At 64.4% G+C, this 227,785-nt stretch carries 206 protein-coding genes and 2 pseudogenes; 93 read left to right on the forward strand and 115 right to left on the reverse strand.

The window, feature by feature from the left end; genetic code table 11:
* Positions 1-89 precede the first annotated feature (89 nt).
* Positions 90-1,250 carry an adenosyl-hopene transferase HpnH gene (gene hpnH / locus AC0L3S_RS00005; RefSeq protein WP_007593619.1) on the reverse strand — a complete coding sequence of 387 codons (1,161 nt, stop codon included), beginning with the start codon at positions 1,248-1,250 and terminating at the stop codon, positions 90-92.
* A 36-nt stretch (positions 1,251-1,286) separates the two neighbouring features.
* Positions 1,287-2,213: a 4-hydroxy-3-methylbut-2-enyl diphosphate reductase gene (gene ispH / locus AC0L3S_RS00010; protein WP_473263061.1), complete on the reverse strand. Its 927-nt coding sequence runs from the start codon at positions 2,211-2,213 to the stop codon at positions 1,287-1,289.
* A gap of 461 nt (positions 2,214-2,674) precedes the next feature.
* Here ispH and hpnN point away from each other — a divergent pair, with 461 nt between their 5' ends.
* The gene (hpnN, locus tag AC0L3S_RS00015; protein ID WP_473277689.1) at positions 2,675-5,263 is read left to right on the forward strand and encodes a hopanoid transporter HpnN; all 2,589 of its coding nucleotides are present in this window, start codon (positions 2,675-2,677) and stop codon (positions 5,261-5,263) included.
* On the opposite strand, the gene AC0L3S_RS00020 is transcribed toward hpnN, so the two are convergent.
* A complete protein-coding gene (locus AC0L3S_RS00020) occupies positions 5,231-5,863 on the reverse strand; it encodes a DUF2147 domain-containing protein (RefSeq protein WP_473277690.1) in 633 nt (210 codons plus the stop codon). The two genes, hpnN and AC0L3S_RS00020, sit on opposite strands and share 33 nt — an antisense overlap.
* Positions 5,864-6,004: 141 nt before the next feature.
* Here AC0L3S_RS00020 and hpnO point away from each other — a divergent pair, with 141 nt between their 5' ends.
* Positions 6,005-7,396 (forward strand): aminobacteriohopanetriol synthase HpnO, encoded by a 1,392-nt coding sequence (hpnO, locus tag AC0L3S_RS00025; RefSeq protein ID WP_473263064.1) that lies wholly within the window; start codon positions 6,005-6,007, stop codon positions 7,394-7,396.
* A gap of 9 nt (positions 7,397-7,405) precedes the next feature.
* Here the strand turns inward: hpnO and AC0L3S_RS00030 are convergent, their stop codons facing one another.
* The 7 genes from AC0L3S_RS00030 to AC0L3S_RS00060 all read right to left on the reverse strand — a co-directional run bounded on the left by AC0L3S_RS00030 (position 7,406) and on the right by AC0L3S_RS00060 (position 12,649).
* On the reverse strand, positions 7,406-7,711 hold the full coding sequence (locus AC0L3S_RS00030) for a HigA family addiction module antitoxin (RefSeq protein ID WP_473263065.1): 306 nt from the start codon (positions 7,709-7,711) through the stop codon (positions 7,406-7,408).
* Between the two features lie 11 nt (positions 7,712-7,722).
* Positions 7,723-8,004 carry a type II toxin-antitoxin system RelE/ParE family toxin gene (locus tag AC0L3S_RS00035; RefSeq protein WP_473277691.1) on the reverse strand — a complete coding sequence of 94 codons (282 nt, stop codon included), beginning with the start codon at positions 8,002-8,004 and terminating at the stop codon, positions 7,723-7,725.
* 58 nt (positions 8,005-8,062) lie between these two features.
* Complete coding sequence (locus AC0L3S_RS00040) at positions 8,063-8,836, reverse strand: anti-sigma factor family protein (RefSeq protein WP_473277692.1); 774 nt, start codon at positions 8,834-8,836, stop codon at positions 8,063-8,065.
* On the reverse strand, positions 8,833-9,381 hold the full coding sequence (locus AC0L3S_RS00045; protein WP_473277693.1) for a sigma-70 family RNA polymerase sigma factor: 549 nt from the start codon (positions 9,379-9,381) through the stop codon (positions 8,833-8,835). Before AC0L3S_RS00045 ends, AC0L3S_RS00040 begins: the two co-directional genes overlap by 4 nt.
* A 157-nt stretch (positions 9,382-9,538) precedes the next feature.
* Positions 9,539-9,874 carry a cupredoxin domain-containing protein gene (locus AC0L3S_RS00050; protein ID WP_473263070.1) on the reverse strand — a complete coding sequence of 112 codons (336 nt, stop codon included), beginning with the start codon at positions 9,872-9,874 and terminating at the stop codon, positions 9,539-9,541.
* Between the two features lie 23 nt (positions 9,875-9,897).
* Complete coding sequence (locus AC0L3S_RS00055) at positions 9,898-10,842, reverse strand: metallophosphoesterase family protein (protein WP_473277694.1); 945 nt, start codon at positions 10,840-10,842, stop codon at positions 9,898-9,900.
* A gap of 187 nt (positions 10,843-11,029) precedes the next feature.
* On the reverse strand, positions 11,030-12,649 hold the full coding sequence (locus AC0L3S_RS00060; RefSeq protein WP_473277695.1) for a GMC family oxidoreductase: 1,620 nt from the start codon (positions 12,647-12,649) through the stop codon (positions 11,030-11,032).
* A 201-nt stretch (positions 12,650-12,850) separates the two neighbouring features.
* Between AC0L3S_RS00060 and AC0L3S_RS00065 the strand changes: the two genes are divergently transcribed.
* Entirely contained in the window at positions 12,851-14,023 is a 1,173-nt protein-coding gene (locus tag AC0L3S_RS00065; protein WP_473277696.1) for a M20 aminoacylase family protein, read from the forward strand.
* A 12-nt stretch (positions 14,024-14,035) separates the two neighbouring features.
* Here the strand turns inward: AC0L3S_RS00065 and AC0L3S_RS00070 are convergent, their stop codons facing one another.
* The 4 genes from AC0L3S_RS00070 to AC0L3S_RS00085 all read right to left on the reverse strand — a co-directional run bounded on the left by AC0L3S_RS00070 (position 14,036) and on the right by AC0L3S_RS00085 (position 21,195).
* Positions 14,036-16,549 carry a hypothetical protein gene (locus tag AC0L3S_RS00070; RefSeq protein WP_473277697.1) on the reverse strand — a complete coding sequence of 838 codons (2,514 nt, stop codon included), beginning with the start codon at positions 16,547-16,549 and terminating at the stop codon, positions 14,036-14,038.
* 238 nt (positions 16,550-16,787) lie between these two features.
* On the reverse strand, positions 16,788-18,416 hold the full coding sequence (locus AC0L3S_RS00075; protein WP_473277698.1) for an inorganic phosphate transporter: 1,629 nt from the start codon (positions 18,414-18,416) through the stop codon (positions 16,788-16,790).
* Between the two features lie 98 nt (positions 18,417-18,514).
* On the reverse strand, positions 18,515-19,960 hold the full coding sequence (locus AC0L3S_RS00080; RefSeq protein WP_473263076.1) for a UdgX family uracil-DNA binding protein: 1,446 nt from the start codon (positions 19,958-19,960) through the stop codon (positions 18,515-18,517).
* Complete coding sequence (locus tag AC0L3S_RS00085) at positions 19,960-21,195, reverse strand: putative DNA modification/repair radical SAM protein (protein WP_473277699.1); 1,236 nt, start codon at positions 21,193-21,195, stop codon at positions 19,960-19,962. Before AC0L3S_RS00085 ends, AC0L3S_RS00080 begins: the two co-directional genes overlap by 1 nt.
* Positions 21,196-21,357: 162 nt before the next feature.
* Between AC0L3S_RS00085 and AC0L3S_RS00090 the strand changes: the two genes are divergently transcribed.
* From AC0L3S_RS00090 to AC0L3S_RS00100, 3 genes are read left to right on the forward strand one after another with little or no spacing between them, the layout of a single operon-like run.
* On the forward strand, positions 21,358-22,146 hold the full coding sequence (locus AC0L3S_RS00090) for an ImuA family protein (protein ID WP_473277700.1): 789 nt from the start codon (positions 21,358-21,360) through the stop codon (positions 22,144-22,146).
* The gene (locus tag AC0L3S_RS00095; protein ID WP_473277701.1) at positions 22,043-23,635 is read left to right on the forward strand and encodes a Y-family DNA polymerase; all 1,593 of its coding nucleotides are present in this window, start codon (positions 22,043-22,045) and stop codon (positions 23,633-23,635) included. The genes AC0L3S_RS00090 and AC0L3S_RS00095 overlap by 104 nt, the downstream gene beginning before the upstream one ends.
* A complete protein-coding gene (locus tag AC0L3S_RS00100) occupies positions 23,632-27,000 on the forward strand; it encodes an error-prone DNA polymerase (protein WP_473277702.1) in 3,369 nt (1,122 codons plus the stop codon). The genes AC0L3S_RS00095 and AC0L3S_RS00100 overlap by 4 nt, the downstream gene beginning before the upstream one ends.
* A gap of 181 nt (positions 27,001-27,181) precedes the next feature.
* On the opposite strand, the gene AC0L3S_RS00105 is transcribed toward AC0L3S_RS00100, so the two are convergent.
* Positions 27,182-27,952, reverse strand: coding sequence for an SDR family NAD(P)-dependent oxidoreductase (locus tag AC0L3S_RS00105; protein WP_007593601.1), 771 nt, complete (start codon positions 27,950-27,952; stop codon positions 27,182-27,184).
* Between the two features lie 228 nt (positions 27,953-28,180).
* A complete protein-coding gene (locus tag AC0L3S_RS00110; RefSeq protein ID WP_473277703.1) occupies positions 28,181-28,468 on the reverse strand; it encodes a hypothetical protein in 288 nt (95 codons plus the stop codon).
* Between the two features lie 54 nt (positions 28,469-28,522).
* Between AC0L3S_RS00110 and AC0L3S_RS00115 the strand changes: the two genes are divergently transcribed.
* The 3 genes from AC0L3S_RS00115 (at position 28,523) to AC0L3S_RS00125 (ending at position 34,478) form a co-directional block, all read left to right on the forward strand.
* Positions 28,523-29,935 carry a CoA transferase gene (locus AC0L3S_RS00115; protein WP_473277704.1) on the forward strand — a complete coding sequence of 471 codons (1,413 nt, stop codon included), beginning with the start codon at positions 28,523-28,525 and terminating at the stop codon, positions 29,933-29,935.
* Between the two features lie 145 nt (positions 29,936-30,080).
* Positions 30,081-31,325, forward strand: coding sequence for an efflux RND transporter periplasmic adaptor subunit (locus AC0L3S_RS00120; protein ID WP_473263083.1), 1,245 nt, complete (start codon positions 30,081-30,083; stop codon positions 31,323-31,325).
* A 36-nt stretch (positions 31,326-31,361) separates the two neighbouring features.
* A complete protein-coding gene (locus AC0L3S_RS00125; protein WP_473263084.1) occupies positions 31,362-34,478 on the forward strand; it encodes an efflux RND transporter permease subunit in 3,117 nt (1,038 codons plus the stop codon).
* Between the two features lie 2 nt (positions 34,479-34,480).
* Here the strand turns inward: AC0L3S_RS00125 and AC0L3S_RS00130 are convergent, their stop codons facing one another.
* The 5 genes from AC0L3S_RS00130 to AC0L3S_RS00150 all read right to left on the reverse strand — a co-directional run bounded on the left by AC0L3S_RS00130 (position 34,481) and on the right by AC0L3S_RS00150 (position 39,302).
* A complete protein-coding gene (locus AC0L3S_RS00130) occupies positions 34,481-35,443 on the reverse strand; it encodes an amidohydrolase family protein (protein WP_473277705.1) in 963 nt (320 codons plus the stop codon).
* 51 nt (positions 35,444-35,494) lie between these two features.
* Complete coding sequence (locus AC0L3S_RS00135; protein WP_473277706.1) at positions 35,495-36,052, reverse strand: P-loop NTPase family protein; 558 nt, start codon at positions 36,050-36,052, stop codon at positions 35,495-35,497.
* Between the two features lie 24 nt (positions 36,053-36,076).
* Positions 36,077-37,507 (reverse strand): TolC family outer membrane protein, encoded by a 1,431-nt coding sequence (locus AC0L3S_RS00140; protein WP_473277707.1) that lies wholly within the window; start codon positions 37,505-37,507, stop codon positions 36,077-36,079.
* Positions 37,508-37,694: 187 nt separating this feature from the next.
* Positions 37,695-38,474, reverse strand: coding sequence for an enoyl-CoA hydratase (locus tag AC0L3S_RS00145; RefSeq protein WP_027516881.1), 780 nt, complete (start codon positions 38,472-38,474; stop codon positions 37,695-37,697).
* Positions 38,475-38,636: 162 nt separating this feature from the next.
* Positions 38,637-39,302 (reverse strand): hypothetical protein, encoded by a 666-nt coding sequence (locus tag AC0L3S_RS00150; protein WP_473277708.1) that lies wholly within the window; start codon positions 39,300-39,302, stop codon positions 38,637-38,639.
* A gap of 288 nt (positions 39,303-39,590) precedes the next feature.
* Here AC0L3S_RS00150 and AC0L3S_RS00155 point away from each other — a divergent pair, with 288 nt between their 5' ends.
* Positions 39,591-40,136 carry a sigma-70 family RNA polymerase sigma factor gene (locus AC0L3S_RS00155; RefSeq protein ID WP_473263092.1) on the forward strand — a complete coding sequence of 182 codons (546 nt, stop codon included), beginning with the start codon at positions 39,591-39,593 and terminating at the stop codon, positions 40,134-40,136.
* Positions 40,137-40,138: 2 nt separating this feature from the next.
* Positions 40,139-40,777, forward strand: a complete 639-nt coding sequence (locus tag AC0L3S_RS00160) for an NrsF family protein (RefSeq protein ID WP_473277709.1) — start codon at positions 40,139-40,141, stop codon at positions 40,775-40,777.
* Positions 40,778-40,787: 10 nt separating this feature from the next.
* Here AC0L3S_RS00160 and AC0L3S_RS00165 read toward each other — a convergent pair whose 3' ends face one another.
* Together AC0L3S_RS00165 and AC0L3S_RS00170 are read right to left on the reverse strand one after the other, a co-directional pair.
* Positions 40,788-41,891 (reverse strand): DUF2336 domain-containing protein, encoded by a 1,104-nt coding sequence (locus AC0L3S_RS00165; protein ID WP_473277710.1) that lies wholly within the window; start codon positions 41,889-41,891, stop codon positions 40,788-40,790.
* Between the two features lie 63 nt (positions 41,892-41,954).
* The gene (locus tag AC0L3S_RS00170) at positions 41,955-43,112 is read right to left on the reverse strand and encodes a GGDEF domain-containing protein (RefSeq protein ID WP_473277711.1); all 1,158 of its coding nucleotides are present in this window, start codon (positions 43,110-43,112) and stop codon (positions 41,955-41,957) included.
* A 434-nt stretch (positions 43,113-43,546) separates the two neighbouring features.
* On the opposite strand from AC0L3S_RS00170, the gene AC0L3S_RS00175 reads away from it, so the two are divergent.
* The 4 genes from AC0L3S_RS00175 (at position 43,547) to AC0L3S_RS00190 (ending at position 47,672) form a co-directional block, all read left to right on the forward strand.
* A complete protein-coding gene (locus AC0L3S_RS00175) occupies positions 43,547-44,116 on the forward strand; it encodes a sigma-70 family RNA polymerase sigma factor (RefSeq protein ID WP_007593582.1) in 570 nt (189 codons plus the stop codon).
* Positions 44,113-44,808, forward strand: a complete 696-nt coding sequence (locus AC0L3S_RS00180) for a hypothetical protein (protein ID WP_007593580.1) — start codon at positions 44,113-44,115, stop codon at positions 44,806-44,808. The genes AC0L3S_RS00175 and AC0L3S_RS00180 overlap by 4 nt, the downstream gene beginning before the upstream one ends.
* A gap of 15 nt (positions 44,809-44,823) precedes the next feature.
* Positions 44,824-46,530 carry a S8 family serine peptidase gene (locus AC0L3S_RS00185; protein WP_473277712.1) on the forward strand — a complete coding sequence of 569 codons (1,707 nt, stop codon included), beginning with the start codon at positions 44,824-44,826 and terminating at the stop codon, positions 46,528-46,530.
* A 479-nt stretch (positions 46,531-47,009) separates the two neighbouring features.
* Positions 47,010-47,672 (forward strand): TIGR03809 family protein, encoded by a 663-nt coding sequence (locus AC0L3S_RS00190; protein ID WP_473277713.1) that lies wholly within the window; start codon positions 47,010-47,012, stop codon positions 47,670-47,672.
* A gap of 124 nt (positions 47,673-47,796) precedes the next feature.
* Here the strand turns inward: AC0L3S_RS00190 and AC0L3S_RS00195 are convergent, their stop codons facing one another.
* From AC0L3S_RS00195 to AC0L3S_RS00270, 16 genes are all read right to left on the reverse strand, one after another.
* Positions 47,797-48,105, reverse strand: coding sequence for a GIY-YIG nuclease family protein (locus tag AC0L3S_RS00195; RefSeq protein WP_473277714.1), 309 nt, complete (start codon positions 48,103-48,105; stop codon positions 47,797-47,799).
* A gap of 232 nt (positions 48,106-48,337) precedes the next feature.
* Positions 48,338-49,708 (reverse strand): TIGR03808 family TAT-translocated repetitive protein, encoded by a 1,371-nt coding sequence (locus tag AC0L3S_RS00200; RefSeq protein WP_473277715.1) that lies wholly within the window; start codon positions 49,706-49,708, stop codon positions 48,338-48,340.
* Positions 49,709-49,812: 104 nt separating this feature from the next.
* Positions 49,813-50,466, reverse strand: a complete 654-nt coding sequence (locus AC0L3S_RS00205) for a pyroglutamyl-peptidase I (protein ID WP_473277716.1) — start codon at positions 50,464-50,466, stop codon at positions 49,813-49,815.
* Positions 50,463-51,452 (reverse strand): methylmalonyl Co-A mutase-associated GTPase MeaB, encoded by a 990-nt coding sequence (gene meaB / locus AC0L3S_RS00210; RefSeq protein ID WP_473263100.1) that lies wholly within the window; start codon positions 51,450-51,452, stop codon positions 50,463-50,465. Before meaB ends, AC0L3S_RS00205 begins: the two co-directional genes overlap by 4 nt.
* Positions 51,453-51,503: 51 nt before the next feature.
* Positions 51,504-53,018, reverse strand: coding sequence for a tripartite tricarboxylate transporter permease (locus AC0L3S_RS00215; protein ID WP_473263101.1), 1,515 nt, complete (start codon positions 53,016-53,018; stop codon positions 51,504-51,506).
* A gap of 4 nt (positions 53,019-53,022) precedes the next feature.
* Positions 53,023-53,517, reverse strand: a complete 495-nt coding sequence (locus AC0L3S_RS00220) for a tripartite tricarboxylate transporter TctB family protein (protein WP_473263102.1) — start codon at positions 53,515-53,517, stop codon at positions 53,023-53,025.
* 230 nt (positions 53,518-53,747) lie between these two features.
* Positions 53,748-54,740, reverse strand: coding sequence for a tripartite tricarboxylate transporter substrate binding protein (locus AC0L3S_RS00225; protein ID WP_473263103.1), 993 nt, complete (start codon positions 54,738-54,740; stop codon positions 53,748-53,750).
* Positions 54,741-54,869: 129 nt separating this feature from the next.
* Complete coding sequence (locus AC0L3S_RS00230) at positions 54,870-55,640, reverse strand: RsiV family protein (protein ID WP_473277717.1); 771 nt, start codon at positions 55,638-55,640, stop codon at positions 54,870-54,872.
* A 53-nt stretch (positions 55,641-55,693) separates the two neighbouring features.
* Positions 55,694-57,850, reverse strand: a complete 2,157-nt coding sequence (gene scpA / locus AC0L3S_RS00235; protein ID WP_473277718.1) for a methylmalonyl-CoA mutase — start codon at positions 57,848-57,850, stop codon at positions 55,694-55,696.
* A 23-nt stretch (positions 57,851-57,873) separates the two neighbouring features.
* On the reverse strand, positions 57,874-58,338 hold the full coding sequence (locus AC0L3S_RS00240) for a GFA family protein (RefSeq protein WP_473277719.1): 465 nt from the start codon (positions 58,336-58,338) through the stop codon (positions 57,874-57,876).
* Positions 58,335-60,206, reverse strand: coding sequence for a methylmalonyl-CoA mutase family protein (locus AC0L3S_RS00245; protein ID WP_473277720.1), 1,872 nt, complete (start codon positions 60,204-60,206; stop codon positions 58,335-58,337). The genes AC0L3S_RS00240 and AC0L3S_RS00245 overlap by 4 nt, the downstream gene beginning before the upstream one ends.
* An 81-nt stretch (positions 60,207-60,287) precedes the next feature.
* Positions 60,288-60,779, reverse strand: coding sequence for a 2-amino-4-hydroxy-6-hydroxymethyldihydropteridine diphosphokinase (folK, locus tag AC0L3S_RS00250; protein ID WP_473263109.1), 492 nt, complete (start codon positions 60,777-60,779; stop codon positions 60,288-60,290).
* Between the two features lies 1 nt (position 60,780).
* On the reverse strand, positions 60,781-61,149 hold the full coding sequence (gene folB / locus AC0L3S_RS00255) for a dihydroneopterin aldolase (protein ID WP_473277721.1): 369 nt from the start codon (positions 61,147-61,149) through the stop codon (positions 60,781-60,783).
* Entirely contained in the window at positions 61,146-62,006 is an 861-nt protein-coding gene (gene folP, locus AC0L3S_RS00260; protein ID WP_473277722.1) for a dihydropteroate synthase, read from the reverse strand. The genes folB and folP overlap by 4 nt, the downstream gene beginning before the upstream one ends.
* A gap of 235 nt (positions 62,007-62,241) precedes the next feature.
* The gene (locus AC0L3S_RS00265) at positions 62,242-62,649 is read right to left on the reverse strand and encodes a DUF4332 domain-containing protein (RefSeq protein WP_007608193.1); all 408 of its coding nucleotides are present in this window, start codon (positions 62,647-62,649) and stop codon (positions 62,242-62,244) included.
* 26 nt (positions 62,650-62,675) lie between these two features.
* Positions 62,676-63,041: a DUF2267 domain-containing protein gene (locus tag AC0L3S_RS00270; protein WP_473263232.1), complete on the reverse strand. Its 366-nt coding sequence runs from the start codon at positions 63,039-63,041 to the stop codon at positions 62,676-62,678.
* A 346-nt stretch (positions 63,042-63,387) separates the two neighbouring features.
* Here AC0L3S_RS00270 and AC0L3S_RS00275 point away from each other — a divergent pair, with 346 nt between their 5' ends.
* From AC0L3S_RS00275 to AC0L3S_RS00285, 3 genes are all read left to right on the forward strand, one after another.
* The gene (locus AC0L3S_RS00275; protein ID WP_473277723.1) at positions 63,388-65,010 is read left to right on the forward strand and encodes a helicase HerA-like domain-containing protein; all 1,623 of its coding nucleotides are present in this window, start codon (positions 63,388-63,390) and stop codon (positions 65,008-65,010) included.
* A gap of 133 nt (positions 65,011-65,143) precedes the next feature.
* Positions 65,144-66,472: a glycosyltransferase family 87 protein gene (locus AC0L3S_RS00280; protein ID WP_473277724.1), complete on the forward strand. Its 1,329-nt coding sequence runs from the start codon at positions 65,144-65,146 to the stop codon at positions 66,470-66,472.
* Positions 66,473-66,524: 52 nt separating this feature from the next.
* Entirely contained in the window at positions 66,525-67,919 is a 1,395-nt protein-coding gene (locus AC0L3S_RS00285) for a M20/M25/M40 family metallo-hydrolase (protein ID WP_473277725.1), read from the forward strand.
* A 200-nt stretch (positions 67,920-68,119) separates the two neighbouring features.
* Here AC0L3S_RS00285 and AC0L3S_RS00290 read toward each other — a convergent pair whose 3' ends face one another.
* Positions 68,120-68,899 (reverse strand): class II aldolase/adducin family protein, encoded by a 780-nt coding sequence (locus tag AC0L3S_RS00290; RefSeq protein WP_473277726.1) that lies wholly within the window; start codon positions 68,897-68,899, stop codon positions 68,120-68,122.
* A 180-nt stretch (positions 68,900-69,079) separates the two neighbouring features.
* On the reverse strand, positions 69,080-70,729 hold the full coding sequence (locus tag AC0L3S_RS00295; RefSeq protein WP_473277727.1) for an ArnT family glycosyltransferase: 1,650 nt from the start codon (positions 70,727-70,729) through the stop codon (positions 69,080-69,082).
* A gap of 313 nt (positions 70,730-71,042) precedes the next feature.
* On the opposite strand from AC0L3S_RS00295, the gene AC0L3S_RS00300 reads away from it, so the two are divergent.
* Both AC0L3S_RS00300 and AC0L3S_RS00305 read left to right on the forward strand, forming a co-directional pair.
* Positions 71,043-71,921 carry a DUF308 domain-containing protein gene (locus tag AC0L3S_RS00300; protein ID WP_473277728.1) on the forward strand — a complete coding sequence of 293 codons (879 nt, stop codon included), beginning with the start codon at positions 71,043-71,045 and terminating at the stop codon, positions 71,919-71,921.
* Between the two features lie 174 nt (positions 71,922-72,095).
* On the forward strand, positions 72,096-72,512 hold the full coding sequence (locus AC0L3S_RS00305; protein ID WP_018456864.1) for a Ros/MucR family transcriptional regulator: 417 nt from the start codon (positions 72,096-72,098) through the stop codon (positions 72,510-72,512).
* A 5-nt stretch (positions 72,513-72,517) separates the two neighbouring features.
* Here AC0L3S_RS00305 and AC0L3S_RS00310 read toward each other — a convergent pair whose 3' ends face one another.
* A complete protein-coding gene (locus tag AC0L3S_RS00310) occupies positions 72,518-72,949 on the reverse strand; it encodes a SufE family protein (RefSeq protein WP_473263120.1) in 432 nt (143 codons plus the stop codon).
* A 69-nt stretch (positions 72,950-73,018) separates the two neighbouring features.
* Positions 73,019-73,444: a DUF5330 domain-containing protein gene (locus tag AC0L3S_RS00315; protein WP_007608202.1), complete on the reverse strand. Its 426-nt coding sequence runs from the start codon at positions 73,442-73,444 to the stop codon at positions 73,019-73,021.
* A 384-nt stretch (positions 73,445-73,828) separates the two neighbouring features.
* On the opposite strand from AC0L3S_RS00315, the gene AC0L3S_RS00320 reads away from it, so the two are divergent.
* The 3 genes from AC0L3S_RS00320 to AC0L3S_RS00330 all read left to right on the forward strand — a co-directional run bounded on the left by AC0L3S_RS00320 (position 73,829) and on the right by AC0L3S_RS00330 (position 76,877).
* Complete coding sequence (locus AC0L3S_RS00320) at positions 73,829-75,760, forward strand: PAS domain-containing sensor histidine kinase (RefSeq protein ID WP_473277729.1); 1,932 nt, start codon at positions 73,829-73,831, stop codon at positions 75,758-75,760.
* The gene (locus AC0L3S_RS00325) at positions 75,753-76,463 is read left to right on the forward strand and encodes a peptidoglycan-binding domain-containing protein (protein ID WP_473263124.1); all 711 of its coding nucleotides are present in this window, start codon (positions 75,753-75,755) and stop codon (positions 76,461-76,463) included. Before AC0L3S_RS00320 ends, AC0L3S_RS00325 begins: the two co-directional genes overlap by 8 nt.
* Positions 76,464-76,532: 69 nt before the next feature.
* Entirely contained in the window at positions 76,533-76,877 is a 345-nt protein-coding gene (locus tag AC0L3S_RS00330; protein WP_473263233.1) for a DUF1491 family protein, read from the forward strand.
* Between the two features lie 144 nt (positions 76,878-77,021).
* Here AC0L3S_RS00330 and AC0L3S_RS00335 read toward each other — a convergent pair whose 3' ends face one another.
* On the reverse strand, positions 77,022-78,011 hold the full coding sequence (locus AC0L3S_RS00335; RefSeq protein ID WP_473263125.1) for a DUF2336 domain-containing protein: 990 nt from the start codon (positions 78,009-78,011) through the stop codon (positions 77,022-77,024).
* 255 nt (positions 78,012-78,266) lie between these two features.
* Here AC0L3S_RS00335 and AC0L3S_RS00340 point away from each other — a divergent pair, with 255 nt between their 5' ends.
* Together AC0L3S_RS00340 and AC0L3S_RS00345 are read left to right on the forward strand one after the other, a co-directional pair.
* A complete protein-coding gene (locus AC0L3S_RS00340) occupies positions 78,267-78,455 on the forward strand; it encodes a hypothetical protein (protein ID WP_027516916.1) in 189 nt (62 codons plus the stop codon).
* 15 nt (positions 78,456-78,470) lie between these two features.
* Positions 78,471-79,232 carry a hypothetical protein gene (locus AC0L3S_RS00345; protein WP_473277730.1) on the forward strand — a complete coding sequence of 254 codons (762 nt, stop codon included), beginning with the start codon at positions 78,471-78,473 and terminating at the stop codon, positions 79,230-79,232.
* Positions 79,233-79,428: 196 nt separating this feature from the next.
* Here the strand turns inward: AC0L3S_RS00345 and AC0L3S_RS00350 are convergent, their stop codons facing one another.
* From AC0L3S_RS00350 to AC0L3S_RS00375, 6 genes are all read right to left on the reverse strand, one after another.
* Positions 79,429-79,626, reverse strand: a complete 198-nt coding sequence (locus tag AC0L3S_RS00350; RefSeq protein WP_473263128.1) for a hypothetical protein — start codon at positions 79,624-79,626, stop codon at positions 79,429-79,431.
* A gap of 435 nt (positions 79,627-80,061) precedes the next feature.
* The gene (locus AC0L3S_RS00355) at positions 80,062-80,247 is read right to left on the reverse strand and encodes a hypothetical protein (RefSeq protein ID WP_473277731.1); all 186 of its coding nucleotides are present in this window, start codon (positions 80,245-80,247) and stop codon (positions 80,062-80,064) included.
* Positions 80,248-80,437: 190 nt separating this feature from the next.
* Positions 80,438-81,592, reverse strand: coding sequence for a helix-turn-helix transcriptional regulator (locus tag AC0L3S_RS00360; RefSeq protein ID WP_473277732.1), 1,155 nt, complete (start codon positions 81,590-81,592; stop codon positions 80,438-80,440).
* Between the two features lie 141 nt (positions 81,593-81,733).
* Positions 81,734-82,339 carry an amino acid synthesis family protein gene (locus AC0L3S_RS00365; RefSeq protein ID WP_473263131.1) on the reverse strand — a complete coding sequence of 202 codons (606 nt, stop codon included), beginning with the start codon at positions 82,337-82,339 and terminating at the stop codon, positions 81,734-81,736.
* A 9-nt stretch (positions 82,340-82,348) separates the two neighbouring features.
* A complete protein-coding gene (locus AC0L3S_RS00370; RefSeq protein ID WP_473277927.1) occupies positions 82,349-83,212 on the reverse strand; it encodes a fumarylacetoacetate hydrolase family protein in 864 nt (287 codons plus the stop codon).
* A gap of 94 nt (positions 83,213-83,306) precedes the next feature.
* Positions 83,307-84,008, reverse strand: coding sequence for a GntR family transcriptional regulator (locus AC0L3S_RS00375; protein WP_473277733.1), 702 nt, complete (start codon positions 84,006-84,008; stop codon positions 83,307-83,309).
* Positions 84,009-84,119: 111 nt separating this feature from the next.
* On the opposite strand from AC0L3S_RS00375, the gene AC0L3S_RS00380 reads away from it, so the two are divergent.
* From AC0L3S_RS00380 to AC0L3S_RS00390, 3 genes are all read left to right on the forward strand, one after another.
* On the forward strand, positions 84,120-85,112 hold the full coding sequence (locus AC0L3S_RS00380; protein ID WP_473277734.1) for a zinc-dependent alcohol dehydrogenase family protein: 993 nt from the start codon (positions 84,120-84,122) through the stop codon (positions 85,110-85,112).
* 16 nt (positions 85,113-85,128) lie between these two features.
* The gene (locus tag AC0L3S_RS00385; protein WP_473277735.1) at positions 85,129-86,034 is read left to right on the forward strand and encodes a VOC family protein; all 906 of its coding nucleotides are present in this window, start codon (positions 85,129-85,131) and stop codon (positions 86,032-86,034) included.
* A gap of 75 nt (positions 86,035-86,109) precedes the next feature.
* Positions 86,110-87,087, forward strand: a complete 978-nt coding sequence (locus tag AC0L3S_RS00390; protein WP_473277736.1) for a tripartite tricarboxylate transporter substrate binding protein — start codon at positions 86,110-86,112, stop codon at positions 87,085-87,087.
* Between the two features lie 27 nt (positions 87,088-87,114).
* Here the strand turns inward: AC0L3S_RS00390 and arsC are convergent, their stop codons facing one another.
* The 3 genes from arsC to AC0L3S_RS00405 are packed head-to-tail and all read right to left on the reverse strand — an operon-like array spanning position 87,115 to position 88,572.
* Positions 87,115-87,516 (reverse strand): arsenate reductase (glutaredoxin), encoded by a 402-nt coding sequence (arsC, locus tag AC0L3S_RS00395; protein ID WP_473277737.1) that lies wholly within the window; start codon positions 87,514-87,516, stop codon positions 87,115-87,117.
* A complete protein-coding gene (locus AC0L3S_RS00400; RefSeq protein WP_473263140.1) occupies positions 87,513-88,217 on the reverse strand; it encodes an aquaporin in 705 nt (234 codons plus the stop codon). The genes arsC and AC0L3S_RS00400 overlap by 4 nt, the downstream gene beginning before the upstream one ends.
* Complete coding sequence (locus AC0L3S_RS00405; protein WP_473263141.1) at positions 88,210-88,572, reverse strand: ArsR/SmtB family transcription factor; 363 nt, start codon at positions 88,570-88,572, stop codon at positions 88,210-88,212. Before AC0L3S_RS00405 ends, AC0L3S_RS00400 begins: the two co-directional genes overlap by 8 nt.
* Positions 88,573-88,698: 126 nt before the next feature.
* On the opposite strand from AC0L3S_RS00405, the gene AC0L3S_RS00410 reads away from it, so the two are divergent.
* From AC0L3S_RS00410 to AC0L3S_RS00420, 3 genes are all read left to right on the forward strand, one after another.
* Positions 88,699-89,016 (forward strand): ArsR/SmtB family transcription factor, encoded by a 318-nt coding sequence (locus tag AC0L3S_RS00410; protein ID WP_473263234.1) that lies wholly within the window; start codon positions 88,699-88,701, stop codon positions 89,014-89,016.
* 51 nt (positions 89,017-89,067) lie between these two features.
* Complete coding sequence (locus AC0L3S_RS00415) at positions 89,068-90,435, forward strand: NAD(P)-binding domain-containing protein (protein WP_473263144.1); 1,368 nt, start codon at positions 89,068-89,070, stop codon at positions 90,433-90,435.
* 115 nt (positions 90,436-90,550) lie between these two features.
* Positions 90,551-91,732: an MFS transporter gene (locus AC0L3S_RS00420; protein WP_473263235.1), complete on the forward strand. Its 1,182-nt coding sequence runs from the start codon at positions 90,551-90,553 to the stop codon at positions 91,730-91,732.
* A gap of 21 nt (positions 91,733-91,753) precedes the next feature.
* Here AC0L3S_RS00420 and AC0L3S_RS00425 read toward each other — a convergent pair whose 3' ends face one another.
* On the reverse strand, positions 91,754-92,806 hold the full coding sequence (locus AC0L3S_RS00425) for a Cj0069 family protein (protein WP_473263145.1): 1,053 nt from the start codon (positions 92,804-92,806) through the stop codon (positions 91,754-91,756).
* A 240-nt stretch (positions 92,807-93,046) separates the two neighbouring features.
* Between AC0L3S_RS00425 and AC0L3S_RS00430 the strand changes: the two genes are divergently transcribed.
* Positions 93,047-93,547 carry a GlcG/HbpS family heme-binding protein gene (locus AC0L3S_RS00430; RefSeq protein WP_473263146.1) on the forward strand — a complete coding sequence of 167 codons (501 nt, stop codon included), beginning with the start codon at positions 93,047-93,049 and terminating at the stop codon, positions 93,545-93,547.
* 130 nt (positions 93,548-93,677) lie between these two features.
* Here AC0L3S_RS00430 and AC0L3S_RS00435 read toward each other — a convergent pair whose 3' ends face one another.
* The 3 genes from AC0L3S_RS00435 to AC0L3S_RS00445 all read right to left on the reverse strand — a co-directional run bounded on the left by AC0L3S_RS00435 (position 93,678) and on the right by AC0L3S_RS00445 (position 95,240).
* Positions 93,678-93,917, reverse strand: coding sequence for a YjiS-like domain-containing protein (locus tag AC0L3S_RS00435; protein ID WP_473263149.1), 240 nt, complete (start codon positions 93,915-93,917; stop codon positions 93,678-93,680).
* A 408-nt stretch (positions 93,918-94,325) separates the two neighbouring features.
* Positions 94,326-94,739 (reverse strand): nucleoside diphosphate kinase regulator, encoded by a 414-nt coding sequence (gene rnk, locus AC0L3S_RS00440; protein WP_473263151.1) that lies wholly within the window; start codon positions 94,737-94,739, stop codon positions 94,326-94,328.
* Positions 94,740-94,748: 9 nt separating this feature from the next.
* Positions 94,749-95,240, reverse strand: a complete 492-nt coding sequence (locus AC0L3S_RS00445) for a GreA/GreB family elongation factor (protein ID WP_473263152.1) — start codon at positions 95,238-95,240, stop codon at positions 94,749-94,751.
* Positions 95,241-95,752: 512 nt separating this feature from the next.
* Between AC0L3S_RS00445 and AC0L3S_RS00450 the strand changes: the two are divergent.
* From AC0L3S_RS00450 to AC0L3S_RS00460, 3 genes and pseudogenes are all read left to right on the forward strand, one after another.
* Positions 95,753-96,177 (forward strand): annotated as a pseudogene (locus AC0L3S_RS00450) (hypothetical protein).
* Positions 96,178-96,491: 314 nt separating this feature from the next.
* Complete coding sequence (locus tag AC0L3S_RS00455; RefSeq protein WP_473277738.1) at positions 96,492-96,869, forward strand: response regulator; 378 nt, start codon at positions 96,492-96,494, stop codon at positions 96,867-96,869.
* 33 nt (positions 96,870-96,902) lie between these two features.
* Positions 96,903-97,337, forward strand: a complete 435-nt coding sequence (locus AC0L3S_RS00460) for a response regulator (protein WP_473263155.1) — start codon at positions 96,903-96,905, stop codon at positions 97,335-97,337.
* A gap of 1,049 nt (positions 97,338-98,386) precedes the next feature.
* Here AC0L3S_RS00460 and AC0L3S_RS00465 read toward each other — a convergent pair.
* The 3 genes from AC0L3S_RS00465 to AC0L3S_RS00475 are packed head-to-tail and all read right to left on the reverse strand — an operon-like array spanning position 98,387 to position 101,860.
* On the reverse strand, positions 98,387-98,971 hold the full coding sequence (locus tag AC0L3S_RS00465) for a DUF1254 domain-containing protein (protein WP_473277739.1): 585 nt from the start codon (positions 98,969-98,971) through the stop codon (positions 98,387-98,389).
* Entirely contained in the window at positions 98,968-99,546 is a 579-nt protein-coding gene (locus AC0L3S_RS00470; protein ID WP_007593444.1) for a DUF1214 domain-containing protein, read from the reverse strand. Before AC0L3S_RS00470 ends, AC0L3S_RS00465 begins: the two co-directional genes overlap by 4 nt.
* Before the next feature lie 25 nt (positions 99,547-99,571).
* Positions 99,572-101,860 carry a transglycosylase domain-containing protein gene (locus AC0L3S_RS00475; RefSeq protein WP_027516951.1) on the reverse strand — a complete coding sequence of 763 codons (2,289 nt, stop codon included), beginning with the start codon at positions 101,858-101,860 and terminating at the stop codon, positions 99,572-99,574.
* Between the two features lie 294 nt (positions 101,861-102,154).
* On the opposite strand from AC0L3S_RS00475, the gene AC0L3S_RS00480 reads away from it, so the two are divergent.
* Together AC0L3S_RS00480 and AC0L3S_RS00485 are read left to right on the forward strand one after the other, a co-directional pair.
* A complete protein-coding gene (locus AC0L3S_RS00480) occupies positions 102,155-102,670 on the forward strand; it encodes a YcgN family cysteine cluster protein (RefSeq protein ID WP_063993066.1) in 516 nt (171 codons plus the stop codon).
* A 155-nt stretch (positions 102,671-102,825) separates the two neighbouring features.
* Positions 102,826-104,406, forward strand: a complete 1,581-nt coding sequence (locus tag AC0L3S_RS00485) for an MDR family MFS transporter (RefSeq protein ID WP_473277740.1) — start codon at positions 102,826-102,828, stop codon at positions 104,404-104,406.
* Positions 104,407-104,412: 6 nt separating this feature from the next.
* On the opposite strand, the gene AC0L3S_RS00490 is transcribed toward AC0L3S_RS00485, so the two are convergent.
* Positions 104,413-106,914: a GAF domain-containing sensor histidine kinase gene (locus AC0L3S_RS00490; protein WP_473277741.1), complete on the reverse strand. Its 2,502-nt coding sequence runs from the start codon at positions 106,912-106,914 to the stop codon at positions 104,413-104,415.
* 114 nt (positions 106,915-107,028) lie between these two features.
* Entirely contained in the window at positions 107,029-108,684 is a 1,656-nt protein-coding gene (locus AC0L3S_RS00495; protein WP_473277928.1) for a thiamine pyrophosphate-requiring protein, read from the reverse strand.
* Positions 108,685-108,947: 263 nt separating this feature from the next.
* On the opposite strand from AC0L3S_RS00495, the gene AC0L3S_RS00500 reads away from it, so the two are divergent.
* Positions 108,948-111,458: a cation-translocating P-type ATPase gene (locus AC0L3S_RS00500; protein ID WP_473277742.1), complete on the forward strand. Its 2,511-nt coding sequence runs from the start codon at positions 108,948-108,950 to the stop codon at positions 111,456-111,458.
* 482 nt (positions 111,459-111,940) lie between these two features.
* Here AC0L3S_RS00500 and AC0L3S_RS00505 read toward each other — a convergent pair whose 3' ends face one another.
* The 3 genes and pseudogenes from AC0L3S_RS00505 to AC0L3S_RS00515 form a co-directional block, all read right to left on the reverse strand.
* Positions 111,941-113,536, reverse strand: a complete 1,596-nt coding sequence (locus AC0L3S_RS00505) for an MBL fold metallo-hydrolase (RefSeq protein ID WP_473277743.1) — start codon at positions 113,534-113,536, stop codon at positions 111,941-111,943.
* Positions 113,533-114,453, reverse strand: coding sequence for a ribose-phosphate diphosphokinase (locus AC0L3S_RS00510; RefSeq protein WP_473277744.1), 921 nt, complete (start codon positions 114,451-114,453; stop codon positions 113,533-113,535). The genes AC0L3S_RS00505 and AC0L3S_RS00510 overlap by 4 nt, the downstream gene beginning before the upstream one ends.
* Positions 114,450-115,996, reverse strand: a pseudogene (locus tag AC0L3S_RS00515) (thymidine phosphorylase family protein). The gene AC0L3S_RS00510 and the pseudogene AC0L3S_RS00515 overlap by 4 nt, the downstream one beginning before the upstream one ends.
* Before the next feature lie 260 nt (positions 115,997-116,256).
* On the opposite strand from AC0L3S_RS00515, the gene AC0L3S_RS00520 reads away from it, so the two are divergent.
* Positions 116,257-117,702 carry a hypothetical protein gene (locus AC0L3S_RS00520; RefSeq protein WP_473263167.1) on the forward strand — a complete coding sequence of 482 codons (1,446 nt, stop codon included), beginning with the start codon at positions 116,257-116,259 and terminating at the stop codon, positions 117,700-117,702.
* 1 nt (position 117,703) lies between these two features.
* On the opposite strand, the gene AC0L3S_RS00525 is transcribed toward AC0L3S_RS00520, so the two are convergent.
* The 7 genes from AC0L3S_RS00525 to ku form a co-directional block, all read right to left on the reverse strand.
* Positions 117,704-118,387: a class I SAM-dependent methyltransferase gene (locus tag AC0L3S_RS00525; protein ID WP_473263168.1), complete on the reverse strand. Its 684-nt coding sequence runs from the start codon at positions 118,385-118,387 to the stop codon at positions 117,704-117,706.
* Positions 118,388-118,395: 8 nt separating this feature from the next.
* Complete coding sequence (locus AC0L3S_RS00530; RefSeq protein WP_473263169.1) at positions 118,396-119,391, reverse strand: glycosyltransferase family 2 protein; 996 nt, start codon at positions 119,389-119,391, stop codon at positions 118,396-118,398.
* Positions 119,392-119,567: 176 nt separating this feature from the next.
* Positions 119,568-121,130 carry a glycosyltransferase family protein gene (locus tag AC0L3S_RS00535; protein WP_473277745.1) on the reverse strand — a complete coding sequence of 521 codons (1,563 nt, stop codon included), beginning with the start codon at positions 121,128-121,130 and terminating at the stop codon, positions 119,568-119,570.
* A gap of 184 nt (positions 121,131-121,314) precedes the next feature.
* Positions 121,315-121,479, reverse strand: a complete 165-nt coding sequence (locus AC0L3S_RS00540) for a Flp family type IVb pilin (protein ID WP_275167744.1) — start codon at positions 121,477-121,479, stop codon at positions 121,315-121,317.
* Between the two features lie 191 nt (positions 121,480-121,670).
* Positions 121,671-121,853 (reverse strand): hypothetical protein, encoded by a 183-nt coding sequence (locus AC0L3S_RS00545; RefSeq protein ID WP_473263171.1) that lies wholly within the window; start codon positions 121,851-121,853, stop codon positions 121,671-121,673.
* A gap of 175 nt (positions 121,854-122,028) precedes the next feature.
* On the reverse strand, positions 122,029-122,265 hold the full coding sequence (locus AC0L3S_RS00550; RefSeq protein ID WP_473277746.1) for a hypothetical protein: 237 nt from the start codon (positions 122,263-122,265) through the stop codon (positions 122,029-122,031).
* 57 nt (positions 122,266-122,322) lie between these two features.
* Entirely contained in the window at positions 122,323-123,306 is a 984-nt protein-coding gene (gene ku / locus AC0L3S_RS00555) for a non-homologous end joining protein Ku (protein ID WP_473277747.1), read from the reverse strand.
* A 234-nt stretch (positions 123,307-123,540) separates the two neighbouring features.
* Here ku and AC0L3S_RS00560 point away from each other — a divergent pair, with 234 nt between their 5' ends.
* The 13 genes from AC0L3S_RS00560 to AC0L3S_RS00620 all read left to right on the forward strand — a co-directional run bounded on the left by AC0L3S_RS00560 (position 123,541) and on the right by AC0L3S_RS00620 (position 139,491).
* Positions 123,541-123,696 (forward strand): hypothetical protein, encoded by a 156-nt coding sequence (locus AC0L3S_RS00560; protein ID WP_007593402.1) that lies wholly within the window; start codon positions 123,541-123,543, stop codon positions 123,694-123,696.
* 230 nt (positions 123,697-123,926) lie between these two features.
* A complete protein-coding gene (locus AC0L3S_RS00565; RefSeq protein ID WP_247349962.1) occupies positions 123,927-124,598 on the forward strand; it encodes a response regulator transcription factor in 672 nt (223 codons plus the stop codon).
* Positions 124,599-124,719: 121 nt separating this feature from the next.
* Positions 124,720-126,096: an ATP-binding protein gene (locus AC0L3S_RS00570; protein WP_473263173.1), complete on the forward strand. Its 1,377-nt coding sequence runs from the start codon at positions 124,720-124,722 to the stop codon at positions 126,094-126,096.
* 159 nt (positions 126,097-126,255) lie between these two features.
* Positions 126,256-127,656 (forward strand): hypothetical protein, encoded by a 1,401-nt coding sequence (locus AC0L3S_RS00575; RefSeq protein ID WP_473277748.1) that lies wholly within the window; start codon positions 126,256-126,258, stop codon positions 127,654-127,656.
* Between the two features lie 99 nt (positions 127,657-127,755).
* Entirely contained in the window at positions 127,756-128,025 is a 270-nt protein-coding gene (locus AC0L3S_RS00580; protein WP_007593394.1) for a hypothetical protein, read from the forward strand.
* A 130-nt stretch (positions 128,026-128,155) separates the two neighbouring features.
* On the forward strand, positions 128,156-129,271 hold the full coding sequence (ccmI, locus tag AC0L3S_RS00585) for a c-type cytochrome biogenesis protein CcmI (protein WP_473263175.1): 1,116 nt from the start codon (positions 128,156-128,158) through the stop codon (positions 129,269-129,271).
* Positions 129,272-129,308: 37 nt separating this feature from the next.
* Positions 129,309-129,818: a cytochrome c maturation protein CcmE gene (ccmE, locus tag AC0L3S_RS00590; protein WP_129269379.1), complete on the forward strand. Its 510-nt coding sequence runs from the start codon at positions 129,309-129,311 to the stop codon at positions 129,816-129,818.
* The gene (locus AC0L3S_RS00595; RefSeq protein WP_473277749.1) at positions 129,815-131,797 is read left to right on the forward strand and encodes a heme lyase CcmF/NrfE family subunit; all 1,983 of its coding nucleotides are present in this window, start codon (positions 129,815-129,817) and stop codon (positions 131,795-131,797) included. The genes ccmE and AC0L3S_RS00595 overlap by 4 nt, the downstream gene beginning before the upstream one ends.
* Positions 131,798-131,801: 4 nt before the next feature.
* Complete coding sequence (locus AC0L3S_RS00600) at positions 131,802-132,284, forward strand: cytochrome c-type biogenesis protein (protein ID WP_473277750.1); 483 nt, start codon at positions 131,802-131,804, stop codon at positions 132,282-132,284.
* A gap of 231 nt (positions 132,285-132,515) precedes the next feature.
* Positions 132,516-134,099, forward strand: coding sequence for a Do family serine endopeptidase (locus tag AC0L3S_RS00605; RefSeq protein WP_473263178.1), 1,584 nt, complete (start codon positions 132,516-132,518; stop codon positions 134,097-134,099).
* A gap of 283 nt (positions 134,100-134,382) precedes the next feature.
* Positions 134,383-135,063 carry a response regulator transcription factor gene (locus tag AC0L3S_RS00610; RefSeq protein ID WP_035969420.1) on the forward strand — a complete coding sequence of 227 codons (681 nt, stop codon included), beginning with the start codon at positions 134,383-134,385 and terminating at the stop codon, positions 135,061-135,063.
* Positions 135,047-136,507 (forward strand): sensor histidine kinase, encoded by a 1,461-nt coding sequence (locus tag AC0L3S_RS00615; protein ID WP_456765133.1) that lies wholly within the window; start codon positions 135,047-135,049, stop codon positions 136,505-136,507. Before AC0L3S_RS00610 ends, AC0L3S_RS00615 begins: the two co-directional genes overlap by 17 nt.
* Complete coding sequence (locus tag AC0L3S_RS00620) at positions 136,504-139,491, forward strand: bifunctional [glutamine synthetase] adenylyltransferase/[glutamine synthetase]-adenylyl-L-tyrosine phosphorylase (protein WP_473277751.1); 2,988 nt, start codon at positions 136,504-136,506, stop codon at positions 139,489-139,491. The genes AC0L3S_RS00615 and AC0L3S_RS00620 overlap by 4 nt, the downstream gene beginning before the upstream one ends.
* On the opposite strand, the gene AC0L3S_RS00625 is transcribed toward AC0L3S_RS00620, so the two are convergent.
* The 5 genes from AC0L3S_RS00625 to AC0L3S_RS00645 are packed head-to-tail and all read right to left on the reverse strand — an operon-like array spanning position 139,448 to position 145,428.
* Positions 139,448-139,681 (reverse strand): formate dehydrogenase subunit delta, encoded by a 234-nt coding sequence (locus AC0L3S_RS00625; RefSeq protein ID WP_219680856.1) that lies wholly within the window; start codon positions 139,679-139,681, stop codon positions 139,448-139,450. The genes AC0L3S_RS00620 and AC0L3S_RS00625 overlap by 44 nt on opposite strands.
* Positions 139,671-140,498: a formate dehydrogenase accessory sulfurtransferase FdhD gene (gene fdhD / locus AC0L3S_RS00630; protein WP_473277752.1), complete on the reverse strand. Its 828-nt coding sequence runs from the start codon at positions 140,496-140,498 to the stop codon at positions 139,671-139,673. The genes AC0L3S_RS00625 and fdhD overlap by 11 nt, the downstream gene beginning before the upstream one ends.
* Positions 140,499-140,502: 4 nt before the next feature.
* On the reverse strand, positions 140,503-143,388 hold the full coding sequence (fdhF, locus tag AC0L3S_RS00635) for a formate dehydrogenase subunit alpha (protein WP_473277753.1): 2,886 nt from the start codon (positions 143,386-143,388) through the stop codon (positions 140,503-140,505).
* Positions 143,389-143,398: 10 nt separating this feature from the next.
* Complete coding sequence (locus tag AC0L3S_RS00640) at positions 143,399-144,955, reverse strand: formate dehydrogenase beta subunit (protein WP_473277754.1); 1,557 nt, start codon at positions 144,953-144,955, stop codon at positions 143,399-143,401.
* A complete protein-coding gene (locus AC0L3S_RS00645; protein WP_354056140.1) occupies positions 144,952-145,428 on the reverse strand; it encodes a formate dehydrogenase subunit gamma in 477 nt (158 codons plus the stop codon). Before AC0L3S_RS00645 ends, AC0L3S_RS00640 begins: the two co-directional genes overlap by 4 nt.
* 223 nt (positions 145,429-145,651) lie before the next feature.
* Between AC0L3S_RS00645 and AC0L3S_RS00650 the strand changes: the two genes are divergently transcribed.
* Complete coding sequence (locus AC0L3S_RS00650) at positions 145,652-146,545, forward strand: LysR family transcriptional regulator (RefSeq protein ID WP_473263186.1); 894 nt, start codon at positions 145,652-145,654, stop codon at positions 146,543-146,545.
* A gap of 3 nt (positions 146,546-146,548) precedes the next feature.
* Here AC0L3S_RS00650 and AC0L3S_RS00655 read toward each other — a convergent pair whose 3' ends face one another.
* The 14 genes from AC0L3S_RS00655 to AC0L3S_RS00720 all read right to left on the reverse strand — a co-directional run bounded on the left by AC0L3S_RS00655 (position 146,549) and on the right by AC0L3S_RS00720 (position 163,038).
* The gene (locus tag AC0L3S_RS00655) at positions 146,549-148,879 is read right to left on the reverse strand and encodes a PAS domain-containing sensor histidine kinase (RefSeq protein WP_473277755.1); all 2,331 of its coding nucleotides are present in this window, start codon (positions 148,877-148,879) and stop codon (positions 146,549-146,551) included.
* 227 nt (positions 148,880-149,106) lie between these two features.
* A complete protein-coding gene (locus tag AC0L3S_RS00660; RefSeq protein WP_473277756.1) occupies positions 149,107-150,480 on the reverse strand; it encodes a cation diffusion facilitator family transporter in 1,374 nt (457 codons plus the stop codon).
* A 214-nt stretch (positions 150,481-150,694) separates the two neighbouring features.
* Positions 150,695-151,663, reverse strand: coding sequence for a quinone oxidoreductase family protein (locus tag AC0L3S_RS00665; protein WP_473277757.1), 969 nt, complete (start codon positions 151,661-151,663; stop codon positions 150,695-150,697).
* 25 nt (positions 151,664-151,688) lie between these two features.
* The gene (locus AC0L3S_RS00670; protein WP_473263190.1) at positions 151,689-152,684 is read right to left on the reverse strand and encodes an NAD(P)H-dependent flavin oxidoreductase; all 996 of its coding nucleotides are present in this window, start codon (positions 152,682-152,684) and stop codon (positions 151,689-151,691) included.
* A 1,024-nt stretch (positions 152,685-153,708) separates the two neighbouring features.
* Positions 153,709-154,359: a hypothetical protein gene (locus AC0L3S_RS00675; RefSeq protein WP_473277758.1), complete on the reverse strand. Its 651-nt coding sequence runs from the start codon at positions 154,357-154,359 to the stop codon at positions 153,709-153,711.
* Between the two features lie 69 nt (positions 154,360-154,428).
* Positions 154,429-154,629 carry a hypothetical protein gene (locus AC0L3S_RS00680; protein WP_007608336.1) on the reverse strand — a complete coding sequence of 67 codons (201 nt, stop codon included), beginning with the start codon at positions 154,627-154,629 and terminating at the stop codon, positions 154,429-154,431.
* Positions 154,630-154,800: 171 nt separating this feature from the next.
* A complete protein-coding gene (locus tag AC0L3S_RS00685; protein ID WP_473263192.1) occupies positions 154,801-155,514 on the reverse strand; it encodes a hypothetical protein in 714 nt (237 codons plus the stop codon).
* A 129-nt stretch (positions 155,515-155,643) separates the two neighbouring features.
* The gene (locus tag AC0L3S_RS00690; protein WP_473277759.1) at positions 155,644-157,050 is read right to left on the reverse strand and encodes a hypothetical protein; all 1,407 of its coding nucleotides are present in this window, start codon (positions 157,048-157,050) and stop codon (positions 155,644-155,646) included.
* A gap of 229 nt (positions 157,051-157,279) precedes the next feature.
* Complete coding sequence (locus AC0L3S_RS00695) at positions 157,280-158,068, reverse strand: fumarylacetoacetate hydrolase family protein (protein WP_473277760.1); 789 nt, start codon at positions 158,066-158,068, stop codon at positions 157,280-157,282.
* Complete coding sequence (locus AC0L3S_RS00700; RefSeq protein WP_473277761.1) at positions 158,065-159,084, reverse strand: 2-dehydropantoate 2-reductase; 1,020 nt, start codon at positions 159,082-159,084, stop codon at positions 158,065-158,067. The genes AC0L3S_RS00695 and AC0L3S_RS00700 overlap by 4 nt, the downstream gene beginning before the upstream one ends.
* A gap of 104 nt (positions 159,085-159,188) precedes the next feature.
* Complete coding sequence (locus AC0L3S_RS00705) at positions 159,189-159,614, reverse strand: CBS domain-containing protein (RefSeq protein ID WP_007593342.1); 426 nt, start codon at positions 159,612-159,614, stop codon at positions 159,189-159,191.
* Positions 159,615-159,790: 176 nt separating this feature from the next.
* On the reverse strand, positions 159,791-161,113 hold the full coding sequence (gene oxlT / locus AC0L3S_RS00710) for an oxalate/formate MFS antiporter (RefSeq protein WP_473263197.1): 1,323 nt from the start codon (positions 161,111-161,113) through the stop codon (positions 159,791-159,793).
* A gap of 255 nt (positions 161,114-161,368) precedes the next feature.
* Positions 161,369-162,655 (reverse strand): oxalate/formate MFS antiporter, encoded by a 1,287-nt coding sequence (gene oxlT, locus AC0L3S_RS00715; RefSeq protein ID WP_473263198.1) that lies wholly within the window; start codon positions 162,653-162,655, stop codon positions 161,369-161,371.
* Between the two features lie 245 nt (positions 162,656-162,900).
* Positions 162,901-163,038 carry a hypothetical protein gene (locus AC0L3S_RS00720; RefSeq protein ID WP_473277762.1) on the reverse strand — a complete coding sequence of 46 codons (138 nt, stop codon included), beginning with the start codon at positions 163,036-163,038 and terminating at the stop codon, positions 162,901-162,903.
* Between the two features lie 279 nt (positions 163,039-163,317).
* On the opposite strand from AC0L3S_RS00720, the gene AC0L3S_RS00725 reads away from it, so the two are divergent.
* Positions 163,318-164,649 carry an Hsp70 family protein gene (locus AC0L3S_RS00725; RefSeq protein ID WP_473277763.1) on the forward strand — a complete coding sequence of 444 codons (1,332 nt, stop codon included), beginning with the start codon at positions 163,318-163,320 and terminating at the stop codon, positions 164,647-164,649.
* Between the two features lie 216 nt (positions 164,650-164,865).
* Here the strand turns inward: AC0L3S_RS00725 and AC0L3S_RS00730 are convergent, their stop codons facing one another.
* The 4 genes from AC0L3S_RS00730 to AC0L3S_RS00745 form a co-directional block, all read right to left on the reverse strand.
* The gene (locus AC0L3S_RS00730) at positions 164,866-165,309 is read right to left on the reverse strand and encodes an SRPBCC family protein (RefSeq protein ID WP_473263201.1); all 444 of its coding nucleotides are present in this window, start codon (positions 165,307-165,309) and stop codon (positions 164,866-164,868) included.
* 263 nt (positions 165,310-165,572) lie between these two features.
* Positions 165,573-166,562: a Bug family tripartite tricarboxylate transporter substrate binding protein gene (locus AC0L3S_RS00735; protein WP_473277764.1), complete on the reverse strand. Its 990-nt coding sequence runs from the start codon at positions 166,560-166,562 to the stop codon at positions 165,573-165,575.
* Positions 166,563-166,568: 6 nt separating this feature from the next.
* Positions 166,569-167,972: a 3-carboxy-cis,cis-muconate cycloisomerase gene (gene pcaB / locus AC0L3S_RS00740; protein ID WP_473277765.1), complete on the reverse strand. Its 1,404-nt coding sequence runs from the start codon at positions 167,970-167,972 to the stop codon at positions 166,569-166,571.
* Between the two features lie 197 nt (positions 167,973-168,169).
* Positions 168,170-168,517 carry a hypothetical protein gene (locus AC0L3S_RS00745; RefSeq protein WP_473277766.1) on the reverse strand — a complete coding sequence of 116 codons (348 nt, stop codon included), beginning with the start codon at positions 168,515-168,517 and terminating at the stop codon, positions 168,170-168,172.
* A 34-nt stretch (positions 168,518-168,551) separates the two neighbouring features.
* Between AC0L3S_RS00745 and AC0L3S_RS00750 the strand changes: the two genes are divergently transcribed.
* The 3 genes from AC0L3S_RS00750 to AC0L3S_RS00760 all read left to right on the forward strand — a co-directional run bounded on the left by AC0L3S_RS00750 (position 168,552) and on the right by AC0L3S_RS00760 (position 169,380).
* Positions 168,552-168,761, forward strand: coding sequence for a cold-shock protein (locus AC0L3S_RS00750; protein ID WP_007593324.1), 210 nt, complete (start codon positions 168,552-168,554; stop codon positions 168,759-168,761).
* Between the two features lie 98 nt (positions 168,762-168,859).
* Positions 168,860-169,102 (forward strand): hypothetical protein, encoded by a 243-nt coding sequence (locus AC0L3S_RS00755; protein WP_027516998.1) that lies wholly within the window; start codon positions 168,860-168,862, stop codon positions 169,100-169,102.
* Between the two features lie 53 nt (positions 169,103-169,155).
* Positions 169,156-169,380, forward strand: coding sequence for a hypothetical protein (locus AC0L3S_RS00760; protein WP_026233616.1), 225 nt, complete (start codon positions 169,156-169,158; stop codon positions 169,378-169,380).
* Between the two features lie 64 nt (positions 169,381-169,444).
* On the opposite strand, the gene AC0L3S_RS00765 is transcribed toward AC0L3S_RS00760, so the two are convergent.
* The 4 genes from AC0L3S_RS00765 to AC0L3S_RS00780 form a co-directional block, all read right to left on the reverse strand.
* Positions 169,445-169,627: a hypothetical protein gene (locus AC0L3S_RS00765; RefSeq protein WP_007608360.1), complete on the reverse strand. Its 183-nt coding sequence runs from the start codon at positions 169,625-169,627 to the stop codon at positions 169,445-169,447.
* Positions 169,628-170,001: 374 nt separating this feature from the next.
* Positions 170,002-171,279: a formyl-CoA transferase gene (gene frc / locus AC0L3S_RS00770; RefSeq protein WP_007608365.1), complete on the reverse strand. Its 1,278-nt coding sequence runs from the start codon at positions 171,277-171,279 to the stop codon at positions 170,002-170,004.
* A 66-nt stretch (positions 171,280-171,345) separates the two neighbouring features.
* Positions 171,346-173,079 carry an oxalyl-CoA decarboxylase gene (gene oxc, locus AC0L3S_RS00775; RefSeq protein WP_473277767.1) on the reverse strand — a complete coding sequence of 578 codons (1,734 nt, stop codon included), beginning with the start codon at positions 173,077-173,079 and terminating at the stop codon, positions 171,346-171,348.
* Positions 173,080-173,157: 78 nt separating this feature from the next.
* Positions 173,158-173,850, reverse strand: a complete 693-nt coding sequence (locus AC0L3S_RS00780; RefSeq protein WP_162496371.1) for a GntR family transcriptional regulator — start codon at positions 173,848-173,850, stop codon at positions 173,158-173,160.
* A 348-nt stretch (positions 173,851-174,198) separates the two neighbouring features.
* Between AC0L3S_RS00780 and AC0L3S_RS00785 the strand changes: the two genes are divergently transcribed.
* The 11 genes from AC0L3S_RS00785 (at position 174,199) to AC0L3S_RS00835 (ending at position 187,389) form a co-directional block, all read left to right on the forward strand.
* Positions 174,199-176,328 (forward strand): acetate--CoA ligase family protein, encoded by a 2,130-nt coding sequence (locus tag AC0L3S_RS00785; RefSeq protein ID WP_473277768.1) that lies wholly within the window; start codon positions 174,199-174,201, stop codon positions 176,326-176,328.
* Between the two features lie 60 nt (positions 176,329-176,388).
* Positions 176,389-177,231, forward strand: coding sequence for an IclR family transcriptional regulator (locus AC0L3S_RS00790; RefSeq protein ID WP_473277769.1), 843 nt, complete (start codon positions 176,389-176,391; stop codon positions 177,229-177,231).
* Positions 177,232-177,335: 104 nt separating this feature from the next.
* Positions 177,336-178,304: a Bug family tripartite tricarboxylate transporter substrate binding protein gene (locus AC0L3S_RS00795; RefSeq protein ID WP_473277770.1), complete on the forward strand. Its 969-nt coding sequence runs from the start codon at positions 177,336-177,338 to the stop codon at positions 178,302-178,304.
* Positions 178,301-178,786 carry a tripartite tricarboxylate transporter TctB family protein gene (locus AC0L3S_RS00800; protein ID WP_473277771.1) on the forward strand — a complete coding sequence of 162 codons (486 nt, stop codon included), beginning with the start codon at positions 178,301-178,303 and terminating at the stop codon, positions 178,784-178,786. Before AC0L3S_RS00795 ends, AC0L3S_RS00800 begins: the two co-directional genes overlap by 4 nt.
* Positions 178,786-180,285, forward strand: coding sequence for a tripartite tricarboxylate transporter permease (locus AC0L3S_RS00805; RefSeq protein WP_027517005.1), 1,500 nt, complete (start codon positions 178,786-178,788; stop codon positions 180,283-180,285). Before AC0L3S_RS00800 ends, AC0L3S_RS00805 begins: the two co-directional genes overlap by 1 nt.
* Before the next feature lie 52 nt (positions 180,286-180,337).
* The gene (locus AC0L3S_RS00810; protein WP_473263210.1) at positions 180,338-181,138 is read left to right on the forward strand and encodes an NYN domain-containing protein; all 801 of its coding nucleotides are present in this window, start codon (positions 180,338-180,340) and stop codon (positions 181,136-181,138) included.
* Positions 181,139-181,222: 84 nt separating this feature from the next.
* Positions 181,223-183,025 carry an adenine deaminase gene (locus tag AC0L3S_RS00815; RefSeq protein ID WP_473277772.1) on the forward strand — a complete coding sequence of 601 codons (1,803 nt, stop codon included), beginning with the start codon at positions 181,223-181,225 and terminating at the stop codon, positions 183,023-183,025.
* A 152-nt stretch (positions 183,026-183,177) separates the two neighbouring features.
* Positions 183,178-184,968 (forward strand): glyoxylate carboligase, encoded by a 1,791-nt coding sequence (gene gcl / locus AC0L3S_RS00820; RefSeq protein ID WP_473277773.1) that lies wholly within the window; start codon positions 183,178-183,180, stop codon positions 184,966-184,968.
* A gap of 12 nt (positions 184,969-184,980) precedes the next feature.
* Complete coding sequence (hyi, locus tag AC0L3S_RS00825) at positions 184,981-185,766, forward strand: hydroxypyruvate isomerase (protein ID WP_473263213.1); 786 nt, start codon at positions 184,981-184,983, stop codon at positions 185,764-185,766.
* A 237-nt stretch (positions 185,767-186,003) separates the two neighbouring features.
* The gene (locus tag AC0L3S_RS00830; protein WP_473277774.1) at positions 186,004-186,891 is read left to right on the forward strand and encodes a 2-hydroxy-3-oxopropionate reductase; all 888 of its coding nucleotides are present in this window, start codon (positions 186,004-186,006) and stop codon (positions 186,889-186,891) included.
* 114 nt (positions 186,892-187,005) lie between these two features.
* Positions 187,006-187,389 carry a DUF1236 domain-containing protein gene (locus AC0L3S_RS00835; RefSeq protein WP_007593296.1) on the forward strand — a complete coding sequence of 128 codons (384 nt, stop codon included), beginning with the start codon at positions 187,006-187,008 and terminating at the stop codon, positions 187,387-187,389.
* A 43-nt stretch (positions 187,390-187,432) separates the two neighbouring features.
* Here the strand turns inward: AC0L3S_RS00835 and AC0L3S_RS00840 are convergent, their stop codons facing one another.
* The 3 genes from AC0L3S_RS00840 to AC0L3S_RS00850 all read right to left on the reverse strand — a co-directional run bounded on the left by AC0L3S_RS00840 (position 187,433) and on the right by AC0L3S_RS00850 (position 189,067).
* The gene (locus AC0L3S_RS00840) at positions 187,433-187,810 is read right to left on the reverse strand and encodes a VanZ family protein (protein WP_473277775.1); all 378 of its coding nucleotides are present in this window, start codon (positions 187,808-187,810) and stop codon (positions 187,433-187,435) included.
* 76 nt (positions 187,811-187,886) lie between these two features.
* Complete coding sequence (locus tag AC0L3S_RS00845) at positions 187,887-188,489, reverse strand: thiamine pyrophosphate-dependent enzyme (RefSeq protein WP_473277776.1); 603 nt, start codon at positions 188,487-188,489, stop codon at positions 187,887-187,889.
* An 11-nt stretch (positions 188,490-188,500) separates the two neighbouring features.
* The gene (locus AC0L3S_RS00850; protein WP_473277777.1) at positions 188,501-189,067 is read right to left on the reverse strand and encodes a thiamine pyrophosphate-binding protein; all 567 of its coding nucleotides are present in this window, start codon (positions 189,065-189,067) and stop codon (positions 188,501-188,503) included.
* A 266-nt stretch (positions 189,068-189,333) separates the two neighbouring features.
* On the opposite strand from AC0L3S_RS00850, the gene AC0L3S_RS00855 reads away from it, so the two are divergent.
* Positions 189,334-190,383: a hydroxyacid dehydrogenase gene (locus AC0L3S_RS00855; protein ID WP_473277778.1), complete on the forward strand. Its 1,050-nt coding sequence runs from the start codon at positions 189,334-189,336 to the stop codon at positions 190,381-190,383.
* A 157-nt stretch (positions 190,384-190,540) separates the two neighbouring features.
* Entirely contained in the window at positions 190,541-190,753 is a 213-nt protein-coding gene (locus AC0L3S_RS00860) for a hypothetical protein (RefSeq protein WP_007608382.1), read from the forward strand.
* A gap of 4 nt (positions 190,754-190,757) precedes the next feature.
* On the opposite strand, the gene AC0L3S_RS00865 is transcribed toward AC0L3S_RS00860, so the two are convergent.
* The 6 genes from AC0L3S_RS00865 to AC0L3S_RS00890 all read right to left on the reverse strand — a co-directional run bounded on the left by AC0L3S_RS00865 (position 190,758) and on the right by AC0L3S_RS00890 (position 198,145).
* On the reverse strand, positions 190,758-191,333 hold the full coding sequence (locus AC0L3S_RS00865) for a GNAT family N-acetyltransferase (RefSeq protein WP_473277779.1): 576 nt from the start codon (positions 191,331-191,333) through the stop codon (positions 190,758-190,760).
* A 6-nt stretch (positions 191,334-191,339) separates the two neighbouring features.
* Entirely contained in the window at positions 191,340-193,697 is a 2,358-nt protein-coding gene (locus tag AC0L3S_RS00870) for an Orn/Lys/Arg family decarboxylase (protein ID WP_473277780.1), read from the reverse strand.
* Between the two features lie 102 nt (positions 193,698-193,799).
* A complete protein-coding gene (locus AC0L3S_RS00875) occupies positions 193,800-196,004 on the reverse strand; it encodes a xanthine dehydrogenase family protein molybdopterin-binding subunit (protein ID WP_473277781.1) in 2,205 nt (734 codons plus the stop codon).
* A 7-nt stretch (positions 196,005-196,011) separates the two neighbouring features.
* The gene (locus AC0L3S_RS00880) at positions 196,012-197,028 is read right to left on the reverse strand and encodes an FAD binding domain-containing protein (protein ID WP_473277782.1); all 1,017 of its coding nucleotides are present in this window, start codon (positions 197,026-197,028) and stop codon (positions 196,012-196,014) included.
* Entirely contained in the window at positions 197,025-197,516 is a 492-nt protein-coding gene (locus AC0L3S_RS00885) for a (2Fe-2S)-binding protein (protein ID WP_473277783.1), read from the reverse strand. The genes AC0L3S_RS00880 and AC0L3S_RS00885 overlap by 4 nt, the downstream gene beginning before the upstream one ends.
* Positions 197,517-197,665: 149 nt before the next feature.
* Positions 197,666-198,145 carry an Lrp/AsnC family transcriptional regulator gene (locus AC0L3S_RS00890; RefSeq protein WP_473263222.1) on the reverse strand — a complete coding sequence of 160 codons (480 nt, stop codon included), beginning with the start codon at positions 198,143-198,145 and terminating at the stop codon, positions 197,666-197,668.
* Positions 198,146-198,279: 134 nt separating this feature from the next.
* Between AC0L3S_RS00890 and ald the strand changes: the two genes are divergently transcribed.
* Positions 198,280-199,395 (forward strand): alanine dehydrogenase, encoded by a 1,116-nt coding sequence (gene ald, locus AC0L3S_RS00895; RefSeq protein ID WP_473277784.1) that lies wholly within the window; start codon positions 198,280-198,282, stop codon positions 199,393-199,395.
* Positions 199,396-199,404: 9 nt separating this feature from the next.
* Here the strand turns inward: ald and AC0L3S_RS00900 are convergent, their stop codons facing one another.
* Positions 199,405-200,040, reverse strand: a complete 636-nt coding sequence (locus tag AC0L3S_RS00900; RefSeq protein ID WP_473277785.1) for a DsbA family protein — start codon at positions 200,038-200,040, stop codon at positions 199,405-199,407.
* A 201-nt stretch (positions 200,041-200,241) separates the two neighbouring features.
* Between AC0L3S_RS00900 and AC0L3S_RS00905 the strand changes: the two genes are divergently transcribed.
* Together AC0L3S_RS00905 and AC0L3S_RS00910 are read left to right on the forward strand one after the other, a co-directional pair.
* Positions 200,242-200,460: a hypothetical protein gene (locus AC0L3S_RS00905; RefSeq protein ID WP_473263225.1), complete on the forward strand. Its 219-nt coding sequence runs from the start codon at positions 200,242-200,244 to the stop codon at positions 200,458-200,460.
* Between the two features lie 149 nt (positions 200,461-200,609).
* Complete coding sequence (locus AC0L3S_RS00910) at positions 200,610-201,668, forward strand: YeiH family protein (protein ID WP_473263226.1); 1,059 nt, start codon at positions 200,610-200,612, stop codon at positions 201,666-201,668.
* Between the two features lie 195 nt (positions 201,669-201,863).
* Here AC0L3S_RS00910 and AC0L3S_RS00915 read toward each other — a convergent pair whose 3' ends face one another.
* From AC0L3S_RS00915 to AC0L3S_RS00935, 5 genes are all read right to left on the reverse strand, one after another.
* Positions 201,864-202,736 (reverse strand): ABC transporter ATP-binding protein, encoded by an 873-nt coding sequence (locus AC0L3S_RS00915; RefSeq protein WP_473263227.1) that lies wholly within the window; start codon positions 202,734-202,736, stop codon positions 201,864-201,866.
* Positions 202,733-203,641: an ABC transporter permease gene (locus AC0L3S_RS00920; RefSeq protein WP_473263228.1), complete on the reverse strand. Its 909-nt coding sequence runs from the start codon at positions 203,639-203,641 to the stop codon at positions 202,733-202,735. Before AC0L3S_RS00920 ends, AC0L3S_RS00915 begins: the two co-directional genes overlap by 4 nt.
* Positions 203,638-205,059, reverse strand: coding sequence for an ABC transporter substrate-binding protein (locus AC0L3S_RS00925; RefSeq protein WP_473263229.1), 1,422 nt, complete (start codon positions 205,057-205,059; stop codon positions 203,638-203,640). Before AC0L3S_RS00925 ends, AC0L3S_RS00920 begins: the two co-directional genes overlap by 4 nt.
* A gap of 165 nt (positions 205,060-205,224) precedes the next feature.
* On the reverse strand, positions 205,225-206,001 hold the full coding sequence (locus AC0L3S_RS00930; RefSeq protein ID WP_473277786.1) for a Crp/Fnr family transcriptional regulator: 777 nt from the start codon (positions 205,999-206,001) through the stop codon (positions 205,225-205,227).
* 216 nt (positions 206,002-206,217) lie between these two features.
* Positions 206,218-206,514 carry a gamma-butyrobetaine hydroxylase-like domain-containing protein gene (locus tag AC0L3S_RS00935; protein ID WP_247288899.1) on the reverse strand — a complete coding sequence of 99 codons (297 nt, stop codon included), beginning with the start codon at positions 206,512-206,514 and terminating at the stop codon, positions 206,218-206,220.
* A gap of 208 nt (positions 206,515-206,722) precedes the next feature.
* Between AC0L3S_RS00935 and AC0L3S_RS00940 the strand changes: the two genes are divergently transcribed.
* From AC0L3S_RS00940 to mmsB, 16 genes are all read left to right on the forward strand, one after another.
* Complete coding sequence (locus AC0L3S_RS00940; protein ID WP_473266680.1) at positions 206,723-207,496, forward strand: ferredoxin--NADP reductase; 774 nt, start codon at positions 206,723-206,725, stop codon at positions 207,494-207,496.
* A gap of 104 nt (positions 207,497-207,600) precedes the next feature.
* Positions 207,601-209,343, forward strand: coding sequence for a fumarate reductase/succinate dehydrogenase flavoprotein subunit (locus AC0L3S_RS00945; RefSeq protein WP_473277787.1), 1,743 nt, complete (start codon positions 207,601-207,603; stop codon positions 209,341-209,343).
* Between the two features lie 29 nt (positions 209,344-209,372).
* The gene (locus AC0L3S_RS00950; protein ID WP_007593252.1) at positions 209,373-209,606 is read left to right on the forward strand and encodes a 4Fe-4S dicluster domain-containing protein; all 234 of its coding nucleotides are present in this window, start codon (positions 209,373-209,375) and stop codon (positions 209,604-209,606) included.
* Between the two features lie 2 nt (positions 209,607-209,608).
* Positions 209,609-210,586 carry a HEAT repeat domain-containing protein gene (locus AC0L3S_RS00955; RefSeq protein WP_473277788.1) on the forward strand — a complete coding sequence of 326 codons (978 nt, stop codon included), beginning with the start codon at positions 209,609-209,611 and terminating at the stop codon, positions 210,584-210,586.
* Positions 210,587-210,697: 111 nt separating this feature from the next.
* Positions 210,698-211,870, forward strand: a complete 1,173-nt coding sequence (locus AC0L3S_RS00960) for a fumarylacetoacetate hydrolase family protein (RefSeq protein WP_473277789.1) — start codon at positions 210,698-210,700, stop codon at positions 211,868-211,870.
* Positions 211,871-212,281: 411 nt separating this feature from the next.
* The gene (gene ytfQ / locus AC0L3S_RS00965) at positions 212,282-213,247 is read left to right on the forward strand and encodes a galactofuranose ABC transporter, galactofuranose-binding protein YtfQ (RefSeq protein WP_007608422.1); all 966 of its coding nucleotides are present in this window, start codon (positions 212,282-212,284) and stop codon (positions 213,245-213,247) included.
* A 120-nt stretch (positions 213,248-213,367) separates the two neighbouring features.
* Positions 213,368-214,912, forward strand: a complete 1,545-nt coding sequence (locus AC0L3S_RS00970; protein ID WP_473277790.1) for a sugar ABC transporter ATP-binding protein — start codon at positions 213,368-213,370, stop codon at positions 214,910-214,912.
* Complete coding sequence (locus tag AC0L3S_RS00975) at positions 214,909-215,901, forward strand: ABC transporter permease (protein WP_473277791.1); 993 nt, start codon at positions 214,909-214,911, stop codon at positions 215,899-215,901. The genes AC0L3S_RS00970 and AC0L3S_RS00975 overlap by 4 nt, the downstream gene beginning before the upstream one ends.
* On the forward strand, positions 215,898-216,878 hold the full coding sequence (gene yjfF, locus AC0L3S_RS00980; protein WP_473277792.1) for a galactofuranose ABC transporter, permease protein YjfF: 981 nt from the start codon (positions 215,898-215,900) through the stop codon (positions 216,876-216,878). The genes AC0L3S_RS00975 and yjfF overlap by 4 nt, the downstream gene beginning before the upstream one ends.
* Complete coding sequence (locus AC0L3S_RS00985) at positions 216,875-217,654, forward strand: FadR/GntR family transcriptional regulator (protein WP_473277793.1); 780 nt, start codon at positions 216,875-216,877, stop codon at positions 217,652-217,654. The genes yjfF and AC0L3S_RS00985 overlap by 4 nt, the downstream gene beginning before the upstream one ends.
* Complete coding sequence (locus AC0L3S_RS00990; RefSeq protein ID WP_473277794.1) at positions 217,651-218,577, forward strand: Gfo/Idh/MocA family protein; 927 nt, start codon at positions 217,651-217,653, stop codon at positions 218,575-218,577. Before AC0L3S_RS00985 ends, AC0L3S_RS00990 begins: the two co-directional genes overlap by 4 nt.
* Before the next feature lie 2 nt (positions 218,578-218,579).
* Positions 218,580-219,656 carry an aldose epimerase family protein gene (locus AC0L3S_RS00995; protein ID WP_473277795.1) on the forward strand — a complete coding sequence of 359 codons (1,077 nt, stop codon included), beginning with the start codon at positions 218,580-218,582 and terminating at the stop codon, positions 219,654-219,656.
* Entirely contained in the window at positions 219,656-220,534 is an 879-nt protein-coding gene (locus tag AC0L3S_RS01000; RefSeq protein WP_473277796.1) for an SMP-30/gluconolactonase/LRE family protein, read from the forward strand. Before AC0L3S_RS00995 ends, AC0L3S_RS01000 begins: the two co-directional genes overlap by 1 nt.
* A 73-nt stretch (positions 220,535-220,607) precedes the next feature.
* Positions 220,608-221,681: a multiple monosaccharide ABC transporter substrate-binding protein gene (chvE, locus tag AC0L3S_RS01005; RefSeq protein ID WP_473277797.1), complete on the forward strand. Its 1,074-nt coding sequence runs from the start codon at positions 220,608-220,610 to the stop codon at positions 221,679-221,681.
* A 187-nt stretch (positions 221,682-221,868) separates the two neighbouring features.
* Positions 221,869-223,446: a multiple monosaccharide ABC transporter ATP-binding protein gene (gene mmsA / locus AC0L3S_RS01010; RefSeq protein ID WP_473266657.1), complete on the forward strand. Its 1,578-nt coding sequence runs from the start codon at positions 221,869-221,871 to the stop codon at positions 223,444-223,446.
* A complete protein-coding gene (gene mmsB / locus AC0L3S_RS01015) occupies positions 223,443-224,633 on the forward strand; it encodes a multiple monosaccharide ABC transporter permease (RefSeq protein ID WP_473266656.1) in 1,191 nt (396 codons plus the stop codon). The genes mmsA and mmsB overlap by 4 nt, the downstream gene beginning before the upstream one ends.
* A 14-nt stretch (positions 224,634-224,647) precedes the next feature.
* Here mmsB and AC0L3S_RS01020 read toward each other — a convergent pair whose 3' ends face one another.
* Positions 224,648-224,803 (reverse strand): hypothetical protein, encoded by a 156-nt coding sequence (locus tag AC0L3S_RS01020; protein WP_473277798.1) that lies wholly within the window; start codon positions 224,801-224,803, stop codon positions 224,648-224,650.
* Between the two features lie 172 nt (positions 224,804-224,975).
* Between AC0L3S_RS01020 and AC0L3S_RS01025 the strand changes: the two genes are divergently transcribed.
* The 4 genes from AC0L3S_RS01025 (at position 224,976) to AC0L3S_RS01040 (ending at position 227,748) form a co-directional block, all read left to right on the forward strand.
* Positions 224,976-225,551 (forward strand): cytochrome c oxidase subunit 3 family protein, encoded by a 576-nt coding sequence (locus tag AC0L3S_RS01025; protein WP_473277799.1) that lies wholly within the window; start codon positions 224,976-224,978, stop codon positions 225,549-225,551.
* Positions 225,552-225,553: 2 nt separating this feature from the next.
* Positions 225,554-225,814, forward strand: coding sequence for a cytochrome C oxidase subunit IV family protein (locus tag AC0L3S_RS01030; RefSeq protein WP_473266650.1), 261 nt, complete (start codon positions 225,554-225,556; stop codon positions 225,812-225,814).
* A 96-nt stretch (positions 225,815-225,910) separates the two neighbouring features.
* Positions 225,911-226,363, forward strand: coding sequence for a c-type cytochrome (locus AC0L3S_RS01035; RefSeq protein WP_473277800.1), 453 nt, complete (start codon positions 225,911-225,913; stop codon positions 226,361-226,363).
* A 38-nt stretch (positions 226,364-226,401) separates the two neighbouring features.
* Positions 226,402-227,748 (forward strand): cbb3-type cytochrome c oxidase subunit I, encoded by a 1,347-nt coding sequence (locus tag AC0L3S_RS01040; RefSeq protein ID WP_473258338.1) that lies wholly within the window; start codon positions 226,402-226,404, stop codon positions 227,746-227,748.
* Positions 227,749-227,785: the final 37 nt, after the last annotated feature.

Below are 227,785 nucleotides of genomic sequence, written 5' to 3' on the forward strand. Positions count from 1 at the left end.
GCCGCGCGACGCGCGCATCACATAGCGCCGTAGCTAGCGCGGCTTGGCCGCGGAGGCCGACCCGTTACCCCATCTACAGGGCATCGCGATTAGGCGGCGGTCGAAGCCTTCCGTGCGGCCTTTTCCTGCGCGGCGGCGGCCTCGTCCTTGCGGATCTCCGACAGGCGCTTCTGCACTTCCGCCGAGAAGATGTACTGCGCCGGACGCTGCTTGCTCATGTCGATCTCCGGCGCCATCGGACCCGTGGTCCTGATGCCGCGCAGCGACACCCACATCGCCTTCAGCGGGTTGTTGATGGCGGCGGTCGCCGCCGTCGGCTCGTAGCCGCAATGGGCCATGCAGTCGGCGCACTTCTCGTACTTGCCGGTGCCGTAGGTCTCCCAATCGGTGGTGTCCATCAGCTCCTTGAAGGTCTTGGCGTAGCCTTCACCGAGCAGATAGCAGGGCTTCTGCCAGCCGAAGATGTTGCGCGCGGGCATGCCCCAGGGCGTGCACTCGTATTCCTGGTTGCCGGCGAGGAAGTCGAGGAACAGGCCGGAATGCATGAAATTCCACTTCTTGCCCTTGCCCATCGCAAAGACGTCGCGGAACAGCTTCTTGGTCTTGGTGCGGTTGAGGAAGTGCTCCTGGTCGGGCGCGCGCTCATAGGCGTAGCCCGGCGACATCGAGACGCCGACGCCGAGCTCGACGGTGAGGTCCAAGAACTTCGCGATCTCCTCGGCCGGATGGCCGTCGAAGATGGTGGCGTTGACGTTGACGGTGAAGCCGCGGGCCTTGGCCGCCTTGATCGCGGAGACGGCGCGGTCGAACACGCCCTTCTGCGACACTGCCTTGTCGTGATGCTCCTTCAGGCCATCGAGATGCACGGAGAAGAACAGATAAGGCGAGGGCTCGAACAGATCGAGCTTCTTCTCGAGCAACAACGCGTTGGTGCAGAGCGAGACGAACTTCTTGCGCGCCACGAGGCCGCGCACGATCTCGCCGATCTCCTTGTGGATCAGCGGCTCGCCGCCGGGAATGGCGACCATCGGCGCGCCGCACTCGTCGGCCGCGTCCCAGCACTCCTGTGCGGTCATACGGCGGTTGAGGATCGCATCCGGATAATCGATCTTGCCGCAGCCGACGCAGGCGAGGTTGCAGCGGAACAGCGGCTCCAGCATCAGCACGAGCGGATAGCGCTTGCGGCCAAGCAGCTTCTGCTTGATCAAATAGCCGCCGATACGCATTTCCTTGAAGAAGGGGATAGCCATTACAAGTTTCTTTCTGGGCTTGAAATTCGGGTGGGATCAGCTCGCAGCCAGTTGGGCCGGAAGCCGGAATTCGATGTTTTCCTCGCGGCCGGGGAGCACCGAGACCTTGACCGGTCCGATCCGCCGCATTGCTTCGATCACGTCATCCACGAGTACCTCGGGCGCCGAAGCGCCAGCCGTCACACCGACGGTTCTGGCATCTTTCAACCACTCGGGATTGAGCGCTCTGCCGTCGGCGATCAGATAACTCGCGACACCGGCCTCAGTGCCGATTTCGCGGAGCCGGTTCGAATTCGAGCTATTGGCAGCGCCCACCACCAAGATCACGTCGACCAGCTTGCTCAAGTCCCTTACCGCAGATTGGCGGTTCTGTGTCGCATAGCAGATATCCCGGATATCCGGGCCTTGAATATCTGTAAAGCGGGCCTGCAGGGCCGAAATGATGTCCTTGGTGTCATCCACCGACAGGGTGGTCTGGGTGATATAGGCCACTGGCGTATCCGCCGGCAGCTCAAGGGCCTTAACCTCTTCAACGCTTTGGACCAGCAATACGGGGGCGGGAACCTGGCCCATGGTACCCTCGACCTCGGGGTGGCCGGCATGGCCGATCAGGATCAGGGTGCGGCCTCTGGCGATGTAGCGCTTCCCCTGATTGTGAACTTTCGTGACCAGGGGGCAGGTGGCATTGAGCACCGGAAGGTCGCGCGCGGCCGCTTCCTCCTCGACGCTGCGGGCGACGCCATGAGCGCTAAAGACCGTCACAGCCTTCGGCGGCACCTCCGACAGTTCCTCGACGAAGATCGCGCCCTTGTTTTTCAGGCTCTCGACGACGTACTTGTTGTGCACGATCTCATGGCGCACGTAGACGGGCGGGCCGTACTTCTCCAGCGCCCGTTCCACGATCTCGATCGCACGCACCACCCCCGCGCAAAAGCCGCGCGGTTGCGCCAGATAAACTTCCATTGGACGTCCATCACGCAAGTTGCACCAATCCGCTCTCAAGTTCAGGGGACACCCCGATACGAACCAATGAGTTGCAATATCCGCACCACGGCTTCGCGCACGCGGTAGCTGCCCACCGCTGTCGGGGCCCCGGTGCATGGAGGCGCAGTACTTTGTGTCAAAAAATCGGCAGCAAGGAAAGGTAGGATGAACTTTGGTTCCCCACTGGATCACTTTTGCGGTATTATAGTAGAGGGTGATTGGTCAGGAAAACGGTGGCATCGATGTTTGCCCCTTCGTCACTTTCCCGCCTCAACTCCCCGGCTATACCGACCGTCCCGCATGATTTTGCCATGGTCTTCCGCCGTTTACCTCGAACCTTCTGACGGCGATAACCACTCAAAACAGCAATAGGTTTCGGCTGGGAACTCCGTTACATAGCGGGCGTTTCCGGCAAGCTGTTAACCGCAGAAAGAAAAGTAGTGCTGCAAAGCGTCGTCGTTGCCATCGTCAGGGCCTGCACCCGGTTTGCCTCCCTCGTCGTCGTTCTCGGGCTCCTGCTGGCGGTGGGGGCGGGCTATTACACGTCCCAGCATTTCGCCATCAACACCGATATCAATTCGCTGATTGCCCAAAATCTGGACTGGCGCCAACGCGACCAGCAGTTCGATCGCGCCTTCGACCGCGATGCGACGATTACGGCGGTGGTCGAAGCCAAGACGCCGGAGATGGCGACCGCGGCGTCGGACGCACTCTATGCCAAGCTGAAGGACAACAAGACCGAGTTCCAGTCGATGCAGCAGCTCGGCACCGGCGAGTTCTTCGAGAAGAATGGCCTGTTGTTCCTGCCGACCGAGGAAGTCGCCAAGGTCACCAGCCAGTTCGAATCCGCCGCGCCCCTCATCGAGATCATGGCAGGCGATCCCTCGATCCGAGGCCTCACCGGCGCGCTCGAGACCGGACTTGCCGGCGTCAAGCGCGGGCAGGTCAAGCTCGACAACACCGAGCGGCCCTTCAACCAGATCGCGCAAACGGTCGAGACCGTGCTCAACAAGGGCAACGCGACCTTCTCCTGGCGCGAGCTCGTCAGTGACGAGCCGCTGACGGATTCGGACAAGCGCGCCTTCATCGAATTCAAGCCGATCCTCGACTACAACGCGCTCGAGCCCGGCAAGGGGGCAACCGACGCGATCCGCAAGGCCGCAGCCGATCTGGATTTTGCCACCAAATATCAGGCGCGGGTCCGGCTGACCGGACCGGTCCCGATCGCCAATGAGGAATATGCAACCGTCCAGGAAGGCGCTGTCGTCAACGGCATCGGGACGGTGCTCGTCGTGCTGCTCATCCTGTGGCTGGCGCTGCATTCGGCGAAGATCATCTTCGCGGTGTTCGTCAATCTCTTCGTGGGTCTTGCGCTGACAACCGCCGCCGGCCTGATGATGGTGGGCTCGCTCAATTTGTTGTCGATCGCGTTCGCCGTGCTGTTCGTCGGCCTCGGCGTCGATTTCGGCATTCAGTACAGCGTCCGCTATCGCTCCGAGCGCTACAAGCACAACGATCTCTCGGGTGCGCTGATCCTGGCCGCCAAGCGCTCGGCAATTCCGTTGTCGCTGGCGGCAATGGCGACCGCAGCCGGCTTCCTCTGCTTCATCCCCACCGACTACAAGGGGATCGCCGAACTCGGCCAGATCGCCGGAGTCGGCATGCTGGTCGCGTTCGTCACCAGCATCACGGTGCTGCCGGCGATGCTGAAGCTGTTGAACCCGCCCGGTGAGAAGGAGCCGGTCGGCTATGCCTTCCTGGCGCCGCTCGATTACTTCCTGGAGAAGCACCGCGTGCTCGTCGTCGGCGGCACGATGTTTCTGGCGGTCGCCGGGCTGCCGCTGCTCTATTTCATGAAGTTCGACTTCAACCCGATGAACCTGCGCAACCCGAAGGCGGAGTCGATCGCGACCTTCCTCGATTTGCGCAAGGATCCCAACACCGGCGCCAATGCCATCAACGTGATGACCACGTCGGAAGAGCAGGCGAAGCAGGTGGAGGCGAAGCTGGAGAAGGTGCCGGAGGTGCTGCGCGTGATGTCGCTCAACAGCTTCGTTCCCGAAGACCAGCCGCCGAAGCTGAAGCTGATCGCGCAGGGCGCCAAGGTGCTGAATCCCGCGCTCAATCCCGACCAGATCGACGCCGCGCCATCGGACAAGGAAAACGTCGATGCGCTGAAATCCTCGGTCGACAATCTGCGCCGGACCGCAGGCGATGCGAAGGGCCCGGGTGCGGTCGCCTCGCGTCGGCTCGCGGACGCGCTGGAAAAGCTCGCCAATGGCGATGAAGCCACGCGGAACAAGGCGCAGGACGTGTTCATCGCGCCGATGAAGATCGTGTTCGACCAGCTCCGGAACGCGATGCAGGCCGAGCCGGTCACGCTGAAGTCATTGCCGGCAGATCTCGTCAGCGCCTGGAAGAGCAAGGACGGCATCATCCGGGTCGAGGCGTTGCCGAAGGGCGATCCCAACGATAACGACACGCTGCGCAAATTTGCGGCGGCGGTGCTCGTTGCCGAGCCGACCGCGATCGGCGGTCCGGTCTCGATCCTGAAGTCCGGCGACACCGTGGTGAAGGCGTTCATCCATGCCGGGATCTATGGGCTGCTGGTGATCGGCCTGTTGCTGTGGATCACGTTGCGCCGGTTCGTCGACGTGCTGATGACGCTGGTGCCGCTGCTGGTGGCGGGCGCGGTGACGCTCGAGATCTGCGTGCTGATCGGCTTGCCGCTCAACTTCGCCAATATCGTCGCGTTTCCGCTGCTGCTCGGCGTCGGCGTGGCCTTCAAGATCTACTATGTCGTGGCCTGGCGCTCGGGCAGGACAAACCTGCTCCAGACCAGCCTGACGCGCGCGATCTTTTTCAGCGCGCTGACAACGGCGACCGCGTTCGGCAGCCTTTGGCTGTCGAGCCATCCCGGCACGTCCAGCATGGGCAAGCTGCTCGCGCTGTCGCTGGTGACGACGCTCGCCGCCGTGCTGCTGTTTCAGCCTGCCCTAATGGGCAAACCCCGCAATCTCAGGGAGTAGGCAGATGTCCCCGACCTGGTCGGCGGCGCTCTTCTGACCGGGTTTGGCAGTGCCGGCGGCCTTCGGGGCTGCGGGCGCAGGCTGCGCCGCTGTAGCGCCCGTCGTCGCCGGGGCTTTCGGCGCCGCGCCGGTGGACTTCGGCGCGCCCTTGGCCATCGCGTTGGCGGAGCTCAAGGGAATCGGGGGGCTGACCCGGGTCCAGGTCTCGCCACCGCACAGGAATCCCATCACGCAGCCCTTGATCTCGAGCTGGTCGGTGCCAACCGGCGTGATGGTCGCGCTGTAGAGCTGGCCGTCCTTGGCGTTGTAGACCTGACCTTCCCACTGATCGGCGCCGGGCTTCTTCTTCATGTCGATCAGGGTCGCCATGCCGAGCGTGGGCCGGGTCTTTTTCGACGCGTCCGGATTGTTCTCGTCGCGGCCGCCGGGCTGTTTTTCCCAGGAAACCGCACCCCACATGCTGCCATTGCATTGGGCGACACGAATGTTGGCGACGCCATCGGCAACCCGCCAGTCGCCGGTGGGATCGGCGGCGAGCGCGGGGGTCAGGCAGGTGTAACCGCCAGCCAGTATTAGTCCGGTGTAAAGGGCTAAACGCATGATAGTTCCTTGGCAGTGCAACATGGTCTAAAGCTCTGCTTGCGAAGATGGTCCGAAAAAGGGCAAAAGGCCGCACAGACCGTTTTCAGCGACGTTCCGTTTTCAGTTGACGAGACGGCCCTCAACCGAAGTATGTAGCGGATGCACAGCCCAAATCCAGACATGTCTCAGCTGTTCGCGGACCGCCAGGCCCAGCGCAGCGCCCTGCATAATCGGCATCTGAACGAGCAGTTCGTTCGGGTTCTGAAGACCATCGGCTACGATGTCGGCTTCCAGAAGGGGCAGGGACAGTACCTCTACGACCGCGACGGGGCGCGCTATCTCGACCTCTTGTCCGGTTTTGGCGTGTTTGCGATCGGGCGCAATCATCCGGTCATGCGCGAGGCGCTCAAGAGCGTGCTCGATGCCGACCTGCCCAACCTCGTCCAGTTTGACGTCTCGGTGCTTGCCGGCGTGCTTGCCGAGCGGCTTTTGAAGTACGTCCCCTATCTCGACAAGGCGTTCTTCGCCAATTCCGGCGCCGAATGCGTCGAAGCGGCGATCAAGTTCGCCCGCGGCGCCACCGGCCGTCCGGGGATCGTCTATTGTGCCCACGGCTATCACGGACTGACCTATGGCGCGCTGTCGCTGACCGGTGATTCGAACTTCCGCACCGGCTTCGAGCCGTTGCTGCCGGGCTGCACCTCGGTCCCGTTCAACGATCTCGCCGCGCTCGAAAAGGCGCTGGCCTCGCGCGAGGTGGCGGCCTTCGTCGTGGAGCCGATCCAAGGCAAGGGCGTCAACATGCCCAGCGACGAGTTCCTGCCGGGTGCAGCTGCGCTCTGCAAGAAATACGGCACGCTGTTCGTCGCCGACGAGATCCAGACCGGCATGGGCCGCACCGGCCGCTTCCTCGCGGTCGAGCACTGGAACGTCGAGCCCGACATGGTGCTGCTCTCGAAGTCGCTGTCCGGCGGCCATGTGCCGGTCGGCGCGGTGCTGACGCGCAAGAGCATCTTCGACAAGATCTTCAACCAGATGGACCGTGCGGTCGTGCACGGCTCGACTTTCTCCAAGAACGACCTGGCGATGGCCGCGGGCATCGCCACGCTCGACGTCATGGAGTCCGAGAAGCTGATCGAGTCCGCCGCCAAGCGCGGTGCCGAGCTGCGCCTCGCGCTCACGCGCATGGTGCCCGGCTACGAGCTGTTGAAGGAAGTCCGCGGCAAGGGCCTGATGATCGGCGTCGAGTTCGGCCCGCCGAAATCGCTGCGGCTGCGGGCGTCCTGGAACGTGCTGGAGGCAGCCAACAAGGGCCTGTTCTGCCAGCTCATCACCGTGCCGCTGTTCAAGGACCACAAGATCCTCACGCAAGTCGCCGGCCATGGCAGCCACACCATCAAGCTTCTGCCGCCGCTCACCATCACCGAGGAAGATTGCGGCTGGATCGAGCGCGCCTTCGACGACGTCATCGCCGGCAGCCACAAGGTCCCCGGCGCGATCTGGTCGCTCGGCAAGACGCTGGTGGACAACGCGGTGAGGCGGTCGGCGTAACCTGATCCCTCAGGCCGCCTTGGGCTTGTTTACAGTCTCGATGCGGTCGAGCGCCTTGCCGAGATCGCGTTTGGCAATCTGGATATCGTAATCGTTCTGGAGATTGAGCCATAGCTCGGCGGTCGTACCGAGGGCTTTGGCGAGTCGAAGTGCTGTGTCGGCGGTGACCCCAGTCTGCTCGCTCGCGATTCGCTCGATTCGCGTGCGGGGAAGGCCGCATGTCTTGGCGAGCGCGCCAGCCGACATGTCTAGCGGAACCAGAAATTCCTCCCGAAGAACCTCACCAGGATGCATGGGCTTTAATTTTTTGGCCATCCTCACGTCTCCTAGTGATAGTCCACAATCTCGACCTCGGCGGCGCCCTGCGCTGTCCAGACGAAGCACACTCGGAACTGATCGTTGATCCTGATCGAGTGCTGTCCCTTGCGATCGCCCGCGAGGGCCTCAAGACGGTTGCCGGGCGGCGCCCTTAAGTCGCTGAGTTCGCTGGCTGCGTGCAGATAGCGCAATTTCCGACGCGCAACCTTCACCAGATCAGCCGGAAAGCCTTTAGGGCTTTCGCTGTCAAAGACCGCCTCAGTCGTCTTATCCCTGAAGGTCTTGATCACTCAGGCAATGTATCACTATCTGATACACGGTTCAAGGTCCCGCGTATCAACGAGGCCGCTACCCCTCCACATTCGCCTTCATCGCCGCCTCGAACTTGTCGACGAACTCGGCGAGCTCGTCTGCGCCGAGATCGCTGACGGCCCAGAAGTTCAGGCCGCGCTCGCCCCAGCGGCGGCAGTTGAAGCCCTGCATGGTCTGGGTCTTCGGCGGCCGGTGTTCGGTGTTCGATGTCTGCGACACGAACAGATTGACCACGTGCTGCCGGCGCTTGTAGACGACCGCACCGATGGCACGGGCGTCGATATAATCGAGCCTGCCGCCGACCAGCGTAAAACCTTGTGCGGTGAGGTCGATGACGGGCGGGGCGACGTCGAGCTTGCCGTTGAACCACGGCTTCACCGTGTGCTGGTCGGTCGACACCACGTCGATGAGGTGGCCGGCCTGGAGCGAGCGCAGATGCGCGGAGACGACCTCCGACAGGATGCGCTGCTGGTCGTCCTGGCGCAGCACCAATGCGACAACGCCGGAGGCGGCGAGCGCGGAGACTGCCGAGCCCATCGCAAAGCCGCGCAGCACGGAGCGGCGGCTCGGCTGTTGACGCTGCGGCTGCGGCTGCGGCAGCGAAGCCTCGATACGCGCACGCAGGCTCGCCGGTGCGGTGTAGCGCAAGTCGGCGTCCGCGAGCACGCGCTGCATGTCGCGTTGGGCCGAAAGCTCCGCAGCGCAGGTCGGGCAGCTGGCGATATGAGTTTCGACCTCGCGCGCATGGCCGGCATCAAGCTCGTTGTCGAGCAGCGCGTGAAGCAGCATTCTTGCTTCGTCGCAGGTCATCTTGCTTGCTCCTCATCCGCCGTCCAGGCCGCGCGCAGCATGGCGCGGGCGCGGGCAAGGCGGGACATCACGGTGCCAACCGGCGCGCCGACGGCCTCGGCGATTTCACGATAGGACAGGTTGTTGATCTCCCGCAGCACGAATGTTTCCTTGAACGGCTCGGCGAGCGCGTCGATCAGCTTGCGGATCGCGCCCGCATCGCGGTTGCGCAGCACCTCGGTTTCGGGGCTGGCCTCGGTCTCTTGCCAGACCGGCGTCTGCTCGGCAGCGCCGGGCGTATCGTCGATCGCGCTGTGCCTGTGGGCGCGCCGTGCATATTCGGCATTGCAGACGTTACGCAGGATCGCCAACAGCCAGGGCTTCATCGCCGGCCCGCGATAGCTGTCGAAATGCTTCAGCGCGCGCAGATAGCACTCCTGTACCGCGTCCTCGGCATCGGAGGCGTCACGCAACAGATAGCGCGCGAGCGTGTAGACGTCGTCGAGATGGGGCAGAGCCGCCTCGCGGAAGCGTTGCGCCTTCTGCAAATCGTCGTTGGCAGGCATCGCTCCTCGCTTTGCCTCTTGTTCTGCTCGTTGCTTCGTGTCGTCGCTGTTCGTCTCGTCCCTGTTCGTCTTGTCTCCGTGTGTGGCCGAAGGCACATGAGCCCGGCCGGCGTGGGACCACCGGCCGGGCAAGACGTTGATGCCTTGGTTCGAGATGTTACTCAACCTTGATCATCCCCGTCATGTGCGGGTGCAGAGAACAAAAATATTTGTAGTCACCCGCATTGGTAAAGGTGAACGAGAACTTGTCGTCAGTGTCCAGGGTCTTGGACCTGAACTTGCCGGCCGACACCACGGTGTGGGGGATGTCGTCCCGGTTGGTCCAGGTCACGGTCGTCCCGACCTTGATCCTGAGCTCGGCCGGCTGGAAGACGAAATTGTCGATATGCACCTCCATGTCGTCGGCATGGGCGGTTGTGGCGGGTAGCAGCATGGCCGCGGCCAAAGCGAGACCGAAGGCGACACCGAGGTCGCGGCGATTGAATGTATTCATTGTCAGCTTCCGTTAGTCCTGCATCAACCCTGGAGCGGCGTGTCGATGATCGCGAGCCGCTGCTCGTTCTGCTTGAAGTTGATGCTAGCCACACCGAGCATAGCGCGGAGCTTTGCGTCCTCGACCTTCATCGGTCCGGGCGAGGGGGCAGCTCCCGGTGCCGGCTGCGGGAAGGCGGTCGAGCGCGCGGTATGGAAGGTGACGTTACCCTCGACCTTCTGCATCACCTGGTGGATGTGGCCGTTCAGCACGGTGACCGAGCCAAAGCCCTTCACCTGGTCCAGCGCGCGGGCGCCGTCCTCAGTGCCCCAGCCCCACTCGGGATAAACGGTCCAGAGCGGGATGTGGGCGAACAGCACGATCGGCGTCGATTTCGACTTGCCGCGCAGATCGTCCTCGAGCCAGGCGAGCTGCTCGGCGCCGAGATTGCCGAGGCCTCCGGCCTTGAGGTCGACGACATTGACGAGGCCGATGAAGTGCACGCCGCCGGCGTCGAACGAATACCAGCCTGCGCCCTTGGTGCCGCGGCCGTAGCGCTCGCGATAGAACTTCACCTCCTCGTCGAGGAAGTCATGCTCGCCGGGCACGTAGTGCACGTCGAGCTTGCTCTGCGAGATGATGCGGTCGGCATTGTCGAACTCGGCGGCCTTGGACAGATGGGTGATGTCGCCAGTGTGGATCATGAACGACGGCTTGACCGGCATCGCGTTGATCTTGTTGACGGCTTCCTCCAGCGTGCCGAGCGCGTTGGGATTGGCCGGCTTGTCGAAGCCGACATGGCTGTCGCTGATCTGGAGGAAGGTCATTCCGGGCGCGACCGCGGTCGCAGCTTGCGCGGAATCGATGATGCCGAGCGAGCGCGGCACGCCACCCGTGATGGTCCAGAGCACCCCGGTGCCGGCCCAGGTCATGCATTCCAACACCTTGCGGCGGCTTAAGCCGTCCTCGCCCTGATCGTGTCCGCTCATCGCGCAGCTCCACTTCGCCCGGAATTGGGCTTCGGGGAGGTGATTGGGGGAGGAGGGGACTTATTCCCGGACGCGATGACGTTTTCGTGAGGTGGTTGGACGCGTAGCCCGTATGGAGCGTACCGGAATGCGGGCCAAATCGAGCGTCCTCTCCCGGATTTCGCTACGCCCCATCGGGGCTACGCATTCACTTCGCATCCTCCAAAATCATCGTCGCGCCTTTCTCGGCGATCATCGCGGTGGGCGTGTTGGTGTTGCCGGACGTGATGGTCGGCATGATCGAGGCATCGACGATGCGAAGGCCGCCGAGACCGTAGAAGCGCAGGCGTTCGTCGACCACCGCCATGGGATCGCTCACCGCGCCCATCTTCGCGGTCCCGACGGGATGGAAGATGGTGGTGCCGATGTCGCCGGCAGCCTTGGCGAGTGAGGCATCGTCGTCGCCGACGGCGGGGCCGGGCAGATATTCGCTCGGGCGGTATTTTGCCAGCGCCTTCTGCTGCATCAGGCGGCGGGTGGTGCGGATGGCATCGGCCCCGACCTGACGGTCGTCATCCGTTGAAAGATAATTCGGCGCGATGATCGGCTTTTCGTCCGGCGCCGCCGAACGCAGACGTACGGTGCCACGCGAGGTCGGCTGGAGATTGCAGGCGCTCACCGTGATCGCGGGGAAGCGGTGCAGGGGATCGCCGAACTTGTCGAGCGACAGCGGTTGCACGTGGAACTGGAGGTTGGCGCGTGCGCGCGTCGCATCGGAACGTGTGAAGATGCCGAGCTGCGACGGCGCCATGGTCAACGGCCCGCGGCGGCGGAAGGCGTAGTCGAGACCCATCAGGCCGCGTCGAACCAGATTGTAATAGGTCTCGTTCAATGTGCGCACGCCTTCGACCTTGTAGATCGCGCGCTGCTGCAGATGGTCCTGCAGATTGCGGCCGATGCCGGGCTTGTCCATCACGATGTCGATGCCGAGCGGCGACAGCCAGTCGGCGGGCCCGATGCCGGAGCGATGCAGCACCTGCACCGAACCGATCGCGCCTGCCGAGAGGATCACCTCGCGTTTCGCACGCGCCTCGATGATCTCTCCGTTCTGGATGAAGCGCACGCCGATGGCGCGGCCCCGTTCGATGATCAGACGATCGACCAGCACATGCTTTTCGAGCCGCAGGTTCGGGCGGTTCAGTGCCGGCTTGAGGAAACCGCGCGCCGACGACCAGCGCCGGCCGCGCTTCTGATTGACGTGGAAATAGCTGGTGCCTTCGTTGTCGCCGGTATTGAAATCCGGGATGCGCTTGATGCCCATCTCCTCGGCTGCATCGCCCACGGCATCGAGGATGTCCCACGCCAGCCGCGGCGCCTCGATGCGCCAGCCGCCGCCGGCGCCATGATGCTCGCTCGCACCGAGGAAATGATCCTCGAGCCGTTTGAACAGCGGCAGCACGTCGTCATAACCCCAGCCGGTCATGCCGAGCTGGCGCCAGTGATCGTAATCGGCGGCCTGTCCACGCATCGAGATCATGGCGTTGATCGCCGAAGAGCCGCCGATCACCTTGCCACGGGGATAGGCGAGCGAACGGCCGTTCAGCCCGGGCTCGGCCTCGGTCTTGAACATCCAGTCCGAGCGCGGATTGCCGATGGCGAAGAGATAGCCGACGGGAATGTGGAACCAGATCCAGTTGTCGTCGCCGCCGGCTTCGAGGACGAGGACGCGATTGCTGGAATCGGCAGACAGCCGGTTGGCGAGGATGCAGCCCGCCGTGCCTGCCCCAACGACAATATAGTCAAACTCACCTTCGAGCCGCCTTGGCATTATGCTTCCATCCAACAGGAGTCATGGCCGGGCTTGTCCCGGCCATCCACGCGCTTTCCGTTCTAATAGTCAGACGTGGATGGCCGGGACAAGCCCGGCCATGACGAGAGGACAGACCTACCCCAGACCCTCCGCCAGTTGGGTGGACTGGTGCTTGCATGGTAGACAGGCCTGCATTTTCAACAAAACTTGAGACCCTCCATGCCCATCGTGAACCGCGTCGCCGACCTTCAACCCGATATTCAGGCCTGGCGCCGGGACATCCACCAGCATCCGGAGTTGCTCTACGACGTCCACCGCACCGCAGCATTCGTCGCGGACCGCCTGCGCGAATTCGGCTGCGATGAGGTCGTGACGGGCATCGGCCAGACCGGCGTGGTCGGCGTGATCAAGGGCAGCAAGCCGGCCGGCGAGGGCCTGAAGACCATCGGCCTGCGCGCCGATATGGATGCGCTGCCGGTCGAGGAGCAGACCAACCTGCCGTACGCCTCGAAGATCCCGGGCAAGATGCACGCCTGCGGCCACGACGGCCACACCGCGATGCTGCTCGGTGCTGCGCGTTATCTCGCCGAGACCCGCAACTTTGCCGGCGATGCGGTGGTGATCTTCCAGCCCGCCGAGGAGGGCGGCGCAGGTGGAGCGGCCATGGTCAAGGATGGAATGATGGAGCGCTTCGGCATCGAGCAGGTCTATGGCATGCACAACGGTCCCGGCATCCCGGTCGGCTCGTTCGCGATCCGGCCGGGTCCAATCATGGCGGCGACCGACGAGGTCGATATCATGATCGAAGGCCTCGGCGGCCATGCCGCGCGGCCGCACAAATGCGTCGATTCCGTTCTGGTTGGCGCGCAGGTGATCACGGCGCTACAGTCCATCGTCGCGCGCAGCGTCGATCCGCTGGAATCGGCCGTGATCTCGATCTGCGAATTCCACGCGGGCAATGCCCGCAACGTGATTCCGCAAACGGCAACGCTGAGGGGCACCATCCGCACGCTGTCGCCGGAGGTGCGCAAGCTGGTCGAGAAGCGCGTGCACGAGGTCGTGGCGGGCGTGGCGCAGATCACCGGCGCCAAGATCGACCTGCGCTACCAGCGGAATTATCCCGTGGTGAACAACCACGCCGCGGAGACCGAGATCGCGCGTCGCATCGCCGGGCAGGTCGCGGGCGAGGCCAATGTGCTCGAGATGCCGCCGCTGATGGGCGGCGAGGATTTCGCCTATATGCTGGAAGCGCGTCCCGGCGCCTTCATCTTCTGCGGCAACGGCGACAGCGCCGGCCTGCATCACCCCGCCTACAATTTCGACGACGAGGCGATCGTTTACGGCACCTCGTACTGGGTCAAACTGGTGGAGGGCCAACTCGCGGCGTCGTAAGCGCGGGCGGTGTCAGTCTGGTCTTTTGATCGTCGTGGCGATCTTCTGCAACGCCTCGGCATTGGCTGATACGCCGTTGCGCGAACACGGTGCGTTCGGCTCAAAGCCGAGCGCGCCGTGAATGAATTTGCGGGCGGCCTCCGACAGCGCCCAATCCATCGGGGGCTCGAAGATACTGCCGTTGACCATGTCCTTGCAAAGCATGAGCGGCACGAACTCCGCGGTGACGTTCGGCGGCAGGGCCGGCGTGTTGACGAAGGCGTTCATGATGTGAACTTCGTGTCCGGCTCGGCTGGCGAACAGGCCGAGGAGTGGCGCGAGCGTTTCATTGAGCAGCATCGCGGTGTTGCCCTGCTCCTCCGGTGTTTCCTGCCTCGCCGTGGGCTCCGGCGCCGCTTTCGTGCCGCCGGTCGAAAGCGATTGCTGCGTCGGTTGCTCGCCCGGAGGACGGGATTGCTCTGTCGTTCCGTCGAAACCGACGAAGACGAAGATGAAGTGGAGGGGGTCGGCCCGCTCCGGTAATGCTGCGATCGCCTGCGCCAGTTCGCCGAGAGTTGCGACACCTGCCGCGTCGAAATAGCCGCCATCCAAGATGTGACCTTGCCGTTTTCCGTTCTTGGTCAGAGTGCCGGCCGGGCTGATCCACGGAAAGCGGGCCCCATTATGAATTGCGGTCGATATCGCAACGTCGCGCATTGCGATCTGGTGGAAGTCATCCGCGTCGATCGCTTTGCCGAGATTGACTGTGCTGGTGAGAATCCTCCGGCCGGTCTCTTCGCTCGCGCCGTTGACGATGAGAATCGGGCGCCAGGGCTGGTCCTTCTTGGGGGCGAGCGTCAGGAAGGGTTTTTGCAGCAGATATGCGCAGTTCGTTCCACCAGCCGGGCATGAGTCGTCCCAGGCTGCCTCCCAGGCTCGTTCCAGCGCCTCGGCGCGATCGGGCAGGAATGCGAAGGGAAGGAAACGCTGAAGCAGGTCGGGAAACAGCATGCCAGTCAGGCTCGGACTCAGCGCATCGTCGCCCGTGAACTGGGGCAGGCTCTTGGCGAGCTGCCGGGGCGGGACGGCGGGCTCGACATGAAGGAAGGCAGAGTAGCCGACCGCTCCGACGCTACCGCCCGAGACCGAGCTGATCGCGAACAGGCTCTGCGCGAGCTGGCCGTTGCTCGACTGATGCAGAGCGCCCAAGACCTCCCCGGTCCAGTCTCCGGCTCGTGATGCTCCGCCCTCGGACGCAACCAGCACCATCGGAAGTGCCCCGCCTTTCAGCGGATCCTTCTGTTGTTTCCGCCAGGTCGCATAGGCCTCCGCGAGCGTGAGCCGTTCGGCGACTGCGACCGGCTCAGGACCTCGTCCGAACGCGCGACGGCCGACGGCGTGATTGTCCATCCAGAGACTGAAAACGCCCGCCGCGACCAGCGTGGCCGCAACGACGGGCAGGCGAAGACCGCCTCCGGTCTGGATCGCGATGATGGTTGGCGGGATGATCAGCCCGATGCCGATGAAGACGACAGCAGGCGCACCGAAGGCATGGCCAAATGTCACCGGCGCTAAGGTCGCGAACGCCATCAGCGCGACCGCGAGCAGCAGACTTGTGCCGATCCACCAGGGCGCAAACCCAATCCGTCTTGAGCCCGGACGAAAGCGCCTGGTCAAATCTTCGCGCTTGATCAGAAAGGCAAGGAATCCCAGTGCCACAATTACCAGGACGATGGGCAGCCCGAAATTCCTTTGCGGAATGAGAGCAATCAGGACGAGAAGGAATGGAGCAACACCGAGTATGCGAGGTACCCATTCCAGCAGTCGTCTCGGCCGCCAGCTGGTTCGGTCGAGGCCGTAGTTGAAGTCGATCAAGAGCCGCGGCCAGAGCCAGGATTGAATTCCGAGGAACAACAGCCCGAGGACGAAAGCGACGAGCTGACGTTTCGGCGCCTCGAGCGAGTCGTCTCCGATGGCACGTACGAGGTCGATGCCCTGCGGCAGAAAGGCGAGAGCCAGCGAGGCACCTAGCACGAGGATCGCCAGGGTGCCGATGCCGCGGGTTTTCTCGAATGTCCGGCGGATCAGGAGCCAGCGTCCCGTAAGGCCCTGGTAGGTATCGGCGTCGTCCTCTGGAATGCCTGCCGCAATGCCGCCGCGAACGGCCGTCAGCTCGACGGAGCCGTGATTGTTGCCGTACTTGCTGAGCAGGTCGTTGGCATAGAAGGTCACCCGGCCGGAGTTTTCGAACCGGTGAGTGCAGCCCCGCCCGATTGCGAAACGTTCACTGGTGCCCGGGACCTCGCCGCACAGGCAGAACCAGTTCTGACCTGCAAAGCGCGGTTGAATCTGGAAAATATCGGCGAGGAAATTGCGATACCCGTCGGGCCCGCACGATATAAACCAGTCCTTCCAGCGGCCGTGGGCACTGAAAGACCAGGTCTCTCCGGCCTTTACCTGCGGGCCTTCGTTCATCGTGCACTTCGAATTCACCTCGACAGGGCCGAAATGGTCCAACGCGCCATCGCATTTCGATGAGGTCGTCATGAAATGATCAGTCCCGCAAAAAAATCGATCCGGCAATCGGGGCGCGGGGACCTGACAAGGTCCGCCGGACCGTGGATCGGCGAGCATGTAATCATGCATTGAGACGAACCACAATCTGAAGATGTGGATGGCTTCCGGACAATCGACGGCAGGATGGTTTTGGGCGCGCGTCGGCAAAGCAAAAGGCCCGCTCTGCTCGGAGCGGGCCTCCTGGCTATCAGCGGTGCCGGTCTTTGGCTCAGAAGATCCGCGAGAAGATCACGTACAGTGTGCCTGACAACAGGATGGCGACCGGCAAGGTCAGCACCCAGGCCATCACCATGTTCCTGATGGTGGCGACCTGGAGACCCGAACCGTTCGCGGCCATGGTGCCGGCGACGCCGGACGACAGCACGTGGGTGGTCGAGACCGGCAGGCCGAACACGTCGGCGGCGCCGATCGTGGCGGCGGCGACGAGCTCGGCGGAGGCACCCTGCGCGTAGGTGAGATGGGTCTTGCCGATCTTCTCGCCGACGGTCACGACGATGCGCTTCCAGCCGATCATGGTGCCGAGGCCGAGCGCGATGGCGACCGCGACCTTCACCCAGGTCGGGATGAACTTGGTCGCGCTGTCGAGCCCGCCCTTGTAGGCGTTCAAGGTCGCGACCTCGTCCTTGCTAAGGTCGTTTTCCTTGTCCTTCATCAGGAAGCGGATCGCTTCCGAAGTCAGGTACATGTCGTTGCGGGTATTGCCGACGACTTCCGCCGGCACCTTGTTCAGCGAACCGTATTTCGCGACCTGCTCGCCGACATCCTTCACCAGCACTGCCAGCGAAGGATAAGTGCCTTCGCTGATGTGATGCGAGGTGACGTACTGCGTCACCGCAGGACGGGGGTCGCCAATGATCGCATGGCCGGCGCCCTTGGCCGCAACCACCTTGGAGGCGGCTTCCGAGACCTTCGCGAACTGGGCGACCTGCGACTCCGGCAATGCGCGGTTGAGAGCATAGGCCGTGGGCACGGTGCCGATCAGGATCAGCATGATCAGGCCCATGCCCTTCTGGCCGTCGTTCGAGCCGTGGGCGAAGCTGACGCCGGTGCAGGTCAGGATCAGCAGGCCGCGAATCCAGATCGGCGGGGCTTTGTTGCCCTCAGGAGCGGCATAGAGCGCCGGGTTCTTGATCATCAGCTTGAGCAGCAGCAGCAGGCCGGCGGCGCAGACGAAGCCGACCAGCGGTGACAGCAGGAGCGCATAGCCGATCTCCGTGGCCTTGCCCCAGTCCACACCCGAGGTGCCGTCGCGGCCGCGCATCAGCGCGTTCGCGACGCCGACGCCGATGATCGAGCCGATCAGCGTATGCGAGGAGGAGGCCGGCAGGCCGAAATACCAGGTGCCGAGGTTCCAAAGGATCGCGGCGATCAGCAGCGCGAACACCATCGCGAAGCCGGCGCTGGAGCCGACTTGCAGGATCAGCTCGACCGGCAGCAGCGAGACGATGCCGAAGGCGACGGCGCCGGACGAGAGCAGCACGCCGAGGAAGTTGAAGAAGCCCGACCACATCACCGCGACTTCGGCCGGCAGCGAATGGGTGTAGATCACGGTCGCAACTGCGTTGGCGGTGTCGTGGAAGCCGTTGACGAATTCGAAGCCGAGCGCGATCAGGAGGGCAACGATAAGGAGGATATAGGGCAGGTAGCTCGTGACCCGCGTGCCGGTCGCATCGACATCCGAATAGATGCTGTAGGCCACATAGAGCAGGCCCGCGGCGAGGATGCCGAAGAACAGGATCAGTGTCAGCGGATTGAAGCCCTTGTCGAGATTTGGCCGCGAGGCCGGCTGGATCGGCGCGGGATCGGCTACCGCGCGGTCGAATGCAACATCGGTCATGTCTGGACGCCCCTTAACTTTCTGTAAGGGCTATTGTCCCCGATGGATTTGAAGGCTGGATGACAAGCAGCGGTGGAAACCCTTTTTCCCGCCGTTCTTTACGCGGCGCGCGCGGCTTTCTTCTGCAACCCGGCGACGATCTTCAAATCTTCGACAAAGCGCTGATATTCCAGCACCTTGGCTTCCGGATCGGGCAACCGCAGCAGATAGGACGGGTGCACCGTCACCAGCGCCTTGTGACCGTCGGGCAGGTCGATCAGCCGGCCGCGGTTCTTTCCGATCGGGGTGATCTTGCCGAATACGCTCTGCGCGGCGGTCGCGCCCATCGCGACGATGAGATCGGGTTGGATGACGGAGACTTCCCGCTCATACCACTGTCGGCAGGCCTTTATCTCCGGCGTGTTCGGCTTCTGATGCAGGCGGATTTTGCCGCGCGGCACGAATTTGAAGTGCTTCACCGCGTTGGTGACATAGACCTTCTTGCGATCGACGCCGGCCTCCTGCAGCGCCCGGTCGAGCATCTGGCCGGCCGGACCGACGAAGGGATGGCCGGCGAGGTCTTCCTTGTCGCCGGGCTGTTCGCCGACCAGCATGATATTGGCGGACCTCGGGCCCTCGCCGAACACGGTCTGGGTCGCGTCCTTGTAGAGATGGCAGGCGCGGCAATGGGCGGCCTCCTCGCGGAGCGCTTCGAGATCGTCGGGAGCAAGCTTGCGTTTCATCGGAGCCTCCGGCCGCTTTTGAGGCTTGTGTGGATCGGTTGCGGCATTGGCGATCATGGCGCCGGTCATGCGTTCGGCGTCCTCGATCAAGGGCTTAATGATCGAAGCCTCGGGCAGGTTCCTCCAATATTTCTTCGGCATCTCCGTTTGCATCGCCTTCACCTTCAGGCGGGCCGGATTGAAGATGCTGGCGTAGTAACGCCGCCAGGTTTCCTCCAGCCGGTCTTCGCTCGGCGCCTCGCTCTTGCTGACGCCTGATGTGAACGAGAGCGCGTGGCCATCCCAATGTGCGCACAAATCCGCCGTCAGGATCGACCAGGGCATGTCGGCAAAGCGCTTGGCGAAAAACGGCGCCGCGAGCTCGACGATATGATGCTCCGGCTCGAACCACGCGACGTAATGTGCTTCGCGTTCCCTGCCGATCTCGCGGAAGCGCACGAAGGCATGCATCTTGTGCTCGTCGCGGTAGACCGCCTTTGCCATGGCCGTGACTTGCGCGACATCGGCATCGGTCGCGACCTCGATGAGGTCGTGATTGCCCTTCAGCCGAAACAGCAGGCGATAGAGGATCGCGAAACGCTCGGGATCGCGATGCAGGATCGCGGCCTTGGCGAGCTCGACGAATTTTGCAGGCACGTTGAAGGTGCCGTCGCCAGCCGCCGGCGGCGGAGGAGACGGCGAGGGCGTCGCGAACAGCTCCGCTTCGCCGCCCTGCACGGCCCAGGTGACATCGGCCGGTTTCACCTGATGAAGCACGAGGCTACGCGCGGCTTTGCGCCAGCCGTCGAAATCGGTTTCGTTCTCGAGGGTGATGTACTGCATCAGAAGCCAAATCCCAGTTGTGTTGCCTTCGGCTTGAATCGTTCGATCAGCCGTGCCTCGTCGAGGCGATGTGGCGCGGGCCGGTGATCGCTGAGGACGATGAACGGCAGCGCCTTGTTGCGGGGCACATGCAGCCGCGCGAGATCGGCGATGCGGATCGTGGTCGTGCGTCGCGTCGCGATGATGCGCTCGACCGCCTTGGTGCCGAAGCCCGGCACGCGCAACAATTCTTCGCGGCTGGCGCGGTTGACGTCGAGCGGGAAGCGGTCGCGGTGGCGCAGCGCCCAGGCGAGTTTTGGATCGATGTCGAGCGGCAGCATCGCGCTGTCGTCGACGATCTCGCCGACGTCGAAGCCGTAGAACCGCATCAGCCAATCGGCCTGATAGAGTCGGTGCTCGCGCAGCAAGGGCGGCGCGCGCAGAGGCAGCGCGCGGCTGGCATCGGGGATCGGACTGAACGCGGAATAATAGACGCGCCTCAGCCGATATGAACCGTAGAGATTGGCGCTGGTGTGGAGGATGGTGTGGTCGGAGGCCGCGTCGGCGCCGACGATCATCTGCGTGCTCTGGCCGGCCGGCGCGAAGCGCTGCGGCTTGGCTTTCGTCTTCGCGCTGCGGCTTTCCTCGGCCTCGTCCAGCTTCAGCCGCAGCCGGCCCATGGTGCGGCGGATCGCGCGCACGTCTTTCTCGGGCGCGAATTGCTGCAGGCTCGTCTCCTGTGGCATCTCGATGTTGATGGAGAGACGGTCGGCATATTTGCCGGCCTCGGAGATCAATGCATCGTCGGCCTCGGGGATAGTCTTGAGATGGATGTAGCCGCGGAAGTGATGCTCCTCGCGCAGTTTGCGCGCGACGCTCACCACCTGCTCCATGGTGTAGTCGGGGTTGCGGATGATGCCAGAGGAGAGAAACAGTCCCTCGATGTAATTGCGCCGGTAGAAGTCGAGCGTCAGCTTGACCACTTCGTCGATGGTGAAGCGGGCACGTCGCACGTTGGAGGAGGCGCGGTTGACGCAATAGAGGCAATCGTAATTGCAGGCGTTGGTCAGCAGCACTTTGAGCAGCGAGATGCAGCGGCCGTCCGGCGCGTAGGAATGGCAGATGCCCATGCCGGGCGCGGTCGAGCCCATGCCCTTGCCGTCGCTGGAATCCCGCCTCTCGGTGCCGCTGGAGGCGCAGGACGCGTCGTACTTGGCGGCGTCCGCCAGGATTTCCAGCTTGCGTTGCACGTCCATATCGGAATCCCTTTGATTCAGCTCATGAATCCCAAGGCCCGCCAATTCGATTGACTCCCGGGGTGTCGTTAGCTTTATATTAGAACATATCATGAACAAATGAGCTAGCCGCTGGTTCTCTTTTTGAGAGCCACCGGCAATCACCCTTGAGGAGCGGCGTATATGAGCGGCGCACGAACAAGCGCGCTTGCAGCCTTGCGCGGCCAGATCGAGCGCATCGAGACGGCGGAGGTCGTGCATCATCGCGACCGTGTCGCGCTCGGCCATAGCGAAGTCGACAGCGCGCTGAAGGGCGGGCTCGCACGCGCGGCAATCCACGAGGTATTTTGCGAAGGACGTCAGGGCGCGGCCGCGACCGGCTTTGTCACCGGACTTGCGGGGCGCATGACGGCACGCAAACCGCTGCTGTGGGTGCGGCAGGATTTTTCGGACATTGAAACCGGTGCGCTGTCGATGAGCGGGCTCGCCGAGATCGGTCTCGATCCGCGCCGCATGGTGATGGTGCGCGCCGCCGACGTGGAGAGTGCGCTGCGGACGTCGGCCGATGCGCTCGCCTGCGATGCGCTTGGCGCCGTCGTGCTCGAGCTCTGGGGCGAGACCAGGCAGTTTGATCTTGTGGCGAGCCGCAAGCTGACGCTGGCTGTGCAGTCTTCTGGTGTCACCGGCTTGCTGCTGCGGATGGCCGCGCAACCTTTGCCCTCAACCGCCGAGACCAGATGGATGCTTCGCGCGGCGCATTCGTCGCCGGGCGCGATGTGGAGCGCTTGGGGGGCGCCGCGCTTCGATGCCGAGCTCCTGCGCAATCGTCATGGCCCGTGCGGCCGGTGGATCATGGAATGGAAATGTGATGAGTGCCAGTTCTCTGAATCGTCGGCGTATCCTCAGCCTGTGGCTGCCGCGCCTGCCCATCGATCGGATCCAGCGGTTCTTCGACGGCGTCGGGCTGGGTAGAACCAATGATCCGAGCATTGTCGTCATCAAGGACAGCAACGCGTTGGTGATCCATGCGCTGGACGAGGCCGCCGAGCGCCTCGGTCTGTATATCGGCCAACCCCTGGCCAATGCCCGGGCGATGTGTCCGGATCTAAAGGTGTTCGACGCCGATGCCGTGGCTGATGCGAAGACGATCGGCGACATCGCCGACTGGTGCGACCGCTTCACGCCGCTTGTAGCGCTCGATCCGCCGCACGGGTTGTTTCTCGACATCACCGGCTGCGCGCATCTGTTTGGCGGCGAGGCTGCGCTGTTGCAAACCCTTGTCCGTGCCCTCGATCGCCAGGGCTTTGCCGTCAGCGCGGCGATCGCCGGTACCTCGGTCTGCGCGCGCACGCTGACGCGGCAATCTTCAGGGACCATCGTTGCCGATGGCGGGGAGGCGGCGGCAATCAGCCGGTTTCCGGTGTCCGCGCTCGGCGCGGGCGAGACTATCAGCACCGGCCTGCGCCGCGCCGGCCTGAAAACCATCGGCGATGTCGCCTCGCGCATGCCGAGCGAAATCACGGCGCGGTTCGGTGCGCGGTTCTCCACGTTGCTCGCGCATGCGCTGGGGCAGGGCGATGCGCCGATCAATCCACGAAAGCCGCTGCCCGATTACATCGTGGAGAAACGCTTTGCCGAGCCGATCGCGACCGACACCATGATCGCGATGACGCTGTCGCGTCTCGCCGACACGTTGATCGCGTCGATGGAGAAGCAGGGCAAGGGCGCGCGACGGTTAGAGGCCACCTTCTTCCGCACCGACGGCGCGGTGCGCGCGATCATGGTCGAGACCGGGCGGCCGGTGACGCGGAGCGCGGTCATCGACCGGCTGTTCCGCGAGCGCCTCGATGCACTCGCCGATCCGCTCGATCCCGGCTTCGGCTTCGACATGGTACGGCTGTCGGCAAGCCGCACCGAGATCGTGGTGCAGGAGCAGCGCGATCTCGACGCCCATGTCCACGACAATGACGAGCTTGCCGCGCTGATCGACCGCATCGCCGCGCGCATCGGCGGAAAGCGCGTCGTCGTGCATCTGCCTGAGGATACCCATATCCCTGAGTGTGCGGTGCTGGCGGCGCCGGCACAACATCATCTCGCCGTGGCGATGCAGGCCGAATGGCCCGCGCGCACTGAAAGTGAGCCGCCGCTGCGTCCGTTGCGGCTGTTCGACAAGCCTGAGCCGATCAATGTGCCGTTCGCGACCGTGCCCGACGGCCCGCCGCATCAATTCACCTGGCGCCGCGCGCAGCATGCGGTGGTGCGGGTGGAAGGCCCCGAGCGCATCGCCATGGAATGGTGGCGGCAGGACGGCAAGCAACTGACGCGGGATTATTTCCGCATCGAGGATGCCGAAGGCCTGCGCTTCTGGATCTTTCGCGATGGTCTTTACGAGGGGGAGTGCTTCGACGGCGACGGCAAGCCCGTTCCTCCCGGTTGGTATGTGCACGGTCTCTTCGCATGACTACGCCAGCTTATGCCGAGATCGGCATCACTACGAATTTCTCCTTCCTGCGCGGCGGCTCGGATCCGCGCGACTATGTGCATCAGGCCAGCATCCTCGGCATTCCCGTGATCGGCATTGCCGATCACAACACGCTCGCCGGTGTGGTACGCGCCTACAAGGAGCTCGACAATGACAAGGTGCTGCACAAGCCGAAGCTTCTGATCGGCACCCGCATCGTCTTCATCGACGGCACGCCGGATATCCTGGTCTATCCGCGTGACCGCGCCGCCTATGGCCGGCTGTGCCAGCTTCTCACCCGGGGCAAGCGCGGCGACGACATCACGCGGATCGCGAAGGGCGAATGCCATCTCACCTTCGCCGATCTCCTTGCGTTTTCCGAAGGCCAGCTCCTGATCCTGACGCTGCCGCATCGCTTCGATACGGCGCAAGCGCAGGACACCCTCGCCAAGCTGAAGGCAAGTCGCGCCGAGGGCGTGTGGCTGGCGGCGAGCCTGGTCTATCGCGGTGACGACCGCCGCCGCCTCGCGCAGCTCGATGATCTCGCCTCAAAAGCAAAAGTGCCGCTGCTTGCGACCAACGAGGTGCTCTATCACCACCCCGCGCGCCGTCCCCTACAGGACGTGCTGACCTGCATCCGGGAAAAGACCACGATCGAGGCGGTCGGCCGGAAGCTGGAAGGCAATGCAGAACGGTTTCTGAAGGCGCCCAGGGAGATGGCGCGGCTGTTCCGCGATTTCCCTGAGGCTGCCGCGGAGACCATGCGTTTTGCGGACAAGATCACCTTCTCGCTCGACCAGCTCAAATACCAGTATCCGGATGAGCCGGTACCACGGGGCAAGACCGCGCAAGGGCATCTGGAGGATTTGACCTGGGCGGGTGTCGACAAATATTTTGGCGGCGAGATCGACGACAAGCTGCGCGCCACCCTGAAGAAAGAGCTCGCGCTGATTGCCGAACTGAAATACGCGCATTACTTCCTCACCGTGCACGACATCGTGCATTACGCGCGCAGCCAGAACATTTTATGCCAGGGGCGGGGATCGGCGGCGAATTCGGCGGTCTGTTACGTGCTCGGCATCACCTCGGTCGACCCGACCAAAGTCGATCTGCTGTTCGAGCGCTTCATCTCCAAGGAGCGGCTGGAGCCGCCCGACATCGACGTCGATTTCGAGCATTCGCGGCGCGAGGAGGTGATGCAATATGTCTATCGTCGTTACGGCCGCCATCGCGCCGCAATCATCGCCACCGTCATTCATTATCGCCCGCGCAGCGCCATCCGCGACGTCGGCAAGGCGCTGGGCCTGACCGAGGATGTCACCGCGGCACTCGCCGACACCGTCTGGGGAAGCTGGGGCAAGGGCCTCAACGACATGCAGGTCAGGCAGGCCGGCCTCGATCCGCAAAATTCCATGATCAACCTCGCGGTCGAGCTCGCGACCGAGCTGATCGAATTCCCGCGTCATCTGTCCCAGCATGTCGGCGGCTATGTGCTCACGCAAGACCGGCTCGACACCTATGTGCCGATCGGCAATGCCGCGATGGATGATCGCACCTTCATCGAATGGGACAAGGACGATGTCGACGCGCTCAGCATGATGAAGGTCGACGTGCTCGCGCTGGGCATGCTCACCTGCATCCGCAAGTGCTTTGATCTGATCGAGCAGCACAAGGGTGAACGCTGGATGCTGGCGAGCGTCCCGCAGGATGATTCCAAAGTCTACGACATGCTGTGCGACGGGGAGTCGCTCGGCGTGTTCCAAGTCGAGAGCCGCGCCCAGATGAACATGTTGCCACGGCTGAAGCCACGGACCTTCTACGATCTCGTCATCGAGGTCGCGATCGTGCGGCCGGGGCCGATCCAGGGCGACATGGTGCATCCCTATTTGCGGCGGCGGAACGGCTTGGAAAAAGTGAACTATCCATCGCCGTCACCGGAGCATGGCGACAAGGACGAGCTTTACAATGTGCTGCACAAAACGTTGGGCGTGCCGCTGTTCCAGGAGCAGGCGATGCGCATTGCGATCGAGGCGGCAAAATTCACCTCCGAGGAAGCCAACGGCCTGCGCCGCTCGATGGCGACCTTCCGCAATGTCGGCACCATCGGCCAATACGAGGAGAAGCTGATCGGCAACATGGTCGCGCGCGGCTACGATCCGAACTTCGCCAAAAGCTGCTTCGACCAGATCAAGGGCTTTGGCTCCTACGGTTTTCCGGAGAGCCATGCCGCAAGCTTCGCGCAGCTTGTCTACATTTCCTCATGGCTGAAGCATTATCACCCTGATGCATTCTGCTGCGGCCTGCTGAACTCGCAGCCGATGGGCTTCTACGCGCCGGCCCAGATCGTCGGTGATGCCCGCAAGAACGGCGTCGAGGTGCGCGAGATCGATGTGACCTACAGTTTTGCGCAGAGCACGCTGGAGCAGGGAAACGGCGGATATTGCGCGGTACGTCTCGGCTTCCGCCAGATCGAGGGTTTCCACTGGCTGGATGAGGATGAGGAAAGGCTCAAAAGAGGCGCGTCCCGGAATGACCATGTGGAGAGAGCGCCCGACTGGGCCGATCGCATCGTCGCCGCCCGCAACCGCCGGCCCTTCACCTCTCTGGAAGACTTCGCTCGCGACACCGGACTGCCCAAGCGCGCGCTGATCCTGCTCGCGGATGCCGACGCGTTCCGCTCGCTCGGGCTCGACCGCCGCGAGGCGCTGTGGCAGGTGCGGCGCCTGCCCGACGATGTGCCGCTGCCGCTGTTCGAGGTGGCCGCCGCGCGCGAGCAGCCGGACGAGCACGCCAGGCCGTTGCCGGTGATGCCGCGCGCCGAACAGGTGGTCGCGGACTACCAGACCATTCGGTTATCGCTGAAGGGGCATCCGATGGAATTTTTGCGCGAGATGTTTACGCGCGAGCGCATCGTCGCCTGCAAGGACATCAATCATGAGAACGAGCGGCGCCGCGTCCGCTGTGCCGGCGTCGTGCTAGTACGGCAGCGACCGGGCAGCGCCAGCGGCGTCGTGTTCATGACACTGGAGGACGAAACCGGCATCGCCAATGTCGTGGTGTGGCCGAAGATCATGGAGCAGTACCGGAAAGAAGTGATGGGCGCACGCCTCATCCTGGTCGAGGGCTACATCCAGAGCAGCCCAGAAAAGGTGACGCACCTCATTGCCCAGCGCATGATCGACCGCTCGCACGATCTGGTCGGCCTCGCCAACGACGCCCTCGGCCGCAAGCATCCGGTGCCGGCAGGCGCCGCCCCGATCGAGCCGCTCAACGACGATCCCCGCGCCCACCCGGATGCGCCCGCGCAAAAACTTCGCCATCCCCGCAACGTCCGCATCCTGCCGCCGTCGCGGGACTTTCATTGAGGGTGTGGGCCGCGCCGCTCTCGCACCGTCACCCTGAGGTGGCCGCTTCTTCAGCGGCCCTCGAAGGGCGACGGCCCGGCTGCCAGCTCGGCCATTCATCCTTCGAGGCTCTTCTTGCGATGCTTTGCATCGCAAGCTTCGCACCTCAGGATGACGGAAAGGCAGGGACGCGCATGCCCGCCTAGAAATTCACCCGGTTCGAGATCGCGCCGTCCACCACCAGATTCGAGCCCGTGGTGAACCCCGACACCGGGCTTGCCAGAAACACCGCTGCGCTCGCGATCTCCTGTGGCGTGGCCATGCGGCCGGTGGGGTTACGCTTCATCGCATCATTGTAGCGCTCGGGCATGTTCTGCTCGATCGTATTCCAGACGCCGCCCTTGAAATAGACCGTGCCGGGCGAGACCACGTTGACGCGAATCTTCTTCTTCGCGTACTGCCGCGCAAGCCCCTTGGCCATGTGGATCAACGCCGCCTTGATCGGGCCGTAGGAGCTCGCCGTGTCCGCTTGCGCCGCTGAGATCGAGGAGATGATGACGAAGGCGGCGTCGCCGCTGCTCGCACCGCTGGCCTCGAGGAACGGCCGCGCGGCGTCGAACGCGTGCACGGCGCCGAGCAGGTCGAGCCGAAAATTCTGTTCCCACGATGCGGCATCATGGCCCTGCGCCATGGCGCCCGCGTTGGAGAACAGCATGTCGATGCCGCCAAGCTCCTTTGCCGCGCTCTCGATCCAGGATTTCAGTGCCGCGCCGTCGGTGACATCGACGGGGCCGCCGGTCGCGCGGATCCCGCTGGCCTTCAACTCCGTAACGGTAGCGGCAACCTGATCGGCGTTGCGTGCACACACCGCGACATTGCTGCCTTCGCCGGCCAGCGTCGCCGCAATCGCCCGCCCGATGCCGCGCGTGCCGCCAAGCACGACGGCGTTCTTGCCCTTGAGACCGAGATCCATTGTTTGGTTTTCCTTTTTGTTGGTCGCCCGCTGTCGTCGCGAACAAAGCGCAGTGCCTCTCCAATGTCGTCCTGGCGAAAGCCAGGACCCATTACCACAAACCTCCGTTGCTGTGCGATGCTGTGGCCAAAGCGCATTTCAACAACAATCGACCGGGGTAATGGGTCCTGGCTTTCGCCAGGACGACGCCGAGCATGTGGTCGATCGCGCCGCTCACATCGAGGGCCCTCACTCCGGTGCCGCGCCCACCGGCGGGCCGCCGGGCGGGCGGTGCAGGTACGTCAGGGAGACGTAGGCGCCGGCCCAGGAGCCGATCGCTGCGAAAGCCACATAGAAAGCATTCTCGGTGTAGCTGATTACCGCATAGGACGAGAGCATGTACCAGACCGCGCTCCAGTTCGCCGCGGGCACGCGCTTGCGCGCGATCACGGCCGAGGTGAACATGACATAGACCGCGTCGGTGGCTGCCGTTGCGATGAACACGGCGCTTGCGGTGAGGGGATCGATGGCGGCCATTGCATGTCCTTATGTGCTAATGAGATGATCGCAAACTAAGGGGAGAGAAGGGTCATGCAAAGCCCCGCCGAGATTCTCAGTGGTATCTGGACGTCCGCCGCCGGTGACGCCGCCGCGCTTGCGCGCGTGCGGCTGATGGGCGAGGAGCCGCAAATCCCGTCTTCGTTCCGCGTCGCAATTGCCGGCCAGACAACGATCGCCGCCGCCAGCCTCGCCGCCGCCGAAATCTGGAGATTGCACAGCGGCGAGGCGCAGGACGTTAGCGTCGACCTGCGCCATGCCGTCGCCGAATGCCGCTCCGAGCGCTACTTGCGCGTTGACGACAAGCCACCGCCGCCCGCCTGGGACGCCATCGCCGGCGTCTACAGAACCGGCGACAACCGCTTCGTCCGCTGCCACACCAATTTCCCGCATCATCGCGACGCCGTCTGCAAGGTGCTTGGCTGCGAGCCCGAGCGCGAGAAGGTGCAGGCCGCATTGATGCAATGGAAGGGCGAGGATTTCGAGACCGCGGCCTACGCCGCGGGCGGCGTCGTTGCGCTAATGCGGAGTTACGACGAATGGTCGGCGCTGCCGCAGGCCCGCGCGCTTGCCGAATTGCCGCTGGTCTCGATCGAGAAGATCGGCGAGGCCCCGCCGAAGCCATGGCCGCAACGACTGCCAAAAGGCGATCGCCCGCTCTCCGGCCTGCGCGTGCTCGATCTTTCGCGCGTCATCGCGGGCCCCGTCGCCGGCCGCACGCTCGCCGCGCACGGCGCGGATGTGCTGCTCGTGTCAGGCCCCGAACTGCCGGCCATTCCGTGGCTGACCATCGACACCGGCCGCGGCAAGCTCACCACCTTCATCGAGCTGAAGAGCGAGGCCGGACGTGCGCGGTTGCGCGAGCTCTTGAGAGACGCCGACATCTTCTCGCAAGGCTATCGCCCGCGCGCGCTTGCTGCTCTCGGCTTTACGCCGGAGGACGCGGCGACAATCAACCCCGGCATCGTCTACGTGACGCTGTCGGCCTATGGCCATGCCGGCCCCTGGGCGGAACGGCGCGGCTTCGATTCGCTCGTGCAGACCACGACCGGCTTCAACCATGCCGAGGGACAGGCTGCCGGCATTGATGGACCGAAAGAATTGCCGGCACAGATGCTCGACCACGCCACCGGCTATCTGATGGCGTTCGGCGCGATGATGGCCAAGGCCCGCCAGGCCCGCGAAGGCGGCAGCTGGCACGTGCGCGTGTCGCTGGCGCAGACCGGGCGCTGGCTGTGGAATCTCGGACGGCTCGAAAATGGCCTGAACACCCCGGATATTGCGGGCGAGGCCGTACATGCTGCATTCATCGAGAGCATGCCATCTGGCTTCGGCACGTTGAAGGCGGTGCGCCATTCGGCACTGCTGTCGAAGACGCCGGCGCAATGGAGCCGTCCGGCGAAGCCGCTCGGCAGCCATCCGGCAGAGTGGCCGGTGACAAGCTGACGTGAAGCTGACGTGTCGCAAATTTTTAACGCAAACCGAAAGGCCGCCGGCGTTTTTTAGGTTGTTTGAAATCACAATTCGGCACTATTAGCGCGACCGATGAGGCGGGCATCCGCCGGTATCATCGCAGATATGACCGGGCCCCATGGTAGTTGAAAATACCAAGCGATTGCAGGTGCTTACAAAACAACGGATGATTACATCCGTAGTTTTACTAGCTCTTGCCGGTGCCGGGGCCTACGGCTTCCTCCATGCGGGAGCCAAGGAGAAGAGCCACTCCGAGATCTCCAGCCAGTCGCGCAGAAATGCGCAGAACTTCACGCCGACGCCGTCGGAATGGGCGACGCTAACGATCGAGCCGGTCAAGGCCAAGACCTTCCGCGCCGAGTATGTCACCGAGGGCAAGGTCGCAGTCGACGAGGACCGTTCGACGCCGGTGTTTTCGCCCTATGCGGGTCGGGTGACCAAGCTGCTCGCCAAGCCCGGCGAGGTGCTGAAGCAAGGTCAACCGCTGTTCACAATCGAGGCCGCCGACACCGTGCAGGCCCAGAACGATTTCATTGCGGCGATGAGCTCGCAGAACAAGGCGAAGTCGGCGATCGATCTTGCCGACATCCAGTTCAAGCGCGCCAAGGACCTCTATGAGGGTCATGCCATCCCACTGAAGGACTATCAGCAGGCGGAAGCGACCCAGGTTCAGGCGCAGAACGACATGCGCTCCTCGACCACGGCGCTGGAAGCCGCGCGCAACAAGCTGCGTATCCTCGGCTTCACCGACGAGACCATCAAGGCGTTCCAGGACAAGGGCGTCATCAATCCGGAAGTCACGATCTATTCGCCGATCGCGGGCACGGTCGTGCAGCGTAAGATCGGCCCCGGCCAGTACGTCAATTCGGGCGCCAGCGATCCGGTCTTCGTCGTCGGCGACCTCTCCACGGTCTGGCTCACCGCCTTCGTGCGCGAGAGCGATGCGGCTGCCGTGTGCATCGGGCAGGACATCAGCGTCAACGTGATGGCGCTGCCGGGCCGCCCCTTGACTGCCAAGGTCAACTACGTCGCCGCCGCGATCGATCCGAACACCCGCCGCTTGTTGGTCCGCGCCACCATCGACAACAAGGACGGTCTGCTCAAGCCGGAGATGTTCGCCAACGTCACGATCTATTCGTTCGGCGACCGCGCCGCGCCAGCGGTACCGAAGCAGGCCTTGATCTACGAAGCCGACAAGGTCCGCCTCTGGGTCGCACGCGAGGACAAGTCGGTCGAGCTGCGCGAGATCAAGATCGGTCTCATCAATGGCAATCTCGTCGAGGTCACCAGCAATCTGAAGCCCGGCGAGCAGGTTGTCACCAAAGGCAGCCTGTTCATCGACCGCGCGGCGTCCGGCAGCTGATCGACGGGCCGGGAAAAAGACAAGCTGAAGACCTGAATGGATCGCCTCGTCGCCCTTGCCGTCAACCGGCGCTTCCTGATGGTCGGGATGTTCGTCGCCGTGCTCATCGGCGGCCTGATCGCGTTCAACCAGCTCAACATCGAGGCTTATCCGGATCCGACCCCGCCGATGGTCGACATCGTGACGCAGAGTCCGGGCCTGTCGGCGGAGGAGATCGAGCGCTACATCACGATTCCGATCGAGACCCAGGTTGCGGGTCTGAAGAACGTGACGACCATTCGCACCATCTCGCTCTACGGTCTCTCCGACGTCAAACTGCAGTTCTCCTTCGCCTACACCTATGACGAGGCGTTGCAGCAGGTCTTGAACCGCCTGGCGCAGCTCGCGCCGCTGCCCGGCAACGTGCAGCCGCAGATCTCGCCGCTCAGCCCGATTGGCGAAATCTTTCGCTACCGTCTCGTCGGTCCGCCGAACTACAGCGTGCTCGACCTCAAGACCATCCAGGACTGGATCCTCCAGCGGCGCTTCCGTGCCGTGCCCGGCGTGATCGACGTCACCGGGTGGGGCGGCAAGAGCAAGACCTACGAGCTCCAGGTCGACTTCAACAAGCTGGTCGCCAACGGCCTGACGCTGCCGCAATTGCTCCAGGCGGTCGGCAATTCCAACGTCAATGTCGGCGGCAATACCGTCAATATCGGTCAGCAATCGGCCGTGGTGCGCGGCGTCGGCCTGATCCGCTCGATCGACGACCTCGCCAACACCATGGTCTCGCAGACCAACGGCAATCCGGTGCTGGTCAAGGACGTCGCCACCGTGACCGTGGGCCAGAAGCCCCGTCTCGGCATCGCCGGCCTCGACGAGGCCGACGACATCGTGCAAGGCATCGTCCTGATGCGCCGTGGCGAGCAGAGCTCGCCAACCATCAAGCGCGTCCACCAGCTCGTTCAAACCATCAACGAGTCCAGCATCCTGCCGCCCGGCGTGCGCATCGAGCGCATCTACGACCGCGGCGACCTGATCGAGCTCACCACCCATACCGTGCTGCACAACATGGTGGTCGGCATTCTCTTGATCGTGCTGCTGCAGTGGATCTTCCTCGGCGATCTCCGCAGTGCGCTGATCGTCGGCGCCACCATTCCGTTCGCGCTGTTCTTCGCGGTGATCATCCTGGTGCTGCGCGGGGAATCGGCGAACCTGCTGTCGGTCGGCGCGATCGATTTCGGCCTGATCGTCGATGCCACCGTGATCATGGTGGAGGCGATCTTCCGGCGCCTGACGCAGACGACGCCGATGTCGGAATCCGAGCAGATGTCGTCCGAGACGCTGTTCGGCATGAAAAGCCACGCTATCCTCAGCGCGGCGGCCGATGTCTCACGTTCGATTTTCTTCGCCGCGGCGATCATCATCGCGGCCTTCCTCCCTCTGTTCACGCTCTCCGGCGTCGAGGGCAACATCTTCGGGCCGATGGCGCGCACCTATGCCTACGCGCTGGCCGGCGGACTGCTTGCGACCTTCACCGTCACCCCGGCGCTGTCCGCGATCATCCTGCCGGCGCATGTCAGGGAGACCGAGACCAGGGTGATGCTGATCCTGCATCGGATCTACATGCCGGTACTGCATTGGGCGGTCGCCAACCGCGGCATCATGCTCGGTGGCGCGTTCGGCCTCGTGCTGATGACGGTTGCGCTCAGCCGGTTGCTTGGCCTCGAATTCCTGCCGAAGCTGGAGGAGGGCAATCTCTGGATCCGAGCCACGCTGCCGCCGACCATCTCGCTCCAGGAAGGCAACTCCTACGTCAACGAGATGCGCAAGGTGATCCGCGCGCGGCCTGAAGTGGAATCCGTGGTGTCGCAGCACGGCCGCCCTGATGACGGCACCGACGCCGCCGGCTTCTTCAACGCCGAGTTCTTCGCGCCGCTCAAGCCCGCGAGCCAATGGCCCGGCACCCGCGACAAGGAAGAGTTGACCGCGCAGCTGCTCAAGCAGCTCGACGATCGCTTCCCCGGCGTCGAGTTCAACTTCTCGCAATATCTCCAGGACAATGTGTCCGAAGCCGTCTCCGGCGTGAAGGGCGAGAATTCCATCAAGCTCTTCGGCAGCGATCTCCAGGCGCTGACCGACACCGCCAACAAGATCAAGTCGGTGCTGGCAACCGTGCAGGGCGTCACCGATCTTGCGGTGTTCACCTCACTCGGGCAGCCGACCATCCAGATCGACATCAACCGTGCCAAGGCCGCGCGCTATGGCCTTGCGCCGGGCGACATCAACGCCACCATCAAGGTCGCGATCGGCGGCGACACTGCCGGCGACATCTATGAGGCCGGAAGCGACCGCCACTTCCCGATCATCGTTCGTCTCGCGCCGGAATTCCGCAGGAGTGCCGAAGCGATCCAGAATTTGCGGATCGGCGCGCCCGGACCGAACGGCACCGTCACGCAGATACCCCTGAGCGAGGTCGCCACCATCAGCCTCGTCTCGGGAGCGGCCTACATTTATCGCGAGCAGCAGGAACGCTATCTGCCGATCAAATTCTCGGTGCGTGAACGCGACCTCGGCAGCGCGATCCGCGAGGCGCAGCAGAAGATCGCCGATCAGGTGCAGCTGCCGCCCGGCGCGCACATGGATTGGGTCGGCGAATTCGGCAATCTCCAGGACGCGATCCGGCGATTGTCGATCGTCGTGCCGATCTCGCTCGCGCTGATCGGCGTCCTGCTCTGGTTCAATTTCGGCTCGATGACCGACACGCTGCTCGCCATGAGCGTGATCCCGATGGCGATCTTCGGCGGCGTGCTCGGTCTCTTGATCACCGGCACCGCCTTCAGTGTCTCGGCGGCCATCGGCTTCATCGCGCTGTTCGGCATCGCCGTGATGGACGGCATCATCATCCTGTCGCAGTTCAACCAGCTCATCGAAGAGGGTATGGACCGCATGAGCGCGGTGATACGCACCGGCGAATTGCAGCTTCGGCCGGTGCTGATGACCTGCGTCGTCGCCGGCATCGGTCTGTTGCCGGCCGCGCTGTCGGAAGGCATCGGCTCGCAGGTGCAGAAGCCGCTCGCGGTGGTCGTGGTGACAGGCATGATGCTCGCCCCCATCGTGATCCTGGTGACGCTGCCGGTGCTGATCTCCTTCTTCTCCCGCCGCGCACGCTGACGTCAAAACCCGTAGAGTTGCGCCGGGTTATCGACCAGGATCTTCTTGCGTACATCCGCATCCGGCGCCCACACCGGAAGCTGGTTGAGCAGGCGGCCGTCGTCGATCTGGTAAAGCGGTGCGATGTCGGTGGCTTTGCGTCCCTCGACACGGCTCGAGTCCGGATGCGGCCAATCAGTCCCCCAGACGACGCGGTCCGCGTTCGCCGCGATCAGCGCGCGGGCATAGGGCACCATGTCCTGATAATCGGGCGCGAGCTTCGACGAGCGGTAAGCGCCGGAAATCTTGACATAGGCCTTGCCGGATTTCACCAGCGCGACCAGGTCGGCAAATCCCGGCTGCTCCAGCCCGAGCGAAGCCTCAAGGCCGCCGAAATGGTCGAATACAACAGGTACCGGCGCCGTCTTGACGAGGTCCTTGATCGCCGAGATCATGGGCAACGTGGTGTAGAGCTGCACGTGCCAGCCGCGCGCCTTCATGCGCTCGACTGCGGCGGTGAAGCGCGGCCGGCCGACATTGGGGTCGTTGACGCCGCCGGTCGCGAGATTGAGGCGGACACCGCGAAAGCCGTCTGCCTGCATCGTGTCAAGCTGGGCCTCGGTCGTTTTGTCGTCGATCACGGCCACCCCGCGCGCGGCCGCGCCACGCGCCTTCATGCCGAACAGCGTCGAGGAGTTGTCGGTGCCGTAGACACTCGGTGTCACGATCACAACGCGCTCGATATGCAGCGCCTTGTGCAACGCGGCCATTTCCTCCGGCGAAGCCGGCTCCGGCGTGTAGACGCGGCCCGCGAAGAACGGAAATTTTTCGACATCGCCATGGATGTGGGTGTGACAGTCGCAGGCATGGGCCGGGACGTCGAAATTGACTGGCGTCGCGGGCTGCGCGGCACGTGCGTGGGCTTTGTTCGACATGGCAACTCCGGCGGCAAGGGAGGCAAGCAGGACGCTGCGTCGGCTGAGCATGGTTTCTCTCCCCGTTTTGTTATTTGGCAGTGGCGTCGGGACAGTATCACATCAGCCCGGCAGCCGCTGCGCTTCGCTGCATAGCTGCTCGACGAGGTCCGCAAGCGGGCGTGAGCCGTCGACGCGCACGACCGGGCAGGGCAGCTTCGCGAGCCACGCCTCATCTTTTGCGAGACTGCGGCCCTCGCGATCGCAGGCTTCGTAGTGCGAGGCCCAATCGACGAACGACTCCGCCTCCTCATGACGCCAGCCGCCCTGTGCGACGGCATCCGCTCCGAAATGCGTAGCCTCGCGGTCACGCAGGCGCTGCAAGCGAAGCTCGCGCGGCGTCGTCACAAAGACGACGAGATCGAAGAATGGGACGAGCTCGTCGCCCCAACCGGTGACCGTCCCGCTCAGCACCCAATCGAGCCGCGGCAAAAACATCTCGCGCATCAGGCGCAGACGCTCGGCGGCGGGGCGCGTGGTCTGGTAGGGCGGCGCCGTCGGCAGCCAGAAATAATCATCGCTGTCGTGATGCGGCAGTGCAAGCCGGCCGGCGAGCGCGCGGCCGATCGTCGTCACGCCGGAGCCGGAAGCTCCCATCAGATGGATGCGGCGGCTTTTCATCGGCACCGAGCCAGACGATTGAAACTACTGCCCGGACGGCGTGCGCAGGCCGTGCCAGGCGTCGCGGACCTGATGGTAGTGCACCTCGGGCAGATAGTCCGGCGTGTTCAGGCTCAAGGTCTTGACGTCGAGATGGCCGACGGCGCTGAGCAGGGTGTAGGAGGCGATCACGCGGTCGCGATTGGCGCCGATCAGGCGGGCCTTGGCCTGGATCAGATCGGCCTGCGAGTTCAGCACGTCCACCGTCGTGCGCTGTCCGCCGGCGGCCTCGCGCTGCACGCCCTGGAGCGCGACGGTCGCCGCTTTTACTTCGGATTCCGAGGCCGAGACCGCGATCTTGGCGCCTTCATTGGCAACCCAGGCGCTGACCGCCGCCGTGCGCGCCTGGTTGCGCACCTGGTCGAGCACGAGCCGGCTCTGCGCCGTGATTTCCTTGGCCTGCCGGGTCTGTGCGGCGGCCTGGCCGCCGTCGTAGATCGGCACGGTGACATTGGCGACGATCGAGGCCTGGTCTTCGGCGAAGGTGCCGAGCGTCGGGTCGTTGTTGCGGCTCTTGCTGGCGCTGCCCTGGACGCTGGCGCTCGGCAGCAGCGCGCCTTCGGCGACGCGGATATTGGTGGAGGCGACGTCGACGTCGAAGCCTGCCGCCATCACCGCCGGGTGCTGACGGATCGCCATCGTCAGCGCGTCTTCGCGGCTCTTCGGCAGATAGCGGTCGACGACGTCGGCAGCGCGAAGCTGCGACGGCGCATTGCCGATCACCTGCGCGTAGATTGCCTGGCTGACCGCCAGCGCGACTTCGGCGGCATTGAGATCGGAAAGCCCGCGGTTGAGCCGCGCCTCGGCCTGGGCGCTGTCGGTCGGCGTGACGTCGCCGGCGTTGAGGCGCCGCTGGGTGACCGAAAGCGTTTCGCGCAGGAAGGCGACGTTGGAGCGTTGCGCCTCGACCAGCGACTGGTTGGCGAGCACGTTGGTGTAGGCGGTGACCCCGTCGAGCAGCACGCCCTGGCCGACATTACGCAGCGCCTCGCGGCCCGACTGCACCTGGAGTTCGGCGGCGCGCACGTTGTTGGCGGTGCGGAAGCCGTTGAACAGGGTCTGCGTCACGGTGACGCCGATGATCCACGGCTTCAGATTGGCGGTCTGGATGGTGTTGTCGGGCAGCAGGTTGCGCACCGATTGCAGCCCGGCGCTGAGGCTTGCCACGATCTGTGGCCGGTAGCCGGAGAGTGCCTGCGGCACGTTCTCGTCGGTGGCGCGTTGCCGCGCGCGCTCGGCATTGAGCTGCGGATTGGTCTGGTAGGCCTTGGCGAGCGCCTCCGGCAGCGCTTCCGACCATGCGGCGGAGGGCAGGGCGCAACAGAGCGCCAGCGTGGTCCATGTCGCGAGCACAGGAGCCACGCCCGATCGATGCCGCGCCATCACGCGACCAGCTCTGGCGGCACGCCCAATCATGTAATCCCGCAAATCCCGGCTGTCCGCCCCCGCCGACGGCGGCTCTCTTAGCTGTTTAACCAGCCGAGGTCCCGCAGGCAAACTGCCGCGGGGGAAACCCCCATGTATTCCGTGCTTGTTGCAGGTTCGTCACAGGGATTCTGCGGGAAAGCGGCAGAGCCTTACACCAGCCTGACCGCGGGCCTCCTTACCGGTTCTTGTTCACCGGCTTCCGCTTCTCGATGAACGCCGCCATGCCCTCGGAGCGGTCCTCCAGCGCGAAGGTCGAGTGGAACAGGTTGCGCTCGACGCTCATGCCCTCGGCGAGCGTGGTCTCAAAGGCGCGGTTGACCGCTTCCTTGGCCATCGCGACCGCGGGCCGCGACATCGCGGCGATCTTCTCGGCCGCGGCCATCACCTCTTCCATCAGCTTGTCGGCCGGCACGATGCGGCTGACGAGGCCGCTGCGCTCGGCTTCGGCTGCATCCATCATGCGGCCGGTGAGGCAAAGGTCCATCGCCTTGGACTTGCCGATCGCACGGGTCAGGCGCTGGGTGCCGCCGATGCCGGGGATGGTGCCGAGCGTGATTTCGGGTTGACCAAATTTGGCGGTGTCGGCCGCGATGATGAAGTCGCACATCATCGCGAGCTCGCAGCCGCCGCCGAGCGCGTAACCCGCGACTGCGGCGATCGTCGGCTTGCGGCAGCGTGCAACCCGATCGCCGCCAATCGCGGCAAAATCCTCCGAGAACATGTCGATGAAGCCTTTCGGCTGCATCTCCTTGATGTCGGCACCGGCGGCAAATGCCTTCTCGCTGCCGGTCACGACGATGCAGCCGATGGCGTCATCGGCTTCGAGATCGTCGACGGCCGCGGCGATCTCGCGGAAGACGCCGAAGGAGAGTGCGTTGAGCAGCTTCGGCCGGTTCAGCTTGATGATGCCGACCGCGCCTTTGCTTTCGACGATGATGTGTTCGAACGTGCTCATGCTCCACCCACGCTTTTGGTTGAGCGGGCAATGTGCCCGCTGGCGCGGTGGGCTTCAAGAGGCGCCAAAGCCACCGGAGCAAGGACGGCCGGAACACGCAGCGAGATGCGCGTTCCGGACGAGGTCCCGCGGACCGGAGATCAGGCCAAAATCACCCCAAAGTCACGCCATGAACATGCGCGCGGCGGAGGCCAGCGTCAGCAGCGTGCCGACGCCGATGAAGATTTTTCCGATCAGGGAGCTCTGGTCCCAGGCCGAACTCTGCTGGCTGCTTGCCATCACCGGCGCCGGCCGCGGCTGCGCATCGGTTGCGGCGATCACCGCCTTCTGCGCCGGCGCGTTCTCTTGTTGCAGGGCGCGGTCGATGTCGTTGAGCTGATCGGGTGCGACGACCTGGCTCTCGGGGATCGGAGCGGCGGTATTATCGGCCGCAGCCTGGACGTTGTCGTTGGCGCGGCCCGTCATTGCGGAGGCGGCAGCCGCGGTCGGCGTATCGGCGGCGGCGAGTTGCGCATTGGCGTTGGCGACTTCCGGCGGCATCTGGCTCGAGGCCGGCGCGTCACGCTTGTCGGCCTTCGTCTCATCGGCCGTTGCCGCGGCCTCCTTCTTGTCGGCCTTGTCGTCGGATTTCTGTGCCGTCTTGGTGCTGTCGCGGTGGCGCGACGTGTGATGCCGCTGCTTGGTCGGCTTGACCGTGTCGGCCTGTTTGCTGGCGCTGTCCGACTTGCTGCTAGCGGCTGAACTCGGCGCCGCCTGCGCAACGCCCCCGAACAGCACGAAAAGCCCGGCCAGGAGAATCAGGGCCGCGCGCCCGCTGGCTTTCATCATGTTGACATCTCCCCAAGTCCGCCCGTCCCGGACCGAACAGAGACCCTGGCGCGTGACGACAGCGGGGCAGAAAGTGGGAATCTTCGGGCCACACCGGGCAAAAGCGCGGCAAGCCCTTGCCGTCCCGGCCGGCCGCGGGTGCGTACGGGACCGATCGGTGTTATGAGCCGTCGCAGATCCTGACGGCCGCATCGGTCGCGTGGCCAAGCAAGATCACGAATTCGTGATCTTGCTGATGCCGGCGTAACAAACTGAAAGAGCGGCCGAATTGCATGGTGAGGGGCGCGCGTGCGCGGACGTGAGGACGAGTGGACCGGCCTGATGCGGTCGGCCATGGCAGGCGATGACGCGGCGTATCATCGCCTGCTGAAGGCGGTCACGCCTGTGCTGCGCGCTGCCGCGAGGCGTGGCTTGGCCCGGGCCGGGCAGCCTCCCGACCAGGCTGAGGATATCGTGCAGGAGATTCTGTTGGCGGTGCATCTGAAGCGGCACACTTGGGACAGCGAAGCCCCCTTCGCCCCCTGGCTGTTTGCGATCGGCCGCAACAAGCTGATCGACATGCTGCGGCGACGGGGCAGGCGGATCTTCGTCAATATCGACGATTTCGCCGAGACCTTGCCGGGCGAGGCGCCGCAGGAGACGGTCTCGGCCGGCGAAGTCGCCAGCCAGCTCAATGCGCTGCCGCAGCGCCAGCGCGACGTGTTGCAGTCGATCGCGGTCGACAGCACCTCGATCAAGGACACAGCGGTGAAATATTCGATGAGCGAGGGCGCAGTACGGGTCGCGCTGCATCGCGGACTTGCGGCACTGACTGCCAAACTGCGGGACCACTAGTCATGGATACCGATCAACTCATTCGCTCGCTCGCGGCCGACAACGCCCATCGTGCACCGCGCGTCGGCGCGGTGCTGACAATGGCGCTGCTGGTCGCCGCGCCTCTGTCGATCCTGATCTTCGCCACCTTCCTCGGTGTGCGTCACGACGTGATGAGCGCGATGCGCAACCCATTCTTCGACATGAAGTTCGCGGTCACGCTGTCGCTCGCGATCCCGGCGATCATCGTCAGCCTGCATCTGTCGCGGCCCGAAGCCCTGATGCGCGGCTGGGGCTGGCTGCTGCTGCTGCCGGTCGGGCTGCTCGCGGTGGCGATCGGCAGCGAGGCGATGATGGCGCCGGCCATGCCGATGACAATGCGATTGATGGGCAAGAATTCCAGGGTGTGCCTGTTCGCAATCCCTGCGATGTCGCTGCCGCTGCTTGCCGGGGCTCTGTTCGGCCTGCGCCACGGCGCGCCGTCGCAGCCCGCGCTCGCCGGTGCGCTCGCCGGCCTGGTGTCAGCCGGGCTCGCCGCGACGCTGTATGCCTCGCACTGCACCGACGACTCGCCGCTGTTCGTCGCGACCTGGTACACGCTCGCCACCGCGTTGGTGACGGCAATTGGCGCGGCGGTGGGGGCGAGGGTCTTACGCTACTAGCTCGCCGGCTTCACGTCGCCGGCGTCGCGCCCTGCTGCATGCGATGGAAGCGCAGCACCTGCTGCGCCGTCGAGCTGCGCAGCGCCTCGTAAGCGTCGCGCAGCGTCAGCATGTCGGTCTGCGAGCCGCCTGAGAGCTTCTCGCGCAGGGCGATGATGGCGCGGACGCTCGACCATTGCATGGCCGCGACCTTGGCGAGGATCATCACGCCCTCGATCCGGCTTTCGATCATCATGGTCTCGGCGGTCTCGACTGCGACGCCCGCAAGCGCCGCGAGCCCTGCATTGGTTTCGTCGAACTTGCCCTGCTCTGCGAAAGTGGCGACCTGGAGCTCGGTGAGGCGGCCGTCCTCGTGCAGCGACTTCACCAGCGCCCGCGCCATCTCGGTCTGCCGGGTCATGATGGCGGCGCGGATCCGCTGAGCCGCTTCCTGGACCACGCTGGACACGTCGTCTGCGAGCTCCGGATGCGCGGCCTCCAGCTTCCTGCGCACGGTCAGGGAGGCCTTCGCGACCAGCTTCAAATAATGATGGCGGGGCAGGTCGGGCCGCAGGCCGATGCAGCTGGCGAGGTCGTCGTCACGTTCGGCGCGGGTCACGAGCTCGGCGAGAGTTCCCTCCGACAGTTGCGCGCCCGGATTGCTGACGGTCGATTGCACCACGCCCTCGTCGCCGCGGGTCACCAGCACGTCGCTCAGCGCTTCCGACAGCACCCGCCGCAGCGAGATCGCCTTGAGATGGGCCTGGCCCCTGGTACGCGCGATCTCGATCAGCGTCGCCTCGTCCAACCGTTCGGATTTCGACAGCACCGGGCCGGAAACCTCGATCACCTCGTCGAGCGCGAGCGTGCGGATGATCTTCGGCGGCGCAGCCGCGATCGGTGCGAGGCGGGCGGCGAGCAGCACCCTGGCGGACGTCTCGATCTGCTCGATCAGGCATTGGAACACGTCGTCGAACACACGAACGTGGTCGTCGGAATAGTCCAAGGCGTTGCCCACGAAGAGATCGGTGACGCGGCGCAGCGTCTCGACCCGGTGCGCAACGGTGCCGTGCGAGAGCGCGGTTTGCAATTCCTCGAGCAGACTCTCGGATGATTTTGCGGATTTGGATCTCATTGCCCTGTCCTGGAGCGTTCGGCCCGGCAGCGGCTTCTGTCGCGCCGGGAGAAAATGGATTGGTCAGCTCGTTGCAATGCGGTTGCGCCCTTGTGCCTTGGCGGAATAGAGCGCGCTGTCGGCGCGCACGAGAAACGTGTCGGCAGTATCGTTGTCGCGCAGCGTCACGACGCCCGCGGAAATGGTCACGCGCATGCCCGGGGAGAATGCGCCCCAGTCCAGGTCGGCGACGATGCCGCGCAGCCGATCGAGCATGCGCGACGCCGCCTCGCGGTCGGTTCCCGGCAGCAGTAGCAAGAATTCCTCGCCGCCGTAGCGGCCGAAGCAGTCGGCCGGGCGGATATTGGCGAAAATGGTGATCGCGAAGGCGCGCAGCACCTCGTCGCCGACGGGATGGCCGTGGGCGTCGTTGATGCGCTTGAACCAGTCGAGGTCGATCAGTGCGATCGCGCAAGGCTTCGACGTCTGCCGCGATTTTTCGATCTCGGCGTCGAGAAGCCGCATGATGCAGCCGCGGTTGTAGGAGCCGGTGAGCTCGTCGAGCTCAGCCAACTCCTCGATGCGCTGATAGGCGGCCTTCAGCTCGATGCTGCGCCGGTACAGGATCTTGCGCAGCGTGGCGCCGAACAGGCCGAGGAAGGCGCACTGTCCGATCACCAGCACGAAGCACAGCATCGAGGCGGCCCGTTGCAGCTGGGTCGTCACCGGCAGTCCGATTGGCAAGTCCGAGGCGAGGAAGACCAAGGCGAGCCCGCACGTGGCGAGACCCCAGGTGAGCATCGCCTGACTAGAGGTCATACGAAGCGTGCCGAAGGCGAAGATCAGAAACAGCACGGCAATGAACGCGACTCCGACTGTCGGCACCGCGAGCAGGAACAGCAGCTGCAGCGTCATATGCGCCGAGATCTGAAAGACGGTGAGGTAATGATCCTCGAACCGGTCGGCGAAGCCCGCTTCCGACAGCACGGTGAAGGTCCCGATGATCAGAAGGCCGCTGAGCCAGAACAGTGACGGAACGCCCATGGAGATCACGCCGTCAAAGGCGTAGAGCAGCAGGACGGAGGCGCCGAGCGAATAGCTCGCCACCTGGCCGACATACATCTGGCGCCGCTGCCGGATCCGGCGCGCGAGGACTTCGGGTGCCGCTGCCTCGGTCGTCAGGGCGAGATCCGCGGCCTCAGCGGCATTCCTCTCGGGAAGGGACGTCGCAGCCGTGCTCATGGTCCCGCCAATGGTGGATGTCAGTCCAAAAATCTACGTCGCAAGCCTTTAGGTTTGGTATCCTTCGAAACCGAATCCACGCTGTACAGCGCGGCAGCGCGGGACGTCGACCGCTCCAGGAATTTGCCGGCGATTAGGCATCGTGTGCGAGGCGGTCGAGCCAAAGCGGGGCTTCGGAAGACATATGTCGTGCTAGGCTGCTAAGGTTCCATGCAGGTCGGGCCGTCTACGCTGGGATGGCATTGCTCAGGAAAGTACTTCATTACTATGTTACCGTTCTTGAGCGAAGCGCCCAGCCGCGGGTGGCAAAAGGAAATTTCGCGTATGTGGGGTAGATCACACAGCCTCCCGTATGACTGCGGTAGGTTCAACAATTTTACCCCTCCCGTCGAACCGTCTGCCGCATCGACCCGACCAACCTTGCGAGACGGCCTTTGAGCGTGACACAAGCGGCTTCGGACGAGATCCTGATCGCCAGGATCGCTCAAGGCGACCGGCTCGCCATGCAGGTGCTGTACGGGCGGCACCATGTCAGGGTGTATCGGTTCGGCCTCCGGCTCGTGCGGGACGAGCAGGCGGCGGAAGACCTCATCAGCGAGGTATTTCTCGACGTCTGGCGTCAAGCCGGCAAGTTCGAGGGCCGATCCGCCGTTTCCACCTGGCTGCTGGCCATTACGCGATTCAAGGCCCTGTCTGCGCTTCGGCGCAGGAAGGATTTTGAGTTGGACGACGACGCCGCGAACGCGATCGAGGATACGTCCGACAATCCGGAAACGGCGGTGCAGAAGAAGGATACCAGTGAAGCGTTGCGGGAGTGCCTGACGGGCCTCTCGCCGGACCATCGGGAGATCGTCGATCTCGTCTACTACCACGAGAAGTCCGTGGAAGAAGTGGCCGAAATCGTTGGCATCCCGGAGAACACTGTGAAGACGCGCTTGTTCTATGCGCGCAAGAAATTGGCCGAACTGCTGAAGGCAGCCGGCATTGAGCGAGGCTGGCCATGATGGCTTTGAGCAAGAAAATGCTGGAGCAAGAGCCCGGTGAAATTGAACTGCTGCTGCCGTGGCACGCCGCCGGCACGTTGAACCCGCGCGATGCGCGCCGCGTCGACGAGGCGCTGGCGCGCGATCCCGAGCTCGCGAAGCAATACGCCGCGATCCGCGGCGAGTATGAAGAGACCATCCATCTGAACGAGAGTCTGGGTGCTCCGTCGGCGCGCGCGATGCAGAAGCTGTTCGCCGCGATCGACGCCGAGCCGGCGCGGGCGGCCGGTTCGCTGCCGCTGTCGGCGCGCATCGCGACCTTCTTTGCGAGCCTGTCGCCGCGCACGCTGGCCTGGTCGGCGAGCCTTGGCGCCATGGCCCTCGTGCTGCAAGCCGGAATCATCGGCGCCGTGTTGACGAAGACCCAGACTGCGACCTTCCAGACTGCTTCGCTCTCGACTAGCGCTCCGCTCACACGCGACCTCGGCACGACCGTCCCGCCAGCGCGCGCGCTGGTGCGCTTCACGCCCGAGGCGCGCGTCGCCGACATCACCGCATTGCTCGACGGCTACCAGGCTTCGATCATCGGTGATGCCAAGGGCGGCATGTTCCGCCTCCAGTTCGACAAGGCGATGAGCCAGGACGAACTCGCCTCGCTGCTCGGCAAGATGCAGCGCGAGAAGTTCGTCAACCTCGCCGTCGCGGCGCCGTAAGGCGCTTCCAAGCTGATGACGCGCAAGTCCGAAAGTGGAGTAAGAGCCGGGGTCTGCGCTTCGTCGGTCGCAGCCGCGCTTTTGCTCGCCGCCCGTCTGGGCGTCGAGGTTGCGCAGGCGCAGGCGATCATGCGCACGCCGACGATCAGCGTCCCCTCCCGAATGCCGACCATTTCTCCCGGCATCGCCGCACGCGTCAGTCCGGGTGTTGCCGCCAGAGCGGTGGTCGTCGGCCGCGGCCCCGGCCCGGTCGTGACGACGAGGATTTCGGCGCGGATGGGGCCGACGCCGGTGCTGCCTTACGCGCGCTACTCCCCGAACCTCTATCCCGCCTGTACCGCGCCCGATCGCGACGCCGACGGTGAATGCCTGGCGCAGCAGAACGCAGGCGGCGATGGCTCGGGCAAATCGGGCAAGAAGACCGCCGGAAAGGGGCGCGGCAACAACACGCCCGTCGCCGCGGATTTGCGCACCTTCACCGACGAATTCGTCGCCGAGATCGATGGTGGGCTGTCGTCGACCCAGGCCGACGAGCTTGCGCGCCGCCATGGCCTGACCCGCGTGTCCTCCGAGAATTTTCCGCTGATCGGGGCAACGTTCGGACTGTTCCGCATCACCGACGGCCGGCCCTCCGCGACGGTGCGGCGCGAATTCGCGGCCGACGGCAGCGTGCGCTCGGTCCAGCCGAACTTCCGCTACCTGCTGCAGGACCAGAAATCGTCGGTGCCGACCGAGGGAGATCCCGCGCAATATGCGCTGGCCAAACTCCGCCTGCCACAGGCACATACGCTGGCGCATGGCGCCAATGTGACGGTCGCCGTGATCGACTCCGGCATCGACGTCCGACATCCCGAACTTGCCAATTCCATTGCCGACAATTTCGATGCGCTCGGCAGCGCCGAAGGCCCGCACATTCATGGCACCGGCATTGCCGGCGCCATCGTGGCGCATGCCAAGCTGATGGGCAGCGCCCCCGAGGCGCGCATCATCGCCATCCGCGCCTTCGGCGGCACCAGCGGCGGGGCCGAGAGCTCGTCCTACATCATCCTACGCTCGCTGAACTATGCCGCCGAGCACGGCGCGCAGATCGTCAACATGAGCTTTGCCGGTCCCAAAGACGCGGTGATCGAGCGGGCCATCGCGGCGACCGCCGCGCGTGGCCTGGTGCTGGTCGCAGCCGCCGGCAATGCCGGAGCGAAATCGCCGCCGCTCTATCCGGCCGCCAATCCCAACGTGATTGCGGTCAGCGCGACCGACCAGCAGGACAGGCTATTCACCGCCTCCAATCGTGGCAACTACATCGCGGTCGCGGCCCCCGGCGTCGATATCTTCCTGCCGGCGCCTGACGGCAAATACCAGATGACGTCGGGCACCTCGTTCTCGGCCGCCTATGTCTCCGGCGTCGCGGCGCTGCTGCTCGAGCGCAACTACGCCTTGAAGCCGGAAGCGCTGCGCACGACGCTGGCGAAGACGGCGCGCGACCTCGGTTCACCCGGGCGAGATGATCTGTTCGGCGATGGCGAGGCCGACGCGTTTGCCGCGGTCATGGCCGTTCCCGCCGCCGGCGCGACGCCAGTCGCGGCCGCGTCCGGTACAACAAAACGTGAAGATATCGAGAAGCGTCGCGACGAGCCCGGCATCCGCGCATTAGAGCAACCCTCGTTGTCGAGCACCGAGGATAAAGCCACGGTTTCTCAAGCGGATAGGCCGGCGACGCGATAGCGGCTGCGACAATTTTGCGCGCGGCGCGAAGGTCGAAAAATCAAACGCTGCATTGAACGTTCGACCCGCTGCCACGACCAAATTATGTGGGAGCGGTTATCCCTCCCCATAAGTCATATCAGGCGCGAGCGCCCATCCACCCCAAGCGCCCATATGGCTCGACCCGTCCGGTTGTCCCCCCGGACGGGTCTTTTCTTTTTGGACGTGCCATTCCTAGAAGCCCTGCGCGAGATCAGCTCCCGGTCGAGAGATCGTGGCTCGCTGATCCCCCACCGCTCTGCCGCACGTCGCAAGCGCGCTATGCTTGTGCGAAGCTTGACTCCGAAACCGCTTGAATCTCCGCACGACTACGGAGTTTGGTGACGAAAACCTCGTCGTTGCTGGACAAGTCAAAACTTTTCCACAAAATATTCACGTCGCGTCTAAATTGATTCGTGTGCGTTGCGTCGCGTCCGTATTTTCTCCTGACGGGCTGATTTATGACACATCGCCAAGAGGCTATTCGCGACGTTGCTATTGGCCGCCACATTGCGGCACGCTGGTGCGCTCTCGCCGAGCAGCGGCTGGTGCATCTCTCCGAGATGTTCGAGACCGGGCGCTGGCGCCGCTATCATTCCGAGATCGCATTTCTCGAAAACATCCAGGAAGCGAAGCTCGCCGTCCAGACCTGGCGCGCGCTTGCCACCGGCGCCGATGTCGCTACGGCGGCCGCGAGCGTGTCGCCCGCATTCGGCTGGTCGCCGGCGACGATGCCCCGCATGTTTCCGCGCGAGCAGCAGGCGCAGACCGTGCAGCCGAAGGCCGTGCACATCGCCCCGGAGACCGCCGTGCCGGTCAGGCTCGATTCCAAGCCGGGCGTTCTCGCCGAAATCTCCGAAGCCTCGACCGCGCCGGTCGCTACGCCTGCCCCGATCGCACCGCTCAACGTGCCGGCTGCCATGGCGCCGCCCACCGTGCCCGTCACGATGACGGGGCCCAAGGTGCCGGCCGCGCCCAAGGCGCTGGCGGCGATGGCGGCGCTTCTGCCGCAGTTCTCTCCGCCGGCAGCCGAAATTGTCGCAGCCCCCGAGCGCCTGGTTGAGTTCACCTTCAACCTCGACGGCCTCGAAGCGAAGTACCCGCTGCTGCGGAACGCGTTCTAAAGGAATGCTTGAGACGGACGCAGCGCCCTCCAACCCGTCATCCTGAGCTGCGAGGTAAGCGGCGCAATGCGCCGATTGGCGAGCCTCGAAGGATGAGCGGCCCGTGTGCCAGCCCCACCGCGGCTTATTTCTTCGACCGGGGCTCTCCCGCGCGGCGCCGTGCAAGCTGACTCACCGAATCCCAATCCGACTTGATGAGCGCTTCCTTCTTGGCGCGGCTCCATCCCTTGAGTTGCCGCTCGGCGGCAATGCCGTCAGTCATCCGATCAAAAGACTCGGACCACACCAGGACGACGGGGCGCCTCGAGTAGGTGTACCCCTGATAGGCGCCGGCATTGTGCCCGTCGACACGCCTCGACACGTCGTCGCCGGTGGCGCTTCCGATGTAGAAAGAACCATCAGCGCAGCGCAACATGTAGACGTAGATGCCCACAACATCATCCTTCGAGGCTCCCCGCGCGGCGCTTCGCACCGCACGGCTCACACCTCAGGAATGACGGCACCGTGTTTGTTGTCAACATTGCATCAAACAACTTTTGAGTGTTGATTTCGATGCGAACCCAGCGCCCCGTTTTTACCCCGTCATCCTGAGGCGCGAAGCCTGGGACGCAACGCGTCCCGGGGAGAGCCTCGAAGGATGCACGGCCCGTCCGCCGATAGCGCGCTTACCGCCGCACCGCATTCCCGCCGACGACCAATTGCGCGAACCGCTGCGCGCCGTCCACCGACAGGTCGGAGGTCACGGCGCGCGCGTGATCGAGCCCGACCACGGCGCCGCGCGGGGTTTCCGAGATCATGTTGTTGTTGACGAGCGCGGTGCCGGCGCCGGGCACGACGGACACGCCGACGCCGGCCAGTGCCTTGCGGATCACGTTGCCCGTGATGGCGACGTCGCGGAGATATTTGCCCCAGCCGGCGACGATGCCGTAGGACGGCGCGTTCTCGATCACGTTGCCCGTGACCGATGAATCCGCCTCGATGTAGATGCCGATGCCGGCATCGTCATCCGGCGCGGTGCCGATCGGCCGCTTCGGGATCAGATTGCGGATGATGTTGCCCTGGACCACGGCGATGCGGCCGCCTTCGTTGAAATTGCAGACGGAGACGCCGACGGCGGCGCCGTCCACAATGTTATTGGCAATCACCGCGGCCTCGAACGCGAACTCCGAATACAGCGCGACCTCGCGCACGTCGCTGACGCTGTTGCCGGTGATGTGGATGTTCGAGGCCGAGTTGCCGCGCACGGCAGAGTAATCGCAGTTCTTGATGCGATTGCCGCGCACGATGACGTTGCCGGCGCGGAACGCGTTGATCGCGTTGCCGTACTGGCCGGAGCCGCCGGGGCCGGCCTTGATGTCCTCGATGCGGTTATCAGTGACCAGCGTGCCGTCATCGCCGGTGGCGGTGCGCAGGATCTCGATGCCGTTGTCATTGGTGCCGGTGATGGTGTTGCGGAAGACGCTGAGACCCCTGGCGTCGAACGACACCACTGCCGTCACCGCGATGTTGGTAAAGATGTTGCCCGAGATGTCGCCGGAGACCTGCTCGAGCCAGATGCCGCTGCCGCCGGACCTCGTGATCGCACAATCGGTGATGCGGACGTCGCGCCCGCCCAGCACGTGGATCAGCCCGCGTCGTGCTGGCAGCGGAATGCCGCTGCCGTCGAAGGTGATGCCGGAAAGGCCGATTGCATCGGAGCCGTCGCTCTGGATCGCCGACGCCCCGCCGGTGAAGACGAATTTTGTCGCGCCGCGCACGCCGATCAGTTGCGCGCCATTCGGCAAGCGTAGCAGTCCCGTACGGTAGATGCCGGGTGGCAGCGCCAGCGGCATCTGCGCTCGCGCGGCCTCGTCGATCGCACGCTGGAGTGCACGGGTCTGATCCTCGCTGCTGCCGGGTCGCACGCCATATTGCGTGGCGTCGCGGCCGAGCAGCGACGTCAGCGGCGCTGCACGCGCCGCGTCGGCTGGGATCGCGAGCGCGCCGGCGATGCCTGCGGTCGATGCTCCGATGAGATGGCGGCGATTGAGGTCCATGGATGCGTCCTCCGGCGGACGCGGGGGTCCGCAGCGGTTAGGTAGCGCAGAAATGGGCAGTGGCGGCCGGGGCCGTGAGGATTGTTCGCGGTAGGGTTAAATGTTTACGCAGTCGTGTTTCGAGCTTTCCGTGCCAACTGTACCATCTCCATCAGCATCGCTTCCCCGGCGTCCACCAGTTCCTCGAGCGTGATCCGCGGCGCGCCCTTGCGGCGCACGGCGCCACTGCGCGCGAGCAGGGGAATATGGATGAACGCCGCAAGCTGCGGCCCGCCGGCCCTGACGTTTTCGATCGCGCGCCAGCTCAGGTAATTGCAGAGATAGGCGCCGGCGTCGCGCGAGGGGCGCGCGTCGATGCCGGTGAGGCGGGCAGCGCGCAGCAGCCTTGCGGTGTGCGGGCCGAAAATCATCGCGTCCGCATCGCCGGCGATGCCGCGCTTGCTCGAGCGGGTGTTGGCGGCATCGGGCCACAGCATGGTGACGGCGTTGCGCGCGCGGCTCTCGATGCGCAGATAGGGCGTGCGTGCGGCGAGGCCGAACATCAGCAGCGCATCGGGCTTCTCTCTCGCAAGCACCTCCGGCAATTGCCGGTCGACCGCGGCATAGGTGACCGGGAAGATGTGGCTGGAGATTGCGGCATCGTCGAGTGCGGGACGGCGCAATTGCGCCAGCCGAGCGACCAGTGGCTGGGTCGGATTGTAGGGCGCGCCGGGAAACGGGCCGAAGCCGGTGAGCAGAATGCGGAGCTTGTCGCTCATTGCAGCAACTCCAGGATCTTTTCGGCGGCGAGCGCCGGTGTGAGATGGCCGTCGGCCACCTCAGTCTCGATCTTCCGGACCTTGGTCCGCACCGACGCCTCGCTGCGCAACCGCGCCAGCATGCGTTGCTCCAGCATCGACCACATCCATTTCACCTGCTGCTCGCGCCGCCGTGCGGCGAAGTCGCCGGATGCATTCATCGCCTTGCGGTGATCGAGGACCTTCTGCCAGATCTTCGCGATGCCGTCGCCGGTCAGCGCCGAATAGGTCTCGACCGGCGGATGCCAGTGCTCGGAGCGTGGCGTCAGGATATGCAGCGCGCCGCGATAGTCGGCGGCGGTGATGTTGGCGCGCTTGAGATTGTCGCCGTCGGCCTTGTTGATCGCGATCATGTCGGCGAGCTCGACCAGGCCCTTCTTGATGCCCTGCAATTCGTCGCCGCCGCCCGGCAGCATCAGGGCCAGGAAGAAATCGGTCATATCGCAGACCGCGGTTTCGGACTGGCCGATGCCGACGGTCTCGACCAGCACGACGTCGAAGCCGGCGGCTTCGCAGAGCAGCATCGCCTCGCGTGTCTTGGCCGCGACGCCGCCGAGCGTGCCCGAGGACGGCGAGGGGCGGATGAAGGCGTCGTCGGAGGCCGAGAGCCGGGCCATCCGCGTCTTGTCGCCGAGGATCGAACCGCCGCTACGCGCCGAGGACGGATCGACCGCGAGCACCGCGACCTTGTGGCCTTGCTCGATGAGATGGGTGCCGAGCGCGTCGATGGTGGTGGATTTGCCGACGCCGGGCGAGCCGGTGATGCCGACGCGGACCGCTCTGCCGGCGTCAGGCAAGAGCGTCTGCACCAGCTCGCGCGCCAGCGCCTGATGGTCGCTGCGCCGGCTCTCGACCAGCGTGATGGCCCGCGCCAGCGCCGCGCGGCTGCCGGCGCGAAGGTCATGGGCGAGGGATTTGATGTCCAGTGAAGGCTTTTTCTCAACCATGCCCTGCTTTACAACGCCCGCGCGGGGCAGGCGAGGGCCGCCCGCTCGATATCACCGGGATGTCGCCGCCACCCCCGTCCGCACCGGCTTCACCTTCCGCCATGCCCAGACCATCACCGGCCACAGCAGCGCCCCGATCGCCATGGCGGCGAGGATCGCGGCCACGGGGCGCTCGAAAAACGGCAAAATGCTGCCGTCCGACTTGATCAGCGAGGTGACGAAAGCCTGCTCGACCATGGTGCCCATGACGATGCCGAGCACCATCGCGGCGACGGGATAGCCGTTCGCCTCCATGACATAGCCGATCACGCCGAAGGCGGCGACGGTGACGACGCCGAACATGTTGTTGCCGATCGCGAAGGAGCCGACCGCGCAGCACAGCATGATGATCGGCATGATGGCGGAGCGCGGTGCCAGCAGGATGTAGGCGGCAACCCGGATCATGGCGATGCCGAGCGGGATCATCAAAATGTTCGCGATGATGAACATCAGATAGATCGCGTACATGCTCGACGCTTTCTCGGTGAACAGCGTCGGCCCGGGGTTGAGCCCCTTCATGTAGAGCACGCCGATCGCGATCGCTGCGATGGTGTCGCCGGGGATGCCGAACAGCAATGATGGCACCCAGCCCGATGCGATGCTGGCGTTGTTGCTGGCGCCGGCCTCGACCAGGCCCTCGACATGGCCGGTGCCAAATTTTTCCGGTTCCTTGGAGAAGCGCTTCGACATCGCGTAGGACACCCAGGCGGCCATGTCGGCGCCGGCCCCGGGCAGCACGCCGATGATGATGCCGACGATGTTTCCGCGCGTCATCTGCCAATGGTATTTCTTGGTCAGCCTCCACTGGCCGGCCATGATGCTTCCGAATTTGCGCCGCGGCAGCGGCGGTGGCTCGGGCGTCAGCATCGCGCGCATCACCTGGGCGACCGCGAACACGCCGACCAGCGCGGGGATCGGCTCGATGCCGCCGAACAGATCGGTGAGGCCGAAGGTGAAGCGCGGCACGCCGCCGGGATTTTCGATGCCGATGCAGGAGACCAACAGGCCGAGGAACATGCCGGCGATCGCCTTCACGGGCGAGGAGCGCGCCACCAGCGTCGCGCACATCAGGCCGAGCAGCGCCAGCCAGAAATACTCGAAGGTCGAGAACGACAGCGCGATCTCGGCCAGCGGCGGCGCCAGGATCATCAGCGACAGCACGCCGGCGATGCCGCCGACGGCCGAGAACCACACGCCGGCCCCGAGCGCCAGCTCGGCCTGTCCCTTGCGGGTCATGGCGTAAGCCTCGTCCGCATAGGCGGCGGAGGCGGGCGTGCCCGGGATGCGCAGCAGCGCACCGGGGATGTCGCCGGAGAAGATCGCCATCGAGGAGGCCGCCACGATGGTCGCAATCGCCGCGATCGGCGAGAGGTAGAAGGTGACGGGGACGAGCAGCGCGGTTGCCATCGTCGCCGACAGGCCCGGCAGCGAGCCGATCACGAGCCCGTACACGGAGGCTGCGAACATCGCGATGATGACCTCCCAGGTGGAGATCAGAGCGAACGCTTCAATCAGGGTTTTCAGCATGGGATCACCAGGGCGTCGGCAACAGGCCGGCGGGCAGCGGCACGCGCAGCAGCTTGCCGAAGATCAGGTGGATGGCGAACGGCGCCAGCGCTGCGAGCGGCAGCGCCAGCTTCCACTTCGCCCCCAACGCGGTCGAGGTGACGTAGACCATGATCGCCGCGGTGATGATGAAGCCGAGCCGGTCGGCCGCCACCACGTAGAACAGCAGCAGCGCCGGCGGCAGCAGCGCGCGCAGGCTGTAGAATCTTCCCTGCGGCGGCGGGGCAGTCGCTGCCTGGCCATCCTCGAGCGGGATCAGTTCCTCCGCCTCCTCGAAGGTGTGGCCGATCCCGAACACGATCGCGAGCCCGCACAGCGCAAGCCCAATGCCGATCACGAGCGGAAATACGTTGGGGCCGACCGGCTGCCCCGGCACCGGCGGCAGCAGCCAGCCGCCATAGGCGGCTGCTGTGCCGAGCACGACGAGAAACGATCCCGTGACGGAGTCGGGAAGGCGCATGGGAGAATCCTATGAGAGGTGTTCTCCCTCTCCCCGCGCGCGGGGAGAGGGTCGGGGTGAAGGGGGCTCTCCGCGGGGGAGGTGAAAGTTGGATTCGCGGAGAGTCCCCCTCACCCGGAATCCGCGCTTCGCGCGCATTCCGACCTCTCCCCGCAAGCGGGGCGAGGTGAACTGAGCGTGCGGACCGGCCACTTCAATCAACTATCGCTTCGCGTGAGAGTCGCAGGAGATCACGCCTTGCTCAAACCCGCCGCCTTCATCGCTTCGCCCATCTGGGCGTCCCCCTTGTCCATGAAGCTTGCGAACTGGCCGGCATCGCCCCACACGGTGCCGAAGCCGCGATTACCCATGAAGTCCTTGAACTCGGCGGAGTCGTAGACCTTCTTCAGCGCCGCGGTGAGCTTCGTTGCGATCTCCGGCGGCAGGTTCTTCGGCGCACCGATGCCGCGCCAGGCGCCGGTCGCGTAGTCGATGCCCATCGCCTCCTTCAGCGTCGGCACGTCCTTGAAGATTGGATTGCGCGCAGGCGCCATGATGGCAAGGCTCCTGGCCTTGCCGGCCTCGATGATGGCGCGGGCTTCCGGCACCGAGCAGGTGGTGAGGTCGAGGCCGCCGGCGGCGAGGTCCTGCATCGCGGGTGCGGCGCCGTTCGACGGCACCCAGGCGACCTGGTTGGCGGGCAGGCCCATCGCCTGCATCCAGCCGACCAGCGCGAGGTGCCAGATGCCGCCCTGGCCGGTGCCAGAGGCCTTGAACTTGCCGGGAGGGGCGGCCTTGATGGCTTCCGCGAGTTCCTTCACCGTCTTGTAGGGCGAGGAGGAGGAGACCTGGACGCCCGGGGGATCTTCGTTCATCAGTGCCAGCGGGGTGTAGCTCTTCGGCGCCAGCTCGGTCAGCCCTTGCCAATGCATCATCGAGATTTCGACGGTGAGCATGCCGATGGTGTAGCCATCGGGCTGCGCGGTCGCGATCGCGGTATGGCCGACGACGCCGGAGCCGCCGGTGCGATTGACCACGTTGAAGGGCTGGCCGAGATCCTTCTCCAGAAGCGCTGCGACAATGCGCGCAGTCGCGTCAGTGCCGCCGCCCGCGCCCCAGGGCACGATCACGGTGACGGGCCGCGCCGGATAGGCTTGCGCAAGTGCGGGTGTGAGGCCGAATGCGGCCGACGCTGCAACCGCAGCGGAAGAGGCCGCAAAGCTGCGGCGCGTAATCTTGGACATGAATGCCTCCCAGCGGCGCCCATGATTTCGGGCGCTCTTGTCAATGGCGACATTCTAGTCGGCTTTGCAGCGCGGCTGCAAGGCAGCGCAACCAGCGCTCTGCGAGCAACCTGTCGCCGCTCAACACGATCACTGCGGTTCGTCCGCGTCGCTCTTCGGCCGCGAGCCGCCGAAGATGCGGGTGCCTTCCGCGGTGAGATAGGGCTTCAGCGTTTCCCACGGCACGAATGCGACATATTCGCCCTCGGCGTAGGGGCCGACTGCGTAGGGCGGGTAGTGGAAAGTGAGCCCGGAACTCTTGCCCGCGTCGGTTGAGGGCGCGAGCGTCACCGCGCCGATCTTGAGCAGGTTCGGCTCCACGCTCTTGAACCATTCGTCGGTGGCGGTCTCGCTCGTATCGCGCTTCTTCTTCTCGATCTTCAACGATGCGATCACCGCCTTCACCATTGCCTTCATGGCCGGGCCGTTGTCGGCGGTCTCGGTGAAGAACGGGCGGATGGAGATGCGCTTGTTCTCCGCCTTGTCCCACAGGACCGTGTTCACGTCGGAGTTGGGATGGGCGCCGTGGGTGTCCATGTAGTCGTTGAGGAGAATGCTGACATAGCGGTCGGCGACGACGGAGCGGATCGCATATTTGCGCTCAAAGTCCCAGCCGCCATCCCTGAAGAATTGCGGATCCTCTTTGCGCGAGGCGGCGGCTTCAGCCGCGTTCTTGTCGAGCCATTTCCTGCCTTCAGTCAGGCAGTCGGCCGCCAGCGCCGCATCGACCTTGACCTTGTCGTCGAGGAAGACGCGGGCTTCGATGCTCTTGGTCTTGATGACCGCGTCGGGCTTGCGATCGGAGGCATGCGCGGTAGCCAACGACGCGCTGCAGGCTGCGACCACAGCTAGCGCGCGCATGAACGCTGGCGCGGAAAATATCACGCACTGTCCTTTCGAAGGTCGATGGCGACCTACTCCGCCGCCTCGCTATGCCCGAGCCGGGCGTTCAGCTTGCGGATCAGCTCCTCGGCCGCGTCCGCAATCACGGTGCCCGGCGGGAAGATGGCTTCGGCGCCGGCCGCGTAGAGCGCGTCGTAATCCTGTGGCGGCACCACGCCGCCGACGATGATCATGATGTCGTCGCGGCCCTGCTTCTTCAGCGCGGCCTTCAGCTCCGGCACGGCGGTGAGATGGGCGGCGGCGAGCGAGGAGACGCCGAGGATGTGGACGTCGTTCTCGACCGCTTGGCGCGCGGCTTCGTCGGCGGTCGCGAAAAGCGGCCCGATGTCGACGTCGAAGCCGATATCGGCGAAGGCGGACGCGATCACCTTCTGGCCGCGGTCGTGACCGTCCTGGCCGATTTTTGCGACCAGGATGCGCGGACGGCGGCCTTCCGCCTCCTCGAAGGCGTCGATCAGCGCCTGAACCTTCTCGACCCGGTTACCCATGCTGGACGCCTCCCGCTTGTAGACGCCGGTGATGGACTTGATCTCGGCGCGGTGCCGACCGAACACCTTCTCCATCGCGTCCGAGATCTCGCCGACGGTTGCTTTCGCACGCGCAGCGTCGATGGCGAGCGCCAGCAGATTGCCGTTGCCTTCGCCGGCCGAGCGCGTCAGCGCGGCGAGCGCGGCCTCGACCTCCTTCTGGTTGCGTTCGGATTTCAGCCGCGTCAGCTTGTCGATCTGGAGCCGGCGGACATTGGTATTGTCGACCTTGAGGATGTCGATCGGAGCTTCGTCGGTCGGCTTGTATTTGTTGACGCCGATCACCGCCTGTTTGCCGGCATCGATGCGCGCCTGGGTCTTGGCCGAGGCTTCCTCGATGCGCAGCTTCGGTACGCCGGCCTCGATCGCCTTGGCCATGCCGCCGAGCTCCTCGACCTCCTGGATGTGGCTCCAGGCTTTGGCGGCGAGGTCGCGCGTGAGACGCTCGACATAATACGAGCCGCCCCAGGGATCGATGATGCGGGTGGTGCCGCTCTCCTGCTGCAGGAAGAGCTGCGTGTTGCGGGCAATGCGCGCGGAGAAATCGGTCGGCAGCGCGAGCGCCTCGTCGAGCGCGTTGGTGTGCAGCGACTGGGTGTGACCCTGCGTCGCCGCCATCGCTTCCACAGTCGTGCGCATCACGTTGTTGAAGACGTCCTGCGCGGTCAGCGACCAGCCGGAGGTCTGGCAATGGGTGCGCAGTGACAGCGAGCGCGGATCCTTCGGATTGAAAGGCTTCAGCAGCTTCGCCCAAAGCAGCCGCGCGGCGCGCATCTTGGCGACTTCCATGAAGAAGTTCATCCCGGTCGCCCAGAAGAACGACAGCCGCGGCGCGAAGCGGTCGACGTCGAGGCCCGCCGCGAGGCCGGCGCGAAGATATTCGACGCCGTCGGCCAGCGTATAGGCGAGCTCGAGGTCCTGCGTCGCCCCAGCCTCCTGCATGTGATAGCCGGAGATCGAGATCGAATTGTATTTCGGCATCTTCTGCGAGGTGTAGGCGAAGATGTCCGAGATGATCCGCATCGAAGGCGCGGGCGGATAGATGTAGGTGTTGCGCACCATGAACTCTTTCAGAATGTCGTTCTGAATGGTCCCTGAGAGCTTCTCCGGCGGCACGCCCTGTTCCTCGGCAGCCGCAACGTAGAGCGCGAGGATCGGCAGCACCGCGCCGTTCATGGTCATGGACACGCTCATCTGGTCGAGCGGAATGCCCGCAAACAGCGTGCGCATGTCGTAGATGGAATCGATGGCAACGCCGGCCATGCCGACATCGCCGCCGACGCGCGGATGATCGCTGTCATAACCGCGATGGGTGGCGAGGTCGAATGCGACCGAAAGGCCCTTCTGTCCGGCCGCGAGATTGCGGCGATAGAATGCGTTGGAGTCCTCCGCCGTGGAGAAGCCGGCATATTGCCGCACAGTCCAGGGCTGGTTGACATACATGGTCGGGTAGGGGCCGCGCAGATAAGGCGCGATGCCCGGATAGGTCTCGAGGAAGTCGAGCCCGGCCAGGTCGGCCTCGCTATAAGCGGGCTTCACCAGAATACCCTCGGGCGTCAGCCACGGCTCGGCGCTGCCTGATGGCGTGGCGCTCGTGGTGCGCTCGAAGGCGATGTCTGCGAAATCAGGAATGCGGCTCATGGTTTCAACCATATCATAGACGCTCAATCATGGTCTGGATGCTGATGGCTGACGATGGTCGCCATCTTCTCCGGCCCGTAATTCTGCTGCGTGGTCTGGCTTGGAAGATTGGCGATCCCGACCACCCAGCCGAGACGGGACTCGGTGCCGAACTGCCGCGTCGGCACCACGTGGTCGGGGCGGTCGAACGCGCCGGTCATGATCTCGATGCGGTCGCCGTCGATGCGGCCGAAGCTCAACGGCGTGCCGCAGGCGGCGCAATAGCCGCGCTCGGCGATGGAGGAGGAGCGGAAGAACGACGGCTGCCCCTTGGTCCAGGCAAAGTCCGTCGTGTTGATGTCGGCAAAAGAGGCGAACGGCGCCCCGCTGGCCTTTTGGCACATCCGGCAGTGGCAGATCGAAATCCTGTTCGGCGCCGTCATGACTCCGAAGCGCACTGCCCCGCATTGGCAGCCGCCGGTGAGAACGGGTTTGCCTGCTTCCGTCATGGCTGCTCCATCCGTCGATAAATGTCTTGCAGCGTCGCAAGCGCATCGCCACCGGCAAAGACGAAGCCGGTGACGCCGGCTGTACGCAGCGCCGCCTCTGCATCGGTCGGGCGGCCTGCCAGATAGATAAGTCGCGCCCCGGCGGTTTGCAGGGCCTGCGCCGCAGCTTCGGCGTGTTCCGCATACACCTTGTCGCTGGAACAAAGGCAGGCGAGCCCGGCGCCGGAGGCCTTGAAGGCGGCAGCCAACTGGGCCGGATCGGCGAAGCCCTCGCTATCGACGGCCTGGATGCCGCCGGTCTCGAACAAGCTTTTGGCAAAGGTCGCGCGCGCCGTGAAATCGGCGGGCGTGCCGAGATTGGCCAAGAACACTTTCGGCCGCGCGCCGTGGGCCTTCAAGGCCGCATCGGATTTGTCCCGCAGCGCCTCGAACGGTTCCGCCAGCCGGATCGGCGGCAGTGCGTCGAACTTGTATTTTTGCTCGCCATAAGGCGCCAGCGCGATCGGGGTCGCCTTCAGCACCGTCGTCTCGTTCTCGTGCAGGTTCGGAAATTCGCTGGCGCCGGTCAGCACGTCGCGGCGTTTTGCGATGTTGGCGTGGCGGGCTTTTCGCGCGGCCGCGACCTTGCTCTGGAACAGGCCCTGCTGAAGCGCAGCGAAGGCGCCGCCGGCTTTCTCGCTCTCCTGGAATAGCGCCCAGGCCGCGTCGCAGAGCTGGCCGGTCAGCGTCTCGATGCCGCCTGCGCCTGCCGCGGGATCGCTGACCTTGGCGAGATTGCTCTCTTCCAGCAGCACGAGCTGCGTATTGCGCGCCACGCGCCGCGCGAACGGATCGGGCAGGCCGAGCGCCAGCGTATGCGGCAGCACGGTGATCGCGTTGGCGCCGGCAAGTCCGGCCGCAAACGTCGCCATGGTCGCGCGCAGCATGTTCACATAGGGATCGCGCTGCGTCAGCATGCGCCAGGCGGTATCGGCGGCGATGAACAGTGGTCTTGGCGTGAGCCCGCACGCCGTCTCGATACGCGCCCACAGCAGCCGCAAGGCGCGGAATTTTGCCATGGTGAGGAACTGATCTGCATCCGCGGCAAGCCGCGCATAGACCATGCCCTGCGCCTGCTCCAGCGGAACGCCCGCGCCCTCGATCGCGCGCAAATAGGCGACGCCGCAGGCGAGCGCGAAGGCGAGCTCCTGCACCTCCGAGCCACCGGCATCGTGGATCACGCGTCCGTCGGCCGAGGCAAAGGGACCCTTGAAGCCGAGCGCGGCGAGGCCCTTGATGCCGCCAGTGATGGCCGGAACGATCTCGTCCCAGGTATAGGGGCTATGGCCCCACACCGCGGCGGCCGCGAGCGGGTCGAGCCCGAAGCGGATGTCGCAGGCCGCGGGATCGATGCCGTTGCTCTTCACATATTCCGCGACGTGGATCGCCGCCATCCGCGATTGGGGACCGATCTCGAGCTCCAGCCCGATGCCGGCATCGAGATGGATATCCTTCAAAATCTTTGCGACTGCGTCTGCGGTCGGTTCCAGCCCCAAACCGTGAGCGGCATTGCCGCCGGCGAACACCAGCGCCAGACCCGTCGCGCCATTTTCGAGATCGGTCAGTGCCTGCGCGTTCGCCGCACTTGCATCGGGTTGGTCGATCCGCTGCATGATCTGCCAGGGCGCCGCCGCCGGCCGCCCCACCACGGGCGCAACGCCTTTGGCGCGCGGATAGAGCGGATCAATCCTGATGCCGTCATAGGTCTTGCCGACCAGCTTCTCGAACGGCGCGCCCTTCAGCACGCCATCGACCAGCTTGCGCCAGTCGTCGACGGTCGCCTTGGGAAAATCCGCCGCCAGCGGCAGGTCGTCAGTCGCGGAGGTCATGCGGCGAGGGGCTCCCGAAAATCTTGTTGTTCGCAGGCGAAATTGCCACGGCCGGCCGTCCCTGCAAACGGTTGTTTTTGGTTAACCGGTATCCGGAAGCCGCTCAATGCCTTGTGTCGAGACGCTGGCGAGACCGTCACGGACGCGAACGCCTGCGATCACGCGCTCGGGCGCGATCTCGGCCAGCGGCACCAGCACAAAGGCGCGCTCGAACAGGCGCGGATGCGGCAGGGTCAGGTCGGGTTTCTGCATCGACACGTCGTCATAGGCGATCATGTCGAGATCGAGCGTGCGCGGGCCCCAGCGCCGCTCCTTATCGCGCGTGCGACCGAATTTCTGCTCGACCTTCTGCATCACGAACAGCAGCGCATGCGGATCGAGGCTGGTCTCGATCTCGATGCAGGCGTTGATGAAGGGAGCCTGGTCCTCGTCGCCCCAGGGCGGCGTCGCATAGTCCGACGAGCGCGCGATCAACGCAGCCTGCGCCATGCCGCAGATATGGGCGATCGCCTTCTGGAAGGTCGCGCGGACATCGCCGACATTGCCGCCGACCGCAATCAGGACGCTCGCCATGTCAGGGGTGCCGCGAGCGCGTCAGCACGATTCCGACGTCGTCGAAGATCGCGGCGATCGGCGCATGCGGCTTGTGCACGGTGATCTTGACCGCACGGATGCGCGGAAAGTGCGACAGGATGGCGTCGGCGACCGCGCCGGCCGCGCGCTCCAGCAGCTTGTAATTGGTGTTCTTGAAGGCCGCGGTGGTGGTCGCCACGACGTCGGCGTAGGACACGGTGTCGGAGAGGCGGTCGGACCGCGAAGGCTCCGACAGGTCGGTATAAAGCTCGAGGTCGATGACAAAACGTTGGCCGACCTCGGTCTCGTGCTCCATCACGCCGTGGCGGGCATGGATCGACAGGCCGCTCACGAAGATCGTATCGGTCATGGCTTGCTCTCGATTGCGTGCGCCACTCGCAGGGCCTGCAAGGTCTCGGCGACGTCGTGGGTCCGGATGATTTTCGCGCCGCGCTGTGCGGCGATCAGATGCGCGGCGATCGACCCGGCGAGCCGCTCTGTCGGCTCCGACGGCGACACCGAGGCGATGAAGCGTTTTCGCGAGGCACCGACCAGGATCGGCAGGCCGAACACCTCCAGCTCGCCCAGCCGCGCCAGCGCGATCATGCTCTGTTCGGCCGTCTTGCCGAAGCCGATGCCGGGATCGAGCACGATCTTGTCGCGGGCGATGCCGGCTTTCGCTGCGATGTCCAGCGAGCGCAGGAAAAACGCTTTCATGTCCACGATGATATCGATCGCGGGATCGACGCTGTCGCGGTTGTGCATGACGATGACGGGGACGCCTCTCGCGGCGACCAGCGGCGCCATGTCGGCGTCCCGTTGCAGGCCCCAGACGTCATTGGCGATGGCAACGCCCTGGTCGAGCGCGAAGGCCACCACCTCCGCCTTCATGCTGTCGATCGAGACCGGGACGCCGAGCGCCACGATGCCCGGTAGCACCGGCCGCAGCCGCGCCAGCTCATCTTCCGCCGTGACCGGCCGGGCGCCCTTGTAGGGCCGGGTGGACTCGGCACCGATGTCGATGATGTCGACCCCGGCCTCGATCATCGCCCGTGCCCGCGCGAGCGCCTGCTCGGGCGCGATGAAGTCGCCGCCGTCGGAGAATGAATCCGGGGTGACGTTGAGCACGCCCATCACCGCCGGGATCGGCCGCTCCAGCAGCGTCCGCAGCACGTCAAGCCCGACTGAACCGGCCGCCGGGACGGATGGGGAGGGCGAGGCATTCATGCGGCCCGCTTTAGCGGTCGGGGAGGGGGGATTCAAGGCGGGATTGGGGAGCGATCCAGTTGCCCAATACGCTCCGGGGCCCGTGAGGGCGCGATGCTCTTGCCCACGCTCCGTCATCGCGAGCGTAGCGAAGCAATCCAGGCTGCCGCTGCGGAGAGACTCTGGATTGCTCCGCTACGCTCGCAATGACGACCGGGAAGGAGCGGTGCTCTATCTGCCCAGCCTTGTCCCTGGATCAATACGAAATCTTCGGCGGGAGCTTCTTCGCCTTGGCGATGATGTCGCCCACCGACTTCTCCGAGGGCAGGATGCGGAGCAGCTTTTTCTTCTCGTTGGCGTCCCGCATGCTCTGGGCGAGCCTTGCCGGATTTCTGTAGGCGAGCTCGCGCACGGTGGTGACGCCGGCCGCGCGGACCAGGCCGACCTTGGCCCGGCCCATGCCGGGGATGCGCATGTAGTCGGAGACGTTGGCCCATTCCAGCAGCAACTGCTCGCTGATGCCGGTCTTGGCGGAGAGAGCCTTGCGGCCCTTCACGGTCGAAGCCGCCTCGAGCAGCGCGTCGGTGGTGCGGATACCCTGCGCCTTCAACTTGTTGGCGGCAAAGGCCGACAGGCCCTCAATCTCGGAGATCGGATATGTCATGATACTCGATGTGAAATGCGCAGGCGTCAGGCGAACTGGCTGAGGCCCGGGGTCCCCGCGATGATCTTGCCCATCTGATCCGCTCCGATTTTGTCTCGGCCGAAGCGAAAAAGTTCACGGGCGATGTTCTGAATCTCGGACATGCCAAGTCCCAGGCTCATCAGGCGCGTGCCCACCGCCATCAGGCCGCCGCCCATCAGCCGCGACAGTCCTCCGCCGCTGCCGGACGCCTCGATTGCCGCTTCTGCACCCGGAATCTGGTCGATCAGGACCTGGACGCTGTCGGAAGGACCCTCGTTGCGGAGGAAGCCCAGGATAATGCCGACCGTCTTTTCGGCGACAGCACTATCTATGCTGGCGTTTGTCGCCAGCCGCCCGATTAGCTCGTCCATATGGCCGCCCCTCAGCCGGTTCACATGCCGGAGTATTGCTTTCGAAAATGATCTTGAGCCGGTGTGATGTGAAATACAAGCGATGAACGCCATCAACGTTCCGATTCAGTCTCGAACGCGCGAGAAGTGTTGCAGCGATGCAAGAGCGGAGATGAAATCGGCAAAAAAATGCCGCGATGCGAATGCGTCGTTCCTACTTTCGGCGGATGTCACCCGCATGTTTCCGACGATGTTGCATGCCCGGAGCGCGTTGAATGGTTTCAATCAGCGCGCGATATGCGTTAAACTACGGAACTGGTGCATTCGAGTTTCGATATGCGAAACAGGGCAGAGAGATCAGGGAATAATGACCGCACAGGACAGCAAGCTCGGTGATACCGACGAGAAGATCTTCGTCGGTAAAGGAAACGAGCAGGCATGGCTGACGCTGGCGTTCGCCAATCGCCACGGCCTCGTCACGGGTGCAACCGGAACCGGCAAGACGGTCTCGCTGCAAGTCATGGCGGAAGGATTTGCGCGCGCCGGTGTTCCGGTCTTCGCGGCCGACATCAAGGGCGACCTATCCGGCATCTCCGAGGTCGGCGAAGCCAAAGATTTCATCGTCAAGCGCGCCACCGAGATGGGACTGACGTTCGAGCCCGACCAGTTCTCGACGGTGTTCTGGGACGTGTTCGGCGAGCAGGGCCACCCGGTGCGGGCGACCGTCACTGAAATGGGCCCGCTGCTGCTCGCACGTATGCTCGACCTGAACGACGTGCAGGAAGGCGTGCTCAACGTCGCCTTCCGCGTCGCCGACGACAACGGGCTGACGCTGATCGACATGAAGGATCTGCGCGCGCTGCTCGATGCCATCGTGCCCGATGCCGGCAAGAAGGGGGCGGATGCCGAGGAGAGCCCGCTTGCCGAGATCAAGAAGGCGGCGCAGGGTTTTGGCAACGTTACCAAGGCCACGGTCGGCACCATCCAGCGCCAGCTTCTGGTGCTGGAGAACCAGGGCGCCACCAAATTCTTCGGCGAGCCGGCGCTGACGCTGAAAGACTTCATGAAGACCGACCGCGACGGCCGCGGCATGGTCAACATCCTCGTCGCCGACAAGTTGCTGCAGAGCCCACGGCTTTACGCGACATTCCTGCTGTGGATGTTGTCGGAACTGTTCGAGGAGCTGCCCGAGGCTGGTGACTTGCCCAAGCCGAAGCTGGTCTTCTTCTTCGACGAGGCGCATCTGTTGTTCAACGACGCGCCCAAGGCGCTGATGGACAAGATCGAGCAGGTGGTGCGCCTGATCCGCTCCAAAGGCGTCGGCGTCTATTTCGTGACGCAAAACCCGGTCGACGTGCCCGACCGCGTGCTCGGACAATTGGGCAACCGGGTGCAGCACGCATTGCGCGCCTTCACCCCGCGCGACCAGAAGGCGGTCGCCGCAGCGGCCCAGACCTTCCGGCCCAACCCGAAGCTCGACACTGCCAAGGTGATCATGGAGCTCGGCAAGGGCGAGGCGCTGGTCTCGTTTCTCGAAGGCAACGGCACGCCGGCGATGGTCGAACGCGTGATGATCCGGCCGCCATCGGCGCGGATCGGACCGATCACGCCGGAAGAGCGCAAGGTGATCATGGATGCAAGCCCGGTGAAGGGCAAATACGACACTGCCGTCGATGCAGAGTCCGCCTACGAGATGATCCAGAAGCGCATTGCCGGCACGGCTGCGACTGCGGATGCTTCGGCGGGCGGCGGAGGCGGCGGCATCCTCGGCCAGATCGGCTCGATCGTCGGCACCATCTTTGGCACCAACGTCAAGCGCGGCCGCCTGTCGACGGGCCAGGTCATCGCGCGCGACATGACTCGATCGGTCACCAATCAGGTGATCGGGGGGATGGCCGCCAATATCGGCAAGTCGGTCGCCGGCCAGCTTGGCGGCTCGATCGGCCGCACGCTGGTCCGCGGCGCGCTCGGCGGCTTGCTGCGCAGGTAGGCAGAAAGCCTCGTTTGAGGCAATTCCTGCGCAAACCCGCCGCTTGTGCGCGGCGGGTACAAATTCGGGTGATCAGGACTCTCCAAGCGTCCGTCGGTCTGCTAGGTGCTATGGCCCCTGACTGGACCTCACTGTGACCTCACCTGAATCTTTCGTTCGACCCGGCGCATTCCGAACCCTGTCGCTGCGTGCGCCGCTCGACCTGCTCTTCCTGCTCTGCTGCTTCATCCTGGCTGCCGACGTCCTTGGTCCCGAGATCTTCGGGCATGGCAAAACCAAGGACTACGGCCTGTGGTACTGGGCCGGGCAGCAGGTCCTTAAGGGTGCGCCGCTCTATCCCGGCGACATCCATGCGTACTTCGAGTTCATCTACCCACCGCTGCCGGCAATCCTGCTGGCGATCCCGAGCTGGTTCGGCAAGATCGCGCTCTACACCGTGCTGTCGATCCTGAATATTGTGGCGTGGTGGTACACCGGGATGTTCTCCAATGCCATGACCGGTTCGGGCCGCAGGCCCGGCCCCTGGCTGGAGGCGCTGCCCGCTCTCGTCACCGTGACTTTCGTGTTCGACATGTTCGATCTCGGCCAGCCGAACCTCGTCCTGCTAGCGATGATGCTCTACGGCTTCTGGAGCTTGCAGCATCAGCGCTCCTGGCTCGCAGGCTTCATGTTCGCGCTCGCCACCGCCATCAAGGTGTTTCCCATTGCGGTGCTGCCCTATCTGGTCTGGCGGCGAAACTGGGGAGCCGCCGTCGCGACAGTCGCCCTCACCGGCATACTTCTCTATATCGTGCCGGGCCCCATTCGCGGCTTCGAGCGCAACGCCGCCGAGGTCAAGACCTGGTATCAGGGCATGGTCGGGTCGAGTTCGGAAAAAGGATTTGGCCAGCGCGACGAGCAGAACTGGTCGTGGGTGAACCAGTCACTGATTGCTGTCACGCACCGGCTGGTCCGGCCCATCAACTACAATCAGGAGGATCCCAACAAGCGGCCGCGCACGATGAATGTCATCGACGTTGATTACAGGACGGCGAACTGGATCGTGCTGGCGCTGTCGGCGTTGCTCGGACTCGGCTTCGTCGCGGTCATGCCAGGGCAAGCGCGGCGTACGGCGCGCTCGGACGCCGAGGAGCTCGGCATTCTATTCTGCCTGATGACGGTGGCATCGCCGCTGGCGCGGCAATACTATTTCATGTGGCTGTTCTTCCCGATGACGGTGCTGATGCATCGTGCCGCCTTCGACGAGCGGGCGAACGTGAGGCTGGGAACCTGGCTCGCCCTTGGCGCCGCCGGCATCCTCATGCTGCTGGCGCTGCCGTGGTTTCCCAATGTCTTCCAGGCCTGGGGCAATAACCTCGTCGCCACCGCGATTCTCGCAGCTAGTCTCGCATGGCACATCCGGCATCCGCCGGTTGCGGCTGGCCCCAACGCCGCGGGAGCGCTAAAAGCCGATAGTTCTTGAGAGACTTCTTGAGTCCCGACGTCTTGGGATTCGAACGCAGGGAATACGACCAATGCCAAATGCGCAGCTTCAATCGGTGCTCGACCACATCGACAAGGAGTTCGACAACAGCCTGGAGCGCCTGTTCTCGCTGTTGCGGATCAAGTCGATCTCCGCCGATCCGGCCTTCGCGGCCGATTGCAAGGCGGCGGCCGAGCATCTTGCCAGGGACATCGCGAGCCTCGGCGTTGCGACTGAAGTGAGGCCGACCGCCGGCTATCCCGCGGTCGTCGGCAAGAGCGTCGCAGGCGGCCGGCCGCATGTTCTGTTCTACGGCCACTATGACGTGCAGCCGGTCGATCCGCTCGAGCTCTGGCACCGTCCGCCGTTCGAGCCTGTTGTGACCGACCATGCCGATGGCCGCAAGATCATCGTGGCGCGCGGCGCCGAGGACGACAAGGGCCAGGTCATGACCTTCGTCGAGGCCTGCCGCGCCTGGAAGAAGGTGACGGGGTCGCTGCCGATCGACGTCACTTTCCTGATCGAAGGCGAGGAAGAAGTCGGCTCGAAGAACTTCGTGCCCTTCATCGAAGCCAACAAGGACGAGTTTAGGGCGGACTACGTGCTGGTGTGCGACACCGGCATGTGGGACCGCGACACGCCGGCGATCACGACCTCGCTGCGCGGTCTGCTCTATGAGGAGCTCAAGATCACCGCCGCCAATCGCGACCTGCATTCCGGCGTGTTCGGCGGCAGCGCGATGAACCCGATCCGGGTGCTGACCAAAATTCTCGGCGGGCTGTTCGACGATGACAACCATATCACCATTCCCGGCTTCTATGACGGGGTGAAGGACACCCCGCCGGATATTCTCGCGCAGTGGAAGAAGCTCGACTTCACACCAGACACGTTCCTCAAACCCGTTGGGCTATCGATACCGGCAGGCGAGAAGGGCAGGCTCCTGGTCGAGCAGGCTTCCACGCGTCCGACCTGCGACGTCAACGGCATTTGGGGCGGTTACATCGGTGAGGGCTCGAAGACGGTGATCCCGTCGCACGCGTCGGCCAAGGTCTCGTTCCGATTGGTCGAAGGCCAGGATCCGCAAAAGATCCGCAAGGCTTTCCGCGAGTACGTGACGGCGCGCATTCCGGGAGACTGCAAGGTCGAGTTCGGCGACCATTCTGCCGGGCCCGCGATTGCGCTCGACTGGAACATGAAGCCGCTCGCCGCGGCCAAGACCGCGCTGACCGAGGAATGGGGCAAGGAGACCGTGCTGATGGGATCGGGCGCCTCGATCCCGATCGTCGCCGACTTCAAGCGCGCGCTGGGGCTCGACTCGCTGCTCGTCGGTTTCGGCCTCGACGACGACAACATTCACTCGCCGAACGAGAAGTACGACCTCCGCAGCTTCCAGAAAGGCATCCGTTCCTGGGCGCGCATCCTCGCGGCGCTGGCGGAGGTGAAGTAGGCGCAGCTCTCTATCCTCGTCATTGCGAGCGTAGTGAAGCAATCCAGAAATCTCTCCGCGGAGACAGCCTGGATTGCTTCGTCGCTTCGCTCCTCGCAATGGCGGGGCCAAATAAAAACGCCGCCCGGAATTGGGCGGCGTTTCATTCCAAAAGGCGTAGAGGTTCGTTGAGCGCTACCCTACACCAAATCCCGAAAATCTCAAGACCGGTAGCCCGGAAGCTCGCGGTCCAGCTTGCGAAGCAGCGGCGGCCATACCAGCTTGGTCGCGCGCAGCTCGGCGCGGTCGCGGTTGGCGAGCAGCTCGGTGTTCTTCTCGATCGCAATCTCCTCGACCGGATAGATAGGCGTGCCCAGCGCGCGGGTCCGCACCTGCATCGAGCAGGCCCGCTCGAGGTGATACATGCGCTCGAAGGCCGAGGCCACCGAACGGCCGACCGTCATCGTGCCGTGGTTGCGCAGCAGCATGTGGTTGTGGTCGCCGAGGTCCTTCTGCAGCCGCGGCCGCTCGTCGTGGTCGAGCGCGATGCCTTCGTAGTCGTGATAGGCGAGGTCGTGGGTGACGAGCTGGGCGGTCTGGTTCAGCGGCAGCAGGCCTTCGGCGCTGCTCGAGACCGCGGTGCCGTCGAGGGTGTGGAGATGCAGCACGCAGATGGCGTCTTCGCGCACCTCGTGGATCGCCGAGTGGATGGTGAAGCCGGCGGGGTTGATGCTGTACTCGCTCTCGGAGAGCTGGTTGCCGTGCAGGTCGACCTTGACGAGGCTCGACGCCGTGATCTCGTCGAACATCAGCCCGTAGGGGTTGATGAGGAAATGATGGTCGGGGCCGGGCACGCGCGCGGAGATGTGGGTGTCGACCAAATCGTCCCAGCCGTAGAGCGAGACGAGGCGATAGCAGGCGGCGAGATTGACCCGTTGCTGCCACTCGGCCTCCGTCATGTTCGACGGCACTTCCTTCAGGCGCGCTTCCGCTGGCGACATGGCTGATCTCTCCGAACATCGTTGTTGCGGGAGGGAGCGTAGTCTTGCCGCGAGCTGCCAGCAAGGCACACAAAGCGCGGCAGTCCAGCGTAGCCCGCATGAGCGAAGCGACATGCGGGGCTGCCTGATAGGCCCCGGATGTCGCTGGCGCTCATCCGGGCTACGGTCCGGAGGAATTTATTACGGCGCCGGAATCGAGAGCAGGCTGGAAATGCTGCTGCCGCGGATGTCGTAGACGCGGGCGAACACCACGTCGTCGCGCTTGATCTCGACCAGCACGGGTGCGGTGAGGCCCTTGCAGTAGAATTCACCGAGCGTCATGGCGAAATCGGCGGCATTGGAATCCCAGCCGATGGTGAAATCGGGGCCGAGCGCGACCTGGGCGGGGCGCTGCGGACCGCACACGGCGACCTTCCATTTGCGGTTGCGCGGCGGCACTTCCTGGCGTTCGACCAGCTGCTCGCGCAATTCGTCCGAGGCCTGCTTCAACGCGAGGCCCCAATAATCCAGCATGAAGCGGTCGTCGGCGCCGCGCACGGTGCCGGCGATGTGGTTGAAGTGGGTGTATTGATAGGGATGCAGCCGGATCATCTCGGCGAGCGAAAGCGCCAAGCCAAAGCAGAAGGTGGCGAGCACGACCGGCTGCCAGGTGCGGTGATTGGCGCGCAGGCGCTCCATGGCCCAGCCAAAGGCGACGCCGCCGAGCACCGCCATCGGCGGGATCACGAAGACGAAATGGCGAATGCCGTTGTACAGCGCCGGCCGCTTCACCATCGCGATCGCCAGCGGCAGCGTCGCGGCGAGCGTGAGCATCAGCAGGATGGTCTTGCGGCGGGCTGGAACCTCGCGGCGCGGCAGCAGTGCGAAGGTGCCGATCACGGCGCCCAACATCAGCACCAGCATCACCTCGGGCAACTGAAGTGCGAACAGCGTCGGCAAATAGGACCAGGGCATGTCGGGCACGGATACGATCGCGCCGTCGAACATCTCCTTCCAGGGCTTCTCGAAGAAGTGCGAGAAGTAGGTCAGCGCCTCGAAGGGATTGCCGGGCTCCATGATTGACCACGGCCAGATCAGCCCCATCACGAGGTAGCCGAGCACGAGGCCGGGCAGCAGCACGTAGACGACATGAGCGAAGCGTCGGACCGATTCACGCAGGCCCTCGGTGCGCAGTTCCTCCAGGAACAGCGGCATGAAGCCGATCACGGCATAGACCAGCGCAAGGCCGCCGAGGATGCGGGTGCCGAGCGAGAGGCCGGCACCAAGGCCGACGATCAGGATCGTGCGCGGCGACGGCTGCGGATATTCCTCGGCAAGGCGGACGAGGCCGAGCATCAGGATGATCATGGCCACCGCGAAGGGCGCATCCTTCGGGTTCATGAACATGTGGCCGTAGAAGATCGGGCAGAGCGCGAGCAGCAAGAGTGAGGCAAGTCCCGCAAGGGGACCGCCGACACGGCGGCCGAGCCGCCACGTCACCGCAAGTCCGATCACGCCGACGACGGCGCCCACCAGACGACGCGTCTCGAACAGCTCGAGCGGGATCACCTTGTGCAGGAGGGCCGCGACCATGTCGAAGCCGCCGCCATACATGTAGAGGTTGGCGAAGGAGAGTGCCGCGGTGTCCTTGAAACCGGAACCGAACATGCGCAGCAGCAGGTCGGCATATTCGGCGTGGGTGTAGTCGTCCCAGCCGAGCCCGTAGTCGCGGAAGGTCAAGCCTGCAATGACGGCGACCGCAGCCAGCACCAGCATGGCGAGATCGTCGCAAGTCCGTTCAACCGAGCGCCGCAGAGGCGTGTCGATCGCCGAAGTCGTGATGGATGTCATGGCTATTGGTGACCCGGAATCCCCTCTTGGCCCTGCTGGTGCGCGCGGGCCTGCTCCCCGGAATCCCTATAGCGCAGTTCCATTACCAAGTAATTGGGCATTATGGCTAAATTCCTGATGCAACGCAGCAAATCCGACCAACGCGAGAGCAGCTTAAAAGTAGTGAGCCGTAGCTGAAGGGAATGTGAATAAGTCTCTGATTTCCTTTCCTTTAGGAACGCAGGCTATAATTCGACGTTGGCGTGGAACACCGGATGACGGTATCGTGGCGTGACGAGGGTCGCGTATGGCTGCGCGGCCGGGGGTGAGTTCGATGGCGTTGGCATTGTTGATCGCGGGGATTTTCGCCGTTTTGGCGGGCCTCCTTGCGATCCTGTTCGGCTTCACCGTCAGGGAATTCAGTCTCGGCAGTACCCTCATAATCTCCGGCACCATCGGCGTCTGCTCCGGAATGTTACTGGCCGGCCTCTACGTCGTGGTCGCGGAATTGAAGGGCATGGCCCGCCGGTTGGCTGGATCCATTGCACAGTCCGACGTTCGGGTCAGGCCCGTGCTGCCGGGTCTCGGGATGGCTGGAACGCCTGGCCCCGTGCCTGCTGAGCCGGCGGGCGCAGAGAAGATCGAGCCGGCGCCGCCATTGCCGCCCGCAGGACCGCCGCCGTGGCAGAACGAGGCAGCCGCGCGCGAGCGTCCGCGCGTCGAGCCTCCGCCAGCGCCGGAGGCTCCGAGCCCGCCTGAAGTTCCGGAACCGCCGCGCCGGCGCAACCTGATGTTCGCCTCGACCTCCCGCAAGGAGCGCGAGCGCGCGGAGGCGAAGACCGGCGAGGGCTTGCCGCCGCTGCCGCATGCCGAGCCGCCAGCAGAGCCTGCCGCGCCGGAGAGTCCGCCTGCGAGCTTTGACGACGCCTGGCCGAAGCCGGACCGTGTGAGGCCTCCGGAGCCGCCGCCCGCCGCGCGGCGCCCGCCGCCGCGCTCGCCGTCGACCTTCGCTGAGACTGCTCCGCCGCCCGCACCCGAGCCGGCGGCCGCGGCCGAACAGGCGCCCGTGACCGTGCTCAAGTCCGGCATCGTCGACGGCATGGCTTATTCGCTCTATTCCGACGGCTCGATCGAAGCCCAGATGCCGGAGGGGATGATGCGCTTTGCCTCAATCGACGAACTGCGCTCCCACCTTGACCAGCGTGGCGCTTGAGAGCTGGTGCAGGCAAATCTGGCGCAGCCAAGTAAAGCGCTGGCGTTCTTGTTGCGTCGTCGGTAAATCAGCCCATAATCGTTAGTCGTTCCATTTCAGCCGTACGTATTGTTGACACGGAATACTCTGACGTCGTCTCTCCCGTGAGACGCAAGGTGGAGAAAGGCGGGGCCGATGTCGGATGCCGGGGCCAAGAATTTCGTTGAGCTGACGGCGGGCATCGTGTCTGCCTATCTCAGCAACAATCCGACACCTGCGGCTGAGATTCCGAACCTGATCAGCCAGGTGCATGGCGCGCTGGTGCGCGTTTCGTCAGGCCGCACCGAGACGGCGCCGCTCGAGCCGGCGAAGCCGGCGGTCTCGCTGAAGAAGTCGATCGCGCCCGATTATCTGGTCTGTCTGGAAGACGGCAAGCGCTTCAAGTCGCTGAAGCGCCATCTGCGTACCCAGTACAACATGACCCCGGAGCAATATCGCGAGAAATGGGGCCTGCCGGCCGATTATCCCATGGTCGCGCCAAACTATGCGGTGGCCCGCTCACAGCTTGCGAAGCAGATGGGACTGGGACAGCAGCAGCGGAAGCGGAAGTAGAATTTCTACGACGCTTCCGCGAGCGCCTCTTTCGCGTCCGTCTTGATGCGCTCGACCATCGAGCGCAGGCCGTTGGAACGCTGCGGCGTCAGATGATCGCGAAAGCCGAACTCGTCGAATACGGCAATGGCGTCGGTCGCAAGAATCTCCTGCGGCGTGCGGCCGGAGTAAAGCGACAGCACGATCGCGACCAGCCCGCGCACGATGTGGGCGTCACTGTCGCCGCGATATCTCAGGACCGGCGGGCCGCCATCGCGATGATCGATCAGCTTCTGAAGCCAGACCTGGCTGACACAGCCATTCACCTTGTTCTCGGCCGAATGCTCGGCCTCGGACATCGGTTCCAGGGTGCGGCCGAGCTCGATGACATACCGATAGCGGTCGTCCCACTCATCCAGAATCTCGAAATTATCCCTGATTTCGTCGATCGTCGTCATGCTTGGCCCAAAGTTCCCGTTCAGGCCAATATAGGGACGCAAAGCGCCGAAATCGATAGGGTTTGGGCGCTAATTCGCCGTCGCGGGCGCCGGGCCGCGCCATTCCAGCGCGAGGTCGTCCTGGGACAGGGTGTCGCGCGGCGCCTCGCTGGTTGCGGTATCGCCTTCGCCGGCCAGCGCGATCGAGCCGGTGTGGTCGGGCGCCTTCTTGTCGGTCTTCTCGAGCTGCTCTTTCTTGTCGTTGATGATCTGGTAGATCTTCTTCGCGCCGTCCTGCGCGCGCTGGCCGATGATGGTCGCGGCCTGTCCGCCGACCTCGCAGGCTGCCGGCTGGCGCTTGCAGAACTGGGTCATGTCGGAGACGGCCGCGGTCGCAGCCTGCACCGCGTCGGCAGCGCCGATCTGCGGCAGCTTGTCCGATTCGGGCGTCTTGTCCCGCGGCAGGAGCACCAGCACCAGCCCGAGCCAGAATGTGATGCGAAGCAGAAAGCGCATCTTGCGACCTGTATGTTAGAGCCCGCCGCGGCGATCTCCGCGGATGTCGGACCTAGCAACTCTCGATAAATCGCAAGTGATTGCCTTCCGCTTAATTCGCAGAAAATTGACTCAAGAATCTTTGCAATCGACCGTGTCGTAAATTTTCGATTGACGACCACGCCCGTTATTCTGCCGCCACGCCCGTCCATCATTTCGAAACCATGCGGATCACGGTGAAACCCTGTGTTCACCATCCCCGCCGATGACGTCGTCAAATCGTCTAAAAAGCCCTGCGATGACGCGGTGTCCGGCGGCGCGCCGCGCTGCCTTAGTGTTCGTTTAAGGTCGCTCTGACACGGTGGCTCAACGATAAGGAGGCGTTCCGGCGCGTCTTCCCGACGAATGAGCCGAAGCGCGAGACCCGTGACAGTTTTGAGTATCATCCGCGATTGTCTCGATGCGCTGCTGCATCCCTCCGCGCGTTACGACGCGCTGACGCGAGCGCGCCATCGTGCCTTCATGGCCCCGCGGCTGCTCGGCAGCCTGGCCGCCTTCGCCGCATTCCCGGTCTATCTCGCCATGCGCGGCGCGCCGAGCGCGATCGAGGTCGCTGCCTTCGCCTGGCTGATCGCGCCGATCCTGTTGTCCTGGTTCCTGTCGCGCACCGGCCGTTATGAAGGCGCGCATGTGCTGTCGTCGCTCGCGCTCACGGGCCTGATCATGGCGGTTGCGGTGACGACCGGCGGCATCGAATCCTTCGCCGCGATCTGGCTGGTCGTGGTTCCCCTCGAAGCCGCGTTGTCGGCCTCCCGACGAGTCGCGGCCTTTGCCTCGCTGCTGGCGCTGTCCTGCGCCGGCATCCTGATCCTCGTCAGCCAGCTCGGCTGGCTGCCGATTGGCGACACCAGCGCCGCGGAACGCGGCGTGCTGATGGCGTTCGGCGTCGCCTCGGCGACGCTCTATGCCGCGGGCCTCGCCTTCGGTGCGGAATCGCTCGCGCGCACCAGCGTTGCGCTGCTGTCGCGCGAGGAAGAGCGTTACCGCCTCCTGGCGCGGAACATGAGCGACGTCATCTCGCGGCATCAGCGCAACGGCGCGGTGCAGTTCATTTCACCGGCGGTGGAAGCCATGCTCGGCGTGCCCGTCGCGCAACTGCTCGGCCACGGCCTGTTCGATCGCGTCCATGTCGCCGATCGCCCGGCGTATCTGACGGCGCTGTCCGATGCCGCGCGCGGCGACGTGCGCAGCGTCGAGTTCCGGTTGCGCCGGGAGCGTGCCGGCTCGGAGCGCGGCCAGGTTGATTTCATCTGGGTCGAGATGCGCTGCCGCCCGCTCGATCAGGATCTGGGCCGTGATGCCACGCGCGAGGCCGATGTCGTCGCCGTGATGCGCGATGTCAGCGACCGCAAGCTCTCCGAGCAGGCGTTCGATCAGGCGCGCAGCGCTGCAGAGGCGGCCGACGCCGCCAAGACGCGCTTCCTCGCCACCATGAGCCATGAGCTGCGCACGCCGCTCAACGCCATCATAGGCTTCTCCGAGATGATCACGCAGGAGCAGACCTTGATGTTGGGCGCGGCCCAGCGGAGGGAATACGCCCAGCTCATCAACGATTCCGGCCAACATCTGCTCTCGGTCGTCAACGGCATCCTGGACATGTCCAAGATGGAATCAGGTAATTTCGAGATGGCGTCGGAACCGTTCGCGCCGCGTGCATCATTGATGCATTGCTGCAATCTGCTGGCGCTGAAGGCGCGGGAGAACGGCGTCGATCTCGTCACCGATGCGCCGCAGGACCTGCCTGTCATGACCGGCGATCCGCGTGCCTTCAAGCAGATCGTGCTCAACCTCGTCGCCAACGCGGTCAAGTTCACCGAGCGCGGCGGTCAGGTCACCGTCACGGCAGCGGTCTCGGGCTCGCAGCTTGCGCTACGCGTCAGCGACACCGGAATCGGTATCGCACCTGACGATCTCAAGCGCATCGGCGCGCCGTTCTTCCAGGCCGGCAAGACTTATCAGCGCCGTCACGAAGGCACCGGCCTCGGACTTTCGATCGTGAAGAGCCTGGTGGCGTTGCATCTCGGCGAATTGACGGTACAAAGCAGGCTCGGCGAGGGTACTGCCGTCACCGTCAAGCTGCCGCTCGTCTACACGCCGCAAGCCAAAACTTTTGATGCCAAAACTTCTGAGGCCAGGATGTCCGACAGCAAGGCGAGCGAGAGCAAGATCGCGACCTTGACGCCGATGCTGCGCCAGGAACTTCAGGACCAGCAACTGCAGGACCATTCTCACGACCAAGTTCAGGACCAACCCGCTCTGGTGAAGAAAAGTGCCTAAGAAGTCCGCCAAGAACGAAGCCGCTCCGCGCCGCCGCGGCGCCAAGGCTGCGGTGATCGATGTCGAGACCGAGCGCAATCTCGTGCTGCGCGTGCTGCTGCATAGCCCCAAGGATACCCTGGCCGGTCTCGTCGCCGTTGCCGCCATCGGCGCGATCGTTGCCAATGCACTGTTCCTCCAGACCGGCCGGCATCCGGCGCCGATGTTCGGCACCGTGATCAATCTTCCCGCACCGTCGTCCCTGGCGCTGTCGAACCCTTTGCCCCGTTCGCGTCCCGTCGGGGCCGATACCTCGCCGCTCGAGCCGAGAGCGACGGAGTTTCGTGCTGAGTCCAGATCTGCCGAGCCCAGACCTGCGGACAAGCCGCCGGAGAGGCCCGTCGAGGCGACCGCATCGACGCCGCGCTCGGGCGATCCCATGACCAATCTGGTCAAGCAAACGATTTCGGCGCCGCCCGCCGTCGCGCGTCCGCCGGCGCCGATCCCCGTGCATCAGGGCTCGGCCGCGCGGCGCATCGCCGGCGTGCAGCGCGCGCTGTCCGAATACGGCTACGGGAATTTGAAGATCACAGGCGCGATGGGCGCCGAGACCCAGTCCGCGATCCAGAAATTCGAGCGCGAGCACAAGATGCAGGTCACCGGCCAGCTGTCCGACCGCCTGCTCCGCGAGCTCGGCGCCGCGATCGGCCACCCGGTCGAATAGTCGTTACGCTTCGCCGAGACCGAAGCCCGAAGGCTGGTGCTCATTGCCGCGCTGGCTTATCGTGCGCGCATGCGTTTGAAATCAAACATCTGGGTCTCAGCCTATCTGCGCCGGTGCCAGACCGAGGGCGTGTACGGCGCGGTGCGTCGTCGCGGCGCGGAGGAGGCGGGTGCGGTGTTCGTGAAGGTCTCGCTGCTCGACGGCAATGCGATGCTTTATGTGCCGGCGCCGCAGACCTCGTACGATGACGGCCGGCCGGTCGATCGCTTCTTCGTGCCGTTTGCGCCGCAGCCGATGCCGGAGCCCGCGGTGGAGGAGCGCCTGACGAAAGAGATCCGCTTCGACTCCGACATCTGGATCGTCGAGACCGAAGACCGCGCCGGGCGGCATTTTCTCGAGCTGGCGAAGACCTGATCAGGATGCTATTGCGTCGTCGTGGCCGGGCTTGTCCTGGCCATCCACGATCTTGCTTGCGCCACCGAAGAACGTGGATGCCCGGGACAAGCCCGGGCATGACGAGCTTGTGGAGCAAGCGACCGCATCAGGTCGCACTCGCCTCTAGCGATCCGATGATCCGCTGGTGCCGGTCCGCACCGCGGGCGCGGAGCCGGGCTGCACGCCCGGCCGCGTCTGGCTTGCGCCTGCACGCGCGCGCTGGCGCTCGCTGTCATGCAGCGACGGCTGGTACTTTGCACGGGTGACGGCAAGCGTCGAGCCGCGCCAGGCGGCCAGCATCACCAGCGCCGCGCGGTCGCTGAGACGATCGTAAAGTCGCGACAGCCGGTACACGTCGGTCACGGAGTTGCCGATCTCCGGCTTGAAGAACAGCAGGATGCGCTGGAACACCGGGCTTGGCATGTCGAGCGCGCGCGCGGCGACCGCGAGCGCTTCGCCGCTTGCATCGTCGACGATCTGGGCTGCGACGCGCGAGGGCAGGATCAGGCTGTCGCCGAGCTCGAAGGTGAAATTCTCGACATCGCCCGCGATCGCCGCCATCTCGAGGATCTGGATCGCGCGCTTGGCGCGCACGGTCGGAATCCGCGGCGCGGCCTTCAGCGGGGTCTCCGCCAGATTGTGCAGGATCAGCGCGCGCTCGGAGGCGCCGGCGCGGAAGAACATGTCGTGGATATCGGCCGCGTCCTTTGGCTGCATCGCCATGTTCGAGGCCATGCGCAGCTCGGCGTCGGTTGGGGCGCGAACCGGCACGGGGGCCGGAGGGGGGATAGGAGCGGGCGCCGGGATATCGCGCGCGAGCGGAACCCTGCGGCCCTCCTGCGCGGCCGACAGTCCGAGCTTCTGCATGATCGGGGCGGGCGTCGACGGATAGATCGCAAGCCGCGCCTTGACGGCCGCGCGCGTCGCGTCGTCGACCTGGTCGATCAGTCGTGTGGCGAGCTCGACGAACTGGCGCTGCTCGTCGTCGCTGTGGGTGCTCGACTGGACATAGAGGTCGGTCAGCACGCGCAGCAGCGTCGGACGAACATCGACGCCTTCGCGACGGGAGAGGGTCATCAGCCCGTCGAATCCTGGAAACAACGACTTGGTCATGGAGAGATACGCGACCTGGAAGAGATACTGGCCGTCAGCCTAGCGCGAGCTCCTTTAAAGGCTCGTTAAGGAAAACGAGGCGTGAAGCCGAACGCTTGCTTTGAAGCGTTCTCGTGCCGCAACGGGACGGCGGGTCCCCGCCCGTGCGGTTACGGTCCCCCCGGCCCGTTTACACCCCGTTAACCATGAGCTGATCTTAATGATCCCCATGTTGCAGAGGCGCGCCGGGTCGCGCGGCAATTGAAGAGAGCTGATATGGGGACCATCATCGAATTTCCGGCCGGTCGCCGGGTGAGCGCGTCGGGAGACGTGGCTCCGCGCGCGGACATGGGCACGATTTTGATCCTTCCCGTGATCCGCATCGAGCGCGAGAGCGACGAAACCAGCGGCGATCACGGGCCGGAGCAGGGCACAGCGCCGGGGCGCCGTCGTCGTCGCCGCTAGCCTTCGGCCTTTGCAATGCCGGAGAACCTCCGCCAGATCCGGTCCGTCGTAACGGCCATCATGCTCGCGCTGCTGGGCGCGACGCTTGCCGCCTGTAGCGGCGGCGATTTCGGCCGGACCCGCGCCGACATGCGCAGCGACGACATGCATCGCTGGCTGGGCGCGGAAGTCACCTCCAGCGTCGGCCTGAAGCCATCCCAATTCCAGCTCACCGACCAGGAGCGCCAGCTTCGCGACCTCGCCTATCCGCTGATCGAGCCGCCGCTGTCGCGGCCCGCATGGAAGAGCGTGTTCGGCGACTACAAGCCGCTGCCCTCGCCCTGGCGGCAAAGGATCGTGTTCGACCGCACCATGTACGGGCGCACGCTGATCGACGAGCCGCACCGTTCGCACTCCTCGCGCTATGCGCAGCTGATCGAGGACGTGCGCAACGACATCACCCGCTTCGAGCCGTTCTTCGCCTCCGCGGTTCGCGTCATCGACCTCGACAAGAAGCGCCATGCCAGCATGGCGCGTGTCTCCTCCCTCTCGCCGCAGGAGAAGGAGGACGCGGTCGAGCGCATGCAGGAGAATTCGCTGATCATCCAGTGGGTGCAGCAGTGCCTCGAGCAGCGCGTCTCGTCCTATCGCTGGGGTTTGGAGCGGCTGGTGATCCAGGCGCCCGACGGCATGGCCGCCGATGCCGACCGCCTGATCGGCGAACTCGCCGCCCAGACCGCCAACCCGCCGGTTGCGGCCCAGCCGCCCTACGGCCGTGCGGTCGTCTCGAAGGGCTAACCCAATTAGTCACACAAGGGCGATATGGTCGGCTGCACTGGAGCCGTGGCCTCGCTCGCCGACGCGCGTCCCCAGATCATCATGGCGACGATGTGGACGACGAGGAATGCGGCTGCGACCGCCAGGAGCCAACGCATTTCACTGCGCTGCGGAGACCGCACCGTCAATCCTGCCTCAGTTGTCCTATTCGCAACGATCATTCTCGTTCTCCGGCATCATGTTTGAGTTCGTTGGTGAGCAAGTGCTCGTAATGGCGCAGGACGCGACCTGCCTGATGCCGTCGCGAGGCGTGCAGCGCCGACATGATCAAGGCGAAGATACCTCGCGATTCCGGTTCGACGTGGCGGTTGGGAGCCTGAGAGGCCGCTCCGGACCAAACTGATATGATGCTCATGGTCGAATCCGATCGGTCAGAAGAGCCCGGCGCTGAGATCCAACCCGTGGGTCAGCGACAGCAGCCATACGAACAGGACGGCTCCGCAGCACAAAGTGAGCTGCTTCAGAACATGTGCCCGCAACGAAGACGCGGGAAATGCGCGAGCAAAAGCGCTCGCAATGGTGGCGGTTGCGAGGGCTCGCATGATGATCTCCGGAGCGTGCGCTAATGGCCGGCCCTGACCGACCGTCGCGCTTCGCGCGTGAACTCGGCGTACCGTTGCCGGCGCCGGCGGGCTTCCTCGATTTCGTAGAACGCCCAAACGAAACACGCGCCCAGGCAGGCTGAAATCAGCATGAGCAAAAACGCTTGCTCGCTCGCGGTTTGAGTCATGAAATGTCCAATGCAAATAAAAACCAAATCGAAGCAAAGGGTGCGCCAACGCGGCCTCACTCAAGGAATGTTGATTGCCGGCAGTGGGCCGGTGGCAAGAATTGAGACTTCGGTGGCTTGCTTCTGCTCGAACATGGCCAGCAACATCAGCGCGATCAGAAAGACGTAAGACGCGAGACGCCATCGCTTTGGTTCGGGCCGATGGTCGTCCGTCTCGAGGCAGCGCCCGCCAGTTGCCGTCCGCATCGTTGATCTCCTGATGTCGTGACGATGAGAAAATCAGTCATCACGCATCGCCGCATCATCGGAACCAATGAAACGCAGCCGTCGTCGACGAATTTTTTCGAGTCTGGAGATTTCGCCCGGGATGCGTAGCGCGGCGCAAGCCGGCGGCGCAGGCAAATGACGACGATTTAGGCGTATGTGAGGTGACGGATTAGCCGACAGCGCCTTGTGCGGGCAGAAGTGGCGGCGTGGCGCTTTGCAGCAGGCGAAGCAGATCCGTTTGCCTCGTCGTGTTCGTCTTGGCAAAGATGCGCTGCAGGTGAGAGCGCACCGTTGACTCGCCGATGCCGAGCATGTCGGCCGCCTCTTTCGCGCCGAGACCTTGCGCGAGCGTCATCAGCACGCGAAGCTCGCCGCCGGTGAGCTTGTAGAGCCTCGCAAAAGCCTCGCCCGGCATCATCGGCACCTCGGCGGGGTCCTTCATGAAGACGGCTACCGATGCGGCAAACGGGGCGAGAATTCCGCTGCGCTGACCGCGATCGACAGGAAGCAGGGTGGCGATGTAGCCGGCGCCGTCGACATCGGGGATCGCGAGCGAGTGTCCGCTCAAATCCGCATCGTCGCGGGACGCTTCGTCGATGGCCTTGGACAGCGCATCGCGAGCGGCGGCATCGGTCGGAAAGATCCGGTTGCCGAGAACACGAACGGCGTTGCCGGTCTTGATCTGCCGCTCGGCAGTCTCGTTCATGTAGACGACCCGGCCGTCGCGCGCCGTCAGGAAGACACCGACGGCAAGCATGTCGAATGTCCGCTCCAGCATCTCCGACCGCAACGTCCTGAGGTCGAGTGCGTCGGAGATGGTGAGGGCGCGGCAGACATGGGGGGACAGCATCTTGAACAGGTTGATGTCCAACTGCTGATAGCGATGCGTCTTTGCCGTCCGGGAGGCATGCATGGAGGCCATGCGCCCGCCGGTCCGCAGAGCTGGAAACCAGATGATGTCCTGCAATCCGTGAGGCTGGAGAATATCCCGGTAGAACCGGCTTTCGAGCAGCTCATCGAGATCGTTCATCGAGAGCGTGCTGACATGACCGATGTCGGCGACGATATCCGCGGCCGCCATCGGCGTCTTCGCATAGTTCTCGCCGAGCTTTTCCAGAAACGTCTTCTCGTAGCCGAATACGAACAGCTGGTCGTTCTGGACATGCTTCATGTCGTGAACGCAGATGCCGCCCGCCGTGCTCTCGCAGAGATCGGCGATCTTCCGGCAGGTGGCCGCCCAAAGCTGCGGATTGAGGGCGCAGTCGTAGATGGCGCCGATGGTGTCGGATAACGCTTGGGCGGAAACCCCCTCCAGACCGATCATGACGCCTCTTTCATTCTTCTTTGATTAGTTTTTAGGCAAGCAACCGGCGTAATATACATAGCACATGATTTGATGGATTTACGAGCGCTACTTTGCGCTGCAATAAGGATGCGGTAGCGTTGAGTGCGCTGCTCGGGCCCGTCAGCGCTGTCCGTCGCGCACGGAGATCGCGGATGCCGCGAGGCCGCCGATGCGCGCGTGAGGGCGGCCGCCGGTCGCCATCACGAGCCCGAAGGCGATCTCGTCGCGCCGTGGTGAATCCCACAGCGTCATCTCCGCGGTGCCGAAATGGCTGCGGACATAAGCGGCGTGGATATGGCCGAGCGGGACCATCAGGCGCGTGCCCGGGCCTCCGATGGTCTTCGCCGCCGGGACGATCGCCTTGGGCTGACCGAGCACCTCGCGCATGCCGTGGCCGCCGGCCTCGTGCCAGACCGCGCCGTGCTCGAGCTCGCCGTCCTCGCCGATGATAATGCCCTTGCCATAGGCTTCGATCTGCGCGGCGCCGCCGAGCTGTGCGATCAGCCGCGTTGCGAGCTCCCGCCCGAGCTCGCGCAAGGATGCCTGAAACGGCATCAGGTCAGGTTCGAAGCGGCCCGCAAAGGGATTGCGGATGATCGCGATGGCCGTTCCGACCAGCAGCGGCTTCTCCAGGCGGGGCCCGCGCTCGTGCCAGATGGTCTCGACGCTGAGCGCGGTCTTGCGGATGTCGTAGGAGATGTCTTGGGACGCGTCTTGGGACGACATACGCCGGCTCTATGCTTCGTCGACGACGGGATTGCGCAGCACGCCGATGTTCTCGATCTCGACCTCGACCACGTCGCCGGGCTTGAGGAAGACCGGCGGCTTGCGGGTGAAGCCGACGCCGGCCGGCGTGCCGGTGGCGATGACGTCGCCGGGGACGAGGTCGAAGATGGTCGAGCTGTACTCGATCAGCCGCGGAATCGAGAAGATCAGCATCGAGGTGTCGGAGGATTGCACCACCGCGCCGTTGACGCGCGTTTCGAGCTTCAATTTGGTGGGATCGCCGATCTCGTCCGGCGTCACCAGCCACGGTCCGAACGGGCCGGTGCCGACGAAGTTCTTGCCGGAGGCGATCTGCTGGGCGTGACGCTGCCAGTCACGCACGCTGACGTCGTTGTAGATCGAGTAGCCCGCCACGTGATCCCAGGCGTCGGCCTGGCTGATGTGACGGCCGCCCCTGCCGATGACCACGGCAAGCTCGCCCTCCCAATCGAAATTGTCGGAGACTTTCGGCCGGATCACCGGCGCGTCGTGCGCGACCTGGGAGCGCCAGACCCGGAGGAAAATCGGCGGAAATTCCGTGATCTCGCGCTTCATGCCGAACGCCACGGCTTCATTGTGGTGGTCGAGATAATTGCGCACGGCGCAGACGATCTTCTCCGGACGCGGGATCACCGGAAGATATTTGACGTCACTGAGCGCCATCGTGACCTTGTGCCCAGCGACGATGGCCTCGCGCCGCGCATAGTCGTCGCTGCCGAGGAAGTCCGCGAGCGTCGGATAGTGGGGCAGGGCGCGGCCGAGATCCACGACGCCCTTTTCGACAACGGCGCCCCAACTTTCCCGATTTCCGTCCAAGAACGACAGCAGCTTCATGGTTTCGCCCCAAAGGTTGGCATTTTCGATCTTTTGCATTATTTTCGAAAATCGGTCGAGGCGCAAGCCCACGGCGATAAAAAGCCGTTGCCGCCTATTCGGTGTCGAGCAGGTGCCCGGCGTATGTCGCGACGTTGTCGGCGGTCGAGCGGATATGCGTCTCGATCAGTTGCACCGCGAGGTCGGGATTGCGCGAGATGGCGGCCTGCATGATCGCCTGGTGCTCGCCGGCCTTGTCGCGCGGACGCGGCCGGAAATTGGCCGACAGATGCCGATAGCGCTCGGCGCGATCGAACAGCTCGGCGCGAATGGCGAGGAGTGTCGCGGAGCCGCAGGCGGATACCAGCGCCTGGTGGAATTGGCGATGGGCGATCTTCCATTCGGGATCGCGCAGCGGATGTTCGGGGTCGCGCTGCTCGATCCGCTTTAATCTATGCAGTGTCGAGATTACGGCGATTTCCCAATCGTCGTCGCCCCGCTCGATCGCGCGGCGGATCAATTCCACCTCGATCAGCACTCGCGCATCGGTGACCTCCACCAGATCCTGGCGGCTGACCGGCGCCACGCGAAACCCGCGCTGCTCCTGCGCGTCGACCAGGCCTTCGGCGGTAAGCGCCGTCAGTGCCTCGCGCAGCGTCGTGAAGCTGACGCCGAATCGTTCGCGCAGGACGTCGAACCGCAGCGGCTCGCCCGGCGCCAAGCCGCAGGCAATGATCTCCTCGCGCAGCCGATGGGTGATGTCGGCGGCGATGGTCTTGCCGAATTCCTTGCGGGGGCGAATGGCGCTGTCGGACATGGTCTCTATCGTTGAATCGATGGCTCAACATGCCGCGCCAACGACCATCTTGCAATAATTTTCGTAATCAGTATTATTTTCGAAAATATGGCTTGGGAGGCGTGTGACATCATGAGAGCGGTGCTGGTGCGTCAGCCGGGTGGGCCGGATGCACTCGAATTGGTCGAGCTTCCGGTGCCTGTGCCCGGACCCGGCCAGGTGCAGATCCGCGCCGAAGCGTTCGGCGTCGGGCAGCCCGATGTGCTGATCCGGCGTGGCGTCTACAAATGGATGCCGCCGCTGCCGGCCAATCCCGGCAACGATGTCGCGGGCCGCATTGCAGCGCTTGGGTCCGGCGTCGAAGGGTTTGCGATCGGCCAGAAGGTGCTGCTGAGCGCGCGCGACCTGTCGCAGCGCGGCGGCTGCTACGCCGACTATGTGGTCGCGCCCGCGGACGCCATTCACGTGCTGCCCGACAATGTCGATCTGCAAGCGGCCGTGTGCCTGTCGAACTACCAGGTGGCCTACGCGCTGCTGCACGAGTGCCGCCATCCGCGCGCACCGGCGAGCGTGCTGGTGATCGGGGCGGCGGGTGGTGTCGGCACCGCGCTGGTACAGCTCGCCAAGCTCGCGCAGATGAACGTCATCGGCACGGTCTCCACCGACGAGAAGGCCGCATTCGCGCGCGGCAACGGCGCCGATGAAATCATCTTCTATCGCCGCGAGGATGTCGTGTCGCGGACCCGCGAGCTGACCAATGGCGAGGGCGTTGGTCTCGTGCTCGATCACGTCTGTGGGCCCGAGTTCACCGGCTATCTCGGCGCGCTCGGCAAATGGGGGACGCTGCTGTCGTACAATGCCTTCGCCGGATTGCCGGAAGAAAACCTGATGGCGGCGATGCGCGACCATCTCGACATCTGCCCGGCGATACGCTGCTTCTCCTTCCACATCTACGACCACGATCGCGACGGGCGTCGCGCGCTCATGCGCAACGTGATCGACGCGCTGAGCCGCAATGCGATCAAGCCGGCTATCTCGGCGGTCCTGAAGCTCGACCAGGTCAGGCAGGCCCACACGCTGCTCGAGCAGGGCTCGGCGCTCGGCAAGATCATCATGACGCCGTGAGGGGGTGGATTGGACGATGACGACACAAGCACCCATTGCACGCTTCACCCGGCTCCGGCACGCGAGCTTTGCCTCGCCCGATCCCGAGCGGCTGCTCGACTACTACCGCGCCGTGATCGGTCTTGGCCTCGTCGGCCGCGACGGCAACCGCATCTTCCTTGCCAACGATGCCGAGCAGCTTTCGCTGGTGATCGAACCCGGCGACGCGGCGCTGACGAGCATCGCCTTCGAGATATCTCCTGATGTCCAGATCGAGGCGCTGGGCGCCGCGCTGAAGCAGGCCGATCTGCGGCCTGAACTTCAGAGCGATCCCCTGCCTGGCGTTTCAAGGCGGCTATCGTTCAGCGACCCCGAAGGCACGCGCTTCGAGCTGATCCAGGGCTGGACGCCGACACCCGCGCAGGAGCGCATCGGAGCGCTTGCCGTCAGCAAGCTCGGCCATGTCGCCCTTCGCACGCCCGATCCGCGCGCGGCCTCGGAGTTCTACGCGAACATGATGGGCCTACGGGTCTCCGACTGGATCGAGGACCGCTTCGTCTTCATGCGCAGCGGCTATGAGCATCACACGCTGAACTTCGCGCGCGCGCCCGGCCGCGGCCTGCATCATGTCGCGTTCGAACTGCGAGGGCCGACGCACATGCAGCAGGCGTGCGATCATCTCGCCCGACATAAGCTCCCGGTGCTCTGGGGACCGGTACGTCACGGCCCCGGCCACAACACGGCTATCTATCACCGCAATCCCGACGGGCATCTGGTCGAGCTGTTCCACGACCTCGACCGCATGACCGACGAGGCGCTCGGTTATTTCGAGCCGCGTCCCTGGCATCGCGATCGACCGCAGCGGCCAAAAGTCTGGGTCGGTCTGCCGCGCGACGTCTGGGGCATGCCGCCATCGCCTGAATGCACGGAGTTCGCGCGCTAGCGGACTCAAACCCGACTTGAAGAACGCCGCCTCGCTGCGGCCAACGATAGAACAATCAAAAGGGAGGACGCATCCATGCGAAGGATGAAGCGGCTTGCTGCGGTGATTTTTCTGTTTGGCGGTTGTCTCGCAACCACCCCGGCGTCGGCGGACAATTATCCGTCGCGCCCGATCCGGCTGCTGCATGGATTTGCCGCCGGCGGCGCGGCCGACACGCTGTCGCGCATCATCGCCGACGGGCTCTCCAAAAAGCTCAGACAACCGATCATCGTCGAGGCCAAGCCCGGCGCCGGCGGCAACATCGCCGCGGATGCCATCGCGAAAGCGGCGCCCGACGGCTACACGATCGGGCTCGTCACCGGCGCTCACGCCATTTCCGCGGCGACCTACAAGAGCCTCGCCTACCAGCCGGCCGAGAGTTTCGAGATGATCTCGACGCTGGTCTATTACGCCCTCGTCATCGCCGTGCGTACCGACTACCCGGCAAAATCGCTGGGCGAACTCGTCGCCATGGCAAGGCAGAAGCCGGGTGCGCTCTCCTTCGGATCGGTCGGCTTCGGCAGCACGCACCATCTTGCAGGAGAGCTGTTGAACGCAGCCGCCGGAGTCGAGATCGTGCACGTGCCCTATCGCGGCGATTCTCAATCGGTCACCGCGCTGCTCGGCGGAGAGGTTCCGGTGATCGTCGGCACCCCGGTGCTGCTCGCCTCGCAGATCCAGGCCGGTGCGATCCGCGGCCTGGCGGTGACCTCGCCGACGCGCACCGCATTGTTGCCCGACGTGCCGACAGTTCAGGAAGCTGGGATCAAGGGATATGACGTGCGCACCTGGGCCGGCCTGCTGGCCCCGAAGGGAACGCCGCCCGCCATCATGGCCGCACTCAATGCGGCGACGCTCGACGCTCTTAGGGATCCCGATCTCAAGCAACGCCTGGAGACCGCCGTCGGTGGCGAGGTTCGCGGCAGCTCGCCGGAGGAGATGAAGACGCTGATCGAGACCGAGATCAGCAAATGGACCAGCGTGGTGGAGCGGGCGAAGATCCCGAAGATCTGATCCAGGCAAGACAGGGGCCCCGTAAGCCTATCGCGCTTCGACCACCTCGCCATCCTCCTTCACGAACCGGCCGACGGGATTGTCCAGGAGATCGATGACGGCTTCCGAGGGACGACACAGGCGTGTGCCCCTGGGCGTCACCACGATCGGACGGTTGATCAGGATGGGGTGCGCGAGCATCTGGCCGATCAGCTCGTCGTCGGACCATTTGGGATCGTCGAGGCCGAGCTCCTTGTACGGCGTGCCTTTCTCCCGCAGCAACTCGCGAACGGAGATGCCCAGAGCCTTGACGAGCTCGACGAGCTTTTCGCGGGATGGTGGCGTCTTCAGATATTCGACGACGAGGGGGTCGACGCCGCTCTGCCGGATCATCGCCAGCGTGTTGCGCGAGGTGCCGCAGGCGGGGTTGTGATAGATCGTGACGCTCATGAGATAGTCTCCGCGATTGGGATGGGGCCGCGCGCCTGGGGCCGTCCGAGCAGCCAGTTCATCAACAGCATGGCGGCAAAGGCTCCGCAGAGCTCCGCGAGGATGAATCCAGGCAGGTCAATGGGACGTATGCCCGAGAACGTGTTTGTCAGCGACCTCGCGATGGCCACTGCCGGATTGGCGAATGACGTGGAAGCCGTGAACCAATAGGCCGCCGTGATGTACAGGCCGACCAGCCAGGGTACGGCAGTCCGCTGAAACCGGATGCCGGCCAGGATCGTCGCGACCAGACCGAAAGCGGCGACGGCTTCGGCGAACCATTGCGGTCCTCCGGTTCGCACCTTCGCCGAGAAATCGAGCAGCGGCAGCCCGAACATCAGATGCGCCGCCATCGTTCCCGCAATGCCGCCGGCAACCTGCGCGGCGACGTACAATGCGGCGTCGTTCACCGGCAGCTCGCGCTTGCCGGTGAAAACGAGGGTGACGGCCGGATTGAAGTGCGCGCCGGAGATCGGTCCGAGCACGGTGATCAGGACGACCAGAATGGCGCCGGTCGGCAACGTATTGCAGAGAAGCGCAAGCGCGACATCCTTGGTCAGCGTCTCCGCCATGATGCCGGAGCCGACCACCGTGGCAACGAGAATGCCCGTGCCGAGCGCCTCGGCCGCGAGGCGGCGCGGAAGATCGAATTGATCAGGCACGGCTCCGCTCCTTTCGCCTTGGCTTGCAGCAGGCTTGCAGGGTTTCGACGACCGGCTCGCAAACTTCCGGCCGCCCGCCGCAGCAATCCCGCAGCAGGAAGACGGCGACGTCGCGGAATTCGGCAAGGTTGGCGCGGTAGACAATCGAACGGCTGTGCCGCTCGGAGGTGACGAGGCGTGCCCGCGTCAGGATCGACAGATGCGCCGAGAGCGTATTCTGGGGGACCTCCAACAGCCGGGCGAGATCGCCCGCAGCGAGACCATCAGGCTCGTGCCGGACCAGCGTCCGGAAGGCCTCAAGACGGGTCGACTGCGCCAGGGCGGCGAGGGCGAGGACGGCTTCTTCAGTTTCCATGTATCCAGATTTATGGAAGTATAGCGGCTCCGTCAATCCGAATCCGAAGCGCGTCAGCGGCGCAGTATTTCGAATATTCTAGAAATATGGTTGACCGCACGGACCAGCGGGCGCATCGTGGCGGCCATGAAGATCGATGACGCAGCAGCAGGCCTCGAAGCCCTGGGCAACCGGACCCGGCTTCAGATCTATCGGGCCCTGGTCCGGGCCGGGCACTCCGGCATGCCCGTCGGTCGCTTGCAGGACAAGCTGAAAATCCCGGCCTCGACGCTGTCGCATCACATCAAGACCCTGGTCTCTGTCGGGCTCGTCAGTCAGGTCCGGGAATCGACGACGCTGATCTGCCACGCGAACTTCGACGCGATGCGGGGTCTGGTCGATTTCCTGGCGGCCGAGTGTTGCGCAGACGAAGTCGGATGCAAGACGACGCAAACGGCGGCCTGATCTTTTTTGGCTTTTATTTTTCGATGATTCTAGAAGTACGGGAGAAGCCGAATGAACGCTAAGACGATCGCCATCATCGGAGCAGGGCCGGTCGGCCTCGCAGCAGCTGCGCACGTCCTGGAGCGTGGCATGTCACCCATCGTTCTGGAGGCAGGATCCGAAGCGGGGCACGCGGTTCGCCAATGGCAGCAGGTCCAGCTCTTCTCGCCGTGGGAGTACAATATCGACAAGGCCGCCGCGCGCCTGCTCGCGCCGACGGGATGGAATTCGCCGGACCCCCAGTCCTATCCGACCGGCGGCGAACTGCTCGATCGATATTTGACGCCGCTTGCGACGCGAACACCACTGCGCGAGGCGATCCGGACATCCAGCCGCGTCTCGGCCATCAGCCGCGTCGGCTTCGACAAGGCGAAGACGAAGGGGCGTGAGCAGGCGCCGTTCGAGATCCGCTACCAGAACGGCAAAGGTCCTGAAGTGCTGCGCGCGGATGCCGTGATAGACACATCAGGCACATGGTTCTCGCCCAATCCCGCCGGAGGCAATGGTCTGCCCGCGATCGGCGAGCGTGAATGCGCCGGCCACATCGCCTATGGCATGCCCGATGTCCGTGGTGCCGGCCGCGCCAGATATGCCGGCAAGACCGTTGCGGTGCTCGGCGCCGGCCACTCCGCGGTGGGCACGCTGATCGATCTCGTGCAGCTCGCAGGCGAGGTGCCGGGGATGCAAGCGATCTGGCTTTTGCGCGGCGCCGATCCCGCCAAGGCTTTTGGCGGCGGCCGGAATGACAAGCTTGCCGCACGCGGAGAGCTCGGCGGCGCCTTCGCCGCGCTCGTTGCCGCCGGGAAGATCAAGGTCGAAACCGAATTCGGCGTCACGCATCTGTCGGACTCCGAGGGCCGCCTCGAGATCGCGGCCAGCTCGGGCCGCGGTGGACGGAGCGTGATCGTGGACGAGCTGATCGTCTCGACGGGCTTTCGTCCCGACTTTTCGTTCCTGTCCGAATTGCGCCTGCGGCTCGATCCCGCCATCGAGGCGCCGGTCGCGCTGGCGCCGCTGATTGATCCCAACGAGCACAGCTGCGGCACGGTGCGCCCGCACGGCGCGCGCGAGCTCGCGCATGACGAGCCGGGCTTCTACATGGCGGGCATGAAGTCCTATGGCCGCGCGCCGACCTTTCTCATGATGACGGGGTATGAGCAGGTGCGCTCGATTGCGGCCGATCTCGCCGGCGACAAGAAAGCCGCCGCAAGGGTGGAGCTCGTGCTGCCGGAGACCGGCGTCTGCACGCGCGGCAGCGTCGAAGCCGCCGGGGTCGCATCAGGATGTTGCGGTGGGCCGGCGAAGCAGGAACCGACGGCCTGCTGCGCCGCCGACGAAGCGGCGAAGAAGACCGGCGCTTCGGGGTGCGGTTGTTCATGAACTTGGGTCTTGCAGCTGAAGCTGGAGATTTGCCGATTGCGGTTCGTGCGCCGTTCCGGCCCGGGGGTGGGAGGACAGCATTCGTAACTTGAGCGGCCGGTCTCTGATCGCGGTGATGTGCATCGGCCAGGTCGGCAATCTCCTGCCGCATGTGACGCTGTCCGCGAACCTGGCGCAGCATCTGATGCCGGCGTGGGGCCTTTCGGCGGCCGAAGGCGGCTTGATGGCGAGCGGTTACGCGTTCGGCTACATGCTCGCCGTGCCTGTGCTGACGACGTTGACCGACCGGATCGACGCGCGGCTCGTCCTGCTCTGGGGCTCGATCGTCAGCGGACTGGCGACCGTCGCGTTCGGACTCTTCGCGCAAGGGTTTTGGTCCGCGACCGCGATCTGGTCCCTGGCAGGGCTTGGATTTGCCGGCGCCTACATGCCGGGCCTGAAGGCGCTGACCGACCGGCTTCCCGCCGGCGACACCTCGCGCGCCGTCACGCTGTACACGTCGAGCTTCTCGGTCGGGGTCGGCCTCTCGTTCCTGGTCGCGCAAGTGATCGCCGACCGCTGGGGATGGCGGACCGCCTTCCTTGTTACCGGCTTTGGACCTATCGCAATGGTCGTCGCGTGTCTTCTGATGCAGGAGCAGCGGCCCGCGCCGAAGGCCGGACGTCTCTTGAACTTCGCGCCCGTCTTCGCCAACCGCGAGGCGCTCGGATACATCTTCGGCTACGGCGCCCATTGCTTCGAGCTCTACGGCATCCGCACCTGGCTGGTCGGGTTCTGGACCTTCGTCGTCGCCCACCAAGGCGCGCCGTCGTGGTTGAGCCCCGTCGTGCTGAGCTTCAGCTTTGCGGTGATCTCGATGCCCGCCAGCATCCTCGGCAACGAGGCCGCCCTGAAATTTGGTCGCCATCGCGCGATCACGGTCGTGATGATCGCGTCGGCCTGCGTCGCACTGGTCATCGGGCTCAACGCGACAGCGCCGGCATGGGTGCTCGCGCTGCTGCTGCTCGTCTATGGCCTGACCGTGCCGGCGGATTCGGGCGCATTGACCGCCGGCATGTCGGCCGCGGCTGTGTCCGAACATCGCGGCGCGACCCTGGCCCTGCATTCGACGGTCGGCTTCGGCCTGTCGGCGGTCGGCGCCTGGGGCACCGGCGCCGCACTCGACGCAGCCGGCGGCCCGCAGAGCGCGACCGGCTGGCTGCTGGCGTTCAGCGTCCTTGCGGCCGGAATTGCGCTGGGGCCGTTGGCGCTGCTGTGGGCGCGGAGGCCACCGCCCGCGAGCCGCAACGCGAGATGACGCCGCGCGCTCGCGGCGTTTTCACTGGCCCGAGCCAGCCCTCTGCATCTGCGAGAGCCGCAGCTTCACCGTTCGCGCGATCGCCGCCGGGGCCTCCTCGGGGATCGCGAAGCATGAGCTCGCGTTGATCTCGCACAGGACGTAGGTGTCGGCACCGGTCGCATCTTTCGGACCGTACAGGAAGTCCGCGTCCCAGATGACCGGGAGCGAGCCTTCGTCGATGTCCAGCGTCTTCATCATTCCCGGCGTCCACTCGTCCTCCATCAACCGACGCAGCCGCTGGAAGCGCGGGTCTGCGTTCGAGGTATAGAGTCGCGGTCCGGCCTCGGAACGGGCGGCCGGCGAGTCAACCAGGGCTTTGACTTTGTGATAGCCGAAGCCGGCACAGCGATCGCCCGCCATGTAGCAACGTACGACGCCCTCGCTCAGGCGAGGCTGGAATGGCTGATCGACCACGCTGCCGTTCTCGAAATATTCGGTGCAGCGACCGAGAAAACTCTCCAACGTCAGTTCCTCGGAGCCATCCTTGGTCGCGTCCAGCACCTTTATCATCGGGGAATTCGGCAGGCGCTCGACCTTCCACACGCCTTGGCCGCCGTTGCCGCGGTTGCGCTTGATCACGCGCGGACCGGTGGCGAGCCGTGTCGGCAACTCGGCGCGCATGGCCTCGGCGGTTTGATATAAAGCCGTGGCGCATCCCCACCCCATCGAGCGGGTACGATAGAGTACCTCCTTGGTGCCCATCTTGAGAATGACGTCCGGATGAGCGCTGACCCACGGTCCCCGCGCCGCAACGTCGCGAAGCAGGGAATCGAGCTCAACGCGCGTCTTGCCCTGGTGGATCGGATCGACCCAGACAAGCACGCCACTGGCCGCGAGCAATTGTTCACGGATGTCCTCGGCGAAGCTTTCGTCGTAGATCGCCGGGCGCGCCTCGATGCCGACGGCGGCGAGGGCTTCGAAAACGCGGACGAAGCGGCTGTTTTGCGCCGTCGCATCCCGCCGCGCGGCAGCGTCGCCTCGCGAGAGGATGGCGACGGTGTGCTGGCGAGAAGGGTGTCGTTCGGTGTCCATGCGCAAGCTCCACGAATGGCGTGCTGCGCAGAGCTTGGACCGAGGCCTCACGGGGAGTCTGCTTTGTCCCCATGCAAAGGAGACTAACGAGGCTGTTCGCGAGTTTCAAGACGTGACTGGCACGGTTTCGCGGAGCGGTGAGCTCTTCGTGACGGTCGCCGGCAGATAGCGTGACCCTGTTCGATGATCTGACATATGGTGGGATCAAATAGCGTTTGGTCACCTGTGCCGGAGATTGTCATGAACGTTCGATGCCTGCCGGTCGCCACGGCCCTGCTGATTGCGTCCATCTGCCCAGTCCGGGCGGAGGAAGGTTTGGTCGCCTACAAATCGCTCGGTCCGGAACTGGCGCTCGATCTTGCGCGCGCTGCGTTGGCCAGCTGCCGTACCCGTGGATACCAGGTTGCAGTCGCTGTCGTCGATCGCTTCGGCGTCACGCAAGTGATGTTGCGCGACCGCTTCGCAGGCCCGCACACGCCCTCGACGGCAGCAGGCAAGGCGTGGACGGCCGCCTCGTTCAAGACCAGCACGACCGAGCTGAATGCGATCAGCCAGCCGGGCATGATGCAGGCGGGCATTCGCAACCTTCCCGGAGCGGTCGTCATCGCCGGAGGACTGATTGTCGAAGCCGGCGGCTCCCTGGTCGGTGCGGTCGGCGTGTCCGGCGCGCCGGGCGGCGACGCGGACGAAGCGTGCGCGAGAGCCGGAATTGATGCCATACGCGACAAGCTGGACTTCTGAGAAGACGTCAGGATCGCAGTCAAAAAGTCCGGCCTTTTCGCGAGCTTGGCGGCCGTCTGATCCGCAAGGATAAGCAGACGTGCCGCTTTCGCACGCCCAGGCGTGGCCGCTCATCGAGTGGATATGACGATCACCGATCGTCGCGCCAACCTGAGAAGTAACACCGTCGAGCTTCCCCGACGATTGTTCTCGATAAACCGATGTCCGCGAGAAGCCGGTCGTCCAGTTCGAGAAGCTCGTCGTATTGACGGCGCCGTGTGATGCCGTCCAGCAGCGCGAGCGTTAACCTCCAGAACCATCCAGGGTCTGGAGAAGGGACGAAGGCTGCGCTGGATGTGCCGATTGAGCCAGTGGTGCTGTCGCAAGACATGTTTCACCTCCATAAAGGAGCGAAACAACGCTTGGCTCGAAAGCTGGTCGGGCGGTTGTGTTTGACCCGATGGCTTTTGCTATCATGCTCGTCCTTGCCGCACAAGCGATCCTGAGCATGTCCTGATCGCGACTTGAGACGTACTCGTGAACAACTTCACGCCCCTAAGTGCTCGGTCCTCTGCGGGGGCAGATCCGTTGCAAACTCATCGCGATGATCGAAGCCGCGCAGTGTCTTTGGGCGGTCAGTCCTGCAATGGTGGGAGGCGCGGTGATCCATTGCACTACGAAACTAAAGTGCGTGCGCTGTCGAATTCATACGAAAGGGCCAGATCCGGGCGCGACGCCTTTGGGGCGGCGCGCTCACATCGCAAGACGACGATACTCGATCTGACTTAAGGTACGAGCCTTAGTCGGACACCGCGAGAACGGTCAGGCCCCTGGTGCGCTTGTGGGGCGTCTCGAAGTCGATCCGCTGCCCCGGCGATAGGCCGATCAAGGCCGCTCCAACAGGCGTCAGGACCGAGATCCGATTGAGCTCGATGTTTGCCTCATGCGGATAGACCAGCACGATCTCTCGGCTCGCACCCGTCTCGTCGTCGCGATAGGTCACTTTCGATCCCATCCTGATCACGCCTCGCAAGTTGTTCTCGTCCGTCACCGTGGCACGTTCCATCTCTCGGGCCAGAAAATGGGCCACTCGCGGAAACAGATCCATGCTCGAATTGGCCAAGGAACTGAGGCGCCGCGATTCGTCCTCAGTGATCTTGATCGGCGGCAACGCCGGCTGTTCTCGCCGGCTCTCAGCTTCGAAATTGCGCATTGATAGCTCCTATGCTGCAGTTGGTCCGGGGTCGTCGTCGCACGGGTTGCCTGACCGCCTCGGCCCCCTCCGGAAGAGTGGGACAACCTTTGAATCCGATGGGGTCAGGCTTTGGACCCTGACGACATTCAGACATCCGGCGACGAAGTACGGCATCTGATCGCCGACCTGCAGTCCGATCAAAGCTGTACCCAGCGGGGTCAACACCGAAATGCAGGCGGGATCCGACCAGCACTCCTCGGGCCAGACCAGTTGCACGGTGCGACGCGGAACGCCCCAATTCGTGCAATGGGTGACCCATGATCCGATCGTCACGAAAGGACGGACGACGTCCCCTTCGTCCGGGACGATATCGGCGCGGTTGATTTCGCCCATGAGGAATATCCCGTCCAAATCTCCTTTTTGGACGGCGAGGCGGGCGAGCTGTTCGAGCCGCGGATAGTCTGATGAGGTCAGTGCGATTTTTGGAAGAGGCAGCACGGCGCACTCCTTCTGCTTCAAGACGACCTCTCGAGTGGAGGTCATGAAAGCTGGAAAAGAGCCCGGACGGCGCGAACACCGTCCGGCTAACCGCCTGCTTGGAGGCGGCCGGCGTGAAGACCAAAACGCGCGGTGCGCGCATCAATGTCGATGACGTAAGCCATGATGCTCTGACTATAGTAGTTCATTTCCGCGGAAACATTGCGACGAAACCGCACAGCACCTCTGCACATGAAATATCTAGAGGGGACAAAGGAGGGTCGTCGGAGTGAGACGATAGTGCTTTTCCGATCACGGCAACCAGCGCTCCGTCAGCAAAAACCCGCGCCGGATTGCTCCGCGCGGGTGAACTTATCGATGATGCCATTGTGCCAGTGTTTTGCCCGACGTGCCAAAGTCTGGCCGATGCTGCGTGAAGGATTCGCATGCCCGTCCGGTTTTCCACAACGCGAGGGGTAGTGGTGTTCGGCCGTTCCAGCCCACCAGCAATCGATAATTTGTCAACGCGAGCCGGGCCGTCTTCATAGGAGGAGATGGGCACGAAATCACGAGAGATCATCTGGAGCGGCCGGATCATGGGGGCGGAGATTTCCGCCAAGCACGCTCGCGAAGTTGCCACGAAAGCAGTTCGTGAAGCCGATCGGGCGGAAGCCGAAGCCTGGTCGGTGCGGATGGAAGGCTACGGTGGTCCCGCGCAACCGTCCCCCACAATCGCGCAATGCCTCAATGGTGGCATGCGCTGGCTCGAGTCGAGTGCAACAGGTGCAAGGCGCGAGCGAGCCTGCCGCTCGATATGATCCGCCGGCCGCGGGACACGCCGATCTGGAAGCTCGAAGCGTTTCTGAAGTGCCGGTCATGCCGAGAGGGACGTTCCGCGCCACCTGTCCACATGATCAAGCTGACCGCAACGCAAAGCATTACGCCCTACAAATGGGTGCATCCAACCGAGGAGCGCTAGGATCGATGAGCGCTCGCTGAACGTCGCCTGATGCTCGAGGTGGTGCTCGCTGCCATGCTCAATTCCTGGGCTTTCGACCGGGAACAGCATCAGCTTCAGTTCAGAAGCTGTCGTTGTCTTGAGAGACGGCAATGACCGCTGGGGGCCAGAACCAGAATCCTCTAGTCCTTGCAACTGGACGCTTTAACATACCTGGATGGTTAGCAAGGCTACTGCGCCTTTAGTGGGGGCGTCACCGTGGAACAAAATCTCCGAGCACCGATTAGATTTCCGGCCAACCCATTGAACGAGTGGCAAAAGTGAACACAGGCAGGATGCTCGACACCGACACCAATCCCGCTTCGAAGCGTCCTGTGCTCGTCGTTGAGGACGATGTGCTGGTCCGCATCATGGTCGCAGATGAGCTGAGAGAGAACGGTCTCGCGGTGATCGAGTGCGGCGATGCAGACGAAGCGTTGGACGTTCTTCACTCTGGGACTCAGGTTTCGCTGGTTGTGACTGACATTCGGATGCCCGGGTCAATGGATGGCGCGGAACTCGCAACCCTGATCAAGCGCGATTTTGCCACTCTAAAAGTAATACTTACCTCATCGGAGGCGCCACCCCCCGGTGCCGAATTCGATCTTTTTGTTCCGAAACCGTGGGACCTTCCGAAAGTCGTGCAGCGGATCAGAGCGATCGCGGGTTGGTAAGGAACGAAGACCGCCACTCATCGGTTGTCCGGCATGCAAACGAACCAATCAGCAGCCCCCCGTACGATCGTGCTTGCGCAGCAAGACGTGCTGATGCGCATGGCGCTGGCCGACTTTCTCCGCGGCTGCGGTTACAAGGTGTTGGAGGCGCGCTCAGCAGACGAGGCAATCGCGTTGCTTGATGAAGGGACCATTCCGGTGGATCTCGTCCTCAGCAGCGTGGAGTTGGCCGGGGATGGGTTCGGCATCGCAAAATGGCTGAGAGATCATCGGCCCGCTCTTCAATTGCACCTCACCGCAAGTACCAAGCGAGCCGTCGAGGTCGCGGGGGCGCTTTGCGAGAGCGGTCCGCTTCCGGCTCCTTACAACGCCCAAATTCTCCATCGTCGAATACTTCGGCTCATGGGTGGGCGGCGGCAGCGACCTCATGACGGACACCAGACGGTGGCTAAAGCGTCGGAGAGATAAACCCAATTTGGTCCGCCCTGCAGGGATCGCCGAGCACCACGAGCGGCGTCGCTGAAAGCGGCGGGCGATAATCCCCGTGGGCAACAACAATTTGGCTGCTCATCCTCAGCGCGAAACTGGTGACGCAACAGCTGCGTTGCGCGCCGTCTTTCGCTCTGAAGCCAAGCTCTTCATCGCGGGCAGCTGCCGTCACCCGGGCTAGCGACAGATCAGGGCTCCGACGCAAAGAACCAGCATCGTCAGGCTAAGCGCAACGGTAACGAGCGCGCGCTCGGCTTTGCTGGTCAGCTCGTCCTCGCTCATGACAACTCTCCCTGCCGCAAGATCAACCTGCATGCCCCGACCTTGTTCCGCGCTAGCGGGACGCGATGCTTGGTGGCTCCGACCTGATCCAGTACATGCTGCGGGAAGAAATGCCGCCAACGTGAACCGTTCTCTGCCGCTTGTGTGCACGAGTGCGCCGACGGAAGCTGCCACCAATATCTACGTTCCGATGTCACCGCCCGATCAGTGGCTGTTATCGGTGATGAGAACGCCGCTTGCGCTCCCGCCTCCTCCGGAACGGATCGTGCAGTGAGCCAGCGGCGCAAGTTCGATGAATCGCACCAAGAGGGGCTTGCAGAAATGGCCGCTCGTCTTCGCTCAGCCGCGGAACTGCTCCCGCCAGGGCCAGTGAGAGATGCCGCCCTCAGACGCGCACGCTGGGCTGAAACAAGCTTGTCGTTAGATGATTGGCTCAACTCGCCAGGACTACAGCCACCGACCTGAAGGTGAAGTCGAGCTGCAGGCATTGAAGCCATCTTCGGTTTGAGGCTCCAGCATGAAAAACCCGCGCCGGATTGCTCCGCGCGGGTGAATTTTCGATGATGCCATTGTGCCAGTGTTTTGCCCGACGAGTCAAATCCGAACAGCGCGACGGGCAGGGATGTATCGGTCCGGCAAACGCCTATTTGGTGCAACCAAAATGGCTAGTGATTTCAATGCCAACGCTACCGTGCATGGGGTTGTTTTTCGACTTTTTGTTTTGGTGCGTCCCGAAGCGGCGCACCTCAGCGCCGGCCGCGCGGCGCTTCGGCCTTCGCCGGCGGCTCGGTCTGAGGGCCGCAACTCGCGGCCGCGAGCGAGCCTTGCGCCTGCGGCATCAGGCCGGGCTCGGGGGCGAGCGCCTTCATCACGATCAGGCCGGTCGTGCTGGGGGAATCGATGATAAGGCGGTCGGCGGCGGTGATCTCTTCGTCCTCGGGCAGCTCGTTGTGCTGCGGCTCGGTCATCAGATCGAGCTCGATCACCTTCTTGCCGGCCGAGCGGTCGTTGATCGCATAATAGGCGATCTCGTTACGGGTGTAGAACGACACCGAGGTGTAGGCTTGGCTCACGGGCACCGTCAGCTTGATCGGTCCGTTCGACAGATCGTAGCGGCAGATCGCCAGTGCAAAGGCCGGATCCATGAACGGCATCGGCGATGTGCTGGGATCGGCGAGCGGAAGCTGGGTGACGCTGTTGAGCTTGGTCATCGGCGTCAGCCGCGAATAGGCGTCCTGGGTCGCGATCCGCGGCAACGCCAGCACGCTGACGAGATGAACCACGAGGCCCAGCACCACGCCGGCAACGATGGTGAACAACAGCCGGATCATGAGCAGCCCGCCGTCGTGATCGTGGGCATCGGTGCGTCGCGCTGGGTGCGTGTGGCAACGCCGACCGGGGTGTCGTAGAGCCGCAGCATCAGCGCGTAGCGTTCGATGCCGCCGGTCGGCAGCCAGTTGCCGGCGCGCGAGCGCGAGGCGATGCGAATTTCGAACGAGCCGTCGGACTGCCGCACGATCTCCTGGCTGGTGAAGCCGTAGCGCTGCAGCGAATTGGGGACGAGATGACCCTTGCGGTCATAGAGCGTCAGCGTCCAGAACCGCGCCGGCGGCGTCACGCCGGAGACCACGACGTCGCAGCGGCCGTCGAGCACTTTCTTCTTGTCGTCGGCGGTCGCGGTGAAGGCGACGCCGTCGCCGGTGCCGATCGGCAGCTCGCCGTTGCGCACGATGGTGGCGCGCGAATAGGGATCGACGTCGGCGGTACCGGTGCGCGGACGCGCGGTCCAGGGGCCGATGGTCAGCGCGCCGATCTCGGTGCCGCGCGTTGTCGTCATCCAGGTCGCGCCGACGCCGACCACGGTTGCGAGCAGAAGGGCCGTCAATGTGATCAGGATCAGCCGCACTTGTTTCGATCAGTTCTTGTTTCGATTAGTTCTTGCGCGGGGCGGATGCGTTCGCATTCTCTTCCGCATAGTTCTGCGGGAAGGCGAGCGCGCTCGTGGACGATGCCGGCTTGGCTTGCTTGGGATCGGTGGCGGCCGATTTGGTCGCGGTCCGGGCCGCGTCATCCAGCAGCTTCTCGACGCGCACCAAAACGTCGGCGCCGCGCTTGGTCAATACCGGCGGCGGACCGGGCTTGGTCTCCAGCACCTTCGGCGCCGCATTGGCCTGCGCGTTGGCGATCCGCTCGGGCGGCAGCTTTTGGCCCATGCCGATGCCGGCGATTTCCCGGACCTCGACGCCCTGGTGCGCCGCGAGCATGATGTCGTGCCAGGTCTGCGCTGGCAGCGAGCCGCCGGTCATGCGGTTGGTCGGCGAATAGTCGTCATTGCCGTACCAGACCGCGCAGGTGAAATTGCCGGTGTAGCCGACGAACCAGGCGTCGCGATAGGCATTGGTCGTGCCGGTCTTGCCCGCGGTCGGAATGCCGTCGAGGGCTGCGCGCCGCGCGGTGCCTTCGCTGACGACGTGGCTCATCATGCCGGCCATGTCGGCGGCCACGGAGGCGGGGATCGCCTGGCGCGGCTTCGGCCCGTCGCGGTCCCAGCGCCAGACCGGATCGCCCGCGCCGGTGCGCACTTCCAGCACGGAATGCGGCGTCACCGCCTTGCCGCGGTTGGGGAAGGTCGCATACGCCACCGCGTGCTCGAGCACGGTGACTTCGTCCGAGCCGATCGGCAGCGACGGCGTGTCGGGCAGCGGCGCCTTGAGGCCGAAGCGGCGCGCGACCTCGACGATCTTGGCGCGGCCGATCTTGGCCGGGTTCGGCGCCTTCGGCTGCTCCTTCTGACCGATCGCGATCGACAGCTTGACCGGCACGACGTTGATCGAACGCGTGATCGCCTGCGTCAGCGTCACCGCGCCGGAATAGGAATGGCCATAGTTCTGCGGGCACCAATTGCCGATGCAGACCGGGCCGTCGACCACGATCGAGTTCGGCGTGAAGCCGTTGAGGAGCGCGGTGGTGTAGACGTAAGGCTTGAACGACGAGCCCGGCTGGCGATAGGCGTCGGTGGCGCGGTTGAACTGGCTGGCGCCGTAGTCGCGGCCGCCGACCATGGCGCGGATGCCGCCGTCGAGATCGGAGACGACGGTCGCCGCCTGGGTCGCGTGATAGTCGCGGCCGAACTGGCGCAGCTGGTTCTCGACCGCGTCTTCGGCGGCCTTCTGCACATTGGTGTCGATCGCGAGCCGGACCACGAAGACGCGCTCGGTGTAGGATTTCGGGAAGGTGTCGACCAGCTTGCGCATCTCGTCGAACGCGTAGTCGAGATAGTAATTCGGCGAAGCCTCGTAGCGGCGGTCGACCGCGAAGGCGGGATTGCGGCGTGCGCCGAACACCTGGCCCTCTGTCATGAAGCCGGCATCGACGAGATTGTCGAGCACGACGTTGGCGCGGGCGCGGGCGGCGGGCAGGTTGATGTGGGGCGCGTATTTGGTTGGCGCCTTGAACAGGCCGGCGAGCATCGCGGCTTCGGCGAGCGTCACGTCACGTGCCGATTTGTTGAAGTAGAAATGCGCGGCGCCGTCGACGCCGAAGGTGCCGCCGCCCATATAGGCGCGGTCGAGATACAGCTTGAGGATCTCGTTCTTGGTCAGGCGCCATTCCAGCCAGACCGCGAGGAAGGCTTCGTTGACCTTGCGCTCGATGGTGCGCTCGTTGCTCAGGAACAGGTTCTTGGCGAGCTGCTGGGTGATCGAGGAGCCGCCCTGGCGGACGCCGCCGGCCTGGGCGTTGGTGACGAGCGCGCGCGCGGTGCCGGCGATGTCGATGCCGAAATGTTCGTAGAAGCGGCGGTCCTCGGTCGCGAGCGTCGCCTTGATCAGCACGTCCGGAAAATCTTCCAGCGGGATCGAATCGTTGTGCTTGATGCCGCGGCTGCCGATCGGGTTGCCGTAGCGGTCGAGGAAGGTCACCGCGAGGTCGGACTTCTTCAGCCAGTCCTCGTCCGCGGTTTCGCGGAAGGCGGGGATGGCCAGGGTCAGCATCACCACCAGGCCGCCGAGGCCCAGCGTCGCAGCCTCCGACAGCGGCTCGATGAAGACCCAGCGCTTCCACCGCCCGACATAGAAACGGTCCATGAAGGTCGAGTAGCGCTCGTAGAGCTCGCGGATGCCCTTGGCCGAGGAGAACAGCGAGGAGTCGATGCGCGCATCGAGATCCAGGAAGAAATTCCGGATCCGGGCCTTCCAATGCGGTGGTATGATCTGGCGCACCTAGAACCCTTGCGGCTTGGTTCGAAAGCGTTCAAGCACCCCGCCGGGGCGGCATCGAGACGTCTTGCGGGAGTGTTGCGGCAAACCCAAGGCGCCCGGCCAGCGACGGTGGGGACTTGCTGTTCCTTCTAGCCGAGCAGGGCTTATAAACCAATGGTCACGCTTGCGATTTTGAACAACAGGCCTAATTGACCCCGGTTCACTACGGGCCTCACGCGGGCGTTGCTTGCAGCCCCAAGGCCGCACGCCCTAGATGGCACCAGCCGTAGCTCTTTCGAACTTTTGTTGAGGCGCATGACCGCAGCTCCCAAACGACCTTCAGGCCAGGAAGGATTCTTCTGGAAAACCAAGACGTTGGAAGAGATGTCGGGGCCCGAATGGGAGAGCCTGTGCGACGGCTGCGGCCGCTGCTGCCTGAACAAGCTCGAGGAAGAGGGCACCGGCGACATCTACTTCACCCATGTCGGCTGCAAGCTGCTCGATGGGGTGACCTGCGGCTGCAAGGACTATGCGAATCGTTCCGACAAGGTTCCGGACTGTGTCCGCCTGACCCCGGCCAATGTCCGCACCCTGAACTGGCTGCCGCCGAGCTGCGGCTACAAGCTCGTCGCGGAAGGCCGCGACCTCTATTGGTGGCATCCGCTGGTGTCGGGCGATCCTGACACCGTGCATGAGGCCGGCGTCTCCGTACGCGGACGGGTCGAAGGCAGCGAAGTGGAGATCCCGGACGACGAGCTCGAGAACCACATCGTGCAATGGCCGGCGCAGTTGCCGAAACGAGCCCGCCTGAAGCGACGTCCGAAGGACTGATCCGCCGCACCAGATAGATCACGCCTTCGGGATGGCCGTCGGGTGGGATGCTCCCATGCGCCGCGGTGCCTGCCCGAGAAGAAATTTGCTGTCTACATTGGTTGCATAGAACGAATCCTTCGCGGCGTTGCGCCGCCTCATGGCTTCCGATCGAGATGAACAAGTTCGAGCGGCAGAGCAGTTCTGCCGACACCCAGACATTGCCCGACGATCTCGCCGAGGAATTGTCGCGCCTTCCGAGCGAGGTTTTGAGCGTCGATGACGCTCCTTCGCTCGCGCCGCGGGCGCCGCTGTCGCAGGACGAGGTCCGCACCATCGTCATCAGCCTGATGCTGACGATGTTCCTGGCCGCACTCGACCAGACCATCGTCGCGACCGCGCTGCCGACTATCGGACGCCAGTTCCACGACGTCTCCAATCTCTCCTGGGTCATCACCGCCTATCTGCTCGCCTCAACCGCGGTCGCGCCGGTGTTCGGTACGCTCAGCGACATCTATGGCCGCCGCGTGATGATCATCATCTCGCTCAGCCTGTTCGTGGCGGGCTCGGTGCTGTGCGCGATCGCGCCGAACCTGCCGATGCTGATTCTTGCACGAGGTCTCCAGGGGCTGGGTGGCGGCGGCATCATGCCTGTGGTGCAGACCGTGATCTCCGACGTCGTGAGCCCACGCGAGCGCGGCCAGTACCAAGCCTATTTCTCCAGCGTCTGGATGGTCGGCGGCATTCTCGGCCCTGTCATCGGCGGCGTGTTCGCCGAGCATCTGCATTGGTCGATGATCTTCTGGATCAATGTGCCGCTCGCAGCCGCGGCGATCGCGCTGCTGTTGCCCAGGATGAAGAAGATCCCGGTGTTCCACCGCAAGCGCAAGGTCGACTGGCTCGGCGGCGTGCTGCTGATGGCCTCGGCGGTCGTATTCATGCTGGTGCTGACCTGGGGCGGCACGCGCTTCCCGTGGCTCTCGCCGACCGTGCTCGCGATGGTGGGCGGCGCCGTCGCGCTCGCGGTCACCTTCGTGTGGCACGCGCGCCGGGCGGACGAGCCGTTCCTTCCGCTGCCGCTGCTCGGAGGATCGGTTGTGCCGTTCGGGCTGACGGCCGGCGGCTGTGCGCTCGGTGCGATCACGGGGCTTACGGTGCAGCTGCCGCTCTATTACGAGGCGGTCTATCATCTCAGCGCCAGCGAAGCGGGCCTTGCGCTGATTCCGCTCGCGGCGGTCTCGACCGTCGGCGCGGCCGTCGCCGGTCGCACCATGGCTCGCGCCAAGCACTACAAGCGGGTCGCCATCGTCGGAACGTCCTGGGCCGCGCTGTGCGGCCTCGCCCTCACGTTGACGACGCTGCCGCTTTGGGCGCTGCTGACGCTGATGGCTGCCTTTGCACTTGGCCTCGGCACCACCTTTCCGGTCTGCGTGGTCTCGGTGCAGAATTCGGTCGCCCGTCCGCAGGTCGGCACCATCACCGGCGCATTGAACTTCTTCCGCTCGCTGATGTCCTCGTTCACTGTCGCGGCGTTCGCGGCCATCCTGCTCATCGCGCTCGGTGCCGACGTTCCGCTCGCCGGCGAGCATCACGGCGCCGTCAATGCGATCCCCGCCGACGACATGCGGCATGCGTTCCGTTACGTGTTCGGCGCCGCGACGGCGCTGATGGCCGGCGCCGCGCTCTGCCTGATCATGATGGAGGAGCGGCCGCTGGCCGGGCCCTCCACGACGCAACCGGTCGAGATGGCGGAGTAGGAACCGCTAGCCGCGGCCTCCGTCCGGAAAGCTGCCGTTTCGCGGCAATCGAATCGTGAACTCGGTGAACGCGCCGGGCTCCGTCGCGACGTCGATCGTGCCGCCATGCTGCTTCACCACGATGTCGTGGCTCATCGACAATCCGAGGCCGGTGCCTTCGCCGGGCGGCTTGGTGGTGAAGAACGGATCGAACATCTTTTCCTTCACCTCGTGCGGAATACCGGTGCCGTTGTCGCGGATGCGGATCTCGATGCTGTCGCCCCGGTCGCGCGTTGCGGCGATCACCACCGGCTCGTAATCGGCGGCGCCGTCATCCGCCTTGCGCTTGGCCACCGCGTGGAAGCCGTTCGAGATCAGGTTCAGCAGCACCCGCGTGATCTCCTGCGGAAACACTTCCGCTTGCCCGGCTGCCGGATCGAGCTCGCGCTTCAGCGTCACGTCGAACTGTGGCTTGTCGGCGCGGGCGCCGTGATAGGCGAGGTTGAGGCTCTCCTCGACCAGCGCGTTGATGTCGCTCAGCCGATGTTCACCGCCGCCCTCGCGGGAATGCAGCAGCATGTTCTTGACGATGGAGTCGGCGCGCCTGCCATGCTGCACGATTTTCGCGAGATTGTCCTTCAACAGTCCGGTCAGCTCGTCGACCTCGCTGCGGACGTCGTTCGCGAGCGGGACAGGCGCGAGCGCATCGTTCAATTCGTCCGTCAGTTCGGCGGAGAGCGATGCAAAATTGTTGACGAAGTTGAGCGGGTTCTTGATCTCGTGCGCGATACCGGCCGTGAGCTGACCGAGCGAGGCCAGCTTCTCGGTCTGGACCAGCCGGTCTTGGGCTGCGCGCAAATCGTCGAGGGATTTGGCGAGGTCCCTGGTGCGGTCCTGCACCTCGTTGAACAGGCGCGTGTTCTCGATCGCGATCACAGCCTGGTCGGCAAAGGTCTTGAGCAGGGCGATCGCCTTGTCCGGGAAGGGACCGGCCTCCGGCCGCGTCACGCCGATGGTGCCGATCGCGACGCCGTCGCGCAGCATCGGGATCACGAGGATGCTGCGATAACCTCGCGTCCGCGCCAGCTCTCTCATGGCGTCCGTGAGGTCGGGCTCGTTCTGCATGTCGCTGCGGAATGCGAACTCTCCGCTTCTTGCCACCCGGCTGTGAATGCCGGATGCCGACAGCGGCGCCGGGAACGAGCTGAGCAGCTCTTCATTGCCGGCTTCGTTGTCGGTGCTGAAGGCGGCGAGGTGCAGCAGGCCGTCGATGACGCGCGTGACGGTGGAGGAATGTCCGCCGACCAGGGACTTGGCGCTGTCGGAGATCGCCTGGAACACCGGCCTCACATCCGCGGGCGAGGCGGCGATCACCTTGAGGATGTCGGCGGTCGCGGTCTGCCGTTCCAGCGCTTCCCTCGTGGTGTTGAACAGGCTGACATTCTTGATCGCGATCACCGCCTGGTCGGCGAAGGTCTGCAGCAGCCGCACATGATGCTCGCCGAACGTCCCGGTCGCGCGTCGCGTGGCGATGATGATTCCGATGGCCTCGCCGTTGCTCATCAGGGGCGCGAACAGCATGCTGCGGTAGCCTCGGGCGCGCGCGATGTCGCGGGCTGCCGGTTCGACCTCGGTGTCGGGCAATTGCGCCGCCGCACCATCGGCCACGAGCTGGTAGGGCGGGAACTGCGCGAATGGCACCGGGAACGAGGACTGCAGCACGCGATCGCCGGCCGGATCGGTCGGCGTGAACGCCGCAAGGTGCGCGGCGCCGCCGATGTAGCGCAGCACCGCCGTGGAGAAGCCGCCGATCAGCCGGTTGGCGTTGGTGGCGATGGCATCGAACACCGGCTGTACGTCGGATGGCGAAGCGGCCATCACTTTCAGGATGTCGGCGGTGGCGGTCTGGCGTTCCAGCGTCTCGCGCGTCTCGTTGAACAGCCGCGCATTCTCGATCGCGATCACCGCCTGGTCGGCAAAGGTCTGAAGCAGCTGGACGAGGTCGGCCGCGAACGCGCCGGGCTCGGCGCGCGTGACGCTGATCATGCCGACTGGTATCCCCCGGTTCATCAGCGGCATGAACAGCACGCTGCGGAAGCCGCGCAGCCGCGCAAGCTTCCGGTTCAGCTCCGGGACTTCCGCGGCTTCGCTATCTGGAAACTGGATCGTCTCACCGCCACGCACCAGCGCGAAGGTCGGAAAATCGGCAATCTTGCGCGGGAACGAGGCCTTGAGCCCTGCGTCCGCCTCAGGGCTCGTCGGTGTGAACGCCACGAGGTGGAGCTCGTCCTCGATGAACTGAAGCACGGTGGCGGAGAAGCCGCCGAGCAAACGCCGGGAGCTGGATGCAATCGCCTCGAACACCGGCCGGGCATCGGACGGAGAGGCCGCGATGGTGCGCAGAATCCCGGCGCCGGCGCTCTGACGATCGCGCGCGGTCGCAAGCTCGCTTCGAAGCTGCGCGTTCTCGGCTGTGGCCGCCTGTAACAGGCGTTCGAGTTCTTCGATGTCGTTGGAAGGAGTGGTCATTCGCATTCCGGCTTGATACCGCGACATGCGCGGCACCAAGGCGGATTATCACATCTCCTGCGGCCGGAGCCAGCGTCCGCGACAGCGAGTTTTGCTGCCAGAATCCGGCCAGCTTTATGTGCCCGGCCGCGACACCTCGGTCTCCTTGCTGGTGATGAACTCCAGCAAAACGGGAATGCCTTCCTGCGTTTTCTGGATGCCGCGCTTGATCGCGGGGACGATGTCCTCGGGTCTCGTCACCCGCTCGCCATGGCCGCCGAAGGCGCGTGCCATCGCGGCGTAGTCGCCGGAAATGTCGGTCGAGCGATATTTCTCGGTCGAGACCGGCATCACCTTCAATTCGATCGCCATCGAAAAATTGTTCAGCAGGATCGACATGATCGGGATCCGCTCGCGCACCGCGGTCTCGAAATCCATGCCGGTGAAGCCGATCGCCGCGTCGCCCCAGACATTGATGCAGAGCTTGTCGGGCTTTGCGAGTTTTGCGCCCATGGCCAGCCCAAGGCCGTAGCCGAGCTGCGTCGTCTTGCCCCAGCCGAGATAGGTGAGGGGCTCGACCGACTTCCAGAACGGCGACAGCTGGTCGCGCGGGCTGCCGGCGTCGTGGGTGATGATGGTGTTGCCGATATCGACGGTTTGCTGCAAGTCCCACAGCACGCGATACGGGCTCAAGGGCGCATCATTGCTGGTGAGCTTCGGCATCCATTTCGCCAGCCACTCCTCGTGCGAGGCCGCGATCTCGGCCGCCACCGCCGATGCGTCGCGATCCGCGGGGACGGTCTTGCCGATCTCATTCAGCAGCGCGTCGAGCACGAGCCCGGCATCGCCGACCAGGCCGATCCTGGCTTCCACGTCCTTGTTGAGATGGTTCGGATCGAGTGTGGAGTGGATGATGGTTTTGCCTTTAGGCATCGCGACGCCGAAGCTTGTTTCAGTGAACGAGCAGCCGATGCCGAAAATGACGTCGGCCTCGGCCAGGAACTTCGGCACCGCCCGCGGCACCGCGAGGCCGCCGGAGCCAAGCGAGAGCGGATGCGTTTCCGGAAAGGACGATTTGCCCCCAAGGCTGGTGGTGACGGGAGTGGCGAGCCGTTCGGCCAACCGCTTTAATTGCGGCCAGGCCTGCGCGTAATGCACGCCCTGGCCGGCATAGATCACCGGACGCTTGGCGTTGACCAGCAGGTCGGCCGCCTCCTTCACATGAACAGGGTCCGCCCCATAGCGGGTGCGCAGCACCGGCGTATAGTTCAGCGGCTCCGGCACCTCTTCGTTCCACATATCGGCGGGGATCTCGACGATGACGGGCCCGCCGCGGCCGTTCTTCAGCTTGGTGAAGGCGCGGCGAAAAATGTTGGCGACTTCCGCGGCCAGGATGATCGGCTCCGACGATTTCGAAAACGCCTTCATCGCTTCGCTGGAATTGAAGTTCGGCTCGATATGCGAAAGCCTGCGCTGATAGCCCATCGGCAGCACCAGCACGGGAACAGATTCGCCGTAGCATTGCGCGACGCCGCCCATCGCATTCTCCGCACCGGGCCCATGCTGCATGCAGAACGCGCCGATCGAGCGTCCCGATGTCACCCGCGAGATCGCATCCGCCATGTGGATGCCGACGCGCTCCTGCCGCACCATCACCGGCCGAATATCGGCCCTGGCCGCATGCTCGATCAGATGGTTGACCGGATAGCCGCAGAGGATCTCGATCCCCTCGCGCTTCATGATTTCCGCCATCGCGGTGCCGAGCTTCATGGCGTCTCTCTCCCTGGGCAGGCCGGTTGCTCCGGCTGATTAGGGGAGAGAGGATCAGGAAATTGGCGGAGGGTAAAGCACGGCTCCATGCCCCCGCAGGTAGGTCAGCCATGCAAGGCAGCCGCGTCCTTCTGTCAGGTCGATGCTTGACGCAGCTCAAGCCGGCAGGCCGTTGTCGCATGGCATAATGGCCGTGGTGGTGATGATGATGACACACCGCATCTTTCCATGAAATTCTCGGGGACCCGAATGAGCTTCCAGTATCTGTTGTTTGATCGCCGTCGATGCAGGGGCTGACCGCGTCCGAAGTGCAGGCCCGGCTCAAGGCCGAGGGCTTCAACGAGTTGCCTCGGACGGGCCGGCGCACGATCGTGGGCCTCATCCTCGACGTTCTGCGCGAGCCCATGCTGCTGTTGCTGCTGGCGGGCGGGGTGATCTATTTTGTCCTGGGCGATCTCGGCGAGGCCTTGCTGCTCCTCGTCCTTGCGTCGATCTCGATTGTCATCACCATCGTGCAGGAGGCGCGCACCGAACGCGTGCTCGAATCGCTACGGGATCTGACCAGCCCCCGCGCGCTTGTGATCCGCGCGGGCGAACGCATCCGTATTCCCGGCCGGGAGGTCGTTCGCGGCGACCTGATCGTGCTCTCCGAGGGGGACCGCGTGGCGGCCGACGCCCGCGTCGTTCGATGCGACGATCTGCTGCTCGATGAATCGCTGCTGACGGGCGAGTCCGTCCCGGTCCGAAAGCAGGCAAGTCCAGCGCTCGAACAGCCGCGCACGCCGCACGCCGGTGGTGAGGACCAGCCGTTTGTGTTCTCCGGCACGCTGGTGGTGCGGGGCAGCGGCGTGGCCGAAGTCCTGTCGACCGGAATCCGGAGCGAGATCGGTAAGATCGGACAATCGCTCAGTGCCCTGGTGACGGAAACGCCACGTCTGCGGCAGCAGACCACGCGCCTCGTGACGATGTTTGCCATTGCCAGCGCCATCGTCATCGCGTTGACCGTACTCCTCTACGGAATCTACCGCGGCGGCTGGCTGGAGGGCGTGCTGGCAGGCATTGCGCTTGGCATGTCGATGCTTCCCGAAGAGTTTCCCGTCGTCCTAACGGTGTTCCTTGCCATGGGCGCCTGGCGCATCTCGCAGGCGCGCGTGTTGACGCGGCGCGCATCGGCGATCGAATCGCTGGGCGCGGCGACCGTGCTCTGCACGGACAAAACGGGCACGTTGACGGAAAACCGCATGACGGTCGCGCGCTTGGTGCTGCCGGATGGCACGCAATACACGCCTGGCGCCGCGGAGCGCCCTGAGCCTGCGTTCGATCCGCTGATCGAGACCGGGGTTCTGGCGTGCGTTCCGGAGCCGTTCGATCCCATGGAGAAAGCGTTGCATTCGCTCAGACCGGGTACGGCGACCGGCCGACGGCTCGTGCAGAGCTACGGGTTGCGTCACGACCTCCTCGTGATGTCGAACCTATGGCGGGGAAGCGGTGACGAATGCGTCGTCGCAGCAAAGGGGGCACCGGAAGCGATCGGCTCGCTGTGCGGAATGAGCGCGGAAGAGCTGTCTGAATTGCGGACACGTGTCGATGCGCTGGCTCAGGAAGGGCTTCGCGTGCTCGGCGTGGCGCGGGCAACTTGCGCGGAGACGTCTCTTCCCGAGACGCAACGCGGCTTTGCTTTCCGCTTCTGCGGCCTGAGCGGTTTTGCGGATCCACTGCGGCCTGAAGTCGAGGGCGCCGTCGCCGAATGCCGTTCTGCAGGCATCCGTGTCGTCATGATCACCGGAGACTATCCGGCAACCGCGTCTGCGATCGCAACGCGGGCGGGCCTCGATCCCCGGCGCGTCCTGACAGGGGCGGACGTCGAAAGCATGGCCGATGCCGAACTCGCCCGGGCTGCGCGGGAACAAACCGTCTTTGCCCGAATTGCGCCCGCTCAGAAACTGCGCGTCGTCAATGTACTCAAGGGCGCCGGCGAGATCGTCGCCATGACGGGCGACGGCGTCAACGACGCACCCTCGTTGAAGGCCGCCCATATCGGCATTGCCATGGGTGGGCGCGGCACCGACGTGGCGCGCGAAGCGTCTTCGATCGTTCTGCTCGACGACGATTTCGGCTCGATCGTGAAGGCGGTTCGGCTCGGCCGCCGGATCTATGACAATCTTCGCAAGGCGATGAGCTTTATCCTCGCGGTCCATGTTCCGATTGCGGGGCTTGCGCTGTTGCCGCTGTTGACCGGGATGCCGCTGCTGTTCGGGCCGGTCCACATTGCGTTTCTCGAAATGATCATCGATCCCGTCTGCTCACTGGTTTTCGAGGCCGAGACCGAAGAGCGCGACGTGATGCAGCGGCCGCCACGCGCGCCGGACGAGTTGCTGCTGCCAAGGTCCCTGCTGGTCTGGTCGGCGCTGCAGGGCGGTCTTGCGCTGGCCCTGACCGGCGGCGTGATGGCGACGGCGAATGCCTACGGCATGCCGGAGAACGAGGTGCGGGCGTTGACGTTCTTCTCGCTGGTGCTGGTGATCGTGAGCCTGATCTTCGTCAACCGCTCGTTCTCGACATCGCTTGTCGAGGCCTTCACCAGGCCGAACCGGACGCTGGCCGTCATTGTCGTGTTCGTGACCGCCGTGCTTGCCCTGAGCCTCGCGTGGCCGGCCGCAGCGGACCTGTTTCGCTTTGGTCCGCTGCATGCCGACGATCTCGCGATTACGGTGGTGGCGGCGGCGATTTCCCTGGTGTTGCTGGAACTGTCGAAATACCCGCTGCGCCGTCGCTGGCTTGCCCGAGCCCCGTAGCCCGCATGAAAGTCTGCCCTGACAACGGCAGACAAACGTCTATTTGCAGTTCTTGCAGATCGTCAGCTTTCTCTTCAATACGTCGTCTTCCTGATCGACCGATGACTGGCTGGCGCTATCCGGATTGGACCTGGAGCCCTTTGCTGCGCGTGACCTCGCGGGCGGCATCTCCTGACTTGACGTGTCGTTGTCGTCGCTGACGCCTGCGCTGAAGCCATCGTAATCGGCGGCCGGATTAGGCGCGGGCGATGCATTGGGCGGTGCAATTGAAACCGGGGGCCTGATCGAAGTCTGTCCTGTCGCGCCGCCGTGCGGCCATGTGCCGGCAAACATGAGGCCGAGAGCCAAGAGCGTCGCGCTTCTCATTCGCATCCTTCGAACAGCTCTGGTTCATCGATTGGCAGGTTGGCTCATCGAGCCACGCTATGCTGAAGACTAACAGGACTCGCACGACCGTCAAAGCGCCCGGCTATTCGTCCCGCCTATCCATTCTCCTGTAGCGCCCGTCGCAGCCTGCGGATGATGACGCCGCGGGCGCGGTCGTCGGCGGCGGCTGCGACGCGGTCGTTGATGTCGAGCATGAGTTCCGACATCTCGTTGTGCCAGTCGAGACGGGTTACGGCTTCCGGCGCCAGCCGGCGCCGATGGTCGACGTCGAGCACGCGCGGTTCGGGGGTCGAGAGCTCATAGATGTCGTCCAGCATCGGCTGATAAATCTTCGCCGCCGGAAGGATGCGTTCGGCGACGCGCTCGGCAAGACCCGCGATTGCATTCTCTTCGCCATGGATCAGGAACAGTCCGCGCGCGATCGGGCGGCGTGCCGCGATCCAGCGGGCGATGCCGGCGCCGTCGGCATGTCCGGAATATTCGTCGATCATCCGGATCCGCGCCGCGACCCGGATCTCCTCGTCCTGGATTCGTACCGCCTTGGCGCCGTTCTGGAGGAAGCGGCCGAGCGTGCCGTTGGCCTGGAAGCCGGTGAGCAGCACGGTCGCATGCGCGTTCCACAGCCAGTGCTTCAGATGATGGCGGATACGGCCGGCATCGCACATGCCGCTGGCCGCGATGATGATGTGAAAGCCGGAGAGCCGCATGATCGCCTTGCTCTCGGCCACCGTCTCGGTGAACTTGAGATGCGGCGAGTTGAGCAGACGGCTGACATCGACGCTCTGATCGAGGCTCATCGCGTTCTGCCGGAACACCTCGGTTGCATGGATCGCGAGCGGCGAATCCAGGAAGATCGGCGCTGCAGGAATCTCGCCGCGCTCCATCAGATCGACGAGGTCGACGATCAGTTCCTGGGTGCGCTCGACCGCGAAGGCAGGGACGAGCAGGGCGCCCCTGGCGGCTGCGGCATCGCGGACCTCGGTCGCAAGATGCTGCCGGCGCTGCTCCGGCGTCGTGACGGCACGCACGCGGTCGCCATAGGTCGACTCGGAAATGACGTAGTCGAGGTCCGACGGCGCCTGCGGATCGGGCTGGAGCAGCTTTGCCTCGGGGCCGACGTCGCCGGAGAGCAGCACGCGCAACGGGCGCGTTGCACCCGCATCGGAAAACTCGAGCTCGATCGAGGCGGACCCGAGCAGATGGCCCGCGTTCCAGTAGCGCGCGCGAACGCCGGGCACCACGTCGATCCAACGTTCATAGTCGACGGGACGGAACGATTGCAGCGTTGCGATCGCGTCTGCTTGCGTGTAGATCGGCTCGACCTCCTTGCGGCCGCGTGCCGCGTTGCGCCGGTTGAGTTGTGCGACTTCGGACTCCTGGATGTTGCCGGCGTCGGGCAGCATCCAGGAGCAGAGGTCGATCGTGCCGCGCGTCGCCAGGATCGGTCCGCCAAATCCCTCGCGCACGAGCTTTGGCAGCAATCCGCTGTGATCGATATGGGCGTGCGTGAGAAGCACCGCATCGATATCGGCGGGCCGAAAGGGAAAACCGCCGTAGTTGAGTTCCTTGAGCGTCTTCTGCCCCTGGAATAGACCGCAATCGACCAGGAAGCGGCCGGAGGCAGTCTGGAAAAGGTAGCTCGAGCCGGTCACGGTGCGGGCGGCGCCGCAAAATCGAACGGTGATGCTCATGTCGTCGTCTCCGGCGAAAGTGTCTTGCTCAATTCGGACCGCAGGGCGGCCGCGAAAATCTCGTCGAGCGCGATCGCGTTGGTCGGATGCGGCACGCTGTCGGTCGAGCGGACGGAGCGGATGCCAGCGTCGCTGAATGCCGCGACCATTTCGGGCGGAAACAGGGCATGCGTCACGATTGCGTCTATGCCGGTCGCACCTGCGGCCTCAAGCGCCTTCGCCGCAACCATCAGTGTGGCTCCGGAAGAGATGATGTCGTCGACCAGCAGCGCCGGGCGACCGGAGAGCAGGCCGGGATCGGCAAACTCGATTTGCACGGAACGATCGCCGTGGCGCATCTTTCGGGCGACCGTATGCTGCAATTGGAGCCGCCGGGCGAGATCACTCACCCATGGCTCGGATTCGGAATCGGGGCCGATCACGACGGTGGCCGGATCGACTCCAGTTTTTGCGAGGGTGTTCGCAATCGCCGGCATAGCGGACAGATTGTCCGCCTCGATGCCGGGAAACATGAGCTCGATCCTGGCCGTGCGGTGCAAATGCGCGTCGACGGTGACGACACGATCGACGATTCCTGTAAGGAGTCGGCCGATGGCGCGCTGGCTGATAGCTTCGCCCGGATGAAAAGCCGCGTCCTGCCGCATGTAACATAGATACGGCGCCACCAGGACCAAACGCTTTGCGCCGGCGCGTCGCAGTGCTTCACAGGCCAGCAGCAGCGCGATCAGCTTCTCGTTGGGCTGGTCCAGTGCGGCGTAGAGGATAACCGTGTCCGCGACCGGGCCGATCGTGATACGCAGTTCGCCGTCGGGGAAATGGTGAAGATCAATTTCCTCACAGGCAAGTCCGAGCTTCGTCGCCACTCGCGCTGCTGCACCCGTGGCCGAGGGCAGGCTCTGGAAGGCGATCGTGCTCACGGCGCCGTCCCGCCTTGAAGGGTATCTCGATCTTTGATGGCGTACCCGGCGTCGGCAGCGGTCGCAGTCGCAGTCGCAGCGAGATCGTACTCCGGCTGGTCGAAGGTGTGGACGCGGTAGAGCGGCTCGCCAAGCTCGACCCGGTCGCCGATCTTCTTGAACAGCCGGATGCCGGCGCCCTTGTCGAGCGGCGCGCCGGCGGTGCGGGCCAGGCGATTGAGCCGCAGGCAGTCGATTGCGGTGACGACGCCGTCGTGCGCGGCCTTGACGTCGAACGAAAGATTGCCGAGCTCGGTACTGCAATTCGATGGGCCCTGGGCATCGATGATCCTCTGCATCTGCTTCAGCGCCGCCCCGCTATCGAGCAGCTCGCGAGCCCGCGCATAACCTGCCCCGCCGCGCAGCTTCGGATCGTGTTCGAGGAGATGGGCGGCGAGGCGCAACGATTTCTCGCGCAGATCTCGCGGGGCATCCGGGTCGTTACCGAGCACGGCCATCACGTCGTTGGCCTCGAGCACCGGCCCGATGCCGTTGCCGATCGGCTGGCGGCCGTCGGTTGTGATCACTCGATCGTGCGACCGAAACAATCGCCGACGAATTCGAACATTTTTCGCAAGCGCATCGCTTCGACGGCGCTGGTGACCTTCGCCGTCGGTCCGACCGGAATGTCGATCAACAGGTGCGTCGAGCCAGCTGCGATCTTCTTGGACATGATGGAGGCAACCATCTGCTCGCGGGTGTCGAGACTGAGCGGGCGTTCGACCGAGATCAGGATGTCGTCGGCGGGCGACAGATTCACGTGCCCGCCCCAGATCAGGCATCCATTGCAGGTCGCAACGATCGTCTTCATCTCCTCGACCCCGACATTGACCCGCGCCAGCACCTCCATCGTGTCGGCGGTGCCCGCCGGCGAGGTGATGGCGCGGGAGGACGTTTTGGGAATCGGCAGGCCGTGCGCGGCGACGATGGGTACCACGACCATCGAGGTGCGATTGCCGGGGATGCCGCCGATGCAATGCTTGTCGACCACGATCGGGGCCGGCCACACCAGTTGCGTGCCGGCCTCGGCCATCGCACCGGTAAGAGAGAGGAGCTCGTCACTGGTGATGAAGCTCGCCGAACCGATCAGGAATGCGGCGATTTCCATGTCGGAGTAGCGGTAATGTGCGAGATCATCGATGATCGCGCCGATTTCCGCCCGACTCAACGTTCGTCCGCGAATTTTGGCGCGCACCGCCTCCAGGCTCTCCGGAGGGGAGGCGGGCGTGACCGTGACCAGCGTGCCGGCGGCTTGCGCGAAACGCCGGAACGCGGGCTCGGAGAGGCCGATCTCGTCGGGGGCGGCCAGCGCGTCGTCGTCAGTGATCAGGAGCGTCGCGAGCAGCACCTTGCCGTCGAGACGAAGCTCGACCCGACTGAACCCGCGAAAGATGTCCGCACGCAGCGCCTTCGACCGCCTGGAAATGACGACGACGTTCTCGCGGCCGGTATCGAGATGGACACGGCGGATCTTGAGTTGGGGACGTGAGGGATCTGGATGCATGAAGGGGCCGGCAGGAAGGTTGGGCCTCCATGCTTACCCGCCACTGGCTCCATGCAATTGACCCAGATCACGTCCGACGTCCTGGCCCGGCATGGCGCTCGGGTCGCCTTGCGGTGACGAGCAGCAGGCGGGCTGCGGACTGCGACCTCCAACGCACGTCAGGAATATGGTTGATAAACAGTAACCGTCCGCCGCGCGCTCCCCAGCGGCCGCGAACGTCAAAGAGGAATTTAACGCTTGCGCCCTAACTTGCGCTCGCCATGAGTGACCAGGCCGTCCACAGCGAGGTACATCCGTTTTCGGCGCGTGCGGCGCTTCCCTGGCTGGTGAGCCTTGGCGTGTATGCCCTGCTGCTGATCCTTGGACCGCGGCTGCTCAATGATCCCGACAGCTATTCCCACATCGAGGTTGGGCGCTGGATTATCGCGCACGGCACGCTGCCGGCGAGCGACCCATTTTCCTTTTCGAGGTACGGCGCCCCCTGGATCACCTTCGAATGGCTCTCGGAGATCATCTACGCCGGAGCCTACGCGCTTGCCGGCTGGCAGGGCGTCCTGGTCGTCGCCGCCGCGGCGATAGCGCTCGCCTTTGGCCTGTTCACCTTCTTCCTGCTGCGCGAGCTTTCGCCGACCCAGACGCTGCTCATGGTGATCGCGGCCGTCATCCTGTTGGCCCCGCATATGCTGGCGCGGCCACATGTGCTGGTGCTGCCGCTGATGGTGACCTGGGCGGCTGCCCTGGTGCGCTGCATGGATCGTGGAGGGCCTCCACCGTACTGGGCCCTCCCGCTGCTGGTCCTGTGGGCCAATCTGCACGGCAGTGTGGTGCTGGCGCTTGGGCTGATCGGCCCTGCGGGGCTCGAAGCGCTGCTGCGCGAGAAGCGCAGCGAATGGCCACGGGTATTCCTGCGGTGGCTGCCGTTCACCGCGCTCGCGGTCGCAGCGTCCTGCCTGACGCCCTACGGGCCGGAACCGCTGCTGATGCCGCTGACCACACTCGGTCTCGGCCCCGCGCTCGGTTGGATCGCGGAATGGCGGCCGCAGGATTTCAGCCACATAGGTTTCTTCGAGCTGCTGCTGCTGGGCGGCATATTGGCGCTCTCGCGTGGCGTGACGCTGCCGGTCGTGCGGGCCCTGGTCGTGATCGGCTTGCTGCATTTCGCGCTGGCCCAGATCCGCAATGCGGATCTGCTGGCCATGCTGGCGCCGCTCTATCTGGCGGCTCCGCTGGGGCGGATGTTCGGCGGACCGATTGGGGAAGATGCTGCCGGCTCGTCGCGCGGCCTGAACCTAGCCACGCTCGGCGTGTTGATCGTGGTGAGCGGGGCGGCACTGGCGCGTGATCTACGGCCGGCCACGGCCATTACCCCTCAGGCTGCCATCGCTGAAGCCAAACTCGCCACGGCGGGGCACGTGCTCAACGATTATTCCTTCGGCGGCTATCTGATCTTTGCCGGCATTCCAACCTTCATCGACGGTCGCGGTGAACTGTACGGGGGAGCGTTCATCAACCGCTACAATCGTGCCCTGGCGCTGGTCGACCTCGGCGACTTTCTCGAGTTGCTCGACGAATATAAGATCGGCGCGACCCTGCTTGCGCCGGGGACGCCGGCGATAGCGATGCTGGACCGGCTGCCCCAATGGCAGCGCGTCTACAGCGACGACGTGGCGGTCGTGCACAAGCGGCGAGATCTGCCGCAACGATAGATCAAGCGGTCCCGAAGGCTGCGTATTGGCCGCCGAGCGGCACGCCGCTCAGGGTCGCTTCGAGGCGCCGCGACGGTTTGGTGTTCCAGGGCAGCAGCAGGAAATGGCGCGCACCGATTTCGCGCAAGCCGCCGGCAGCCATCAATTTTCGGGTTGTGCCGGCACCGAGCAAGACGGCGTCCCGATCGAACTCACAACGCGCGACGGCAAGGCGGGTCAGCGGGTTGTACGGATTGTGCTCGATGACGCAGACGAGTCCCCCGGGGCGCGTCACGCGCCGCATCTCGGCGATGAATTGCGCCCATTCGGCCGGCACGACGTGGTGCATCACGCAGACGGCCGTGACCAGATCGAAGCTGGCATCATCGAAAGGAAAAGTGCGACCGTCAAACTCACGGTAGTCGACCCTGCCGTTGTCAGCGCGTGCCTGCGCCAGGCTGGCCGACGAAACGTCGATACCGCTCAAGCGGCCGACCATACCGTGCAGCAGGGGATGAAGGCTGCCGACGCCGCAGCCGACGTCCAGCATGTCCGGCCTCTCCGTGTCAAGCCGCTGCGCGATTAGATTGCCCAGGAGATCGGCCTTGGCGCGCATGAAGAAGTGATGCGGCAAGCCGGAGAAGTCGATCGAGGATTGGACCACGTCACGATAGTTGCCGTGGTAACCGTCGAAGAGTTCGGTCATGCGCTGGGTCACTGGTTGACGGCGTGGATCGCGGGTGCGGCCGCCGCCTCGTTGCGGTCGAAGCCGGCGCGGGTCTGCACCACGTAGAGCGGGCGACGTTTCACCTCGGCATGGATACGGCCGACGTAAAGCCCCACGATGCCCGTCATCAGCATGTTCATTCCACACAGCAGGGACACGACGACGATCGTCGAGGACCAGCCGGTGACGAGATGACTGTCGTTGCTGAGCCACAACAGGATCACCCAACCGCCGTAGAGCAGTGCGACTCCCGAGACCGTCAATCCGCACCAGATTGCGAGCCGCAAGGGCAGATCGGAAAAGCCGAGCGCGGCATTCATGGCGAGCCGCACCATCTTGAACAGCGGATATTTGGTCTCGCCCGCTGCACGCTCGAGGCGGTGGAAGGTGACCTCGGCCTGCCGGAAGCCGAGCCATGCGATCATGCCGCGTACGAAGCGGTCCTGCTCCGGCATCTGCCGAAGGGCGTCGAGCACCTTGCGATCGATCAGGCGGAAGTCGCCGACATCGGCGGGAATGCCGACCGAGGACATCCTGCCGAGAAGCCGGTAGAACAGATGCGCGGTGGCGCGCTTGAATCGGCTTTCGCCGTCGCGCGACAGGCGGCGGGCGTGGACGATGTCGTTGCCTTCCTGCCATTTTGCGATCAATTGCTCGATCACTTCGGGCGGATCCTGCAAATCGGCATCCATGACGATGATCGCTTCACCTTGCGCTGCGTCCATGCCGGCGGTGATGGCGATCTGATGGCCGAAATTCCGCGACAAGCCGATATAGCGAAAGCGCGGGTCGCGCGTGGCGAGCGCCTCTAGCACGATCGAGCTGGAATCACTGCTGCCGTCGTCGACGAAGATTGCTTCCGCCGGCCCGTCGAGCCGGGACAAGACCAGGTCGAGCCTGCGCAGCAGCACCGGCAACACGGCTTCCTCGTTGAACACGGGGATGACGAGGCTGTAGCGGATCGACTGGATATTGGCCGCCATGCGAGAGATTCCAACCCGTTGCAGGAGCGGAAGTCTATGCCGGCGGTGGTTAAGGTCGCCTTGCCACAACCATTAAGGATATGGGGCACCGGGGGTGGCTTGCATTGAGTGGGCGCGGATGGTGATGCCCGATTAACCACGCTGGGCAGCCGCGGCTTGGGCCCAGGACTTGCGACTTAGGACTTGCGGCGGATCTTGTAGAGAACAAATCGATCCGAGGTGTCCAGCGCCTCCAGCAGATCCGGCAGCGGGTTTGGGGCCCGCGGCCCGAGGACGTAGAGATAGTCGTAATCGTGGTGCCAGGTGCGAACGAAGGGCGGAACGCCGGCCGGCGGCCGGCTTGCCGCAATCGCGGTAAGCATGCTTAGCGGCATCGGCGCCCCGTAGGGAATGGCAAGACGGCGCACGTCTTCGCGTGGCCGCACGGGCTGCTTGCCCGCTTCCGTGAATAGATTGGGCACGAACGCGTTGGCATAGTGCACGGCGAGCGTAGGCGCATAATACATTGGATATGAGGTAAGGTCGGCGAACGGCGGGTCTCCATTGTCGTCCGTGCTGGCGACGAGGATGCGCGAACCGCGGTCGATCTTGCGGAACGACTCGACAATGGCAGCATAGTCGGTGCGGTAAGGCAACCACACCGCGAGCACGACGGCGAGATTGATCAGTATGATGCCACTGATCGCGGCGAGCGCTGCCATGCTCCATGCCCGGCTCGGCAGCGTCAGCGAGCAGAAGGCGGGCAGGATCAGAGCCGCAGCGGGGATCACGCGAAGGTCGACGAACGAGGTTCCGAACAGCTGCGAGGGAATGACGACGTAGAGCAGCGCGAAGCCGATCGCGAGCCAGATCCCGGCTGTGTCGAGCTTGAGGACGCCGCGTCTTGCGGCGAAAAACAGCGCGATCATCAGCGCAAGCCCGGTCGCCGCCGCGATCGTCAGATTGTAACCGTTCATGATGCGCAACGGCCAGATCGGCTTGAATCCGAGAAACCAGCTCGTTCCTTCGCTTCCGATCGATCCCGCGGTCATGCGCATGATCCCAAACAGGCCAAGCGCGGGTATGGCCAACGCGCCGAGCCGCGCGGCGGCGACACCGTACGAAATTCGCCCATGCCGGATGCGCGAGAGCTCGTAAAGGCCGAGCGTCGCGCCGTAGATGCCGAGGGAGAAGAAATGCGCCGCAAACAGCGCAGCGACGAAGACCATGTTGACGACGAAACGCAGTGGCCATGGGCGCTCCGCGAGCCCCAGATAGACGGCGATGCCGCAGAGAGCGAGGCCCAGTCCGAACTCGAAATTCACGAAGCCCCAGCTGAACGGCAGACAGAAAAGGAAAGCGAGCGCCGCAAAGCCGGCGAGATGGACCCGTCCCTTCCGGGCCCATTCGAGCAAAAGCGCGCCGCCGACGATCAGCAATTGGCTCAGGAACAGGAACAGCCGCGTGGCGCTCTCGACGCTGATCAGCCGCGCCATTTGCGGCACCAGCAGATCCATTCCAAGGTTGGGATAGAATGCCCAGGCCACTTCGTAATGCGGATTGGCGTTGGGGGTGCCGTTCTGGCTCAGAATATACATCCGGGCGAGGTGATTGGGATAGTCGACCATCGCGGGGATAGGGGTCAGCAGCACCGGAAGAAACGACAGGGCCGCCAGGACGGCAAGAACGGTGATCGCCACCGACCGGTCCGAGCCAAGACGAGCCCGGATTGTCGAGGTCGGCTTGTCGGAAGGAATCATGTCATAGGGCCGCTGGAGTTTGAGCTTACGCTCAACGACGGCGCAACCGCGCGACACAACGCCATAATGTGAACTTCGCGAAAATCAAGCTGGGGTCGCCGCCGCATCGGAAGGAGGAGCCCGTCATCCGGCGCGCTGCACGCGGACTTGTGCTGATGAGATTGCAGCGCGCCGGCTATGCTGGCTACTTGACCGCCGCACTGATCGAGTTGAATTTGCCGCTCAGGAGTGCGCTGCCGGTGTTGTTCACGGCCGCGATGATCGCAAACGCGATGCCGGTGGCGATCAGACAATACTCGATGGCGGTGGCACCATTTTCGTCGGCAAGAAATGACTTGAGTAAAGTCATCGTCAACTCCTGTTCATCCGTCCAACCTACGCTGGTGCCGTTTTCGGAATGGTAAATTGATTCACTAAGTTTTCGTGGGCGCGCCAAAATGCAGGTCGGATGGTCCTCACCTGCCGCTGATATGGTGTCATCGATTGACTTAAGGTTTCGTCACCCAATTCGGACGCATTAGGCGATGTCGTCATCCCGTCTCAGGACGAGATCTGGCGTTCCGGCGCGGCCTTGCCGGGGCGTTTCAGCACCGTTGCCAGGCGTCCGACCAGATAGCTCAGCGCGCACGGCTGCGCCCGCGCGAAGCTGCCGGCAAGGCTTTCTGCCTCCGCCGCGTCGTTGACGATGCCGATGTAGTTCTTTCTGGCGTCCTGCTGCTGCACGAGCCTGCAAATCCCGGGTTCAATCGAAGGGCGACCATGCTGCGCTGAGCGGGAAGCGTGGGTTAATTTTGTATTCCGTAGGATTACGTGCCGCCCCCGGCAACTGTGAGCAGACGCTGAAAGCGCGGCTTGGCTTAACCGATTGTTGAGCCTGTTCTCGAGCGGGGCGCCGGGCTCACTCGCGCCGACCGTCCGCATTCAGCGCCCGCAACACCGCGATGCGGGCGAACATCATCCAGCCGCCGCCGGTCTCGGCCGCGTTGATCAGGGTTTCGATCGCGGTCTGCCAGTGGCTCGCATGCTGCGTATCCTCGGGCAGTCGCATGATGTGATCGGCAGCTTCTTGCAGCGTCCGAAGCTTGCGCCCGCCACCTAACGAAATGGGGTCGTCGAACGCAGTCGACCAGGGCATGTCAGGTCGGCCGACCGGCGAGGCGAGGCATCACGGCGTCGTCGCTGCGCGATGCTGCTACCCGGCCTTCTTCGCCCGCACCGGCCTGTCGGCCTTTTTGGGAGCGGCTTTCGCAGCAGTGTCCTTGCCGCCCTTGCCGGCGATCGGCAGCAGCATCTCGCGCTGGCCTTCGACGCGCTTCTTCGGCTTCTTGCCCTTGACGGTGTCCTTGCTCGCGTCCTTGGTCGCGTCCTTGGCCACCTTCGCCGCCGGGCTTGCGTCCTTCTCGTTCGCGATGCTCTTCTTCAGCGCGTCCATGAGGTTGATGACGTTGCCGCCGGTCTTGGGCGCGGTCTTCGCGGTGATGGGTGCGCCGCTGCGCTTCTTGTTGATGAGGTCGATCAGCGCGGTCTCGTAATGGTCCTCGAACAGCTCGGGCTCGAACGCGCCGGACTTCTTCTCGACGATGTGCTTTGCGAGGTCGAGCATGTCCTTGGTCAGCTTCACGTCCTGGATGTCGTCGAAATAATCCTTCTCGCCGCGGACCTCGTAGGGATAGCGCAGCAGTGTCCCCATCAGGCCGCTCCCGAGCGGCTCCAGCGCGATGATGTGCTCGCGGTTGGTCAGCACCACGCGGCCGATCGCGACCTTGTCCATGCTCCGGATCGTCTCGCGGATCACCGCAAAGGCGTCGTGGCCGACCTTGCCATCAGGCACGAGATAATAGGGACGGATCAGATAGCGGCTGTCGATGTCGGTCTTTGGTACGAACTCGTCGATCTCGATCGTGTGGGTGGAGTCCAGCGCGATGTCGTCGAGCTCGTCCTTGGTGACCTCGATATAGGTGTCGGTGTCGACCTTGTAGCCCTTGACGATGTCCTCCGAGGTCACCTCGTCACCGGTCTCGGCGTCGACCTTGAGGTACTTGATCCGGTGCCCGGTCTTGCGGTTGATCTGGTTGAACGAGACCTTCTCGGTATCCGAAGTGGCCGGATAGAGCGCGACCGGGCAGGTCACGAGCGACAAACGCAGAAAACCCTTCCAATTGGCGCGGGGGGCCATGGGCTACTCCAAACGCAACGGGGACAGAAGACAAAGATACCATCGGGGAACACCGAATCATAGCAAGGCGGATCGCTGAATCTTGCAACTGCGTTAACCGGTCGCCCGGCGCACGGTTGCAGCCGGATCCGGCCGCAAAGGCCGGAACATCATATCCGGTCAAGCGTTGCCACGGGACATTCCGCCGCGAGGAGTCGCGGCCATTCGACGCGACAGCCGGAAATTGAGGTCACCATGGCAACCACGCGAGACCAACGTCAGATCGTGGAAACTCCAACCGAGGCGCGCCAGGGCGAGCCCGGGCCGTCGGTGGCGGCGCTGCTCGCCATATCCACCGGGCTCGCGATCCTGATCCTCGCGGTCATCTGGTTCGTGTTCTTCCGGACCTGATCGGCAGATCGCCCGGACGGTTCGCACCTTCCGACTCGCCGCTTAACGCGGCACATTGCGCCCGCCATGCCGCCGGTTCGTCCGGTGGCCTGGCGGGCGCAGTGCGTTGACCGCGAACGGGTCGGATATGACTAAAAAGTAACGCGGCGGGTTCCCCGTGTTCATATTCAGTTCACGCCGGAATTGCTCATCTGTGCGGGTGTTCATGCGGCCTAATTCTGGAGAGAAGCGTGCGCTTGCTCGTCGTTGAGGACGACCCCGATCTCAATCGCCAGCTTACCAAGGCGCTGACCGACGCCGGCTATGTCGTCGATCGCGCCTTCGACGGCGAGGAGGGGCATTATCTCGGTGACAACGAGCCCTATGACGCCGTGGTGCTCGACATCGGCCTGCCGAAGAAGGACGGCATCTCGGTGCTGGAAGCCTGGCGCCGCAACGGCCGCACCATGCCGGTCCTGATCCTCACCGCGCGCGACCGCTGGAGCGACAAGGTCCAGGGCTTCGATGCCGGTGCCGACGACTATGTCGCAAAGCCGTTCCACCTGGAGGAGGTGCTGGCGCGCATCCGCGCGCTGCTGCGCCGCTCCACCGGCCATGCCCAGAGCGAGCTGAGCTGCGGCCCCGTCACGCTCGACACCAGGACCGGCCGGGTCAGCGTGTCAGGCAATCCCATCAAGATGACCTCGCACGAATATCGGCTTCTGGCCTACCTGATGCACCATTCGGGCCGCGTCGTGTCCCGCACCGAACTGGTCGAGCATCTCTACGACCAGGACTTCGACCGCGACTCCAACACCATCGAGGTCTTCGTCGGCCGCATCCGCAAGAAGCTCGACGTCGACATCATCCAGACCGTCCGTGGCCTCGGCTATCTCCTGACCCCGCCGGCCCCCGGCGCTTGAAGCGCGGTGTCTCGAACGATCTTGTCTAGACGTATCTTGGCTTGACGGGCGGCGCGGCAGGGGCCTTGTTCGGGTTATGAGTTCCGACGCCATGCCACCCCGCGCCTCCGGGATCATTCCGATGCCCGCCAGCTCGCTTGCGAACCGCCTGTTCCTGTCGGCGACCGCGTGGCTCGTGGTGATCCTGGCCATCACCGGCGTGGTGCTGTCGTCGGTCTACAAGAACGCCACCGAGCGCGCCTTCGACCGCCGGCTCAATCTCTATCTCCGCACGTTGATCGCCGAGGTCGCCACTCCCGACGAGCCGCCGGACCGCCAGTTCCAGTCGCTCGGCGAGCCTCTGTTCGAGCTGCCGTTGTCCGGCTGGTACTGGCAGATCACGCGGACCGACACCGAAAAGCCGGAGGTGCGCTCCTCGCGCTCGCTTTGGGACAAGAAGCTGCCGAAGCTGGAGGAGCAGGGCACCGAGCTTACCGCCGCCGGCATCCGGATCGCTTATGTCGATGGTCCCGAGGGACAGAACCTGCGCATGGTGGAGCGGCCGGTCGATCTCGGCGCGGACGGCAAATTTCTCGTCAGTGTCGCCGGCGACGACACCGAGATTTTCGATGAGACGCGCAGTTTCGATTACTATCTCGGCGGCACCTTCACCGCGCTAGGCATCGTGCTGCTGCTGACCACCGTGTTTCAGGTCCGCTTTGGTCTCGCGCCGCTCAAACGCATCTCCGAATCCATCGCCGACATCCGGTCCGGGCGGGCGGAGCGGCTCGAGGGCGAGTTCCCGGTCGAGATCGCACCGCTGGCGCGCGAGACCAACGCGCTGATCGACGCCAATCGCGAGATCGTCGAGCGCGCCCGCACCCATGTCGGCAATCTCGCCCACGCCATCAAGACGCCGCTCTCGGTCATCGTGAACGAGGCCGGCGCGCATGCCGCCGATCCGTTCGCGGCCAAGGTGATGGAGCAGGCCGACGTAATGCGCGACCAGGTCGCCCATCATCTCGAGCGCGCGCGCATCGCGGCGCGGGTCTCGGTCGTCGCGACGGTGACGGAGGTTGCACCGGCCATCGAGGCATTGCGGCGGACCATGGAGAAGATCCACCGCGGCCGCGGCATCGTGGTCGAGGCCGAAGCCGATCCGTCGGCGAAATTTCGCGGCGAGCGGCAGGATCTGGAGGAGATGGTCGGCAATCTCGTCGACAACGCCTGCAAATGGGCGGCCTCGCGGGTCTTCATCGAAGTTCTGGTGGAGGCGCCTCATCAGGCGAGCGCCGGTCCGCGGCTGCATATCGTCGTCGACGACGACGGCCGCGGCCTGTCGGAGGCCGAACGTACCCAGGTCTCACGGCGCGGCCAACGGCTCGACGAGTCCAAGCCCGGATCGGGGCTGGGGCTGTCGATCGTGACCGAGCTCGCTGCGCTCTACGGCGGCAGCCTCTCACTCGGCCGCGCGCCGACCGGGGGCTTGCGGGCGGAGCTGGTCCTCCCCGGAATATAATCCCTTGTTCCGACGCGACTATTTGGCCTCCTGGGCGTCGATCCAGATGAAACCAGGGGTATTCGGAGCGACTTCCTAAACGGCTTCTTAAGTGGGCCCTCCTATGATCGGGCAGGACGGATCCCAGGTCCGCCATTTTACCGTTCATTACCCGGGCGCATGAGCCAGACATCGATCGAGCGGCTGAGGGAATATCTCGCGCAGCTCCCGCCGCAGGCGCAGGCGCTGCTGATGCGGGAGTTCGAGCGTGCGCTCGAGCGCGGCCAGGACACGGCCGTGGCAACCCTCGTGCTCGACCAGCTGCGCAAGATCGTCCGCAAGACGGAAGCCGACGCCGCCCCACCGCCGCGTACGGACGATCTGTCGCGGCTGCTGTTCCAGGTGCTGGAACCATTCTTGGTCGAAGCAGGCGCCCCGATCCGGGCCGGGCAGATCCGCCGCTCTTCGCTGGCTCCGATCTGGCAATGGCTCGGCCGCGACGGTGCTCCGGCGAAGCTGAGCGAATTCGAGGCGGCGCTGGCGCGCATGCCGGCCGACAGCGCAGGGCAGGTTGAAGCGCTGGCCTCGAGGCTCCAGGCGGTCGCTGCGGATGCCATCTTCGAGCTGACGGGGCCGGGCGGGGGTGACAAATCGCGTGCGCTCGCACGCGTTGGCCCGCCCAACGTGATCGAGGATCTCTATTCGACCGGGGCGGTGCTCGCGGTCCGCGAGGCTATTGCCACCTTGAACGAGAAGCTGCCGCGCTCCTTGCGCGCCTTCGGCGATGCCCAGATCGCCTCGGTGACTGCCGCGCTCAACATTCCCGTGCTTCAGACGCCGCAGATGCTGCCCTTCGCGCTCTCCATCGTCGTGCAGCGGATGACCGCGCCGTGGCAGATCATCCGCCTCGCCATCAAGATTGCCGCGTCCGACGACGAGATCCGTGTTGCGGCAACGCCCTATGGCGTCGCCGTCACGATCGCGCTGCATGATCTGTCCTGCGTGGCCGCCATCCTGCGCATGGACATCAAGCGCGGCCATTTCGACAATGTCGCCGCCAACCTCAAGACGCTGCACGACGGCGTCCGAGGCCTGCGTACCGAGCTCGACCTGCGCAACGATTCCCCCTGGGGCAAGCAGTTGACCTCGATCCGGGCCGACATCTCCAACGCACTGCAATCCGAGATCGACAGTGTTCCCGGCCGCGTCCGCCGCATCCTGCGCCAGCGCGCCGAGAAGGACATTCCTCCGGGCGCGCGGATCGACAGCACCGAGGTCGAGGAAACCGTCGCGCTGATCGATTTCGTCGCGACCTGCCGCAATTATGCGAGCGAGCTTGCGATCAACGAGGTGACACTGCGCACCTATTCCGACCTGCAGCAATATGTCGAGCGTTCGACCGAGCAGCTGGTGCAGTCGCTGCGCGGCGCCGATCACAAGGTCCGCACCTATCGGCAGCAGCAGGTGCAGGCCGCGATCCGCTTCTGCCAGGTGCTGTTCGGCGATGACTATGCCTCGCTGATGAGCCGCGCCGCGGAGAACGCGGCCACGGGCGAGCGCAAATCGTCGCGCGCGAGTTGATCCAGGCGCATCTTTTTGTGATCACAATTTCAGGTTGACGGTGTCGGTGGCTGGCCCTACGGTCGCCGTGCAAATTTTGATATTTCTATCTGTGGGCGCATGAAATCCGTTATCAGTTCCATCGAAATCGAGAATCGCGTCGTCGTTGCCAAATATCAAAGGCTGATGGTCGGCGCGAAAGTGGTGCTGGTCGAGAAGGCAAGCGGTCGGCAGCTTCCTGAGACCGTCACCAGGGTGGCATCGCCCGTTCCCGTCGGCGCGTTGCGCATCAGATTGCCCGACGCCATCGAACCGGGAACATACTTCCTGAAGGCCTTCAACGGGCATGGCGAGGACGCCGCTCAAAGTGCGGACTTCGAGATCGGCTAAGCCGTTGGATTTTCACCGTTTCGGGACTGTGTGCGTCGCGCCGAATTGACAATTGTCAATTGCCGCATCGTCCGGCCGTGGTGTAAAGCCACCTGTGGGCGCGGCTTGCGCGCTGCCGGAAGCTTGTCAGATGATGCTATGGTTCGTGTTCGCGCTGATGACGGTGGCGGCGATCTTCGCCGTGCTTTTGCCGCTCGGCCGTAGCGGACGCGCGCAAAATCAGGGCAGCGAGGTCGCGGTCTACAAGGACCAACTCGCCGAGATCGAGCGTGATCTTGCCGCAGGGTTGATCGCAGCGCCCGAAGCCGAGGCCGCGCGCGTCGAGGTCAGCCGCAGGCTGCTTGCCGCGGCTGGCAGCGAGCCCGCAACGGCACCGAAATCCAGCCTCAAATGGCGCCGCGCGGCGGCCGTGCTGGCGCTTGCCGGCCTGCCGCTGGTTGCGATCGGCGTCTATGTGCCGCTCGGCTCGCCCAGGCTTCAGGACTTTCCGCTGGCGCAGCGGGAGCGCGGATCCGGGTCCGGCATGGCCCAGTCGCTCGAGAATCTGGTCGTACAGGTCGAGCAACATCTGGAAAAGAATCCAACCGATGGGCGCGGCTGGAACGTGATCGCGCCCGTGCTGGAGCGGCTTGGCCGCTTCGACGACGCCGTGCGCGCCTATCGCAACTCGCTCACCTACAATGGCGAGAGCGCGGAGCGCCGGTCCGATCTCGGCGAAGCGATCTCGGCCGCCGCCGGCGGCGTCGTGACCGCCGAAGCCAAGACCGAGTTCGAGCGCGCGCGGGCGCTCAGCGCCGACGACCCGAAAGCGAACTACTTCCTCGGTCTCGCCGCCGAGCAGGACGGCCGCAAGGACGATGCCGCCAATATCTGGCGCGCGCTGCTGGCGAAAGCGCCGGCGGATGCACCGTGGCGCCCTCTGGTGCAGACCTCGCTCGCGCGGGTCGGCGGCGGTGGCGTGACGATGCCGGCGCTGTCGGATGAGACCCTCGCAGCTTCCAAGGACATGAAAGAGGGCGATCGCAACGCGATGGTTCGCGGCATGGTCGAACGGCTCGCCACGCGCCTCAAGCAGAACGGTGACGACGTCGAGGGTTGGCTGCGCCTGGTGCGCGCCTATCTCGTGATGGGTGATCGCGACAAGGCGGTCGGGGCATCGACCGACGCCCGCCAGGCCGTTGCCAACGATGCAGCGCGGTTGCGCCAGCTCGATGAAGGCCTCAAGACGCTCGGGCTCGACGGATGACGATGTCAGGACGAGACGGGCAGGGAACGGATACGCCATGACGCGCAAGCAGCGACGTATGACCATCATCGGCGGCTCGCTTGCCGTGCTCGCGCTGGCGGCCGCGCTGGTGCTCAACGCGCTGCGCGACTCGATCGTATTCTTCTCGACGCCGACCATGGTCGCCGAGAAGCACGTTGCGCCCGGCAAGCGGTTTCGCCTCGGGGGCCTGGTGCAGCCCGGCTCGCTCCAGCGCGGCGACAATCTCGCAGTGACCTTCGAGGTCGCCGACGGCGGTGCAAAGCTTCCGGTCGCCTTCAAGGGCATTTTGCCTGATCTGTTCCGGGAAGGGCAGGGCGTCGTCGCCGAAGGCGCGCTCGACGCCAATGGCGTGTTCAAGGCTGACACCGTGCTTGCCAAGCACGACGAAACCTACATGCCAAAGGACGTCGCCGATGCCCTGAAGAAGCAGGGGCACTGGAAGGATGATTACGGCGCCAAGGCTTCCGACGGCGTCAAGCCCGCGGCTACGACCGCGCAGGGCAATTCGCAGGGAGCAGTGCGGTGATCGCGGAGTCGGGACATTATGCGCTGGTGCTGGCGCTCGGGCTGGCACTGATCCAGTCCATCGTGCCCCTGATCGGCGCGCGGCTGCGCGATGACGCGCTGATGAATGTGGCGCGCTCCACTGCGCTGGCGCAGCTTCTGTTCGTCGGTGCGTCGTTCATCGCGCTGGTGATGCTGCACGTGGAGTCGGACTTCTCCGTCGTCAACGTCTACGAGAATTCCCACTCCATGAAGCCGCTGCTCTACAAGATCACCGGCGTGTGGGGAAACCATGAAGGCTCGATGCTCTTGTGGGTGTCGATCCTCGCGCTGTTCGGCGGATTGGTCGCGGCCTTCGGCAATAATCTGCCGCTGTCGCTGCGCGCGCATGTGCTGGCCGTACAGGCGTGGATCGCCAGCGCTTTCTATCTCTTCATCCTTGTGACCTCCAACCCGTTCCTGCGCATCGCCAACCCGCCGATCGAGGGACGCGATCTCAATCCGGTGCTTCAGGACATCGGTCTCGCCGTGCATCCGCCAATGCTCTATCTCGGCTATGTCGGCTTCTCGATCTCGTTTTCCTTCGCGATCGCGGCGTTGCTGGAGGGGCGGATCGATGCCGCGTGGGCGCGCTGGGTGCGGCCATGGACGCTGGTCGCCTGGATCTTCCTGACCCTCGGTATCGCCATGGGCTCCTACTGGGCCTATTACGAGCTGGGGTGGGGCGGCTGGTGGTTCTGGGACCCGGTCGAGAACGCCTCGCTGATGCCGTGGCTTGCCGGAACAGCGCTGCTGCATTCGGCGCTGGTGATGGAGAAGCGCAACGCGTTGAAGGTCTGGACCATCCTCTTGTCGATCCTGACTTTCTCGCTATCGCTGCTCGGCACCTTCCTGGTGCGCTCGGGTGTCATCACCTCGGTGCATGCCTTCGCGACCGATCCAACCCGCGGCGTGTTCATTCTCCTGATTCTCTGCCTGTTCATCGGGGGCAGCCTGTCGCTGTTCGCGGGGCGCGCGACGTCGTTGAAGCAGGGCGGCCTGTTCGCGCCGATCTCGCGCGAGGGCGCGCTGGTGCTGAACAATCTGCTGCTCACGGTCGCCTGCGCGGTGGTGCTGTTCGGTACGCTCTATCCGCTGGCGATGGAGATGCTTGCCGATTTCAAGATGTCGGTCGGTGCTCCCTTCTACAATCTCACCTTCGCTCCGCTGTTCACGCTATTGCTGCTCGCCGTGCCGTTCGGGCCGATGCTGGCTTGGAAGCGCGGCGATCTGCTCGGCGTCACCCAGCGTCTGCTCGCGGCCGGCGTTGCCGGGCTCGTCGCCGTCGCCATGGTCTGGGGCTGGGTGCTCGGCGGCAGCGCGCTCGCGCCATTGGCAATCGGACTTGGCGTCTTTGTCATCGCCGGTGCCGTCACAGATATCGCCGAGCGGATCGGCCTGGTGCGGTTACCGTTCGCAACGGCACTGCATCGGGCCCGCGGCCTGCCGCGCTCGGCCTGGGGCTCCGCGTTTGCGCATGCCGGTCTCGGCGTCGCGCTGATCGGGATCGTCTGCGAGACCACCTGGAACAGCGAATATATCGCGACAATGAAACAGAACGACGTCGCCCATGTCGCCGGCTATGACGTGAAGCTCGACGGTCTGTTTCAGCGTCAAGGGCCGAACTTCCGCGAGATGATCGCCGAATTCAACGTCAGCAGTGACGGTGAGAAGCTCAGCGTGATGACGCCGTCCAAGCGCAGCTTCACCACCCGCGGCTCCTCGACCACCGAGGCCGCCCTGCTGACGCGCAGCGCAAGCCAGCTCTACATCTCGCTCGGCGACGCCACCGCCGAGGGCGCCATCGCCGTGCGCATCTATCACAAGCCGCTGGTGCTGCTGATCTGGTGGGGACCTGTGCTGATGGCGTTCGGCGGCGTGCTGTCGCTGTCGGACCGGCGCCTGCGGGTGGGTGCGCCAAAACCGGCGCGGACCAAGCAGCGCCTGCAGCCGGCGGAGTGATCCGATGCGTCGAATGATGGTCGCGTTCATCGCGCTGATGCTGCTGGCCCTGCCTGCGGCGCATGCCGTGCAGCCGGACGAGATCATGTCGGACCCTGCGAAGGAGTCGCGTGCACGCGACTTGTCGCGCGAGCTGCGCTGCATGGTCTGTCAGAACCAGTCGATCGACGATTCCGATGCGCCGCTGGCGCGCGATTTGCGGCTCCTGGTGCGCGAGCGCATCGCGGCCGGCGACAGCAATTCGCAAGTGCTCGATTTCCTGGTCGCGCGCTACGGCGAGTTCGTGCTGCTCAAGCCACGCTTCGAGCGCCAGAACATGCTGCTGTGGCTGCTCGCGCCGCTGCTGCTGATTGGCGGCGGCCTGGCGCTATGGCTGCAAATCCGCCGGCGCGCGCGAAATGGTGCAGACATCCCGGCTCCGCCGCTCACGCCCGAGGAAGAGGCGCGTCTCGCTGCATTGATGTCGGACGAGGCCACATCGCGCTAGCTACGTTGCTGCGCGCATCAAGCCGCACCGCGCGGGCGTTGCTGGAACCTTGTTAAGTTCCTGCCGGTTCACGACTTTCGGCCGCGATAAACTGCCGCATCCGCATTCCCAGTTCATTACAAAAGTTTAACCCTCCCGCCAGCGCACGGTAAGGCGGCAGCCCCCATCTTCAGGTCCGTAAGGTGCCGCCGTCAGGTACCAAATGGATTTCAAGGCCCTGGAGATCTCTGCATGACCGACCGTTCCGACCTCTCGAAACTTCCGTCCTACCGGCAGCCTCGCCGGTCCGTTTTCTCGGCCCGCAAGATCGCGCTGATGGCATCGGTCGTCGCCGGCCTCGGCGCCGCCGTCTACGGCTTCGGCACGTCGACCTCGCCGGCCGACCTGTTCTCGAGCCCCGCGCATGCACAGGTCAACAACGAGGTCCGCAAGGTCGAGCGCCCGATCGGTTTCGCCGACATTGTCGAGCGCGTGAAACCGTCAGTGATCTCGGTGAAGGTCAACATGAAGGAGAAGACCGCGAGCAATGATGATGGCGATGACGCGCAGTCGCCGTTCCAGCCGGGCTCGCCGATGGAGCGCTTCTTCCGTCGCTTCGGCGGTCCGGATGGCATCCCGGGCCTGAAGGGCGGTGGCGGTCGTGGCCGCGTCGTGCAGGGCCAGGGCTCCGGCTTCTTCATCTCGGCTGACGGCTTTGCCGTGACCAACAATCACGTGGTCGACGGCGCCGACAAGGTCGAGGTCACGACCGACGACGGCAAGACCTACACCGCCAAGGTGATCGGCACCGACCAGCGCACCGACCTCGCCTTGATCAAGGTCGAGGGCAGCTCGAGCTTCCCGTTCGCGAAGCTTGCCGACGGCAAGCCGCGGATCGGCGACTGGGTGCTCGCGGTCGGCAACCCGTTCGGGCTGGGCGGCACGGTAACTGCGGGCATCGTCTCGGCCAGCGGCCGCGACATCGGCAACGGCCCCTACGACGATTTCATCCAGATCGATGCGCCCGTGAACAAGGGCAATTCCGGCGGTCCGGCTTTCGACACCAACGGTGAGGTGATGGGCGTCAACACCGCGATCTACTCGCCTTCCGGCGGCAGCGTCGGCATCGCGTTCTCGATCCCCGCCAGCACCGTGAAGAGCGTGGTGGCGCAGCTCAAGGACAAGGGCTCGGTCAGCCGCGGCTGGATCGGCGTGCAGATTCAGCCAGTGACACCCGACATCGCCGACAGCCTCGGCATGAAGAAGGCCGAAGGTGCGCTGGTTGCCGAGCCGCAGGCGAATGGTCCGGCGGCCAAGGCCGGCATCGAGTCCGGTGACGTGATCACGTCGGTCAACGGCGAATCGGTCAAGGACGCGCGCGAGCTCGCCCGTACCATCGGCGGCCTGGCGCCCGGCGCGACCGTGAAGCTCAACGTGCTGCACAAGGGCCAGGACAAGGTGGTGAACCTCACCCTCGGCCAGCTGCCGAACACGATCGAGGCCAAGGCCGACATCGACAAGGACAGCGGCAAGGGCGCGAGCCGCGGCACCGATGTGCCCAAGCTCGGCATGACCGTCGCGCCCGCCGATTCCGTGGCCGGGGCCGGCAAGGAAGGCGTCGTGGTCACCGAAGTCGATCCGAAGAGCGCCGCAGCCGAACGCGGCTTCAAGGAAGGTGACGTGATCCTCGAAGTCGGCGGCAAGAGCGTGAGCACCGCCGGCGAAGTCCGCGACGCCATCAACACGGCGCGGACGGACAACAAGAACAGCGTCCTGATGCGGGTGAAGAGCGGCGGCCAGTCGCGCTTCGTCGCGGTGCCCATCGCCAAGGGCTAACCAAGGACTGGGCCTCAGGAGGCCTCCGAGATGAAGGGTGTCGCCAGCATCAGTCGCCCCCGCCGACGGCGCCCTTCGGGGGAGCAGCGCAACGTTTGCTTCCCCTGTCTACCTTCCGGTGGAATACGCCCCCCTCCGTCGGAAGGCCTAGGGCGGTGAAGTCCCCCCAGCTTCACCGCCCGCCTTTTTCTCCATGCCAGAGTCTCTCACTCGGCTTGCATGCGATTGCCGCTCGCGCCATGTTTAGAGAAGGTTCACTCCCTTGACCGTTGCCGAACGCACGATGCGCCTCCTCATCATCGAAGACGACCGCGAATCCGCCGACTACCTTGTGAAGGCGTTTCGCGAGGTCGGGCACATTGCCGACCACGCCGCCGACGGCGAGGAAGGCCTCGCCATGGCCGAGAACGGCGATTACGACGTGCTGGTGGTTGACCGCATGCTGCCCAAGCGCGACGGCCTGTCGGTGATCGGCGCGCTCCGCGACAAGGACGATTCGACGCCGGTGCTGATTCTCTCCGCGCTCGGCCAGGTCGACGACCGCATCAAGGGCTTGCGCGCCGGCGGCGACGACTATCTGCCAAAACCCTATTCCTTCGCCGAGCTCCTGGCCCGGGTCGAGGTGCTGTCGCGCCGCCGCGGCGGTCCGGCCGAGGACACGTTGTACCGGGTCGGCGATCTCGAGCTCGACCGGCTCTCCCATCGCGTCGCGCGCGGCAAGGACGAGCTGACGCTGCAGCCGCGCGAATTCCGCCTGCTCGAATATTTGATGAAGCATGCGGGCCAGGTGGTGACCCGCACCATGCTGCTGGAGAACGTGTGGGACTATCATTTCGATCCGCAGACCAACGTGATCGACGTGCACATTTCACGGCTGCGTTCCAAGATCGACAAGGGTTTTGAGCGGCCGCTGCTGCACACGATCCGCGGCGCGGGATACATGATCCGTGACGGCATTCGGTAAACTCGTCCGCACCACGGCATTCCGGCTGACGCTGGTCTATTTGCTGTTGTTCGCGATGTTCGCGGCCTCGCTGCTGGCCTATTTCGCCTGGAATACGCGGCGGCTGATCACCGAGGAAATCACGCAGACGGTCAATGCCGAGACGTCTGAGATCAACGAGATCTACGGCCGCCGCGGCTTGGTCGGCCTCGTGCGCGCGATTGAGTACCGGGCGCTGCGGCCGGGGGCCAACCTCTACCTCGTGACCACGCCGACCGGGCAGGCGATCGCCGGCAATGTCGGCTCGCTGGCGCCCGGCGTGATGGCGACGCGCGGCTGGTCGGAGACGGCGTATCGGCGCATCGAGGATGCGGACGAGCGCGACCATCGCGCCCTGGTGCGCGTCACCGAGCTCGAGAATGGCTTCCGGCTTCTGATCGGCCGCGACCTCGCCGAGCGGCGGCGCTTGTTCGGCATCGTCGCCAAGGCCGCGCAATGGTCGGTGCTGATCGTCGTGGTGCTTGGCCTGGGCGGCGGGATCTTCGTCGCGCGCAGGGTGCTCAGGCGCATCGACGCCATGTCCGGGACGGCCCATCGCATCATGACCGGCGATCTCAGCGAGCGCCTGCCGGTAGGACGCAGCGGTGACGAGCTCGACCGCCTCGCCGAAAATCTCAATGCCATGCTGGAGCGCATCGAGGCGCTGATGGCGGGGCTGAAGGAGGTCTCCGACAACATCGCCCACGATCTCAAGACGCCGCTGACACGCTTGCGCAACCGCGCCGAGGAGGCGCTGGCGAAATCAGGCAGCGAGGCTGACTACCGCGCCGCGCTGGAGCGGACCATAGAGGAATCCGACGGCCTGATCCGTACCTTCAACGCGCTGCTGATGATCGCGCGCGCCGAGTCCGGGCAGGCGCGCGGCAACATGGACGATTTCGACGCGGCCGATGTCGCCAACGGCATCCACGAGCTCTACGAGCCGCTGGCTGAAGACGACGGCATGACGCTGAAGGTCAAGGCCGATCCAACGCCGGTGCACGCCAACCGCGAACTGATCAGCCAGGCGCTCGCCAATCTGGTCGAGAATGCGATCAAATACGGCAAGCCGGTCGCGCTAACAGGTGGAACCGTGGTCAGCCTCGATTCAAGGCAGATCACGATCGAGGCGAAACGCGAGGGCGACCAGGTGCTGCTCAGCGTCACCGATCGCGGCCCCGGTATCCCCGAGGCCGACCGCAAGCATGCCGTCGAGCGATTCGTGCGGCTGGAAGCCAGCCGCACGCTGCCTGGATCCGGCCTCGGCCTCAGTCTCGCCTCCGCGGTCGCGACATTGCATGGCGGTGAGTTGAGGTTGGGTGACGCCCAGCCCGGGCTTGTCGCCACGCTTGTGCTGCCGGCGCGCGCGGGGGCCGGCGACAGGGTTGCTCCGCCAATGCAGGATGTGCCACAGAAGGTGGCATGAACCATTCCGCGCCGGGAAACGCGGACAAGCATGGTGAGAGACTTGCCGCACGCTTCGCGGAGGCTCCCCATATTGCCGCTTCCGTCACTGACCAAGGACGTTTTGAAAGCTGGCTGGCCGAGCTCGAGCCCGCGCAATTCACTCGTCTTGAAGCGCTGCTGGCTCACCGCTTCGCGCGGGACATCCTGGCCGGCATCGCGGAATTCTCGCCTTATCTGTTCGAGCTGGTGCGCGCTGATCCGCAGCGCCTGATCCGGCTGCTGGAATGCGAACCGGATGCGCATCTCGCCACGCTGGTCGCGGAGGCGAACGGCGCGGTGCTCGCGGCATCCGACGAAGCCGAGGTGATGCGGCTGCTGCGCCGCATGAAGGCGGAGGCCGCGCTCCTGATCGCACTGTGCGACATCGGCGGGGTCTGGCCGGTGATGCGGGTGACCGCAGCGCTCACCGATGTCGCAGTGTCCTCGGTGCGGGCGGCGCTTCAATACCTGCTGCGGCAGGAAGCCGCACGCGGCAAGCTCTCGCCGCCCGATCCCGAGGCGCCGGAGGAGGGTTGCGGGCTGATCGTGCTTGCGATGGGCAAGATGGGCGCAGGCGAGCTGAACTATTCCAGCGACATCGATCTCATCGTGTTTTTCGATCCCGACAATACGACGCTGGCCGCGGATATCGAACCCCAGCCATTCTTCGTGAGGGTGACGCAAGGGATGGCACGCATTCTCCAGCAGCGCACTTATGACGGCTACGTCTTCCGCGTCGATCTGCGCCTGCGTCCCGATCCATCCTCGACGCAGGTGGCGATTTCGCGCGACGCCGCGCTGAACTATTATGAGCGGGAAGGGCGTACCTGGGAGCGCGCCGCGATGATCAAGGCGCGAGCCTGCGCCGGCGATCCCAGGGCGGGCGAGGCGCTGCTCGCGGAGATCGCGCCCTTCGTCTGGCGCAAGCATCTCGACTTTGCCGCGCTTGCCGACGTCCACGACATGAAGCGGCAGATGCAGACCTATCGCGGCCAGAGCGAGGTTGCCGTCGAAGGACATAATGTGAAGGTCGGGCGCGGCGGAATCCGCGAGATCGAGTTCTTCGCCCAGACCCAGCAATTGATCGCCGGTGGCCGCCATCCTGAGCTGCGGGTGCGGCCGACGCTTGCCGCGCTTGGCGTGCTCGCTTCCAGCAACTGGATCACGTTTGCGGCGCGCGACGAGCTGACCACGGCGTACCAGTTCCTGCGCCGGGTCGAGCATCGCCTCCAGATGATCGCGGACGAGCAGACCCACACGCTGCCCGAGGACAAGGAGGCGGTCGAGCGTTTCGCCTGGTTCTTCGGCTATCCGGATCGCGAGGCCTTTGCCCGCGACCTTTTGCGTCAGCTCGAGATCGTGCAGGGTCACTACGAAAAACTGTTCGAGGGCGACGATCCGACCGGCACGGCCAAGCTGCCGGCGCTCGACTACAGTGCGGGTCCCGACGATCCGCGGCTGCTTCAGTACCTGGCGACGCTCGGCTTCAAGAAGCCTGCTGCCGTCGCGCAGACCGTGCGTGACTGGCTCACCGGCGAGTACCGCGTGTTCCGCGTCGAGGCGACGCGAAACGCATTCGTCGAATTCGTGCCGGCCCTGATCGACGGTCTCGCTCATGCCGAGGAGCCGGATCGGGCCGTCGTGGCGTTCGACCATTTCCTTGGAGCGCTTCAGCGCGGCGGCCGGCTGATCACGCTGCTCGGCCAGAATCGCGATCTCGTCGCGCTCGTGGCCCTGGTGCTGGGCGCGGCGCCCCGGCTCGGCGAGATGCTGGCGCGGCAGCCGCAGCTCATGGACGGCCTGATTGATCCGCGCTTCTTCGGCGCCATGCCCGACAGGCAGGAATTGTCGGGGCGGCTTGCGATGACGGTGCAGGATGCCGGCTCTTACGAGGAGTTCCTCGACCGCCTGCGCCTGTTTGGGCAGGAGAGCCTGTTCCTGATCGGCACGCGCATTCTCTCGGGCACGGTCTCGGCGCAGCAGGCGAGCACGGCCTTTGCCGACGTCGCCGAGGGCATCGTGCATACCGTGCATGGCCTCGTCGCCGACCGCTTCGCCGCCCAGCATGGCCGGATCAAGGGGCAGGAGACCGCGATCATCGCGATGGGCCGGCTCGGCAGCCGCGAGATGACGGCTTCGTCCGATCTCGACCTGATCCTGCTCTACGATTTCGACGGCGACAATCCGGACTCCGACGGTGCGAAGTCATTGCAAGGTGCCCATTACTTCGCCCGCTTCACCCAGCGCCTGATCAGCGCGTTCACGACGCGCACCAATTACGGGGTGCTTTACGAAATCGACATGCGGCTGCGCCCCTCGGGGCGTGCCGGCCCTGTGGCCTCGAGCCTGGTCTCGTTCGCGGACTACCAGGCCAACGAGGCCTGGACCTGGGAGCACATGGCGCTGACGCGCGCGCGCGTGGTGTCGGCTTCGCCCGAATTCGGGGAACGGATCGAGCGCGTCATCCGCGATGTCCTGACCCGTCGCCGCGATCCCGCAATCACTGCCAACGACGTTGCCGACATGCGGCGTGCGATCGCCCAGGAGAAGGGCGAGGCCGATTGCTGGGATCTTAAATATGCCGCCGGCGGCATGGTCGACATCGACTTCATCGCGCAATATCTCCAGCTCGTGCATGCTCACGAGACGCCGGAGATTCTCGACGTCGCCACCATGCAGGTGCTGGAAAATGCATGCAGGCTCGGTGTGCTCGCGCAATCGGAGACCGAGATATTGCGGGCCGCGGCGCGGCTCTATCACGACCTGACGCAGATCCTGCGGCTCTGTGTCAGCGACCGGTTCAAGCCCGAGACCGCCGGCACCGACCTTCTGCGCGTGATGGCACGCGCGGGCGATGCGCCGCATTTCTCCTCGCTGGAGGCGCGCGTGAAGGAGACGCAGAGCGAGGTGCGCCGTGTCTTCAAGGCGCTGCTGGAAGGGACGTCGTCGGCTTCAGCGAGGTGAGCGCCTCGCGCACGTTCGGCTCCAGGCCCACGCCGCCGGCATCGAGATGGGCGAAGATCGCTCGCTTCATCCGCGGGTCCCAGAATTTCTTGATGTGGTCGGCGATCCCCGGCACGGCCTTGTCGTGGCCCTGGCTTCGGAAGAACGTGCCGATCTGGTTGGCCATGTAGATCAGGCGGTCAGGCGACATCGGCAACCTCCGTGGCATGACGGGCGACAACCCGGCCGCCATGCGAAAACACTTCAAACCCGTCCTGGCGGGCAATGGCAATCAGCGTGATGCCGGCGGCCTCCGCGGTGCGCACCGCGAGTGCGGTCGGCGCGGAGACGGCGACCATCACCGGCGCGCCGATGGCGGCGGTCTTCTGCACCATCTCGACCGAGACGCGGCTCGTCAGCAACACGATGCCGCCGCTTGCAACCGTGCGGCTGCGCGCCAGCGAGCCGGCGAGCTTGTCGAGCGCATTGTGGCGGCCGACATCCTCCCGCAGCGCGACGATACCGCCGGCAGGCGACCAGAACGCGGCGGCGTGAACGGCGCGGGTTTGCAAATTGATCGATTGCAACGGTGCGATGGTCTGCATCGCCGCCATGACCTGCTCGGGCGTAAACGTCTGTCCCCGCGGCACGACGGCTGCAGGCCGCACGGCTTCGGCAATCGAGTCGATGCCGCAGATGCCGCAGCCGGTCGGGCCGGCGATGTGACGGCGGCGCTCGCTGATGCGCGCGGCATTGTCGGGCGCCAACCACATGCGCAGCTCGATGCCATCGTCGAGGCGGACCATTTCGAGCGACTTGATGTCATCGACGGATTTGATGATGCCTTCGTCCAGGCTGAAGCCGACCGCGAAGTCTTCAAGGTTCTGAGGCGTTCCCATCATAACGGCGTAGGTGCCGCCATTGTAGGTCAGCGCCAGCGGCGTCTCCTCCGGGATCAGCCGCGCTCCATCGGACGCGACACCGTCGCGCCAGATATCGCGGTCGATGGCCTGGACCGGCACGTGCATGCCGCTACTCCGCGGCCTCGGCCGACGCGATGCGGCGGGAATGCCGTGCTTGCGCTTCGTAGGCCTTCTGCCAGTCGGACGGGCCGTTCGACGGCGAGATCTGCACTGCCGTGACCTTGTATTCGGGGCAGTTGGTTGCCCAGTCCGAATAGTCGGTCGTGATGACGTTGGCCTGCGTGTCCGGATGGTGGAAGGTGGTGTAGACGACGCCCGGCGCGACGCGATCGGTGATCTCCGCACGTAGCGTGGTCTCGCCGGCGCGGCTCTTCAGCCGCACCCAGTCCCCGTCGCGCACGCCGCGCTGTTCGGCATCGTGCGGATGGATCTCCAGCCGATCTTCGGCATGCCAGACCACGTTCTCGGTGCGCCGCGTCTGCGCGCCGACATTGTACTGACTAAGGATGCGGCCCGTGGTGAGCAGCAGCGGATAACGTGGGCCGGTGCGTTCGTCGGTCGCGACATATTCTGTGACGACGAACTTGCCCTTGCCGCGGACGAAGCCGTCGATATGCATCACCGGCGTGCCCTCGGGCGCCTTGTCGTTGCAGGGCCATTGCACTGAGCCGAGCTCGTCGAGCTTGGCATAGGAGACACCGGCGAAGGTCGGGGTCAGCGCCGCGATCTCGTCCATGATCTCGGAAGGATGGCTGTAGCTCATCTCGAAGCCCATGGCCCTGGCGAGGCCGATGGTGACTTCCCAGTCGGCGAGGCCGTTCTTCGGCGTCATGACCTTGCGCACGCGCTGGATGCGGCGCTCGGCGTTGGTGAAAGTGCCGTCCTTCTCGAGGAAGCTGGAGCCTGGCAGGAACACATGGGCGTAGTTCGCGGTCTCATTCAGGAAGAGGTCGTGGACGATGATGCATTCCATCGCCGAGAGTGCTGCTACCACATGCTTGGTGTTGGGATCGGATTGCAGGATGTCCTCGCCCTGCACGTAGATCCCCATGAACGTGCCTTCGACCGCGGCGTCGAACATATTGGGAATGCGCAGGCCCGGCTCGGGGTTGAGCTTGACGTTCCACAGCGCCTCGAACTGGTCCCGCACGGCATCGCCCGAGATGTGGCGGTAGCCGGGAAGTTCGTGCGGGAACGAGCCCATGTCGCAGGAGCCCTGCACGTTGTTCTGGCCGCGCAGCGGGTTCACGCCCACGCCGGGACGACCGATATTGCCCGTGGCCATCGCGAGGTTGGCGATCGCGATCACGGTGGTCGAGCCCTGGCTGTGCTCGGTGACGCCGAGACCATAATAGATCGCGCCGTTGCCGCCGGTGGCGTAGGTGCGCGCCGCCTCTCGCAGATCCTTCGGATCGACGCCGGTGAGGATGGCGGTGGTTTCCGGGCTGTTGTCCGGCTGGCCGACGAACGCCGCCCATTCCTCAAACTCGCTCCAGTCGCAGCGCTCGCGCACGAAAGCTTCGTCGACGAGGCCTTCGGTGACGATCACATGCGCCAGCGCTGTCATGACCGCAACGTTGGTGCCGGGCATCAGCGGCAGATGGAGCGCATTCACATGCGGCGATTCGACCATCTCGGTGCGGCGCGGATCGATCACGATCAGCTTGGCGCCCTGGCGCAGCCGTTTCTTCAGGCGGGAGGCGAACACCGGATGGGCCGAAGCGGGGTTGGCACCGATGATGACGACGACGTCGGTGTCCTCGACCGAGTCGAAATCCTGCGTGCCGGCAGAGGTACCGAACGTTGTCGAGAGGCCATAGCCGGTCGGGGAGTGGCAGACGCGGGCGCAGGTGTCGACGTTGTTGTTGCCGAAGCCGGCGCGGATCAGCTTCTGCACCAGATAGGTTTCTTCATTGGTGCAGCGGGACGACGTGATCCCACCGATGGCGTCGCGGCCGTATTTCTTCTGGATGCCGCGCATCCTCTCGGCGGCAAACGAGAAGGCCTCGTCCCACGACACTTCGCGCCAGGGATCCTCGATCCGCTCGCGGATCATCGGGTTGAGGATGCGTTCCTTGTGGTTGGTGTAGCCCCAGGCGAAGCGGCCCTTGACGCAGGAATGGCCGCGATTGGCCTTGCCGTCCTTGTACGGCACCATGCGAACGACTTCCTCGCCGCGCATCTCGGCCTTGAAGGCGCAGCCGACGCCGCAATAGGCGCAGGTGGTGACGACGGAGTGCTCGGGCTGGCCGATCTCGATCACGGATTTCTCGGTCAATGTGGCGGTCGGGCAGGCCTGCACGCAGGCGCCGCAGGAGACGCATTCGGAGCCGAGAAAGCTCTCGCTCATGCCGGGCGAGACGCGGCTGTCGAAGCCGCGGCCGGAGATCGTCAGCGCGAAGGTGCCTTGCACCTCCTCGCAGGCGCGGACGCAACGCGAGCAGACGATGCACTTGGAGGGATCGTAGGTGAAGTACGGGTTGGACTCGTCTTTCGGCATCCAGGCGGCGTTGATCTCGCCATTGGACTTGCCAGGTGTCTTGGCGAAGACGTGGTTCTCGCCCTCATAGCCGTAACGCACGTCGCGCAGGCCCACGGCGCCGGCCATGTCCTGCAACTCGCAATCGCCGTTGGCACCGCAGGTGAGGCAGTCGAGCGGATGGTCGGAGATGTAGAGCTCCATCACGCCCTTGCGCAGCTTCTTGAGCCGCTCGCTCTGGGTGTGCACGATCAGACCGGACATGACAGGCGTGGTACAGGAGGCCGGCGTGCCGGCGCGGCCCTCGATTTCGACGACGCAAAGCCGGCACGAGCCGAATGCGTCGACCATGTCGGTCGCGCAGAGTTTCGGTATTTGATGGCCGGCGTCCATCGCCGCCCGCATGATCGAGGTGCCCTCGGGCACCGTGACCTGGTTGCCGTCGATGGTCAGGGTCACCATCGTTTCCGATTTCGAGCGCGGCGTACCGAAGTCGATTTCTTCGATCAGAGACATTGTCGTTCTCCTATTCCGCGGCCTGAAGCGTGCTCGGGGCCGGGACGAAATCCTCCCGGAAGTGCTTCAGTGCGCTGAGCACGGGATAGGGCGTGAAGCCGCCGAGCGCGCAGAGCGAGCCGAATTTCATGGTGTTGCAGAGGTCCTCGACGAGTGCGAGGTTTTCGCTCACGCGTTCGCCGTTGATGATCTTCTCGAGGGTCTCGACGCCGCGGGTCGAGCCGATCCGGCACGGCGTGCACTTGCCGCAGGATTCGATGGCGCAGAATTCCATGGCGAAACGCGCCTGCCTGCGCATATCGACGCTGTCGTCGAACACGACGATACCGCCATGGCCGATCAGGCCGTCGCGCGCGGCGAAGGCCTCGTAGTCGAAAGGCGTGTCGAACAGCGCGCGCGGGAAGTAGGCGCCCAAGGGACCGCCGACCTGCACCGCGCGGACCGGACGGCCCGTGAATGTGCCGCCGCCGATGTCGTCGACGAGCTCGCCCAGCGTCACGCCGAACGCCGTTTCGAACAGCCCGCCGTGGCGGATGTTGCCGGCGAGCTGGATCGGCATCGTACCGCGCGAGCGACCCATGCCGAAATCGGCATAGGCCTTGGCGCCTTCGGCCAGGATGAAGGGGATGGCGGCGAACGACAGCACGTTGTTGATGACGGTCGGCTTGCCGAACAGGCCCTGATGCGCGGGCAGTGGCGGCTTTGCGCGCACGATGCCACGCCGGCCTTCTAGGCTTTCCAGCAGCGAGGTCTCTTCACCGCAAACGTAAGCGCCGGCGCCGACGCGGACCTCGAGATCGAAGCTATGCGTGGAACCACCAATGTTCGCGCCGAGATAGCCGCCGCGCTTCGCCGCCTGGATGGCCGCATTCATCGTCTCGACGGCGTGTGGATATTCGCTGCGGATGTAGATGTAGCCCTTGGTCGCGCCGACGGTGATGCCGGCGGTCGTCATGCCCTCGATGACGAGGAAGGGATCGCCTTCCATGATCATGCGGTCGGCGAAGGTGCCGCTGTCGCCTTCGTCGGCGTTGCAGACGATGAACTTGCGATCCGCTTTCGCCTGCGCGACCGTCTTCCACTTGATGCCGGTCGGGAAGCCCGCGCCGCCGCGGCCGCGCAGGCCGGACGCGGTTACTTCATTGAGGATCGCTTCCGAGCCGAGCGACAGCGCGCGCTCCAGGCCCTTGTAGCCGCCGTGGGCGCGGTAGTCGTCGAGCGAGCGCGGGTCGATCACGCCGCAGCGCGCGAAGGTCAGGCGGGTCTGGCGCTTGAGCCAGGGGATCTCGTCGGTGGCCCCGAGCCGCAGTAGATGCGGCGTGTTGCTCGCGAGCGCGTCGAGCAGGGAGGGCACATCGGTCTCGGTCACAGGGCCGAACGCGATCCGGCCCTGCGGCGTCGCGACCTCGACCAGCGGTTCGAGCCAGTACAGGCCGCGCGAGCCGGTCCTGACGATCTGGATGGCAATGCCACGCTTGGCTGCAGCCTGCTCCAGCGCCAGCGCGACCTCGTCGGCGCCGACCGCAAGCGCACCGGCATCGCGAGAGACATATAGACGGATGCTCATCGCTGCGCCTCCGCAACGAGAGCATCGATACGCTTTTCATCGAGTCGGCCGATCAGCCGGCCGTCGAGCATCGCGGACGGCGCTGTCGCGCACAGTCCGAGGCAGTAGATCGGCTCCAGCGTGACGCGGTCATCGGCCGTGGTATGGCCGAGCGATACGCCGAGCTTCGCCTCCGCACGCGCAGCCAGCGCGTCGCCGCCCGCCGCCTGACAGGCCTCCGCGCGGCACAGCTTCAGCACATGGCGGCCGGCCGGTTTGTGGCGGAAATCATGGTAGAACGTGAACACGCCATGCACTTCGGCGCGCGACAGATTGAGCGCCTGCGCCACCATGGGAATGGCTGCCGCCGGCACGTAGCCAAACGCCTCCTGAAGCGCGTGCAGGATCACCAGCGTCGCGCCTTCCTGCTTGCTGTGTTCGGCGATGATCTCGGCGCCGCGCGTTTCGTCCCAAGGCTCAAAAACCGCTGTCATTCTTCGTTCTCAACCAGAGCGTCTGCTCAGCGCAAACTATTTGGAATCGTTCGAAGATCAATAAAGCTGTCTCATGCTGCGATTGCGGATTCCGATCGATTTGCGATGGCGATCACTCGATCTGAAATTGCAATTGAAGCCGTCCGCCGGGCGGTTTTTGCGTGTTGGAAGGGGGCGGGCATGCTAGCTTGTATGCCACCACACAATTCGAGGGGATGACCGGTTGCTCGACAAGCTTGAACTGTTGCTGGCGCTGGCGAAGGAACGGCATTTCGGACGCGCGGCGGAGGTCTGCGGCGTGACGCAGCCGACGATGTCGACCGGGCTCAAGCAGCTCGAGGAGATCCTCGGCGTGATGCTGGTCCAGCGCGGCTCCCGCTTCCAGGGTTTTACGCCGGAAGGCGAGCGGGCGCTGGATTGGGCGCGGCGGATCGTGGGCGATGCCCGCGCGATGCGTGACGAGATCAACGGGCTGAAGCATCAGCTCTCCGGCGAGATACGTATAGCCGCAATTCCGACCGTGCTCGGCATGGTCGCTGCGCTGACGACGCCGTTCCGCGCCAGACATCCCGAGGTGCGTTTCCGCATCCAGTCCACCACCTCATCGGAGGTGCTGGGGTTGCTCGAGAATCTCGAGGTGGATGCGGGGCTGACCTATATCGAGAACGAGCCGATCGGCAAGGTGCGCACCATCCCGCTCTACAGCGAGAGCTATCGCCTGCTCACCGCGCCCGATGGAATGTTCGGCGATCGCGAGACGGTGACGTGGAAGGAGGTCGGACAGGTGCCGCTGTGCCTGCTGACGCCCGACATGCAGAACCGTCGCATCATCGACCGCGCGTTACGTTCGGTCGGTGCCGAGGCGACGCCGACCTTGACCTCGAATTCGCTGCTCGTGCTGTTCACGCATGTGAAGACGGGGCGCTGGGCCAGCGTGATGCCGGCCAAGCTCGCCGAGACGCTCGGCCTGTCCGATACGGTGCGGTCGATCCCGATCACCGATCCCGACGTCAATTACAGCATCGGCATGGTGATCCCGCAGCGCGATCCGATGACGCCGCTGATTGCGGCGCTGGTCAATGTCGCGCGGGAAGTCGCGCCGTCGCTGCAATCGTAGCCATCAGGCCGCGGCCGATATTCCTGATGCCGACTTGATCGGGTCGCGGGGCAGGGTGACGCGCACGACGGTGCCGACCTCCAGCTTGGAGCGCAGCCGCATCGAGCCGCCGTGAAGCTGCGCCAGCGAGCGGGCGATCGCAAGCCCCAGTCCCGAGCCGTGATAGGTCTTGGTGAGCTGGCTCTCGACCTGCTCGAAAGGGCGGCCGAGCCGCGCCAGTGAATGCGGTGCGATGCCGATGCCGGTGTCGGCGATCATCAGCACGATCCTGTCGTCGAGCTCTCGGCTGCGCACCACGATGCGTCCGCCGTCGGGCGTGAATTTCACGGCGTTGGAGAGCAAATTGACGATGATCTGCTTGGTGGCGCGGCGGTCGGCGACGACGGAGATGGACTTGGCAATGTCGGCGTCGAGCGTCAGGTGCTTGTCCTGCGCGCGGCCGGTGACGACCCGCAGGGATTCCGCCAGCGTCTGCGCCAGGTCGAGCTCTTCCATGTCGAGCTTCATGCGGCCGGCCTCGATCTTGGACATGTCGAGGATGTCGTTGATGACTTCGAGCAGATAATGCCCGCTGGTCAGGATGTCGTGGCAGTATTCCTGGTACTTCTCCGAGCCGAGCTCGCCGAACATGCCCGAGCCCATGATCTCGGAGAAGCCGATGATCGCGTTCAGCGGCGTGCGCAGCTCGTGGCTCATATTGGCGAGGAATTTCGACTTGGTCTGGTTGGCTTCCTCGGCGCGGGTCTTCTCGCGCTGGTATTTCTCGGCGAGATCGGCGAGTTCGCCCGCCTGGCGCTCCAGGGCTGCCTGCGAGCGCTTGAGGTCGATGACGGTGGCGCGCAGGCGTAGATCGTTGTCGACCAGCTTCTGCTCGTGCTCCTTGATGCGGGTGATATCGGTGCCGACCGAGACGTAGCCGCCGTCCTTGGTGCGGCGCTCGCTGATGTGCAGCCAGCTGCCGTCGTCGAGCTGCGCCTCGAAGGTGCGCGCGCCGGGGCCTTGGCTCGCAGTCTCGTTGTGCCGGGTGCGGACCTCGGGCATGCGGCCGACCTCGAGCACGGTCTCGTAAGAGGTGCCGGGGATGACGGCGCTGTCCGGCAGCTTGTGCAGGCGCTGGAAGTGCGAATTGCAGAGCACCAGGCGGTCGCTCGCGTCCCACAGCACGAAGGCTTCGGGAATGGTCTCGATGGCGTCGCGCAGGCGCAGATCGGCTTCCACGGTCCGCTCGGCGAGGCTCTTCTGCTCGGTGATGTCGACGGCGATCCCGATCAGGTGAACGCTGGAGTCCGTCGCGCCGCTGGTCTTTTCGCAGCGGACGCGCAGCCAGATCCAGTGGCCGTCGACATGCTGCATGCGGAAGGTCTGGTCGATGTGGTCGATCTTCTCGGAGATGAGCTGGTCGGCGATCTCGAACAGGTCGATGTCGTCGGACTTCACCAGCGCGTTGACCTCGCCGAAGGTGAGGAGCTCGTTGCGGCCGTCGAGGCCGAGCATCGAAAACATCGACTGCGACCAGAAGATGCGGCCGCGCGACAGGTCCCAGTCCCACAGCCCGCAGCGGCCGCGGTTGAGCGCGGTGTCGATGCGGCCGCGCACGGCGTCGTTGATCAGGTCGCCCTCGCGGGCACGGGTGGATTGCCAGTGGAAGGCGAAGCCGAGGATCAGGACCACGAAGCCGGTGGTGGCCGACAGCGTCACCGACAGCGCAGCGTCCGAACCCCAGATCGGCTCGTTGCGCTCCTGGATCACGGTCACGAAGCCGGGCAGCGACTTGATCTGCCGCGAGGTCGCCATCGCAGCGTTGCCGTTCGGCAACGTCATGTCGGAGATGTTGCCGTCGCGCGGCGGCGCCGCTAGCAATTGCGCCGTCGTGATCGCGTCGAGCAGGCGGTCGTTGCCCGAGGGATCGCTGTCGACCGGGATACGGGCGAGGATGCGGCGGTCGAGGCCGGCCGAGGTGACGATGACGTGGCGGCCCGAGGCGGTGCCCCAGGATGGAATGAGATCGGGCAGCAGCGCCGGCAGGCTCTCGATGTTCTTCAGCCGCTCCTGTCGCCCGGAGGTCAGGCGGTCGATACGCTCGGCGAGCAGGTCGGCGAGCGCCGAGATGTCGTGGCGGATCACCAGCCGCTTCTGGCGTGTCTGGTCGACGACCTGCACGAACGCGCCGAGGCAGATCGTGATCAGGAACGCGATGATGAGCGTCGGCACGGCACGGCGCAGCGCAGGCTCCGCGATCAGGAGCCGATGATAGGCAGGTTTCGCGATCGATTGCGCCAATCCTTTGATCGAATCGGATTGGACGCACGCGTTCGCGGCGTCTGCACGCGACATGCCTAAAGCCCCCTGGAAACCTGCTTGCAACTTGAGTTCGGAAGCAGCCCCACATCGCTTCCGAATCATGGTCGATTTGAATCCAGATTTCGCGGGCTGTCGAGAGTCAACGAATCGTTAACGCGAATTTATTCTTATCCAACGCGCAGTTTGTGCGTCGCGCGTCCGCAAAGTTACGTGCGCGGCGAGTCCGAAACGAGAACGTGTGACTCCTCGCACATTCTCCGTCACGCGCGCGGCGGTTCGGCGTGACTGATGACGCGCTTCACGCTCGGGAACGCGCGCCGCAACGCGCGCTCGATCGCGTCGACATGCTCGTGCACCCTGATCACGCTCATCGACGGCTCGGCGCGGCAGTGGAAGTTGACGATCTCGCCGGCGTCAGTGTTGCGGACGCGGACATTGTGGATGTCGTGGATCTCGCCGTCGGCGGCATATTCCGTCAGGGCGGCGGCGATGGCCCGCACCCGTTCCGGTTCAGCATCGGCCCCGAACGGCAGTTCCGGTTCCAGCGGCTCGATGTGGACGTCGACCTCGACGTCCGCGCCGAACTCTTCCTGGATGTTGCGTTCCAGCGTGTTGGCGACGTCATGGGCGGCGTCGAGCTGCATCCCGGCGTCGACCTCGAGGTCGATGCTGACGATCAGCTTGGCGCCGAGATCGTGCACCGTGACGTGGTGGATGGCGAGGCCCGAATTGTGGGCGATGACCATGATGCGGTCGCGCACGGTCTCGTTGTCGCGCGCCACGGGGACTGCGGTGAAGGTGAGGTCGGTATCGCCGAAGGCCTTCTCGACGGCTGCTTGCGCGTTGCGCTTGATGTCCTCGACCCGGTCGATGGGATAAGTCCGCGGCACCTTTGCGATCGTGTCGATAAATGTGGTGGCCCCGACCATGCGCACGCGGAGCCGCTCGACGTCGATCACACCCGGTACGTTGCGGATCGCGGCCGTGGCCGCCTCATGCGCGCCTTCGGGGGCACGGTCGACCAGCGTCTGCACGGTCGAGCCGGCCATGCGCAGGCCGAGCAGGGCGATCATCACGGCAACCGCGGCGGCGGCAGCCGCGTCGCCCCACCAGAAGCCGAGGGCGGCGAGGATCAGGCCTACGATCACGGCGAACGAGCCCATCACGTCGGAGGCGAAATGCAGCGCATCGGCGGCGAGCGCCTGGCTCCTGGTCTCCCGCGCGGCGCGGTGCAGGGCACGGGCGCGCCAGAGATTGACGGCGATGTCGATCACCAGCACCACGAACGGCACGGCCGAAATCGTCGGCGGCGCGGTTCCCTCGCGCAGCCGGCTGTAGGACTCCACCAGGATGCCGCCGGCGAGCACATAGAGCAGGGCGGTGACGCCCAGTGCCGAGACGCTTTCGAGTTTGCCGTGGCCGTAATGATGCTCTTCATCCGCCGGCTTGTCGGACACCCGCACCACCGCCCAGGTGATGATGGTGGCGACCAGGTCGATCGACGAATGCAGCGCCTCGGAGATCAGCGCCAGCGAGCCGATCGCGATTCCGACCGCGAACTTGGCCGCCGCCATGCCGCCACTGGCGAAGATCGAGATCGCTGCGACCGAGGTCTTGTTGTGTTGGGAGCTCATGGCGGGGATTTAGCAGCCTATGACTGAACATCAAGCGACGATCCACAGGCGTAGACGCTAGTGAGTTGCAGGAGCGGGTCAGCCCCGTCATGCCGGGGCTTGTCCCGGGCATCCACGGTCTTTTTCAGCCGCGGCGGTGCGTGGATGGCCGGGACAAGCCCGGCCATGACGAATGGAGAGAGCGCGCCATATGGCCTCTCGCCGCCCGCGGTCACTACAGCCTCACGACGATCTTCCCCAGGTGCTTGTTGGCCTCCATGTGCTCGAATGCCTTGTCGATGTCGTCGAAGGCAAACACCTTGTCGATCGGCAGCTGCAGTTTTCGCGACTCGACCGCGCCCCAGATGTCCTTCTTGACCTCGTCGAAGATCTCACGGACTTCCGCGATGGTGCGGGTGCGGAAGGTGACGCCGACATAATCGATGCGGCGGGCCGCGTGCAGGTCGAAGTTGAAATCGGCATGGGTGCCGCCGAGCCGGCCGACATTGACGATACGGCCTTTTACCTTCGTCGCCGCGAGGTTCTGGCTGGCGACCTTGCCCGAGACCTGGTCAACGATGAGGTCGACACCTTCGCCGTTCGTCGCCTTCAGCACCTCGTCGACCCATGTGGGGTCGGAGGAATCGACCGCGAGGTCGGCGCCATACTCCTTCAGCCGGCCGCGGCGGGTGGCGTCGGTCGAGGAGCCGATCACGAGCCTGGCGCCCTTGAGCTTGGCAATCTGCATCGCCATCAGGCCGACGCCGGAGCTTGCGCCCTGGATCAGCACCGCTTTCCCGGGCTGTACGCCGCCGATGGTGACGACGGCGTTGTGCATGGTCGCGAGCGCGACGGGCAGGGTGGCGGCTTCCTCGAAGTTCATGTTCGAGGGCGCGCGGAACAGCCGGCCGTGATCGGCCAGCGTGTATTCGGCAAACGCCGCGCCGCCCGAGCCCATGATGCGGTCGCCGACCTCGACTCCTTTGGCATCCGGTCCAAGCGCGGCGACCTCGCCGGCCCATTCCATGCCAAGCACGGTCCCAGCACCGCCGGCCGCGCCATGGGCGTGGCCCTTGCGCATGCCGGTGTCGGCGCGATTGAGGCCACAGGCGCGGACCCGGACCAGCACCTGCGTGCCTTCAGGCTTTGGTTCAGCGACTTCGGAAATTGCAGCGCCACCAGGGCCGTAGACATAAGCCTTCATGTATTGCTCTCGCTTCTTGCCGTGATTATTCCGCAGCCTGCGCTGTCGGATGAACGATCATGCCTTCGAGCCGGCTGCGGATGATGGCCTCCGCCTCGCGCACGATGCGGGAGATCAGTTCGGCGCAGGTCGGGATGTCCTGGATCAGGCCCTGGACCTGGCCCGCCGACCAGATGCCTTCGTCCGAGTTGCCGGTCGCGTAGACCATCTTGCCGCGGGCGCCCGCGACGAGCTCGCGGATGTCCTCGAACTTGGCGCCTTCCTTCTCCATCGCGACGACCTTGGTCGAGATCTCGTTCCTGGCGACGCGGGAGGTGTTGCGCATGGTGCGGAAGATCAGCTCGGTCTCGCGCTCGTCATTGGCGACGATCTTCTCCTTGATGAGCTGATGAATGGGGCTCTCTTTGGTCGCCATGAAGCGCGTGCCCATGTTGATGCCTTCGGCGCCCAGCGCCAGTGCGGCGACCAGGCCGCGGGCGTCGGCAAAGCCGCCGGAGGCGATCATCGGGATCTTGATCTTGTTGGCGGCGGCCGGGATCAGGATCAGGCCGGGGGTGTCGTCCTCGCCGGGATGGCCGGCGCATTCGAACCCGTCGATCGAGATGGCGTCGACGCCCATGCGCTCGGCCGAGAGCCCGTGACGGACGCTGGTGCATTTGTGCACGACCTTGACGCCGTGCTTCCTGAACTCGTCGACATGCTCCTGCGGCTTGTTGCCGGCTGTTTCGACGACCGTGATGCCGCTATCGATGATGGCGGCGCGATATTCGGCATAAGGCGGCGGCTTGATGGCGGGCAGGATGGTGAGGTTGACGCCAAACGGCTTGTCGGTGAGATCGCGGCAGCGGGCGATCTCCTTCCGGAGGTCCTCCGGCGTCGGCTGGGTCAGTGCCGTGATGAATCCGAGCGCCCCGGCATTGGCGACGGCGGCGACCAGCTCGGCGCGCCCGACCCATTGCATGCCGCCCTGGACGATCGGATGCTCGACACCGACGAGCTTGGTGAACCGTGTCTGCAGCATGATCTGTTTCCTCCGCCTGCGTGGCGCTCTGTTATCGTTTGATGACGGCAGGATGCCGCCCGGGTCGGGAAAAGTCTATTGCGCCGGCGTGCGGTGGAGGCGGGGCGATCATGCGGGGAGTGGGGGGATTCCGCAGGGCGGATAATTTGAGCGCACGATTATTGCTCCGTCATCCTGAGGTGCGACCTGCGCGGTGCGTAGCACCGGGTAGGAGCCTCGAAGGATGAGCGGCCACGCTGCGAGAGCCGGGCTGTCGCCCTTCGAGGCCCGCCTCGCGGTGCATTCGCACCGCGCTGCTCACACCTCAGGGTGACGGTGATAGATTTACGCTCGCGGCCGCGCGCAAATTCGCACCTCGTCAATCGCAAGGCACGCCTCCGCCCTCTCGCGGCGCATTCGCCCGAGCTTTGCCTGATCGCATCGCCCTTGTCGTGACAAGGGCGCAGGGAAGGCCGGGCGCCGGCTGGCACCCGCAAGTCCGTGCGCCAAAAGAATGCACACGGGGTGGACCACAGGTCAGCCAATCGCCCGGCCTTCCCTGCGCGATGGTTTTAACGTGTCCTTCGTGCTCTCCCCGGGGAGCGATGCACTATTGCCCCCGTCGCCATGCAGATGACTGATGCGCGCGCCCGGTTGGACCGCCACATCACTGCAGGACTTGACGCACAGACCCCGGGCGTCAGGACCACACGACTTGTTCGTCCGCGCACGTCCTCGCTGGGACTTCGAGAGCTGGCGTGTGCTCGCACCCGAAACCATGCGAAGACGCTGTCGGCGCCGTGTCGTAGGCGCGAAGCCTGTGCTCACGGTTTCCCGCCCTGCAAGGCTCGCCGCGCCCGACGCCGTCGCGTCCATCGCTGCCCAACCCGCGGTTCGTGACGATCGCGATCCGCCCCTTGTCCCGGGTGTGTCGTACCTACGACAAATCCGAATTTCGGTAAAGTGGAATATTTTGGCGGGCGGGCATTGACAGGCGGTGCGGGAAATTTGCGGGTGTTTTGCCCGACGGGCAAGAGGGCTTCAGCTATTCCGTCGACAGCCGCACCATCTGGCGGCCGCCGTTCATTTCCTTGAGGCTGTTGACGAAGTTTTCGGGGCGCTGCCAGCGGTAGGGAACCTTCAATCCCATGTACTCGGCGATGTCGCCGATGAAGCCGGTGCAATTGGTGGTCTCGGCGTTCCAGACCGGCGAGCTCGCCTGCAATTTCTTGATATAGGCAAACACGCGCTTGGCGTCGGCTTCGTTCAGATAGACGCGGTAGTTCGCGGTCAAATAGTCCGGGTCGAGATCGCCGTAGCTCGCGCCGGTCTCCGCCGGCACCCAGGTGAGGTGACCGAGCACATAGGCCCAGGTGTCGCCGGCCGGCGTGAGCCCTGCCACCTCGACGGCGCGCTCGCTGGTCTTGCCGTACCAGACGAAGGCGTGGCCCCAGCTTGCGGCCGTGCGGGCGCGGAAATCGACGTAGTACGGACCTTTCTCCGCGCGCGCGACTGCGCGCCGCGTCGTTTGCAGCGCCGGCCGTGATGCGGTCTCGGTCGTGGCAAGCGCGTTTGCCTCAGCAACGCGCTTGTTCGCTTCGTGGGCGCAGGCCGAGGGCGTCGTGCACGCGAGCAGGGCCGCGAGCGCGAATCCCGCAAGGATGCAGGGTCCGGATCGATCAGGTTTGTTCGTCACGCTATGCCCCTCGACTGTCGGCCACTCACGCAGAGTCCAGCTTTGCTTCTGCGCGTATTTCGCTGCGCGTCAGTAGCGCGCCGCGACGGGGCCGGGCGCCTTGCCGATCGGGGCCTTTCCAACCGGGCTCTTGCCAATAGGCATCTTGCCGATCGGCGCCTGCTCGGAATAGACGGGAACGGGCTGGCGGCGCGGCAGATCCGCAGCATTCGCAACCGTCACCAGAGCAAGCGTAGCACCCACAACAAATACAATCTTCTTCACAGTCACATCCCTAGAAGGTTTGGTCCAAACACGGCACCGCCGTGCCCCCAGACACGCCTCACAGAAGGGCGGCCGAATGCGTCCACAGTGCGGCATCCGCGCGACATGTTGGCGGCATCTGCCGTGCGCGCCGAGATGTGATGTGTCCAGATGCTTCGGAGTGGCGCCGAGCGCTCCTCAGCGGTCGGCGCTCAGGCGAAAATTCATCTCGACCTTTGCGGACGGCGTGCCCTCCGCAACGTGCCAGTCCGAATAGCCCGGTGTCGGATCTGGATCGGAGGAGAGATCGAGCCGCCACGATTGTGGGGGCTGGTTGGGCAAAGTGAGGGTGACGAGGCGGTGGGGTGTTTTGTACATCAGCGAGGCGGAGGTGAGGATCACCTGACGATCGCCGTCATGACCATGCCAGCGATTGGTCAACTCGGCCACGGTATATCCCTGTCGTTCCTGCACCTCGATCCGCACGTCCTCCCTTGCCGGCAAGGTCATGCCGGCTGGCAGCTTGAACTGGAGCTCGAGCGTCATGAAGCCGTGCGAGAGGGTGGGCGAGCGGACGAATTCGTACCACGCCCACCAGCCGAGCCCCGCAATCAGCAGCACAAGCGTGACGGCAAAGGGAAACGAGATGCGGCTGCGGGAGGCCGCTGCGGTGCCGGGCACCTCCGCGTCGGAGGGAGAGACGCTCTCTCTGACGATGCCGATCCTGCTGAAGAGCCACAGGCCGACAATAAACCCGATGACACCGCCGATCGGCCCGATCTGGAAGAAGGCCCCCATGGCGGTGCCGCCATCCCGGTCCGGCCCCGCGAGCGTCGCCACCAGGATCGCAAGTCCGGACCAGCCGGCCAGCATGCCGACGAGACCAGACAGAAGGCCGAGGATGAAGCGCATGGGGGATTAGTCGCGCCGAGAGAGATCGCGGTTCGAGCTCGACGCTTGTTTCGATCGTAGCTCGGATAAGTGAAGCGGTATCCGGGGTCTTTGCGCATCGCGCGCCCCGGATGTCGCTACGGACTGCCTTCACCCGATCCGGTTCAGGCTATTCCGGATCGTGGAGAAGATGCCGCCGATGTCTTTTCGCAAGCCGTCGAGCGCGTTGAAATTGTCGAAGATGCGGGCGAGGCGGTCCTCGACCTCGCGTTTGCTCCTGGTCAGCGCGTCGACGCGCGAGGCGAGGCTGAGGTCGCCGCTCGCCTCGATCTCGCCGACGGTTTTGGCGAGGAGGTCGCGCGTCGTGCCGACGTCCGCGATCATCGCCTCGATGCCGAACACGGGCGCCTTCAGTGGGACGAGGTCAGCCTGCGACTTCGACAGCTCCGTCTTGAAGGCGTTCAGCGTCGCCAGCGTTTCCTGTAACGCGCCGAGGCGCTGGCGCGACTGGAGAACAAAATCGTTCAGCGCATTCTGGCGGTCGGCAAGCGTATTGCCCTCGGCGTCGATCTCGACACCGGCGAGCGAGCGTTCGAGCTGGGCCCGGCGCTGGCCGAGCTCTTCGAAATCGAGCCCGATGCCTTTGAGGATGTGGAAGCTGTCCTCGATGCGGGCCAGGCGCTGTTCGATCTCGATCTTGTTCTTCGACAGTATCTCGACGCGGGTGCTAAGCGGCGCTTCGCCGCCGGTTTCGAGCTCGTCGACGCTCTTGGTGAGGCGCTCATGGCTGAGGCCCAGCTCGCCGATCAAGGCATTGAGGCCGGCGTCCGACGCGCGTAGCGGCATCAGCTCGGCGTGGGACTTCGCCAGATCTTCCTTGTACTGGTTCAGGGTCGCAAAGGTGTTCTGGACCGTGCCGACCCGGGATAGCAGCGTCGATACGTCGCGCGCGATGTCCTTCAGCCGGTCGGCGAGGTTGTTGTTGCGGTCGTCGGTTTCGAGGTCGTGCAGCGAGCGTTCGAGCTGGTTCTGGCGGTCGCGGATCTCGGTGAAAACGGGCTCGACCGCGCGGCGCTGCTCGGCGGCCTTGCCGACCATGTCGCGCAGTTCCTGCTGGCGCCGGCGGATTTCGGCGAGCTGGTCGTGCATGTCGGTAGATTCGTTGCGGCCCCGCTGCAGCAGGGCGCGCTGCTCGGTCTCGCCCAGCTTGTCGTGCAGGGCGGAGACGGCCTCCCGGGGATCGCTCTCGATCAGGTGCTGGACGGTGGCGTCGAGGTGGTTCTGCAGGGCGTGGGCGACGACGACGTCCTCGCGGGTCTTCTTGAGACGATCGCGCAATGTGTCGAGGCGCCGGTCCTGGCGCGAGAACAGCCAGGCGGAGGCGCCGATCAGTGCCAGCGCCAAGGCCAGGATCGCGCCGGTCGCAAACCGCTGCGGGACTGGCAGGCCTCCGAACCAGGTGGGCAGGTGGCCGACATCGTAACCGAGCGCCTGCTGGGCGAAGATCGCGATGGCAGCGAGCAGAACAACCCAGGCAACCAGGAAAAACAGCCACATCGTGACTTCCTCACGCCGGCACACATTATCGCCATAATTGCTATTGGAGAGCGGAACCGAGATCAAGGGCGGCGGGGGCTTGCCGGATAGGTCCGGTCGCACGATCCACGGCTGAATGCGTCAGCCGATCGGCGGAGTGCGGTGTGAGGTTGCCGGGTTTCCCTCTGCGGGGCGGTGCTGGCTCATTCCGCCGCCATTCCGAAGCGCGAGCCCGGAATGACAGATTGCGCTACAGCCGAAACTCGTTGGTCAATTCGCCGATGCCGTCGATCGCGACGGTTACCGTGTTCACCGGCTCTTTCATCACGCCGACGCCGACCGAGGTGCCGACGGCAATGAGGTCGCCGGGGAGCAGGGTCATGTCGTGGGAGATCCTGCTGACCAGCTCCTGCGCGGTGAAGATCATGTCCGATATCGGATAGTTCTGCCGCTCCGCGCCGTTGAGGATGGTGCGGACCACCAGCCTGGCCGGATCGAGACCGGTGGCAATGACGGGGCCGAACGGGCCGTAGTCGTCGATGCCCTTGGCCCGCGCCCATTGCGGGAAGGTCGGGTCGCTGGTCAGGATATCGTTGGCCGTGATGTCGTTGACGCAGGTGTAGCCGAAGATGCAGCCGTCCGCTTCCGCCGGCGACACCCGCGCACAGGTCTTGCCGATGACGATGCCGAGCTCGCCTTCATAGGTGGTCTTGCCGTCGTAATAAGAGGGACGGCGGATCACCGCGCCGGGTGTCGTGATGCTGGTGGTGGCCTTCAGAAGATAGAGCGGCTCCGGCGGCTCGGGCTGGTTGAGCTTGGCCGCGAGCGCGTGAAAATTGTTCCAGAGCGCGACGATCTTGCTGGGCGCGCAGGGCGCGAGCAGTTCGACCTCCGACAGCGCCAGCGTCTTGCCGGTGGCTGCATGGCGGCCGAACATGTCGCCCTCATGCACGCTGATGCCTGACGAATTCAGCGTGCCGAAGCCGGTCGCACCGCTCTTGCGGAAGCGGAGCCATCGTTTGACCTCGCCAGCCATCATGCCACCGCCAGTGCGCGCGGATCCGATGGCGTCGAGATGCCGTCGTAGAGACCGGCGATGCGGGCGCGCTGGGTGACCATCGCCAGCACGGAATCGAGCGCGGGGGTGGCGACGCCGGTGAGGCGGCCCATCTCCTGCACGACGGTGACGAGCGGGTCGATCTCCATCGGGCGTCCGCGCTCGAGATCCTGCAGCATCGAGGTCTTGTGCGCGCCGACCTTGCGGGCGCCTTCGATGCGGCGCTCGACGTCGACACGGAATTTGACGCCGAACGTCTCGGCGATGCCTTGCGTCTCCATCATGATCGCGCGCGACAGCGCGCGGGTGGCTGGATCGGTGCAGATCACGTCGAGCGTTGCATGGGTGAGTGCGCTGATCGGGTTGAAGCAGACGTTGCCCCACAGCTTGAGCCAGATCTCGTCGCGGATGCGATCGAGCACCGGCGCTTTCAGCCCGGCTGCGACAAAGAGATCGGCGAGGCGTTGCACGTCCGGAGTGGTCTCGCCGGAGGGCTCGCCGAGCGGAAAGTTGTTGCCGTAGACGTGACGGATCACGCCGGGCGCCTCGATCTCGGTGGCGGGATAGACAATGCAGCCGATGGCGCGCTCGGCGCCTATTTCGCGCCACTGCCGTCCGCCGGGGTCGATGCTCTCCAGCGTCGAATTCTCGTATTGGCCGCCGTGCTTGTAGAAGTACCAATAGGGGATGCCGTTGACGGCGGTGACGATGCGGGTATGGGGTCCGAGCAGCGGCTGCATTGTCTCGATCACGCCGGTGATCGAGTGCGCCTTCAGCGTGATGATGATGTAGTCCTGCACGCCGAGCTCGGTGGGATCATCGGTGCAGCGCGGATGCACGGTGTGCTTCTCCTCGCCCGCGAGCAGGGTCAGGCCCCGCTCGCGCATCGCGGCAAGGTGCGCGCCGCGTGCGACCAGGCTGACGTCGGCGCCCGCGCGCGCGAGCTGAACCCCGAGATATCCGCCGATTGCGCCGGCGCCGTAGATGCAGATCTTCATGGAATCCTCGCGAAGCAGCGGAAGCCGGATTTCGGGACGAAAGATCCGGTCCGGCTCGGAAGGGTCCGAGCCGGGTCCGGTAGTCGCAGGGGAAGTGAGGCGCTTTAAGCTGCTTGCGGCGTGCCGTTGATCGCTTCGTCCATGAAGGACGCGATGTCACGCATGCTGATGACCGAGACGAGGCTGTAATCGTCGATGACAGGCAGGTGCCGGATGTGATTCCGGTTCATGAGATGGCGAACGTGCTCGATCGTGTCGCTTGACGTGCAGGACACGAGCTGCTGCACCGAGACGAGCTGCGAGACCTTGACGTTGACGGCATTGGCGCCGTGCTCGGCAACGGCGCGCACAACGTCGCGCTCGGTGAACATGCCGACCGCGGTGTTACCTTCGGAGCGGACCACGTCCTTCACCACCAGTGCGCTGATATTGTTGGCGCGCATCAGCTTGGCGGCGATACCCACCGTTTCGTTCATTCGCACCGTGACAACGCGCGGTGTCTTCTTGCGCAGAATGTCTCCGACCAGCATTGCAACCTCCCTGGGTGAATGATGAAGCAAGTGTGGTATACATAATACCAATCGTCAAGCCTTCGATTTGGCTGATCCGCAAAATCTTGCGGCAGCAATGCTGACATTTGCCGTCAGCCAAAAAGAAAGGGGCGCATCGCTGCGCCCCTGTGTCACCCGTGCAAGGTGCGTGTTCGTTATGCCGTCTCGGTCTTGGCGTTCCCCGTCGCGGCGTTGGCGCTCTCGGCTTCCTTGCCGAGGATGAAGGAGCGGCGCATCGGCTTGATCACGAACAGCGCCATCAGGGCCGCCGTCGCGTTCAAGGCGACCGCGACCACGAACACGGCCTTCCAGCCATACGTGGCCGAGATCACGCTGGCCAGCGGAACGAGCAGGGACGCCGTCCCCTTCGCGGTGTAGAGCATGCCGTTGTTGGTGGTTGCGAATTTCGAGCCGAAGGTGTCGCCGCAGGTCGCCGGGAACAACGAGTAGATCTCGCCGAACACGCCGAAATAGACCGCGGTGGCGAGCACGAAAACGACAGGCACGTGGCCATAGGCGGACAGCGTCAGCAGCATCAGCGCCGCGGTGCCGAAGGCGATGAACATGGTGTGCTCGCGGCCGATCGTGTCGGAGACGAAGCCGAAGAAGGGCCGTCCGAAACCGTCGAAGATGCGGTCGAGCGAGATCGCAAACGTCAATGCCGCCATCTGGAAGCCGGCGAGCGTGACCGGCGTGTCGGCGATCTTGAAGTCGTGCGCGATCGGAGCGATCTGCGCCGCGGTCATCAGGCCGCCGGAGGCGACCATGACGAAAACGAGATACATCACCCAGAAAATAGGGGCGCGCAGCACCTGGGGCGGGGTGAAGTCGATCTTGGTCTGCGGCAGATTGAGCTGCTTCTTCTTCGGCGGGATCGAGATGCGCGGCGGCTGGATGAAGAAGGCGAGCACGAAGACGATCACGCCCTGGCCGATCCCGAAGGTGAGGAACGCGTGCTGATAGCCGCTCGTTGCGATCATGGCCGCGATCGGCACGACGGTGAGTGCAGCGCCTGCGCCGAAGCCGGCGGCGGTCGCACCGGCCGCAAGGCCCCGGCGATCGGGAAACCATTTCAGCGCGTTGCCGACGCAGGTGCCGTACACCGCGCCCGCGCCCATGCCGCCGATGATCGCGGCCGCGTAGAGCAAGGTGAGGCTATCGGCATAGGAGTTGAGAATCCACGACAGCGCGATCATGACGCCGCCGAACATGACGACGATCCGCGGGCCGTATTTGTCGACGAACCAGGCCTCGATCGGCACCAGCCAGGTTTCGGTGACGACGAAGATGGTGAAGGCGAGCTGGATCGCGGCGCGTCCCCAGTGGTGTGCGTGATCGATCGGATCGACGAACAGCGTCCAGCCGTATTGCAGGTTGGCGATCATCGCCATACAGACGATGCCCATGACCAGCTGAAGCCAACGGAAACCTGTGCGAAGAGGCGCGGCCGTGACGGCGCCATCGGTGCTGGAAATCATCAAAAACCTCCCGAGCGCCTGTCTGGTTCGGCACCGGTCGCAAGATGACCTGATGTCGCAATATTGTGGCTTATCGTCGCAAGCGCAGTGGCGAGCTTGGTATACCATATTCCAGATTGCAAGCCTTATCTTGGCGCGCGGGCGACAAAATGCGAGTTCCGTTTGCACCACGGCGGGATCGCCGAAGCTTCGCGCAAAACGAAAACGCCCGGCCGCGAGGCCGGGCGTTTTGCGCGAGAAGCGCTTTGGAGTGCGTCAGACGGTCGATTGCGCGACCACGACCTTGCGCCAGGGCTTGAGCACCGCGATCGCCAGCGCCGAGGCCAGGATGTTGGCGCCGGCCGCGATGATGAACACGTTGTCCCAACTGCCAGACGACTGCTGCATGTAGTTGCCGATCGGGACCAGCAGCGCGGCCGTACCCTTCGCGGTGTAGAGCAGGCCGGCATTGGTGGTCGCGAACTTGGCGCCGAACGTATCGGTGCAGGTCGAGGGGAACAGCGAGTAGATCTCACCCCAGGCGAAGAACACGAAGCCCGAGAGCAGCACGAACCACAGCGGATCGTGGCCCCAGAGGTATAGCATCCAGATGCCGATACCTTCCATGCCGAAGGCGATGAACATCGTGTTCTCGCGGCCGATCATGTCGGAGATCCAGCCGAAGAATGGACGCGTCAGGCCGTTGAGCACGCGGTCGATGGTGGCCGCGAAGGTCACCGCGGTCATCGTCACCGCCATCAACGTGACCGGCACGTTGTCGATCTTCCAGTCGGCCGCGATCGGCTTCAAATTGGCCGTCACCATCAGGCCGCCGGCGCCGACGATCACGAACATGAAGTACATCAGCCAGAAGATCGGCTGGCGCAGTACCTCGGTCGGCTGATAGTTGCGGCGGCTCTGTTGCAGATTGGCGTTCGCCACCACGCTGGGCACCTGGCCTGCCTTCGGCGCCAGCAGGAAGAAGGCGAGAATGCAGATGATGATGCCTTGTCCGAGGCCGAAATACAGGAAGGTGGTCTGGAAACCGCTGTCCTTGATCATGGCCTGGATCGGCGCAACGGTCAGCGCAGAGCCTGCACCGAAGCCCGCGGCCGTGATGCCCGCGGCAAGACCGCGCTTGTCCGGAAACCACTTCAGCGCGTTGCCGACGCAGGTGCCGTAGACGCCGCCGGCGCCGATGCCCGCGATGATCATGCCGAGATAGTAGCCGTTGAGCGTGGTCGCCTGCGCGTTGATCGCCCAGCCGGCGGCGCAGAGCACGCCGCCGACCAGGACGACGAGGCGCGGACCGTATTTGTCGACGAACCATCCTTCGATCGGCACGAGCCAGGTCTCGAACAGGACGAACAGGGTAAAGGCCCATTGGATCGACGCACGATCCCAGCCGAACTTCTTCTGGATGTCGGGGACGAAGAACGTCCAGCCGTATTGATAGTTGGCGATCATCACCATCGCCGCGACGCCAACCGCCAATTGCGCCCAGCGATACGTGTCGCTAACGCGCGCGGCTGTCGGGGCGGTTGCTTGCACCATGTCCGTCATAAAGCCTCCCGTGGCGCCTCTCATTTTTCTGCGAGCGCTGGAACGGCATTCTTGTATGCATTATGCCAAGCTTCAAGCGCTGGTCCGGTCACCGTGCGCAAATGCCGCAGGACCTTGCCCGGTTGCGGCTGTGACTCAGGACAGCACAAGTAGAAATGGCCCCGTCATCCGGGGCCATTCATCAAAAGTAGTATGCGGATTGATCTAAAACCGTCCCGCCACACGGCGGCCGGGAGGAGGCCGGCTTACAGGCCGAAGTGCGGCAGGTCGCCGTTGCGATTCGAGATCTTGGCGCTCGCCATCAGGAGGCGGTCGATCGTGGCCATCAGGCGGGCGAACAGCGAGGAGGAGGACGAGAGAGCGACGGAAGCGGTCTTGGACATCGGAAATCCCTTTCTTGAGACGGTCAGTACTACTGTCTCATTTCGAAAGGCAATCTATGTATACCAGATGCCAATGTCTATGCATGCCATTGCATAGCAGCATTTAACTCTTCGCATTGCAGCATAACAATCCGTTAAATCGGTTGATTTGAGTGCGACGTGCCCAAAACCCGCCGAAACTGAATCATTTGACCGCCAATGTCCAAAATCGGAGCCTTGGCAGCGGTGCACGAAGCCGCTAGTGGTCTGCCCCCTTCCAGTCATCTGTCAGAGTGGTTCATGTCGAGCGCCTCGCCCGCCGTCTCGATCGGCATCGATTTTGGGACCAGCAACACGGTCGTGGCCCTTGCGGCGGACGACCGCCGGGTCGAGGCCATCCGCTTCGACCATGGCGGACAGCGCCACAGCGTCTTCGTGTCGGCTTTGTGCTTCTGGGAGGACCGGCCGGGGGCCGGCGCCCAGGCCGAAGGCGGCCCGTGGGCGATCGAGCAGTTCCTGGAAGGACGCCATGTCTACCGCTTCCTCCAGTCGTTCAAGACCTTCGCCGCGAGCTCCAGCTTCAACACCACCCAGGTGTTCCGGCAGCGCTACAAATTCGAGGATATTTTGGCGGCGTTCCTGCGGACGCTGGCGCGCCATGGCGGCGATAAATTCGGCTTCGAGACGTCCACCATTACGGTCGGTCGCCCCGTCCGCTTCGCCGGCGGCAATCCCGACGAGGCGCTGGCGATGCAACGTTACCGGGCCGCGTTCGAGCGCCTTGGCGCCGGCCACGCCCGCTATGTCTACGAGCCCGTGGGCGCAGCGTTCTCCTTCGCCCGCCGGCTCGAGCGCGATGCGACCGTGCTGGTTGCGGATTTCGGCGGCGGCACCAGCGATTTCTCGGTGATGCGGTTCTCGCGTGCCGGCGGCGCCTTGCGCGCCGAGCCGCTCGGCCATGCCGGCATCGGGATTGCGGGCGACACCTTCGATTGCCGCATCGTCGATCACGTCGTCTCGCCGCGGCTGGGCAAGGGCTCGAGCTTCCGCTCGTTCGACAAGGTGCTGCCAATCCCCACCGGCCACTACACCAACCTCGCGCGCTGGCATCAGCTCGCGATGATGAAGAGCAACGGCGACCTGCGCGAACTCCGGGAGCTTGCGCGCACCGCGGTGAAGCCGGCTCTGCTCGAGGATTTCATCACCATCGTCGATCTCGACCTCGGCTTTTCGTTGTACCGCGCGGTGTCCGACGCCAAGGTCGCTTTGTCGGCGCAGGACCAGGTGGAGTTCCGCTTCAGGGGCGGTGGGGTTGACATCGGCTCGACCATCACGCGGAAGAATTTCGAAGCTTGGATTGCCGACGACGTCGCGAGGCTCGGGGCCACCGTCGACAAGGTGCTGGGCGAAGCCGGCATCACCGCGCGCGAGGTCGAGAAGGTGTTTTTGACCGGCGGCACGTCCTTCGTGCCGGCTGTCCGAAGACTGTTCGCAGAGCGGTTCGGCAACGAACGGCTGATGTCGGGCGATCAGTTCGAGTCGATCGCCTACGGCCTTGCTTTGATCGGGCACAGCCCGGACCCCGACCGCTGGACCGCAAGCGGCGGGGTTGCGCCGAAGGCAGGGGCGTAGGCTCGCTGAGATGACACTCGATCGTTCGTGAGCTGGCCATCGCACTAGGCGGCCGTTTGGCGGCCCATCTTCGAGACGCCCGCCTTTGGCGGGCCCTCAGGATGAGGTCGGAGTATGTGGCTGCAGTCTTGACGAGCCCTGTTGCCGCTAGCCTCATCCTGAGGAGACCGCGGAGCGGTCGTCTCGAAGGACGAGGCGCTCGCTCCGCTGCAGACGCTATTGCTTGATCTCAGGCTCGACGAGCTTCGCCAGATTGCGCAGCGATTCCTGCCAGCCGAGATAACAAGCCTCCGGCGGGATGACGTCGGGGATGCCGGCCTGCGTGATATCCAGCTCGGTGCCGACGGATACTTTCTTCAGGATCACGGTCACCTGGATCTCGCCCGGCAGATGGGGGTCGTCGAACCTGTCAGTGTAGCGGAGACGTTCGCCGGGGACGAGCTCGAGATATTCGCCGCCGAAGGCGTGGCTGTTGCCCGTCGTGAAGTTACGGAACGACATCTTGAACGTGCCCCCGACCTTCGGCTCGAAATGATGCACGGTGCAGGTGAAGCCGTTCGGCGGAAGCCATTTCGCCAGCGCATCCGCCTCCAGGAAGGCGCGATAGACTTTCTCAGGGCTGGTCGTCAAAACGCGGTGCAGGCGCACAGTGCTGGGCATGATCATCTTCCTCATGAATCGCCGGGCTCGACGTCAGCGTCTATTGCCCATTCATGTCTAGAGGACGGATCGGATACCGCCGATCCGACAGGGCGTCTCGAATTTTTTTGATGGATGATTGGCACACCGCCGCCACGTCGTGCGGCGTCATGGCGAATGCGAGATTGTAGCCGGGGATCGTCGAATTGTTCCGCCCGCCTGCGACTGATGCGCCGGCGGCGAGAGCTGGCCGGCGATCACGCGCTCGACTGCATCGGTTGCACTTATTGATCGAGGCGAATCTGCGCGGTTTTGACAATGTCCCGCCAGCGCGCGATCTCTTCGGTCATCCGCCGCTTGAGAGATTCGGGGCCTCGCTGGTCCGGCGGTGGCAGGATCAAGCCTACCAGTTCAAGCCGTCTCCGCACGCCGTCATCGTCGAGCGCCGCGCGAAGCGCATCCGAGAACCGGTCGCGAATGGCGTCAGGGGCGCCTTTCGGCAGGTAGAACGCGAACCAGCTCGATGCCACAAACTGTGGAAGCCCGGCTTCCCGGGCCGTCGGTGTGTCCGGCAATTGCGGAACCCGTGCGGCGGCCGATACGGTCAGAAAACGCAGATTGTTGTCGCCCAGGAAGGGAAGAACGTCGCCCAACAATCCACAGCTGAAGTCGCTGCGGCCCGCGATCAGGTCGGTCATCGCCAGCGCTGATCCGCGATAAGGCACCTCCACCGGCTTGAATCCGATCACGGAGGTGAACAGCAGACAGCTGATGTGGCTGATCGAACCGACGCCCGCATGGGCCAAGGTGAGGTCCGGGCCACGCGCCTTGGCGATCGCGATGAACGACGCCATGCTGTCCGCGCCAAGGTCGCGGCGAGCGACGACGAGGATCGGCGTTTCCGCGACCAGGCCAATCGGCGTGAAATCAACCAGCGGGTCGTAACGGAGATTCGGATACAGCGCGACCGATGCCGCATGCGTGCCGACGTGACCGCTGACGAGCGTATAACCGTCGGGCGCGCTCTTCGCGACGCGCGTTGAGCCGGTCGTGCCGCCCGCCCCGGCGATGTTCTCGATAATGATCGGCTGCCCGAGTTTTCGCGCCATGTGTTCGGACACAATCCGACTCATCACGTCATTCGGGCCGCCGGCCGCGAAGGGGACGATCAACGTGATCGGCCGCGACGGGAAGGGCGACTCGGCATGTGCCGCATTCAACACTGACAGCACCGCAGCTGCGACGAGGGAGGTGCGCTTGCGTTTCAGAATCATATCGCCTCACTCCGCATCGATGGCGTCGCCTTGCACAGCACTGGCCGGTCGATCGGCGCACGCCGCGAGGACACGATCGACCTCGCGGGCGGACAGGCCGATGTATCGAGCCGGGTCCGCAGCCGCCTCGATCTCATGCAGGGCGATGTGGGCTGTCACGGCCGGATCGCGCGAAAGGCTCTGGGCCAATGTCAGGCCCGAAGCGATCGCGTGCGTGCATGCCGCGCTCACCATCTCGTGCGCATGATGGCGCCCGAGGTGCGGAGCGAGTACCATCATGACGGCCTCTGCGGCGATGAGACCCTGTGTGCGTCCCAGATTGGCCTGCATCGCATCGGGTCTGACGACCAGTCCGCCGCAGAGGCGAACAGCGTTGTCCAAGGCCCGGGAGACCAGTACGAACGCTTCCGGCAGCAGCGACCATTCGGCCTGCCACGGTCCCGTCGCCCGTTCATGGTCGTGGACCGAAGCGTCGAGCATGGCGCTCGCGAGCCGGCGCAACGACAGTCCGGTGCTGAGAATCTGCTCGCAGATGATCGGGTTGCGCTTGTGCGGCATGGTGCTGGAGGCGCCGTGGCCCTGGCCGCCTGGCTCCAGCACTTCGCCGACCTCAGTCTGCGCCATCAACACGACATCGGTCGCGATCTTGCTCAGGGTCGCCGAGATCAGCCCAAGCAGGCAAACCGTCTCGGCCAAACCATCGCGCGCGGCGTGCCATGCCACCAAGGGCTCGCCGAGTCCGAGTTCGCTGGCTAGCGCAGCGCGGACGCGGTCGCCATCGTCGCCAAGCGATGCGAAAGTGCCGACCGCACCACCGAATTGGACCTGGAGGACTCTTGGTTTGAGTTCGGCGAGACGCTGCCTGTGGCGCAGCAGGCCCGACAGCCAGACGGAAACCTTGAATCCGAAGGTTATCGGAATCGCGTGTTGAAGTTTGGTCCTGCCGACCATGGGCGTATCGCGGTGGGTACGCGCCAGATCCGCAAGCGTGGATATCAGGCGCTCCAGGTCGCGGTGGATGAGCTCGAGCGCGTCGCGTATCTGCATCACGAGCGCGGTGTCCATGATGTCCTGACTCGTGGCACCCCAATGGACGAATTCGCCATGGGGGTTGCCGGTAAGCCGGATCAACTGCTCGACCAAATTCACGACCGGCAAGCCGGCGCGCAAAGTGCCCGCGGCCAATTCGTCGAGGTCGAGTAGTTCAGTACGTGCAGCGGAGGCGATCGCAGCAGCAGCCTCGACAGGAATCACACCGAGCTGCCCTTGTACCTTCGCCAGCGCGACCTCGACCAGGAGCATGGACTCAAGGGAATTGCGCTCACCGAAAATGGTGCGCATCGGGGCGGTGCTGAAAATATCGGCGAGGTGACGGCTGCTGAAGACCGTTCCGGGCTCGAAACTCAGCATGGCCGGGTCGCCATCATGGATGACCGAACGCGTGCGCGTTCAAACGAGCCGGCAAGCCTCAATCCGAGCTCATGAATGGCGACTCTTACCTTGCGGGCGCATGGCGATGTCTGATTAAAAAATAGCCGCATCAGTCAGCATCGGTCCCTCCGTCGTCGCGCTCCATTGCGCGCCGTACGGCTTGGCATCGATCAAGCCTAGGTTACCCCCTCGTTTTGTAAAAATGCATTATTGCGATACATGCGTTCTGAATTGGAGAACGCCGTCGAGCGCCCCCAACACTCGAAATTCGGATATCGCGCCCGTGTCATGTTGGGTTGCAAGTCGTTGCCGAGAGCAGTTGCGGCGATTGATGAGCGCTGGATAGCGCGGCGTCCCCTACCTACCGCCGGGCCCGAGGCGTTAAATTCGGTCAAGCCTTGCAAATGGCGAGGATGAGGTATACGTTGAGGCTGTTCGTTCAGCCGCTGTGCCTTGTTGAATGCGCCCGCGGGCTCCTTTTCCATAGACATCGACGAATAGAATTTGTTCTGCGTGACGATCACGCGGAACCTGCGCGTATGCGCTTTGGAGAAGAAAATGACGACAGGTACTGTGAAGTGGTTTAACGGCCAGAAGGGCTTTGGATTCATTCAGCCGAACGACGGCGGCAACGATGTGTTCGTTCACATCAGCGCGGTCGAGCGGGCTGGTCTTGCAGGTCTCGCTGAAGGCCAAAAGGTCAACTTCGAACTCAAGACCGACAAGATGCGGGGCAAGGTCAGCGCTGAGAATCTCTCGCTGGCCTAAAGCCTTGGTGCCGTTTCACGGATGTACTGAAACGGCCATGCCACCCGCTCGATCTCCGGATTGAGCGGGTTTTTGTCCGTTGCAGAGCAGGGTGAATAATGAGCGCCAAGAGACCGGCCGAACCGTCACCCGAAAGCATCGCGCGTTCTAATCGTCAGCGTTTGGCCGCTGAGGAAGGCGCTCGGGCGATGGTGGATGTTGGAAAGCAAGCCGTCGATGTTCGCAAGAACATGGCGCGGCTTCGAGAGCTGCGCGAAGCCAAGGAAGCGGCCGACGCCGCCCTTCAGGCATCGTTGCCCGCGGCCACTCCAACGAAGCGCAAGAAGAAGGTGACGCCATAGCTGCCTCCGTTGCGGCGACGACAATTCGGAGAGGGCCGATCACATGCCAAAGAGTGCGGGTCGTGCCTAGAATCAAGTCGGATGGCGGTGGCACCATCACCTTCTTTCTCGCGCTTGGCGCGGGCCGACAGATGTGCCGTCTTGCGACGACCTTCCTGACGCAGAAGCAGGCTTTCAGTTATCTTCGCAAGAACCGGACCGAGTTCGAGCGCATGGCGCGGGCGCAGCTCGCTTCTGGCGCAGTCGAAGACGGAATCGTCGTGCTCTCGATGCTGTAGGGCAGGCGGATTTCGGCGCCCCGCCTTCAGCGGAATTCGCAGCCGGAGTCTGGGATTGTCGCGCTTATTCGGAGCCGCTTCCCGGCTTCGCCTCCCGAGCCAATCGCTCCGCTTTCAGCCGCTCGCGATTCTCGTTGAAGGAGTTCTGGTCCTTCGCATAGTCATTGATCGGCTTCTGCGTTGTCGCAGGCTTGAATGCCTTGTTGGCTTCACGCTTGGCGCGATCAGAGGATTGATCTTTCGACATTTGAGCCCTCAATTTGATCAACGAGCGTGGTCCTGGCGCGTGCCGGACGCGACGCCGCCCGTGCCTGAACTGAAAGGCCGACTTGCCATCCTCGGAAGCGAAGGCGACCAGTTCTTCAGCGTGGGGCAGGGTCTTTGCGAGGCGTGCTGCACTCGCCGTGGAGATGGCATGCTGGTATTTCCGGGCATGCTCGCATTTCCGGGAGCACGCCGGTCGAGGGAGTAACGGCCGGCCACCGCATCTGTTCCTCGCGAACCAATCTTTAATCCAGCCTTGACGGCGCGGCAAGCGCGCCGATCGTGCGATGCAGCCTTTGCGCGCCAACAAAAAGGCCGCCGAAGCCGGCGGCCTTTTGCGTCGTGAGATAAGCCCGCTTACTCCGCGGCCTGCTTTTGCGGCGGATCGAGCGCGCCGGACTTGTGGATATCGGCGACCTGATGGTCCGAGAAGCCAAGCACGGTGCGCAGGATCTCGTCGGTGTGCTCGCCGAGCAGCGGGGAGCGCTCCACCTCGCTCGGGGAGTCCGACAGCTTGATCGGGTTGCCGACCGAGATGTACTTGCCGCGGGTGGGGTGGTCAACCTCGACCACGGTGCCGGTCGCGCGCAGCGACTGGTCCTCGGCGATCTCCTTCATCGACAGGATCGGGCCGCAAGGGATGTCGTCCTTGTTGAGGATTTCCATCGCCTCGAACTTCGTCTTCGTCATCGTCCACTGTTCGATGCGGCCGAAGATCTCGTTCAGGCGCGGCAGGCGGACGGCCGGCTTGGCGTAGTTCGGATCGGTCTTCCAGGAGGGCTCACCGATCACGTCGCAGATCTTCTCCCAGACCGGGGCCTGCGTGATGAAGTAGATGTAGGCGTTGGGATCGGTCTCCCAGCCCTTGCACTTCAGGATGCGGCCGGGCTGGCCGCCACCGGAATCGTTGCCGGCACGCGGCACGGCATCGCCGAACGGAATGCCTTCGCCGAACTGGCTGTATTCCTTGAGCGGACCATGGGCGAGGCGCTGCTGGTCGCGCAGCTTGACGCGCGCGAGATTGAGCACGCCGTCCTGCATCGCGGCCGTCACCTTCTGGCCCTTGCCGGAATGGGTGCGCTGATAGAGTGCGGTGACGATGCCGAGTGCCAGATGCAGACCGGTGCCGCTGTCGCCGATCTGCGCGCCGGTGACCAGCGGCAGGCCGTCGCGGAAGCCGGTGGTGGAGGCGGCGCCGCCGGTGCACTGTGCGACGTTCTCATAGACCTTGCAGTCTTCATACGGTCCGGGACCAAAGCCCTTGATCGAGGCGACGATCATCTTCGGGTTGATCGCCTGGATCTTCTCCCAGGGGAAGCCCATGCGGTCGAGCACGCCGGGTCCGAAATTCTCGACCAGCACGTCGCACTTCTTGATCAGCTCGGTGAGGACTTCCTTGCCCTTGGGATTCTTGGTGTCGAGCGTGATCGAGCGCTTGTTGTGGTTGAGCATGGTGAAATACAGGCTGTCCACATTCGGGATGTCCTGCAGCTGGCCGCGGGTGATGTCGCCCACACCCGGACGTTCCACCTTGATCACGTCGGCGCCGAACCATGCGAGCAACTGCGTGCAGGTCGGCCCGGACTGGACGTGGGTGAAGTCGAGAATGCGAACGCCCTCGAGCGCTTTTGTCATCGTGTTGCTCCGTACTCTGATCTACCCCTGCACCCGCAGGGACCTTATTGGGTTGAAGGGGAGTGCTTACTTCTTCTTCTGCAGAACGCTCTGCGGATTGAGGTTGCCGATGCGGCCGCTCTCGGATCCGGCGGCCGGATCGATCACGGCGTTGATGAGCGTCGGCTTGCCCGAGGCCATGGCTTCGTTGACGGCGCGCTTGAGCTCGTCGGGAGAGGTCGCGTTCACGCCGACGCCGCCGAAGGCTTCCATCATCTTGTCGTAGCGGGCGCCCTTGACGAACACGGTCGTTGCCGGATCGGCGTTGACGCTGTTGACGTCGGTGCCGCGATAGATGCCGTCATTGTTGAAGATGACGACGCAGATCGGCAAATTGTAGCGGCAGATGGTCTCGACCTCCATGCCGGAGAAGCCGAAGGCCGAGTCGCCTTCGACCGCGAGCACGGGATGGCCGGTCTCGAGAGCCGCCGCGATCGCCTGGCCCATGCCGATGCCCATCACGCCCCAGGTGCCGACGTCGAGACGCTTGCGTGGGCGATACATGTCGATGACGCCGCGGGCGAGGTCGAGCGTGTTGGCGCCCTCGTTGACGAGGATCGCCTCGGGATGATCCTTGATGACGTTCTTCAGCACGCCGAGCGCACCGTGATAGTCCATCGGCGATTTGTTGTTCATGAGCTTCGGCGCCATCTTGGCGACGTTCTCTTCGCGCTTGGTCGAAATCGCCTTGGTCCATTCGGCCGGCGGGGCGGTCCAGCCCGAAGCCATCGCCTGGTTGAAGGCGGAGACGACCGAGCCGATGTCGCCGACGACGGGCGCAACGATCTCGACGTTGGAGTCCATCTCGCGCGGTTCGATGTCGACCTGGATGAACTTCTTGGGCGCTTCGCCCCAGTTCTTGCCTTTGCCGTGCGAGAGCAGCCAGTTCAGCCGGGCGCCGATCAGCAGCACGACGTCGGATTCTTTCAGCACCGTCGAGCGTGCAGCGCCTGCGCACTGCGGATGGGTGTCGGAGAGGAGGCCCTTGGCCATGCTCATCGGCAGGAAGGGAATACCGCTCTTCTCGACGAAGGTTTTGATCTCCTCGTCGGCCTGCGCGTAGGCCGCGCCCTTGCCGAGGATGATGAGCGGACGTTTTGCGCCCTTCAAGACATCAAGCGCGCGCTTGATCGAAGCGGGCGAGGGAATCTGTGCGGGAGCAGCGTCGATCACCTTGACCAGCGACTTCCGGCCGGCATCCGCGTTCATCACCTGACCGAACAGTTTTGCCGGCAGGTCGAGATAGACGCCGCCCGGACGGCCGGAGACGGCGGCACGGATGGCACGGGCAAGACCGATGCCGATATCCTGGGCGTGCAGCACGCGATAGGCTGCCTTGCACAGCGGCTTGGCGATCGCGAGCTGGTCCATCTCTTCATAGTCGCCCTGCTGGAGGTCGACGATCTCGCGCTCGGACGAGCCCGAGATCAGGATCATCGGGTAGCAGTTGGTGGTGGCGTGCGCGAGCGCGGTGAGACCGTTGAGGAAGCCGGGCGCGGAAACGGTGAGGCAGATGCCGGGCTTCTTGGTGAGGTAACCAGCGATGCCCGCCGCATAACCGGCGTTCTGCTCGTGGCGGAACGAAATCATGCGGATACCGGCCGCCTGGGCCATGCGGCCCAAATCCGTGATCGGGATGCCCGGCACATTATAGATGGTGTTGATGCCGTTCAGCTTGAGCGCGTCGATGACGAGATGAAAGCCATCCGTCAATTCCTGCTCGGTGCCCGGTGCTTCGGACTTGGTCGCGGTATTCAGCATGGGCCTTGTCTCCCTGGTCTCAAGATGCCGTTTCAGGCTTTGGGGGCGATGCTTCGCCCTTCTGGTGAACGTTGCTGGCTAGAAGAGTTCCTGACCATGCGCTTCGACGTAAGCGGCAAGGCCAAGGGTGTGATCGCGGGCGCGCTTCTCGGCGAGTTCGGTATCGCGCGCCTCAAGGGCTTCGATCATGCCGAGATGCTCGGGCAGCGAAGTCGCGGTGCGGTCCTTGCGGCCGATGGTCAACTGCCGATAGCCACGCACGTGCAGCAGCAGGTCGTTGGTGAGATCGACCAGCACCGGTGATTCCGACAGCGAGATCAGCGCCTGGTGGAAGGCGATGTTGGCGCGCGAATATTCCTCGACGTGATCCTCGGGCAGGCGATCCTTGCCAAATTCCTTGAAGTAGTCGCGCAGCGCCGTGATGTCTTTCTTGCGCGCCGTGGCGGTGATTAGGCGGGCCGCCATGCTCTCCAGCGCCGCCCAGGCGCGGATCATGTCGACGATCTCGCTCTTGGTCCTCCGCACCACCATGATGCCGCGGCGCGGAACCGTCTTCACGAAACCGTCCTGCTCGAGCATCGCGATGGCTTCGCGGATCGGCGTGCGGCTCACGCCCAGGCGCTCGGACAACGCGCGCTCGTCGAGCATCACCGGCTCGGGCGTCGAGTAGATGTCCATCTTGAGGATGGCTTCCTTCAAGGCGTCATACGCCTTGTTCTTGAAGCTACTCTCCGGGGCAATACGAACGATTGCGATATCTGCCTCGGCCATGTTCGGCAACGCCTTGGTTGGTTTCCGCAGTGACACGACGAATCTCCTCCAGTGGGAGTCGTCTTTTACAGGAATATTAACGGGAAAGTTTTTGGCATACCAAATACCAGAATGTCAAGCTGCCTATTTTTTGCAGCGTTCTAAGGTGCGCTGCAGCTTGACAAGTTGGCTTCTGGCATACCAAATGCCATCGCCAGCCATTTTTGATCCAAGCCGGCGGAGTAACCTCGGCTTTATGCCACTCCGTTCCGCGACATGGAACAGAGCGCGGCGAATGGAAAGCATAACGGGCAGCCGCAACACGCGCGCGCTTTGAGAACGCAAGAACCAAGGTCAAGGGAGAGCCACATGTCCAATTCCAAAGATGCCGTCCGCAAGGTGCTTGACCAGGTCAAGGCGGACAAGCGCACCAGCCTGACCGCGCCGGAAGGCAAGCTGGTCTGCGACGCCTACGGCATTGCGGTGCCGAAGGAAGGTGTGGCGAAGTCGGCCGGCGAGGCCGGCAAGATGGCCGCCTCGATGGGCTTCCCGGTGGTGATGAAGATCGTCTCGCCGGACATTCTCCACAAGACCGAAGCCGGCGGCGTCATCGTCGGCCTCAAGACGGCCGAAGACGCCGAGAAGGCCTACGAGACGATCCTCTCGAACGCCAGGAAGTACAAGTCCGACGCCAAGATCGAGGGTGTCCAGGTGCAGCAGATGCTGGCCGGCGGCACCGAAGTGATCGTCGGGTCGATCACCGATGCATCGTTCGGCAAGCTGGTTGCCTTCGGCCTCGGCGGCGTGCTGGTCGAAGTCCTGAAGGACATCACCTTCCGCCTCGCGCCCGCGACCAAGCAAGATGCGCTGTCGATGCTCGACGGCATCCAGGCGCATGAGATTTTGAAGGGCGTTCGCGGCGGCGAGCCGGTGAACCGCACCGCGCTTGCGGATGTCATCGTCAAGGTCTCGCAGCTCGTCACCGATTTCCCCGAGATCGTCGAGCTCGATCTCAACCCGGTGTTCGCGACGGCCAAGGACGCGATCGCGGCCGATGTCCGCATCGTCGTCGACTTCGCTTACGTGCCCAAGCCGAAGCCGCGCCCGACCGAAGAGATCGTCGCGGCCATGAGCCGCATCATGCAGCCGAAGGCGGTTGCCGTGGTCGGCGCTTCGGCCGAAGACGGCAAGATCGGCAATTCCGTGATGAAGAACCTCGTCAACGGCGGCTACAAGGGCGACATCTACCCGATTCATCCCAAGGCCGCCGAGATCCTCGGCTACAAGGCGTATAAGAGCGTCAAGGACGTGCCCGGCGTGATCGACACCGCCGTGTTCGCCATTCCCGCGAAGTTCGTGGCCGCGGCGCTCACCGAATGCGGCGAGAAGAAAATTCCCGGCGCGGTTCTGATCCCGTCGGGCTTCGCGGAAGCCGGCGCGCCGGAGCTCCAGGCCGAGATCGTCGAAGTCGGCAAGAAGTACGACATCCGCCTGATGGGACCGAACATCTACGGCTTCTATTATACGCCTGCCAATCTCTGCGCGACCTTCTGCACCGCCTATGACGTCAAGGGCCACGCGGCGCTGTCCTCGCAGTCGGGCGGCATCGGCATGGCCATCATCGGCTTCTCCCGTTCGGCCAAGATGGGCGTGTCGGCAATCGTCGGTCTCGGCAACAAGTCCGATATCGACGAGGACGATCTGCTCGCCTTCTTCGAGCAGGACCCGAACACCAACCTGATCGCGCAGCACTGCGAAGACCTCAAGGACGGCCGCGCCTTCGCGGAAGCGGCAAAGCGCGTCTCCAAGAAAAAGCCGGTCATCGTGCTCAAGGCCGGCCGCACCTCGGCCGGTGCGAAGGCGGCCTCGTCGCACACCGGCGCGCTCGCCGGTAACGACAAGATCTACGAGGACGTCCTGGCGCAGTCGGGCGTGATCCGCGCCCGGTCGCTGCGGCAGCTGCTCGAGTTCGCGCGCGGCGTGCCGGTGCTGCCGACGCCGAAGGGCGAGAACGTGCTGATCATCACGGGTGCAGGCGGCTCGGGCGTGCTGCTGTCGGACTCCTGCGTCGACAACGGCCTGTCGCTGATGTCGATGCCGGCGGATCTGGATGCGGCCTTCCGCAAATTCATCCCGCCGTTTGGCGCGGCCGGAAATCCCGTGGACATCACCGGTGGCGAGCCGCCGATCACCTACGTCAACACGGTGAAGCTCGGCCTGACGGACGAGCGCATCCATTCGCTGATCCTCGGCTACTGGCACACCATCGTCACGCCGCCGATGGTGTTCGCCCGCAACATGGTCGAGGTGAAGAAGGAGATGGAGGCCAAGGGCTTCGTGAAGCCGATCGTCGCCTCGCTTGCCGGCGACGTCGAGGTCGAGGAGGCCGCCGAATATCTCTACCAGAACGGCATCCCGGCCTACGCATACTCGACCGAGCTGCCGGTCGAGGTCCTCGGTGCCAAGTACAAATGGGCGCGCGGGGCAGGGCTGCTCTGAGACGACGATCCCCTTCACCACTCCCCGCGCGCGGGGAGTGGTGAAAACAGTCAGGTCGCGATGGGCAGGAACGTGATCCGGCGTAAATCTCTCGAGCCCCGGTCGCCATCGGAGGCCGACCACGAGGCGCGTGACGGCGGCGTGCAGTCCGTCGACCGCGCGTTGTCGATCCTCGAGACGCTGTCCGAGGACGACGAAGGCTATCGCCTCAGCGATCTCGCCGTGCGCACCGGGCTCTCCGCCTCGACCGTGCACCGCCTGCTCGCGACGCTGGAAAGCCGCCGCTTCGTGCAGTTCGACCGCGCTGAATCCAAATGGCATGTCGGTGTGCGCAGCTTCACCGTCGGCGCGAGCTTTGCCCGCCGGCGCAATTTCAGCGCCCAGGCCATCCCCTATTTGCGCAAGCTGCGTGATCTCACCCGCGAGACGGCCAATCTTGCCATGGTCGACGACGAGTTCATCATCGTGCTGACCCGCATGGAGAGCCGCGAGATCATGCGCTCTCTGACCCAAGTCGGCGGCCGCGTCCCCATGGTGACCTCCGGCGTCGGCAAGGCGGTGCTCGCAACCTATTCCGACGAGGACGTCGGCGCCGTCATCCGCCATCACGGTATGCCACGCCTGACAGAGAAATCGATCGTGCGACCGAGCGACCTGTTCAAGGAACTCGAAAAGATCCGCAAGCAAGGCTTCGCGCTGGATGATGAAGAGGCCTGCATGGGCCTGCGCTGCGTTGCCGCGGTGGTCTACAACGACTGCGCCGAGCCGCTCGCGGCGATTTCCGTGTCCGGCATGACCAGCCGGCTGACCGATCAGCGACTACCGGAAATCGGGCAGATCGTCCGGGATGTTGCTGCCGAACTGACGGCCGCGCTCGGCGGGGCAGTTCCGACGCTCCGCTAATCACAAACCCGGGGTATGTCACTGGACAGTGTCGGCCGTTTTGGCTGATATGCGACCAAACGACACGATGCGGCAAACGTTCGCATGAGCCCGGAGACGTCCCCATGTTTCAACTTTCCGCGCGCCTCGTCGGCGCAGCCGTCGCGCTGACCCTTGCGGCAGCCACGCCGGCCTTTGCCCAGCAGCTCGAGCTCAAGCTGATGGCACCGGCGGCGCCGGGCGGTGGCTGGGACCAGACCGCGCGCTCGATGCAGCAGGCGCTGGTTGCAGCGGGCGTTGCGCGCAGCGTGCAGGTCACCAACGTTCCCGGCGCCGGCGGCAGCGTCGGCATTGCGCAGTTCGTCAACGGCGCCAAGGGTGACGGCAACCAGCTGATGGTCAACGGCTTCGTCATGGTGGGCGCGCTCGCCATGAACAAATCACCCGTCACGCTCGAGCAGGTGACGCCGATCGCGCGCCTCACCGAGGAAATCCAGGTGATCGTGGTGCCGGCGAATTCGCCGATCAAGACCGCGCAGGATCTGGCCGCAGCCGTGAAGGCCGACATCGCCAAGGTGACCTTCGCCGGCGGCTCAGCCGGCGGCGTCGATCATGTGATGGCGGCATTGTTCGCCGGCGCCGTTGGCGCCGACGCGAAGAAGATCAACTACATCCCGTTCTCGGGCGGCGGCGAGTCGCTCGCCGCCATTCTCGGCGCGAAGGTCACCGCGGGCATTTCGGGCCTCAGCGAATATGACGGGCAAATCAAGTCCGGCAAGCTGCGCGCGATCGGCGTGACCTCGGAAAAACGCATCCCAGGGAGCGACATTCCGACCTTCAAGGAGCAGGGCATCGACCTCGTGATCGCCAACTGGCGTTCGGTGGTCGCTCCTCCCGGAATCACGCCGGAGCAGCGCAAGACGCTGAGCGACGCGGTCGAGAAGATGGTGAAGTCGGACGCCTGGAAAGACATCCTCAAGCAGAAGGGCTGGGAGGATGCCTATCTCGGCGGCGACGCCTTCGCCGACTTCCTGAAGAAGGAAACGGTACGTGTGACTGACGTGCTGAGATCAGTCGGCCTGGTCAAGTCATGACCACGGGCGATCCCGTTCAGCCACCGCGGCGCGTCGATCGCGCCGGCATCGTCATCGCCGCGTCGCTCGCGCTACTTGCCGCGGTACTGGTCTGGGACGCGCGCGGCCTGCAATCGACCACGATGTACGGGATGGGGCCGGAAGCCATGCCGGTCGTGATCGCCTCCGGCCTCGCGCTGCTCGCGATCGGCAATTTCATCGACGCGCTGCGCGGTCATTTGCCGGCGCGCGAGAGCGCCGATCCCGTGCCTGTGGTCTTGATCCTCGCGGGCCTTGCGCTGCTGATCGGCATCATCGGCTTCGGCGGCGGCTTCATCCTGGCGACGTCGGCGCTGTTCGTCACGACCTCGGCGGCATTTGGGCGCCGGGCCGTCCTGGTCGATTCTGCCATCGCTCTCGTGATGTCGACCCTCATTTACCTCGCGTTCGACCGGTTGTTGACGTTGAGCCTTCCCGCCGGCCCCCTGGAGCGACTGCTGTGATGGACACCTTCGCCGCGTTGGCGCATGGCATGGCGGTCGCCGTCCAGCCGATGAATCTCCTCTACGCCCTGATCGGCGTGTTCCTCGGCACCGCCGTGGGCGTGCTGCCCGGCATCGGCCCAGCGTTGACGGTCGCGCTGCTGCTGCCGGTCACGTACAAGCTCGATCCCGGCGGTTCGCTGATCATGTTTGCCGGCATCTACTACGGCGGCATGTATGGCGGATCGACCACCGCCATCCTGATCAACACGCCCGGCGAGAGCGCCTCGATGGCGACGGCGCTCGAAGGCAACAAGATGGCCAAGGCCGGCCGCGGCGGGCCGGCGCTCGCGACCTCCGCGATCGGCTCCTTCGTCGCGGGCACCATCGCGACCATCGGGCTTGCCTTTCTCGCGCCATGGCTGGTCGATTTCGCCGTGCGCTTTGGCCCGGAGGATTATTTCGCGCTGATGTGCGTCGCCTTCGTCACGGTGTCGGCAACCTTCGGCGATTCTCCGATCCGCGGCCTGACCAGCCTGTTCATTGGTCTGACGTTGGGGCTCGTCGGCATCGACAAGCTGACGGGGCAGGCGCGGCTTGCGTTCGGCGTGCCCGAGCTGCTCGACGGCGTCGAGGTGACGACGCTCGCGGTCGGCCTGTTCGCGGTGGGTGAGGCGCTCTACGTCGCATCGCGCCGCCACCACACCGAGGAGAAGCTCGAGCCGGTGCGCGGCTCGCTGTGGATGACCAAGGAAGACTGGAAGCGATCGTGGAAGCCGTGGCTGCGCGGCACCATGTTCGGCTTCCCGATCGGTGCGCTGCCCGCCGGCGGCGCGGAGATCCCGACCTTTTTGTCCTATTCCTGCGAGAAGCGGCTGACCAAATACCCGGAAGAATTCGGCAAGGGCGCGATCGAAGGCGTCGCGGGACCGGAGGCCGCCAACAACGCTTCGGCTGCGGGCACGCTGGTGCCGCTCCTGACGCTGGGATTGCCGACCTCGGCGACGGCCGCGATGATGCTGGCGGGCTTTCAGCAATACGGCCTCAACCCGGGGCCACTGCTGTTCGCCGAGCGGCCCGACCTCGTGTGGGGCCTGATCGCGAGCCTGTTCATCGCCAATTGCATGCTGCTGGTGCTCAATCTGCCGCTGGTTGGCCTGTGGGTGCGGCTGCTGGCGATCCCGCAGCCGTGGCTCTATGCCGGCATCCTCGTGTTCGCGACCATGGGCACCATCGCCGCAAAGCCGTCCGTGGTCGAACTGTCGATGCTGGCCGGCTTCGGCGTGCTCGGCTTTCTGATGCGGCGGTTCGATTTTCCGATCGCGCCCGTCGTCGTCGGCCTGATCCTCGGCCCGATCGCCGAGAGCCAGCTGCGGCGCGCGCTCGCGATCAGTCTCGGTGATCCCATGACGCTGCTCCAGAGCCCGATCTCGGCGACGCTGCTTGCGCTGGCGTTGATCGCGCTGCTGGCACCCTTCGTGCTGAAAGGGATGGGACGCTTCAAGGCGAACGAGGACTAGCCATCCCGACGCGAGTGTTTTGTAATGCTATGTTCATCTCGTGGGAAAAGTCATGCCGTCAGAGCTCCGTTCGCCCCGTCTCGCTGTCCTGATCGACGCGGACAACGCTTCGGCAAAGATCGCCGATGGACTGTTCGAGGAGATTGCCAAGATCGGCGAGGCCAGCGTTCGCCGCATCTACGGCGATTTCTCCAATGCGCGGTCCAGGGGGTGGGCCGACATCCTGTCCAAACACGCCATCATCCCGCAGCAGCAGTTCGCCTACACAACGGGAAAGAATGCGTCCGACATCACCCTGGTCATCGACGCGATGGACCTGCTTCACAGCGGCCGGTTCGACGGCTTTTGCCTGGTGTCGTCGGACAGCGATTTTACCCGTCTCGCCGCCCGGATCCGGGAGCAGGGCGTTGATGTCTTTGGGTTCGGCGAGCACAAAACGCCGGAAAGTTTTCGGCAAGCCTGCCGAAGGTTCGTCTACACGGAGAACCTGCTGGCCGCCCCGGCGAACACCCAGGACGCCGCCTCGCGATCGACCTCGCTTCAGCCGCTCGATGCCGCAACTCCCATCATCAAGAAGGTCATCACCCAGATGGAGAGCGAGGACGGCTGGGTGACACTTGGAGAAGTCGGCCGCCAGCTCGCCAATCTCGCGTCCGATTTCGATCCGAGAACGTTCGGCTTCCGCAAACTGAGTGACCTCGTACGCAAGACGAATGCGTTCGAGATCGACGAGCAGAACGGGAGGTCGATGCGGATTCGGGTCAAACCCGCTGCCGCAGCGGCCCCGAGACGACGGAACTCGCGCCGACCCGTGAGGTCGGGGGCGGCAGGCGCTTCGCCGCCTAAAGCGTAAGCAGGGCGTGCCGTTATATTTGCGCTTGCCCGGTCTGGCGCAGGGCGTAACCATCGCAGGGCCATAACGCCACGCGAGGGTCCGATGACCAGACTTACCCGCTTCGCCGTCGCACCGTTGCATTCGATGACCCGGCGTCTCGCCGATGTGGCCTCGGCGCGTCTCGCGCCGGATCTCGTCGTCACCGGCGCGCGGGTGCTCTCGACCTATTCGGAGCGTATCCACGCGAGCCGCGAGGTCTGGATCACCGGCGGCCGCGTTGCTGCGGTGAAGCCGGCCGGTGCTGCGAAGAAAGTCTTCAGCAACGTGCCGGTTTACGACGCGGCTGGCGGCATTGTCGCGCCGGGCCTGGTTGATCCGCACATCCACATCGAATCCTCGATGGTGACGGCCTGCGCCTATGCCGAGGCCGCCCTGCTCAACGGCACCACCACGATCTTCTGCGACAGCCACGAGATCGGCAACGTCATGGACGTCGCCGGCGTCGAAGCGATGCTGGAGGACGCACGCGAAGCACCGTTGTCGATCTTTTTGACCGTGCCAAGCACGGTGCCGGCCACCTCAGCCGCACTCGAGACCGCGGGTGGCGATCTGACGCCCGACAAGATCGCCGGCCTGTTCGACCGTTGGCCCGAAGCTGTGGCGCTCGGCGAGAAGATGGACTTTGTGCCTGTGACCATGGGCGATGAGCGCAGCCACGCCATCCTCGCCGCCGCCCTGAAGCGCGGGCGACCTGTGTCCGGCCATGTCTACGGCCGCGAATTCGTCGCGGCCTATGCGGCGAGCGGCGTGACCGACACCCATGAGGCGATCGACCGCGACATCGCCGACGATTTGCTCGATGCCGGCGTCTGGGTGTTCCTGCGCGGGGGACCGCCGACCACGCCGTGGCACTCGCTGCCGCAGGCGATCCGGACCATCACAGAGCTCGGAGCTTCGCACAAGCGCACGGCCGTGTGCACCGACGATCGCGATGCCGACGATCTCCTGCTGTTTGGGCTCGATTGGGTGGTGCGCGAAGCCGTGAAGGCAGGGATGTCGCCGGAGCAGGCCTGGTCGATGGGCTCGCTGCATGGCGCGACGCGCTTCAATATGGACAGCGATATCGGCGGGCTCGGCGGCGGCCGTCGCGCCGATCTCGTGCTGATGGACGATAATCTCAAGCCGCAATCGACCTGGTATGGCGGTGAACTGGTGGTCGAGAACCGCAAGATCACGCCGCGGCTCGATCAGGCATTGTCGCAGCGATATCAATACCCGCAGGCGGCCTACGCGACTGTGAAGCTGCCGGAGAAGCTGAAGCTGACGCCGGAGCTGCCGGCGAAGGCCTGCACCGTCAACGCCATCAAGACCGCGTTGCCCGGCATCACGCTGATCCATGAGAAGATCGCGATCGAGCCGGCCAAGGATTGGCCGGAATTGTTTGCGCGCTACGGCCTGTGCTTTGTCACGGTGGTCGAGCGCCATGGCAAATCGGCCGGCAATGTCGCCTATGGCCTGTTGAAGGACTTTGGCCTCAAGCGCGGCGCGGTCGCCTCCAGCGTCGGGCACGACAGCCACAACATCATCGTTGCCGGCACCAACGAGGCCGACATGCAGGTCGCGGTGGCCGCCATCAAGAAGCAACAGGGCGCCGTCTGCCTCGTCGCCGAGGGCGAGGTGAGGGCGCTGGTAGCGCTGCCGATCGCCGGTCTGCTGTCCGACAAGCGCGTTACTGAAGTGGCCGAAGAGGTCAAGGCGCTGAAGAAGGAATGGGCGGAAGCCGGCTGCACCATCCCCTACATGGGTTTCAATCTGATTCCGCTATCGGTCATTCCGGAAATTCGCATCACCGACAAGGGCCTCGTGCTGGTGCCGCAGATGGAACTGGCGCCGTTGTTCGAGTGAGCGCTTTCACGCGTGTCTCGACTTAACTGACTGAAGCTGCCGCGATTTTTCCGCGGTTGCCGCATCGTGGAAAATAAAATCGATCTCGTTGAGTGCCGCACCCGCGCGCCCGATGATCTCGCTCGAGCCAACACAACCGAGCGAGGTCCGATATGGCGAAGATGCGAGCCATCGATGCTGCCGTGCGAATTCTGGAGAAGGAAGGCATCTCGACCGCCTTCGGCGTTCCCGGGGCCGCGATCAATCCGCTCTACTCGGCGCTGAAGAAGCGCGGCTCAATCCGCCACATCCTGGCGCGCCATGTCGAGGGGGCCTCGCACATGGCCGAGGGCTATACTCGGGCCAAAGCGGGCAACATCGGCGTCTGCATCGGAACCTCGGGGCCGGCGGGCACCGACATGATCACCGGGCTCTATTCGGCGATCGCCGATTCCATCCCGATCCTCTGTATCACCGGGCAGGCGCCGCGCGCGCGGCTCTACAAGGAGGATTTCCAGGCCGTCGACATCGAATCGATCGCAAAGCCCGTGACCAAATGGGCGGTGACGGTGCGCGAGCCCGCGCTGGTGCCGCGCGTGTTCAGCCAGGCGTTTCATGTGATGCGCTCAGGGAGGCCGGGACCGGTGCTGATCGACATACCGCTCGACGTGCAACTCGCCGAGATCGAGTTCGACGACGAGACCTATGAGCCGCTGCCGGTCTACAAGCCTACCGCCACGCGCAAGCAAGTCGAGAAAGCGCTGGAGATGCTCAATGCGGCTGAACGGCCGCTGATCGTGGCAGGCGGCGGCGTGATCAATGCCGACGCCTCGGATTTGCTGGTGGAATTCGCCGAGATCGCTAACGTGCCGGTCGTGCCGACGCTGATGGGGTGGGGGGCTATTCCCGACGACCACGTGTTGATGGCCGGCATGGTCGGTCTTCAGACCAGCCATCGTTACGGCAATGCCACCATGCTCGAATCCGATTTCGTGCTCGGCATCGGCAACCGCTGGGCCAACCGCCACACCGGCTCGGTCGAGACCTACACCAAGGGGCGCACCTTCGTGCATGTCGACATCGAGCCGACGCAAATCGGGCGCGTGTTCAATCCCGATCTGGGCATCGTCTCGGACGCGAAGGCCGCTCTCGAACTGTTCGTCGCCGTCGCCAGAGAGTGGCGCCGGTCAGGCAGGTTGCGTGAGCGTCAGGCGTGGCCCGCTTCCTGCCGCGACCGGAAGAAGACAATGTTGCGCAAGAGCCATTTCGACAACGTCCCGATCAAGCCGCAGCGCGTCTACGAGGAGATGTCCAAGGCGTTTGGCCGTGACACCTGCTACGTCTCCGTGATCGGCCTGTCGCAAATCGCCGGCGCACAGTTCCTGGGCGTCTACAAGCCGCGCAACTGGATCAATGCCGGGCAGGCGGGGCCGCTCGGCTGGACGCTGCCCGCGGCGCTCGGCGTGCGCGCGGCGTGTCCGGATCGCGATATCGTCGCGCTTTCGGGAGATTACGACTTTCAGTTCCTGATCGAGGAGCTCGCGGTCGGGGCGCAATTCAATCTGCCCTACATCCACGTCGTCGTGAACAATTCCTATCTTGGCCTGATCCGCCAGGCCCAGCGCGGCTTCGACATGGACTATCACGTCCAGCTCTCCTTTGAGAACATCAACGCGCCGGAGCTCGGCGGCTACGGCGTCGATCACGTCGCCGTCGCCGAAGGGCTCGGCTGTAAGGCGATCCGCGTCACCGACCCCAAGGACTCGCAGGCCGCGTTCGCGACTGCGCGCGAATTGATCGCGAAGCACCGCGTGCCTGTCGTAGTCGAGTTTATCCTCGAACGTGTCACCAACATCGCGATGGGCACCGAGATCGACAACATCGTCGAATTCGAGGAGGTGCTGGATCTGCCGCTCGACGAGGTCGCGACCGCGCGGCCCGGCGTGCTGCAGCCGGCGGAATAGGGAGATAGCGTCATGCCGAAATTCGCAGCCAACCTCACCATGCTCTTCAACGAAATGCCGTTCGTGGACCGCTTCGCAGCGGCCAAAGCAGCGGGCTTCGGCGGGGTCGAGTACCTCTTTCCCTATGAATTCGACAAGGCGCAGCTACGCGAGCAACTCGACAGCCATGGGCTGACACAGGTGCTGCATAATCTGCCGGCCGGCAATTGGGCGGCAGGCGAGCGCGGCATCGCGATCCTGCCTGATCGTATCAGCGAGTTCAGGGACGGCGTGTTTCGCGCCATCGACTATGCCAAGGCGCTCGATTGCGAGCAGCTCAACTGTCTCGTCGGCATCGCGCCTGTCGATGCCGACCCGCGCGAGCTCAACGAAACGCTGGTCGGGAATCTGCGCTTTGCGGCTTCGACCCTGGCGCGCGAGAACATCAAGCTTCTGGTCGAGCCGATCAATACGCTCGACATTCCCGGCTTCTTTCTCAACGGCACCGAGCAGGCCGTGCAGCTGATCTCCGAGGTGCGCTCCAACAATCTGTTCGTCCAGTATGACATCTATCACATGCAGATCATGGAGGGCGATCTCGCCCGTACCATGCAGGAATATCTGCCGCAGATCGCGCACATCCAGCTCGCCGACAATCCCGGCCGCCACGAGCCCGGCACCGGCGAGATCAACTATCCCTTCCTGTTCCGCCATCTCGACGCGATCGGCTATCGCGGCTGGATCGGTTGCGAATACAAGCCGCGCACCACGACGCTGGAAGGCCTGTCCTGGCACGCCGCGCAGACGTTTGAGACGTAAGATCGTAGCCACCGCGACGGTGCGCTCCCTCTCCCGCCTGCGGGAGAGGGCTGGGGTGAGGGTATCTCCACGATGGGACCCGTTCATACGCGTTGGAAATCCCCAAGAGGATAGAACCCTCACCCGGCACGCGGGACGATGCTTCGCATCGCCCGGACGTGCCGACCTCTCCCGCAAGCGGGCGAGGTGCACCGAGCGCGCGGAAACTTCGCTAATTCAACTGAGAGAAATCATACCATGATCGACATCGGCTTTATCGGACTTGGCACCATGGGACGGCCGATGGCCGGCCATCTTCTGGCCGCAGGCCATCGCGTTCTCCTGCATGATGTCGGGCCGGTCGCACCCGAGCTGATCGCCGTCGGCGGCGTTGACTGCAAGTCAAGCAAGCACGTGGCAGAGGAGGCGGATGCGGTCATCATCATGGTGCCGGATACGCCGCATGTGGAGGCCGTGCTGTTCGGCAAGGACGGCGTCGCGGGCGGCATTTCCAAGGGCAAGATCGTGGTCGACATGAGCTCGATCTCGCCGCTGGCGACCAAGGAGTTTGCGAAGAAGATCGAGGCGCTCGGCGCGGATTATCTCGACGCACCGGTGTCAGGCGGGGAGGTCGGTGCCAAGGCGGCAAGCCTCACCATCATGGTCGGTGGCCCCGAGCGCGCCTTCAACACCATGAAGCCGATCTTCGACAGGATGGGAAAGAATGTCACCCGCGTCGGCGCCAATGGCGACGGCCAGACGACGAAGGTCGCCAACCAGATCATCGTCGCGTTGACGATCGAGGCGGTCAGCGAAGCGCTGCTGTTCGCGTCGAAAGCCGGTGCGGATCCGGCGCTGGTGCGGCAGGCCCTGATGGGCGGCTTTGCGTCTTCGCGGATTCTCGAAGTGCATGGCGAGCGCATGGTGAAGCGCAATTTCGATCCCGGCTTCCGCATCGAGCTGCACCAGAAGGATCTCAACCTCGCGCTTGAAGGCGCCCGCGCGCTCGGCCTGTCGCTGCCGAGCACGGCAGTGGCGCAGCAATTGTTCTCGTCCTGCACCGCGCATGGCGGCAAGGGCTGGGATCATTCGGCGATGGTGCGCGCGCTGGAACTGATGGCGGGGCACGAGATCGCCGCAGCCTGAACTGTTACCGGGTAACAGTCTCCACTTCTAGTTCTGCCTAGATCCGGCGGGAACCGGAACAATGATCCGGCCCCGCGGTTGAAGGCGCACAATAATCACTGGAGACATAAGCACATGAAAACCCGTCTTGCGATTTCGTTGGCTGCCGCGTCGCTGCTGGCGTCGAGTGCGGCCTTTGCTCAGTCGACGACCGAAGAAGGCGCCAGGAACGGTGCACGCGCGGGCGGCGACATCGGCGGTCCGGTCGGCGCGATGGTCGGCGGTACCGTCGGTGCGGCGGTCGGCGCTGGTCTGGAAATCCCGAATGCGATCCTCGGCGGAATTCCGCGCGATGATTCTGTCGTGGTTCACGAGCGCGTCGTGGTCGGCGAGCCATTGCCGCCGACCGTGGTGCTGCGGCCCGTGCCGAACTACACCGAATATCGCTATGCGGTCGTGAACGATCGCCGCGTGATCGTGGAGCCGCGCACGCGCCGCGTCGTCAAGATCATCGACTGATCGCTCGGAGCGTGAGCTTTGAAGACACGGGCTCTGCGGAGCGTCACTCCGCGGGGCCTTGGCTCGAGAGGGCCGAGCTTGCGCGAAACCGCGTTACAACCCAATCGGCGACGGCCGCGAGCGCGAAGCCGATGCAGGTGGTGCCGGCATCGACCAGAAAGTCCTCCAGCCGCGCATGCCGTCCCGGTGCCCAGAATTGCATCAGTTCGAGCAGGCCGATCAGCACCACGGCGATCGCTGCGGCCGACAGGCGGCGGCGCGGATAGGCGACGCCGAAGGCTAGTCCCACCAGGACGAAGGCGAGGGCATGTTCGCCGTCCTGGCCGAGGTCGGAATGGGGCCGCAGACCCGGCGGGCCGAGGGTTGCAAAGGCGACGGCGGCGGCAAGCAGCCAGGCAGAGGAGCGAACCAAAATGGACATCCGAACCGCTTAGCACGGATTGCAGCAGCCTGCCGAGGCGCCAGGATCAGATCGCCGTGTAGTTAATGACGAAACGTTAAAGTGGCTCGCGCACGCCAAGGCCGTGCATGAAGCGTTCCCGGATTTGTACGGGATCGCGTCGAGTGGCGCCGACGCCGGGCTTGTCATCGATACGAACGGCGATCAGGCTCGGCTCGCCAGCCGACATGGCTTCCTCGACCAGACGCTCGAAATCCTCCTCGTCCGCGGCCCAGGCGCTGTTGGCAAGCCCGGAGCCGGTCGCGATGGCGACGATGTCAGCCACGTTCGCGGCCGGTGTCGGCTGCGCGCCGGTGATCTGGTAGATGCCGTTGTCCATCACGATCATCACGAGGTTCTTCGGCTTCAACGCTGCAATCGTCGAGAGCGCGCCGAGCTGCATCAGCAGCGAGCCGTCGCCTTCGAGCGCAAAGACGCGCCGGTCCGGCTGCGCCAGCGCCACGCCCAGCCCGATCGGGAAGGCGAGCCCCATGCTGCCGAGCATGTAGAAATTCTGCGGACGGTGGCCGGCGGCCCAGAGGTCGAAATTGGTGTTGCCGATGCCGCCGATCACGGCTTCCTGGTGCTCGAGTTTCGCGATCAGGCGCGAGGTGACGTCGAAGCGGTTCATCACTTTGGTGTTGCGCACGTCTGTATTCATTTGGGCCGGCCTCACTTGTCGAACACCTTGCCGCCCGTGAGCAGTGGGTTGAGGATCAGCGCGACCGGCGCCTGCGTCGTGACGGCCTGCTTGATCGAACGGTCGGCAATGAATTCGAGCTCGTCGAGCCGGGTGATGGTGTGATGCTCCAGCGCCAGCGAATCCAGCACCGGACGCATGGTGCGGCAGACCAGTGCCTGGCCGTAGTTGAACTCGCCGAGCGTGCCGCGCTCGGACACGAACATGATCAGCGGAATCTGGTAGGGCACCGCGAGCGAGGCCAACACGTTGGCGAGCGTCGCAAAGCCCGAGGTCTGCATCAGCACCGCGCCGCGCCGTCCGCCCATCCAGGCGCCCGAGACGATGCCGACGGCCTCCTCCTCGCGGGCAGTGGCAAAGGTGGTGAAGAAGGGATCGGCGTGCAGGTTCTTAATCAGCGGCGTCAGCACGCGGTCGGGCACGTAAGGGACGAGGCTGATCTCGTTCCGCTTCAGGGTTTGCAGGACGATGCCGTGCCAGCTCTTGTCACTGGAGGTCTGCGCCGCCTCGGACGAGGTCTGTTGCTCCGCAATCGGCATTGCGTTCTCCCTTCGGCCGCGCATGCTTTCTTGGTCTTTTGCCATTGTCTGCCATCGTCTTGGCCGTCGCGGCGGTCTGCCGAACTTGACGCAGGCAGCGGGATTGTCAACATGTCCGGGCTGCACCGTGATCTGCGCCAGACGGCCTGCCGCGGCCGGTGCCGCCGTGTCATAAGCGGTAACAACAAGAGAACGGAGGAACGCATGACAGGAGCGCGCGAAGCGCTGGCCCTGCGGATCTCCTGGAGAGAGCCGGAAGGGTCCTGATGTCCGTCAACAGCAAGCGCGTCTTCTACGTCAAATATCTGGCCAACCCGATCTACATCGACATCTTGAAGGCGCGGCCCGACGTTCGGCTCGATCGCATCGAGAACGAGAGCCCCGAGGAATATTTCGCGCCGATCATCGAAGCGGCTCACGTCTACCAGATCGGCGCCGCCCGTGACGAACTGGCCCCGCACTTCCATGTCGATGCTGCCTTCCTGAAGCGCGCGCCGAACCTGCTGCTCGTCTCCAGCAACGGCGCGGGATTCGATCCTGTCGACGTCGAGGCCTGCACCGATGCCGGCGTGCTGGTCGTCAACCAGTCCGGCGGCAACGCCCACTCGGTCGCCGAGCATGCGCTGGCGATGATGCTGACGCTGTCCAAGCGCATCATCCAGTCCGATCGCAAGCTCCGCAGGGAGTCCAACGTCAACCGCAACGAACTCGTCGGCAACGAGATCGAGCACAAGACCGTCGGCATCATCGGCCTCGGCAATGTCGGTCGCCGCATTGCCGCGCTGTGCAAGGGCCTGTTCGGCATGAAGGTGCTGGCCTACGATCCGTACCTGACGGCCGAGGTAATGGCCGAGCGGGGCGGCGAGAAGGTCGAGCTCGACGAGCTCTTGCGCCGCGCCGACTTCGTCTCGATCTCCTGTCCGCTCGACAAGGGCAGCCGCAATATGATCAGCGTGCGCGAGTTTGGGCTGATGCAGCCGCATGCGTACTTTATCACCACGGCGCGTGGCTTCATCCACGATGAAGATGCGCTGCTCCAGGCGTTGCGTGACAAGCGCATTGCGGGCGCCGGTCTCGACGTCTGGTCCAAGGAGCCGCCGCCGCCGGAGCATCCGTTGCTCCAGCTCGACAACGTGCTGGCGAGCCCGCATACCGCGGGCGTCACGATCGAGGCGCGGCAGAACATGGGCCGGATCGCCGCCGAGCAAGTGCTGCAGACGCTCGACGGCAAGCGCCCGCCGCGCATCATCAATCCCGAGGTCTGGCCACGCTATGCGGAGCGATTCAAGCAGGCGTTTGGTGTGACGCCGGCGTAGTCGGCTGTCGCTTTGTCCTTCCGTGGGCGGCGCTCCTGCCGCCTAATGATCGGCGGAGGGGGAACCGCGCCCGACTTTGATCCGCGTCAAAATCTCCCTCCCGGATTCCGTCTAAATGGGATTAGAGTGAGCGCCGCCGGGGCAGGCAGGAGGTCCCATGTCAACTTATGTGGTCAGGTTCATGAAGGACGTGCTCGGCCAGTACGGCCGGCAGATCGAGGTGTGCCAGGGCACGCTCGAGATCGACGCTTCCGACGAGGACGAAGCCAGAGAGCGGGCGAAGGCGAGGTTTTGCGAGGACCAGGCGTTGCACCACTGGTCGTTGCATGCCGACCGCATCCAGGTCAGACCGGCTGACTTTCCATCCTGAGGGCCTAGCGCCGGGGCGCCGTGACAGGTGGCGCAGTGACGCCAGCGCCGAGCGAGCGCTGTACCATGACGGCGTCGGACCAGTGACCGTGGCGATAGGCGACACCACGCAGAAGGCCGGCGCGCGCGAAACCGAACTTCTCGTGCAACGCCAGCGAGGGGGCATTGTCCGCATCGATATAGCCGATCATCTGGCGGAAGCCGGCGGCTGCACAAGTATCGATCAATTCCTGGAGCAACAGCCGCCCGACCCCGCGGCCAAGATGCTCGTGGTGGACGTAGATCGAATGCTTGGCGGTGTAGCGATAGGCTGGACGCTTGCGGAACAGCACGGCGTAGGCATAGCCCACGACTTCGCCGCGGTAGGCCGCGACCAGATGCGGCAGGCGGGTCTGCTTCAGGTTCTTGCGCCGGTCGCGCAGATCGTCCGGCTCGGGCGCACCGGTTCCCTCGACGTCGCGCGGCACGCCGTTGCGGACGTGATGGCGGTAGATCGCCAGCATCGCCTCGACATCGCTCTCGCGTGAGGGGCGGACCAGGACCGGCCCGTCATCCGGGCGCGCAATCGCAGTTTCGTTCATCGGCACCTACTCGGTAACGACGTAAGTATAGAGCCCGATGCGCCCCTGCGCATCGATCTCCTTGTAGACGCCCTGGATTTCCACGTCGAAGCCCGGGAACGTGTTGAAGCAGGTCTCGAACATCTTGAGATAATCCAGCATGGGCTTGGCCCGTTCCGTCAGCCGCTCGCCGGGCACGATGGTGGCGATGCCGGGGGGATAGACCACGAAGGGTGTGGTGGCGATACGGCCCGTGACCGCCTCGATCGGCAGATAGTCGACATCGTTGCGGAACAGGTAGCGCGCGGCATCGCGGGGCGACATCGCGATGTCAGGCATGTGCTCGGGCATGAACTGTCGCGCCTGAAGTGCGCTGACGTCGGCGGCGCGAAAGAAGCGGTGTATCTCGCCGCAGAGGTCGCGCAGCCGCACGCCGGCATAGCGCGCCTGCCGCCGCTGGGAGAACTCCGGGATAACGTCCGCAAGCAGCGCATTGTCGTCGTGCAGCCGCTTGAAGGCGACGAGACCGGAGATCAGCGTGCCCGCCTTGCTTGCCTCGACGCCCGGGGTAAGCAGGAAGAGCAGGGAGTTGAGGTCGTTCTTCTCGGGGACGATGCGGTTCTCGCGCAGATATTGCGCGACGACCGGAGCGGGGATGCCGTGATCGACATAGCCGCCGGTGATGCGATCGAAGCCGGGCGTGAGCAGCGTCAGCTTGTTCGGATCGGTCATGGCGAAGCCCTCGCTGAGGCCAGGGAAGCCATGCCAGGCGCTGTCGGGGGAGAGCTGCCACAGCGCAGGACTGGTGGCGAGCTCGTCGGTGGAGAGTGTTTCCCAGGCGACGTTGTGCGAAGCGCCGGCGTGGCTGACATCGGGAATGGCGACGCGATCGGGGACGAAGGGTTCGAAGAACCAGCGCCTGTCCGGATTCTGCTCCTTCTCCTCGAACTCCCTGCGCATCGCGCGGATCTTCTTGCGCAGCTCGATGCCGAGCCGGATGGTGTCGTCCCACAGCACTTCGCCGGAGCGGCCCTTCATCATCTGCGCGCCGACGTCGAGCGAGGCGAACAGCGGGTAGAATGGCGACGTGGAAGCGTGCTGCATGAAACTTTCATTGAAGCGGCGGTGCTCGACGCGTCGCTTCTGGCCGCGGATGTGACGATCCTTGATGTGGATTTGGGATGCCTGCGAGAAGCTCGCAAGCTGCTTGTGGGTCGACTGCGTCGCGATGATCCCGGGTGCCTCGGGGGGAAGGTTCGCCAGCCCCATGGCGAAGCGGCCTGCATAGAGCGGGTGGAACTTCATGAAGCCGGCCCAGGCCTCGTCGAACAGGATGTACTCGCAGAGATGGCCGATGCGCTTCAAGATCATCTCGGCGCTGTGGATGGTGCCGTCATAGGTGCACTGCTCGACCACGGCGACGCGGAACGGCCGTTCCTTGCGCCAGGCGTCCTTGTCCGTGACCAAGGGATGATTGCGGATTGCCTCGCGCAAGGTTTTCTCGTCGAGCATGTCCCAGCGCATCGGGCCGATCAGGCCCCAGGCATTGCGGATGGTCGGCACGTAGACCGGGACGCCGCCATTGATCATCAGCGCGCCGTGATGGGCGGCCTTGTGGTTGTTGCGGTCGAACAGTACGAGATCGCCGTCGGTGACGAGGGCGCCGAGCGCAACCTTGTTCGAGGTCGAGGTGCCGTTGAGCACGAAATAGGTCTTTTCCGCGCCAAAGATCTGGGCGGCTTCCTTCTGTGCCTTCAACGCCGGTCCTTCATGGGTTAGGAGGTCGCCGAGGTCGAGCACGGAATTGTCGAGATCGTCGCGGAATACGGACTCGCCGAGATGTTCGACGAAGACCCGTCCGATGGGGCTGCGGTTGTAGAACACGCCGCCATTGTGGCCCGGACAGGTCCAGAGCTGGTTGCCCTCCTCGGCATAGTCGACCAGCGCGCCGAAGAACGGCGTCTTCAGCGTCTCCGCATATTGCTTCAGACGGCTGATCAGGTTCTTGGCGATGAAGGTCGGTGTCTCCTCGGACAGGAAGACATAACCGTCGATGAAGTCGAGCACCTCGACCGGGAGATCCTCGAACCGCTTGCGCCGGATCAGGAGGATGATCGGGAAGTCGAGGCCGCGTCGCCGCATCAAATTGATCAGCGCCGAGGTCTTGCCCTCCAGGCCCTTCTTGCCCCAATCCACCACCATGCAGCCGATCGCGGCATCGGTCTGCACCGCCATCTCCGCGTCCTCCAGCTTGCGGGCGCGAACGACCTCGAAGCCGGAACGCTGGATCTCCTCGATGATCTGGTTGAAGCGCACGCCTTCGAGGTCGTCGGCGTCGAACACAGGTGCGGCGAACAGGAAGTTGAAGCGCTTGAAATAGTCCATTGTCCATCCCGAATGTGCGAGACCGACAGGTCTCGACACATTTGATGACAGCTGGATGACAGGGGCGCGATCCCGAGCGAGCCGGGTCGGATGACCGGCGGCTCAGTCGAGTAACTTGTCCAGTGTGATCGGGAAGCGGCGGATGCGTTTGCCAGTGGCGTGATAGACGGCGTTCGCGATCGCGGCGGGGACGCCGACGATGCCGATCTCGCCCAGCCCCTTGATGCCGAGCTTGTTGATACGATTGTCCGGCTCGTCGACGAAGATCACGTCGATGTCGTGAACATCCGCATTCACGGGAATGTGGTACTCGGCGATGTTGGCGTTCATGATCCGGCCGAAGCGGTGATCCATCACCGTCTCCTCGTGCAGGGCCATCCCGATCCCCCAGACCACGCCGCCCATGATCTGGCTGCGAGCCGTCTTGGTGTTGAGAATCCGCCCGGCCGCGACGGCGCTGACCACGCGCGTGACGCGAATGACGCCTAGCTCTTCGTCCACCTTGACCTCGGCAAAGACGGCCGAATGGGTGTTGCGCGCGTGCTTCTTGTCCTCGCCGAACTGGTTGAGCTTTTCCTTCTCGATACGTTCGACGCCGCCATGGCGCATCGCGTCGGCGATCGAGACCGCGCGGCTGTTGTCGCTGGCGCTGGCAATGCTGCCGTCGGTCAGCACCGTATCGGCAAGCTCGGCGCCGGCGAGCGGCGAGCCTGGCATCTTCCCGGCCAGAGCTAACAGCTCCTTGCGCACTTCCTCGGCGGCTGCGAGCACCGCATGTGCGCTCGAGGCGGCCATCCAGGAGCCGCCCTCGACAGGCGCCTGCGGCAGACTGGAATCTGCGAGCCGGACGCTGATGTTCTCGATCGGAAGGCCGAGCGCATCGGCTGCGACCTGTGCGACAATGGTGTAGGTGCCGGTGCCGATGTCGGATGCTGCACATGACACCTCGGCATGTCCGTTCGATGTCAGCACGATACGGACGGCGACCGGCATCTGCAGTGCTTCCCACACACCCGTCGCCATGCCCCAGCCGACCAGATCCTTGCCGTCGCGCATCGAGCGCGGTGCAGGATTGCGTCTGCTCCAGCCGAAAGCGTCCGCGCCGCGCGCGTAGCATTCGCGCAACTGCTTGCTGGTGTAGGGCAGGTTTTCGCTCTGGTCGCGATCCGAGTAGCACTTCAGCCGCAGTTCGATGGGGTCGAGCTTGAGTGCCACGGCGAGCTCGTCCATCGCGCATTCGAGCGCGCAGACGCCCGACGCCGCGCCCGGTGCGCGCATGTCGCACGGCGTGGAGACGTCAAGGTGCACCAGCTTGTGGGAGAAGCGGCTGTTCGGGGTCTTGTAGAGCTGTTCGGCCCAGCCGGTATCGTTGCGGGCAAAATCCTCGTAGCGCGAGGTGACGGCAATGGCCTCGTGCGCGACCGCGTCGAGCGTACCGTCGGATTTTGCGCCGAGCGAGACGCGCTCGATGGTCATCGGCCGGTAGCCGAGCCCGTACATCTGCTGCCGCGTCAGCACGACGCGAACGGACCGCTTCAGCGCGAGCGCGCCGAGCGTTGCCAGCACCACCTGATATTGCGGCCGCAGGCCGGAACCGAAGGCGCCGCCGACGTATGGCGAGACTACACGAATGTCATCCGGCTTCTTGTCGAACACACCGCATAGAAATTTGTGGACGTTCTGGACGCCCTGCGTCTTGTCATAGATCGTGAGCTTGCCATTGCTGTCCCAGACCGCCGTGGTCGCATATAGCTCCATCGGGTTGTGATGCTCGGTCGGTATCACGTAGTCCGCCTCATGGCGCACATCAGCTCCCGCAAGGGCGGCTGCGGCGTCTCCCCGCGGCTTGTGCGGCTTGTCCTTTTCGGCAGCGTTGCTGCGCTCGCCTTCGAGGTCGGTCGCAAAACCATGCTGCTCATATTCGACCCGCACGAGCGTCGCGGCGAATTTCGCGGTCTCCCAGTCCTCCGCGACGACCAGTGCGATCGGCTGGCCGTTGAACTTGATCGTGTCATCGTAAAGCGGACGGAAAGGCGAGCCTTCTTCGGGCGCCACCTCGTCCTTCCAGGCCTCGTCCTTGTCCGCGAGCGGCGGGCGGTTCGCATGCGTGAGCACGTCGAGCACGCCCTCGACCTGCAGCGCCGCATCGGTGTCGAGGCGGGCAATGCGCCCGCATGGAATGGTGGCCTCGACGACGAAGCCATGGAGGAGCCTGTCGGCCGGGAATTCGCCGGCGTATTTGGCGGCCCCCGTGACCTTGGCCCGTCCGTCGACACGCGACGTCGGCGTTCCCACATAAGCGTTCATAGGGTCCTCACGCGATCTTCTTGTGGGCCTGGGATTGCGGCGTGGCGTTCGCCGCCTGTGTCAGCGTCCGCACGATGGCGCGGCGTGCGAGTTCGACCTTGAAGCCGTTATGTGAGCGGGCCGTTGCTCCCTGGAGCAAGAGATCCGCGGCGTGTGAGAAGTGATCGGGCGTCGCGGCCTGGCCGCGCAACGCCGCTTCGGCTTCGAGGCTGCGCCAGGGCTTGTGAGCCACGCCGCCGAGCGCCACGCGTGCCCCGCTGATCGCGTTGCCCTGCAATTCGAGCGCGGCGGCAACCGAGACCAGAGCAAAAGCATAGGACATGCGGTCGCGAATTTTCAGGTAGCTGTAGCTTTGAGCAAAGCCGCGCGGCGGCAGCTCGATCGCCGTGATGATCTCGCCGGTGCCGAGATTGGTATCGACATGAGGCTTGTCGCCGGGCAGCCGATGGAAATCGGTCAGCGCGATGGTGCGTTCGCCGGAGGGACCCGCGGTGTGCACGAGCGCATCGAGCGCGGCAAGCGCCACGCTCATGTCGGATGGATTGGTCGCGATGCAGGCGGCGCTCGTGCCCAGGATCGCATGGTTGCGGTTGAGGCCGTCCATCGCCGAGCAACCGCTGCCGGGATGTCGCTTGTTGCAGGGCGTGGCCGTGTCATAGAAGTAAGCGCAGCGCGTTCGCTGCATCAGATTGCCGCCAACGGAGGCCATGTTGCGCAATTGCGCCGAGGCGCCGGCCAAGATGGCGCTGGCGAGCAGGGGATAGCGCTGCTCGATCAATGGATGGTAGGCGAGGTCCGAGTTCGGCACCAGGCTGCCGATGCGCAAGGACCTGCCGGGTGTCTCCTCGACCTTGCGCAGCGGCAGGCGGGAAATGTCGATCAGCCGAGTGGGGCGTTCGACATTCTCTTTCATCAGGTCGATCAGATTGGTGCCGCCGGCAATCAGCTTGGCGCCGGGATCGGCGGCGAGCAGGCGGATCGCGTCGGCGACATCATTGGCTCGGGCGTACTGGAAATTGTTCATGGTTGACCCATTGCCTGCTGGATGGCGGCGACGATGTTCGGATAGGCGCCGCAGCGGCAAAGGTTTCCGCTCATCAACTCCCGGATCTCGTCGGTATCTTTGGCACGGCCTTCGGCGAGCAGTCCGGCCGCCGAACATATCTGTCCCGGCGTGCAATAGCCGCACTGGAAGGCGTCATGGTCAATGAAAGCCCGTTGGAGGGGATGCAGCGCGCCGTCTTTGGCAAGGCCTTCGATGGTTGTGATCTCGGCACCATCCTTCACGACCGCGAGCGTCATGCAGGAATTGACGCGCCGGCCGTCCACCAGCACCGTGCAGGCGCCGCACTGACCATGATCGCAGCCCTTCTTGGTGCCGCTCAGTGCAAGATGGTCCCGCAAGGCGTCGAGCAGCGTTGTCCATGGCACGAGATCCAGCGTGTGACTGACGCCGTTGACGACAAGATGGATCGGGATTCGTTCGGAAATCTGATGCGTGACGTCGCCCATGTCCTGCTCCCTGCGACGGCGACCGTGCCGGACGTCAGCCGTGTTGACGCTGGGGCACGCCTTCGCCGGCCGATAGCGCCCAACGGACCACCGGCCGGTTCGTTCCTTTTGAGTCCTTGCAGGCAGTTCGCCTTTCCGAGAGGCGGCGATCAGCGCTTTGCTTCGCCGAACACCACATTCGGCACCGCGCGGTTGACGACCTCGCGCAGCGCGAAGCTGGATTGCACCCGCGCGACGCGCGGCAGGCGCGACAGCTCGGTGCGGTGGATGCGCTCGAAATCCTGGATGTCGCGGGCGAGCACGATCAGGATGTAGTCGTCGGTCCCCGACATCAGGAAGCAGCGCACGACGGACGGGCATTTCACCACCTCCGCCTCGAACGCCTTCAACGCCTCGTCGCTCTGGCTTTCCAGCGCGATGCGGACCAGCACCGTGGTGGTGAGGCCGAACTGCGCGAGGTCGAGCGCGGCCTGATAGGCCTGGATGTAGCCGTCGTCCTCGAGCGCCTTCTGCCGCCGCGCGAGCGCGGTGCTGGACAGCCCAACCTTGTTGGCGAGCTCGGTGTGGCTGGCCCGCGCATTGGTCGTGAGTTCCGCGAGAATGGCGAGATCTTTCCGGTCGAGGGCCAAGGTTTCGTTTCCAGCGTGAAAGGGCGTTTGAGCGCCGGAAACCGGCGCGGCGAGGCCAAAGCTAGCGGATATTTGCACGAAACCAAACCGGGCACGTCGCTACGATCATGAGGTGAATCAAAGGGAGGCCCGGGATGCGCGTCGGTGTGCCGAAGGAAATCAAAGTGCAGGAATATCGCGTCGGGCTCACCCCGGGTGCGGTCCGCGAATATGTCGCGGCGGGGCACGAGGTGACGGTCGAGACGGGCGCGGGTGGCGGCATCGGCGCCTCCGACGAAGTCTATAGGCGGGCAGGGGCCACCATTGCCGACAGCGCGCGCGACATCTTCGTGAAGTGCGACATGATCGTGAAGGTGAAGGAGCCCCAGAAAAGCGAATGGGCCCAGCTCCGCGACAGCCAGATCCTGTTCACTTATCTCCATCTCGCGCCGGATCCCGAACAGGCCAGGGGTTTGCTCGCCTCCGGCTGTACTGCGATCGCCTACGAAACCGTCACCGACGCGGCCGGTCGCCTCCCCCTGCTTGCGCCGATGAGCGAAGTCGCCGGCCGCCTCGCCATCGAGGCCGCCGGCGCCGCGCTCAAGCGATCGGCTGGCGGCCGCGGGCTGCTGCTGGGCGGCGTTCCCGGCGTGCAGCCGGCGCGGGTCGTCGTGCTCGGCGGCGGCGTGGTGGGAACGCAAGCCGCGCGCATGGCCGCCGGCCTTGGCGCCGAGGTCACCGTGATCGACCGCTCGATCCCCCGCCTGCGCGAACTCGATGATCTCTTTGCCGGGCGCGTGCGCACCCGCTTCTCCACCATCGAGTCGGTCGAGGAGGAGGTGTTCGCTGCCGACGTCGTGATCGGCGCGGTGCTGGTGCCGGGCGCGAGTGCGCCCCGGCTCGTCACGCGTGCGATGCTGACGTCGATGCGACCGGGCGCCGTGCTGGTCGACGTCGCGATTGATCAGGGCGGCTGCTTCGAGACCTCGCACCCGACCACGCATGTCGATCCGACCTATCTGGTTGACGGCATCGTGCATTATTGCGTGGCTAATATGCCGGGCGCGGTGCCGGTGACGTCGAGCCAGGCGCTGAACAACGCGACGCTGCCGTTCGGCTTGATGCTCGCGAACAAGGGTTTCGCGGCGGTGCTGGAAAATCCACATCTGCGGAACGGGGTGAATGTGCATCGCGGCCGCATCACCAACAAAGCGGTGGCCGAAAGCCTCGGGCTGGAGTTTGCTCCGGTGGGGAGCGGCCTGGCGGCGTAGCGTTGCTGCTCATACCGGCTTGCGATGGCGGCTGCCGAGCGCGGCCTCGATCGTCTCAGGCTTCTCGATGCGTTCGATCAGCATGTCGATGCGGTCGCCGCCCCAGAACAGCTCGCCGTTGAACACCATGGTCGGCACGCCGAACACGCCGAGCGCTTCGGCCTCGTCGATGATGCGGTCGTGTTCGGCGCGTGCGGGGCCATGGACGTAGGCTTTGAACTGACCGGCTGAGCCACCGCACGACGTGATGACGTCGGCGATTGCGGCGAGATCGTCGATCTCCAGCTCATGGCTCCAGAACCGACGAAAGACCGTGTCGTGATACGGACGGAAGAAGCCGTGCTGTTGGGCGAATAGCATGCCGACGCTGGAATAGAACGCGTCGTAGATCCGCCGGGGCCCTTTCATGACGAGCCCCTGCGCATTGGCATAGCGCCGTGCGTCCATATAGGCATAGCGCACCTTGCGCCAGAAATGCGGCGTGCGCTCCTCGACCGTCCCCATGAATTCGGCGACGCGTAGCGTATAGGGCAGCCATTCGAGCTCGACGCCGTGCGTCTCCTGCAGTTCGAACAGGCGCTTGTTGGCGACGAACGCGTAGGGGCTCTTGTAATCCGTGTAGATGCGCACGCGGGGGTTTGGCATAGGCAGATTCCTTTCATACGCGCAGCGGGACCTGCTAACCGGGGCGCGGGTGCTCAGATAGGCCGGAAGAAGAAAACTATTGCCTCGGGTCCGTTCGGCGGAAGGAGTTTCCCCTCCGGGAGGCAAAAAAGCCAATCGCTTCCATTGCTGTTTGGGGCCGAAACGACGACATTTCCATCAGAAATTGATGGATTGACTGCTATGGAACGCACCAGGTTTGAGCCCTTCGGCGAGCAGTTGGTGTCCGCAACGGACACCCAGCCGCGCTCGCGCGGGTCAAAGCTGCTGCTGCGGGTCGGCACTGGCCTGTTCTGGTCGCTGGTCGCCGGCATCGTGCTGGCGCGCGCGGCCTTCTTCGAGCCCGGCGTCTATGATGGCTTCAGCCGTGTCGCCTCGCTGGCCAAGGATCTTATCTTCTAAGGCGCGCCAGATTTTCTAAAGGGCGCCTGACCTTCAGAGCCAGATTGTTCCGGGCCGAGGATAGAACTTCCCTCTGCCCTGATATGTCGAAAACTTATTTCCCAATCGGATGGCGCTGCGTATAAATCCTTCTCCTTGGGGAGAGATTTGTGTCGCAGAATCAAGCATCCAGCCCGGCCGACGCCAAGCCGACCACGGCCACTGGCCGCATCGTCGCGCTGATTCCCGGAATCCTCCTCTGCATCGCCGTGGCCGGTGTTTCGGCCCTGCTCGAACGGGCGGAATTGGGCGTCTTCGAGCATCCCTATGTCGAGGCGCTGGTGATGGCGATCTTGCTCGGCATGGCCGTGCGCAGCTTCTGGAAGCCCGCGCCGCGCTGGCAGTCCGGCATCGCCTTCAGCGCCAAGCAACTGCTCGAAGTCGCCGTCATGCTGCTGGGGGCCTCGATCAGCTTTGCTGCTATCGCGGCGTCCGGCGTCGCGCTGTTGGTATCGATCGCGGCCATCGTCGTGATCGCGCTCAGCGTCTCCTTCGGCATCAGCCGCCTGCTCGGTCTCTCAACGCGGCTCTCGATCCTGATCGCCTGCGGCAACTCGATCTGCGGTAATTCGGCGATTGCCGCGGTGGCGCCGATCATCGGCGCCAACAATGACGAGATCGCATCCTCGATCTCCTTCACCGCGATCCTCGGCGTGATGATGGTGCTCGGCCTGCCGCTGCTGATCCCGCTGCTGCAGCTATCGGCCACGCAATACGGCATCCTCGCAGGCCTCACCGTCTATGCCGTGCCGCAGGTGCTGGCCGCGACGGTGCCGGCCGGGCTCGTCTCGACGCAGATCGGCACGCTCGTCAAGCTGATGCGCGTGCTGATGCTCGGGCCGGTGGTCGTCGGCCTCTCGCTGACGGCCTCGCGCTGGCACAACGAGGCCAAGAAGACCAGTGTCGGCTTTTTCCGCCTGGTCCCCTGGTTCATCCTCGGCTTCCTTGCGCTGGCGACCCTGCGATCCCTCGAGATCGTGCCAGGCACGGTGGTCGGTCCGGTGACGAAGATCACCAGCTTTCTCACGGTGGTGTCGATGGCGGCGCTGGGCCTGGGTGTCGATGTGAAGGTGCTTGCCAATGTCGGGGGGCGGGTGACGGCGGCCGTGACGTTGTCGCTGCTGCTGCTGCTCGGCATCAGCATCGCGCTGGTGCACTGGTTCAAGTAGAAGCAATCGCGCGGCGATGGCTGTGCACCCTCTCCCCTTGTGGGAGGGTGGCTCGCCGCGCAGCGGCGAGACGGGTGAGGGGTTCTATCCGCGAGTCAATCTGTAGCAGGGAGCGCGCGGACGCATACCCCTCATCCGGCGCTTCGCGCCACCTTCTCCCACAAGGGGAGAAGGGAAGTAACCGCCGAGAAATCGCTAAATCACGTCCGCGAGCGAATGCCCGTGCAGCTCGATGTTGAGCCCCTGCATGCCCATGTCGTTGAGCTCGCCGCCCATCGCCTTGATGCTCTCCTCGCGGATCAGGGACATCAGTCCGCGGCGCAATGCCAGGAATTCCGACGACATCATCATCGACTGCTGCCGCGGCCGCTCCAGCGGGATCGGAATTTCCGCCTTGATCGAGCCGGGGCGTGCGGTCATGCAGTAGACGCGGTCGGACAGGAAGATCGCCTCGTCGATGTCGTGGGTGACGAACAGCACCGAGATCTTCAGCCGCTGCCACATGTTGGTGAGGATCTGCTGCATGATGACGCGGGTCTGCGCGTCGAGCGCGCCGAAGGGCTCGTCCAGCAGCAGCACTTTGGGTCCCGTCGCGAGCGCACGCACGATGCCCACGCGCTGCTTCATGCCACCCGAGAGTTTCTCGGGGTAATGCTTTTCGAAGGCTTCGAGGCCTGCGAGTCCCAGCAGCGTGCGCGCGGCGCGCTCGCGCTGCGAGCGCGGCATGCCGCGCATCTTCAGACCGAACTCGACGTTCTCCCGCACTGTCTTCCAGGGAAACAGCGAATACTGCTGAAATACCATGCCGCGCTCGGCGCTCGGACCGTTCACCTTCTCGCCGTCGACGGTGACGATGCCCGTGGTCGGCTTGAGGAAGCCAGCAACGGCGTTGAGCAGCGTCGACTTTCCGCAGCCGGAGGGACCGACAATCGAGACGAACTCGCCTGGATTCACATGAATCTGCGTATCGGTGACGGCTTCGACCGCCCCCTCGATGCTGTCGTAGCTGAGGGAGAAATTCTTGACCTCGATATGGCCCTGCGGTGCCTTGACAACGATCTCGCTCATCTTGACCTCCACGGCATCACCAATTGTCCGGCCCCTCGGATCAACATGCTCGATCCGAGGCCGAGCACGCCGATCGCGATCATGCCGAGCGCAATGTCGGCATATTGGACCAGCGAATAGGCCTCCCAGGTGAAATAGCCGATGCCGTACTGCCCCGAGATCATCTCGGCGGCGATCAGCGACACCCAGGCCACGCCCATGCCGACGGTAAGGCCGGTGAAGATGTGCGGGAGCGAGGCGGGAAAATACACGTCGCGGAAGATCGAGCGCTCCCGCGCGCCGAGACATTGCGCGGCGCGCACCAGCACGGGGTCGACCAGCGACATGCCGTGCAGCGTGTTGACCAGGATCGGGAAGAACGAGCCGAGGAACGTGATGTAGACGATGCTCTGCTCGTTGGTCGGCCACAGCATGATCGCCATCGGCACCCAGGCGATCGCCGGGATCGGCCGCAGCACCTCCGCCACGGGGAAGATGATCTCGTGGACGAGCTTGAAGCGGCCCATAATCAGGCCGAGCGGCACCGCGACGATCGCCGCGAGCGAGAAGCCGAAGAAGATGCGCCGGCAGCTCAAGAGGACGTGCATCAGGAATTTCGGATCGTGGATCGCCTTGGTGAAGCTCGCATAGACCGCGAGCGGCGAGGGCACGTTGGTGAAGCGCACGAAGAACACGACGCGATAGGTCGTCAGCAGGTGCCAGACCAGCAGAAAGGCGAGCAGAGAGATGATGCCGATCGCGGTCGCGCGCAGCCCACCCCGGTTGAGGCGGTACCAGCGCAACGCGAGCGTGCCGAAGGAGGGCGGTGATGCGGGTGGCGTGGAGGCGGGCATGGCGCTTGCCTCCGCGATTGCACTTGCCGGCATGCTGTCCTCGGAATGTCTGAGGAGGGCGGGACTGCTCACGTCTTGCCCCCGCCGACCGCCGCCTTCACCGCCTCGTCGAAGCCGAGCACCTTGCCGCTGATCTTGGCGGCGTAGGCTTCGGCGTCCTTCTTCAACAGGAACGGAGCAACCTCGCCATTGCCGACCGCGAAGAAAGCCTGGTCGGCGAACAGCTTGATGCCGCGGGTGGTGTCGAAGACGTAGGCGACGTTGATCTTCTTGCCCTTCGCCTTGTAGTCGGCATAGGCGCCGAGCGTGCAGCTCGCTGACGAGAAGGGCATGATGCCTGAATCGTCGACCCAGACCTCGCCGGCCTTGCGCGGATCTGCGATCGGCTTCTTGCAGAAGGAATCTTCGCCGGAGATCTCGTAGTTGCTGGCGCTCGCGAGCCGCGCGTCATAGTCGAGCTTCATCTCGGCATAGGCTTTGCGGATGTAGCTGTCGTCGACCCACTTCTTCGGGTCGAACTCCTTCATCCGGCCGAGGTTCTGTAGCACCTTGACGTCGGCCGCAGCGGCGTCGATCAGCGCCGGCTTGATCGAGGGATCGGTGGTCATGTTGCCGCTGGGGCCGAGGAAGATGTAGACGACCTCCTTGTTGATGCCGGTCCATTCCTGGATTTTCTCCGCGGCGAGCTTGGGATCGTCGCGCAGCCACTGATTGGCGGCGATCAGGGCCTTGAAATATGCGACGACGACCTCGGGATATTTCTCGGCGAAATCGGTGCGCACCACGATGCCGTGGAAGGTCGGCAGATTGGTCTCGACGCCGTCAAAGATCTTTCGCGCAAAACCGCGGAACGGCAGCAGTTCGGCGAACGGAACGAAGTCGGCGTGCGCGTCGATCTTCTTCTCCTGGAGATTGGTCGAGCCGACCTCCGGGCTTTGGCTGACCAGCTGGAAGAAATCCGATGCATAGCCGCGGTCCTGCATCGCCTTCAACACCATGCCGTGCGCGGCAGAGCCGAACGGCACGCTCACGAGCTTGCCCTTGAGATCGGCGAGATCGTAGTAGGACGAATCCTTGTGAACGACGATGCCGTTGCCGGAGCCCGACAGGCTGTAGGCAGCCATGCCGATCAGCCGGCTCTTGCTCTCCGGATTGCTGTCGAAAGTGAAGCCGTTCACGATCAGCGGATAGTCGCCCATCATGCCGATCTGCAGCTTGTTGGCCATCATCGCGTTGGTGACGGGCGGGCCCGAGGTAAAGTTCTGCCATTCCAGCTCGAACTTGATGTTGGCGTATTTGCCGTCCTTCGGCAGATATTTCTCGAGGAGATGGAGCTGGCGGATGACGACGCCGGCGGTCACCGTGTTGGTCGTGGTGTCCTGCGTTCCGATGCCGAGAGTGACGGTTTCCGCCGCGGCCGGCTGCGCGAGGAGAAGCGCCAGCGACGTCACCGACATCGCGATCGAGAGCGTGGGAAGATGGCGGACCATTCTCATCCTCATTCGGTTGGATGTGCTGTGGTTGCCATGATTGGGTGAGGGCGTGGGCAGGGCAAATCCGGAATGAGCGCCACAGTCGATTAGTTGCCGGGAAAAGCTGATTGCATAGTCCTTGGGCAGTCCTGCACTATAAAGCCGCTTGCGTGGGCACCGGTCCTAGTCAGACGCTTGCCCTCGCATCTCTTCCAGCACGTCGGGCCGGCAGACCACGATCTGGGAGCGCTTGGTCAGCACGATTCCCTTCTCCTGCATGCGCTTCAGGCTGATCGTGACCCATTGCCTGGTGGCGCCGACCATGTGGGCGATATCGGCATGGGTGAAGGCGGCGGCGATCACCCGGCCGTCGGCGTCATCGACGCCATAGAGGTCGACGAGATGCAGCAACAGATGCGCAAGGCGCTGTGTGATCGAGCGCGTTCCCAGCATCTGGGCAAGCGCCGAATAGCACTTGCCCTTGAAGGTCAGGCCTTCGATCAGGCCGATCGCGAGGTTCGGAATCTCGACCGCAAGGGATCGCAGCTCCTTTCCGGGCAGATGCACCACGCTGCAATTGCTGGATGCAACGCCGGACCATTGATGCACGGTGCCTTCGAACACTTCGGGGCCGCCGACGAAATTGCCGACATGCCAATAGGCCAGCGTGATCTCGCGGCCGAGCGGGGAGGTGTAGAACACCCGGATACGGCCGCTTTCGATCAGCCAGATACCGTCATGCTTGCCACCCTGGCTGAACAGCGTCTGGCCACGGTTGAGCACTTTTCGGCGGCCCTGCTTCAGCACCAGCTCCCGCTCGCGCTGGCTGAGCTTGTCCATCAACGCCGGCGGCCCGCCGATCCATTGCTGGTTCTCGGTGAGCAGCAGCGAGGAACCGCCCGCAGGCCGGACCGTTGCGGGAGCCGTCCCGCGAACCACATTGGCCACCTGCAACATCATCTGCCTCCGGAACGTTCAAACCGTTCTAAAGAGGAGCAATGTCCGTGCCAGATGGTCGCGTTCTCCCGGTCATCGCCCGCGAAAGCGGGCGATCCAGTATTCCAGAGGCTTCAGTGGGAAACGGTGAGGGCGCGGCGTACTGGATTCCCCGCTTTCGCAGGGAATGACAGCGGAGTTTGTGGCCGCTGTGGTGCTAATCTCACGGCTGCGTCGTGCCTACCGCCCCGCCAGGCTCAGCAAATACGGCTTCGGGTAAATCCCCCGATTATGCCCATCCGAAAACGAGATGTTCAGCCCGTAACCGAGATCGCCGATTTCGGTGATCGCGATGCCTGGAAACCGCTCGGGGAAGCGGCCGTCGAAGCGGGCGCGGGTGCAGTGGGCGCATTTGCAGGAGAGGCGGAGCGTTTCCGCCGGCAAGTCGAGCGTGTCGTCCTGAGCGGTGCGAACGCGGAGCGTCGCGAGGTCGGCGCTTGCTTCGTAATCTGCCACGGTCGGTGCCACCAAGGTCATGACGTGTCTCCGACCCTTCTCTACGTTGCCGCAGCGCTGCTGCGATAGCAACTAATTGCCAGGCGCAGGCGCAAGGCGCTGATCTTCGCTGCCCGCTGTTCGATCATCGCCCACGAAATGTGAAACTAATCGACCGGGGATTTCAGTTCGGCGTTGCCGGATTCCTGTCTCTCCGAAACCTTGTGCGCAATCGAGGTCAGGAGAGACAATGAGCGCATTTCAGAAGGAAACGGTTCTGTCGGTCAGGCACTGGACCGACAGCCTGTTCAGCTTTACCGCGACGCGCGATCCGGGCTTCCGCTTCCAGAACGGCCAGTTTGCGATGATCGGACTGGAGGTCGAAGGCAGACCGTTGCTGCGGGCCTACAGCATGGCCAGCGCCAATCACGAGGAGGCGCTCGAGTTCTTCTCGATCAAGGTGCAGGACGGTCCGCTGACCTCGCGCCTTCAGAAGATCAGGGAGGGGGACGTCATCCTGGTCGGCCGCAAGGCCACGGGCACGCTGATCACCGGCAATCTCATTCCCGGCAAACGCCTGTTGCTGCTCTCGACCGGAACGGGACTCGCGCCGTTCGCCAGCCTGATCAAGGACCCCGACGTCTACGAGAATTACGAGACCATCGTGCTCGCCCATGGCTGCCGCCAGGTCTCCGAGCTCTCCTATGGTGAGCACCTCGTCGAAGGCTTGCGCAATCACGAGTTCTTCGGGCCGCTGATCCGCGACAAGCTCGTCTACTACCCGACCGTCACCCGCGAGCCGTTCAGGAATCGCGGCCGCATCTCCGACCTGATCGCGTCGAACCAGCTCTTCGACGATATCGGTCTATCAGGCCTCGATATCGAGACCGACCGCATCATGCTGTGCGGCAGCCCGGCGATGCTGGAGGAACTCCCCGCGATGGTTTCCGCGCGAGGCTTTGTCGAGGGCAATCACAGCCGGCCCGGTCATTTCGTGATCGAAAAGGCCTTTGTCGAGCGCTGAGGCGCAAATCGCAGCCCGGCGACAACTAATTGCTATCGCCGGGACGCCTGCTGAACAAATCTGATGCAAAGGCGCCGGATCTGCCGGCGGACCAGGAGCAAGCGATGTCACTAGATCAGATCGTCGACGGACTTTCGGAGGTTTCCTGCGACGTGCTCGTCATCGGCGGCGGCACTGCCGGCCCGATGGCGGCGTTGAAGGCGAAGCTGAAGAATCCGAAGGCCAATGTCGTCCTGCTCGAAAAGGCCAACGTCAAGCGCTCCGGAGCGATCTCGATGGGCATGGACGGTTTGAACAACGCCGTCATTCCCGGCTACGCGACGCCGGAGCAGTACACCAAGGAAATCACCATCGCCAATGACGGCATCGTCGATCAGAAGGCGGTCTACAAATACGCGCAGAACTGCTACTCGATCATCGAGGAACTCGACAGTTTCGGCATCCGCTTCCTGAAGAACGAGAACGGCGACTACGCCGTCAAGAAGGTGCACCACATCGGCACCTACGTGCTGCCGATGCCGAACGGCGAGACCGTGAAGAAGGCGCTGTATCGCCAGCTCCGCCGCGCCCGCATCCTGATCTCCAACCGCTACATGGCGACGCGGCTGCTCAAGTCCGCAGACGGCCGCATTGCCGGCGCGATCAGCGTCAATACCCGCACCGCCGAGATGCTGGTGATCAAGGCCAAGGCTGTCATCCTGTGCATGGGCGCCGCCGGCCGTCTCGGCCTGCCGACCTCCGGCTACATGTTCGGCACCTACGAGAACGCGGCCAATTCCGGTGACGGCTATTCCATGGCCTATCACGCCGGTGCGGCCCTGGCGAACCTCGAATGCTATCAGATCAATCCGCTGATCAAGGACTATAATGGCCCGGCCTGCGCCTATGTCGCCGGTCCCTTCGGTGCCTTCACCGCCAACAACGAGGGATCGCGCTTCATCGAATGCGATTACTGGTCCGGCCAGATGATGCTGGAATTCTATAACGAGCTGCTGTCCGGCAAGGGCCCGGTGTTTCTCCAGCTCAAGCATCTTCACCCCGACACCATCTCGGAGATCGAATCGACGTTGCACAAGGTGGAGCGTCCCACACGCGGTCTGTTCCAGCAGGGGCGTGGCGTCGACTACCGCAGCGAGTCGATCGAGATGCATATCTCCGAGATCGGTTTCTGCTCTGGTCACAGCGCGTCCGGCGTGTTCGTCGACGACAACGCGCGCACCACCGTGCCGGGCCTCTATGCCGCCGGCGACATGGCGAGCGTGCCGCACAATTACATGCTCGGCGCTTTCACCAACGGTTCGGTCGCCGGCGTCGACGCGATGGAATTCGCGGACAATCACGATTTTGCTGAGTTCGACGCCACCGAAGTCGCGAAGGAACGCGACCGGGTGATGGCGCCGACCAAACGCGAGGACGGCATTCCGCCGAACCAGATCGAGTACAAGACCCGGCGTCTCGTCAATGACTATCTCCAGCCGCCGAAAGTCACGCGCAAATATGAACTCGGTATGCGCCGGCTCGCCGAAGCGAGGGAAGACATGCAGGAGCGCATGATCGCGCGCAATGCGCACGAACTGCTCCGCGCGCTCGAAGTCCAGTCGATCATGGACTGCGCGGACATGGCTGTGCATGCCTCGCTCTACCGCGAGGAAAGCCGATGGGGCCTCTATCACTGGCGGACGGATTTCCCGGAGAAGGACAACGAGAACTGGTTCTGCCACACGCTGCTGAGCAAGCAGGACGGCAAGATGACCAGCGAGAAGCGTGCCGTGGAGCCCTATGTCGTACCGATCGCCGACGATGAGAAGGATCTCTACGACAAGCAGCGCATCCGCGCGACAGCCTGACCCGCCGCAAAAGTAACAGGAGACATACGATGCCTCTCGCTTCCTATCAGACATCGGTTCCGGTGGTCGTCGACGACGCCAAATGCATCGCGGACAAGGGCTGCACCGTGTGCGTCGACGTCTGTCCGCTCGACGTGCTGCGGATCAGCGATATGACCAACAAGGCCTACATGGCCTATGACGAATGCTGGTACTGCATGCCCTGCGAGGCGGATTGCCCGACCGGCGCCGTCACCGTCAACATTCCCTATCTCCTGAGGTAGCCATGTCGAGCCCGTTCGAATCCTACGACGATCTCGAAGATGCCGACGAGCGGCTCCAGGCCGCCGATCCAGGGGAGCGCCGCGTCGCGATCATCGCGCTCGGCCATTCCGGCGATCCCGCAGCGGTCGGCCATCTCGCCAAAATGGTCGCCGATCCCGATGCCGGCGTGCGCCAGCAGGTCGCGATGGCGCTTGGCGAGTTCGACGGACCGGAGGCCGCCAGCGCGCTGGTGAAGCTGCTGGTCGATCCTGAAAGAATCGTTGCGTCTGCCGCGGCCGACAGCATGGCGGAGTTCAAGGATCCGGCTTGCGCCGAGATCATCCTGCCGCTGGTCAAGCATGCCCACGCCTTCGTCCGCATGGGGGCCTTGCGTGCGCTGAAGGAGCTGCGCAGCAAGGATACCTTGAAACCCGCGCTGGAAGCGCTCCAGGATTCCGACGCCGCCGTGCGGGTGCAGGCGATCGGCGTGATCGGGTTCCTCAAGCTGGAGGAATCAATTCCAGCGCTGACCGCGCTGATCAACGATCCGGACGCGCATGTGCGCCGTGCCGCCGTCAGCGCGCTCGCCTTCTCGCAGATGAAGCCCGCGGCCGAGATGATCACGCGCGCGTTGAAGGATTCGGACTGGATGGTGCGGGAGATGGCCGCGGAAACGCTGGGCCTCAACGTCAACGGATCGATTGCCGCCGACCAGCTCATCGCTTCACTCGGTGACGAGTTCTGGCAGGTGCGGCTGAAGGCAATCCGCAGCCTTGGCCGGATGAAGATCGAGCGCGCGGTTCGCCCGATCGGCAATTGCGTCAACCATGAACAGGCGAATTTGCGGAAGGAAGCCGCTGCTGCGCTCGGCGAAATCGCCCACCACGACGGCGAACCCTTCCTTGCCGTCATCGCCGACGATCCAGATCCTGAGGTGCGCAAGAACGCGCGCTGGGCGCTTCAGCAGATCGCGGCCCGAAAAGCCCGGGCGGGGGCATAGGAGCGCGACGGGCAGCCGCGCTGGACTTCCCGTCCCAGACGTTTATTGGTCTTCGCCAATGTGATAGGCCTCCGCGAGCGCGGCCGATCCGAAAAGAGCGAGGATACGCCCATGACGACATTGACGGTAAAGGACCTTCTTCCCGAGGACGGCGCGCGGGGAACGCTTGTCGGCCGCGTCTGGCTGCCGCAGGCGAATGGCCCGGCCGTGGTCGCCGTGCGCGGCGATGGTGTGTTCGACCTCACCGCAACATTCCCGACCATCAGCACGCTCTGCGAGGAAGACGATCCGGCGAGGGCGCTTGCCGCGACCAAGGGCGAGCGCATCGGCGATCTCGAGGCTATCGTCGCCAACACGCCGCCCGATCAGCGCGATCCCAAGAAGCCGTGGCTGCTCGCACCCGTCGATCTCCAGACGCTCAAGGCGGCCGGCGTGACCTTTGCCATCTCGATGCTGGAGCGCGTGATCGAGGAGCGGGCGAAAGGCAATCCGGCCTCGGCCGAAGCGATCCGGAAGGAAGTGACGCGGCTGATCGGCGACGATCTGTCGAAGCTCAAGCCGGGCTCGGACCAGGCGATGCACCTGAAGCAGGTGCTGATGGACCAGAACGCCTGGAGCCAGTATCTCGAAGTCGGCATCGGCCCTGATGCCGAAGTCTTCACCAAGGCGCCGACCTTGTCGTCGGTCGGCACCGGCATGGATGCGGGGCTGCATCCGAAGTCGACCTGGAACAACCCCGAGCCGGAGCTGGTGCTGTTCGTCTCGAGCCGCGGCAAGATCGTGGGCGGCGCGCTCGGCAACGACGTCAATCTGCGCGACTTCGAGGGCCGTTCGGCGCTGCTGTTGTCGAAGGCCAAGGACAACAACGCCTCGTGCTCCATCGGCCCGCTGCTGCGCCTGTTCGACGACAGCTTTACCCTCGATGACGCCCGCAAGCTCGACATCAGCCTGAACGTGAAGGGGAAGGACGGTTTCGTCCTCGACGGCCATTCCTCGATCAGCATGATCAGCCGCGATCCGACCGATCTCGTCGAGCAGACCATCGGCAAGGTGCACCAATATCCTGATGGCTTCGTGCTATTCCTCGGGACCATGTTCGCGCCGGTCAAGGATCGCGACGCGCCGGGACAGGGGTTCACCCACAAACGCGACGACATCGTCACGATCTCAGCGCCCCAACTCGGCAAACTCGTCAACCGCATGCGGACCAGCGACGAGTGCGAGCCCTGGACCTTCGGCATCGGCGCGCTGATGAAGAACCTGGCGCAGCGGAAGCTGATCTAGTGCCGACCTTCTTCACCTCGCCCCGCTTGTGGGAAGAGGTCGAATTTGCGCAAAGCGCAAATTCGGGTGAGGGGGACTCTCCACGAGTCCGTCTGTCACCGATTGAGCGGAGACAGCCCCTCACCCCAACCCTCTCCCCGTAAGAACGGGGCGAGGGAGCGCACCGTCGCTCTCGCAACAGCCCGCATTATTTTCTTCATCTCCTCGTTGCATCGCTGGAACAAAATCGCGCTGTGCGTGTCATAGACATCACCCGCCCGCTAGCGCACGCTTTCCCCTCAATAGTCAGATAATATGACTAGTCGGAACCAAACTTCCGTGAAATAGTCCTTCCGCCGCCTCAAAGGTCGGCCTGTGGGTGCGATGCTACTACCAAACGGCGCCCCGGATAACATTTGGGAGATACGCCTGATGATCCTCAAAGCCCTCTTTGCGGCCAGCGCCACGGCCGCGTTGCTGCTCGCGCTGCCGGCGAATGCCGCCGAGCTCACCATCGGCTTCTCGCAGATCGGATCGGAATCCGGTTGGCGGGCGGCCGAGACCTCGGTCTCCAAGCAGGAGGCCACCAAGCGCAAGGTCAATCTCAAGATCGCCGATGCGCAGCAGAAGCAGGAGAACCAGATCAAGGCGATCCGCTCCTTCATCGCGCAGAATGTCGACGCGATCTTCCTCGCGCCCGTCGTCTCGACCGGCTGGGACTCGGTGCTGAAGGAAGCCAAGGAGGCCAAGATCCCGGTCGTGCTGCTCGACCGCGACATCGATCCTTCCGGGAAGGAGCTCTATCTCACCGCCGTGACCTCCGACAGCGTGCACGAAGGCGAGGTCGCCGGCGACTGGCTGGCGAAGACCGTCGGGGCCAAGGCCTGCAACATCGTCGAATTGCAGGGAACGGTCGGCGCGAGCGTCGCCGCCAATCGCAAGAAGGGTTTTGACACCGCCATCGCCAAGCATGCGAACCTGAAGGTGGTGCGCAGCCAGACCGGCGACTTCACCCGCGCCAAGGGCAAGGAAGTGATGGAAAGCTTCATCAAGGCCGAAGGCGGCGGCAAGTCGATCTGCGCGGTCTATGCGCATAACGACGACATGATGGTCGGCGCGATCCAGGCGATGAAGGAAGCTGGCCTTAAGCCCGGCAAGGAGATCCTCACCGTCTCGATCGATGCGGTCCCCGACATCTTCAAGGCGATGGTCGCCGGCGAAGCCAATGCCACAGTCGAGCTGACGCCGAACATGGCTGGCCCCGCGCTCGATGCCATCGCCGCCTTCAAGGACAAGGGCACCGTTCCGCCGAAATGGATCCAGACCGAGTCGAAGCTCTACACGCCCACCGATGATCCGCAGAAGATCTACGACAGCAAGAAGGGCCTCGGTTACTGAGGGAGTGCGTCGCCGGACGGCCGTGTGTCGGCAGTCCGGCGATCCCGCTCGAAATCGCTGCGCGAACGAACAGGCTCCGTGTCCGCATCGTCAGCGGACGCCGCTGGGAGTGAATTTGTCATGGAGAACAGCCCGGATTCCGCTGCTTCCCTGCTGGAGGTGCGCGGGATCAGCAAGAGTTTTGGTGCTGTGTGTGCGTTGCAGGAAGTCGACTTCGCGCTTCGCGCCGGCGAGATCCATGCGCTGCTCGGTGAGAACGGCGCCGGCAAGTCGACGCTGATCAAGGTCGTCACGGGCGTATTTCCGCGCGATGCCGGCATCGTCAGGCTGGGCGGCGAAGAGGTCGCGCCGCGGTCGGCCAAGGCGGCGCTCCAGGCCGGCATCGCCACGGTCTACCAGGAAGTCAATTTGCTGCCCAATCTCTCGGTGGCGCAGAACCTGTTTCTCGACCGGCAACCGATGCGCTTCGGCATGGTGCGCGAAGGCGAGATGCGACGTCGCGCGAAGGCGCTGCTCGCGGATTTCGGACTCGACATCGACGTATCAGCGCCGCTTGGCAATTATTCGGTGGCGATCCAGCATGTCACCGCGATCGCGCGCGCCGTCTATCTCTCGGCGCGCGTGCTGATCCTGGACGAGCCGACCGCAAGCCTCGATCGCCATGAGGTCGAGATCCTTTTTCGCATCATGCGTCAGCTTGCCAAGCGCGGCATTGGCATCGTCTTCGTCAGCCATTTCCTCGACCAGGTCTACGAGATATCCGATCGAATCACCGTTTTGCGAAATGGTCGCTTGGTCGGCGAGCGCGAGACCGTCTCGCTGCCGCGAATCGAGCTGATCCGGATGATGCTCGGCCGCGAGCTGGCCGAGACCACCAGCGCGCGGGCCGCGACGCGCGAGCATCAGGCCCGCGAAGTCTGCGCGAGCTTCGAGAATTATGGCAAATCAGGCTATGTCGCGCCGTTCAATCTCGAGCTGCGCCATGGCGAGGTCGTCGGTCTCGCCGGCCTGCTCGGCTCGGGCCGGACCGAGACGGCGCGGCTGGTGTTCGGCGCCGAGCGCGCCGATCGCGGGCAGGCGAGGGTGGAAGGCGCGCCTGTCCGGCTTCACTCGCCGCGCGACGGCGTGCGCCACGGCTTTGGCTATTGCCCTGAGGAGCGCAAGACCGACGGCATCGTCGCCGAGCTCACCGCCCGCGAGAACATCGTGCTCGCGCTCCAGGCCAAGCGCGGTTTGCATCGGCCGCTGTCGCGACGCGAGCAGGACGAGATCGCAAGCCGTTACGTCAAGATGCTCGACATTCGCCCGCCCGATCCGGAGCGTCCCGTCGGCCTGCTGTCTGGCGGCAATCAGCAGAAGGTCCTGCTGGCACGGTGGCTTGCGACCTCGCCACGGCTGCTCGTGCTGGACGAGCCGACACGCGGCATCGACGTCGGTGCACATGCCGAGATCATCCGCCTGATACGCGAGCTCTGCGACGACGGGCTTGCGCTGCTCGTGATCTCCTCCGAGCTCGACGAGATCGTGACCTATTCGGACCGGGTCGTGGTGCTGCGCGACCGCGCGCATGTCGAAGAGCTCGCCGGCGAGGCGATCGATGTCGGCAACATTCTCGCCGCCATTGCCGCCGATAGCGTCGCCGTTGCGCTTGAGGCTCACACATGACAGCGCTGCTGCCGCGCCGCGGCCTTGCCCAGATCCTCGCATTGATCGTCATCCTCGCGGTCGACCGTGTGGTGTCGCCGCAATTCTTCGATCTGCGCCTGCAGGATGGTCGTCTGTTCGGCAGCCTGATCGACGTGCTCAACCGGGGCACGCCGGTGGCGCTGCTCTCGCTCGGCATGGTCCTGGTGATCGCGACGCGCGGCATCGATCTGTCGGTCGGTGCGGTGATGGCGATCTCCGGCGCGATCGCGGCGAGCCTCGCCGACAACCACAGTCTGACGGTGGTACTGGCTGCTGCGCTCGGTGCGGGCCTGATCTGCGGATTGTGGAACGGATTTCTCGTCGCGGTGCTCGGCATGCAGCCGATCGTGGCGACCCTGATCCTGATGGTTGCGGGGCGCGGCATCGCCCAGCTCATCACAGAGGGCCGCATCGTGACCTTCTCCTCGCCCGATCTGGTCTGGCTCGGCAATGGCTCTATTTTCGGCGTACCGGTGCCGGTCGCGATCGCGCTGGGGATGCTGATCCTCACCGGCGCGATGGTGCGCGGCTCGGCACTCGGATTGCTGATCGAGGCCACCGGCGGCAATGCGCGCGCAAGCGAGCTCGCCGGCGTCGGCACGCGCGCGATGATCTTGGCGGTCTATGTCTGGTGCGGCGTTTGCGCTGCGCTTGCCGGCGTCATCGCGGCGGCCGACATCATGGGTGCGGATGCCAACAATGCCGGCCTCTGGCTCGAGCTCGACGCCATCCTCGCGGTGGTGATCGGCGGCACCTCCCTGTTCGGCGGCCGCTTCAGTCTCGTGCTGGCCGTGCTCGGCGCGCTGATCATCCAGACCATGAACACGGGCATTCTGCTCTCGGGCTATCCGCCGGAGTTCAATTTGCTGGTCAAGGCGGTGGTGGTGCTCGCGGTGCTGCTGCTGCAATCGCCGAAGCTGTCGGGCTTTGCCAGCGTCGTGGCGCGGCTGCGGAGGACCAAGGCATGAAAGGCCTGCCGCCCGTCTTCATCACGGCGATCGTGCTCGTCGCGGGGTTCGCGCTCTGCGCCATGCAGTTTCCCAACATCGCCTCCACCCGCGTGGTTGGCAATCTTCTGACCGACAACGCCTTCCTCGGCATCGTCGCGACCGGCATGACCTTCGTCATCATTTCCGGCGGCATCGATCTCTCGGTCGGCTCGGTGATCGGCTTCACCACGGTGTTCGTCGCGCTTGCGATCGAGCGCTGGGGAATGCCGCCCCTGGTCGCCTTCGTCGCCATTCTCGCACTCTCAGCGGCTTTCGGCGCGGCGATGGGCGCGGTGATCCATGTCTTCGATTTGCCGCCATTCATCGTGACGCTCGCCGGCATGTTCTTGGCCCGGGGTGCCAGCTTCCTGCTCTCGACAGAATCGGTGCCGATCACAGCACCGGTCTATTCCACCGTGTCGGACTTCGCACTGCGACTACCCGGCGGAGGGCGGCTGACGGCGGTCGCGATCATCATGCTTACGATCGTGATCGGCGGCGCATTGCTGCTGCAGCTCACCCGGTTCGGCGCCAATGTCTATGCGCTCGGCGGCAGCCGGGCGACCGCGAGCCTGATGGGCGTCGCCGTCGGCAGGATGACGGTGAAGATCTACATGCTGTCGAGCCTGCTCGCCGGCATTGCCGGCATCGTCTTCTCCTTCTACACCAGCGCCGGCTACTCGCTCTCCGCTGTCGGCGTCGAGCTCGACAGCATCGCGGCCGTCGTCATCGGCGGTACGCTGCTCACGGGCGGGCAGGGCTCGGTGATCGGCACCTTCCTCGGCGTGCTGATCCAGGGCATGATCCAGACCTACATCAATTTCGACGGGACGCTGTCGAGCTGGTGGACCAAGATCGCGACCGGCGTGCTGCTGTTCGCCTTCATCGCCTTGCAACAGGGATTGGTCGCGCTCGCGCGCCGGCCCGTGGCAAAGCGCGCGGGAGCAGTCTCATGACCAGCTCGCGCATCCTCGTCATCCCGACGCGCCGGGCGCACTCCAATCACGCGGAGGTGGCCCGCTCGATCGGCGTCGACATCATCGCCGGCCGCTATGCGGAAGGCACGCGCCTGCCGGGCGATGCCGAGATGATCGCAATGTTCGGCGTGTCGCGGCCGGTGCTGCGCGAGAGCGTCAAGACGCTGGTTGCCAAGGGCCTGCTCACCACCAAGGCCCGCGTCGGCACCGTCGTGCGCGAGCGCGTCGCCTGGAACATGTTCGACGCCGATGTGCTGGCCTGGCACCTGGACGCCGGGATCGACAAGCGCTTCCTCAACGACCTCGCCGAGATCCGGCTCGCGGTCGAGCCGCGCGCGGCCGCGCTGGCGGCGGCACAGCGGTCGGAGCAGGACGTCGTCGAGCTGCGTCGCTGCATGGAGCGGATGCGGCTTGAAGCTTCCGACTCCGTTGGCTTCGCCGATGCCGACCTCGCGCTCCATGTCGGTGTGGCGCGCGCCTCCGGTAATCTGTTCATGCGCTCGATCGGGCACGTTATCGAGGCTGCGTTGCGCGCCTCGTTCCTGCTCAGCGCACCGGTCGAACCGGAAGACCGCGACACCGTTCTGCTCTGGCATCAGAAGATCGTCGATGCCATCGCGGCCGGTGATGCAACGATTGCGTCGGAGGCGATGGTCTACGTCATTCACAACGGCATGCGCCGCCATGAGGGGACAGTGATCGAGACTGTACCGGCCGAAGCGCTGCCGTCCGCGGAAGCTGGAGAAAGATCGTGACTGAGCTTCGCATCGCCATCGTCGGCTTCGGCAAGATCGCGCGGGATCAGCATGTCGGCGCCATCGCAGCGGTTCCCGGCGCGACGCTGGCCGCCGTCGCCAGCCGCAATGCCTCGCTGCCGGATCTTCCGCATTTCGCGACCATCGAGGAGCTGCTGGAAAAAGGTCCGCCGATCGACGCGGTGTCGCTCTGCACGCCGCCTCAAGTGCGCCGCGCCCAGGCGGTCGCAGCGCTCAGGGCCGGCAAGCATGTCATGCTGGAGAAGCCGCCCGGCGCCGGAGTTGCCGAGCTCGATCCGTTGATCGCAATGGCGAGTGAGGCCAAGCGAACGCTGTTTGCGACCTGGCATTCGCGCCATGCGCCGGCAGTCGAGCCGTCGCGCGAGTGGCTCGCCGCGCGCCGCGTCCGTTCCGTGCACATCAACTGGAAAGAGGACGTCCGCGTCTGGCATCCGGGGCAGGCATGGATCTGGGAGCCGGGCGGGCTCGGGGTGTTCGATCCCGGCATCAATGCGCTGTCGATCCTGACCAGGATCCTGCCCAAGCCCGTGTTCGTCACCGCGGCCGAGCTCGCCTTCCCCGCCAATTGCCAGGCGCCGATCGCCGCGAAGCTGACGCTGACCGACATCGACGGCCTGCCTGTGACCGCCGAGTTCGATTTCCGCCAGACCGGGCCGCAGAGCTGGGATATCCTGGTCGAAACCGACCAGGGCCGGATGGCGCTATCCCGCGGCGGCCGGATCATGGCGATCGACGGCAAGATCGTTGCCGAGGCGCCCGATGAGGAATATCGGGAGCTTTACCGGCGCTTCGTCACGCTCGCCGCGACCGGCGCGAGCGACGTGGATTTGGCGCCGCTTCGTCTCGTTGCGGACGCCTTCCTGCTCGGCAGGCGCACGATCGTCGAACCGTTTGTGGATTGATCATGGCTGGATCGAAAACAGAAAGAGATGTCTTCGGAACGCTGCCGGACGGCCGCAAGGTGGAGCGCATCGTGCTGCGCGGAGAGGGCGGGTTCGAGGCGCGCATTATCACCCATGGTGCAGTCTTGCAGGCCTTGATCGTGCCGGACGCCAAGGGTGGCTACGACGACGTCGTGCTCGGCCATGACGCATTCGCCGGCTATCTCGCCGAACGAAAGTTCTTCGGCGCCACCGTCGGCCGCTACGCCAATCGCATCGCCAACGGGCAATTTTCGCTCGACGGCGAAACGGTGCAGCTTCCCGTCAACAATGGTCCGAATGCGCTGCATGGCGGCCTCGACGGCTTCGACCGCAAGCTCTGGGACATTGCGGAGATCGACGACGGCGCCGAGCCCGCGGTCACGTTGACCTACACGAGCCCGCACGGCGAGGAAAACTATCCCGGTCGTCTCGACGTTCGCCTGACTTATCGTGTCACCGGCCCGGCCGAGCTATCTCTGATCATGGAGGCGAGGACCGACCGGCCGACCATCGTGAACCTGACCAACCACAGCTTCTTCAATCTGGAAGGCGCGACATCAGGGACGCCCATTCTCGATCACAAGCTGACGGTCGCCGCCGGGCATTTCCTCGCGATCGATCCCACCGCCATTCCGTTGCCGGAGCCGCCGCGCAGCGTTGCCGGCACGCCGTTCGATTTCCGCGAGCCGCGGCCCGTCGGCGAGCGCATCCGCGAGAGCCACCAGCAATTGCGCAACGGCAAGGGCTACGACCACACCTACTGTCTCGCGCGCGACGGCAAGCTTGCGCTCGCGGCACGGCTGGAGGCGCCGCGCTCGGGGCGCATCATGGAGCTGTTCACGGATCAGCCTGGTCTGCAGGTCTATTCGGGTAATTATCTCGACGGCACGATTTCGGGCAAGGGTGGCAAGCTCTACCGGCAGTCAGACGCGATGTGCCTGGAGCCGCATATCTGGCCGGATGCAGCGAACCGGCCGGATTTCCCGAGCCCGCGCCTGGCGCCCGGCGAGGTCTATCGCCATCATACGGTCTATCGTTTTGCGATGAGGAGGTCCTGATGGAACAGGTGCCGACCTCGGTTCTTTCGGACGATCCTTGCCATCTCGGCGAGGGGCCGACCTATGACGTGAGCACGGACACGGCCTGGTGGTTCGATATCCGGGAGGGGCGACTGTTCGAGGCGCAGCTCGGCAGCGGCAGCATTCGCGTCCATGCGCTGAGCCGGATGGCGAGCGCACTTGGGCGGATCGATGCCGAACGGCAGTTGATCGTCGCGGAAGACGGGCTCTATATCCGCAAGATCGCCGACGGCGCGATGACGCTGCTCTGTCCGCTCGAAGCCGACAATCCCGCGACCCGCTCCAACGATGCCCGCGTGCATCCCTCCGGCACGTTCTGGATCGGCACCATGGGCTGCAAGGCGGAAGCAGGGGCAGGCGCGATCTACGCATTCCATCACGGCGAGATATCGATTCTGTTTCCGCGCATCAGCATTCCCAACTCGATCTGCTTCTCGCCCGACGGCGCCACTGGCTACTTCGCCGACACTGCGCGCGCGGTGCTCTATGCGGTGCCGCTCAATCCCACGACCGGCCTGCCGCGCGGCGAGCCGGAAGTGCTGCTGCGCCACACCGGCATCGGCGGCCTCGACGGTTCGGTGTGTGACGCGGACGGAAACATCTGGAACGCCTGCTGGGGCGCGAGCCGTATCAACGTCTACTCTCCGCAAGGCGAGCGGCTGCGCTCGATGAGCGTGCCGGCAAAGCAGGCGAGCTGCCCCGTTTTTGTCGGCCCCGATCTGTCGCGTCTCCTAGTCACCTCGGCCTGGCAGGACATGGATGCGACGGCGCGTGCCGCCGATCCGCAAGCCGGCTACACCTTCCTGTTGGAGGCCTCCGCGCATGGTCGCGCGGAGCCTGACGTCAAGCTCGCATAGGAGGCTCGAAGCCGCACACCGCCAAACTTCTCGACGACACCAAAAAACAGTCTGACATCCAAGGGAGCGAAACATGTTGAAACTGAAGACGACATTCCTGGCGCTGGCGCTGGCCGGCGCCGCGACGATGGCCGCAGGCGTCACCGCCTCGGCCCAGGACAAAGCAACAGTCGGCATCGCCATGCCGACCAAATCTTCGGCGCGCTGGATCGACGATGGCAACAACATGGTCAAGGTGCTGAAGGAGCGCGGCTACAATACCGACCTGCAATATGCCGAGGACGACATTCCGAACCAGCTCTCCCAGGTCGAGAACATGGTGACCAAGGGCGCGAAAGCGCTGGTGATCGCCGCGATCGATGGCACCACGCTCTCCGACGTGCTCAAGCAGGCGAAAGCAAAAGGCATCACCGTGATCGCCTATGACCGCTTGATCCGCGGCACGCCGAACGTCGACTATTACGCGACCTTCGACAATTTCCAGGTCGGCGTGCTCCAGGCCGAGTCGATCGTGCAGGGCCTCGGCCTCAAGGATGGCAAGGGCCCCTTCAACATCGAGCTGTTCGGCGGCTCGCCCGACGACAACAACGCCTACTTCTTCTACAACGGCGCGATGAGTGTGCTGAAGCCGTACATCGACAGCGGCAAGCTCGTCGTCGTGTCGGGCCAGATGGGCATGGACAAGGTCGCGACCTTGCGCTGGGACGGCGCCACCGCGCAGGCCCGCATGGACAATCTGCTCAGTGCCTACTACGGCAACAAGAAGGTCAACGCGGTGCTGTCGCCGTATGACGGCCTGTCGATCGGCATCATCTCCTCGCTGAAGGGCGTCGGTTATGGCAGCGCCGGCCAGCCGATGCCCATCATCTCGGGCCAGGATGCCGAGGTGCCCTCGATCAAGGCGATGCTGCGCGGCGACCAGTATTCGACCATCTTCAAGGACACCCGCGATCTCGCCAAGGTGACCGCCGACATGGTCGACGCTGCGCTTGCCGGCAAGCAGGTCACCGTCAATGACACCAAGACCTACGAGAACGGCGCCAAGACCGTGCCGTCCTATCTGCTCAAGCCGGTCGTGGTCTACAAGGACAATTGGGAGAAGGTCCTGGTCGAGAGCGGCTACTACAAGAAGGCGCAGTTCCAGTAAGAGGTCTACTCCCTCTCCCGACCTGCGGAGAGGGAGTTCTTTAGGGGTAGGGCGAAGCGCATGTTTATCAACTCGTCCTGCCCGGGCTTGTCCCGGGCATTCACGTCCCTCTTCGCAAGCGGCTGCACGTGGATGGCCGGGACAAGCCCGGCCATGACGATTGTGGAAGCCCCCGGAGAATGATCCGATGACCGCAATGCTTGAGATGCGCAACGTCAGCAAGAGCTTTTCCGGCGTCCAGGCGCTGCGCGACGTCAATTTCTCGGTTGAAGCCGGGCAGATCCACGCCCTTGTCGGCGAGAACGGTGCCGGCAAGTCCACACTGATGAAGGTGCTCAGCGGCGTCTACCCGGCCGGCAGCTACGAGGGCACCATCATCTTTGATGGCGAGGAGCGTCGCTTCCGCGACATCAACGATTCCGAGGCGCTCGGCATCATCATCATCCATCAAGAGCTGGCGCTGATCCCGCTGATGTCGATTGCCGAAAACATCTTCCTGTCGCATCCGCCGTCCAAGCTCGGCGTCATCGATCGCGACGAGGTGTATCGGCGCACGCGCGACCTGCTCGCGCAGGTCGGTCTGAAGGAATCGCCGGATACGCTGATCACCGATCTCGGCGTCGGCAAGCAGCAGCTGGTCGAGATCGCCAAGGCGCTGTCCAAGCAGGTGCGGATGCTGATCCTGGACGAGCCGACCGCGAGCCTCAACGAGGCCGACAGCGCCGCGCTGCTGGAGCGGCTGATGGCGTTCCGCGCGCAGGGCATCGGCTCGATCCTGATCTCGCACAAGCTCAACGAGGTCGCCAAGGTCGCCGACCACATCACCGTGCTGCGCGACGGCCGCACCGTCGACAGCATTGATTGCCACGCCGAGCCGATCCAGGAAGACCGCATCATCCGCAGCATGGTCAACCGCGATCTCGCCCATCGCTTTCCCGAGCGCAGCGTGAAGATCGGCGAGCCGGTCCTGACCGTCGAGAACTGGTCGGTCTATCACCCCATCCATCCCGAGCGGCAGGTGATCAAGAACGTCAATTTCGGCGTCAAGCGCGGCGAGGTCGTCGGCATCGCCGGGTTGATGGGGGCGGGGCGCACCGAATTCGCCATGAGCCTGTTCGGCCGCTCCTGGGGCACCAATATCAGCGGTCGTATCAGGCTCGAAGGCCGCGAGATCGTGCTGCCGAACGTCGCGGCCGCGATCGACGCCGGCCTTGCCTATGTCACTGAGGACCGCAAGCAGCTCGGACTGATCCTCGCCGACGACGTCCGCAAGAACATCACGCTCGCAAGCCTCGACCAGGTCGCCCCCAACCGGGTGATCGACGACATCGCCGAGCTGAAGGTCGCCAGCGACTACCGCAACCGGATGCGCATCCGCTGCTCCGACGTCTATCAGGAGACCGGCCAGCTCTCCGGCGGTAACCAGCAGAAGGTCGTGCTGTCGAAATGGCTGATGACCGACCCCAAAGTGCTGATCCTGGACGAGCCGACACGGGGCATCGACGTCGGTGCCAAGTACGAGATTTACTGTATCATCAACGAGCTTGCGGAAGCCGGCCGCGGCGTCGTGGTGATCTCCTCGGAGATGCCCGAGCTGCTCGGCATCTGCGACCGCATCTGCGTCATGAACGACGGCGCCTTCGTAGGCGAGTTCAAGGGCGCAGACGCAACGCAGGAAAAGATCATGCGCGCCATCATGCGCAACGACAGAAATTATGGAAGCAGCGCCCTTGCGGGTGCGGAGATGGGAGGATCGCAGCCATGACCGACAAGACGGTTTCGCTGCCCGAGGAGGGCCGGCACGGCAGCTTCATCAAGAACAATCTGCGCAATTACGGCATGCTGATGTCGCTGATCGCGATCATGCTGTTCTTCCAGGTCATGACGGGCGGCACGCTGCTCCAGCCGCTCAACCTGACCAATCTGGTGCTCCAGAACAGCTACATCGTCATCATGGCGCTGGGCATGCTGCTGGTCATCGTCACCGGCCATATCGACCTCTCGGTCGGCTCGGTCGCGGGCTTCGTCGGCGCGGTGGCCGCCGTGCTGATGGTGACCTACAAGGTCGACTACACGCTCGCCTTCATCGCCTGCCTGCTGCTGGGCGCGGCAATCGGCGCCGCGCAGGGCTATTGGGTGGCCTATTTCAAGATCCCCTCCTTCATCGTGACGCTGGCCGGCATGCTGGTGTTCAAGGGCCTCGCGCTCGCGGTGTTGCAGGGCCAGTCGCTCGGGCCGTTCCCGGCGACCTTCCAGAAATTGTCGTCGGGGTTTATTCCGGAGATGCTGCCCGAGGCCGGCACGCTGCACCCGACGTCGATGCTGATCGGTGCGGTGCTCGCGCTCGGCCTCGTCTACGCCGGCGCCAAGGGGCGCTCGCGCGAGCAGCTGCACGGCATCGAGGTCGAGCCTTACGCGTTCTTCCTCGGCAAGAGCATTCTCCTGGCCTGCGCCGTGCTCTATTTCACCTATCTGATCGCCTCGCATCGCGGTCTGCCGAACGTGCTGGTCATCATGACCGCGCTGATCGCGCTCTACGGCTTCGTTACCCGCCGTACCGTCATCGGTCGGCAGGTCTATGCCGTCGGCGGCAATGCGAAAGCGGCAAGCCTGTCGGGCATCAAGACGGAACGGTTGACCTTCCTCACCTTCGTCAACATGGGTGTGCTCGCTGCGCTCGCCGGCCTCGTCTTCGCCGCGCGCCTCAACACCGCAACGCCGAAGGCGGGCCTCGGCTTCGAGCTCGACGTCATCGCGGCCTGCTTCATCGGCGGCGCCTCGGCCTATGGCGGTGTCGGCCGCGTCGGCGGTGCCGTGGTCGGTGCCATGATCATGGGCGTGATGAACAATGGCATGTCCATCCTCGGCATCGGCATCGACTACCAGCAGGTCATCAAGGGCCTGGTCCTGCTCGGGGCGGTGTGCATCGACGTGTACAATCAGCGCAGATGAGGCTACGGCAGTCATTACTGCGTCATGAACAGCATCGCGGCGATTGCGACGGAGAGGCTCACCGCCGAGACGGTGGCGACGGTCGATAGCACGCCCATTCGCCGCAGCGCGATGGCGAAGACGATGATGATGGGGGTCGCGGTGATCAGCCCGATTTGTGCATCGCTCATGCTATCGCTCGCAGCTCCACCGAACTCTGGGGCGTTTGGTATCGCGACCCGGCCGGCCGGACGTTGCGACGGCGCAAACAAATTGATCGACATTCCCCAAGTTTGTCCGGCCACAAACTCGGATCGACACGGCTGAGCTAAGTCTGGCCGGTGTCCTGATCCGGAAGAGCAGATGTCGGCAGCCGATTGCGAGCCACAGGGAAACGGCTGGGGAATTCTGGACGATCTTCCCGGCGATCCCATGATCTGGGTGCTGATCTTCAGCGAGCTCGCCGCCTTCGGTCTGTTTCTCGGTGCCTTCACGGTCGCCCGCGCGATCCATCCGGCCGTGTTCGCGGCGGGGCAGGCGGCGCTTGATCCGGGTCTCGCCGGATTGAACACTGTCGTGCTGGTGACGAGCGGTTGGGCCGCAGCCCGGGCTACGAAGGCCGCGCGGGCCAGCGAGAGCCGGGCGACACGTTACTGGCTCCTCACGGCCATGGGGCTTGGCGGCCTGTTCGTGGCGATCAAGCTCGGCGAATATGCCGAAGAGATCGGACGCGGCATCGGACTCGAGACCAGTCCGTTCTTCACACTCTATTTCCTCCTGACCGGCTTCCATCTCCTGCACGTCTGTCTCGGCATCATCATCCTCGCATTCGTCTGCCGCCGCGCTGAAGCGTTCGGCGTCGAGACGGGAACGGCCTTCTGGCACATGGTCGATCTGGTCTGGATCGTGATGTTCCCGATTCTTTATCTGGTGCGGTGACGATGCCGAATCGCCTGGACATCACCTGGCTCGCGCTGATCGGCCTCGCGCTCGCGACCATCCTGGTGCCATCGCTGGTGCCGCGGCCGTTGCTCGGCAACGCCCTGCTGCTGGCCTTGGCTGCCGTCAAGGGCCGTCGGATTGCGCTCGATTTCCTCGATCTTCGCGCGGCGCCTGCGCTCTGGCGCGGCGTCGTCAGCGCCTGGATCCTCATGGTGGTGCTGTTTGCCTGGGTCACATCCGCCGTCGTCGCCCTGATCTGACTCACTCCTTGCGCCCTGACAAAGAACGGGCCGTGCCAATCGGCAATAAATCGCATCACCGATTTACGCGACGGGACTCAATTGAAAGGATTGGCAATGGCTAAACGCCTGACCAAGTCGGCCGCTCGAAACGTCTTCTACGGCGGCTCGGCCTTTTTCTTCGCCATCTTCATCGGGCTGACGGCGCACAGCCACTACTACATGGCCACGACATCGACCGACGCGGCGACGCTGACGTCGTCGGTCGCCCGCGGCAAGCATGTCTGGGAGAAGAACTCCTGCATCAACTGCCACACGTTGCTCGGCGAAGGCGCCTATTTCGCGCCCGAAGTCGGCAACGTCTGGGATCGATGGGGCGGCAAGGAAGACCCGGCCGGCGCGCGAGAGACGCTGAAGGCCTGGATGCAGTCGCAGCCCTCGGGCGCGGAGGGCCGGCGGCAGATGCCGCAATTCAACCTCACCGACCAGGAGCTCAACGATCTCGCCGATTTCCTGCAATGGGTGAGCACCATCAAGCGCCAGGATTGGCCGCCGAACAAGGCCGGCTGAGCCCGCCGCTTTCCTCTTTCAAGACAGAGAGATCCGAGATGAAATATCAGACCCAGAAAGTCGCGATGCTGTATTTCTACGGCGCGCTGACCCTGTTCCTGGCCCAGGTCCTGTTCGGCCTCCTCGCCGGGACCATCTACGTCCTGCCCAACACGCTGTCGGTGCTGCTGCCGTTCAACATCGTCAGGATGATCCATACCAACGCGCTGATCGTGTGGTCGTTGATCGGCTTCATGGGCGCGACCTACTTCCTGCTGCCTGAGGAAACCGAGACCGAGCTGTACAGCCCGCTGCTCGCAAAGATCCAGTTCTGGATGTTCTTTGGCGCGGCGGGCGTGGCGGTGGTCGGCTATCTCTTCCACTACCATGAAGGCCGCGAGTTCCTCGAGCAGCCCTTCATCATCAAGGTCGGCATCGTCGTCGTCTGCCTGATGTTCCTGTTCAACGTGACCATGACCGCGCTCAAGGGACGCAAGACCACTGTTACCAACATCCTGCTGTTCGGCCTGTGGGGCGTTGCGATCTTCTTCCTGTTCGCCTTCTACAATCCGGCGAACCTCGCCGTCGACAAGATGTACTGGTGGTACGTCGTCCATCTCTGGGTCGAGGGCGTCTGGGAGCTGATCATGGCCTCCGTGCTCGCTTATCTCATGATCAAGCTCAATGGCATCGATCGCGAGGTGGTCGAGAAGTGGCTCTACGTCATCATCGGCCTCGCGCTGTTCTCGGGGATTCTCGGCACCGGCCACCATTTCTACTGGATCGGCGCGCCCGGCTACTGGCAGTGGATCGGCTCGTTGTTCTCGACGCTCGAGGTCGCGCCGTTCTTCACGATGGTGATCTTCACGGTGCAGATGACCTGGAAGGCCGGCCGCAAGCACCCGAACCGCGCCGCGCTGCTGTGGTCGGTTGGCTGTTCGGTAATGGCGTTCCTGGGCGCCGGCGTCTGGGGTTTCCTGCACACGCTGTCCTCGGTGAACTACTACACCCACGGCACGCAGGTCACCGCCGCGCACGGCCATCTCGCCTTCTTCGGCGCCTATGTGATGCTCAACCTTGCCGTGATGGCTTACGCCATCCCGCAGATCAAGGGACGCGCGCCCTATAACCAGTGGCTCAGCATGACGAGCTTCTGGATCATGTGCACGGCCATGATGACCATGACGTTCGCGCTGACCTTTGCCGGCGTGGTCCAGGTCCATCTCCAGCGCGTGCTCGGCCAGGGCTACATGGACGTGCAGGACCAGCTCGCGTTCTTCTACTGGGTGCGGCTCGGCTCCGGTGTGTTCGTCGCGATCTCCGCGCTGATGTTCGTCTGGGCGGTGCTGGTGCCCGGCCGCGAAAGGCAGGCGACCATTCCCGCCGTGCTGCAGCCGGCCGAGTAAGCGTGACGGCGGCCGCGTTTCCATCGCGGCCGCCGCT

The organism is Bradyrhizobium sp. Ken01, assembly GCF_055807355.1.

Bases quoted from the DNA above. Each gene is read 5' to 3' on its own strand.
- AC0L3S_RS00030 (WP_473263065.1), bottom strand. From the start codon at position 7,711: ATGGCCAAAAAATTAAAGCCCATGCATCCTGGTGAGGTTCTTCGGGAG.
- AC0L3S_RS00660 (WP_473277756.1), bottom strand. From the start codon at position 150,480: ATGAGCTCCCAACACAACAAGACCTCGGTCGCAGCGATCTCGATCTTC.
- AC0L3S_RS00960 (WP_473277789.1), top strand. From the start codon at position 210,698: ATGACGACATTGACGGTAAAGGACCTTCTTCCCGAGGACGGCGCGCGG.
- ku (WP_473277747.1), bottom strand. From the start codon at position 123,306: ATGGCCCCCCGCGCCAATTGGAAGGGTTTTCTGCGTTTGTCGCTCGTG.
- AC0L3S_RS00100 (WP_473277702.1), top strand. From the start codon at position 23,632: ATGACTACGCCAGCTTATGCCGAGATCGGCATCACTACGAATTTCTCC.
- AC0L3S_RS00430 (WP_473263146.1), top strand. From the start codon at position 93,047: ATGAACGTTCGATGCCTGCCGGTCGCCACGGCCCTGCTGATTGCGTCC.
- AC0L3S_RS00755 (WP_027516998.1), top strand. From the start codon at position 168,860: ATGAGCGCCAAGAGACCGGCCGAACCGTCACCCGAAAGCATCGCGCGT.
- AC0L3S_RS00725 (WP_473277763.1), top strand. From the start codon at position 163,318: ATGTCGAGCGCCTCGCCCGCCGTCTCGATCGGCATCGATTTTGGGACC.
- AC0L3S_RS00215 (WP_473263101.1), bottom strand. From the start codon at position 53,018: ATGCTGAAAACCCTGATTGAAGCGTTCGCTCTGATCTCCACCTGGGAG.
- ccmE (WP_129269379.1), top strand. From the start codon at position 129,309: ATGACGCGCAAGCAGCGACGTATGACCATCATCGGCGGCTCGCTTGCC.
- AC0L3S_RS00165 (WP_473277710.1), bottom strand. From the start codon at position 41,891: ATGAGATCCAAATCCGCAAAATCATCCGAGAGTCTGCTCGAGGAATTG.
- AC0L3S_RS00730 (WP_473263201.1), bottom strand. From the start codon at position 165,309: ATGCCCAGCACTGTGCGCCTGCACCGCGTTTTGACGACCAGCCCTGAG.
- AC0L3S_RS00580 (WP_007593394.1), top strand. From the start codon at position 127,756: ATGAAATCCGTTATCAGTTCCATCGAAATCGAGAATCGCGTCGTCGTT.
- ccmI (WP_473263175.1), top strand. From the start codon at position 128,156: ATGATGCTATGGTTCGTGTTCGCGCTGATGACGGTGGCGGCGATCTTC.
- AC0L3S_RS00900 (WP_473277785.1), bottom strand. From the start codon at position 200,040: ATGCCAAACCCCCGCGTGCGCATCTACACGGATTACAAGAGCCCCTAC.
- oxlT (WP_473263197.1), bottom strand. From the start codon at position 161,113: ATGATTTCCAGCACCGATGGCGCCGTCACGGCCGCGCCTCTTCGCACA.
- AC0L3S_RS00160 (WP_473277709.1), top strand. From the start codon at position 40,139: ATGGATACCGATCAACTCATTCGCTCGCTCGCGGCCGACAACGCCCAT.
- AC0L3S_RS00305 (WP_018456864.1), top strand. From the start codon at position 72,096: ATGTCGGATGCCGGGGCCAAGAATTTCGTTGAGCTGACGGCGGGCATC.
- AC0L3S_RS00625 (WP_219680856.1), bottom strand. From the start codon at position 139,681: ATGTCGCCTGACCGCCTGATCTACATGGCCAACCAGATCGGCACGTTC.
- AC0L3S_RS00090 (WP_473277700.1), top strand. From the start codon at position 21,358: ATGAGCGGCGCACGAACAAGCGCGCTTGCAGCCTTGCGCGGCCAGATC.
- AC0L3S_RS00970 (WP_473277790.1), top strand. From the start codon at position 213,368: ATGGAGAACAGCCCGGATTCCGCTGCTTCCCTGCTGGAGGTGCGCGGG.
- AC0L3S_RS00180 (WP_007593580.1), top strand. From the start codon at position 44,113: ATGATGGCTTTGAGCAAGAAAATGCTGGAGCAAGAGCCCGGTGAAATT.
- AC0L3S_RS00085 (WP_473277699.1), bottom strand. From the start codon at position 21,195: ATGGACGTGCAACGCAAGCTGGAAATCCTGGCGGACGCCGCCAAGTAC.
- AC0L3S_RS00665 (WP_473277757.1), bottom strand. From the start codon at position 151,663: ATGAAGGCTTATGTCTACGGCCCTGGTGGCGCTGCAATTTCCGAAGTC.
- AC0L3S_RS00940 (WP_473266680.1), top strand. From the start codon at position 206,723: ATGAGCGCATTTCAGAAGGAAACGGTTCTGTCGGTCAGGCACTGGACC.
- AC0L3S_RS00800 (WP_473277771.1), top strand. From the start codon at position 178,301: ATGACCACGGGCGATCCCGTTCAGCCACCGCGGCGCGTCGATCGCGCC.
- AC0L3S_RS00720 (WP_473277762.1), bottom strand. From the start codon at position 163,038: ATGTCCAAGACCGCTTCCGTCGCTCTCTCGTCCTCCTCCTCGCTGTTC.
- AC0L3S_RS00705 (WP_007593342.1), bottom strand. From the start codon at position 159,614: ATGCTGGTCGGAGACATTCTGCGCAAGAAGACACCGCGCGTTGTCACG.
- AC0L3S_RS00130 (WP_473277705.1), bottom strand. From the start codon at position 35,443: ATGCTCAGCCGACGCAGCGTCCTGCTTGCCTCCCTTGCCGCCGGAGTT.
- AC0L3S_RS00230 (WP_473277717.1), bottom strand. From the start codon at position 55,640: ATGCGCGCGCTAGCTGTGGTCGCAGCCTGCAGCGCGTCGTTGGCTACC.
- meaB (WP_473263100.1), bottom strand. From the start codon at position 51,452: ATGGTTGAGAAAAAGCCTTCACTGGACATCAAATCCCTCGCCCATGAC.
- AC0L3S_RS00915 (WP_473263227.1), bottom strand. From the start codon at position 202,736: ATGAGCGAGATCGTTGTCAAGGCACCGCAGGGCCATATCGAGGTCAAG.
- AC0L3S_RS00135 (WP_473277706.1), bottom strand. From the start codon at position 36,052: ATGAAAAGCCGCCGCATCCATCTGATGGGAGCTTCCGGCTCCGGCGTG.
- AC0L3S_RS00065 (WP_473277696.1), top strand. From the start codon at position 12,851: ATGCCCATCGTGAACCGCGTCGCCGACCTTCAACCCGATATTCAGGCC.
- AC0L3S_RS01000 (WP_473277796.1), top strand. From the start codon at position 219,656: ATGGAACAGGTGCCGACCTCGGTTCTTTCGGACGATCCTTGCCATCTC.
- arsC (WP_473277737.1), bottom strand. From the start codon at position 87,516: ATGAGCGTCACGATCTATCACAACCCCGCCTGCGGCACCTCGCGCAAC.
- AC0L3S_RS00860 (WP_007608382.1), top strand. From the start codon at position 190,541: ATGTCAACTTATGTGGTCAGGTTCATGAAGGACGTGCTCGGCCAGTAC.
- ytfQ (WP_007608422.1), top strand. From the start codon at position 212,282: ATGATCCTCAAAGCCCTCTTTGCGGCCAGCGCCACGGCCGCGTTGCTG.
- AC0L3S_RS00600 (WP_473277750.1), top strand. From the start codon at position 131,802: ATGCGTCGAATGATGGTCGCGTTCATCGCGCTGATGCTGCTGGCCCTG.
- folK (WP_473263109.1), bottom strand. From the start codon at position 60,779: ATGGCGAGCGTCCTGATTGCGGTCGGCGGCAATGTCGGCGATGTCCGC.
- AC0L3S_RS00815 (WP_473277772.1), top strand. From the start codon at position 181,223: ATGACCAGACTTACCCGCTTCGCCGTCGCACCGTTGCATTCGATGACC.
- AC0L3S_RS00335 (WP_473263125.1), bottom strand. From the start codon at position 78,011: ATGACCAAGTCGTTGTTTCCAGGATTCGACGGGCTGATGACCCTCTCC.
- AC0L3S_RS00290 (WP_473277726.1), bottom strand. From the start codon at position 68,899: ATGTCGCCAGCGGAAGCGCGCCTGAAGGAAGTGCCGTCGAACATGACG.
- AC0L3S_RS00050 (WP_473263070.1), bottom strand. From the start codon at position 9,874: ATGAATACATTCAATCGCCGCGACCTCGGTGTCGCCTTCGGTCTCGCT.
- gcl (WP_473277773.1), top strand. From the start codon at position 183,178: ATGGCGAAGATGCGAGCCATCGATGCTGCCGTGCGAATTCTGGAGAAG.
- AC0L3S_RS00885 (WP_473277783.1), bottom strand. From the start codon at position 197,516: ATGGGCGACGTCACGCATCAGATTTCCGAACGAATCCCGATCCATCTT.
- AC0L3S_RS00485 (WP_473277740.1), top strand. From the start codon at position 102,826: ATGAACAAGTTCGAGCGGCAGAGCAGTTCTGCCGACACCCAGACATTG.
- AC0L3S_RS00295 (WP_473277727.1), bottom strand. From the start codon at position 70,729: ATGACATCCATCACGACTTCGGCGATCGACACGCCTCTGCGGCGCTCG.
- AC0L3S_RS00275 (WP_473277723.1), top strand. From the start codon at position 63,388: ATGACCGCACAGGACAGCAAGCTCGGTGATACCGACGAGAAGATCTTC.
- AC0L3S_RS00190 (WP_473277713.1), top strand. From the start codon at position 47,010: ATGACACATCGCCAAGAGGCTATTCGCGACGTTGCTATTGGCCGCCAC.
- AC0L3S_RS00355 (WP_473277731.1), bottom strand. From the start codon at position 80,247: ATGCGGACGGCAACTGGCGGGCGCTGCCTCGAGACGGACGACCATCGG.
- AC0L3S_RS00315 (WP_007608202.1), bottom strand. From the start codon at position 73,444: ATGCGCTTTCTGCTTCGCATCACATTCTGGCTCGGGCTGGTGCTGGTG.
- AC0L3S_RS00685 (WP_473263192.1), bottom strand. From the start codon at position 155,514: ATGCGCTTCATCCTCGGCCTTCTGTCTGGTCTCGTCGGCATGCTGGCC.
- AC0L3S_RS00805 (WP_027517005.1), top strand. From the start codon at position 178,786: ATGGACACCTTCGCCGCGTTGGCGCATGGCATGGCGGTCGCCGTCCAG.
- AC0L3S_RS00695 (WP_473277760.1), bottom strand. From the start codon at position 158,068: ATGATGGCTGGCGAGGTCAAACGATGGCTCCGCTTCCGCAAGAGCGGT.
- AC0L3S_RS00140 (WP_473277707.1), bottom strand. From the start codon at position 37,507: ATGATTGGGCGTGCCGCCAGAGCTGGTCGCGTGATGGCGCGGCATCGA.
- pcaB (WP_473277765.1), bottom strand. From the start codon at position 167,972: ATGCTGAGTTTCGAGCCCGGAACGGTCTTCAGCAGCCGTCACCTCGCC.
- AC0L3S_RS00830 (WP_473277774.1), top strand. From the start codon at position 186,004: ATGATCGACATCGGCTTTATCGGACTTGGCACCATGGGACGGCCGATG.
- AC0L3S_RS00170 (WP_473277711.1), bottom strand. From the start codon at position 43,112: ATGAGCACGGCTGCGACGTCCCTTCCCGAGAGGAATGCCGCTGAGGCC.
- folB (WP_473277721.1), bottom strand. From the start codon at position 61,149: ATGACCGATACGATCTTCGTGAGCGGCCTGTCGATCCATGCCCGCCAC.
- AC0L3S_RS00500 (WP_473277742.1), top strand. From the start codon at position 108,948: ATGCAGGGGCTGACCGCGTCCGAAGTGCAGGCCCGGCTCAAGGCCGAG.
- AC0L3S_RS00070 (WP_473277697.1), bottom strand. From the start codon at position 16,549: ATGACGACCTCATCGAAATGCGATGGCGCGTTGGACCATTTCGGCCCT.
- AC0L3S_RS00040 (WP_473277692.1), bottom strand. From the start codon at position 8,836: ATGACCTGCGACGAAGCAAGAATGCTGCTTCACGCGCTGCTCGACAAC.
- mmsB (WP_473266656.1), top strand. From the start codon at position 223,443: ATGACCGACAAGACGGTTTCGCTGCCCGAGGAGGGCCGGCACGGCAGC.
- AC0L3S_RS01040 (WP_473258338.1), top strand. From the start codon at position 226,402: ATGAAATATCAGACCCAGAAAGTCGCGATGCTGTATTTCTACGGCGCG.
- AC0L3S_RS00880 (WP_473277782.1), bottom strand. From the start codon at position 197,028: ATGAACAATTTCCAGTACGCCCGAGCCAATGATGTCGCCGACGCGATC.
- chvE (WP_473277797.1), top strand. From the start codon at position 220,608: ATGTTGAAACTGAAGACGACATTCCTGGCGCTGGCGCTGGCCGGCGCC.
- AC0L3S_RS00785 (WP_473277768.1), top strand. From the start codon at position 174,199: ATGTCCAATTCCAAAGATGCCGTCCGCAAGGTGCTTGACCAGGTCAAG.
- AC0L3S_RS00115 (WP_473277704.1), top strand. From the start codon at position 28,523: ATGCAAAGCCCCGCCGAGATTCTCAGTGGTATCTGGACGTCCGCCGCC.
- AC0L3S_RS01035 (WP_473277800.1), top strand. From the start codon at position 225,911: ATGGCTAAACGCCTGACCAAGTCGGCCGCTCGAAACGTCTTCTACGGC.
- AC0L3S_RS00080 (WP_473263076.1), bottom strand. From the start codon at position 19,960: ATGCAGTACATCACCCTCGAGAACGAAACCGATTTCGACGGCTGGCGC.
- fdhF (WP_473277753.1), bottom strand. From the start codon at position 143,388: ATGTCTCTGATCGAAGAAATCGACTTCGGTACGCCGCGCTCGAAATCG.
- AC0L3S_RS00385 (WP_473277735.1), top strand. From the start codon at position 85,129: ATGACGACACAAGCACCCATTGCACGCTTCACCCGGCTCCGGCACGCG.
- AC0L3S_RS00750 (WP_007593324.1), top strand. From the start codon at position 168,552: ATGACGACAGGTACTGTGAAGTGGTTTAACGGCCAGAAGGGCTTTGGA.
- AC0L3S_RS00205 (WP_473277716.1), bottom strand. From the start codon at position 50,466: ATGAGCGACAAGCTCCGCATTCTGCTCACCGGCTTCGGCCCGTTTCCC.
- AC0L3S_RS00330 (WP_473263233.1), top strand. From the start codon at position 76,533: ATGCGTTTGAAATCAAACATCTGGGTCTCAGCCTATCTGCGCCGGTGC.
- AC0L3S_RS00415 (WP_473263144.1), top strand. From the start codon at position 89,068: ATGAACGCTAAGACGATCGCCATCATCGGAGCAGGGCCGGTCGGCCTC.
- AC0L3S_RS00575 (WP_473277748.1), top strand. From the start codon at position 126,256: ATGAGCCAGACATCGATCGAGCGGCTGAGGGAATATCTCGCGCAGCTC.
- ald (WP_473277784.1), top strand. From the start codon at position 198,280: ATGCGCGTCGGTGTGCCGAAGGAAATCAAAGTGCAGGAATATCGCGTC.
- scpA (WP_473277718.1), bottom strand. From the start codon at position 57,850: ATGAGCCGCATTCCTGATTTCGCAGACATCGCCTTCGAGCGCACCACG.
- AC0L3S_RS00480 (WP_063993066.1), top strand. From the start codon at position 102,155: ATGACCGCAGCTCCCAAACGACCTTCAGGCCAGGAAGGATTCTTCTGG.
- AC0L3S_RS00935 (WP_247288899.1), bottom strand. From the start codon at position 206,514: ATGACCTTGGTGGCACCGACCGTGGCAGATTACGAAGCAAGCGCCGAC.
- AC0L3S_RS00765 (WP_007608360.1), bottom strand. From the start codon at position 169,627: ATGTCGAAAGATCAATCCTCTGATCGCGCCAAGCGTGAAGCCAACAAG.
- AC0L3S_RS01030 (WP_473266650.1), top strand. From the start codon at position 225,554: ATGCCGAATCGCCTGGACATCACCTGGCTCGCGCTGATCGGCCTCGCG.
- AC0L3S_RS00975 (WP_473277791.1), top strand. From the start codon at position 214,909: ATGACAGCGCTGCTGCCGCGCCGCGGCCTTGCCCAGATCCTCGCATTG.
- AC0L3S_RS00075 (WP_473277698.1), bottom strand. From the start codon at position 18,416: ATGACCGATGTTGCATTCGACCGCGCGGTAGCCGATCCCGCGCCGATC.
- AC0L3S_RS00490 (WP_473277741.1), bottom strand. From the start codon at position 106,914: ATGACCACTCCTTCCAACGACATCGAAGAACTCGAACGCCTGTTACAG.
- AC0L3S_RS00735 (WP_473277764.1), bottom strand. From the start codon at position 166,562: ATGATTCTGAAACGCAAGCGCACCTCCCTCGTCGCAGCTGCGGTGCTG.
- AC0L3S_RS00365 (WP_473263131.1), bottom strand. From the start codon at position 82,339: ATGTCGTCCCAAGACGCGTCCCAAGACATCTCCTACGACATCCGCAAG.
- AC0L3S_RS00530 (WP_473263169.1), bottom strand. From the start codon at position 119,391: ATGGCGGCCAATATCCAGTCGATCCGCTACAGCCTCGTCATCCCCGTG.
- AC0L3S_RS00840 (WP_473277775.1), bottom strand. From the start codon at position 187,810: ATGTCCATTTTGGTTCGCTCCTCTGCCTGGCTGCTTGCCGCCGCCGTC.
- AC0L3S_RS00095 (WP_473277701.1), top strand. From the start codon at position 22,043: ATGAGTGCCAGTTCTCTGAATCGTCGGCGTATCCTCAGCCTGTGGCTG.
- AC0L3S_RS00285 (WP_473277725.1), top strand. From the start codon at position 66,525: ATGCCAAATGCGCAGCTTCAATCGGTGCTCGACCACATCGACAAGGAG.
- AC0L3S_RS00850 (WP_473277777.1), bottom strand. From the start codon at position 189,067: ATGCCGATTGCGGAGCAACAGACCTCGTCCGAGGCGGCGCAGACCTCC.
- AC0L3S_RS00145 (WP_027516881.1), bottom strand. From the start codon at position 38,474: ATGAGCACGTTCGAACACATCATCGTCGAAAGCAAAGGCGCGGTCGGC.
- AC0L3S_RS00310 (WP_473263120.1), bottom strand. From the start codon at position 72,949: ATGACGACGATCGACGAAATCAGGGATAATTTCGAGATTCTGGATGAG.
- AC0L3S_RS00535 (WP_473277745.1), bottom strand. From the start codon at position 121,130: ATGATTCCTTCCGACAAGCCGACCTCGACAATCCGGGCTCGTCTTGGC.
- AC0L3S_RS00875 (WP_473277781.1), bottom strand. From the start codon at position 196,004: ATGAACGCTTATGTGGGAACGCCGACGTCGCGTGTCGACGGACGGGCC.
- AC0L3S_RS00120 (WP_473263083.1), top strand. From the start codon at position 30,081: ATGGTAGTTGAAAATACCAAGCGATTGCAGGTGCTTACAAAACAACGG.
- AC0L3S_RS00220 (WP_473263102.1), bottom strand. From the start codon at position 53,517: ATGCGCCTTCCCGACTCCGTCACGGGATCGTTTCTCGTCGTGCTCGGC.
- AC0L3S_RS00410 (WP_473263234.1), top strand. From the start codon at position 88,699: ATGAAGATCGATGACGCAGCAGCAGGCCTCGAAGCCCTGGGCAACCGG.
- AC0L3S_RS00020 (WP_473277690.1), bottom strand. From the start codon at position 5,863: ATGCGTTTAGCCCTTTACACCGGACTAATACTGGCTGGCGGTTACACC.
- AC0L3S_RS00345 (WP_473277730.1), top strand. From the start codon at position 78,471: ATGCCGGAGAACCTCCGCCAGATCCGGTCCGTCGTAACGGCCATCATG.
- AC0L3S_RS00845 (WP_473277776.1), bottom strand. From the start codon at position 188,489: ATGAATACAGACGTGCGCAACACCAAAGTGATGAACCGCTTCGACGTC.
- oxlT (WP_473263198.1), bottom strand. From the start codon at position 162,655: ATGACGGACATGGTGCAAGCAACCGCCCCGACAGCCGCGCGCGTTAGC.
- AC0L3S_RS00835 (WP_007593296.1), top strand. From the start codon at position 187,006: ATGAAAACCCGTCTTGCGATTTCGTTGGCTGCCGCGTCGCTGCTGGCG.
- folP (WP_473277722.1), bottom strand. From the start codon at position 62,006: ATGAATGCCTCGCCCTCCCCATCCGTCCCGGCGGCCGGTTCAGTCGGG.
- frc (WP_007608365.1), bottom strand. From the start codon at position 171,279: ATGACAAAAGCGCTCGAGGGCGTTCGCATTCTCGACTTCACCCACGTC.
- AC0L3S_RS00425 (WP_473263145.1), bottom strand. From the start codon at position 92,806: ATGGACACCGAACGACACCCTTCTCGCCAGCACACCGTCGCCATCCTC.
- fdhD (WP_473277752.1), bottom strand. From the start codon at position 140,498: ATGCACGTGCCGGTCCAGGCCATCGACCGCGATATCTGGCGCGACGGT.
- AC0L3S_RS00570 (WP_473263173.1), top strand. From the start codon at position 124,720: ATGCCCGCCAGCTCGCTTGCGAACCGCCTGTTCCTGTCGGCGACCGCG.
- AC0L3S_RS00245 (WP_473277720.1), bottom strand. From the start codon at position 60,206: ATGACCTCCGCGACTGACGACCTGCCGCTGGCGGCGGATTTTCCCAAG.
- hyi (WP_473263213.1), top strand. From the start codon at position 184,981: ATGCCGAAATTCGCAGCCAACCTCACCATGCTCTTCAACGAAATGCCG.
- AC0L3S_RS00420 (WP_473263235.1), top strand. From the start codon at position 90,551: ATGTGCATCGGCCAGGTCGGCAATCTCCTGCCGCATGTGACGCTGTCC.
- AC0L3S_RS00950 (WP_007593252.1), top strand. From the start codon at position 209,373: ATGCCTCTCGCTTCCTATCAGACATCGGTTCCGGTGGTCGTCGACGAC.
- AC0L3S_RS00610 (WP_035969420.1), top strand. From the start codon at position 134,383: ATGCGCCTCCTCATCATCGAAGACGACCGCGAATCCGCCGACTACCTT.
- mmsA (WP_473266657.1), top strand. From the start codon at position 221,869: ATGACCGCAATGCTTGAGATGCGCAACGTCAGCAAGAGCTTTTCCGGC.
- AC0L3S_RS00560 (WP_007593402.1), top strand. From the start codon at position 123,541: ATGGCAACCACGCGAGACCAACGTCAGATCGTGGAAACTCCAACCGAG.
- AC0L3S_RS00670 (WP_473263190.1), bottom strand. From the start codon at position 152,684: ATGCTGCAGACACGGTTCACCAAGCTCGTCGGTGTCGAGCATCCGATC.
- AC0L3S_RS00225 (WP_473263103.1), bottom strand. From the start codon at position 54,740: ATGTCCAAGATTACGCGCCGCAGCTTTGCGGCCTCTTCCGCTGCGGTT.
- AC0L3S_RS00465 (WP_473277739.1), bottom strand. From the start codon at position 98,971: ATGATCCGGCTGTTGTTCACCATCGTTGCCGGCGTGGTGCTGGGCCTC.
- AC0L3S_RS00125 (WP_473263084.1), top strand. From the start codon at position 31,362: ATGGATCGCCTCGTCGCCCTTGCCGTCAACCGGCGCTTCCTGATGGTC.
- AC0L3S_RS00505 (WP_473277743.1), bottom strand. From the start codon at position 113,536: ATGAGCATCACCGTTCGATTTTGCGGCGCCGCCCGCACCGTGACCGGC.
- AC0L3S_RS00525 (WP_473263168.1), bottom strand. From the start codon at position 118,387: ATGACCGAACTCTTCGACGGTTACCACGGCAACTATCGTGACGTGGTC.
- AC0L3S_RS00550 (WP_473277746.1), bottom strand. From the start codon at position 122,265: ATGCCCTGGTCGACTGCGTTCGACGACCCCATTTCGTTAGGTGGCGGG.
- AC0L3S_RS00780 (WP_162496371.1), bottom strand. From the start codon at position 173,850: ATGGCCGAGGCAGATATCGCAATCGTTCGTATTGCCCCGGAGAGTAGC.
- AC0L3S_RS00265 (WP_007608193.1), bottom strand. From the start codon at position 62,649: ATGACATATCCGATCTCCGAGATTGAGGGCCTGTCGGCCTTTGCCGCC.
- AC0L3S_RS00350 (WP_473263128.1), bottom strand. From the start codon at position 79,626: ATGAGCATCATATCAGTTTGGTCCGGAGCGGCCTCTCAGGCTCCCAAC.
- AC0L3S_RS00855 (WP_473277778.1), top strand. From the start codon at position 189,334: ATGTCCGTCAACAGCAAGCGCGTCTTCTACGTCAAATATCTGGCCAAC.
- AC0L3S_RS00105 (WP_007593601.1), bottom strand. From the start codon at position 27,952: ATGGATCTCGGTCTCAAGGGCAAGAACGCCGTCGTGCTTGGCGGCACG.
- AC0L3S_RS00360 (WP_473277732.1), bottom strand. From the start codon at position 81,592: ATGATCGGTCTGGAGGGGGTTTCCGCCCAAGCGTTATCCGACACCATC.
- AC0L3S_RS00060 (WP_473277695.1), bottom strand. From the start codon at position 12,649: ATGCCAAGGCGGCTCGAAGGTGAGTTTGACTATATTGTCGTTGGGGCA.
- AC0L3S_RS00700 (WP_473277761.1), bottom strand. From the start codon at position 159,084: ATGAAGATCTGCATCTACGGCGCCGGCGCAATCGGCGGATATCTCGGG.
- AC0L3S_RS00460 (WP_473263155.1), top strand. From the start codon at position 96,903: ATGCAAACGAACCAATCAGCAGCCCCCCGTACGATCGTGCTTGCGCAG.
- rnk (WP_473263151.1), bottom strand. From the start codon at position 94,739: ATGCGCAATTTCGAAGCTGAGAGCCGGCGAGAACAGCCGGCGTTGCCG.
- AC0L3S_RS00320 (WP_473277729.1), top strand. From the start codon at position 73,829: ATGAGCCGAAGCGCGAGACCCGTGACAGTTTTGAGTATCATCCGCGAT.
- AC0L3S_RS00185 (WP_473277712.1), top strand. From the start codon at position 44,824: ATGACGCGCAAGTCCGAAAGTGGAGTAAGAGCCGGGGTCTGCGCTTCG.
- yjfF (WP_473277792.1), top strand. From the start codon at position 215,898: ATGAAAGGCCTGCCGCCCGTCTTCATCACGGCGATCGTGCTCGTCGCG.
- AC0L3S_RS00270 (WP_473263232.1), bottom strand. From the start codon at position 63,041: ATGGACGAGCTAATCGGGCGGCTGGCGACAAACGCCAGCATAGATAGT.
- AC0L3S_RS01025 (WP_473277799.1), top strand. From the start codon at position 224,976: ATGTCGGCAGCCGATTGCGAGCCACAGGGAAACGGCTGGGGAATTCTG.
- AC0L3S_RS00045 (WP_473277693.1), bottom strand. From the start codon at position 9,381: ATGCCTGCCAACGACGATTTGCAGAAGGCGCAACGCTTCCGCGAGGCG.
- AC0L3S_RS00985 (WP_473277793.1), top strand. From the start codon at position 216,875: ATGACCAGCTCGCGCATCCTCGTCATCCCGACGCGCCGGGCGCACTCC.
- AC0L3S_RS00810 (WP_473263210.1), top strand. From the start codon at position 180,338: ATGCCGTCAGAGCTCCGTTCGCCCCGTCTCGCTGTCCTGATCGACGCG.
- AC0L3S_RS00690 (WP_473277759.1), bottom strand. From the start codon at position 157,050: ATGTGGCTGTTTTTCCTGGTTGCCTGGGTTGTTCTGCTCGCTGCCATC.
- AC0L3S_RS00540 (WP_275167744.1), bottom strand. From the start codon at position 121,479: ATGACTTTACTCAAGTCATTTCTTGCCGACGAAAATGGTGCCACCGCC.
- AC0L3S_RS00620 (WP_473277751.1), top strand. From the start codon at position 136,504: ATGAACCATTCCGCGCCGGGAAACGCGGACAAGCATGGTGAGAGACTT.
- AC0L3S_RS00435 (WP_473263149.1), bottom strand. From the start codon at position 93,917: ATGTCTTGCGACAGCACCACTGGCTCAATCGGCACATCCAGCGCAGCC.
- AC0L3S_RS00300 (WP_473277728.1), top strand. From the start codon at position 71,043: ATGGCGTTGGCATTGTTGATCGCGGGGATTTTCGCCGTTTTGGCGGGC.
- AC0L3S_RS00110 (WP_473277703.1), bottom strand. From the start codon at position 28,468: ATGGCCGCCATCGATCCCCTCACCGCAAGCGCCGTGTTCATCGCAACG.
- AC0L3S_RS00645 (WP_354056140.1), bottom strand. From the start codon at position 145,428: ATGACAGCGGTTTTTGAGCCTTGGGACGAAACGCGCGGCGCCGAGATC.
- ispH (WP_473263061.1), bottom strand. From the start codon at position 2,213: ATGGAAGTTTATCTGGCGCAACCGCGCGGCTTTTGCGCGGGGGTGGTG.
- AC0L3S_RS00055 (WP_473277694.1), bottom strand. From the start codon at position 10,842: ATGAGCGGACACGATCAGGGCGAGGACGGCTTAAGCCGCCGCAAGGTG.
- AC0L3S_RS00375 (WP_473277733.1), bottom strand. From the start codon at position 84,008: ATGTCCGACAGCGCCATTCGCCCCCGCAAGGAATTCGGCAAGACCATC.
- AC0L3S_RS00795 (WP_473277770.1), top strand. From the start codon at position 177,336: ATGTTTCAACTTTCCGCGCGCCTCGTCGGCGCAGCCGTCGCGCTGACC.
- AC0L3S_RS00790 (WP_473277769.1), top strand. From the start codon at position 176,389: ATGGGCAGGAACGTGATCCGGCGTAAATCTCTCGAGCCCCGGTCGCCA.
- AC0L3S_RS00995 (WP_473277795.1), top strand. From the start codon at position 218,580: ATGGCTGGATCGAAAACAGAAAGAGATGTCTTCGGAACGCTGCCGGAC.
- AC0L3S_RS00930 (WP_473277786.1), bottom strand. From the start codon at position 206,001: ATGATGTTGCAGGTGGCCAATGTGGTTCGCGGGACGGCTCCCGCAACG.
- oxc (WP_473277767.1), bottom strand. From the start codon at position 173,079: ATGCTGAATACCGCGACCAAGTCCGAAGCACCGGGCACCGAGCAGGAA.
- AC0L3S_RS00200 (WP_473277715.1), bottom strand. From the start codon at position 49,708: ATGGACCTCAATCGCCGCCATCTCATCGGAGCATCGACCGCAGGCATC.
- AC0L3S_RS00945 (WP_473277787.1), top strand. From the start codon at position 207,601: ATGTCACTAGATCAGATCGTCGACGGACTTTCGGAGGTTTCCTGCGAC.
- AC0L3S_RS00455 (WP_473277738.1), top strand. From the start codon at position 96,492: ATGCTCGACACCGACACCAATCCCGCTTCGAAGCGTCCTGTGCTCGTC.
- AC0L3S_RS00605 (WP_473263178.1), top strand. From the start codon at position 132,516: ATGACCGACCGTTCCGACCTCTCGAAACTTCCGTCCTACCGGCAGCCT.
- hpnO (WP_473263064.1), top strand. From the start codon at position 6,005: ATGCACAGCCCAAATCCAGACATGTCTCAGCTGTTCGCGGACCGCCAG.
- AC0L3S_RS01020 (WP_473277798.1), bottom strand. From the start codon at position 224,803: ATGAGCGATGCACAAATCGGGCTGATCACCGCGACCCCCATCATCATC.
- AC0L3S_RS00905 (WP_473263225.1), top strand. From the start codon at position 200,242: ATGGAACGCACCAGGTTTGAGCCCTTCGGCGAGCAGTTGGTGTCCGCA.
- hpnH (WP_007593619.1), bottom strand. From the start codon at position 1,250: ATGGCTATCCCCTTCTTCAAGGAAATGCGTATCGGCGGCTATTTGATC.
- AC0L3S_RS00380 (WP_473277734.1), top strand. From the start codon at position 84,120: ATGAGAGCGGTGCTGGTGCGTCAGCCGGGTGGGCCGGATGCACTCGAA.
- AC0L3S_RS00370 (WP_473277927.1), bottom strand. From the start codon at position 83,212: ATGAAGCTGCTGTCGTTCTTGGACGGAAATCGGGAAAGTTGGGGCGCC.
- AC0L3S_RS00865 (WP_473277779.1), bottom strand. From the start codon at position 191,333: ATGAACGAAACTGCGATTGCGCGCCCGGATGACGGGCCGGTCCTGGTC.
- AC0L3S_RS00240 (WP_473277719.1), bottom strand. From the start codon at position 58,338: ATGACGGAAGCAGGCAAACCCGTTCTCACCGGCGGCTGCCAATGCGGG.
- AC0L3S_RS00655 (WP_473277755.1), bottom strand. From the start codon at position 148,879: ATGTCGCGTGCAGACGCCGCGAACGCGTGCGTCCAATCCGATTCGATC.
- AC0L3S_RS00520 (WP_473263167.1), top strand. From the start codon at position 116,257: ATGAGTGACCAGGCCGTCCACAGCGAGGTACATCCGTTTTCGGCGCGT.
- AC0L3S_RS00405 (WP_473263141.1), bottom strand. From the start codon at position 88,572: ATGGAAACTGAAGAAGCCGTCCTCGCCCTCGCCGCCCTGGCGCAGTCG.
- AC0L3S_RS00390 (WP_473277736.1), top strand. From the start codon at position 86,110: ATGCGAAGGATGAAGCGGCTTGCTGCGGTGATTTTTCTGTTTGGCGGT.
- AC0L3S_RS00925 (WP_473263229.1), bottom strand. From the start codon at position 205,059: ATGGTCCGCCATCTTCCCACGCTCTCGATCGCGATGTCGGTGACGTCG.
- AC0L3S_RS00955 (WP_473277788.1), top strand. From the start codon at position 209,609: ATGTCGAGCCCGTTCGAATCCTACGACGATCTCGAAGATGCCGACGAG.
- AC0L3S_RS00150 (WP_473277708.1), bottom strand. From the start codon at position 39,302: ATGATGAAAGCCAGCGGGCGCGCGGCCCTGATTCTCCTGGCCGGGCTT.
- AC0L3S_RS00870 (WP_473277780.1), bottom strand. From the start codon at position 193,697: ATGGACTATTTCAAGCGCTTCAACTTCCTGTTCGCCGCACCTGTGTTC.
- AC0L3S_RS00340 (WP_027516916.1), top strand. From the start codon at position 78,267: ATGGGGACCATCATCGAATTTCCGGCCGGTCGCCGGGTGAGCGCGTCG.
- AC0L3S_RS00640 (WP_473277754.1), bottom strand. From the start codon at position 144,955: ATGAGCATCCGTCTATATGTCTCTCGCGATGCCGGTGCGCTTGCGGTC.